Origin of the sequence: Collinsella sp. CLA-ER-H9 (assembly GCF_040092295.1) — a bacterium.
Classification (GTDB): domain Bacteria; phylum Actinomycetota; class Coriobacteriia; order Coriobacteriales; family Coriobacteriaceae; genus Collinsella.
Genome location: NZ_JBBNLV010000003.1, coordinates 1 through 199,944 on the forward strand (window position 1 = coordinate 1; position 199,944 = coordinate 199,944).

At 58.9% G+C, this 199,944-nt stretch carries 172 protein-coding genes, 1 tRNA gene, 1 rRNA gene and 1 riboswitch; of the genes, 79 read left to right on the forward strand and 95 right to left on the reverse strand.

What is annotated here, in order from left to right:
• From AAAX73_RS02950 to recJ, 10 genes are all read right to left on the reverse strand, one after another.
• Nucleotides 1–320, reverse strand: a 16S ribosomal RNA gene (locus AAAX73_RS02950); the annotation flags it as partial.
• Nucleotides 321–856: 536 nt separating this feature from the next.
• Nucleotides 857–1,216: a 50S ribosomal protein L20 gene (gene rplT, locus AAAX73_RS02955; RefSeq protein WP_022094123.1), complete on the reverse strand. Its 360-nt coding sequence runs from the start codon at nucleotides 1,214–1,216 to the stop codon at nucleotides 857–859.
• 46 nt (nucleotides 1,217–1,262) lie between these two features.
• A complete protein-coding gene (gene rpmI, locus AAAX73_RS02960; RefSeq protein ID WP_006234422.1) occupies nucleotides 1,263–1,454 on the reverse strand; it encodes a 50S ribosomal protein L35 in 192 nt (63 codons plus the stop codon).
• A gap of 32 nt (nucleotides 1,455–1,486) precedes the next feature.
• Nucleotides 1,487–2,056 carry a translation initiation factor IF-3 gene (infC, locus tag AAAX73_RS02965; protein ID WP_006234423.1) on the reverse strand — a complete coding sequence of 190 codons (570 nt, stop codon included), beginning with the start codon at nucleotides 2,054–2,056 and terminating at the stop codon, nucleotides 1,487–1,489.
• A 432-nt stretch (nucleotides 2,057–2,488) separates the two neighbouring features.
• Nucleotides 2,489–2,575 (reverse strand) — tRNA-Leu (locus AAAX73_RS02970).
• 39 nt (nucleotides 2,576–2,614) lie between these two features.
• Nucleotides 2,615–4,048: a transglutaminase-like domain-containing protein gene (locus tag AAAX73_RS02975; protein ID WP_349124957.1), complete on the reverse strand. Its 1,434-nt coding sequence runs from the start codon at nucleotides 4,046–4,048 to the stop codon at nucleotides 2,615–2,617.
• 256 nt (nucleotides 4,049–4,304) lie between these two features.
• Nucleotides 4,305–5,171 (reverse strand): class II fructose-1,6-bisphosphate aldolase, encoded by an 867-nt coding sequence (fba, locus tag AAAX73_RS02980; protein WP_035137086.1) that lies wholly within the window; start codon nucleotides 5,169–5,171, stop codon nucleotides 4,305–4,307.
• A 195-nt stretch (nucleotides 5,172–5,366) separates the two neighbouring features.
• The gene (locus AAAX73_RS02985) at nucleotides 5,367–6,050 is read right to left on the reverse strand and encodes an MBL fold metallo-hydrolase (RefSeq protein ID WP_271737568.1); all 684 of its coding nucleotides are present in this window, start codon (nucleotides 6,048–6,050) and stop codon (nucleotides 5,367–5,369) included.
• Between the two features lie 86 nt (nucleotides 6,051–6,136).
• Nucleotides 6,137–8,497 carry a bifunctional (p)ppGpp synthetase/guanosine-3',5'-bis(diphosphate) 3'-pyrophosphohydrolase gene (locus AAAX73_RS02990; RefSeq protein WP_271737569.1) on the reverse strand — a complete coding sequence of 787 codons (2,361 nt, stop codon included), beginning with the start codon at nucleotides 8,495–8,497 and terminating at the stop codon, nucleotides 6,137–6,139.
• A 15-nt stretch (nucleotides 8,498–8,512) separates the two neighbouring features.
• A complete protein-coding gene (recJ, locus tag AAAX73_RS02995; protein ID WP_349124958.1) occupies nucleotides 8,513–11,800 on the reverse strand; it encodes a single-stranded-DNA-specific exonuclease RecJ in 3,288 nt (1,095 codons plus the stop codon).
• Between the two features lie 274 nt (nucleotides 11,801–12,074).
• On the opposite strand from recJ, the gene AAAX73_RS03000 reads away from it, so the two are divergent.
• The gene (locus AAAX73_RS03000; protein WP_271737571.1) at nucleotides 12,075–13,073 is read left to right on the forward strand and encodes a bile acid:sodium symporter family protein; all 999 of its coding nucleotides are present in this window, start codon (nucleotides 12,075–12,077) and stop codon (nucleotides 13,071–13,073) included.
• 30 nt (nucleotides 13,074–13,103) lie between these two features.
• On the opposite strand, the gene AAAX73_RS03005 is transcribed toward AAAX73_RS03000, so the two are convergent.
• The 7 genes from AAAX73_RS03005 to AAAX73_RS03035 all read right to left on the reverse strand — a co-directional run bounded on the left by AAAX73_RS03005 (nucleotide 13,104) and on the right by AAAX73_RS03035 (nucleotide 19,647).
• Nucleotides 13,104–13,901, reverse strand: a complete 798-nt coding sequence (locus AAAX73_RS03005; protein WP_055250624.1) for a DUF4931 domain-containing protein — start codon at nucleotides 13,899–13,901, stop codon at nucleotides 13,104–13,106.
• A 3-nt stretch (nucleotides 13,902–13,904) separates the two neighbouring features.
• Nucleotides 13,905–14,582 carry a copper homeostasis protein CutC gene (locus AAAX73_RS03010; RefSeq protein ID WP_055250627.1) on the reverse strand — a complete coding sequence of 226 codons (678 nt, stop codon included), beginning with the start codon at nucleotides 14,580–14,582 and terminating at the stop codon, nucleotides 13,905–13,907.
• Nucleotides 14,583–14,785: 203 nt separating this feature from the next.
• On the reverse strand, nucleotides 14,786–15,487 hold the full coding sequence (locus tag AAAX73_RS03015) for an ABC transporter ATP-binding protein (protein WP_349125061.1): 702 nt from the start codon (nucleotides 15,485–15,487) through the stop codon (nucleotides 14,786–14,788).
• 12 nt (nucleotides 15,488–15,499) lie between these two features.
• Nucleotides 15,500–16,360: an ABC transporter ATP-binding protein gene (locus AAAX73_RS03020; protein ID WP_006234439.1), complete on the reverse strand. Its 861-nt coding sequence runs from the start codon at nucleotides 16,358–16,360 to the stop codon at nucleotides 15,500–15,502.
• Nucleotides 16,350–17,429: a branched-chain amino acid ABC transporter permease gene (locus AAAX73_RS03025; protein ID WP_349124959.1), complete on the reverse strand. Its 1,080-nt coding sequence runs from the start codon at nucleotides 17,427–17,429 to the stop codon at nucleotides 16,350–16,352. The genes AAAX73_RS03020 and AAAX73_RS03025 overlap by 11 nt, the downstream gene beginning before the upstream one ends.
• A gap of 9 nt (nucleotides 17,430–17,438) precedes the next feature.
• Nucleotides 17,439–18,320, reverse strand: coding sequence for a branched-chain amino acid ABC transporter permease (locus tag AAAX73_RS03030; RefSeq protein ID WP_022095035.1), 882 nt, complete (start codon nucleotides 18,318–18,320; stop codon nucleotides 17,439–17,441).
• 139 nt (nucleotides 18,321–18,459) lie between these two features.
• Complete coding sequence (locus tag AAAX73_RS03035) at nucleotides 18,460–19,647, reverse strand: ABC transporter substrate-binding protein (protein WP_349124960.1); 1,188 nt, start codon at nucleotides 19,645–19,647, stop codon at nucleotides 18,460–18,462.
• Nucleotides 19,648–20,122: 475 nt separating this feature from the next.
• Between AAAX73_RS03035 and AAAX73_RS03040 the strand changes: the two genes are divergently transcribed.
• Nucleotides 20,123–21,466, forward strand: a complete 1,344-nt coding sequence (locus AAAX73_RS03040) for a homoserine dehydrogenase (protein WP_349124961.1) — start codon at nucleotides 20,123–20,125, stop codon at nucleotides 21,464–21,466.
• A 223-nt stretch (nucleotides 21,467–21,689) separates the two neighbouring features.
• Nucleotides 21,690–22,439, forward strand: a complete 750-nt coding sequence (locus AAAX73_RS03045) for an SDR family NAD(P)-dependent oxidoreductase (RefSeq protein WP_035137070.1) — start codon at nucleotides 21,690–21,692, stop codon at nucleotides 22,437–22,439.
• 121 nt (nucleotides 22,440–22,560) lie between these two features.
• On the opposite strand, the gene AAAX73_RS03050 is transcribed toward AAAX73_RS03045, so the two are convergent.
• Entirely contained in the window at nucleotides 22,561–24,123 is a 1,563-nt protein-coding gene (locus AAAX73_RS03050) for a cation:proton antiporter (protein ID WP_349124962.1), read from the reverse strand.
• A 184-nt stretch (nucleotides 24,124–24,307) separates the two neighbouring features.
• Between AAAX73_RS03050 and AAAX73_RS03055 the strand changes: the two genes are divergently transcribed.
• Both AAAX73_RS03055 and AAAX73_RS03060 read left to right on the forward strand, forming a co-directional pair.
• Nucleotides 24,308–28,054 carry a phosphoribosylformylglycinamidine synthase gene (locus AAAX73_RS03055; RefSeq protein WP_349124963.1) on the forward strand — a complete coding sequence of 1,249 codons (3,747 nt, stop codon included), beginning with the start codon at nucleotides 24,308–24,310 and terminating at the stop codon, nucleotides 28,052–28,054.
• A 99-nt stretch (nucleotides 28,055–28,153) separates the two neighbouring features.
• Nucleotides 28,154–29,089 (forward strand): DMT family transporter, encoded by a 936-nt coding sequence (locus AAAX73_RS03060; RefSeq protein WP_349124964.1) that lies wholly within the window; start codon nucleotides 28,154–28,156, stop codon nucleotides 29,087–29,089.
• 100 nt (nucleotides 29,090–29,189) lie between these two features.
• On the opposite strand, the gene AAAX73_RS03065 is transcribed toward AAAX73_RS03060, so the two are convergent.
• The 4 genes from AAAX73_RS03065 to AAAX73_RS03080 form a co-directional block, all read right to left on the reverse strand.
• Nucleotides 29,190–30,293: a GGDEF domain-containing protein gene (locus AAAX73_RS03065; RefSeq protein WP_349124965.1), complete on the reverse strand. Its 1,104-nt coding sequence runs from the start codon at nucleotides 30,291–30,293 to the stop codon at nucleotides 29,190–29,192.
• Between the two features lie 226 nt (nucleotides 30,294–30,519).
• Complete coding sequence (locus AAAX73_RS03070; protein ID WP_349124966.1) at nucleotides 30,520–31,542, reverse strand: 2-keto-3-deoxygluconate permease; 1,023 nt, start codon at nucleotides 31,540–31,542, stop codon at nucleotides 30,520–30,522.
• 142 nt (nucleotides 31,543–31,684) lie between these two features.
• Nucleotides 31,685–32,008 (reverse strand): AzlD domain-containing protein, encoded by a 324-nt coding sequence (locus AAAX73_RS03075; RefSeq protein ID WP_349124967.1) that lies wholly within the window; start codon nucleotides 32,006–32,008, stop codon nucleotides 31,685–31,687.
• On the reverse strand, nucleotides 31,998–32,690 hold the full coding sequence (locus AAAX73_RS03080) for an AzlC family ABC transporter permease (RefSeq protein ID WP_349124968.1): 693 nt from the start codon (nucleotides 32,688–32,690) through the stop codon (nucleotides 31,998–32,000). Before AAAX73_RS03080 ends, AAAX73_RS03075 begins: the two co-directional genes overlap by 11 nt.
• A 138-nt stretch (nucleotides 32,691–32,828) precedes the next feature.
• Between AAAX73_RS03080 and AAAX73_RS03085 the strand changes: the two genes are divergently transcribed.
• A complete protein-coding gene (locus AAAX73_RS03085; RefSeq protein ID WP_349124969.1) occupies nucleotides 32,829–33,641 on the forward strand; it encodes an HD domain-containing protein in 813 nt (270 codons plus the stop codon).
• Here AAAX73_RS03085 and AAAX73_RS03090 read toward each other — a convergent pair.
• From AAAX73_RS03090 to AAAX73_RS03100, 3 genes are read right to left on the reverse strand one after another with little or no spacing between them, the layout of a single operon-like run.
• Nucleotides 33,638–34,843, reverse strand: a complete 1,206-nt coding sequence (locus tag AAAX73_RS03090; RefSeq protein WP_349124970.1) for an electron transfer flavoprotein subunit alpha — start codon at nucleotides 34,841–34,843, stop codon at nucleotides 33,638–33,640. The genes AAAX73_RS03085 and AAAX73_RS03090 overlap by 4 nt on opposite strands.
• Nucleotides 34,844–35,659, reverse strand: a complete 816-nt coding sequence (locus AAAX73_RS03095) for an electron transfer flavoprotein subunit beta/FixA family protein (RefSeq protein ID WP_349125062.1) — start codon at nucleotides 35,657–35,659, stop codon at nucleotides 34,844–34,846.
• A gap of 2 nt (nucleotides 35,660–35,661) precedes the next feature.
• Nucleotides 35,662–37,263: an FAD-binding oxidoreductase gene (locus tag AAAX73_RS03100; protein WP_349124971.1), complete on the reverse strand. Its 1,602-nt coding sequence runs from the start codon at nucleotides 37,261–37,263 to the stop codon at nucleotides 35,662–35,664.
• A 345-nt stretch (nucleotides 37,264–37,608) separates the two neighbouring features.
• On the opposite strand from AAAX73_RS03100, the gene AAAX73_RS03105 reads away from it, so the two are divergent.
• The 4 genes from AAAX73_RS03105 (at nucleotide 37,609) to AAAX73_RS03120 (ending at nucleotide 39,340) form a co-directional block, all read left to right on the forward strand.
• Nucleotides 37,609–37,905: a hypothetical protein gene (locus tag AAAX73_RS03105; protein ID WP_349124972.1), complete on the forward strand. Its 297-nt coding sequence runs from the start codon at nucleotides 37,609–37,611 to the stop codon at nucleotides 37,903–37,905.
• Complete coding sequence (locus AAAX73_RS03110; RefSeq protein ID WP_349124973.1) at nucleotides 37,902–38,411, forward strand: hypothetical protein; 510 nt, start codon at nucleotides 37,902–37,904, stop codon at nucleotides 38,409–38,411. The genes AAAX73_RS03105 and AAAX73_RS03110 overlap by 4 nt, the downstream gene beginning before the upstream one ends.
• Nucleotides 38,412–38,499: 88 nt before the next feature.
• Nucleotides 38,500–39,099 carry a hypothetical protein gene (locus AAAX73_RS03115; RefSeq protein ID WP_349124974.1) on the forward strand — a complete coding sequence of 200 codons (600 nt, stop codon included), beginning with the start codon at nucleotides 38,500–38,502 and terminating at the stop codon, nucleotides 39,097–39,099.
• Nucleotides 39,100–39,103: 4 nt separating this feature from the next.
• A complete protein-coding gene (locus AAAX73_RS03120) occupies nucleotides 39,104–39,340 on the forward strand; it encodes an LPXTG cell wall anchor domain-containing protein (RefSeq protein ID WP_349124975.1) in 237 nt (78 codons plus the stop codon).
• On the opposite strand, the gene AAAX73_RS03125 is transcribed toward AAAX73_RS03120, so the two are convergent.
• Complete coding sequence (locus tag AAAX73_RS03125; RefSeq protein WP_349124976.1) at nucleotides 39,324–39,629, reverse strand: hypothetical protein; 306 nt, start codon at nucleotides 39,627–39,629, stop codon at nucleotides 39,324–39,326. The genes AAAX73_RS03120 and AAAX73_RS03125 overlap by 17 nt on opposite strands.
• Nucleotides 39,630–39,708: 79 nt before the next feature.
• Between AAAX73_RS03125 and AAAX73_RS03130 the strand changes: the two genes are divergently transcribed.
• From AAAX73_RS03130 to AAAX73_RS03150, 5 genes are all read left to right on the forward strand, one after another.
• Entirely contained in the window at nucleotides 39,709–40,794 is a 1,086-nt protein-coding gene (locus AAAX73_RS03130) for a hypothetical protein (protein ID WP_349124977.1), read from the forward strand.
• Nucleotides 40,795–40,912: 118 nt separating this feature from the next.
• Nucleotides 40,913–41,629, forward strand: a complete 717-nt coding sequence (locus AAAX73_RS03135) for a DUF554 domain-containing protein (protein ID WP_349124978.1) — start codon at nucleotides 40,913–40,915, stop codon at nucleotides 41,627–41,629.
• A gap of 88 nt (nucleotides 41,630–41,717) precedes the next feature.
• Entirely contained in the window at nucleotides 41,718–43,478 is a 1,761-nt protein-coding gene (locus tag AAAX73_RS03140) for a TerB N-terminal domain-containing protein (RefSeq protein WP_349124979.1), read from the forward strand.
• Nucleotides 43,471–44,775, forward strand: a complete 1,305-nt coding sequence (locus AAAX73_RS03145) for an ATP-binding protein (protein ID WP_055250673.1) — start codon at nucleotides 43,471–43,473, stop codon at nucleotides 44,773–44,775. Before AAAX73_RS03140 ends, AAAX73_RS03145 begins: the two co-directional genes overlap by 8 nt.
• Before the next feature lie 116 nt (nucleotides 44,776–44,891).
• Entirely contained in the window at nucleotides 44,892–47,336 is a 2,445-nt protein-coding gene (locus AAAX73_RS03150; RefSeq protein WP_349124980.1) for a DEAD/DEAH box helicase, read from the forward strand.
• A gap of 25 nt (nucleotides 47,337–47,361) precedes the next feature.
• Here the strand turns inward: AAAX73_RS03150 and AAAX73_RS03155 are convergent, their stop codons facing one another.
• The 4 genes from AAAX73_RS03155 to AAAX73_RS03170 all read right to left on the reverse strand — a co-directional run bounded on the left by AAAX73_RS03155 (nucleotide 47,362) and on the right by AAAX73_RS03170 (nucleotide 51,855).
• Nucleotides 47,362–48,237: a fused MFS/spermidine synthase gene (locus AAAX73_RS03155; RefSeq protein ID WP_349124981.1), complete on the reverse strand. Its 876-nt coding sequence runs from the start codon at nucleotides 48,235–48,237 to the stop codon at nucleotides 47,362–47,364.
• Nucleotides 48,238–50,145, reverse strand: coding sequence for an elongator complex protein 3 (locus AAAX73_RS03160; protein ID WP_349124982.1), 1,908 nt, complete (start codon nucleotides 50,143–50,145; stop codon nucleotides 48,238–48,240).
• Between the two features lie 97 nt (nucleotides 50,146–50,242).
• Nucleotides 50,243–51,139: a DUF4097 family beta strand repeat-containing protein gene (locus tag AAAX73_RS03165; protein ID WP_117842919.1), complete on the reverse strand. Its 897-nt coding sequence runs from the start codon at nucleotides 51,137–51,139 to the stop codon at nucleotides 50,243–50,245.
• Nucleotides 51,139–51,855: a helix-turn-helix transcriptional regulator gene (locus AAAX73_RS03170; RefSeq protein WP_118226442.1), complete on the reverse strand. Its 717-nt coding sequence runs from the start codon at nucleotides 51,853–51,855 to the stop codon at nucleotides 51,139–51,141. The genes AAAX73_RS03165 and AAAX73_RS03170 overlap by 1 nt, the downstream gene beginning before the upstream one ends.
• Nucleotides 51,856–52,122: 267 nt before the next feature.
• Between AAAX73_RS03170 and AAAX73_RS03175 the strand changes: the two genes are divergently transcribed.
• The 3 genes from AAAX73_RS03175 to AAAX73_RS03185 all read left to right on the forward strand — a co-directional run bounded on the left by AAAX73_RS03175 (nucleotide 52,123) and on the right by AAAX73_RS03185 (nucleotide 56,733).
• Complete coding sequence (locus AAAX73_RS03175) at nucleotides 52,123–52,995, forward strand: hypothetical protein (protein WP_349124983.1); 873 nt, start codon at nucleotides 52,123–52,125, stop codon at nucleotides 52,993–52,995.
• 118 nt (nucleotides 52,996–53,113) lie between these two features.
• Complete coding sequence (locus AAAX73_RS03180) at nucleotides 53,114–53,953, forward strand: methyltransferase (protein ID WP_349124984.1); 840 nt, start codon at nucleotides 53,114–53,116, stop codon at nucleotides 53,951–53,953.
• Between the two features lie 98 nt (nucleotides 53,954–54,051).
• Complete coding sequence (locus AAAX73_RS03185; protein ID WP_349124985.1) at nucleotides 54,052–56,733, forward strand: DUF3516 domain-containing protein; 2,682 nt, start codon at nucleotides 54,052–54,054, stop codon at nucleotides 56,731–56,733.
• 80 nt (nucleotides 56,734–56,813) lie between these two features.
• Here AAAX73_RS03185 and AAAX73_RS03190 read toward each other — a convergent pair whose 3' ends face one another.
• The 6 genes from AAAX73_RS03190 to AAAX73_RS03215 form a co-directional block, all read right to left on the reverse strand.
• Entirely contained in the window at nucleotides 56,814–58,571 is a 1,758-nt protein-coding gene (locus AAAX73_RS03190) for a DUF2130 domain-containing protein (RefSeq protein ID WP_349124986.1), read from the reverse strand.
• 150 nt (nucleotides 58,572–58,721) lie between these two features.
• Nucleotides 58,722–59,267: a metallophosphoesterase gene (locus tag AAAX73_RS03195; protein ID WP_349124987.1), complete on the reverse strand. Its 546-nt coding sequence runs from the start codon at nucleotides 59,265–59,267 to the stop codon at nucleotides 58,722–58,724.
• A gap of 66 nt (nucleotides 59,268–59,333) precedes the next feature.
• Entirely contained in the window at nucleotides 59,334–59,513 is a 180-nt protein-coding gene (locus tag AAAX73_RS03200) for a hypothetical protein (protein WP_349124988.1), read from the reverse strand.
• 18 nt (nucleotides 59,514–59,531) lie between these two features.
• Entirely contained in the window at nucleotides 59,532–59,858 is a 327-nt protein-coding gene (locus AAAX73_RS03205; RefSeq protein ID WP_118238333.1) for an HIRAN domain-containing protein, read from the reverse strand.
• Nucleotides 59,859–60,283: 425 nt separating this feature from the next.
• Nucleotides 60,284–61,663, reverse strand: coding sequence for an aldehyde dehydrogenase (locus AAAX73_RS03210; RefSeq protein ID WP_349124989.1), 1,380 nt, complete (start codon nucleotides 61,661–61,663; stop codon nucleotides 60,284–60,286).
• 8 nt (nucleotides 61,664–61,671) lie between these two features.
• Nucleotides 61,672–62,892 carry an iron-containing alcohol dehydrogenase gene (locus tag AAAX73_RS03215; protein WP_349124990.1) on the reverse strand — a complete coding sequence of 407 codons (1,221 nt, stop codon included), beginning with the start codon at nucleotides 62,890–62,892 and terminating at the stop codon, nucleotides 61,672–61,674.
• A gap of 253 nt (nucleotides 62,893–63,145) precedes the next feature.
• On the opposite strand from AAAX73_RS03215, the gene AAAX73_RS03220 reads away from it, so the two are divergent.
• Complete coding sequence (locus AAAX73_RS03220; RefSeq protein ID WP_070097113.1) at nucleotides 63,146–63,709, forward strand: ferritin family protein; 564 nt, start codon at nucleotides 63,146–63,148, stop codon at nucleotides 63,707–63,709.
• Nucleotides 63,710–63,951: 242 nt separating this feature from the next.
• On the opposite strand, the gene AAAX73_RS03225 is transcribed toward AAAX73_RS03220, so the two are convergent.
• Both AAAX73_RS03225 and AAAX73_RS03230 read right to left on the reverse strand, forming a co-directional pair.
• Nucleotides 63,952–64,833: a hypothetical protein gene (locus tag AAAX73_RS03225; protein WP_349124991.1), complete on the reverse strand. Its 882-nt coding sequence runs from the start codon at nucleotides 64,831–64,833 to the stop codon at nucleotides 63,952–63,954.
• Between the two features lie 538 nt (nucleotides 64,834–65,371).
• A complete protein-coding gene (locus AAAX73_RS03230) occupies nucleotides 65,372–66,811 on the reverse strand; it encodes a PLP-dependent aminotransferase family protein (RefSeq protein ID WP_349124992.1) in 1,440 nt (479 codons plus the stop codon).
• A 145-nt stretch (nucleotides 66,812–66,956) separates the two neighbouring features.
• Here AAAX73_RS03230 and pdxS point away from each other — a divergent pair, with 145 nt between their 5' ends.
• Nucleotides 66,957–67,847 carry a pyridoxal 5'-phosphate synthase lyase subunit PdxS gene (gene pdxS / locus AAAX73_RS03235; protein WP_349124993.1) on the forward strand — a complete coding sequence of 297 codons (891 nt, stop codon included), beginning with the start codon at nucleotides 66,957–66,959 and terminating at the stop codon, nucleotides 67,845–67,847.
• Nucleotides 67,848–67,867: 20 nt separating this feature from the next.
• Nucleotides 67,868–68,455, forward strand: a complete 588-nt coding sequence (gene pdxT, locus AAAX73_RS03240; protein WP_349124994.1) for a pyridoxal 5'-phosphate synthase glutaminase subunit PdxT — start codon at nucleotides 67,868–67,870, stop codon at nucleotides 68,453–68,455.
• A gap of 375 nt (nucleotides 68,456–68,830) precedes the next feature.
• On the opposite strand, the gene AAAX73_RS03245 is transcribed toward pdxT, so the two are convergent.
• Nucleotides 68,831–69,742 (reverse strand): hypothetical protein, encoded by a 912-nt coding sequence (locus AAAX73_RS03245; protein ID WP_118081320.1) that lies wholly within the window; start codon nucleotides 69,740–69,742, stop codon nucleotides 68,831–68,833.
• Between the two features lie 214 nt (nucleotides 69,743–69,956).
• On the opposite strand from AAAX73_RS03245, the gene AAAX73_RS03250 reads away from it, so the two are divergent.
• Complete coding sequence (locus AAAX73_RS03250) at nucleotides 69,957–70,367, forward strand: peptide deformylase (protein ID WP_055286616.1); 411 nt, start codon at nucleotides 69,957–69,959, stop codon at nucleotides 70,365–70,367.
• Between the two features lie 74 nt (nucleotides 70,368–70,441).
• On the opposite strand, the gene AAAX73_RS03255 is transcribed toward AAAX73_RS03250, so the two are convergent.
• Nucleotides 70,442–71,962 carry an aminotransferase class I/II-fold pyridoxal phosphate-dependent enzyme gene (locus AAAX73_RS03255; RefSeq protein ID WP_115596175.1) on the reverse strand — a complete coding sequence of 507 codons (1,521 nt, stop codon included), beginning with the start codon at nucleotides 71,960–71,962 and terminating at the stop codon, nucleotides 70,442–70,444.
• A gap of 162 nt (nucleotides 71,963–72,124) precedes the next feature.
• Nucleotides 72,125–72,982 carry a LysR family transcriptional regulator gene (locus tag AAAX73_RS03260; protein ID WP_349124995.1) on the reverse strand — a complete coding sequence of 286 codons (858 nt, stop codon included), beginning with the start codon at nucleotides 72,980–72,982 and terminating at the stop codon, nucleotides 72,125–72,127.
• A 118-nt stretch (nucleotides 72,983–73,100) separates the two neighbouring features.
• Here AAAX73_RS03260 and AAAX73_RS03265 point away from each other — a divergent pair, with 118 nt between their 5' ends.
• Both AAAX73_RS03265 and AAAX73_RS03270 read left to right on the forward strand, forming a co-directional pair.
• Entirely contained in the window at nucleotides 73,101–74,012 is a 912-nt protein-coding gene (locus tag AAAX73_RS03265; RefSeq protein WP_349124996.1) for a DMT family transporter, read from the forward strand.
• A 139-nt stretch (nucleotides 74,013–74,151) separates the two neighbouring features.
• Nucleotides 74,152–76,398: a KUP/HAK/KT family potassium transporter gene (locus tag AAAX73_RS03270; protein ID WP_349124997.1), complete on the forward strand. Its 2,247-nt coding sequence runs from the start codon at nucleotides 74,152–74,154 to the stop codon at nucleotides 76,396–76,398.
• A gap of 81 nt (nucleotides 76,399–76,479) precedes the next feature.
• Here the strand turns inward: AAAX73_RS03270 and bsh are convergent, their stop codons facing one another.
• The gene (gene bsh / locus AAAX73_RS03275; protein WP_117640612.1) at nucleotides 76,480–77,445 is read right to left on the reverse strand and encodes a choloylglycine hydrolase; all 966 of its coding nucleotides are present in this window, start codon (nucleotides 77,443–77,445) and stop codon (nucleotides 76,480–76,482) included.
• 131 nt (nucleotides 77,446–77,576) lie between these two features.
• Nucleotides 77,577–77,996 (reverse strand): peptide deformylase, encoded by a 420-nt coding sequence (locus AAAX73_RS03280; protein WP_055250721.1) that lies wholly within the window; start codon nucleotides 77,994–77,996, stop codon nucleotides 77,577–77,579.
• A gap of 193 nt (nucleotides 77,997–78,189) precedes the next feature.
• Between AAAX73_RS03280 and AAAX73_RS03285 the strand changes: the two genes are divergently transcribed.
• The 4 genes from AAAX73_RS03285 (at nucleotide 78,190) to AAAX73_RS03300 (ending at nucleotide 84,340) form a co-directional block, all read left to right on the forward strand.
• The gene (locus tag AAAX73_RS03285) at nucleotides 78,190–79,503 is read left to right on the forward strand and encodes an NCS2 family permease (RefSeq protein WP_195192972.1); all 1,314 of its coding nucleotides are present in this window, start codon (nucleotides 78,190–78,192) and stop codon (nucleotides 79,501–79,503) included.
• A 207-nt stretch (nucleotides 79,504–79,710) separates the two neighbouring features.
• A complete protein-coding gene (locus tag AAAX73_RS03290; RefSeq protein WP_349124998.1) occupies nucleotides 79,711–81,498 on the forward strand; it encodes a hypothetical protein in 1,788 nt (595 codons plus the stop codon).
• Between the two features lie 271 nt (nucleotides 81,499–81,769).
• Nucleotides 81,770–83,467, forward strand: coding sequence for a hypothetical protein (locus AAAX73_RS03295; RefSeq protein ID WP_349124999.1), 1,698 nt, complete (start codon nucleotides 81,770–81,772; stop codon nucleotides 83,465–83,467).
• Nucleotides 83,468–83,674: 207 nt separating this feature from the next.
• Nucleotides 83,675–84,340: an alpha/beta hydrolase-fold protein gene (locus AAAX73_RS03300; RefSeq protein WP_118065585.1), complete on the forward strand. Its 666-nt coding sequence runs from the start codon at nucleotides 83,675–83,677 to the stop codon at nucleotides 84,338–84,340.
• A gap of 57 nt (nucleotides 84,341–84,397) precedes the next feature.
• On the opposite strand, the gene AAAX73_RS03305 is transcribed toward AAAX73_RS03300, so the two are convergent.
• The 4 genes from AAAX73_RS03305 to AAAX73_RS03320 all read right to left on the reverse strand — a co-directional run bounded on the left by AAAX73_RS03305 (nucleotide 84,398) and on the right by AAAX73_RS03320 (nucleotide 88,954).
• Nucleotides 84,398–85,732: a uracil-xanthine permease family protein gene (locus AAAX73_RS03305; RefSeq protein WP_349125000.1), complete on the reverse strand. Its 1,335-nt coding sequence runs from the start codon at nucleotides 85,730–85,732 to the stop codon at nucleotides 84,398–84,400.
• 122 nt (nucleotides 85,733–85,854) lie between these two features.
• Nucleotides 85,855–86,988: a 5-methyltetrahydropteroyltriglutamate--homocysteine S-methyltransferase gene (locus AAAX73_RS03310; RefSeq protein ID WP_349125001.1), complete on the reverse strand. Its 1,134-nt coding sequence runs from the start codon at nucleotides 86,986–86,988 to the stop codon at nucleotides 85,855–85,857.
• A 151-nt stretch (nucleotides 86,989–87,139) separates the two neighbouring features.
• Entirely contained in the window at nucleotides 87,140–88,036 is an 897-nt protein-coding gene (locus tag AAAX73_RS03315; protein WP_349125002.1) for a LysR family transcriptional regulator, read from the reverse strand.
• Between the two features lie 9 nt (nucleotides 88,037–88,045).
• Complete coding sequence (locus tag AAAX73_RS03320) at nucleotides 88,046–88,954, reverse strand: HAD family hydrolase (protein WP_349125003.1); 909 nt, start codon at nucleotides 88,952–88,954, stop codon at nucleotides 88,046–88,048.
• Between the two features lie 93 nt (nucleotides 88,955–89,047).
• Nucleotides 89,048–89,158, forward strand: a riboswitch (TPP riboswitch).
• A 51-nt stretch (nucleotides 89,159–89,209) separates the two neighbouring features.
• Between AAAX73_RS03320 and thiM the strand changes: the two genes are divergently transcribed.
• Genes thiM through AAAX73_RS03335 form a run of 3 tightly spaced genes read left to right on the forward strand, consistent with a single transcriptional unit; the run spans nucleotide 89,210 to nucleotide 91,086 of the window.
• Nucleotides 89,210–90,049: a hydroxyethylthiazole kinase gene (gene thiM, locus AAAX73_RS03325; protein ID WP_349125004.1), complete on the forward strand. Its 840-nt coding sequence runs from the start codon at nucleotides 89,210–89,212 to the stop codon at nucleotides 90,047–90,049.
• 3 nt (nucleotides 90,050–90,052) lie between these two features.
• Complete coding sequence (locus AAAX73_RS03330; protein WP_225093307.1) at nucleotides 90,053–90,394, forward strand: thiamine-binding protein; 342 nt, start codon at nucleotides 90,053–90,055, stop codon at nucleotides 90,392–90,394.
• Nucleotides 90,391–91,086, forward strand: a complete 696-nt coding sequence (locus AAAX73_RS03335) for a thiamine phosphate synthase (RefSeq protein WP_022093951.1) — start codon at nucleotides 90,391–90,393, stop codon at nucleotides 91,084–91,086. The genes AAAX73_RS03330 and AAAX73_RS03335 overlap by 4 nt, the downstream gene beginning before the upstream one ends.
• A 112-nt stretch (nucleotides 91,087–91,198) precedes the next feature.
• On the opposite strand, the gene AAAX73_RS03340 is transcribed toward AAAX73_RS03335, so the two are convergent.
• Complete coding sequence (locus AAAX73_RS03340) at nucleotides 91,199–92,068, reverse strand: patatin family protein (RefSeq protein ID WP_349125005.1); 870 nt, start codon at nucleotides 92,066–92,068, stop codon at nucleotides 91,199–91,201.
• 324 nt (nucleotides 92,069–92,392) lie between these two features.
• On the opposite strand from AAAX73_RS03340, the gene AAAX73_RS03345 reads away from it, so the two are divergent.
• Together AAAX73_RS03345 and AAAX73_RS03350 are read left to right on the forward strand one after the other, a co-directional pair.
• On the forward strand, nucleotides 92,393–95,110 hold the full coding sequence (locus AAAX73_RS03345) for an EAL domain-containing protein (RefSeq protein ID WP_349125006.1): 2,718 nt from the start codon (nucleotides 92,393–92,395) through the stop codon (nucleotides 95,108–95,110).
• 125 nt (nucleotides 95,111–95,235) lie between these two features.
• Entirely contained in the window at nucleotides 95,236–96,765 is a 1,530-nt protein-coding gene (locus AAAX73_RS03350; protein ID WP_349125007.1) for a diguanylate cyclase, read from the forward strand.
• A 284-nt stretch (nucleotides 96,766–97,049) separates the two neighbouring features.
• Here AAAX73_RS03350 and AAAX73_RS03355 read toward each other — a convergent pair whose 3' ends face one another.
• Nucleotides 97,050–97,370: a DUF3784 domain-containing protein gene (locus tag AAAX73_RS03355; RefSeq protein WP_117635527.1), complete on the reverse strand. Its 321-nt coding sequence runs from the start codon at nucleotides 97,368–97,370 to the stop codon at nucleotides 97,050–97,052.
• Between the two features lie 334 nt (nucleotides 97,371–97,704).
• Between AAAX73_RS03355 and AAAX73_RS03360 the strand changes: the two genes are divergently transcribed.
• From AAAX73_RS03360 to AAAX73_RS03375, 4 genes are all read left to right on the forward strand, one after another.
• Complete coding sequence (locus AAAX73_RS03360; protein ID WP_349125008.1) at nucleotides 97,705–98,328, forward strand: flavodoxin family protein; 624 nt, start codon at nucleotides 97,705–97,707, stop codon at nucleotides 98,326–98,328.
• Nucleotides 98,329–98,345: 17 nt separating this feature from the next.
• Nucleotides 98,346–98,687 carry an ArsC/Spx/MgsR family protein gene (locus AAAX73_RS03365; protein ID WP_022093957.1) on the forward strand — a complete coding sequence of 114 codons (342 nt, stop codon included), beginning with the start codon at nucleotides 98,346–98,348 and terminating at the stop codon, nucleotides 98,685–98,687.
• 86 nt (nucleotides 98,688–98,773) lie between these two features.
• On the forward strand, nucleotides 98,774–99,904 hold the full coding sequence (locus tag AAAX73_RS03370; RefSeq protein ID WP_349125009.1) for a GTP-binding protein: 1,131 nt from the start codon (nucleotides 98,774–98,776) through the stop codon (nucleotides 99,902–99,904).
• 103 nt (nucleotides 99,905–100,007) lie between these two features.
• Nucleotides 100,008–100,607 carry a tRNA (cytidine(34)-2'-O)-methyltransferase gene (locus AAAX73_RS03375; RefSeq protein ID WP_349125010.1) on the forward strand — a complete coding sequence of 200 codons (600 nt, stop codon included), beginning with the start codon at nucleotides 100,008–100,010 and terminating at the stop codon, nucleotides 100,605–100,607.
• A gap of 29 nt (nucleotides 100,608–100,636) precedes the next feature.
• Here AAAX73_RS03375 and AAAX73_RS03380 read toward each other — a convergent pair whose 3' ends face one another.
• The 4 genes from AAAX73_RS03380 to AAAX73_RS03395 form a co-directional block, all read right to left on the reverse strand.
• Nucleotides 100,637–103,132 carry an excinuclease ABC subunit UvrA gene (locus AAAX73_RS03380; protein WP_349125011.1) on the reverse strand — a complete coding sequence of 832 codons (2,496 nt, stop codon included), beginning with the start codon at nucleotides 103,130–103,132 and terminating at the stop codon, nucleotides 100,637–100,639.
• 10 nt (nucleotides 103,133–103,142) lie between these two features.
• A complete protein-coding gene (locus AAAX73_RS03385; RefSeq protein ID WP_349125012.1) occupies nucleotides 103,143–104,261 on the reverse strand; it encodes an ATP-binding protein in 1,119 nt (372 codons plus the stop codon).
• A gap of 93 nt (nucleotides 104,262–104,354) precedes the next feature.
• The gene (locus AAAX73_RS03390; protein WP_349125013.1) at nucleotides 104,355–106,358 is read right to left on the reverse strand and encodes a translation factor GTPase family protein; all 2,004 of its coding nucleotides are present in this window, start codon (nucleotides 106,356–106,358) and stop codon (nucleotides 104,355–104,357) included.
• A 305-nt stretch (nucleotides 106,359–106,663) separates the two neighbouring features.
• The gene (locus AAAX73_RS03395; RefSeq protein WP_349125014.1) at nucleotides 106,664–107,152 is read right to left on the reverse strand and encodes an N-acetyltransferase; all 489 of its coding nucleotides are present in this window, start codon (nucleotides 107,150–107,152) and stop codon (nucleotides 106,664–106,666) included.
• A 77-nt stretch (nucleotides 107,153–107,229) separates the two neighbouring features.
• Between AAAX73_RS03395 and AAAX73_RS03400 the strand changes: the two genes are divergently transcribed.
• Nucleotides 107,230–107,526: a hypothetical protein gene (locus AAAX73_RS03400; RefSeq protein WP_349125015.1), complete on the forward strand. Its 297-nt coding sequence runs from the start codon at nucleotides 107,230–107,232 to the stop codon at nucleotides 107,524–107,526.
• A 67-nt stretch (nucleotides 107,527–107,593) separates the two neighbouring features.
• On the opposite strand, the gene AAAX73_RS03405 is transcribed toward AAAX73_RS03400, so the two are convergent.
• Nucleotides 107,594–108,298: a class I SAM-dependent methyltransferase gene (locus AAAX73_RS03405; RefSeq protein ID WP_349125016.1), complete on the reverse strand. Its 705-nt coding sequence runs from the start codon at nucleotides 108,296–108,298 to the stop codon at nucleotides 107,594–107,596.
• Nucleotides 108,299–108,733: 435 nt separating this feature from the next.
• On the opposite strand from AAAX73_RS03405, the gene AAAX73_RS03410 reads away from it, so the two are divergent.
• Nucleotides 108,734–109,135 (forward strand): hypothetical protein, encoded by a 402-nt coding sequence (locus tag AAAX73_RS03410; RefSeq protein WP_117805917.1) that lies wholly within the window; start codon nucleotides 108,734–108,736, stop codon nucleotides 109,133–109,135.
• A gap of 127 nt (nucleotides 109,136–109,262) precedes the next feature.
• On the opposite strand, the gene AAAX73_RS03415 is transcribed toward AAAX73_RS03410, so the two are convergent.
• Nucleotides 109,263–110,078, reverse strand: coding sequence for a putative RNA methyltransferase (locus AAAX73_RS03415; RefSeq protein ID WP_349125017.1), 816 nt, complete (start codon nucleotides 110,076–110,078; stop codon nucleotides 109,263–109,265).
• Nucleotides 110,079–110,270: 192 nt separating this feature from the next.
• Between AAAX73_RS03415 and AAAX73_RS03420 the strand changes: the two genes are divergently transcribed.
• Nucleotides 110,271–111,653, forward strand: a complete 1,383-nt coding sequence (locus tag AAAX73_RS03420) for an MATE family efflux transporter (protein ID WP_349125018.1) — start codon at nucleotides 110,271–110,273, stop codon at nucleotides 111,651–111,653.
• A 27-nt stretch (nucleotides 111,654–111,680) separates the two neighbouring features.
• Here the strand turns inward: AAAX73_RS03420 and AAAX73_RS03425 are convergent, their stop codons facing one another.
• Nucleotides 111,681–112,547: a LysR family transcriptional regulator gene (locus AAAX73_RS03425; RefSeq protein ID WP_349125019.1), complete on the reverse strand. Its 867-nt coding sequence runs from the start codon at nucleotides 112,545–112,547 to the stop codon at nucleotides 111,681–111,683.
• Between the two features lie 158 nt (nucleotides 112,548–112,705).
• Between AAAX73_RS03425 and AAAX73_RS03430 the strand changes: the two genes are divergently transcribed.
• Together AAAX73_RS03430 and AAAX73_RS03435 are read left to right on the forward strand one after the other, a co-directional pair.
• Complete coding sequence (locus AAAX73_RS03430) at nucleotides 112,706–113,608, forward strand: DMT family transporter (protein ID WP_349125020.1); 903 nt, start codon at nucleotides 112,706–112,708, stop codon at nucleotides 113,606–113,608.
• An 88-nt stretch (nucleotides 113,609–113,696) separates the two neighbouring features.
• A complete protein-coding gene (locus tag AAAX73_RS03435; RefSeq protein WP_349125021.1) occupies nucleotides 113,697–114,422 on the forward strand; it encodes a uracil-DNA glycosylase in 726 nt (241 codons plus the stop codon).
• Between the two features lie 49 nt (nucleotides 114,423–114,471).
• Here the strand turns inward: AAAX73_RS03435 and AAAX73_RS03440 are convergent, their stop codons facing one another.
• The 3 genes from AAAX73_RS03440 to AAAX73_RS03450 form a co-directional block, all read right to left on the reverse strand.
• Nucleotides 114,472–115,152: an SDR family oxidoreductase gene (locus AAAX73_RS03440; protein ID WP_349125022.1), complete on the reverse strand. Its 681-nt coding sequence runs from the start codon at nucleotides 115,150–115,152 to the stop codon at nucleotides 114,472–114,474.
• A 9-nt stretch (nucleotides 115,153–115,161) separates the two neighbouring features.
• The gene (locus AAAX73_RS03445; protein WP_233509065.1) at nucleotides 115,162–115,884 is read right to left on the reverse strand and encodes a VUT family protein; all 723 of its coding nucleotides are present in this window, start codon (nucleotides 115,882–115,884) and stop codon (nucleotides 115,162–115,164) included.
• Between the two features lie 156 nt (nucleotides 115,885–116,040).
• A complete protein-coding gene (locus AAAX73_RS03450; RefSeq protein WP_055286676.1) occupies nucleotides 116,041–117,654 on the reverse strand; it encodes a peptide chain release factor 3 in 1,614 nt (537 codons plus the stop codon).
• Nucleotides 117,655–118,205: 551 nt separating this feature from the next.
• Between AAAX73_RS03450 and AAAX73_RS03455 the strand changes: the two genes are divergently transcribed.
• Genes AAAX73_RS03455 through AAAX73_RS03465 form a run of 3 tightly spaced genes read left to right on the forward strand, consistent with a single transcriptional unit; the run spans nucleotide 118,206 to nucleotide 120,186 of the window.
• Entirely contained in the window at nucleotides 118,206–118,586 is a 381-nt protein-coding gene (locus AAAX73_RS03455; protein WP_117645822.1) for a GntR family transcriptional regulator, read from the forward strand.
• A gap of 23 nt (nucleotides 118,587–118,609) precedes the next feature.
• Nucleotides 118,610–119,491: an ABC transporter ATP-binding protein gene (locus AAAX73_RS03460; protein ID WP_271744625.1), complete on the forward strand. Its 882-nt coding sequence runs from the start codon at nucleotides 118,610–118,612 to the stop codon at nucleotides 119,489–119,491.
• Nucleotides 119,488–120,186, forward strand: a complete 699-nt coding sequence (locus AAAX73_RS03465) for an ABC-2 transporter permease (RefSeq protein WP_271744624.1) — start codon at nucleotides 119,488–119,490, stop codon at nucleotides 120,184–120,186. The genes AAAX73_RS03460 and AAAX73_RS03465 overlap by 4 nt, the downstream gene beginning before the upstream one ends.
• An 86-nt stretch (nucleotides 120,187–120,272) precedes the next feature.
• On the opposite strand, the gene AAAX73_RS03470 is transcribed toward AAAX73_RS03465, so the two are convergent.
• The 3 genes from AAAX73_RS03470 to AAAX73_RS03480 all read right to left on the reverse strand — a co-directional run bounded on the left by AAAX73_RS03470 (nucleotide 120,273) and on the right by AAAX73_RS03480 (nucleotide 122,695).
• The gene (locus AAAX73_RS03470) at nucleotides 120,273–121,574 is read right to left on the reverse strand and encodes a chloride channel protein (RefSeq protein WP_349125023.1); all 1,302 of its coding nucleotides are present in this window, start codon (nucleotides 121,572–121,574) and stop codon (nucleotides 120,273–120,275) included.
• A gap of 125 nt (nucleotides 121,575–121,699) precedes the next feature.
• The gene (locus tag AAAX73_RS03475; RefSeq protein ID WP_117582834.1) at nucleotides 121,700–122,233 is read right to left on the reverse strand and encodes a TIGR00730 family Rossman fold protein; all 534 of its coding nucleotides are present in this window, start codon (nucleotides 122,231–122,233) and stop codon (nucleotides 121,700–121,702) included.
• A 36-nt stretch (nucleotides 122,234–122,269) separates the two neighbouring features.
• The gene (locus AAAX73_RS03480; RefSeq protein ID WP_055252221.1) at nucleotides 122,270–122,695 is read right to left on the reverse strand and encodes a potassium channel family protein; all 426 of its coding nucleotides are present in this window, start codon (nucleotides 122,693–122,695) and stop codon (nucleotides 122,270–122,272) included.
• 295 nt (nucleotides 122,696–122,990) lie between these two features.
• On the opposite strand from AAAX73_RS03480, the gene AAAX73_RS03485 reads away from it, so the two are divergent.
• Both AAAX73_RS03485 and AAAX73_RS03490 read left to right on the forward strand, forming a co-directional pair.
• Nucleotides 122,991–125,795 (forward strand): transporter substrate-binding domain-containing protein, encoded by a 2,805-nt coding sequence (locus tag AAAX73_RS03485; protein WP_349125024.1) that lies wholly within the window; start codon nucleotides 122,991–122,993, stop codon nucleotides 125,793–125,795.
• A gap of 42 nt (nucleotides 125,796–125,837) precedes the next feature.
• The gene (locus AAAX73_RS03490; protein WP_117736499.1) at nucleotides 125,838–126,317 is read left to right on the forward strand and encodes a pyridoxamine 5'-phosphate oxidase family protein; all 480 of its coding nucleotides are present in this window, start codon (nucleotides 125,838–125,840) and stop codon (nucleotides 126,315–126,317) included.
• A 69-nt stretch (nucleotides 126,318–126,386) separates the two neighbouring features.
• On the opposite strand, the gene AAAX73_RS03495 is transcribed toward AAAX73_RS03490, so the two are convergent.
• The 4 genes from AAAX73_RS03495 to AAAX73_RS03510 all read right to left on the reverse strand — a co-directional run bounded on the left by AAAX73_RS03495 (nucleotide 126,387) and on the right by AAAX73_RS03510 (nucleotide 131,652).
• Nucleotides 126,387–128,579, reverse strand: a complete 2,193-nt coding sequence (locus AAAX73_RS03495) for an ATP-binding protein (RefSeq protein WP_117647361.1) — start codon at nucleotides 128,577–128,579, stop codon at nucleotides 126,387–126,389.
• Nucleotides 128,576–129,445, reverse strand: coding sequence for an ABC transporter substrate-binding protein (locus tag AAAX73_RS03500; protein WP_117635835.1), 870 nt, complete (start codon nucleotides 129,443–129,445; stop codon nucleotides 128,576–128,578). The genes AAAX73_RS03495 and AAAX73_RS03500 overlap by 4 nt, the downstream gene beginning before the upstream one ends.
• Before the next feature lie 142 nt (nucleotides 129,446–129,587).
• The gene (locus AAAX73_RS03505) at nucleotides 129,588–130,802 is read right to left on the reverse strand and encodes an aminotransferase class I/II-fold pyridoxal phosphate-dependent enzyme (RefSeq protein WP_117635836.1); all 1,215 of its coding nucleotides are present in this window, start codon (nucleotides 130,800–130,802) and stop codon (nucleotides 129,588–129,590) included.
• Between the two features lie 112 nt (nucleotides 130,803–130,914).
• Nucleotides 130,915–131,652 carry a tRNA (N6-threonylcarbamoyladenosine(37)-N6)-methyltransferase TrmO gene (locus AAAX73_RS03510; protein ID WP_233503087.1) on the reverse strand — a complete coding sequence of 246 codons (738 nt, stop codon included), beginning with the start codon at nucleotides 131,650–131,652 and terminating at the stop codon, nucleotides 130,915–130,917.
• A gap of 140 nt (nucleotides 131,653–131,792) precedes the next feature.
• On the opposite strand from AAAX73_RS03510, the gene AAAX73_RS03515 reads away from it, so the two are divergent.
• The 3 genes from AAAX73_RS03515 to AAAX73_RS03525 all read left to right on the forward strand — a co-directional run bounded on the left by AAAX73_RS03515 (nucleotide 131,793) and on the right by AAAX73_RS03525 (nucleotide 133,499).
• Complete coding sequence (locus tag AAAX73_RS03515) at nucleotides 131,793–132,620, forward strand: TipAS antibiotic-recognition domain-containing protein (protein ID WP_349125025.1); 828 nt, start codon at nucleotides 131,793–131,795, stop codon at nucleotides 132,618–132,620.
• A gap of 51 nt (nucleotides 132,621–132,671) precedes the next feature.
• Nucleotides 132,672–132,917 (forward strand): glutaredoxin, encoded by a 246-nt coding sequence (locus AAAX73_RS03520; RefSeq protein WP_117635838.1) that lies wholly within the window; start codon nucleotides 132,672–132,674, stop codon nucleotides 132,915–132,917.
• 315 nt (nucleotides 132,918–133,232) lie between these two features.
• Entirely contained in the window at nucleotides 133,233–133,499 is a 267-nt protein-coding gene (locus AAAX73_RS03525; RefSeq protein ID WP_055252530.1) for a ribbon-helix-helix protein, CopG family, read from the forward strand.
• Nucleotides 133,500–133,630: 131 nt separating this feature from the next.
• On the opposite strand, the gene AAAX73_RS03530 is transcribed toward AAAX73_RS03525, so the two are convergent.
• Nucleotides 133,631–134,584: a tRNA-dihydrouridine synthase family protein gene (locus tag AAAX73_RS03530; RefSeq protein WP_349125026.1), complete on the reverse strand. Its 954-nt coding sequence runs from the start codon at nucleotides 134,582–134,584 to the stop codon at nucleotides 133,631–133,633.
• Between the two features lie 123 nt (nucleotides 134,585–134,707).
• Here AAAX73_RS03530 and AAAX73_RS03535 point away from each other — a divergent pair, with 123 nt between their 5' ends.
• A complete protein-coding gene (locus tag AAAX73_RS03535) occupies nucleotides 134,708–135,235 on the forward strand; it encodes a DUF3592 domain-containing protein (RefSeq protein ID WP_117635840.1) in 528 nt (175 codons plus the stop codon).
• Between the two features lie 63 nt (nucleotides 135,236–135,298).
• Nucleotides 135,299–136,432, forward strand: a complete 1,134-nt coding sequence (locus AAAX73_RS03540) for a hypothetical protein (protein ID WP_349125027.1) — start codon at nucleotides 135,299–135,301, stop codon at nucleotides 136,430–136,432.
• Between the two features lie 122 nt (nucleotides 136,433–136,554).
• Here the strand turns inward: AAAX73_RS03540 and AAAX73_RS03545 are convergent, their stop codons facing one another.
• From AAAX73_RS03545 to AAAX73_RS03555, 3 genes are all read right to left on the reverse strand, one after another.
• A complete protein-coding gene (locus tag AAAX73_RS03545) occupies nucleotides 136,555–137,820 on the reverse strand; it encodes an MFS transporter (protein WP_271807442.1) in 1,266 nt (421 codons plus the stop codon).
• A gap of 11 nt (nucleotides 137,821–137,831) precedes the next feature.
• The gene (locus AAAX73_RS03550; RefSeq protein ID WP_117635843.1) at nucleotides 137,832–138,896 is read right to left on the reverse strand and encodes an ornithine carbamoyltransferase; all 1,065 of its coding nucleotides are present in this window, start codon (nucleotides 138,894–138,896) and stop codon (nucleotides 137,832–137,834) included.
• A gap of 120 nt (nucleotides 138,897–139,016) precedes the next feature.
• Nucleotides 139,017–140,255: an agmatine deiminase family protein gene (locus tag AAAX73_RS03555; protein ID WP_117778961.1), complete on the reverse strand. Its 1,239-nt coding sequence runs from the start codon at nucleotides 140,253–140,255 to the stop codon at nucleotides 139,017–139,019.
• Nucleotides 140,256–140,494: 239 nt separating this feature from the next.
• Between AAAX73_RS03555 and AAAX73_RS03560 the strand changes: the two genes are divergently transcribed.
• Nucleotides 140,495–141,058, forward strand: a complete 564-nt coding sequence (locus tag AAAX73_RS03560; RefSeq protein WP_117563584.1) for a TetR/AcrR family transcriptional regulator — start codon at nucleotides 140,495–140,497, stop codon at nucleotides 141,056–141,058.
• 202 nt (nucleotides 141,059–141,260) lie between these two features.
• On the opposite strand, the gene AAAX73_RS03565 is transcribed toward AAAX73_RS03560, so the two are convergent.
• The 6 genes from AAAX73_RS03565 to AAAX73_RS03590 form a co-directional block, all read right to left on the reverse strand.
• Nucleotides 141,261–142,541 (reverse strand): MFS transporter, encoded by a 1,281-nt coding sequence (locus AAAX73_RS03565; RefSeq protein ID WP_271807443.1) that lies wholly within the window; start codon nucleotides 142,539–142,541, stop codon nucleotides 141,261–141,263.
• 159 nt (nucleotides 142,542–142,700) lie between these two features.
• Nucleotides 142,701–145,955, reverse strand: coding sequence for an ATP-binding cassette domain-containing protein (locus AAAX73_RS03570; RefSeq protein WP_349125028.1), 3,255 nt, complete (start codon nucleotides 145,953–145,955; stop codon nucleotides 142,701–142,703).
• A gap of 221 nt (nucleotides 145,956–146,176) precedes the next feature.
• Nucleotides 146,177–147,868: an FAD-dependent oxidoreductase gene (locus AAAX73_RS03575; protein WP_349125029.1), complete on the reverse strand. Its 1,692-nt coding sequence runs from the start codon at nucleotides 147,866–147,868 to the stop codon at nucleotides 146,177–146,179.
• A gap of 227 nt (nucleotides 147,869–148,095) precedes the next feature.
• The gene (locus AAAX73_RS03580) at nucleotides 148,096–149,058 is read right to left on the reverse strand and encodes a redoxin domain-containing protein (protein ID WP_089572830.1); all 963 of its coding nucleotides are present in this window, start codon (nucleotides 149,056–149,058) and stop codon (nucleotides 148,096–148,098) included.
• Between the two features lie 33 nt (nucleotides 149,059–149,091).
• Nucleotides 149,092–150,003, reverse strand: a complete 912-nt coding sequence (locus tag AAAX73_RS03585; RefSeq protein WP_349125030.1) for a 4Fe-4S binding protein — start codon at nucleotides 150,001–150,003, stop codon at nucleotides 149,092–149,094.
• Complete coding sequence (locus tag AAAX73_RS03590) at nucleotides 149,996–150,142, reverse strand: CD1871A family CXXC motif-containing protein (RefSeq protein ID WP_035136962.1); 147 nt, start codon at nucleotides 150,140–150,142, stop codon at nucleotides 149,996–149,998. The genes AAAX73_RS03585 and AAAX73_RS03590 overlap by 8 nt, the downstream gene beginning before the upstream one ends.
• A 90-nt stretch (nucleotides 150,143–150,232) precedes the next feature.
• On the opposite strand from AAAX73_RS03590, the gene AAAX73_RS03595 reads away from it, so the two are divergent.
• Together AAAX73_RS03595 and AAAX73_RS03600 are read left to right on the forward strand one after the other, a co-directional pair.
• On the forward strand, nucleotides 150,233–150,907 hold the full coding sequence (locus AAAX73_RS03595) for a response regulator transcription factor (protein WP_281491818.1): 675 nt from the start codon (nucleotides 150,233–150,235) through the stop codon (nucleotides 150,905–150,907).
• Nucleotides 150,904–152,055, forward strand: coding sequence for an ATP-binding protein (locus AAAX73_RS03600; protein ID WP_349125031.1), 1,152 nt, complete (start codon nucleotides 150,904–150,906; stop codon nucleotides 152,053–152,055). The genes AAAX73_RS03595 and AAAX73_RS03600 overlap by 4 nt, the downstream gene beginning before the upstream one ends.
• Before the next feature lie 74 nt (nucleotides 152,056–152,129).
• On the opposite strand, the gene guaA is transcribed toward AAAX73_RS03600, so the two are convergent.
• Nucleotides 152,130–153,110 carry a glutamine-hydrolyzing GMP synthase gene (gene guaA / locus AAAX73_RS03605; protein WP_349125032.1) on the reverse strand — a complete coding sequence of 327 codons (981 nt, stop codon included), beginning with the start codon at nucleotides 153,108–153,110 and terminating at the stop codon, nucleotides 152,130–152,132.
• Between the two features lie 297 nt (nucleotides 153,111–153,407).
• Between guaA and AAAX73_RS03610 the strand changes: the two genes are divergently transcribed.
• Both AAAX73_RS03610 and AAAX73_RS03615 read left to right on the forward strand, forming a co-directional pair.
• Complete coding sequence (locus AAAX73_RS03610) at nucleotides 153,408–154,412, forward strand: LuxR C-terminal-related transcriptional regulator (protein WP_349125033.1); 1,005 nt, start codon at nucleotides 153,408–153,410, stop codon at nucleotides 154,410–154,412.
• A 155-nt stretch (nucleotides 154,413–154,567) separates the two neighbouring features.
• Nucleotides 154,568–158,935, forward strand: coding sequence for a hypothetical protein (locus AAAX73_RS03615; RefSeq protein WP_349125034.1), 4,368 nt, complete (start codon nucleotides 154,568–154,570; stop codon nucleotides 158,933–158,935).
• 90 nt (nucleotides 158,936–159,025) lie between these two features.
• Here the strand turns inward: AAAX73_RS03615 and AAAX73_RS03620 are convergent, their stop codons facing one another.
• Nucleotides 159,026–159,268, reverse strand: coding sequence for a hypothetical protein (locus AAAX73_RS03620; RefSeq protein WP_349125035.1), 243 nt, complete (start codon nucleotides 159,266–159,268; stop codon nucleotides 159,026–159,028).
• Nucleotides 159,269–159,413: 145 nt separating this feature from the next.
• Between AAAX73_RS03620 and AAAX73_RS03625 the strand changes: the two genes are divergently transcribed.
• The 4 genes from AAAX73_RS03625 to AAAX73_RS03640 all read left to right on the forward strand — a co-directional run bounded on the left by AAAX73_RS03625 (nucleotide 159,414) and on the right by AAAX73_RS03640 (nucleotide 166,576).
• A complete protein-coding gene (locus AAAX73_RS03625; protein WP_117786437.1) occupies nucleotides 159,414–160,796 on the forward strand; it encodes an ATP-binding protein in 1,383 nt (460 codons plus the stop codon).
• Nucleotides 160,797–160,948: 152 nt separating this feature from the next.
• The gene (locus AAAX73_RS03630) at nucleotides 160,949–162,946 is read left to right on the forward strand and encodes a toprim domain-containing protein (RefSeq protein WP_349125036.1); all 1,998 of its coding nucleotides are present in this window, start codon (nucleotides 160,949–160,951) and stop codon (nucleotides 162,944–162,946) included.
• Between the two features lie 46 nt (nucleotides 162,947–162,992).
• Nucleotides 162,993–165,233 (forward strand): DNA gyrase subunit A, encoded by a 2,241-nt coding sequence (locus AAAX73_RS03635; RefSeq protein WP_349125037.1) that lies wholly within the window; start codon nucleotides 162,993–162,995, stop codon nucleotides 165,231–165,233.
• Nucleotides 165,234–165,481: 248 nt separating this feature from the next.
• Nucleotides 165,482–166,576, forward strand: coding sequence for an ATP-binding protein (locus AAAX73_RS03640; RefSeq protein WP_349125038.1), 1,095 nt, complete (start codon nucleotides 165,482–165,484; stop codon nucleotides 166,574–166,576).
• Between the two features lie 108 nt (nucleotides 166,577–166,684).
• Here the strand turns inward: AAAX73_RS03640 and AAAX73_RS03645 are convergent, their stop codons facing one another.
• Nucleotides 166,685–167,215, reverse strand: coding sequence for an NAD(P)H-dependent oxidoreductase (locus tag AAAX73_RS03645; protein WP_349125039.1), 531 nt, complete (start codon nucleotides 167,213–167,215; stop codon nucleotides 166,685–166,687).
• 198 nt (nucleotides 167,216–167,413) lie between these two features.
• Nucleotides 167,414–167,974, reverse strand: a complete 561-nt coding sequence (locus AAAX73_RS03650) for a TetR/AcrR family transcriptional regulator (protein ID WP_349125040.1) — start codon at nucleotides 167,972–167,974, stop codon at nucleotides 167,414–167,416.
• 92 nt (nucleotides 167,975–168,066) lie between these two features.
• Here AAAX73_RS03650 and AAAX73_RS03655 point away from each other — a divergent pair, with 92 nt between their 5' ends.
• From AAAX73_RS03655 to AAAX73_RS03665, 3 genes are read left to right on the forward strand one after another with little or no spacing between them, the layout of a single operon-like run.
• Nucleotides 168,067–169,083, forward strand: coding sequence for an NAD-dependent protein deacetylase (locus AAAX73_RS03655; protein ID WP_349125041.1), 1,017 nt, complete (start codon nucleotides 168,067–168,069; stop codon nucleotides 169,081–169,083).
• 3 nt (nucleotides 169,084–169,086) lie between these two features.
• Nucleotides 169,087–169,785 carry a hypothetical protein gene (locus AAAX73_RS03660; protein ID WP_349125042.1) on the forward strand — a complete coding sequence of 233 codons (699 nt, stop codon included), beginning with the start codon at nucleotides 169,087–169,089 and terminating at the stop codon, nucleotides 169,783–169,785.
• Nucleotides 169,773–170,645 (forward strand): hypothetical protein, encoded by an 873-nt coding sequence (locus AAAX73_RS03665; protein WP_349125043.1) that lies wholly within the window; start codon nucleotides 169,773–169,775, stop codon nucleotides 170,643–170,645. The genes AAAX73_RS03660 and AAAX73_RS03665 overlap by 13 nt, the downstream gene beginning before the upstream one ends.
• Here the strand turns inward: AAAX73_RS03665 and AAAX73_RS03670 are convergent.
• Entirely contained in the window at nucleotides 170,620–171,384 is a 765-nt protein-coding gene (locus AAAX73_RS03670; RefSeq protein ID WP_349125044.1) for a carboxymuconolactone decarboxylase family protein, read from the reverse strand. The two genes, AAAX73_RS03665 and AAAX73_RS03670, sit on opposite strands and share 26 nt — an antisense overlap.
• Before the next feature lie 151 nt (nucleotides 171,385–171,535).
• Here AAAX73_RS03670 and AAAX73_RS03675 point away from each other — a divergent pair, with 151 nt between their 5' ends.
• From AAAX73_RS03675 to AAAX73_RS03710, 8 genes are all read left to right on the forward strand, one after another.
• Nucleotides 171,536–171,976, forward strand: a complete 441-nt coding sequence (locus tag AAAX73_RS03675; protein ID WP_349125045.1) for a MerR family transcriptional regulator — start codon at nucleotides 171,536–171,538, stop codon at nucleotides 171,974–171,976.
• 296 nt (nucleotides 171,977–172,272) lie between these two features.
• A complete protein-coding gene (locus AAAX73_RS03680) occupies nucleotides 172,273–172,890 on the forward strand; it encodes a class I SAM-dependent methyltransferase (RefSeq protein ID WP_349125046.1) in 618 nt (205 codons plus the stop codon).
• Nucleotide 172,891: 1 nt separating this feature from the next.
• Nucleotides 172,892–173,203 (forward strand): hypothetical protein, encoded by a 312-nt coding sequence (locus AAAX73_RS03685; RefSeq protein ID WP_349125047.1) that lies wholly within the window; start codon nucleotides 172,892–172,894, stop codon nucleotides 173,201–173,203.
• 7 nt (nucleotides 173,204–173,210) lie between these two features.
• Nucleotides 173,211–173,828 carry a class I SAM-dependent methyltransferase gene (locus AAAX73_RS03690; protein ID WP_349125048.1) on the forward strand — a complete coding sequence of 206 codons (618 nt, stop codon included), beginning with the start codon at nucleotides 173,211–173,213 and terminating at the stop codon, nucleotides 173,826–173,828.
• A gap of 57 nt (nucleotides 173,829–173,885) precedes the next feature.
• Nucleotides 173,886–174,728 carry a class I SAM-dependent methyltransferase gene (locus AAAX73_RS03695; protein ID WP_349125049.1) on the forward strand — a complete coding sequence of 281 codons (843 nt, stop codon included), beginning with the start codon at nucleotides 173,886–173,888 and terminating at the stop codon, nucleotides 174,726–174,728.
• A complete protein-coding gene (locus tag AAAX73_RS03700) occupies nucleotides 174,725–175,057 on the forward strand; it encodes a hypothetical protein (RefSeq protein ID WP_349125050.1) in 333 nt (110 codons plus the stop codon). The genes AAAX73_RS03695 and AAAX73_RS03700 overlap by 4 nt, the downstream gene beginning before the upstream one ends.
• 22 nt (nucleotides 175,058–175,079) lie before the next feature.
• Complete coding sequence (locus tag AAAX73_RS03705; RefSeq protein WP_349125051.1) at nucleotides 175,080–175,694, forward strand: L-2-amino-thiazoline-4-carboxylic acid hydrolase; 615 nt, start codon at nucleotides 175,080–175,082, stop codon at nucleotides 175,692–175,694.
• 2 nt (nucleotides 175,695–175,696) lie between these two features.
• Nucleotides 175,697–176,491 carry a ZIP family metal transporter gene (locus tag AAAX73_RS03710; protein ID WP_349125052.1) on the forward strand — a complete coding sequence of 265 codons (795 nt, stop codon included), beginning with the start codon at nucleotides 175,697–175,699 and terminating at the stop codon, nucleotides 176,489–176,491.
• A 190-nt stretch (nucleotides 176,492–176,681) separates the two neighbouring features.
• On the opposite strand, the gene AAAX73_RS03715 is transcribed toward AAAX73_RS03710, so the two are convergent.
• The 3 genes from AAAX73_RS03715 to AAAX73_RS03725 all read right to left on the reverse strand — a co-directional run bounded on the left by AAAX73_RS03715 (nucleotide 176,682) and on the right by AAAX73_RS03725 (nucleotide 179,095).
• Entirely contained in the window at nucleotides 176,682–177,140 is a 459-nt protein-coding gene (locus AAAX73_RS03715) for a VOC family protein (RefSeq protein WP_349125053.1), read from the reverse strand.
• A 486-nt stretch (nucleotides 177,141–177,626) separates the two neighbouring features.
• Nucleotides 177,627–178,262: a GyrI-like domain-containing protein gene (locus tag AAAX73_RS03720; protein WP_349125054.1), complete on the reverse strand. Its 636-nt coding sequence runs from the start codon at nucleotides 178,260–178,262 to the stop codon at nucleotides 177,627–177,629.
• 617 nt (nucleotides 178,263–178,879) lie between these two features.
• Complete coding sequence (locus tag AAAX73_RS03725; RefSeq protein WP_349125055.1) at nucleotides 178,880–179,095, reverse strand: hypothetical protein; 216 nt, start codon at nucleotides 179,093–179,095, stop codon at nucleotides 178,880–178,882.
• A gap of 292 nt (nucleotides 179,096–179,387) precedes the next feature.
• Here AAAX73_RS03725 and AAAX73_RS03730 point away from each other — a divergent pair, with 292 nt between their 5' ends.
• The 3 genes from AAAX73_RS03730 (at nucleotide 179,388) to AAAX73_RS03740 (ending at nucleotide 181,331) form a co-directional block, all read left to right on the forward strand.
• On the forward strand, nucleotides 179,388–179,828 hold the full coding sequence (locus tag AAAX73_RS03730) for a LytTR family DNA-binding domain-containing protein (protein ID WP_349125056.1): 441 nt from the start codon (nucleotides 179,388–179,390) through the stop codon (nucleotides 179,826–179,828).
• Nucleotides 179,829–179,853: 25 nt separating this feature from the next.
• The gene (locus AAAX73_RS03735; RefSeq protein ID WP_349125057.1) at nucleotides 179,854–180,333 is read left to right on the forward strand and encodes a DUF3021 family protein; all 480 of its coding nucleotides are present in this window, start codon (nucleotides 179,854–179,856) and stop codon (nucleotides 180,331–180,333) included.
• Nucleotides 180,334–180,911: 578 nt separating this feature from the next.
• A complete protein-coding gene (locus AAAX73_RS03740) occupies nucleotides 180,912–181,331 on the forward strand; it encodes a YjdF family protein (RefSeq protein ID WP_117840681.1) in 420 nt (139 codons plus the stop codon).
• Nucleotides 181,332–181,535: 204 nt separating this feature from the next.
• Here AAAX73_RS03740 and AAAX73_RS03745 read toward each other — a convergent pair whose 3' ends face one another.
• The 6 genes from AAAX73_RS03745 to AAAX73_RS03770 form a co-directional block, all read right to left on the reverse strand.
• The gene (locus AAAX73_RS03745; RefSeq protein ID WP_117840683.1) at nucleotides 181,536–181,985 is read right to left on the reverse strand and encodes a hypothetical protein; all 450 of its coding nucleotides are present in this window, start codon (nucleotides 181,983–181,985) and stop codon (nucleotides 181,536–181,538) included.
• 465 nt (nucleotides 181,986–182,450) lie between these two features.
• Complete coding sequence (locus AAAX73_RS03750; RefSeq protein WP_117840684.1) at nucleotides 182,451–182,951, reverse strand: hypothetical protein; 501 nt, start codon at nucleotides 182,949–182,951, stop codon at nucleotides 182,451–182,453.
• A gap of 256 nt (nucleotides 182,952–183,207) precedes the next feature.
• The gene (locus AAAX73_RS03755) at nucleotides 183,208–186,117 is read right to left on the reverse strand and encodes a DEAD/DEAH box helicase family protein (protein ID WP_117840686.1); all 2,910 of its coding nucleotides are present in this window, start codon (nucleotides 186,115–186,117) and stop codon (nucleotides 183,208–183,210) included.
• A 2-nt stretch (nucleotides 186,118–186,119) separates the two neighbouring features.
• Complete coding sequence (locus AAAX73_RS03760) at nucleotides 186,120–188,261, reverse strand: DNA methyltransferase (protein ID WP_349125058.1); 2,142 nt, start codon at nucleotides 188,259–188,261, stop codon at nucleotides 186,120–186,122.
• Entirely contained in the window at nucleotides 188,261–188,428 is a 168-nt protein-coding gene (locus AAAX73_RS03765) for a hypothetical protein (RefSeq protein ID WP_156058432.1), read from the reverse strand. Before AAAX73_RS03765 ends, AAAX73_RS03760 begins: the two co-directional genes overlap by 1 nt.
• A gap of 1,015 nt (nucleotides 188,429–189,443) precedes the next feature.
• Entirely contained in the window at nucleotides 189,444–189,611 is a 168-nt protein-coding gene (locus tag AAAX73_RS03770; RefSeq protein WP_157966984.1) for a hypothetical protein, read from the reverse strand.
• Between the two features lie 834 nt (nucleotides 189,612–190,445).
• Here AAAX73_RS03770 and AAAX73_RS03775 point away from each other — a divergent pair.
• The 3 genes from AAAX73_RS03775 (at nucleotide 190,446) to AAAX73_RS03785 (ending at nucleotide 195,838) form a co-directional block, all read left to right on the forward strand.
• Nucleotides 190,446–191,732, forward strand: coding sequence for an MFS transporter (locus AAAX73_RS03775; RefSeq protein WP_349125059.1), 1,287 nt, complete (start codon nucleotides 190,446–190,448; stop codon nucleotides 191,730–191,732).
• 259 nt (nucleotides 191,733–191,991) lie between these two features.
• Nucleotides 191,992–193,461, forward strand: a complete 1,470-nt coding sequence (gene abc-f, locus AAAX73_RS03780; protein ID WP_117629050.1) for a ribosomal protection-like ABC-F family protein — start codon at nucleotides 191,992–191,994, stop codon at nucleotides 193,459–193,461.
• 841 nt (nucleotides 193,462–194,302) lie between these two features.
• Nucleotides 194,303–195,838, forward strand: coding sequence for a serine/threonine-protein kinase (locus AAAX73_RS03785; RefSeq protein WP_250787837.1), 1,536 nt, complete (start codon nucleotides 194,303–194,305; stop codon nucleotides 195,836–195,838).
• A gap of 698 nt (nucleotides 195,839–196,536) precedes the next feature.
• Here AAAX73_RS03785 and AAAX73_RS03790 read toward each other — a convergent pair.
• From AAAX73_RS03790 to AAAX73_RS03805, 4 genes are read right to left on the reverse strand one after another with little or no spacing between them, the layout of a single operon-like run.
• Nucleotides 196,537–197,337 carry an N-acetylmuramoyl-L-alanine amidase gene (locus AAAX73_RS03790; protein WP_206428089.1) on the reverse strand — a complete coding sequence of 267 codons (801 nt, stop codon included), beginning with the start codon at nucleotides 197,335–197,337 and terminating at the stop codon, nucleotides 196,537–196,539.
• Entirely contained in the window at nucleotides 197,327–197,464 is a 138-nt protein-coding gene (locus AAAX73_RS03795; protein ID WP_164473322.1) for a hypothetical protein, read from the reverse strand. Before AAAX73_RS03795 ends, AAAX73_RS03790 begins: the two co-directional genes overlap by 11 nt.
• Nucleotides 197,457–197,669 carry an alanine racemase gene (locus AAAX73_RS03800; RefSeq protein ID WP_124786468.1) on the reverse strand — a complete coding sequence of 71 codons (213 nt, stop codon included), beginning with the start codon at nucleotides 197,667–197,669 and terminating at the stop codon, nucleotides 197,457–197,459. The genes AAAX73_RS03795 and AAAX73_RS03800 overlap by 8 nt, the downstream gene beginning before the upstream one ends.
• Nucleotides 197,666–197,884 carry a hypothetical protein gene (locus tag AAAX73_RS03805; RefSeq protein ID WP_250787836.1) on the reverse strand — a complete coding sequence of 73 codons (219 nt, stop codon included), beginning with the start codon at nucleotides 197,882–197,884 and terminating at the stop codon, nucleotides 197,666–197,668. The genes AAAX73_RS03800 and AAAX73_RS03805 overlap by 4 nt, the downstream gene beginning before the upstream one ends.
• Nucleotides 197,885–198,041: 157 nt before the next feature.
• Between AAAX73_RS03805 and AAAX73_RS03810 the strand changes: the two genes are divergently transcribed.
• Entirely contained in the window at nucleotides 198,042–198,428 is a 387-nt protein-coding gene (locus AAAX73_RS03810; RefSeq protein WP_124786470.1) for a hypothetical protein, read from the forward strand.
• 135 nt (nucleotides 198,429–198,563) lie between these two features.
• Here AAAX73_RS03810 and AAAX73_RS03815 read toward each other — a convergent pair whose 3' ends face one another.
• On the reverse strand, nucleotides 198,564–199,262 hold the full coding sequence (locus tag AAAX73_RS03815; RefSeq protein ID WP_349125060.1) for a hypothetical protein: 699 nt from the start codon (nucleotides 199,260–199,262) through the stop codon (nucleotides 198,564–198,566).
• Between the last annotated feature and the right edge of the window lie 682 nt (nucleotides 199,263–199,944).

Sequence of the window (199,944 nt, forward strand, 5' to 3'; positions counted from 1 at the left end):
TCTCAGTCCCAATCTGGCCGGTCGGTCTCTCAACCCGGCTACCCGTTGTCGGCACGGTGGGCCGTCACCCCGCCGTCTACCTGATGGGCCGCGGAGCCATCCCCTCCCGTCGGGGCTTTAGCCGGGGCGCCATGCGGCACCCCGGGGTATCCGGTATTACCCGTCCTTTCGGGCGGCTATCCCGGGGGAGGGGGCAGGTTCTCCACGTGTTACTCAGCCGTTCGCCACTCGCTTCCCTCCGGAGAGGGGTGCCGTTCGACTTGCATGTGTTAGGCGCGCCGCCAGCGTTCATCCTGAGCCAGGATCGAACTCTCCGTCCAAATATGTTGGGCTTCGAGCCCGTCCGGTCCTCACAACTATTAGCTGATCGGTTCCGTTCGATTCATATGGTTCTAGTATAGGAAAAGGAATTTCTCGGGGCCGCCTCTCGGCGGCCTTGCGAAAAACAAATCCAAGTTAGACCATTTCAAATGGTTCGATGTCTGCCCGGATGCGACACTCGAAAGTGCCCATCCTCGCAGTATCCGGTTCTCAAGGTGCACGCTTTGCGGCTCATCCGGTTCCACCGGGCCGCGCGGCAAGGAGATATATTGCCAGACCGCGAAGCGATGTGGGACGTCAATTCCACTCTTCACAAGTCCTACACAACATATTGCTTCCTATATAAGTAATAGAAAGGCTAGTGCAGAAGTACTGCACGTATCAGATGATGACCCTTCGGTTAAGAGATATATACAGATCGGTCACCTGTAAGTGTCTATTTACCCGCGCTTTTGCTATATAAACCAGCGCTTTAGATAAAAAGAGGGAGCGCCGCGCACGGCGCGACACTCCCCTAGCGATTCAAGAGAATCGATTAGGCCTCGAGGGCCTTCTTGGCGATGGCAGCCAGCTCGTTGAAGGACTCGATGTCCTCGTAAGCCATCTGAGCCAGGACCTTGCGGTCGAGCTCGATACCGGCAACCTTCAGGCCGTGCATGAACTGAGAATAAGAGATGTCGTTCAGGCGAGCGGCGGCGTTGATACGGGTGATCCAGAGAGAACGGATCTCACGCTTCTTGTTGCGGCGATCACGATACTGGTACTGCAGGGAGTGCTGGACCTGCTCTTTAGCATGCTTGTAAGTACGCGAAGCGGCACCGTAGTAACCCTTCGCACGGTGCATAACGGTACGGCGCTTCTTCTTGGCGGCAACAGCGCGCTTAATACGTGCCATGTTCTATCAACTCCTAGACGGTTAAACGAAAAACGGGAACGCAAACTTAGGCGAGACGCGACTTGATGACCTTGCGGTCGGCAGCGGCGATCTCGGTCTCCTGACGGAAGCCACGCTTACGCTTGGTGGACTTCTTGCTCAGGATGTGGCTCTTAAAAGCCTTGGCGCGCATAAGCTTGCCGGTACCAGTCTTGCGGAAACGCTTCTTGGTGCCGCTGTGGGACTTCATCTTAGGCATGAAATACTCCTTAATCGGTTACAGAACACTAGTTACTTGGTATCGCTTGCCGCTTTGTCCTCATCAAAGGCGCCCTTAATCGGGGCGAGCAGCATAAGCATGTTACGGCCTTCCATCTTAGGCTTGGACTCGACCGTAGCGTAAGGCTTGAGATCCTCGGCGAGACGCTCGAGAACGTTAAGACCCTGCTCCGGGTGAGCCATCTCACGGCCGCGGAACATGATGGTGATCTTAACGCGTGCGCCCTTCTTGAGGAAACGCAGAACGTGGCCCTTCTTGGTCTCGTAATCGCCAACGTCGATCTTGGGTCGGAACTTCATTTCCTTGACCTCGACCTTGGACTGGTTCTTACGAGCGGCCTTGGCCTTCATGGCCTGCTGGTACTTGAACTTACCGTAGTCCATGACCTTGCAGACCGGCGGCTCCGCGTTGGGAGCGATCTCGACCAGGTCGAGACCCTGATCGTCGGCGACGCGCTGGGCATCGCGGATGGCGAACAGACCGAGCTGAGAGCCATCGACGCCAATCAAACGGCACGAAGATGCAGTGATCTCGTCGTTGATGCGGGTGTCATCAGACTTAGCTATTTTCCCTACCTCCATTCATAAAAAAATAACCCGGCGCTTCTCAGCAACCAGGTCGTACACATAGACATCCTCGATTTGAGGAAGTGAATCTAAGTTGTATGACCAGTCAGCTACTCATTGGCGCCAAAAGGTGGGAACCCTCGGGTTCCTCTTTAGGGCATTGCGGGAACAACGCCTTGTGGATAATAACACGAGCAGCGCGTTATCACATTACGTACACGAAAAAGGGGGCCTTGACCCCCTTGAACGCTCTTTTGCATGTATGGTGCCCGAGGCGAGACTCGAAGGGCCTTCGCTTTGCGAAGCCCCGGGCTTCGGGCGCACGGCGCCCTCGCCACGCTCCGCTACAAACAGGCCACAGGCCTGTTTGCTTAACGCTCCGCGCGCTCACGCGAGTTCGGCACGAAAAAGGGGGCCTCGACCCCCTTGAACGCTCGCTTACATGTATGGTGCCCGAGGCGAGACTCGAACTCGCACGTTGTTGCCAACGGTGGATTTTGAGTCCACTGCGTCTGCCAATTCCGCCACTCGGGCACGTAATGCGTGAGTTAGTTTATCACAGCTTTCTGTTGATTAGTCCGAAAATGGAACTTCGAGCATTTCGATGAGTTCGACCATGCGGAGCATCTCGCGCTGACGACATCCGCGACCGTCGACCGAAGCCTCACCCATCTGGTTATCGTAGGGGTCCTCGCGCATGCCGTTAAAGACGGGTTCAAACCCCGCCTGGAACCGACAGTTTGCCACCATGCGCCACGGATCGAGGTTGCCAAAGTAGTGGCGGCGGCGCCATTCCTCCCCCATCCTGCGTGCCGAGGAACCAAACGATACGTCGGCGTTAAGCCAACCGGTCTGTGGCGTATAGAACTCAGCCCAATCGTGCGGACCCACCGAATCAGGCGCAACATACAGTCCACTCTGCCAACGGGCGGGCACACCGGCAATACGGCACATGGTGATAAACGTAAGCGCCATAACACCGCAATCGCCGCGGAGCGAGTGTGCACAGTCATCGGCAATAGATCCCAAAAGCAGGTACGGTGGCTGATAGCGATAGTCGATATGCTGTGTCAGATAATCATAGATAGCACGAGCGCGATCGAGCGGATCCTCGAGCCCGTCAATAACATGCTCCGTCAACTGTTGCAGGTACGGCGTAAACGCAATGTGCGGACGGTCCTCGGAAATATCTTCGGGTAACGGCGCATCCATACACGGATGCGCCGGAAGCGCACCCCCATAGATATCGCGATAAGCGGCATTGATTTGATAGCGATAGGTCACCGAGAATGAGCGATCGGTCGAGGAAACCCACGAGGCAGTACGTGCCGAGGCGCTCGCAGGAGCAATGGCGCCCTCCGGCGTCATATCAAGTATCTCGACCTGGGACTGCTGGCGGCAGGCGGCGGCAACGGGAAGCCACGCGCGAACGGTCTCCCCCTCCAAAGCACCGGGGACAGACACGCATGCCTTAAGCGTGATGGTGCGAGACAGCCCGCCTTGCGACTCCATCTCCTCGAGCATCTGGTTGCGCAGCGCAATTCCATCCGTAGAATCGGGACGCAAACCCGGAACCTCCTTGGGATACACACGCAAAGAATCAAGGAAGTTGTCGAGAACAAACAGCTCGCCATCGATATAGCGCCAGTCAATACGCTTACGATTAATCAGGTCATCAAACTGCTCTTCGGTAAACTCAGGCCATTCCTCGCGAATCATCGCAATAGCCTGATCGCGCGACACCGAAAAATGAAGCGGCGTCTCGATCATGCGATACCGCTCGGCGCGAACGCAAGCCACCAGCGAAGGCTCAGGATTCTGCCCCAAAAGGCGATCACAAGCCGCAACAGCCTGCGACAAATATCCGGCATCCTTGAGTCGAAGAATCTCGGGCGGCAGTCCAATATCGAGATGACGAAAGTCATCACAGCAAACATCAACAGAGCAACCAACAGGACCCTCGTCAATAACCTTCCCATCCGAAGGCAGCACATTAATAACAGCCATACCAAACTCCAAGTCTATTAGAACTCTTGAAGCCCATTGTAGCGAGATAAAAAAGAAAGCCCCAACAAAGGAGCCATCAACACCGCTGAACGGTAGTCAAATAAAAAAATTAGCCCAGTAACCCTGTAGCGAGTTAACAAAGGAGGCCCCGTTTCCCCGGAGCTGATTCCGTCGCGCGACTTCTGGCGAAGCCAGGTGAGCGCGAGGGAAACAGCGTAGGGGAAACGGGGCCTCCGGCGGGAAGTTAAACCGCTACTTACGCCTTGTTGACGGAGCCAAACTCCTCCATGAGCTCCTTGGTGCGAGCAACGATGTTGTCGCGACCAGGCTTGAGGAGCTTGCGGGGGTCAAAGCCCTTGCCCTGCTGATCCTTGCCGGCCTCGATGTACTCGCGGACGCCCTTGGCGAAGACGAGCTGCAGGTCGGTGTTGACGTTGATCTTGGAGATGCCCAGGGAAATGGCCTTCTTGATCTGATCCTCGGGGATGCCGGTGCCACCGTGCAGAACGAGGGGCAGGTCACCGGTCTGGGCCTTGATCTCGCCCAGGCGCTCGAAGGAAAGGCCAGCCCAGTCGGCAGGGTACACGCCGTGGATGTTGCCGATGCCGCAGGCGAGGAAGTCGACGCCCAGGTCAGCGATCTGCTTGCACTCAGCAGGATCAGCGAGCTCGCCGCTGGAGGTCACGCCGTCCTCGGTGCCGCCGATGCCGCCGACCTCGGCCTCGATGGACATGCCCTTGGAGTGGGCAAGCTCAACGAGCTCCTTGGTGCGGTCGAGGTTAAGCTGGAAGGTCTCCTCGTGAGAGCCGTCATACATGATGGACGTGAAGCCGGCCTCGATGCACTTGAAGCAGTCCTCGTAAGAACCGTGATCGAGGTGAAGGGCGACGGGAACGGTAACGCCCGTGGCCTCGACGGCAGCCTTGACCATGTCGGCGCAGACCTTGAAACCGCCCATCCACTTAGCGGCACCAGCGGTGCACTGAAGGATCAGCGGAGACTTGGCCTCCTCGGCGGCCTGGAGAATAGCCAGGGTCCACTCGAGGTTGTTGGTGTTGAAGGCACCGAGACCGTACTTGCCGGCCTCGGCCTTCTTGAGCATGTCTGCTGCGTTGACGAGCATAAAAGAAACCTCCTGTAAGGTTGCTCCGATAACGTCTGTGATTTTACCACGGCGTATCCGAGCATAAACGTTCGTTTGTTCACGAATATCGTCCAAACAGACTTTTTTTGACCGTTTGCCCTACGGAATCGACCCGTTGGGGAAAAATAGCTTGACGTTTGGACGCTTCTCGTGCTTCAGAAGCTGGCTACAAAGCTACATCTGCATGAAAGGGTTCCGCATAAGCTCGCGTGCCACAGTGGTCGAATCGCCATGGCCGGTTAGGCAAACGGTATCGGGCGGGAGAAGCCGGGCGAGCTTGGAGAGCGAGCGCAGAATCGCCGCCTCGTCTCCTCCAGAAAGATCGGTGCGGCCGTGGCTGCCCGGGAATAGCGTGTCGCCCACAAAGGCAATGTTCCCCTGCTCGGTGGCAGCAAACAAGACAATGCCACCCGGCGTATGCCCGGGCACCTCGATAACCTGCAGGCAAATGTCGCCTAGCTCAATGGTATCGCCCTCGGCAAGCAGCCGCGTCGGCTCGCCCGGATCGGGCGTCTCGATGCCCCACATCGCTCGCTGCTCCTCTATATTCGCATGCGGCACAGTCGCATCCTTAACACACAGCTCGTACAAGGCGTCAGCGCCAACGGCGGCCCGAACTCCGGCTACACCGCCAACATGGTCGGCATGACCGTGCGTGCAGACGGAACCGAGCACATGCACGCCAGGGTGTTCGGCTCGGATGTGCGCAACGAGGTTTTCGCCTTCCCAAGCGGGATCGATAATCAAGCATTCGCCACTCGAAATAACGGCGTAACTGTTGGTCTGGATGGGCCCGTTTACAAGCACCTCAATCGAAGCCGTACCCCGAAGGGTTAAGTCCAAAGCCGCAGCGTCCATGTGTGCGCCCTCCTTCTATAAACGTCGAGGCATCAAACGATGCCCCGAACGTAACCAATATCATTACTGTCGCGCGCTCGTCACGCCTATACGCGGCGCTTAAGCTGAGCCCCACCCTCGCCAGGCATCAGACGGCGCGCATCATAGACCGAGTCGACGCTGCTGATGGATGCCAGTAGCGGATCCAAACCGCTCGCATCCGAAATCTCAACCATAAAGCGCAGAGTCGCAATACCCTCGCGGTTGGTCGAGGTGGCGGCGGACAGGATGTTGCCGCCTGCATCGCCAATGGCGATGGTGACGTCCTTGAGCAGGCCCATACGATCCAGGCACTCGACCACAATCTCGACCTGGAAAAGCGTATCGGCAGCACCATCCCACTCCACGTCAATCATGCGCTCGGGGTGCTCCATAAGGCCCTTGACGTTGGGACAGTTGGCGCGATGCACCGAGACGCCTCGGCCGCGCGTGATGAAGCCGACGATATCGTCGCCCGTCACCGGATTGCAGCAATGCGCCAGACGGACCAGCAGACCGCTGTTGCTCTCGCCCTTGACGATAATGCCGTTACTTGCGCTCTTGCCACGCTTTTGCGGCTTGCGGTTGGAGCCACGGGCAGGCTGCTTGACGACCTCGGCAATGGCTTCGGTCTTGGTGAGCTGCTCCTCGGGCTTGGGATCCAAGATTTGCTCGACCTTGTTGCCCACGGCACGTGGGGCGACTTTGCCCGCGCCAACGGCTGCGAACAGGTCCTCGAGCTGCTTGTAGTTAAACTGCTCCGCCACGGCATTAAGCGCACGCGTGGATCGCGGCGTAGAGATGCCATACCCGCGCTTGCGCAGGTCCTTAGCCAGTATATCGCGGCCGGCAGCAGCGTCATCGTCTTTGGTCGCGGCGGCGAAGTAACGGCGAATCTTTGACTTGGCCGAAGGCGTCTTGACGATCTTGAGCCAATCGCGCGACGGCTTAGAGCTCTTGTTAGTCAGAATCTCGACACGGTCACCCGTCTTGATCTCGTGCGTAAGCGGCGCCACCGCACCGTTGATCTTGGCGCCGACGCAGTGGTTGCCAACCTCGGTATGAACGGCGTAGGCAAAGTCGAGCGGTGTAGAGCCGGCACGAAGCGCCATGACCTCGCCCTTGGGCGTAAAGACAAAAATCTCCTGGTCAAACAAGTCGACCTTCAGCGAGTGCAGGTACTCCTTGGCATCGGTGATCTCGTCAGACGCCGCCCAGTCGAGTGAGTGCTTGAGCCAGTTAATCTGATCGTCCAGACGTTGCGCATCGCTGGTCTTGGAGGCAGACGATCCGCCCGACTTCTTGTACAGCCAGTGGGCGGCGATGCCGTACTCTGCCTGCTCGTGCATCTCGTAGGTTCGAATCTGAATCTCGAGCGGACGGGCCGTGGGGCCGATAACCGTCGTATGGAGCGACTGGTAGTTATTAACCTTGGGCATGGCGATATAGTCTTTAAAACGACCGGGCATGGGATGCCACAAGGTATGCACGGCACCAAGCGTGGAATAGCAATCGCGCACCGAATGAGTGATGACGCGCAGCGCCACCAGGTCGTAAATCTCGGAGAACTCCTTGCCCTTGCGCTTCATCTTTTGATAGATGGACCAATAGTGCTTGGAACGACCGTTGATCTGAAAGCCCTCAAGACCAATGCGATTGAGCTCATCGGTGAGCGTCTTGATGGTCTCGGCCAGATAACGCTCGCGAACCTCGCGCGACTCGGCTACCATGCGCGCGATGCGCTGGTAGGCATCGGGCTCCAAGTAGAAGAAGGACAGGTCCTCGAGCTCCCACTTGATAGAGCTCATGCCCAGGCGGTCGGCCAGAGGCGCGTATACGTCCATGGTCTCGCGCGCCTTAAACAGACGGCGGTCCTCGCGCAGGGCGGCAAGCGTGCGCATGTTATGCAGGCGGTCGGCGAGTTTGACGATGATGACGCGGATGTCCTTGGACATGGCGAGGAACATCTTGCGCAGCGTGAGGGCCTGCTTCTCGTCCATGCTGTCGACTTCGATGTTGGTGAGCTTAGTCACGCCGTCGACGAGCTCGGCCACGGTTTCGCCAAACAGACCCGAAACATCGGTAAGCGAGGTCTCGGTGTCCTCGACGGTATCGTGCAGCAACGCGGCGCACACCACATCGCAGTCCATCTTGAGGTCGGCCAGAATGATAGCTACCTCGACGGGATGGTTAATGTACATCTCACCCGAGCGCCGCTTTTGGTTACAGTGCTTCTCGGCGGCAAAGCAGTAGGCCTGCTCCACCTTGGAGAAGTCGTCCTCATTCATATATTTGAGGCACAGACGCTCCAGCTTGTCGTAGCTGTCCGCCATAATCTCGGGCGGCAGCTCATCGGCATGCTTATAGTGCTCCATCTCCGAAAAAGGCTGGAGGGTGGAATCATGGGCGGTACGGGCTGCGGCATCCATCGAGGTCCCCTTCCCCTAGGCCCGCGGTACGATCGGGCGGTTAACTTTGGCTAGCATATCAGAAGCGCACGAATCGAGAGCCCAACTCCGGAAAGCCGAGAACTCCATGCGCGAGCGCAAGCCCTCCAAATAGCGAATTGACCTGCTCAGTTGCACGCGGCCGGGGTTTTCAGTCATCGCGATGCGACGGGTGTCATCAAACCCCGAAACGCGACAGAAACCAAGCTCTTCGAAGATTCCCAGGCCGCTTTCCACCGAGCGCTCGTCGACCGGCGTGCGAGCATCGATGGCAAGACACATCTGCGCGATGTCGATATCGCTCGCGCTAAAGGAATCGTCCCCGGTCTTGCCGCGGTTGGAGCGCCACATGGTCTGCAGCGCGCGATAGAGCGTTACGAGCTCGTCGCGCTCGGGCGCATAGCAGTCGAGTAGGCGCTCGTTAATACGGGCGTCGCGCGACGAATAGAGCAGATGGATCACGGCGGGCTGGCCATCTCGACCGGCACGGCCACTCATCTGGTTAAACTCAATCGCACCAAACGGCATGTGGTAGAGCACGACATGGCGGATATCGGGTAGGTTGACGCCCTCACCGAAGGCCGAGGTTGAAACGATGCAGCTGAGGCTTCCATCTCTAAAGGCTTCCTCGACGCGCCGGCGATCGGAGCGCGCAAGCCCGGCGTTATAGAACGCGATATGGGTCGCACAGTCGGGCACGCGTTTGCGCAACGTCTTGGCAAGCGCCACGGACTGGTCGCGGGAGTTCACGTAGATAACGGTCTTCTCCCCCGTCGCCACGATCGACACCAGGCGATTTTCGCGGCTCGCAAGGTCACGGTCGTCCTCGAGTTGTAGGTTCTCGCGAACGGTCTCGTCGACCACCGTCCTGGTAATCGGCAATACGCGAGCAAGCTCTGCCACGACTGGGGCCGTCGCGGTAGCCGTTGCCGCCATGACAACGGGGTCGCCCAGAGCTTTGAGAATATCGGGCATGTCGAGGTATGCGCTCCGGTCGCCGCCTTTGGCAAGACCGGCATGGTGCGCCTCATCGATAACGACAAAGCCAATACGTCCAGAACGCGCAAAGCGATCGCGATGGATAGACAGGAACTCCGGCGTCGTGAGAACGATGCCGGTGCGGCCCGAAGCCAGGCCGGCAAACACGTCATCGCGCGCCGCCTCCACGGTCTCGCCGGTCAGCACGCCAACGCCAATGCCGAGCGCGGCCATCGTCGAGGAAAGGTGATAGGCCTGGTCGGCAACGAGTGCGCGCAGCGGATAGACAAAGATGCTCGCACGCCCGCGAAGGACCGCCTCGCGTGCGGCATGTACATGAAAAATCAGAGACTTGCCGCGGCCCGTTCCCATAACGGCCAAAACGCTCTGGTGGTCGGCCAGGGCGTCAAGCGCCTCGACCTGCGCGCGGTGCGGCTGGTTCGATCCGATAAAGCTGTGAATGAGCGAGCGCGTGAGCTCGGTATAAGAAAGCTGAGCGAGCGTCTCGCGTTTACGCGACTCCAGGCGCAAATCGGAGTCCGCCGGCTGCACGCCACGGCGAAGCTCACATGCCGGATCGTCAATGCGGGGCGCCGTGGTATCGCGGACCAAGACATCCTTGATCATGAGCTTTGGCTTTACGCGACCTTGCCAATGCTCGGCCACGGCCTCGAACACCAAATCGACGGCGCTATCGCAATTGATGAGCTTATCGATCTGCGGCACGCGGAACATAATGGCCGGCACACTCGCGGCGCCATCGGTCGCCACGAAGCGCATGTGCTCGCCAGTTTTGCCCACCACGGCGCGATCGCACATTGTCACGCCCTCGGCCGCCAACAGCGGCACCTTGTTGCCCTGGCCAAACGGCTCAAGACGGGAGATCTGCTCGATGGTCTCGATATTCAATTCGGAAAGGTCGACCGTGGCGGCAACCTCGTCGGTGTCCTCAAAGTCCTCGGCGGGAAGCTCGGACAACACGGCGGAAAGACGTCGACGAAACTCATCGAGCTTAGACGCCTCGATGGTCACGCCCACCGCGCCGGCATGCCCACCGCGGCGAATCAGCAGGTCGGAGCAGCGCTCGACGGCTTCGAACAGGTTGACCTTACCCACCGAGCGGCCCGAGCCACGTGCTATACCGTCCTCGATAGAGAAGAGCAACGCCGGCACGTGATATCGGTTGGTGAGGCGGCTCGCCACGATGCCCTTAACGCCCTCGTGCCAGCCTTCGCCGCCCACGACAATCGCGCGCCCGCCATCATAGGTCTCCTCGACCTTTGCCATGGCATCGCGCGTGAGCTCCGCCTCAATCTCGCGACGCTGACGGTTGATCTCCTCGAGCTCGGCCGCCAGCGCGCTTGCCTCGATAGGATCGCGGGCAAGCAGCAGGTCGAGCGCCAGCTTGGGGTCGGCCATGCGGCCGGCGGCGTTTAAGCGGGGAATGAGCGAAAACGACAGGCCGTCGGCCGTAATGGTAGAAAGGTCGGCCTTGGCAAGTGCGGCAAGCGCGATATAGCCGGGACGGGCCGTCACGCGCATCTGCTGGATGCCCTCGGCGACCAGCGCGCGATTCTCGGGCGTGAGCGGCATCATGTCGGACACGGTACCCAGCGCCGCGACCTCTATCAGCGAACGCCAATACGACGGCTTGCCCAAACGCTCACCCAGGACCTGCACCAGCTTGAGCGCCACGCCGGCGCCGGCAAGTTCACGCGAAGGACCCTCATCCTCGAGCTTAGGGTCGGTCAGGGGCACGCCCTGCGGCACCTGGTCGGACGGCTCATGGTGGTCCGTAACCACCAAATCGATCCCCAGGCTCTCCAGATAGGAAACCTCTTCTTTGGCGGCAATGCCGTTATCGACGGTCACGATCAGCTGGGGACGAGCGAGCTCGTTAACGCGGTCGAGCGCCGCGCGCGAAAGACCGTAGCCCTCGTCAAAGCGATGCGGGATGAACGGTGTGACATTGGCGCCAAACGTTCGCAGCGCCTCGGTCAACAGGCAGGTCGACGTAATACCGTCAACGTCAAAATCGCCGAAGACCGCAATGTGCTCGTGGTTGCGAATAGCACGCTCGACGCGGTCGGCAACGACCGACATGCCCGGGATAATGAGTGGGTCGGCCCAGTCGCGATCGAGCGAAGGCGTCAAAAATAGCTGTCCTTCCTCAATCGAGGCAATACCGTGCGCAACCATAATACGCGCCACCAGCCCGGGTATGCCCAGACCAGCCGAAAGCTCCTTTTCGAGCTCGGGATTTTGCTGAGCGACCGCCCAGCGATGTGTCGTCTTAAGCGATGACATAGGCGCCCACCCCCGATAGGGGCAGGTCGCCGCGATACCTCTCACGGTTCATAGCGATGAGTCCTCTGTGTATGCCCGCTTCGGCAGGCAGATCTGTTGAACGGATTTATTATACCGTGCGGCACGGACGCAGAGCCTCGCGGCACGCCCTGGTTTCGGTAAACGAGGCCGGTAATACCCTCGAAATAATCGAGCGTTTCTGACGCACGGACTCATGCGAGCGTCTAGCATATCCATTCAAACGAGTTCGCGGATAAAGGGAGTCACGGGGCATATGAAGCAATGGGTTGGACTGGGAAAGTTCCTCGCGGGGCACATGCAGGTCATCGTTCCGATTTGCGTAACGCTCGGCGTGCTCTTTCCCCAGCAGATCGGCGTACTCAAGCCCATCGTTCCCGCCCTCTTCGCCTTTATGACGTTCCAAGGTGCGCTCAGCAACACCTTCCACCAGGTCGCTGAGGTGTTCCGCCGTCCCCTGCACCTGATTTTGGCGCTGCTCGTCTCGGCGGTGCTTATTCCCATAGCAGCCTATGCCATGGGATCGCTGTTCTTTGGCTCCAATCCCAACCTTGTCTGCGGCATCGTGCTCGAGTACAGCGTACCCGTGGCGGTCACTGCCTTTATGTGGATTAGCATGTTCGGCGGCAACGGCCCGCTCGCGCTCACCATCATCCTGACGTCCTCGGTTATCTCGCCTGTGACGATTCCGCTCACGCTGAAGCTCTTGCTGGGTGCCACCGTCTCGATCGATGTGCTGAGCATGATGCAGGACATGGCCTTTATGATCGCCATCCCCGCCGTGCTCGGCATCGTGATCAACGAGGTCACACGTGGATGGGGACACGAGAAGCTCTCCCCCGCGCTCTCGCCCGCCTGCAAGTTCATGATGATGGGCGTTATCGCCTCCAACTCCACCGCCATGAGCGAGTACGTCCTGCACATGAACGCGATACGTCTGGAAGTCGCCCTCTTTATTTTGACCTTCGCCATCAGCGGCTTTGTCGTCGGTTTTCTGGTCGCCCGTGCGCTGCATCTGCCATATAGCGAGACGACTACCATGTGCTTTACCTGCGGCATGCGTAATATCTCTTCGGGCGCCGTCATCGCCACACAGTACTTTCCAGGCGAAGTCGTGTTTCCCGTCATGTGCGGAACGCTGTTTCAGCAGATACTCGCCTCGTTTATCGGGCATCTCTTTGAGCGTCTGACCGGCGAGGAGCGCGCCGCTCAGCGCAAGCGTGTCGAGGCCGGCCGCGACGCCATGGCGCGCTAGACTGTCCGCATTACACGGGTGTTAATCTTGCTATACGAGCGTTTCCAGATGCGCACGCAAGCGCTCAGCATCGATATCGAGCGTTGTCTCGGCATTGACCTGGGCCAAACGATAACCGACAAAGTAGGGCGAAACCACCCAACGCGGCAGCGCCTTGGCAATGGTCCGACCGCCCAGGTGATAGAAGAACAAGTTGTACGACTCTGCGCGACCACCGTGGTGCTCGTTCAGGATATAGCGCAGAGCCACCTGAATCGCATCGGCGAAGAGATCTGCCTCGGCTTGGTCTCTTGTGTCATCGCTGGCGGCAATTCCCTGCGGGGCTGAAACGTTGACCTCAAAGAACCCCATGATCGGTTCGGTTGAGATGTTGGCCGCGATTCTCCCCTGTTGCCAGACATTGATGCCTTCGAAATTGGCGGAAGTCAACGAAGCATAGCCGTCTTCCTGCTCCAAACCCACAATCTGCATGTGCGGATGAACGAGACTACCGCCCGAGAGAGGACCCTTGTTCTTGTACATGAGCACGCTTCGATACTGCCGTGAATCGATCATCTGCTGCCAGCAATCCAGGGCAAACCTCATCACATGGTGGAGTTCATCTGGCTCATAGGTCACCAGGTCGGCATCGTGATCGGCTGACTCGATCAGCACGGTTTGACGGGTGGCGCGCAGGGTTTTGAACTTATTCTCGAGCCAGATGCAGTCGCCGTCGCGCCGGATGATATTGGCGAGTCCCTCGGTATCGCAAAAGGGGCACGCGGTGCCAGGGCGCCGGTTGTCGTCGGGCTTGCCGCTCGCCTGCTGAACGTCAAATACCAGCGCCACGGGTTACGCCTCCAGCGGCACGATCTTGGTACCATGGAGCTCGGAGACGCCCAATGCCGCCGCCACGGTATCGCGGTTGGCCGTGGAAATGCCGCCGCCGGGAAGGATGGTCAGGCGGTCGCCCGCATACTCGACAAGACGCGATAGGTGCTCCAGATTGTCCTCGATCGGCGTTCCGGCAGCACCACCATGCGTCAGGATACGCGTGATGCCGCAGTCGGCGAGTGTGTCGACGGCATCGAGCTGAGCCTCGGGCGAGAGCTGGTCAAACGCCATGTGGAAGGTGATGTCAAGGGACTCGCGCTTGCACTCCTCGGTCGCGCAGCCCGCGGCCATCACGAGGGCGCCCAACGTAAGCTCGTCGAGCGCCCAGCCGCCGGCACAAGGCTTGCAGCAGCCAAAGACCAAGCCATCGGCGCCGGCGCTCACGGCAAGACCCAAGTCCATCTCCATCATGCGCAGCTCGTCCTGGTTGTAGTGAAAGTCACCGCCACGCGGGCGAATCATGCACATCACTCGTGCGTCATGCTCGTGAGCATAGCTGACCGTAGCGCTGATAACACCAGCCGAGGGCGTAGTGCCACCGACGGCAAGGTTGTCGCACAGCTCGATGCGCTTTGCACCGGCATCGATAGCCGCCGGCACCCGCTCAAAGTTCTCGGCACAAAACTCGTACAGCATAGATAGACCCCCAGATGGCAAACGTTTTCCGATGGGCATTGTCGCACTTTAAATACCAACCCGCACAATGATCCCTTGGGGACGGAGGAAAACGGATCGCCCAGTGAGTCGATTTGACCCGGCGATCCGTTTTCCTCCGTCCCCAAGGGATCATTTAAAAAGGGGCGCCGACCGGGATAGTCAGCGCCCCTTCGTTGAATGAATTAACCACCAAGATATGCTTTGCGGACGTTGTCGTCATGGAGCAGCTCTTGGCCGGTGCCGGTCATGGTGATCTTGCCGGTCTCGAGCACGTAGCCGCGTGTGGCGATGGAAAGAGCCATCTGTGCGTTTTGCTCGACCAGGAGCACCGTGGTGCCGGCCTTGTGCAGGTCCTCGACAATTTGGAAGATCTGTTCGATCAGAATCGGCGCCAGACCCATGGAGGGTTCGTCGAGCATGAGCAGCTTAGGGTTACTCATAAGGGCGCGGCCCATAACGAGCATCTGCTGCTCGCCGCCCGAAAGGGTACCGGTGACCTGGCGACGACGCTCCTTCAGGCGCGGGAACTGCTCGTAGACGCGCTCGAGGCCCGGAGCCACCGTTGACTTGGGCTGCGTATAGGCGCCCATCTCCAGGTTCTCCTCGACCGTCATCTGCAAAAAGGCACGACGACCCTCGGGCACCTGAGCCAGGCCCTTACCAACCAGCTTGTCGGCGGGCGTATGGGTAATGTCCTCGCCCATAAACTTGATGGAGCCGGTCTTAGAGCGCAGCAGGCCCGAGACGGTCTTGAGCGTCGTGGACTTGCCGGCACCGTTGGCGCCAATCAGGGCCACGATCTCACCCTCGTTGACGTTAAAGGAGATGTCCTTAATGGCGTGGATGGCGCCGTACCAGACGTTGATGTTGTAGACGGAAAGCATCGGCTCTGCCATTTAGTTCTCCCCCTTATCCTGCTTGCCCAGATATGCCTCGATAACAGCGTCGTTGTTCTGGATCTCCTCGGCCGTACCCTTGGCGATGACCTTACCAAAGTTGAGCACGCAGATGCCCTCGCAGATGTTCATAACGAGCGACATATCATGCTCGATAAGCATGATGGCGATGCCGAAGGTGTCGCGAATCTTGACGATGTTCGCCATGAGCTCCGCGGTCTCGGACGGGTTCATGCCGGCGGCAGGCTCGTCGAGCAGCAGTAGCTTGGGGTTGGTGGCAAGCGCGCGGACGATTTCCAGACGACGCTGAGCGCCGTAAGGAAGCGAGCCGGCCTGTTCATTTGCCAGGTGCTCCATGTCAAAAATGGACAGCAGCTCCATGGCGCGCTCGTGGGCGGCCTTCTCGTGCTTCCAATACGTAGGCAGGCGCAGCACGCCCTCAAAACCGGAGTAGCGCTCCTGGTTGTGCAGGCCGACCTTGACGTTGTCCTCCACCGTCATGGTGTTGAACAGACGGATGTTCTGGAACGTACGGGCAATACCCATGCGGTTGACCTGGTAGACCGACTTGCCCGAAGTGTCCTCACCGTCGAGCAGGATGGTGCCGTGCGTAGGCTGGTACACCTTGGTGAGCAGGTTGAAGACCGTGGTCTTGCCAGCGCCGTTGGGACCGATGAGACCGGCGATCTCGGTCTTGCCGATAGTCAGGCTAAAGTCGTCGACTGCCTTAAGACCACCGAACTCAATGCCCAGGTGGATGCACTCGAGCGCCGGGCGCTGACCCAGGTCGCGGTCGGGAACGATGGCGCCAGAAGGATACGGGACCATCTTGCCCTTGTTGAACTCAAACTTACTGGGCATCGGCTGCCACCTCCTTCTTGGAAGCAAGGCGGTCCTTAATGCGTGCGAAGAACGCCTTGAGCTGCGGGTTGTTGGTAAAGATCATGACCAGGATCAGCACGATGGCGTAGATGAGCATGCGGTAGTCCGAGAACTGACGGAGCAGCTCGGGAAGCACCGTGAGCAACGCCGCGGCGATGACGGAGCCGCGCATATTGCCCAGACCACCTAGGACCACGAACACCAGGATGAGGATGGACGTGTTGAAGTCGAACTTGGTGGCGGAGAGCTGCGAGAAGTTACCGCCGAAGAGAGCTCCGGCAGCACCGGCGAGGGCAGCGGAAACCACGAAGGCGATCATGCGGTACTCGGTGACGGAGATGCCTACGGACTCGGCTGCAATCTTGTTATCGCGCACGGCCATAATGGCACGGCCGGTACGGCTGCGAACCAGGTTGAGTACAATCACGAGCGCGACCATAACCAGGATGGCACCGGCGAGGAAGGTCGAGTACGTCGACACGCCCGAGGCACCCTGGGCGCCCTTGATGATGGCGGTGCCGTCCTCGAGCAGGTGCAGGTCGTCGATCGTAGAGTTGCCCGTGATGTTAAAGATCACGTGCAGGCCGCGGGAGTCGACACCCACAATGAGGCAGGTGACGATCTCTTTGATGATCTCGCCAAAGGCCAGCGTCACGATAGCCAGGTAATCGCCGCTCAGACGAAGGACCGGGATGCCAATCAAGAAGCCCAGAATGGCGGCAGCGATGGCGCCGACCACGATACTGATGATAAGGCGCACCGGATCGGAGGGAACGGCGCTCTCCAGCGCGACGGCGGTGACGATGCCCGTATAGGCGCCGACGCTCATAAAGCCCGCGTGGCCCAGCGACAAGTCGCCCGCGATACCGACGACGAGGTTGAGGGAAATGGCCATGACGATATAGGCCGTAATGGGGACCAGCTGACCGGCGATCATGCGCGGAATCATGTGGTTAGACTGCATAAAGAACACGATGGCGAACGCCACAAGGCACATGGCGTACGTGACAAAGTCGTGACGCGTCTGCTTGTCTTTAAGAAACTTCATAACGCTCACCTACACCTTCTCGGGGACGTACTTGCCCAAGAGGCCGGCAGGCTTGACGAGCAGGACGATGATCAAAACACCAAAGACGATGGAGTTGGCAAGGCTCGTGGAAATGTAGGCCTGCGCCATCGCCTCGATGATGCCGATGAGAATACCGCCGACAAAGGCGCCGGGGATGGAGCCGATGCCGCCGAAAACGGCAGCGTCGAAGGCCTTGATGCCAGGCATGGCACCCGTCGTGGGCTGCAGCACCGGCGAGTAGGAGCACAGCAGCACGCCGGCGATGGCGGCAAGGGCAGAGCCGATGGCAAACGTCATCGAGATGGTGCGGTTGACGTTGATGCCCATGAGCTGAGCGGCGGCCTTGTCCTCGGACACGGCGCGCATGGCTTTGCCCATCTTGGTCTTACCTGTAAAGAACATCAGGCCGGCCATGATAACCAGGCAGGCGACGATGGTGACGAGCGAGACGGCGCTTACGTTGAACTTGGCCAAGAACTCCGGCACCTGGAAGGTGACGAGCGAAGTGAAGTTCTTGGGCGTGGCGCCCCACAGAAGCTGCGCGGCGTTCTGCAGGAAGTAAGACACGCCGATAGCCGTGATCAGAACGGCCAGCGGGCCTGCTTGGCGCAGCGGCTTATAGGCCAGACCCTCAATGAGAACACCGAGAACCGTGCAGGCCACACAAGAGAGAACTACAGATGCCCAGCCCGGGAGGCCGAGATACGACGTGGCGCAGAACGAGACATAGGCACCGACCATGATGACGTCGCCGTGAGCGAAGTTGAGCATCTTGGCGATACCGTAGACCATGGTGTAGCCCAACGCGATGATGGCGTAGACGCTGCCCATGGACAGGCCGTTGACCAGGTATTGGATAAAGACCGTCATGTTCCACATCCCCCTTTCGAATAGGTTTCCAGTTGATGTATGAAACAGGGACGTTACATCGTCCCTAGATACCAAGCAAGCAGGGAAGGCCAAAACCTCCCCTGCTTGGGATCAAAACCGCTCTATGTAAGGCGGCCTATTAGGCCTGTACGTACTTGCCGTCGGTGATGACGTACGCCGTGGGCTCCTTCTGGACCTGACCCTTATCGTTCCAGGTGAGCTTACCGGTCAGACCGTCAACGGTAATCTTGAGCATAGCCTTCGACAGTTTCTCGGCGGCCTCGGTCGGATCGGCGTCGACACCAAGACCGGCCTCCTTGACGGCCTCGGCCACCGCGTGCACGCCGTCGTAGGCGTCGGCGGCAAACTGGTCGGGGGTATCGCCGTACTTATCCTTGTAAGCGTTAACGAAGTCGGCGTTCTTCTCGTCGTCGGCGGAGAACGGGGTCATGAGTAGCAGACCCTCGGCAAGAGAGGTGTCGAAACCCTCAACGCCCAGGATGCCGTCCATGCCATCGCAGCCCATCATCTTGACGTCGTAGCCCATGTCCTTGGCGTTCTTGAGCAGGACGGACGCCGGCGTGTAGTAGATCGGCGCAAAGATCATGGTGGCGCCGGCCTGCTTGGCCTTGGTCAGCTGGTTGGTAAAGCTCGTGGCGGAGTCGTCCTTAAAGGTCTCCTCGTCGACAATCTCGAGCTTGGACTCAGCGGCCTGGGCCTTAAAGGAATCTGCGATGCCCGAAGAATAGGCGTCGCCGGAGTTATAGAACAGCACGAACTTCTCGTCCGCATATTTCTCTGCCAGGAACTTGGCAGCGTTGACACCCTGGTTGGGGTCGGTGAAGCAAACCTGGAAGACGCAATCCTTGCCGTCGGTGACGTCCTCGGAGGACGCGGACGGGGTGATCATGAACGTCTTGGGGTCGTTACCGCACTCTGCGGCAACGGCAACCGACGCACCCGTGGTGGTCGGACCGACGAGGGCCTGCATGCCCCAGTCGAGCAGGGTGTTGAAGGCGTTGACGGCCTTCTCGCCGTCGGCCTGGTCATCCTCGGCCTTGCTGGCAAGCGGCAGCTCCTTGGTCGAGAAATCCTTGCAGCCAAGCTCGACACCCTGGGTAACGGACTTGCCGTAGGACGCGTTGGCGCCGGTCAGCGGGCCGATGGTGCCAATCTTAAACGAAGCGTCGCCCGACGCGGAACCGCTGTCGCCGCCGTTGGAGGAGCAGCCAGCTAGAATGGACATCGCCCCCAGACCTGCTGCGCTCGCGATAACGCTCCTGCGATTCATAACAGGGTTCAATGACTTACCGGTGAGGCTCGACATGCGGCTCTCCTCTCAAATCTCGTCGGGTTTCGGGTACCCGACAGGCCATCCTTCGCCGTGTTCGGCGTTCGCAAAATAGTAGACGCTTTAGTTGAGAAAAGTGGCGATTATTTCAACTTTTCTTTTGCTTTGTCCATTTATCCATAATTATGCGTATTTCTATCGGTTTATACAGTTTAGCCACTTTATTGTGTGAAAGTAATATTTCCATTCTGTTACAAGCGCCCCTGCCCTGATTAAAACAGCCTCACCGGTCGCGTTTTGTACGCACCTAGGCGGCGATGTACTTGCCGTCCTGAATCACATAGGCTGTAGGTCGTATGTAGTGAGCATGTTTCCAATGTTTCCGCAGCGTTTCGGGGGTGCCGTTTTGTGCGACTCCTGTTGCCTGGCGAGCACGCGCCCTCGGTTCACGCTAGAATGCACTCAACCTTTAAGCGGTAATCCATCCATAAGATGCACGAAGGAGCTATCTATGAGCGAACCCCTGCGCACCGTGAACGTCGGTCTGATCGGTCTGGGAACCGTCGGAGGCGGCGTGGCCCGTCTGATCAAGAGCCACCACGATGAGTACCTGGCAGCCTACGGCATCGACCTTAAGCTGACCCGCGCCTGCGCGCTTGCCTGGGAGCAGGCCGAAGCAGCCGGTATTGAGCGCGAGGCCTTTACAAGTGACTGGCACGACGTCGTCACCGACCCCGCCGTCGACATCGTCGTCGAGCTGATCGGCGGCGAGCATCCCGCAACCGAGATCTTCACCACTGCCTTCGAGAACGGCAAGCATGTCGTCTCCGCCAACAAGGCTCTGCTGGGCCGTCACGTCGAGACGCTCGCCGAGAAGGCGCGCGCGTGCGGCGTGCAGATTAAGTGCGAGGCCAGCTGCGGCGGCGGCATCCCCATCGTGAGCACGCTCGAGCACGACCTGGTGGGCAACAAGATCCTGACCATCGCCGGCATTCTCAACGGTACCACCAACTATATCCTGTCGCGCATGGACGCCGAAGGCGCCGATTACGCCGACGCACTTGCCGACGCGCAGGCCAAGGGCTATGCCGAGACCGACCCGTCCGCCGACGTCGACGGCTTCGACGCCGCCAGCAAGACGGCAATCCTCGCCTCCATCGGCTTTGGCACCCGCGTGACCACCGACGATGTGTACCAGCAGGGCATCCGTACCATCGGCGCCGAGGACATCGCCCAGGCCCGCGAGCTCGGCTACACCATTAAGCTGCTGGGCATCGCCCGCAACACCGACGCCGGCGTCGACGTCCGCGTGCATCCCACGCTGATCCCCGCCGACCACATGCTTGCCAAGGTCAACGGTGCCATGAACGCTGTCTACGTGGTAGGCGACGCCGTGGGCGAGACCATGTTCTACGGTGCCGGCGCAGGCTCCTTCCCCACCGCGAGCGCCGTCGTGGGCGATATCCTGTCGCTCTCCGAGCAGATTAGCCGGGGCGTGGCTCCGCTGCCCGAGATTGAGCCCTATGGTCACAACCTCGCCTTTAAGCCCATGGACGAGCTCCAGACCAAGTACTATGTGCGCCTGAAGGTCGCCGACCGCGTGGGCGCCCTGTCCGAGACGGTCGACATCTTTGCCAAGCACAACATTTCGATCTCGCTCATCAACCAAGTCGAGGACGGCAAGTCGGGTGTCAGCGATGCCTGCTCGGTCATCTTCCTGACGCACCGCGCACTCGAGAAGGACGTCCAGGCTGCCGCCGCGGAGCTTGCCAGCGTCGACTGCGTGGCCGAGGTCGCCAACGTCCTGCGCATCGAGGACGTCGGGGCCTGGACCGAAGGCGTCATGGCCAACTAGTTCGGTTTACACCCCACAACGCATTTGCTCGAAGGGCTCCCGTCTGGTCTTGGACGGGAGCCCTTTTATTTGCACGCTCGGGGCGCATTGACGCGATCCGCGTTTGAACAATTTGACCGTTCGGTGTCAACCAGGGATACCGCTCACCGATAAGCAGACATGTTTGCTTTTGTCCGCCGCTATCCTGTGCTGCGTACGTCCACCCCCGAAGAATGGAGGCACCATGTTGCTCGAGGGCAAGAAAGCAATCGTCACCGGAGGCACGCGCGGTATCGGCTATGCCATCGCCTGCCGTTTTATCGAGGAGGGTGCCGCCGTCACCGTCTTTGGCTCGCGCCAGGAGACTGCCGATGCAGCCGTTGAGAAGCTGACAGCCGTCTATCCCGACGCCAAGGTCTGGGGTCGCTCCTGCGACCTCACCTCACTCGAAGCCGTGACCGAGGCCTTTACCCAGGCTGCAGCCGATATGGGCGGTCTCGATACGGTCGTCAACAACGCCGGAATCTCCCAGCGCTCACCCCTTTTGGACTATACAGCCGAGGAGTTCGCCAAAGTTATGGACCTCAACGTCGTCGCCGTCTTTAACGGTCACCAGGCTGCCGCCAAGATCATGACCGAGGCCGGCCACGGCGGCACCATCACTACCACAAGCTCGATGGTCGCCAAGTACGGCCAGCCCTCTGGCGTCGGCTACCCCACGTCTAAGTTTGCCGTCAACGGCATGGTCCAGTCGCTCTCGCGCGAGCTCGCCCCCATGGGCATTCGCGTCAACGCCGTTGCCCCAGGCGTAACCAAGACCGATATGGTCGCCAACCTGCCCGAAGAGGTCATCAAGCCCATCATCGCCACTATTCCGCTCGGTCGCATGGGCGAGCCCGAGGACGTTGCCAACGCCTTCGTTTTCCTTGCGAGCGACATGTCCTCCTATGTCACGGGCGCCATCCTCCCCGTCGACGGGGCAGCCCGCTCCTAAAGGTCGAAAGTTTCGGCTTCGAACCTCAACAGAGTTCAACGCAAAAGGCGCGCTGCCCGCATCAACCGCAGGCAGCGCGCCTTCTATTATTTGGACGGAACCCGTATCCCGACATTCCTTGCTACTTGCCGTCGTCGTCCTCGGCTTCTTCTCTTGCATAGAGCTCCAGCATGCGGCGGCGGTATTCGCGCACGGCGAGCTTGGCGCGCTCCAGGCGGCGACGCTCGCGCGGAGTCAGCTTGGACGGGTCGATCTCGTCGCCATAGGTCTTCTCGGCCAGCAAATGAGCGGCGTCCACGATACGGGCATCGATGTGCCCGTTTGCCGCCTCGGTCGAGAGGCGGTCGGCAATGGAATCAAGGGTAGGTATGCCGTCGAGCGAACGCCCATGGCCATGCGAGGTCAAAAGCTCATGCTCGCGTGCGAGCAGGCTCGCCAAATCGTGATGGGCGCGCAGGATGTCAAGTGCATCGGATGGATGCTCGGCAACCTCTGCCACGGCAGCGACCGGCGCGGCATCGACCACGCGGTAGAAGAGCTGCGCGAGCAGCGGCATCAAAAACACCGTGATGGCACCGGCGGCCACCATAACCGAGGCGACATTTTGCGAAAGAGCGCCTGCGTTGACGGCCACGCTCGTCACAGCAACGATGATCGGCAGCGCCGTAGTGCAGTACAGGGCCACGGTAATGCGGCCATGCGCCGAAACATCGCGCGTCGCGGGACAAATGCTCATAGAGACAAGGATCGGCACCGCGCGAATGATCAGCAGCGCCACGATAAAGCCCACGAGCAGCGCGGGGCGCGACACCACGGCCGTCAGATCGATCTTTGCGCCCGACACGGTAAAGAACACCGGGATTAAAAAGCCATAGGCCAGGCCATCGAGCTTAAGCTCGAGCGTATGATTACCCTCGGGGATGATATAGCGCAGGACAAAACCGGCGGCAAAAGCGCCCAACACGATATCGAGGCTAAAAATGGCGGAAAACGCCACGAGCGTGACCAAAATAAGCACCGTCAGGCGCACGAACGTCTGCGATGTGGTATCGGCGCGCTCCTGAATAAAGGCGAAAAAACGACTGCCGATGCGTTTGGAGCGGCCGGGGACCACGGCAAGCAGCACGCACACGGCGGCAAATAAGCCCAAGATCAGCAGCGTCTCGATACCCGTACGGGCAGACAGCAGTACCGACATGGCGAGCACGGGGCCGAGCTCGCCCCACGTACCATAGGCGAGAATCGAATCACCGACGCGCGTTCCGGCAAGCAATCGCTCGCGCAAGATGGGCATGAGCGCTCCAAGCGCCGTCGAGGTCAAGGCGAGCGTCACGGCGATACCATCGAAATGGCTGACCGAGAACCACGGGGTAAAGCGCACGGCAAGCCAGGCGATGCCAAACGTGACGACCCACGTCGCCATACCGTAGCGCCCCTCGACGCCCGTGATGTTCTTGGGATCGATCTCAAAGCCGGCAAGCAGGAACAAAAAGGCCAGACCGAGCTCGGACACAAGCGAGACCTCGGCATCTACATGGATGACGCCGAGCATATGAGGTCCCAGCACCGCGCCGAACACGAGCAAAAAGACCGTTTCGGGAACGGGTTTTCCAGGAATCGCCGAGGCGATGAAGGGGCTTGCAAAGGCCACGAGTGCGATGATGGCGAGCGAAACAAATGCCATGTGATGCCTTTCTCTTGTTTGCGCTTCACTGTAGCACCCTCGCCGTCCTCAACGCGCCGCGAGCTGTCGTATCATAGTGACGTTTACAAACATGTGGCTCAAGGCGACCGCGAGGCTTGCCCCGTAAACCGACCGCTGCCGCATACCGTACCGTACGCCCAACCGATCAGGAAGGCAGGAACCAATGGTCTCTCGTATCTACGTGGAGAAGAAACCCGGGTTCGACGTCGAGGCTCAGCAGCTCAAGGGCGAGCTGACCGAGATTCTCGGCATCAAGGGCATCGAGGCCCTGAGGATCATCAACCGCTACGACGTCGAGGGCATCGACGAGGAGCTTTTCCGCTCCTGCGTGCCGACCGTCTTTAGCGAGCCCCAGGTCGATGTGACCTACGACGAGCTCCCCGCAAGCGATGGCGCCGTCTTTGCCGTCGAATTCCTGCCTGGCCAGTTTGACCAGCGCGCCGACTCCGCCAGCGAGTGCGTGCAGCTCATCAGCCAGAGCGAGCGCCCCGCCGTGCGCTCCGCCAAGGTCTATATGATCTCGGGCACTCTGGACGAAGCCGCCCTCGAGTCCATCAAGCACTACGTGGTGAACCCCGTCGAGGCCCGCATCGCCTCACTCGACCTGCCCGAGACGCTGTACATGGAGACCCCCGAGCCCCAGCCCGTCGAAGTGCTCGACGGTTTCCGCGAACTCGACGAGGCCGGCCTTGCCGCCTTTATCTCCGAGCGCGGCCTTGCCATGGACGAGGCGGACATCGCCTTCTGCCAGCAGTACTTCCGCGATGAGGACCGCGACCCCACCATCACCGAAATCCGCGTGATCGACACCTATTGGTCCGACCACTGCCGTCACACCACCTTCGGCACCGTCCTGGATGACGTGACGATCGACGACGCCGTGGTACAGCAGGCCTTCGACCGCTACATGGAGATGCGCCACGAGCTCGGTCGCGACGCCAAGCCCGTCTGCCTCATGGACATGGGCACCATCGGCGCCAAGTACCTCAAAAAGACCGGCGTCATGACCGATGTCGACGAATCCGAGGAGATCAACGCCTGCACCGTCAAGGTGAAGGTCGATGTCGATGGCGAGGACCAGGACTGGCTGTTCCTCTTTAAGAACGAGACTCACAACCACCCGACCGAGATCGAGCCCTTCGGCGGTGCCGCCACCTGCGTGGGCGGCGCCATCCGCGACCCGCTCTCGGGCCGCAGCTACGTGTACCAGGCCATGCGTGTCACCGGCGCCGGCGACCCCACCGTCCCGGTTTCCGAGACGCTCGAAGGCAAGTTGCCGCAGCGCAAGCTCGTAACCACCGCTGCCGCCGGCTACTCCAGCTATGGCAACCAGATCGGCCTTGCCACCGGCCAGGTCAACGAACTCTATCACCCCGGTTACGTGGCCAAGCGCATGGAGGTTGGCGCCGTCGTGGGCGCTACCCCGGCAAACCACGTTCGTCGCGAGTGCCCCGCCCCCACCGACAAGATCATCCTGCTGGGCGGCCGCACCGGCCGTGACGGCATCGGTGGCGCCACCGGCTCCTCCAAGACCCAGAACACCGAGTCCATTGAGACCTCGGGTGCCGAGGTCCAGAAGGGCAACGCCCCGGTCGAGCGCAAGCTGCAGCGTCTGTTCCGCCGCGGCGATGCCTGCCGTCTGATCAAGCGCTGCAACGACTTTGGCGCCGGCGGCGTCTCGGTCGCCGTGGGCGAGCTTGCCGACGGCCTGTATGTCGACCTTGATACCGTAACCAAGAAGTACGACGGCCTGGACGGCACCGAGCTCGCCATTTCCGAGTCCCAGGAGCGCATGGCCTGCGCCGTCGCCGACGGTGACGTCGAGGAGTTCATGGGCTACGCCGCCGAGGAGAACCTGGAGGCAACCGTCATCGCCGAGGTTACCGCCGAGCCGCGCATGCGCATGGCATGGAACGGCGTCGCCATCGTCGATCTGTCCCGCGAGTTCCTCAACTCCAACGGTGCACCCAAGCACCAGGTCGCCCACGTCTGCGCCCGCAGCGTGTGGCAGCCCAGCTGGACCGGCACCACACTTGCCGAGCGCATGACCTCGCTCGTCACCGATCTTAACGTCGCCTCCAACAAGGGCCTTTCCGAGCGCTTCGACTCCACCATCGGCGCCGCGACCGTGCTCATGCCCTTTGGTGGCAAGACGCAGCTCACTCCGAGCTCTGCCATGGTCGCCAAGTTCCCCGTGGACGGCGAGACCACCACGGCGAGTGCCATGGCATGGGGCTTCAACCCCTATCTGATGGAGGCCGACCAGTTTGCGGGCGCCTATCTGTCCGTGGTCGAATCCATCGCCAAGCTCGTGGCCGCTGGCTTTGAGCACAAGCGCACCTACCTCTCCTTCCAGGAGTACTTCGAGCGCCTGCGCACCGAGGCCGAGCGCTGGGGCAAGCCCATGGCTGCCGTCCTGGGCGCCCTTATGGCTCAGGTCGACCTGGGTGCCGGCGCCATCGGCGGCAAGGACTCCATGAGTGGCTCGTTTGAGGACGAAGCCGGGGAGCTCAACGTTCCGCCGACCCTGATCAGCTTCGCTGTCGCTGTGGGTAAGGCCGCCCGCGCCGTCTCCCCTGAGTTCAAGGGCCTCACGCACCGCGTCGTCCGCATCGCCCCCGCCACCTATGGCGAGGACTACCGCCCCGACGCCCATCAGCTGCTCGCCGCGTTTGACGCCGTCGAGGCGCTCACCGCCACCGGCGCAGCCCTGGCCGTCTCCACGCCCGGCTACGGCTGCGGCGCCGAGAGCCTCTTTAAGATGTGCGTCGGCAACCAGATCGGTATCGAGCTTGCCGAGGATGTGGACGTGGAGAGCCTCTTCACCCCGCTCTACGGCAGCTTCATCGTCGAGCTCGCCGAGGATGCCGAGCTGCCCGAGGTCGCCGACGGTGTTGTCGTCGAGCCCCTGGGCACCACCGTCGAGGGCTATGTCATCGACACCGGCTCCGAGGTCATCGAGCTCTCCGAGCTCCAGGAGGCCTGGGAGAGCGGCATCGAGGGCGTCTTCGCCTACCGCAGCGCCGGCGAGACCCCCGAGGTCGAGACCATCGACTTCCGCGCCAAGGACATCCACGTGTACGGCGGCGCCAAGATCGCCCGCCCGCGCGTGATCATCCCCGTGTTCCCCGGCAACAACTGCGAGTACGACAGCGCCCGCGCCTTCCGCGCCGCCGGCGCCGAGGCCGACACCTTCGTGATCAACAACCTCACGCCCGAGGCCGTCGCCGAGAGCACCCACGAGCTTGCCCGCCGCATCCGTGCAAGCCAGATCGTCATGATCCCCGGCGGCTTCTCGGGCGGTGACGAGCCCGACGGCTCCGCCAAGTTCATCACGGCGTTCTTCCGCGCTCCCGAGGTCACCGAGGCAGTCCGCGACCTGCTCAAGGCCCGCGACGGCCTGATGCTGGGCATCTGCAACGGCTTCCAGGCCCTGATCAAGCTCGGTCTGGTGCCCTACGGCGACATCGTCGACGCCACGCCCGATGCGCCCACGCTGACGTTCAACACCATCGGTCGCCATCAGAGCCGTCTGGTGCGCACCCGTATCTCGTCCAACCTGTCCCCGTGGCTGTCGCAGTGCAGCCTGGACGACCCCTACACCGTCGCCATCAGCCACGGCGAGGGCCGCTTTGTCGCCAATGACGAAGTGCTCGCCCAGCTGATCGCCAACAGCCAGGTCGCCACGCAGTACGTGGGCGAGGACGGCAAGCCCAGCATGGATCTCTCCGTCAACCCCAACGGCTCCGCACTCGCCATCGAGGGCATCACGAGCCCCGACGGCCGTGTCCTGGGCAAGATGGGCCATGCCGAGCGTCGCGGCGACAACCTGTACCGCAACGTACCCGAGCATGTCCCCGGCGACAAGTTCATGCCGATCTTTGAGAGCGGCGTAGCCTACTTCGCCTAAACCTTTCCCATCGGGTACAATCCCTTCGGGTAACATCACCCGCCACCGACGCATCCGGTGGCGGGTTCTTTTTTGCTTCGCGCATGTAGGAAGGACATCATGGAAAGCCGCAAGCCGTATCTCGCCACCCTGCCCGGACTCATCCTGGGCTGCCTCGTTTGTTGCGCGCTCTGGGGCTCCGCCTTCCCCTGCATCAAGATCGGCTACGGCCTCTTTGGCATTCCCGCGCACGACAGCGCCTCGCAGCTGCTCTTCGCGGGTCTGCGCTTCACCCTTGCCGGCATGCTGGTCATTGTTGGCATGAGCGTGGCCCAGCGCCGACCGCTCGTTCCGCAAGCCCGTGATATCAAGCCCATCTGTATCTTGTCGCTCTTCCAGACCATTGGCCAGTACTTCTTTTTCTACCTTGGTCTCTCCCGTGCAAGCGCTATGTCAAGCTCCATCATCGAGGCCAGCGCCAACTTCTTGGCTATCCTCTTTGCCGCTCTGGCGTTTCGCACCGAAAAGCTCAATACGGCCAAGGTGCTTGGCTGTGTGCTGGGCTTTGCCGGCGTCGCGCTCGTCAACCTTTCGGGCGCGGATGGCACCTTTGGCTTTACACTCGACGGCGAGGGTTTTATCTTGGCTTCCACCGTTGCGGGCGCTCTGTCGACCTGTCTCATTGGCATCTTCTCGCGCGAGCATGACGGCGTCTTGCTCGCCGGCTGGCAGTTTTTAGTCGGTGGCGTGGTCCTTACCGCCATCGGGTTTTTGATGGGCGGCACGTTGTCCCCCACCGAAATCGTCCCCGCCATCGCGCTCATCATTTATATGGCACTCATTTCCGCCGTCGCGTACTCGCTGTGGTCCCGTCTGCTCGCCGTCAACCCCGTCAGCCGCGTTTCGGTCTTTGGCTTTATGAACCCGGTCTTTGGCGTGCTGCTGAGCGCGCTGCTGCTCGGCGAGGGCGCCGGCACGAGCCCCGTTACCGTCATCGTTGCCCTGCTGTTGGTCTGCGGCGGTATCATCATCGTCAACAAACCCAAAAAAGCCTAGCGAGCTCACCTTTTTAGGGAGGGTGTTCGCACACTTTATCTTAATGGAGTACATCGGTGAGCCGAGGGCCGCCACGCACGCCAGCGTGCGCCCCTTTTTTCTAGCGTATCTGGACGCCGGCCTTCTTCTTCTCGCGCTTTACGCGGTAGAGCTCCGCGTCGGCAGTGCGAAGCAAGTCTTGCCAGGTATCGACGCCATCACCAACCCGTGCGTAGCCGATGGACATCCGCAACAGATACGGAACCTCGGCGCGCGCGAGCTCGTCGTTGATCGTCGCGCACAGATGCATGATATCCTGCTCCGCCGCCGCCTTTTGAAGCACCACGAACTCATCGCCGCCATAACGTGCGATAAAGCTACCAGACGCCGAGCAGACTTCTTTGAGCGCAGTGGAGATGACCTGAAGAGCATGGTCACCCTCCACATGTCCATAGCGATCGTTAATCTGCTTAAAGCCGTCGGCGTCCATCATAAGCAGATACACATCTTCGGCCTGATCAACATTTGAGAAGAGCGACAGCATATAGGTCTCAAAACGGTTGCGATTATTAAGGCCAGTCAACGGGTCGGTCGAGATCAGCTGCTCCTGGTAGATGATGTAGAGCAGTAGGATGCTCAGCGTTATACCGACGCAAAGGCCCGGTACCGAAAACAAAACCTGGAAGGTACCGCCCACCAGAGCGGGAACCGCAAAAAAGGCGAGGGTGCGATAAATGGCCTTCTTTTGCAGGCTTTCGACTTTTCGAGCCTGAATAAAGGCATGCAAGGACGTATATATGATGTAGCAGTAGCTAACGATAGGTTGAATCATATAAAGCGCTCCGCGACGATATACGCCCTGCGCATCGATATAGAACATGGTGTGCGTCCAGTAGCTGGTAAATGCCAGCACGACCACCAATACGGTTGGCAACGTCACGAGCGCCACCCTATAGCGCGCGGTCAAAAGGCGAGAGCCCTGCACTGTCTCGGAATACAAAAACCAAATGAGGCACGCGATGGCGAACAGCGAAAACGAGACCGCGTTGGAAATCCAGTTGGCCGTGATGCCTACAGGAGTGCTCACGCCGTCCGAGAGCGTCCAGATCATATCGAAGAAAATGTAGGCAGCGGAGGTGTAGCCGAGCATGCTAAACAAGAGCTGCTGGGTGCTCGAGAACAAGGAGCGACGACTTCGCACGGCAAGCCCGATAAGAACAATCATGCATAGCACGAATATCTCTATCTTGAGTGCCTTAACCACTAGCGCCATCCCTTCAATATCCAAGTGGCCAGAATCGCCCAATTCGAATCTGGGCAACAAACACCCCCTACTCCGCAGAGATAAGGGGAATAATAGCAGAGCGCCCGAACGTCACTGCAAGACAGCTTTCGTTCGGGCGCTAAAACGGCGCGAGTTGCACGCCGGCATCATTGATGGGTACCGATTGCTACTCGCCATCGATGTCGGTCGCGACGGCTTCCTCGATGGCCTCGACACCGGCAGGCGACAGATCCTCCTTGCCTTGGCAGAACTTCTTGTCGACCCAGCCGGTCAGAATCGGAGCCATGATCGCCGTGATGATAACGGCGGTGGCGATCTGAGCGTACGCAGTGGGTGCAAGCTCGGCATAGCGCGGCGCGACCTCGGCAAGAGCAACCGGCGTGGTCATAGCCGTGCCGGCAATGGTGGAGCAAGCCACGGCAGCCTTGCCGTTACCGCCGCACAGGCGCTCGAACACAAAGGTGATGGGACCGACGACAAACAGCGTGACAAGCCCCAGCAAGATGCCGGAAATACCGCCGGTGATAAAGCTCGAAAGGCTCATGGACGCACCGAGCTGAAAACCGATGACAGCGATCGCGGGATTGGCGCCGGGGACCAGCAAGTTCTTGATGAACGGGAAGAGGTTGCCCAGAACCATACCGATGACAAGCGGCAGGATGGAGCCGACGATGGTGCCCAGTGGGATGTTGGCAAGACCCGAAACACCCAGGATGATCATGGTGACGGCGGGGCCGGCCGTAAAGAACAGGATACCGACGGCGCCCTGCTCGGACTCGTCGCCGAACTCACCCATGATGCCCGTATAGAGCGCCATGTTGCAAAACGTGATGCCGCCGATGATAGACACGGAGCTCAGGCCCAGGAAGTTGTCGTTAAAGAAATATGCCACACCCAAGCCAAGGGCAGCCGCAACAACAAGCTTGGGAATCAGCACGACGATACCGGTCTTGATGGCGCCCGGCGTGGACTTAAAGCTGATGCCCGCGCCCACAAACAGCAGGATCGCGGCGACGATGGTGTTGGAGCCGCCGCGGCAGGCGGCGGTAAAGAAGCCACCGATCTCGAAGACCTGCGGGCAGAAGGTATTGAGCAAAAGGCCGACGATCATCGGGTAGATCATGATGTCACCCGGGATGCGCGGTACTTTGAATTTCTTTTGCTCGTTGGCGGTCGCTTCCTGTGCCATGAAACCCCCATTTCAGCTGATGCAGGACAAAAGCCCATGTCACGCTTTGCTACAGTAAAGTTTGATCATGGTACCAGAGGAAGCAGACCGGCTCGGTGAGAAATTCGATTCGTTGGGCCGGGACGCTAAACGCGCCCTGCTCTTATACGAGGCTCAAAACGATATAGAACACGATGCCCGAGGCGCAGCACCACAGCATCGACTTTGTCTTGATTGCCACCGCCACGACACCGGCAGCCGCAATCCAGGGCATCAAGCCCTGCCACAAGCCGGCGTCGAAAGCGCCAGGGCTTATCAAATCGTTGGCGACCAGCGCCGCGAAGGCGGCGGGCGGAATATAACCCAAGCCCTCGGTAACGCGGGGCGACAGCGTTCTCCCGCGCAAGGCAAACGCCGGGGCAATGCGGAAAAACGCAATGGCCGCCCAAGACGACAGCCACAGGACCAAAAACTCATTAACGGGCATCGCGAGCACCCCTTCCTTCGGCGAGAGTATCACGCGCAAGCGCCGCGACAACGCCGACAAGAACGCTTGCTGGCACGGCGATATTCGTCCACCCCAAGAACTTGCATACGGCGACGGACACCGCAGCCAAACCGGCAGCCACGACATTGCCGCGCGACAGTCGTTGCGAAAAGAGCAGACAGATAAAAAGCGATGTACAGACAAAGCCCGCGATAGCGGTGGGGACATCGACAACGGCGCCGACAGCGGCGCCCATCGTGCACGAAACGCCCCATGTTGCGATGAGAATCGCGTTGAGCACAAAGGACTCGCGTGGGCCCCAATCCTCCCCCTCAATCAGCTTGGCAAGCGAGATGCCATATGCCTCCTCGGTAAGTGTCGCGGCAACAGCCAGCGTCTGACGCTTCGAGGCACCCGTCAGATACGGTGCAATCGATGCCGAGTAAAGCGCAAAGCGCGAGGAGATTGCGGCGACGCTCGCGACGATCGATGCCGCAGGCACACCTGCCAGCCACAGATTGCAGACCATAAACTGTCCGCTGCCCGTCACGAACGTGCTGCTCAGGGCAAAGACCATCCAGGGCTCCATTCCCGACTGCGCCATAATCATTCCGCACGGCGCGCCTATCGCAACATAGGTAAGCATCACCGGCCAGACGGTTTTAACGATTTTGAGCACCATAGCGTTCCTCGTCCCGATAAGATTTCCGAGCCGCATTCAACGACGCGGCAGAATCATCGCCCGATGGCAACCGAGTTCACCTACAATTGCCACCGGATCGAAAGACACAGAAAGACACAACTTTTTTAGGAAGTCATTATGACAGCTATCGATCGAACGCGGGCTGCCGCGGCCTTCAAGACCTACACCGATGCCTACGATGCCGCCAATCCGCGTATCGCGCTCAAAATCGAGCATACGTACCACGTTGCCGAGGCATGCGATGCCGTGGCACGCGAACAGGGCTGGTCACCGCAGGACATTGACTTGGCGTGGCTTTGCGGCCTGCTGCACGATATGGGCCGCTTTGAGCAGCTGCGACGCTGGGATACGTTTAAGGATGCCGAAAGCATGAGCCATGCGGCGTTGGGCGTCGAGGTCCTCTTTGGCGAAACGCCTGCAGGCGCGCCCGCGGCAACAAGTATCCGCGACTTTATCGACAACCCGGCAGAAGACGAGTTGATTCGCGCAAGCATTGCCTATCACAGCGATTTCCGCCTACCCGCGCAGCTCGACGAGCGCACGCGGCGCTTCTGCGATATTGTGCGCGATGGCGACAAGATCGACATCATGCGCACCATCGCCGACAGTACCGTCGACACCATCCTCAAAGTGGATGAGGACACATTTCTCGCCAGCCGGTTCTCGACACCGGCGCTCGCCGCCTTTGACGAGCGCCGCTGCGTTGCACGCGACGAACGCGATGAGGCCGCCGACTACCTGGTAGGGCTCATCTGCTTTATGTTTGAGCTCGTCTATCCGGCAAGCCGCGCGCTGGCGCGCGAGCAGGGCGATATCTACCGCCTGCTCGACGCGCCCTTTGGCATCGTGCGCCCCTTTACCGACCCCGCCACGCGAGCGACCTGGGAACGCCTAAAGAAAGAGATGCGAGCCTGGCTGGCCGGCGCCTAGCGCTCGAGCTGGGCCAGAAGCTCCTCGACGACTTCGACGGCGTCGCCGACAACTTTGTACTGCGCAGCGCCAAAGATGGGAGCATCCGGGTCCTCGTTGACGGCGATGATGCACTCCGCGCCGCCGATGCCGGCTAGGTGCTGGATAGCACCCGAAACGCCGATGCTCACGAGGAGCTTAGGCGAAACCGACACGCCGGTCTGGCCGATCTGGTGGCGGTACTCCAGCCAACCCGCCTCCACGACGGGACGCGTGCAACCAAGCTCGGCACCCAGCGCATCGGCGAGTTTTCGCATCAGAGGCAGATTCTTCTTGGAGCCAATGCCGCGGCCCACCACGACCAGGCGCTCGGCATCGGCAATTGATGCCTGCTGCCCCCACTCCTCGGCGGGAATCGAGATCTCGACGCGGGCCTTAACATCATCCGCAAGCGGTACCTGGGTGATTGCGCCAGAACGGCTGTAGTCAAAGTCGGGCGCCTCAAAGATGCCGGGACGCACCGTTGCCATCTGGGGACGGTGATTGGGGCAGACGATGGTGGCCATCAAGTTGCCGCCAAACGCCGGGCGCGTCTGCTGCAGCAGACCCGTCTCCGCATCCATCGAAAGCACCGTGCAGTCGGCCGTAAGGCCCGTCTGCAAGCGTACGGCCACACCGGGCGCCAGCTCACGGCCAAAGGCGGTCGCACCGTACAGAATGGCCTCGGGCCTGCGCTCGGCAACCAAATCGCAAATCAAACGAGCATAGACCTCCGCATCGTTTTGGCGCAGTCGCTCGTCGCGGCAGACCACGACCTCGTCGGCACCGGCGCAGACCAGATGTTCCAGGTCCTCAAGCGAGCCCTCGGGGCTCATACCGACCAATGCCACCAGACGGCAACCGCGGGCATCGGCAAGCTCGCGCCCTTTACCCATGAGCTCGCAGGCCACCGGGGCCACGACATCGTGCTCGTCGGTCTGAACGAATACCCAAATGTCTCGATACGCATCGAGGTCAACCGCGCCGGCGGCCTCGTCGCGCTCGATCGAAATGGCGTTGACGGGACAGGCGTCGACGCACCCGCCGCACAAGATGCAGCCGTCGGTCACATGGGCGTAGCGGTTGGGGCGCTCGCCCTCCACCACAATGCCACCCGAGGCACAGGCGCGAACGCAGCGACCGCAGCCGATACAGGCTTCGCTATCGATAATCAGTCCGCTCATCTATGCCATCCCCTCGATAATCTTGGCAAGTTTTGCCGCCTGCTCGGACGCCGTTCCGTCAACGGCCTCGCACGTTTGGTCGCGGTCGGGCACAAACGAGCGCACGACCTGCGTCGGCGATCCGGTAAGGCCGCAGCGCGCGGGGTCAGCGTTCACGTCGGCAGCGTTGACCACGCGCACGTCCGCTTCCTCGGCCGCACGAATACCGGCAATGCTCGGCATACGCAGCTGGCCGATCTCCTTGGCGGTCGTCATCGCGCACGGCATCTCCAGATAGACCGTCTCCTCGCCGGCGTCGCAACCGTGAACGAGCGAAAGCGCACCGCACGTCGTAAAACCTGCGCTCTGCACGCAGCTCACATCGGTCACGCAGGGAATCTCGAAGGCGCCGGCCAGCTCGGGGCCGATCTGGGCGGTATCGCCATCTACCGCCATCTTGCCGCAGATGAGCAGGTCGAAGTCCTCGTCGAGCGCCTCGATGCCGCACTTGAGGGCATAGGTGGTTGCCAGGGTATCGGCACCTGCAAAGGCGCGATCGGTTAGCAGCAGCGCGTCATCGGCGCCTCGGGCGATGCAGTCGCGCAATAGCGATTCAGTCGCGGGGATGCCCATCGACACCACCGTTACGCGCACGTCCATGCCAAAGCCGATAAAGTCGTCCTTCAGCGCCAGCGCGCATTCCAAAGCGCTCGCGTCAAAGGGATTAATGACCACCTGCTTGCCATCGCGCACGATGGTATTGGTCTTGGGGTCCATCTTGACCTCGGTGCTGCCCGGCACCGCCTTGACGCACACCACCATATGGAAATCGCTCATCTTCACGCGCGCCCTTTCTGAACGAGCTCATCCAAGAGCTTCTCCGAAAACAGGTTGCCGCGACCCAGCCGCCCGGCAGGATCGAGCTGGAGCTTGAGCCGCGCCGACTCTACCATGGCCTCGTGACCGTACATCGTCTCCAAGAAGCCCGCCTTGATCTTGCCGACGCCGTGCTCGGCAGAGACGGCGCCGCCCATGGCCGTGACCTCGGAAGCCCACTGGGCAAAGAGTTCTCCGCCGCGGCGGTAATCCTGCGCATCGCGCGGCAGAATGTTCACATGCAGATGGTTGTTACCTATATGTCCCCAGGCAGCAGACTCAAGCCCGCTTTCGGCCAGTGTGTAACGATAGAGGGCAACGACATCGGCCAAGCGCGTGTTGGGCACCGACATATCCGACCCCAGTTTGGTGATGGTGGGATCCGTGCGGCGACGCTCGTCGATGAGCATGTTGACGCTCTCGGGAACGGCGTGGCGGAAGAACCGCTGGCATTCGCGATCGACCTCGGTGCGCGCAACCCAGGTCGCGTCGTCGCGGCCGCCCGCAAGCTCTAGTACCCACCCCAAGTGATACAGCTCCTCAGTCGCCTGGGCTTCGTCGTCGCAGTCGAGCTCCACGTAGACACAGACCTTGGCGTCTTTGTCGAGCGCCGGCAGCGAGGCGAACGCGGTCGACTGCTCACGCTGACGACGCAGGATATCCAGGGCACCCGCATCGAAATATTCGATGGCAGCCGCGTGGGACAAGACGGAACGCACAGAATCGGTGAAGGACACGGCCTTGTCTTCGCTGTCAAAGAAGCAGCTCACGCCCCAAACGACCGCAGGCACCGCCTGCAGGGCAATCTCGAGCTCGGTGATGACGCCGAGTGTGCCGCATGCGCCAATAAAGAGGTCGATGGCGTCCATGTCATCCGCAACGAAATAACCTGACGCGTTTTTGGTCTTGGGCATGGTATAGCCGGGAAGATCCAGCTCGAGCGCGCGACCCCCTGCCGTCACGAGCGACAAGTGGCGTGCGTCAGCGTGCGCCCGACCTCGATGAAGCTCGAGCAAATCGCCGTCCGCCAGTGCCACGTGAAGCCCCGTAACGTGCGGGCGCATGGGGCCATAGGCGTAGCTGCGGGCACCGGAGGCATTGCACGCCGCCATGCCGCCCAGGCAGGCAGATGCCTCGGTGGGATCGGTGGGAAAGAACTGCTCGGGAGCTGCCTGGAACTCCTCATAGGCCTCAAGCGATGCCTGATCCCAGCCAGCGGTCGGCAATGCCTTCTTGCCCAGCTGCTTGCGCAACTCCGAAAGCACGACGCCCGGCTCCACGCGCAGCAGAAAACGGCCTTGCTCGTCGCGGCGAAGACCCAGGTAGCGATTCATACGAGAAGTGTTGAGGATATGTCCGCCGTGGGGCACGGCACCGGCAGCCAGACCGGTCCGAGCACCCTGAACCGTTATCGGAACATGCTCGGCATGGAGCTTTCGCAGAATGGCACGGGCCTCGTCCTCCGTTGTCGGAAACGAGATACTCGACGCCTCGCCCGATGTGCGAGATTCATCGCGACCATATTCTTCGAACTCGTCGCTGAAGGGTTTGATGGCTGCTGACACGCGGACTCCCCCTTTAGTTAACTACAGTGCTTGCAGGGAGATGTTACCGCATCGTTTCGTCGACGTGTCTGAGACCGTCTCCATAATTGGCGAATTTTACGTTTGTGCAATTCGGCGAACGGCGACGTTTTCTCGGCAGGCGCTGTATTTGACGCACCCCTTCCCATCGTTGCCGTGCACGTAATAGGCACTCGAAAAAACTTGAGATATTTTTTAGCGTCTCTCACCTGCGGCGATGTAAACCCGTCAAGCATTTGGTCAGAAATTGGTCAAGTTGTGGCTGATACGGTCGGCATCGACAGCCAAAACCAATAGAAGGTTTGGCCCAAAAGCAGGGAGGTTCCCATGGCATATTACTGGCCCCAGTACGGCATCGCCATCGAAGTTGACGATGACCCATATCTTCTGCCCTTCGATGAGAAGGCATTTCCCGATGCGGTTGTCTATCACGTCACCACCGACGTGATTTGCGATCCCGAATCGTTTTCGGCATTCGCTCACCATATCGCTCACATCCACGACATCAAACTCGACCCAAACTTCGACGAGCTCATCTACTCGCGACGCCTCATGCTCCACATGCTCTTTGGCGCCGATCCGTCCACGTTCGCGCGCGTCTATACCACTAAGGATGCCGCATGAACGCACGGAAGCGGTCGAGCCCCCTGGGGTCAAAACATCGGAAAAGGCTCGGCGCCGTCTGTCTAGCCATCGTCTGCGCCCTTATCGCCGTCGGCCTTTACGCCTGGCAGTCAAAGCCTGTCGCCGAGACGGGCACCTCGGTCACAACGGCGGAGGGCAAGTCGCGCCAGGAGATCCAGGACGAGCTCGATGTCATCGTCCGCGACAACATGATGACGATCTCGGTCGCACCGGTCGCCCAGCTGCAAAAAGGCGGCAAGCTGCGCGTCAACGTGCAAAACGTCCAGGATAACAAGTTTCCCCAGCGTTTCCGCGTGATCCAAAACGACGAGACCATCTATGAATCGGGCGTGGTCGAGACCGGCAAGACCGTTGAGACCTGCCCTGCAGGCGACATCAAAGAAGGCGAGGCGTATATCGAGATCCAAGCACTCGACGCCAAGACCTACGACGCCCATGGCAATCCCACGCGCGTCAAGGTGCGGGTTGCGCAGGCAGAAGACTAGATCTGCCGCCTGTTGCGAAAATGCGCACCCGCGCCGCTTTCGTCCAACCATCACGGAAACGGTCCGTGACGAATAGAAAGGAACGATTATGGACATCACCAGGAACTTGAGTGGGACCAGAGCGCTCGTCGTGGGCGCAGGGTTGGCGCTCGCGCTCGCAATGGGCGCCGCGCCGACCACCGCCCTGGCGGAGGGACGCGTTGGAACCACCGACGTGACCATCAGGACCGAAATCGACAACATCAAGTTCGCGGCTCCGACCGTCATTCCGTTTGTCGCCAAGGCCGACGGCACGCTCCAGGGCCCTTCCGAGAACGCAACCACCATCGACAATCTTTCGGCCTATGGCATCCACGTTACCAACATGAAGATCGGCGCCAAGAACTCATGGAACATCGTCGCCGATGCCAAGACGGGAACCGCTCAGAACTCTATCGATTTTAAGGTCGGCCCAGACAAGGCGCCCCAAGACGCTCACGCCGCGACACAGGAAGCGGGACTCGACCTTTCCAAGAATGCATCCTTTGACATGGGCTATCAGGGCATCGCCAATGGTACGGACAAGATTATGCTCAAAACCAGCGGCAATGTCGCCCGCGTCACGCGAGACATCTTCCATGTGACCGGCACGGGCGACCAGGTCGCAACCATTACGTGGACGGTCGAGCCCGGTGCGCACATGGCCTAAGGCGATGGTCCTTGCCGTCATCATCGGCGTTGCAACGTTTGCCCCGATCGCCGCCTTTGCCCAACAAGAGCAGGCGCAAGCTGCCACACAGGTGACTGTCGATCTATCGGAGCTCGAACGCAGTGGCCAACACGAGCCCCTAGCGCAAACGGGCGACACGCGACAGTTCCTGGCAGCAGGAATCGCCGCGGCAGGCGCAAGCGCCATCGGCCTAGGTCTGCGCATCAAACGCAGCCAGTAGCCGCACAAATCGAGACCGTCCAGAACAGGTAAGGAGAACCCATGGCATCAAAGAACCTTTTGCCCGTTGCCGCGCTCTGCAGTGCGCTTGCCACCGGGATGCCCGTCGCCGCTCTAGCGACACCCGCCGTGGACGTCCCCTTACCTGCCGTCAACTGTCTCGCCACAAACCAGACGAGCGCCATCGCGCGCCAACGCTTCTCGCTTGCGCGGGCAAGCATTTCGACCTCGGGGTGCCTCCGTCGCCGCGCAAACAGCTCGATAGTCGTGGATACCGAGCGCTCGAGCACAGCGGACGGCCCCCTAACGGGATGCGTTATCTGCACATGGCGCGCAGCTGCAACTGATGCCGATGGCGATTCCTGCGACGTGGAGCTGTGCCTCGACATCACCCTGTCCGATGACTCGGCGGACGGGGCAACAGTCGCCTTCGACAGCACGTTTTTCGAAGACGGAGGAGGTGTATGCCTGGGCTGCGTCCCCTCGAGCGCCGATGGCACGCAGCCCGCTATCTCATTCACCGCATCGCTGAAAATGACCAAGGCGGGCACCGACGCCACAGCAAATGGCGAGATTCCTCTGATGTTCTACGCGAGCGGCACAGAAAGCCAGGAGATTCGGGGCAAACAGCGGACCGGATCGCTCAGCCTAACGCGAGGGACAGATCCCGGTCCTGTCGATATCAGTACCCAAACGCAAGATGTGCATCACGTCCTTGTCGATCCGGCGCTCCTCGAGATGGAATGGAGCGGAGCGGGAGCGGTCGGACTCGCCCCCTCGACAGCTGACATCGCAAGCAACTCCAGCGAGAACCGCGGTGAAATAACGCCTGGGGACAATGGCGCACCAGGCGACATAACACCGCCATCGAGCGGTCCTTCAGCCACTTTCAGCGAGCCAAGCGAAACAACCGCCGCAGTGGGCGGCACACAAGCTGGCGAAAACTTGGGGTATCCCATGCCGGCAGACATCGACGAGGGCAATTGTTGCATGATGGTCGCGCTCGACCGCGCGGGAACCGTCGACGCCGCGAGCATTGAGGTCGCCGCCGCCGATAAGCCCGTCCGCAAAGCAGCCATTATCGCATTCCCTAAAACCGTCGAAGTTGTTTTTCTACCATCGGGCGAGGTCGTAGCCCCTACCCTGCTCACCCTACTTGGGGCAAAGGGCACGGCCAACCAAATCGACAACCTCACGGTCGTCGACCCTGCGACCACCGCAAAACTGCACCTGTATGCCGTAACCTCGGACGGAGACAAAACCGAGGAATTCGACGGTAAAAGCCTCCTGAATAACCGGATACTCCATAAAATGGAAGACGTCTCGTATCAAATTGAGCTCGAGGGATTTGACCGAGCTCGAGATGCCGATATCATCGCCGCGGCCATTGAGTCCCCGCAGCGACTCATGACGCTGTGCTTCGATTACAGCCCCTATGTCGTGATGGGAGGCTGAGGCTTAGGCACCAAATGCCGTCATTAATACCACTTATATAACGTATAGGATGAGTCATGACGCACCCTGCAGCCCGTTCTGCTACGATTGCCAGGTTGGCATCAATATGGGAGGGTTCATGCCGGGTTTGGGAACGATCATCAACGTCGCGCTTTTGATTGCGGGCGGACTGCTGGGCCTGATAGGCGGACGTTTTATCACGCCCCGCATCCAAGACACGCTCATGAAGGCGTCGGGGCTGTGCGTTCTGTTTATCGGATTGGGCGGCACCATGCAAAAGATGCTCGTCATTGACGGGAAAACGCTGGCGACCACCGGCACCACCATGCTCATCGTCTCGTTTGCCCTTGGCTCGCTCATCGGCGAGGCCATAAACCTGGAAGCCGGCATCGAAAACCTGGGCGAATGGCTCAAGCGCAAAACCGGCAGCGAGGGAGACAACGAGTTCACCAATGCCTTTGTCTCGACATCGTTGACCGTCTGCATCGGTGCCATGGCTATCGTGGGATCAATCCAAGACGGCCTGCTCGGCGACTGGTCCACGCTCGCCCTCAAAGGAGCGCTGGACTGCATCATCGTCTGCACCATGACGGCCTCACTCGGCCGCGGCTGCATCTTCTCCGCCCTTCCCGTTGCCGTATTCCAGGGAACGATTACGCTGTTTGCCGGCGCGCTCTCCCCCATCATGACCGCCGCCGCCCTCGACAGCCTATCGCTCGTGGGCTCTATGCTCATCTTCTGCGTCGGAGTCAACCTCATCCGTCCTCAGACCTTCCGCACGGCCAATATGCTCCCCTCCGTTGTCATAGCCGTCATCTATGCCCTCCTGTTCTAAATCTATCTACGTAGCGGTATCTCGAACACCTGTTTGATGCTGTGCTATGATATGAGGTCACCAAAGCTGCGTTAGGAGAGGGGAAACGGTGGCCGACCAGGACATCAAGATGCTCATCGAGCGCATTATGGCCGAGGCACGGACCCATCAGTCTGCTCGCTTCTCAAACGAAGTCTATGCTGACGAGCCGATTCTCAAAACCGGTCGTCAGATGCAGAATTTCCTTCCCGACCAGTACCGCAAGATGCGCGAGATATCGCGCTGGCAGGATGACCCCAAAGGCGGCGCGGGTCGCTGGCTTTCGGAAGCCGAGCTTTTCTACCGCCAAGGCCTGCTGATGGCCGACTTTGAAGACGACTGCCCCTACAACGGCACATTCAAGTCGTACTTTCCCACCTACAACGCCATGAGCGATCGGCAACTGCGCGGCTATTTTACTTGGCGCGCCCAAGTGCGACGCGGAACCGTCGAGGAAACGTCTACGTCCTTTGCCTTCCTGTATCTCTATGAGCTGATCTGCGGCATTGGCGTAGATGACCCACTCGATGGTTTTAACAAAATCAAGGCCTTTTGGGATGCCTATCGCACCTTCGAGCCCGGCATCGATCGGTTTGCACGCGTGTGGTTGCAGGATTACGCCGTATTCCATGGGCTCGACCCCAAGCTGCTTCGCGACTCTAAAACCGTCATGTTCGATAACGCCCTTATCGAGCTGCGGCGCGCGGTTCGAGACCTTGCGCCCACGCCAGCCTCGTCAGACCTGGCGCCTGCGCGTCGCAAGACCTCCGAGCCTACGCTCCCCCTTCCGCCCGACGAGGCGCGCGAGGAGCGACTCATGGCCGCCATCAACGCCCTCTCCACGTATAACCTCAATAACTCACGGCTCGATCGCAGTCACCATCGCGACCTACGCCACGTGGCATGCGCCGTGTATGTCCGTATGGCGCGCTACTATGACACGCACCGAAAGACCGGCATCGTAGCGAGCTTGTTTGGGGAGGAGACGGCCATGCCCTACACCATGTTTGCCTCGGCCGTGTTCTTTGCGCCCGAGCGCCACGAGGACTGCGAATATCGCCTGGACCCCATTCACATCTATCGCTGCCAAAATGGCTTTTGGGAATGCATGCGCATCCACGGCAGCAGACAAAAAAGTAGCAAGCTCGGTGAGATGATGCGCGCCTGCGACCAACGCCTGCGCCTGGCCCTAGACCCCACCCATCCCCTAAAGGAGGAGAAGGTCCCCAAATATCTGGCCAAGATCATCGATGACGAGATCGTGGCATGGCTTTCGTGGGACGCCGCGCACCAGCCTGTCAAGATCGATATCGATTTGAGTCAGCTGGGGCACATTCGGAGCGCCGCCGCGCAAACGCGTGAAGCGCTTTTGATTGATGAGGAGCGCGAGGATGATGTGTCTATGGAAGCCGAGGCGACGCTTATCGAGCAACCGAACACCGAGTCTGCGCCCAGCATGACCGCCGGACCTGGCGAGATGGCCACACGGCAAGACGAACCCGACGAGCCGACTGTCTCCACCGAAGAGTTTGGCGTCGTGGCACCGCTCCTCGTGTCTGTGCCCGCGCCCGTAACGCCCGCGTCTGCCGAAGCTGCGAACAAACTCGCGCCCGCCGCAGATGCCTTCCTTCGCGCGCTCCTCGAGCAAAACGCAGTGCAAGCGACATCGGCAGTGGCGCGCTCGGGCCAGAGCGAGGATATGCTCGTCGACAGCATCAACGAGGCGCTCTTTGACCTGGTGGGTGACACCGTTATCGAGTTTGGAGCGGCAGGACCGCAGATTATCGAGGACTACGAAGCAGACGTGAGAGGATACCTAGACCATGAGTGATACCGCATCCGCAGCACCCCACGTGCCCAAGCGCGTCGCCGCCGTCATTCTCAACTCGCTCAAGGGCGGCGTGGTCCCGCGCATCGGCCTTCCCTATATCACCGTGGGGCGCGAGGTCGAGATCCGTGCTCTGCTCACCGACCTGAGCCTCATCGCCGATGGCGGCGCAAGCTTCCGTTTCCTAGTCGGTCGCTACGGCGCCGGCAAGAGCTTTTTGCTCCAGACCATCCGCACGCACGCCATGGGCGAGGGATTCGTCGTGGCCGATGCCGACCTATCCCCTGAGCGCCGCCTGCAGGGCGGCCAGGGACAGGGCCTTGCCACCTACCGTGAGCTCATCCGCAACATATCGACCAAGACGCGCCCCGAGGGCGGTGCGCTCAACCTTATCCTGGATCGCTGGGTCGCCTCGTGTGCCGATGCCGACGAGTCTGCCGTCAATGCCCAACTGGCCCCACTCGAGGAAATGGTCCACGGCTTCGACTTCGCCCGCATGCTCCGCCGCTACCGCGCGGCCGTATCCGAGGGCGACGAAGAAGCTATGAGCCGCGTGACCAAATGGATTCGCGGCGAGTACCGCACCAAGAGTGAGGCACGCGCCGAGCTGGGCTCCTCAACCATCATCAGCGATGACGACTGGTACGACTACGTTAAGCTCATTGCGCGCTTTTTGGTCTGCAGCGGCTACAAGGGCATGCTGGTGCTCATCGATGAGCTCGTGAATCTGTATAAGATTCCCAACGCCATCACACGCCAATACAACTACGAGAAGATCCTGACCATGTACAACGACACGCTCCAGGGCAAGGCGCAGTACCTGGGCATGATCATGGGCGGCACGCCAACCTCCATCGAAGACCGCCGCCGTGGCGTGTTCTCCTACGAGGCCCTGCGAAGTCGACTCGCTCAGGGCCGCTTTGCACGCGAGGACCTTAAGGACATGCTCGCGCCCATCATCCGCCTGCAGCCACTCACCTACGAGGAGTTGCTGGTGCTGATCGAAAAACTCATGCAGATCCATGCCGGATACTTTGGCTGGACGCCCACGCTTACCGAGAACGACTTGGTAGACTTTCTCAAGATTGAGTTTGGCCGCGTGGGAGCCGATACGCACCTGACGCCGCGTGAGGTCATCCGTGACTTTATCGAGCTGCTCGATATCCTGTGCCAGAACCCCGATGCAAACGTGGCTGAGTTGCTGCAAAGCGTCGGCGGCGACGCGCTGGCACCGGCAGCCGCAACAGGCGACACCGGCACCGCAGACGGCAACCGCAACTTCGCCGAATTCACCATCTAACCTGCCAAAAAGGGACAGGTCTATTTTGGCAGCTTTTATCTGCACAAACGTTGAGACAGCAATGCAGCAAACCATTGCCAACCGCATTGAGAGGTTCGTATTTGAGGGGAGGCCCCGTGAACGCCTTTGACCGATATGCTCCGTTTATCCAAGACTTCATCTACTCCCACGATTGGGAGAGTCTGCGCTCTATCCAGGTTGCGGCGGCAGATGCCATCTTTAACACACAAGACAATGTGCTCCTAACGGCATCCACAGCTTCCGGCAAAACCGAGGCAGCCTTCTTTCCCATCCTGACCGAGTTTTGGGAGAACCCGCCCGCGAGCGTGGGCGCCCTCTACATCGGCCCCCTCAAAGCGCTCATCAATGATCAGTTCGTCCGCCTCAACGACCTCTGCGAAGAGGCCGATATCCCTGTCTGGCACTGGCATGGCGATGTCTCGCAGTCGCACAAGGCTAAGCTCATTAAAAAACCGAGCGGTATCCTGCAGATTACACCCGAGTCACTCGAAGCGCTTTTAATCCATAAGCACATGGCGATCCCGCGCATGTTTTGCGACCTGCGCTACGTGGTCATCGATGAGGTCCACTCGCTCATGCGCGGCGACCGCGGCGGGCAGACGCTCTGCCTTATCGAGCGCCTCTCGCGCATGGCAGGCGTGCAGCCCCGCCGCATTGGCCTTTCGGCCACCATCGGCGACCCCGAGCACACGGGCGCCTTTCTCTCGCAGGGAACGGGGCGCGACTGCGTTATCCCCCGCTTTGAGGAACCGCGCCGCGTGTGGCGCATCTCCATGGAGCACTTCTACAACTCGGGCCCCCAGGCTCAGCAACGAGGATTCGTAGGCACAGGTCCACAAGAAGCCGAGGTGCTCGCATGCGAGCGCATTGAGGCGGCACCACCCGCGGCGCTGCCCGCCGGCGCCCAAGACATGCGCCACAGCGGACAGCTCACGCAAGAGGAGCGCCGTCAACGTCGCGAGCAGGCACGGGGCAAGGCTGCCCCCAAGGACCGTCGCACTTCCTCGGCTCCCGAGGGCGAAGTCGACATCCCGCAGGCAACCGAACAGGCGCTGCTCAACCCCACCGACACCGCACCTGACAACGCCGACCCCGGCATGGGCTACATCTTTGAACATACCCGCGGCCGCAAGTGCCTGGTCTTTGCCAACTCGCGCGAGGAGGCAGAGGCCGTGTGCTCCGTGTTACGCAGCTACTGTGAAAACCGGCACGAGCCAGACCGCTTCCTCATCCACCACGGCAACCTCTCGGCATCGCTACGCGAGACCGCCGAGGAGCTCATGCGCGACGAAGAACAGGCGCAGACAACCGTCACCACCTCCACGCTGGAACTCGGCATTGATATCGGTCGCCTGGAGCGCGCGTTCCAGATCGATGCGCCGTTTACCGTCAGCTCCTTTTTGCAGCGCATGGGGCGCACAGGCCGCCGCGATCTTCCACCCGAGATGTGGTTTGTCATGCGCGAGGAGGAGCCCGAGCCGCGCACGATGATGCCCGAAACGATACCCTGGAAGCTCCTGCAGGGCATCGCACTCGTACAACTCTATCGCGAGGAAAAGTGGGTCGAGCCACCCGAGCTCGATCGACTCCCCTACAGTTTGCTCTATCACCAGACCATGTCGACGCTCGCCAGCACCGGCGAGCTCACACCGGCCGAGCTTGCCCAACGTGTGCTCACGCTCAGCTATTTCCACCGCGTCTCGGCCGATGACTATCGCGTACTGCTGCGCCACCTTATCAAGATCGACCACATCCAGGTCACCGAGGGCGGCGGGCTCATCGTGGGCCTCGCGGGCGAGCGCATCATCAACAACTTTAAGTTCTACGCCGTGTTCCAGGAAAACGAGGAGTTTACCGTTCGCAGTGAGTCGGCCGAGTTGGGCACGATCGTCAATCCCCCACCGCCTGGTGAGCGCATTGCCATCGCCGGACACTGCTGGATTGTCGAGGAAGTGGACTGGAAGCGTCATACCGTCTTTGCCACACAGGTAAAAGGTCGCGTGCCTGCCTACTTTGGCGACTGCCCCGGAGACATCAATACGCATGTACTCGAGCGCATGCGCAAGGCGCTCAACGAGCACGCGGCATATCCGTACCTCATGGGCAACGCGCGGTCACGCCTTGCACAGGCTCGTCATACCGCCGAGATTTCGGGCGTGGGAACCAAGCCGCTCATTAACCTGGGCGGCGACACCTGGGTGCTCTTCCCCTGGCTGGGTAGCTACGCCTTTTTGGCACTCGAGCGCATGCTCAAGATCAAGTGTGCCGCGGAACTGGGCCTTCGCGGACTCGACCCTTCACGCCCGTACTTTATGCAGTTTAAGATGAAGGCCGACGAGGAGACGTTCTTTGAGGTACTCGCCGCCGAGGCCGAAAAGGACTTCGATCCCATCGAGCTCGTCTATCCCGGCGAGGTGCCTTATTTTGACCGCTACGACGAGTTTGTTCCCGAAGAGCTCGTGCGCAAAGGCTTTGCCGAAGGCGTGCTCGACACCGAAGGCATGAAGCAGCGCGTTCTCGGCTGGCGCGACCACACCTAAGACGGGACTGACTACTCCCAATAGGCTAGTCGTGGAGAGCAGTGCCAAGGAAGTCGGCGTCGAAGGGCACGGCTTCGGCAAAGGCATAGTCGCCGTCGCTGGCGATGAGCAGGTAGTTCTCCTCGCCGCCAAATTCCGCGTCGCCGCAGGGAACCACCCAGGCATGCGCAAACACCTCGAGCGCCGTGGCAACGCAACCGCGCAGGAACGTCACATCGCTCCCCTCGTTCGCACTCACGATATTGGCCGCATAGATACCGCCGGGGTTCAGGCTGCCCCGCACCAAACGCAGCGCCTCAATCGTCGCCAGCTCGCGCACGGGCTCGGCACCGCCAAAGCAATCGCTCACGACCGCATCGTAGCGATGATGCCCCACACTCGTCACGCCCAGATACGAGCGAGCCTCAGCGGTAATCACCCGCAGGCGATCGCCCACCGCGTGCTCCAGCTCGTCTAGGTAGAACCAACGACGCGCCAGACGTGTAATCTCGGCGTCGTACTCAATGACGTCCATGCGCAAACTCTCGTGCGACATCAGCGCGAACTTGGGATAGGCAAACCCTCCGCCGCCCAGCATAAGCATGCGGTCGATGCCATGACCATAAGCATCGCGCATGGCATCCTCGGCCTCAAACACATCGTCAAACGCACGATAGTACGCAAAGACGGGCTCTGCCCAACGCTCGCCAACGTAGGTCGCGCTTTGGTAGACGCTGCCTTGCACCAACACGCGGACTTCCTCACCGCTCTCATCGTGCACGCGCTTCACACGCGCCAACCCATTGCGGGTCCTCGCGACCTGCAGGCAGGCGGCGCGAACAGCGACGGCGGCCGCACCAAGCGCCGCGGCTCCCAGAGCAACGCCGGCAACGACGCCGGCAGAAACACTCGGCTTGTTCATCTAGAGCTCCTTTTGCAGATAGAGTCCATGGTCGTAAAAACCCAAATGGCGATAGTACTCACGCGTGCCGATCGCACTGATCACGTTGATGCGTGCATAACCCGCATCCCGGGCAATCTCGCACGCACGCTCTACGAGCAAACGCCCCAATCCATGGTGCTGGGCTGCCTGGCCTTGATCCCCCACGCGCGCCGCCATGCCATACACGTGTACCTCGCGAATCATCGCCTCGTCCGGCGTCGTCGGCAACTCGTCCGCATGCGCGGCAACAAATGCGCGATCGGGCAGCGACAGCCGCAAAAAGCCCGCAATCTTGCCCTGCGGCGTCACCCACTGCAAAAAGCGCTCGTGCGTCACCGGCGTCTCGTACGTCACTTCTTCGTCAAGGGCCAACTCGTTCAGGTCGGCACCCGCCGTGCTGATCTCGCGATAGCGAATCTCACGCACCGTCGCACCGTCACCCCGAGCAGCCAGGCGGTTCTCAACGAGCTGACGCAGGTTGGGCTTCTTGTTGCCCACCATAATGTCGTCGGAGCTAAAGTCGCGAATCATGCGGCTGATGCGGCAGAACGCCGGCGTCACCACGATGTCATCGGCCAGTACGTCGAGCAGCTCTTCCTCGGTATAGGGGCGCCACTCGCCACGCTCGTAACAGCCCACCAGGCGCGAACCCTCGATGAGCGCACACGGGTAGACCTTGACCTCGTCGGGCATAAAGGCGCCCTCGGTCATAAAGCGCTCGTAGTCGCGCTTGTCACCCTCGGGCGTGGCGCCCAGCAAGTTGAGCATAAAGTGCGCGTGAATCTTAAAGCCAAACAGGCGCGCAAGCGAAAACGCTCGCTCGATCTGTGCCACCGTAATACGGCGCTCGTTGATATCGAGCAGGTGCTGGTCGAGGCTCTGGATACCCATCTGAATCTTGGTGCAGCCCAGGCGGCGGATAAGCGTAAGCGCCTGCGGCGTTACGGCATCGGGGCGCGTCTCGATAACGAGTCCCACCACGCGATGCTTCGCCGTCTCGTTGATGCGCTGCTGTTGCTCAAGCTCCTCCATCGTTGCCGTCTGCCACTCGGCGACTGCGCCCCAAGGCGTGCCGGGGCCGTACAGACGACGCACCGCGCGGTTATAGCCACCCTCGGCAGCATCCACACGCCCTTGCACGCCGGCAACGCCGGCGGCAAGCTCGGCCTCATCGGTCGCAATACCGGCAGCCCTATAGCGCTCGCGACGCTCCGCCACCACCGGCGGCAGGGCATCGGCGGGAGCGTCATCGAGCAGGCGCCCCGCCTCGGCACAGCTGATGCCCGGACGTGCCAGCATGGGGTTAGCCGCCACGCCCGCCACGGCGTCTTCATTGAGCGCACGGAAGAGCTCCGACATAAACCATGCCTGATACCCCTGCGGATAGTCGCTCCAGGTACCACCGAGCACAATGAGCTCGATCTTATCGGTCGCATGCCCCATCTGCGAAAGCGCGGTCAAACGAGCGCTCACCTGCAAATACGGGTCGAAGCAGTTTTGCTCCGCACGGGCGCATGCCGGCTCGGCGTGCAGATAGCTCTTGGGCATGCGCAGGTCGTTGGGGCAAAACAGGCAATCGCCCGAACAGGGCCACGGCTTGGTAATGACGGTAATGGTCGCCACGCCCGAGGCCGTTCGGCGCGGCTTCATACGCAGCACCTGCAGCAGTCGACGTTCCAGCTCGGCATCGACATTCCACCCAGCCCAACGAGCCGGCTCCTCACGCTTCACCCGCTGGTAGAACGGCAGCAGACGGCGCTTGGCCAAATCGCGTTTGTCGGCACCCTCGCGGCGCGCCTCGGCATGTATCAACTTGACGAGCGCCTTGTCGTCCACGGTCTCACCGCGACGCAGAGCCTCGAGTATGTTCAAAATAATCTGTTCCATGCCCCCATTGTAAAGGCAAAGGCGCCGGAGCCCGTCACGGCCCCGGCGCCTCCATCAAAGAGCATGCCTATATGCACCGATCTCCGAAAACCGCATGTCACTCCGGATCAAACGACATGTCGCCCGAACCGACCTCAAAACGATACGTAGCAGACTTATCGCCGTTATCGAATTCAAGATTCAAAATGGTCTCGCCGTCGTAGTCAAGCGGAAGGAAATCGCTCTCGAAGTCGCCGCTGCCCAAGGTGAGGCTCGCCTTAAAGCCCGTCGAGTTCGGAACCGTCATCTCCACATCGCCCGAGCCCACACTCACGTCCATCGACTTCGCGGGGGCCTGGTAAAGCTCGAACGTCACATCGCCCGAACCGACCTCAGCGCTGAGCGCATCAGTCACGCTGCCCGTAAACTCTACATCTCCCGCACCCAGGAAAAGGTCGAAACCATCACAGATGACACCGGCAATCTGCAGATCGCCCGAGCCCACGTGCGCGTTGACTCCCTTCAGATGTTCGGCAACACGGCGCGGCAGCTCGACCGTAACTGAGCGATCGATTGCCTTACCGTCGTCACTTCCAAACTGGGAAACCTTGAGCGTCGAGTCCTCGACGGATGCGATGTTTTGCGTCGCGGCCTTGGAGGCATCCATACCCTCGGCAACGCGCCCCCGCTCGATAACGCGAGCCTTGTTGCCATCAACAACCTTGACGTCCACCGAAGCCGCATTGATATCGAAATCGAGGTAGCGGAACTCATCGGCATCAAAAGTCGTGCTCGAAAGCTGCTGAGGCTGAGCGGAATACTTACCGCCATCGTTCAAAACATCGGCGTCAACCGCATCGTCCCTACCGGACAAGCCGGATGCAATAGTGCCGAGATCCCACGGACCATCAAAATGAATCCATGTCCGCGAAGCGCCAAAGACAAGCCCAACAATAAGCACAAACGCTCCGATGCCAACGCCCAGACGCACCTTCGATTCATGCGAGAGTTTCATTATTCATCACCTTCTTTGGCGCTCGGATCAACGGGGGTCGCGGTAGCCACGTCGGTATCAACCGCAGGGGAATCATCCTGAGCCCTGGATGCCACCGGCGCCGGACCAACCTGAATATTCCCGCGCGCCCAATCGCCGTCGAGCGCACGCGCCACCCAGTGATAGATGGGGATCGTAAAGAAGATCAGTGCGGCAAAGGGGGCACCACCAAACAGGAACATCAGTAAAAAGAACAGCAGCCAGCACACGGCCCAATACGGAAACGACTGGAACGGACCTTTCACTGGAGTCGGATTGACCGCGCCAGCGCTCGTCGCTTGCGCCGTCGCGGCGTTAGCCGCCTGTGCGCTCCAACTTGCAGCTTGCGCCGCCTTGGCCGCAGCATCACTCGCCTGTGTTGCCGCCTCGGTAGCGCGCGCTGCCGCCTCGTGGGTACGGGCGCGCTCGGCCGCCTCGGCCTCGCGCTGGCGAGCACGGTCCTCGTTCTCAAACTCGATATCGTCCTCGATCTCGTCGCTCGGATTGAGTAGCTCGTCCAGACTCACACCATAGAGCTTGGCAAGCGAGATCAGGTTCTCGGTATCAGGCGAGCTCTCCGCGCGCTCCCATTTACTGACCGCCTGGCGCGACAGTCCCAGCTTTCGCGCCAATCCTTCTTGGCTAAAGCCCTTGCTGCGGCGAAGGTCGGCGAGCCGCTGAGCAGTTTCTACATTCATGGTTCCTCCTATGCGATGCCAGCCGTGCCGCCGGACCGTTTTTGTTCTTAAGGCGCCTTGCACAGTTAAAAATCTATCCGCCACCGCCAAAAGCATGCCACCTATTCTAGTGAGATTTTTGACAACCGGAGGTTGCGGGCGCATATGAGCTGCGGAAATGTGTCCAAACAAAGCAATGACCCGCAGCTCGGTTGTCCCCGTTGCGGCGTTAACGGTAGTATGGTCGTACTGTTTATTCCGCACCGCCAACGGAGGGAGTTCCGCGCCGTGAACCGCGATTTCGCATCATCGCTCATCCAGCTCAACAACACGTTCTATCGCGAGCACTCCGCCTCCTTTTCCGATACGCGCCAAGCCCCGTGGCCCGGCTGGGTGCGCACCATGGACATCGCGCTCGGACAGCTCGACGTCGCCACCATCGAGCATCCCGTCCGCGTCTTCGATCTTGCCTGCGGCAATATGCGATTCGAGAACTTTGCCGCCGGCGGCGCACTTGCCGCCAAGGGCGTCGACGGCGCAAACCCCTCGGCAGATGCCAGCTGCCCCTTCGAGTTCTATGGCGTCGACTCTTGCCAAGACCTGGCCATCGATGCACATGGCCACGCCCTGCGCATTCCCAACCTGCACTTCCAGGAACTCGACGTGCTCGACGCCCTCATGAGGCTCAACCCCGCCGAGACACCCGACGTGCTTTTCGACGCCCCGCTCGCCGATATCTCGGTCTGCTTTGGCTTTATGCACCACGTGCCGTCGTGCGAGTACCGCGTACGCGTGCTCGACGCCTTGGTGCGCCAGACGCGCCCGGGCGGCATCATCGCCATCAGCTTTTGGGAGTTTATGAACGACGAGCGCATGGCGCGCAAGGCCGTTCGCGCCGAAGCCCGCGCCGAACTCACCCCGCCGTTTGAGGGTTACGATTCCGCGCAGTTTGAAGCCGGCGACCACCTCATTGGCTGGCAAAACGACCGCCACGCCTACCGCTATTGCCATCACTTTGACGATCAGCAGATCACCGACCTGGTGCGCGGCGTCCGTACGTTCTACAAGAGCGGCGAGGTCCCCGTACGCGAGCTTGAGCGTTTCCATGCCGACGGTCGTAGCGGCGAGCTCAACCGCTATGTGATCCTCAAGCGGCTGTAGGCATCGGCGACTCGCCGCCGAGCCGCACCGCAGCTTTTGGGCAAACTATGCCCACCCCTTTCCAACCCATTGACGGAACGCGCGGCTATGCGTTCCACACGTATGACCAAGGAGCCTCATGGGAGCCGTCCACGTTCGCACGCCTAAGAACTTTGTGCTCGAGGAGCGCCTGGAGCGCTACGCCGATGCGATTGAGACGAACCCCGAGGCCTATGCCGGAGATTGGCGCAAGGCCTGTGCGCCCGCAGGCAGCAAGCCTTTCGAACACCTTCACCTGGATCTTGGTTGTGGCAAGGGAACGTACCTTGTAGAGCGCGCGGCCCACGAGCCAAACACCCTCTTTATCGGCATGGACCAGGAGCCCATCTGCATCGCCTATGCCGCACAGAAAATCTGCGAGCAGGAGCTATCCAACGCGCTCGTCCTGCCCCGAGGCGCCGCATCGCTGCCGCAGTTATTTGCCGCCGGCGAGCTCGACGCCATCACCATCAACTTTCCCACGCCGCAGCCCAAGGCAAAGTACGCCAAAAAACGACTCGTCCATGTCGACCATTTGATGCTCTACCGCCCGCTCCTTGCAGCCGGCGCTACCGTCACGCTGCGAACCGACAGCAAGCCACTGCGCGACTACGCCCTGGGGCAGTTTGCCGCGGCAGGCTACGACACACTTTGGGTAAGCGACGACGTTCGCCGCGACCATCCCGAGCATCCCGAGACCGAATACGAGCGCCGCACGCGCGAGATGGGTGCCGCCGTCTATGGCATTTGCGCCACTCCCGACACGCTGCCCAGCGATGAACAGCTCCAAGCGGGCCGCGTGCAGGAGCAAAGTCTTGCCTGCTACCTGCCCGATAACCTCGATGAGCTCACCTATGTGCCTTTAGGCATGGAAGAGGCCGTCGAGAACTTTAGAAACCGTGCCCGCAAAGGCAAGAAGCGCCTGCCGCAAGAGCACTAACTTCACGCGCCCATTTCCTGCATTTTCTCGCGCGCTGGCGCCCCGCACCGCCGCTACGCCATAATGGATGGCGGACAAACGCGAGAGAAAGCAACCACATGGCACAGACCACGACAGATACCGCCGCCAGCACCGTCTCCGGCGCCGGCGCTGCCAGCTCATTCTCGGGCGGCACGGGAACCGAAGCCGAGTTTGGCTCGCTCGGCGCGCTCTCCCCCACCTGGTGGGAGCCCGAGGACGGCAGTGAGCCCGAACCGTGGCTCACGCCCGATCAGGCCTTCGAGCGCTTCTTTGAATGGACGAGCGATCGCGGTATTGAGCTGTGGGACCACCAAGAAGAGGCCCTCATGGATCTAGCCGCCGGCGATCACGTCATTCTGGGCACGCCGACCGGCTCGGGTAAGTCGCTTGTCGCGCTGGGCATGCTCTTTATGGGCATGGCACAGGGCAAACGCTGCTATTACACGGCCCCCATCAAGGCTCTGGTCAGCGAGAAGTTTTTCGACCTTGTGCAGGTGCTCGGCCGCGATAACGTCGGTATGATCACCGGCGACACGCATATCAACACCAAGGCGCCCGTCATCTGCTGCACGGCAGAGATCCTCGCCAACGACGCACTACGCGAGGGCGAAGATGCCGATGTTGGCTGCGTCGCCATGGACGAGTTCCACTACTTTGCCGACCCCGATCGCGGTTGGGCCTGGCAGGTGCCGCTGCTCACCCTGCCTCACACGCAATTCATGCTCATGAGCGCCACGCTCGGCGATGTCACCGCGATTGCCGCCTCACTCGAGGAGCACACCGGCGCTACCTGCGACTTGGTCGTCGATGCCCCACGCCCTGTGCCGCTGAGCTACGACTATGTGACGACCTCGCTCGAGGGCACCGTCGAGCTCGCGATGCGCCGCGGCGAGGCCCCGCTCTACATCGTGCACTTTAGCCAGGACGCCGCCCTTGCGACGGCACAGTCGCTCGCCAACTTTGGCATTGCCAGCAAGGAGCAGCGCGAGGCCATTAAGGAGGCGGCTAAGGGCACGAGCTTCTCGACGGCCTTTGGCAAGATTCTCAAACGCCTGCTCGGCTGCGGCGTCGGCGTGCACCACGCCGGTATGCTGCCGCGCTATCGCCTGCTGGTCGAGCGCCTGGCGCAGCAGGGCCTACTGCCCGTCATTTGCGGCACCGACACACTCGGCGTCGGCATCAACGTGCCCATCCACACCGTGGTCCTCACCGCGCTCACCAAGTTCGACGGCTACAAGATGCGTCGCCTGCGCGCCCGCGAGTTCCATCAGATTGCCGGTCGCGCCGGCCGCTCGGGCTTCGATACCGAGGGCATGGTGATTGCCGAGGCACCCGAGCACGAGATCGAGAACGCCAAGCTCATGGCCAAGGCGGGCGACGACCCCAAAAAACTCCGCAAGATTAAAAAGAAGAAGGCCCCCGAGGGCTTTGTCACCTGGAACAAGCAGACCTTTGAGCGCCTGATCGAGACGCAGCCCGAAACGCTCAAGCCGCGCCTGCGCATCACACACTCCATGGTGATTAGCGTGGTCGAGCAGGGCGGCGATGCCCGAGCCCGCGTACACGACCTCATCGAGACGAGTCTGCAGACCCCTGAGGAAAAGGCAAAGCTCGAGGTTCGTGCCGACGAGATCTTCGCCACGCTCATCGATTCCGGCGTCGTCGTTCGCACCGAAGTGCCGCCCGCACCCGACGCTCCGGCTGACGCCGCGCCGGACATCGACTACGCGCTGACGGTCGACCTGCCCGAAGACTTTGCGCTCGACCAGCCGCTCTCGCCGTTTTTGCTTGCCGCGCTGGAGTTGCTCGATCCCGAGAGCGAGACCTATACCATGGACCTCATCTCGATGGTCGAGGCTACGCTCGAGGACCCCAAGCAGGTATTGCGCGCACAGGAGCGCGCCGCGCGCGACCGCGCCATGGCCGAGATGAAGGCCGACGGCATTGAGTATGAGGAGCGTCTGGAGCGTATTCAGGACGTCACGTACGAAAAACCGCTCGAGGATTTGCTCGACGCCGCCTTTGACAAGTACTGCCAGGAAGTACCCTGGGCCAACGACTACCAGCTCTCGCCCAAGAGTGTCCTGCGCGACATGCTGGAAAGCGCGAGTGACTTTAAGGGCTATATCCAAAAGCTCGGCATCGCCCGCTCCGAGGGCATTCTGCTGCGCTACCTAGCCGAGGCCTACCGTTCCCTCGATCGCACCGTGCCCATTGAGAAGCGCGATGAGCGCTTGCGTGACATCATTTCGTGGCTCGGCTTTGTGGTGCGCTCGGTCGACTCGAGCCTGGTGGACGAGTGGGAGAACGCCGGCAACCCGGCAGCCCTCGACGCCGCGCCGCCGCAGGGCATCGACGAGGTCGTGGCGGATCGCCGCGGCTGCACGCTGCTGGTGCGCAACGCGCTCTTCCGCCGCGTGACCCTTGCCGCCCGCGAGCACGTGCGCGACCTGGGCGAGCTCGACGACGACTGGGGCATGAGCGAGATCCGCTGGCAAAAGGCGCTCGATGCCTACCATGAGCAGCATGAGGAGATTCTCACCGACGGAGATGCCCGCAGCGCCGCAATGTTTTCCATCGATGAGTCCGACGAGAAGACTGCACACGTGTGGCACGTGCACCAGATCTTTGCCGACGAGGATGGCGACCACGATTTTGGCATCATGGGCGATGTCGATCTGGACGCCACGCAAGACGGCGGCGAGGTCATCTTCAAAAACTACCGCGTCGGCTTTATCGAGGACCTGCTCGAGAACTAGCCAAACAAACTGGAACGGAATAAAACGGGGCCGCTGGCAACATCGCCAGCGGCCCCGCTTTTTGCGCGATACGCTATCCTCTACTCGGCATCCTCGACCTCATACGAATCCGCCTCGGCGGGCTCATCGCCTGTCTCCGACGCGGTCTCGCGTGCCTCATCAAACGCTGCCTTCATGGTTTTGTTGCCCCAAGTGAGCTTGCGAATGGTAAGCTCATCGGCCTTGTTGTGGGCCAGGCGCAGATTCTCGGTGCTGCGGCGCAAATCGTCCTTGGTCTTCTCGAGCTGCTTGATGGCGGCATCGATTTCCTTGATCGCCGACTCGAATTGCTTACTCGCCAGGTTATAGTTGCGCGAGAAGCCGTCCTTGAACTTTTCCATCTTGGCTTCGAAGTTCGTAACATCGATATTCTGCTGTTTGTACTCCGCTAGCTCCTGCTTATAGCGCAACGAACCCATAGCGGCGTTGCGCAGCAGCGTAATCATGGGAATGAAAAACTGCGGGCGAATCACGTACATCTTCTCATAGCGATAGCTCACGTCGACTATCCCTGCGTTATAGAGCTCGCTCTCGGGCTCGAGCAGCGTGCAGAGCACCGCGTACTCACAGCCTTTCTGGCGACGATCGTGATCGAGTTTCTTAAAGAAGTCCTCGTTTTTGTGCTTGGTCGCGGTCTCGTCGTTCTCGTTTTTCATCTCGAACATAATCGAAATGACCTCGTTGCCGCTCGCGTCGCACTCGCGGAAGATAAAGTCGCCCTTGGTGCCCTCGGACGCATCGTTATCTTTCTCGAAGTACGCGTTAGGAAACGCCGTCATGCGTAGGCGGTTAAACTCGGTCTCGCAGTGCTGTTCGAGCGACTCGCCCACCATCTTGGTGGACAGGCGGATCTTCATGTCCTTAAGGCGCTCAATCTCTTCATCCTTGTAGCGAATCAGGTCATCGCTCGCGCGCTTGGCCTGCGCAAGCTCGAGCTCGTGTGCCACCTTGGCCTGTTCCTCGCGAGAATCGCGCACCGCCAGCTCGCTCGTCAGCTTGGCACGTGCCTCATCGCGCTCTCGTTCCGCCGCGGCGACCGCCTCTGACAGGTTCATTTTTGCCATCAGTTCCTGCTCGCGCAGCTGGGCACGCAGCCCCTCGGCCTCTTGCTCGGATTGAGCCTTTGCGGCAGAAAACTTCTCCTGCACCTTCGCCTGATAGTCGGCAAGCGTGCGCTCAGCTTCGCTGCGAGCAACATCAAGCTCACGCTGGGACTCGGCCGCAGCGGCAGCAAGCGCCATCTCCTGGGCCTTGTCCGCCGCGGCAAGCCTGGCCTGCAGCTCGGCAATCTGAGCATCACGTGCAGCTAAATCGTTTTGAGCAGCATTGCGCGTCACCGACTCGACGAGCTTGGCTTCGTCATCTTTGCGCTCCAGCTGCGCACGCAAATTGTCGATTTCTCGCTGAAGCTCGGCGTTTTCCTTTTGAGCATCGGCGCGGGCCTCAACCGCTGCACGCTGGCTTGCACTCTCGCGCTCTGTGGCAGCGCCCTCGAGCTTGGCGCGCAGCTCGGCAAGTTCAGCATCGCGCTTGGCAACCTCTTGTGCCAGCTGCTGAGCTGCAGCATTCTTCTGCTCGACAAGCTGAACGTTGCGCTGAGACTCTGCCTCCTGCAAAGCGGCTGACGAACGCGAGCGCTCAAGCTCCAGCGCCTGCTCGCCCTCGCGCTGGACTGCCTTCACACGCTCATCCAGGTCGCGCGAGAACTCGGCATCGCGCACTTGCTTAACGATATCCGCATAGCCGGACGCATCGACCTTAAAAACTTCGCCGCAATGCGGGCACTTGATCTCGTTCATGGCAGCTCCTCGATGGACGCAAATTTCAACCGCCTACACTCTACCGCGCCGCACGGACAAAAAAGACGCCGCTGCCATAATGGCAACGGCGCCAGAACCACCACGAAGGTGGCTGCCCCCTTTGCGGTAGCTCGTGTCGTGGTTCGAGAATTACAGTCCAAAAAAGCCGAGGATCTGATCACGGCTTACGGGCTTGTAGTCGTTGGCATCGAGGCCGACATCGTAGCGAAAAATGGGGCGCTCGCGATCGCGGTTGCGTGCGTTGGTGCGGTCACCCCTGCTATGGATATGTCCGTGCAGCATGATGGCGCCGCGCGCCTTGCCATTCCAGCTGAGCATGGGGTAATGGCTCATCACCAGGCGATGACCCTTAGCGTAACCGGGAGCGACCTCCAGATAATCGCGCACCTCATCCCAAATCTGCGGTGCGTTCGGATCTTCCCAATCGCCGTCATGGTTACCGCGGATGAGCGTCACGTTCTTGCATTCGATACACTCGCGCAGGTGCACGGCATCCGCTAGGGGCAAACGATAGGTAAAGTCTCCCAGGATGTAGAGACGGTCATCCGCAGCCACGCACTCATTGATGGCATCGATGACCTTGCGATTCATCTCCTCGACCGAGCCAAACGGCCGGTCCATGTCGTGCAAGATATTCGTATCGCCCAGGTGCAGGTCGGCGGTAAACCACATCATCGTCTATGTCCTCATTTCGCAACGCGTCAAACTCGTGCTAAGTATACAGACACAGCGATGCGTCGGTTAGCCAAAGAGCCCGCCGAACAGACCTCGGCGGTGTTTGTCTTTCTTTTTCGACGCGTCACCCTGGGCGTTCTTGTCCTGCCGCTTCTTCCGGTCCTGCTCTAGCTCATCATCGTCGAGCAGCATATCCCACTCAAACGGGTCGTCCGTCAGATCGAACAGGCCATCGCCATCAAACATGACCGCCTCCATTGCCGATTAGCGAGCATCCACCACATAGAGTCCAACGCGCACCTGATGCCACGGGCTGCGCTCGGGGGCAACCTGTTGCACACGGGCCTCAAATACGTACCCATGGCCGTAATACATCATCAAGGACAGCGGGCCGGCCTCGTTTCCCGGAACATAGCCGAGCTTGGTGTTGCCGTAGTAGATCGCAACCGCCTCGGGATCATGGGGATTATCGCGCTCGGCACACAGCGTCAGCTTATCGCCCGCTTTAAGATCGCCCAAGACCAAGGCGCCATCGGCATACTGAAATCCTGCAATATGAAACGACAAAAGAACACGTGAAGGCTCGTACATGGCAGCTCCTCTACCGGCCGGAATACCCGGCGTTTAACCTTATTGAGAAGTCTACGGGCCCGTGCGGACACAAATTCATCCTGTCTGCGTCTTTCAATCGCTTGCCGCAACGCTTGCGCGACGGGACGCTTGCAGATAAGATAGGAACACGGATGGCACCCGTGGCAGCGGGTCTTGCCAACTCCGATACACGTTTTCATCGTGAGAAGTGGCCGTCTTCGCTTACGCGGGGGCGGCCACTTCATTCGGCCGATAAACAGGCCGAGTTCGATAGCCGCGATCAACAACGCCAATAACGAAATAACATCGCTTACGTTCATACCAAATCCCTTCTAAAGGGAGTTGGCCCATCCGTGCTCCATAGCAGTAGTCTAACGCAAAATGCGGGTAATAGGAACACTTGTTCGTATTACCCGCGATCTTTTCTAATGCACAAACATACGCACGAACTTGTGCTTCCAGCTTGCGTAGGGCGCATACCGAAACGGCACGTCCAGCCAGGTTACCTTGTTCACGATGCTCTTCTTGTGGCTAAACGTATCGAAGCTCTCGCGGCCATGGTACTGGCCCATACCGCTCGCACCCATGCCGCCGAAGCCCATATGGCTCGTAGCCAAGTGCATGATCGTGTCGTTAACGCAGCCGCCGCCAAAGGGCACGTAGCGCACAAAGCGCTCCTGAACTGCACGATCCTGGCTAAAGATATACAGGGCCAGCGGCGTCGGACGATCCGTAATAAACGTCTCGGCCTCGTCTAAGCTTTCAAACGTCAGCACCGGCAGGATGGGGCCGAAAACCTCCTCCTGCATCACGGCATCATCGGGCGCCACGCAGTCCAAAATCGTCGGCTCAATCTTGAGAGAAGCCTCGCGCGCGGCGCCTCCAAGCACGACCTTATCGGGATCGATCAGTCCGCGCACGCGCACAAAGTGCTTGGCGTTGACGATACGGCCGTAATCCTCGTTGTCGAGCGGGTGCTCGCCAAACATGCGACGGGTCTCCTCCTTGATGAGGCCCAACAGCTCATCGTGCACGCGCGTATCGACCAACAGGTAGTCAGGGGCCACGCAGGTCTGTCCCACGTTGAGCCATTTACCAAAGGCGATGCGCCGAGCGGCGACCTTCAAGTTTGCCGTCGCATCCACGATGCAGGGGCTCTTTCCGCCCAGCTCAAGCGTCACGGGCGTAAGGTTTTTACTTGCACGCTCCATGACGAGCTTGCCGACCGGAACGCTGCCGGTAAAGAAGATCTTGTCCCAGCACTCGTCGAGCAGCGCTTCGTTTTCGGCGCGGCCGCCCTCGACAACCGTTACCAGACGCGGATCAAATGTCTCTTCACAGATTCGCCTGAGCACCGCGCTCGATGCCGGAGCATATGCGCTCGGCTTGATGACCACGGTATTGCCCGCGGCAAGGGCGCCGGCAAGCGGCTCGAGCGTTAGCAAAAACGGGTAGTTCCAGGGCGCCATAATGAGCGTGACGCCATAGGGTACGGCTTGCGTTTTGCACACACTCACGGCGTTGGCGAGGTCACACGGACGCAGGCGCGGACGGCTCCATCGAGCCGCATGCGCAATCTGATGACGAATCTCGGAAAGCGAGGTGCCGATCTCACACATATAGGCCTCGTCATGCGACTTTCCCAAATCGGTCTTGAGCGCATGGGCAATATCGGTCTCGTGTGCCCGCACCGCCTCGCGCAGGCGCACGAGGGCGCGACGTCGAGCATCGACATCAAACGTGGCGTGCGTCTTAAAGTAGGCGCGCTGGTCGCCGACGATGCGCGCAATTTCCTCGGTGTTCATGGACCCTCCTAGTTCTCGTCTTCAAACATACCACCCGCAACCACCTCGTACATACGCTCGAGCTCCAAACGGTCCATTAGAAGCGGAACGGGGTATAGCGGATTGGCCTCGGCATCGGCATGGGCCGCCATTTGCGGAATATCGGAGCGGCGAATACCCGTCACATATTTGGGAATGCCCAAGGCGGCATTCATGCGGTCGACCCAATCGATAAAGGCCTCGGCCGCAAGACTGTCCTGCGCGGTAGCCGGCGCAATGCCCGCCATGCGAGCAAGATCGGCAAGCTTGGGGGCGGCGGCGTCACCATAAGCGCGAAGCATGTGCGGCAGGATGATCGCGTTGGCCAAACCGTGCGGAATTCCGTATCGGCCGCCCAGACTGTGCGCGATGGCATGCACATATCCGACATAGGAGCGCGTAAAGGCAACACCCGCCTTATACGCCGCCGAAAGCATATTGCGGCGCGCACGCATGTTGTCGCCATGCTCATAGGCCTCGAGCAAATTGTCGTGGATGAGCTGAACCGCCTGTCGCGCCATCTTGCGCGTGTAGGGCGTGGTGCTACGGCCGATAAAGGCCTCGACGGCATGCGTCAGGGCATCCATGCCCGTCTGCCCCGTAGTGGAGGCGGGCAGACCGCGCGTAAGCTCGGGGTCGTGCACCGCAAAGCGCGGGATAAGCACAAAGTCGTTAATGGGGTACTTGTAGTGCGTCTCGTCATCGGTAATTACTGCCGCAAGCGTGACCTCGCTTCCCGTACCTGCCGTGGTGGGAACGGCGATGAGCAGCGGCAGGCGACGATGAATCCGCAGCAGCCCGCGCATCTTGTTGATGGGCTTATTTGGCTGTGCGATGCGTGCGCCCACGCCCTTGGCACAGTCCATGGCCGAACCGCCACCAAAGCCGATAATGGCCTGGCAGGCGCTCTCGCGATACAGGGACGCCGCTTCCTCCACGTTTGAGACCGTGGGGTTCGCACGCGTTTCGGCATAGACCGTAACGCCAATTCCCCTGGATGCGAGCGCCGTCTCGAGCGGCGCCGTGAGCCCCAGACGGGCAATGCCGGGATCCGTTACTATAAGAACCCGCTGTATCGAGCGCTTTTGAAGCACCGCGGGCATATCCTCGGCATGCTCCAAAATGCGTGGCTCGGTATAGGGCAGCACCGGCAATGCGATGCGAAAAACCGTTTGATACGTTCGGCACCAGGCGCGGCGGGCTAGATGCATAAAGGAAACTCCTTCATTTGTTGATTCGTCAACATTTGCTCGACCGATTGTACTCAGCGGCGGTCAAAGACGGCCTGCCAATCGTTAATCAATCAACATCTTCATATCTCAAAATTGTTTTATTAAAAATCATTCCTAATAGGCTTCACTTTCAGTCTCATTTATGGATAATAGAACTCGTCAAGACGCACGTCCGGAGAGGGCCCTTATGGGACCGGGCGAGCGCACCATCGCCATCGATCGAAAGGATCGAATCATGAAGTTTGTTTGCCCCGTTTGCGGTTATGTGGAAGAGTTCGACGGCGACCAGCTGCCCGAGGACTTCAAGTGCCCCCAGTGCGGCGTTCCCGGTTCTCGTTTCCTGAAGCAGGAGGAGGGCCAGCTCGAGTGGGCTGCCGAGCACGTCGTGGGCGTCGCCAAGATGGAGGGCGTCTCCGAGGACATCGTTGCCGACCTGCGCGCCAACTTTGAGGGCGAGTGCTCCGAGGTCGGTATGTACCTGGCCATGGCTCGCGTCGCTCATCGCGAGGGCTATCCCGAGATCGGCCTGTACTGGGAGAAGGCTGCCCACGAGGAGGCAGAGCATGCCGCCAAGTTCGCCGAGCTCCTGGGCGAGGTCGTGACCGACTCCACCAAGAAGAACCTCGAGATGCGCGTTGAGGCCGAGAACGGCGCCACCGCCGGCAAGACCGATCTCGCCAAGCGCGCCAAGGCCGCTGGTCTCGATGCCATCCACGACACCGTGCACGAGATGGCTCGCGACGAGGCTCGCCACGGCAAGGCTTTCGCCGGCCTGCTCAAGCGCTACTTTGGCTAAGCCAACCGCCTGAGACATAACCTCTAGCTCGATGAGGCCCGGACCGTATTGGTTCGGGCCTTTTTGTGTCTCGAGGACTCGTTAACGCCCTGAAATAGGGTTATCTTCGGCATCGGTTTCTCGTCAAAAACTAAGTGAGTAGGCTTTTTGGAACTTGCCGAGCAGACCATCCATATTGCTTTATAAAGTCGCAGGTAAATGGCTTGTTGCGAAAACGGCCTGGTCGCCATCAAGCCAAAAGTCTACTCACTTAGTTCCGCAGCCGCCCACGATCGAGCAGTTTTGTGTCCAACGGGCATCTTTCCGTCGATGACTCCCAATTTTGTCCAGTCAACAAATAGTTCAGACCGGAGTAATGCCTCGGCCCTTTGCTCATCCGAGCTTTTATCACGATATTCAGCCTCGAGCATCCTGTATACGGCCTTAACGATCGCGCGGAATCTATCCTCATCGGATATCTGTCTGTGTGTCAGGAGAAGCACATCGTAGCCCATGGCCTGAAGGGCCGTCATACGGTCTGCGTCACGCAAGCCATCCCCCGCGCGCCCGTGCGAGGCCTTTCCCTGACATTCAATGGCCACCTGTCGCCTCCCGTCCGGCGAAGACAGAAGCAGGTCGATATATACGTGGGACTTTCCCACAATCGCTCGAGCACTTGTGCTTAGTATCACTTCGACATTGAGCTCTATGCCGCAAAACCCTTCGCCTCCCAGGGCTCGCGGCAGTCCAAGCAACAAATACGCCTCGACCTCAAAAGGCGACGCGGCACCCAATGGAACGAGTTGCGAGACCGCCATAAATCTATTGCCGTAACGCATCCCGCAAACATCTGAACAAAAGCGGTCAAGGTCCCCACCCAAAACCAAAGCGTCTCGACGCCATAGATTTGAGGCGGTGCCGTCCTCGGACGGGCAGCGCATCCAACCGAACGTTGTCGAAATCGCGCCCGAATCAATTGCACGCGAAAGCTCCGCCTCGAGTGCCGCCGGCAGAGCACACACCGCAAACAAGCCACACATCTCCGCCAATACCAAAAGAAGCTGAAGATCCGTCAGATGCCGCGACATGATAAATGCCGTCAGTAGAGGAGACGTGACCAAAAATCCATGCTCCGTTTCCAGCACAGATTCCCTGGGGAACTCACCAAGAAACAGCCGCTGCTTAATGCTGGCAGGGCAAGTCCGTTTGTTTCTCGTCCGAACCAATGTATACAACGGAAAACCGAGCGCAACCGCAGCCGTCGGGTTGCGGGCGAGATCATATCGCTGCCGGTCTTCTTCCGGTCGTGGAAGCGGCGGGCACAAAGCGCGGACTTGAGGAGGCAAACGCCAGTACCTAAAAGCCGATATGTCACAAAGTAGATCCTTCATAGGCACAGGAAAACACGGATTTCAACCCAGTCGGTCTCGCATTGGCGCGAACGCACCAAAAATGGCGCCGAACGGACTGCTAAGTTTTCAACAACCCTCTCCAACTGGCCAGAAGCTTGCCGAGAGCTGGACGAAGTTCTGTTGAAAACCCCATTTTTTTCGCATGCAGAAGCTTTGCGCGACAAGTGAGTAGACTTTTTTGAACATCCCGAGCAGGCCGGTCATCCTGCTTTTCAAAACCGCAGGTAGATAGCTTGTTACAAAACTGCCTGGTCGCCAAAGTGCCAAAAGTCTACTCACTTAGATTGCAGAATGCCCCCGTTAGCTGCAATTCCAAGGTGTTAAGCACTTTTGGACTCAGATCGTCATACTGGACAAGAATTTTAGTTGAGTCTTCAGGAACAGACGCGCCATCGGCACACCAATAACAGTCATTGATATCGACAAAAGGGGTGCTCGAGCGCGTGAGGGCCCGCACAAAAGAGCTTCCGCCCGCTTCGCACTCCGCAACCACGGTACAGTAAAGGCCCGCGTCTGCATGCTCGATCGAAACCTCCCCTGCCGAAAATGCTTTCCGTACAAGCGCCGCCAGGTCATCACGCGCCTCGCGAGCACGAACGCGCACGCGGTTCACATGCCGCTCGTAATCACCCGATTCCAGCAAACGAGCCAAAGCGACCTGGTCAACAGAACTCACCGACGAGGCGTAAAAACCAAGGTTGCGCCTAAACCGTTCCATCAGCTCATCGGGCAGCACCATGTACGCTAGACGCAACGCCGACGACAGGCTCTTTGAAAACGTGTTGGTGTAGATGACCGATTGTGCGGTATCGATCGAAGCAAGCGCGGGAATCGGCTTGCCGGCAAGGCGAAACTCACAATCAAAGTCATCTTCGATGAGATACCGACCCGGTCGCTCGGCGGCCCAGCTCAGCAGAGCATAGCGACGCGCAATGCTCGTCACAAGGCCGGTCGGATACTGATGGGACGGCATCAGGTGAAGGACATCGGTCCCGGTTTTCTGCAGAGCGCTCAAGTCCACGCCCTCATCATCCAACGGGATATGTCGAACTTTGCAGCCCATAGCCTGATAGATGCGTGTCAGGCGCAAATAGCCCGGATCCTCAACGGCATACACCTTGTCCGCGCCAAGCAACTGAACCAACATGGTATCGAGCAGCTGGGCGCCCGCACCGATAACGATGTTATTAGGATCGACATTCATGCCCCTCGTCCCACGCAGATGGTGAGCGATTGCGCGTCGTAGCCGAGCGGTGCCCTGTGCCGGTGCGGGCGAAAAGATTTCGCGTTCGTCTTCGGACGTCAGCGTCGCCCGTAGCGCGCTTTGCCAAAGCCGCGCCGCCTCCAAAGCGGAAGGAGAAAGTGCATCGAATCGCTCGACCTGTCCGTTGACATCATGCGCGCTGGGGCCCACAGAGACGGCATCTCGCTCGACACCCTCCGCAGCCAAAGGCAAAACCGGTGCATCCGGAAGCTCACAAGCGTAGTAACCGCGACGCGGCATTGAGCAAATATAGCCCTCGGCAAGCAACTGGCTATATGCATTCTCGATGGTAATGACACTGATTCCCAGATGACTGGCAAAGGCGCGCTTAGACGGAAGATGCTCCCCCGCCGCAATGCGCCCAGCAACAATATCGTCTCGAATTTGCTGGTAAACATACTCATAGAGCGATGCTTCGCCGCGTTGTTCCAAATTGTAGTCAAGCATGAGCCTATCACCTGACCTTATTAAGTCATTCAATCTGGTATTAGTCTGACCTTATTATTATCTCGAAAACTGAGTATTTCGCCATACCCAGCTCCCCGATAGGATGTTCCGCCAAGCAATACACATACCAACCAAGGGAGCAACCATGGCAGAACAGACCAGCAGGGCCGATCGAGTCAAACTCAATCGCGAGCTCGCGCAGATGCTCAAGGGCGGCGTCATCATGGACGTCACCACACCCGAGCAGGCACGCATCGCCGAGGAGGCAGGCGCCTGCGCCGTCATGGCACTCGAGCGCATCCCGGCCGACATCCGTGCCGCAGGCGGCGTCTCGCGCATGAGCGACCCCAAGATGATCAAGAGCATCCAAGAGGCCGTCTCCATTCCCGTCATGGCCAAGTGCCGCATCGGTCACATTGTCGAGGCGCAGGTCCTGCAGGCCATCGAGATCGATTACATCGACGAGTCCGAGGTTCTCTCCCCCGCCGATGACGTCTATCACATCGACAAGACCCAGTTTGACGTGCCGTTTGTCTGCGGCGCCCGCGATCTGGGCGAGGCGCTGCGCCGTGTTGCCGAAGGCGCCACGATGATTCGCACCAAGGGCGAGCCGGGCACGGGCGACGTCGTTCAGGCCGTGCGCCACATGCGCAAGATCCAAAAGCAGATCCGCGACGTTGTTGCTCTGCGCGATGATGAGCTCTTTGAGGCAGCCAAGCAACTGCAGGTTCCGGTCGAACTGGTCCGCGATGTCCATGCCACGGGTAAGCTTCCCGTCGTGAACTTTGCCGCCGGCGGCGTAGCGACTCCCGCCGACGCCGCGCTGATGATGCAGCTGGGTGCCGAGGGCGTCTTTGTGGGCTCGGGCATCTTTAAGAGCGGCGAGCCGGCCAAACGCGCCGCCGCCATCGTCAAGGCCGTGGCAAACTTCAACGATGCCAAGCTCATCGCCGAGCTTTCGGAGGACCTGGGCGAGGCCATGGTGGGCATCAACGCCGACGAAATCGAGATCATCATGGAAGAGCGCGGGCGCTAGTCCAGCAGAAAGGATCGCACATGAGCGATTATGCAGACCAGACGGTCGCCGTGCTGGCGGTCCAAGGCGCTTTTGCCGAGCACGAGACAAGACTATCCGAGCTGGGCGCACGCTGTATTGAGCTGAGGCAGGCGGCTGATTTGAAGCAGGTCTTTGACCGTCTGGTACTTCCCGGCGGCGAGTCTACCGTTCAGGGCAAGCTGCTTGAGGAACTGGGGATGCTCGAGGGGCTTCGCGCCCGTATCGCTGAAGGCATGCCCGTCCTGGGCACCTGCGCCGGCTTGATTCTGCTGGCGCGCGACCTTGCCGCCCACGACGATAAGGGGACGCCGCGCCTGGCAACCATGGATGTACTTGTCGAGCGCAATGCCTACGGCAGGCAGCTCGGCAGCTTTCGAGCCAAGGGGCAGGTAGCCGGCATCGACGGTGAGGTGCCGCTGACGTTTATCCGCGCGCCCCGCATCGTCGAGGTCCACGGCGACGCCAAGGCCCTGGCCGAAGTCGATGGCCGCATCGTCGCCGCACGTCAAGACAATCAGCTCGGTGTCACCTTCCACCCCGAACTCGACGACGACGCCCGCCTCCACGAACTGTTCCTACAAATGTAGGCATCGAAATCAACAAACGAAACGAGAGTGGATAATCTCCCACTTAGAGCTTGAATGCAGGCTCAAACCGGGAGATTATCCAATCTCGTTCTATATAGTCGTTGGGGACGTTCTTAAACGACTAGTCAAACAAGAACGTCCCCAACGACTAGTCATTTAAGAACGTCCCCAATGACTACCTTTTGGCAGGTTTGAATCAAGGCAACGCCGATGTTTTGGCACCGACAGCGAGCGCCCACCAGAGCGAACAAATTGGCATGAAAAGAGGACGGCATAGACCTTCTGGTCATGCCGTCCTCTTTGAATGACAAGTTGTCGCTCTGGTGGGCGCGCAGCGTCAACTAGTTACGCGGTTCGTAGAACCGCGTAACCCAACTAGAAGCGGTTGCCGCGGAAGCCGCCGCCATTGCGGCCGCCACGATCGCCACCGCGACCGCCGCGGTCGTTACCACGGTTACCGCCGAAGCCACCGCGGTTGCCGCCGCGATCGCCATAGCCACCACGGTTGCCGCCAAAGCCGCCGCGGCTGCCACGGTCACCGCCACGGTCACCAAAGCCGCCACGGCCACCGCGATCTCCACCGCGACCGCCGCGGTCACCGCCACGGCCACCGCGATCGCCAAAGCCGCCGCGGCCGCCACGGTCACCGCCACGACCACCGCGATCGTCACGGCCGCCGCGAGGACCGCGGTCCTCGTCCAGGCCCATGGCGACGAGCGGAGCGATAACCTTATCGAGAGCGGCCATCAGCTCGGTGGCCTCCTCGTAAGAAAGCTCGGGCAGGAGCTTCTCCTTCTTATTGGCAAGCTCGACCAGGCCCTCAGCGGCATCCTCGGCAGCGAAGACGACGATCTTGCGCATATCGCCCTCGGCGTCGTCGATGCGGCCGACCAGATCGGCAGCCTCGGCCTCGGCCATCAGGCCATCGAGCTCACGAAGGCGCATGCCCAGCAGGTCGGACATTTCCTTCTGCTCCATCTTGGGCTTGAGGTCAAGGAGCTTGATGGCGCGCTCGATGTTCGCCATGCGCTCGGCCTTGGCCTCCTCCTCCTTGGAAATAGCAAAGCGACGGCTACGCAGCAGGCGGGCGGCCTTCTGCATCTTGTCCATCAGCTCTTCGTCATCGTAATCAACGGCGGCCTCGACAACCTCGGCCTCCTCCTCAGCGGAAACCTCGTCAGCAGCCTCAACCTCAGCAGCTTCGGTCTCCACGGTCTCGACTGCCTCAACCTCGGCAGCCATGGTCTCGTTCTCGGTCTCGTTCATGATCTCTTCGTTCTCAGACATGAGACTCCTTCTTGGCCCTCTCGGGCATCATCGCCCCATTCGCGGGGCCCGTCGCGCACTCTTTGCGCTTTATACATTCATGCCTCTCGGCAAAACGTCCATTAGTTTATGGTGTCGCCCGCCAATCTAGCTGCAGAATCTATGTACACACATTAATGCGACATGTCGCGGTATCATGGCCTGAACCAAACCTATCCACCTTAAGGAGCCCGCCATGATTAAGCCCATCATGAAATCCGAGTTCTTTTTGCGCCTGCCTTCCGAAGACGCGGGACCCGACGATGCCGCGACCGGGCAGGACCTCCTGGATACACTCCACGAGCATGAGCACGAGTGCGTGGGCCTCGCCGCCAACATGATTGGCGTGCGCAAACGCATCATCTGCGTAAAGGACGGCAACAGGACACTCCTGATGTACAACCCTCAAATTCTTGAGCAGGTCAATGCCTATCAGACGAGCGAAGGATGTCTCTCGCTGATCGGCGAGCGTCCCTGTACCCGCTATCGCCGCATTAAGGTGGAGTATTTGGACGAGAACTTCGTCCACCGCATCAAAAACTTCTCGGGCTACACCGCCGAGATCATCCAGCACGAAATCGACCACTGCAACGGGATTGTTATTTAGTTCCGCCGATTCAAGAAAGCTCCCTGCAGCAAAACAACTGCAGGGAGCTTTTCATAGTGCGGAGTTTCTATCCCCTACGACTGGCGGTAATGGTCAAAGAAGTCGGCGAGGTCTTCGAGGGACTCTTTGAGTACTTCCATGCGCGGCAGGTACACGATGCGGAAGTGGTCGGGCTCAGCCCAGTTGAAGCCGCCGCCGCGCGTGATCAGAATCTTCTTCTCGTGCAGCAGGTCGAGGGCAAACTGCTCGTCATCGGTGATGTTGAACTTCTTAACATCCATCTTGGGGAAGATGTAGAACGCCGCGCGCGGCTTGACCACCGAGATGCCGTCAATCTTGTTGAGCGCCTCATACACAAAGTTGCGCTGCTCGTAGACACGGCCGCCGGGACGGATGTAGTCGTTAACGGACTGATGGCCGCCGAGCGCCGTCTGAACGATCGACTGAGCCGGCACGTTGGAGCACAGGCGCATGTTGGAGAGCATGTTGATGCCCATGATGAAGTCGCTCATGCAGCGCTGGTTGCCCGAAAGCACCATCCAGCCAATGCGATAGCCCGCGATCATGTGCGACTTGGAAAGGCCGCTAAAGGTGACACAGGGCAGATCGGGGGCGAGCGAGGCAATCGAGACGTGCTCGTAGCCGTCCATGCACAGGCGGTCGTAGATCTCATCGGCAAAGATCATCAGCTGATGCCTGCGTGCAATCTCGACGATGCCCTCGAGCACCTCGCGCGGATAGACAGAACCCGTGGGGTTGTTGGGGTTGATGATGACGAGGGCTTTGGTCGCGCTCGTGATCTTGGACTCCATATCCTCCAGGTCGGGATACCAATCCGCCTGCTCATCGCACAGATAATGTACGGGATGACCGCCGGCAAGGGTTGCGCACGCCGTCCAGAGCGGATAGTCGGGGCTGGGGATCAGAATCTCGTCGCCATTGTCGAGCAGCGCGTTCATCGAAAGCTGAATGAGCTCGGACACGCCGTTGCCCGTGTAGATATGCTCCATCTGAACGTTGGGCAGGCCCTTGATCTGCGAATACTGCATGATCGCCTTGCGCGCGGAGAACAGGCCACGCGAGTTGGAATAGCCTTCGCAGTCGGGCAGCTGCTGGCGCATGTCCTTGATGACCTCATCGGGCGTGCGGAAACCGAAGGGCGCCGGGTTGCCGATATTGAGCTTGAGGATGCGCTCGCCCTCGTCCTCCATACGGGCGGCCTCGTCGACGACGGGACCGCGCACGTCATACAGGACGTTGTCGAGTTTGGTGGATTTAGAAAAAGTACGCATGGTGGTGCTCCTTGCAATTTGAGCTGAGGGATGGGGTTCGGGCTTGGAATCGTTGCGGGGTGATGATGCCTCGCCTTGATCGGCGTCGCCGGCGAGCAGCCAGGTAACATCGACCTCCAAAATACGGGCGAGCAGCTCAGCCACATCGCGCCGCGGAATCGTCTTGCCGCTCACATATTGGCTCATCTGACTCTTGCCGAGTTTTTTGCCGAGCATCTCCGATGCGCGGATTACGTCCGACTGGCGAACGTCGCGATTGGACATAGTCTGTCGCAGGCGATCGCTAAACGTCTCTTGGGCCACTAGAACCTCCTTGCTGGCAAAGTTCAATTTATAGAACACGAATTGAACCTGGGTTCAATTTAGGCAGCAGTATAGCGCGGCGCATTATCGGGAAGTTCAATTTCATAAGAAAATGCGCCGGACTCTGAGATTTGCCCAAAGCGGACAATGACACGCACACGTTTAGAGGTATTCGAGGAAACGGGCGGCAGCAAGCGAAACATCGGCCGTTCGATATATGGCGTTGATCTGCCGATGGGGATGCCCCTCGAGTGGGCGCACGGCAACATCGAACTGGCAGCGGCGCAAGATGAGCGCCGGAAGAATGCTCACGCCCAGACCGTCCTCGACCATGGCCATAATCGCATAATCATCCCAGGTCGACAGCTTAGAGCGTACCGCCAGGCCCGCGCGGCGAAACAGCGGCGTAATCTCGTCGTCGCTACCGCGTTCCAGCAGAATAAACTGCTCGTTGGCCAAATCGGCAAGGGAAACGACCTCCGCGGTAGCAAGCGAGGAGTCCGCTGGCACCACGGCCATCAACTCATCTTGCACCAACGGCCGCGACGCCATGCCGGCGCCGCGTGGTTCGCGCGGAATAAAGCCCAGGTCGCAGCGACCTTCCGCCACCCATTGCTCAATCTCGGAGTAATCACCCATCAGCAGCTCGTAATCGACGTCCGGGTGATCGGCGCGAAAGTGCGCAATCACCGGCGGCAGCACGTGGGTCGCCACGCTCGAAAACGTACCGATGCAGATTTTGCCGCGCATGAGCCCACGCATCTCATCCACCCGTCGCTGCAAACGAACAAATTCCTCGCACAACGCCTCGACCGCCGGCATGATCTGCCGCCCATCGGCAGAAAGCACTACGCCCTCGCGGCTTCTATCAAGCACTTTAAAGCCCCAGTCGGCCTCAAGATCGGCCACCATACGGCTCACGCCCGACTGCGAATAGCTCAGCCGCTCGGCGGCGCGCGTAAAACTGCCGGCGCGCACGGTCTCGAGTAGGACCTGCATCTTTTGAACATTCGTTTCCACGGCACCCCTCCACATATGCATGAGCTTTTGTCATGTTATCTATGAATTATATTCGCTTTTCTTCTATAGCCAGTTCACCCATAGTGAACATGCTCGGATATAGAGGGGATTTCAGCGCATGAACAACGGACTGTTTACATACTTAGCAGCATTACTGTTGTTTGGCTCTAACGGCATCATCGCCGCAGCTATCGCACTGCCAAGCTCCGATATCGTGCTGCTGCGCACGTTTCTGGGAGCCCTCTCGCTTGCAACCATCCTCGCCACTACCCAACACCATAAGTTGCAGGCGCCATCTCGTCCCCGCGAAGCCGCGGCCCTCCTCCTCTCGGGAGCTGCGCTGGGCGCCAGCTGGATTTTCCTGTTCCGCGCCTATCAGACGATCGGCGTTGGTATCTCCTCGCTGTTGTATTACTGTGGCCCCATCATCGTTATGGCCCTCTCCCCGCTCATTTTTGGCGAAAAGCTGACCGGCGGCAAAATCGCCGGCTTTGTCGCCGTTGCTTGTGGTGCTTTTCTCATTGCAGCGCAAGGTCTAGGCGGCAATATGCCCATTGCGGGCATCGTCTGTGGAATCGCCTCGGCCTTCTGCTATGCATTGATGGTCATCGCCAGCAAGGGTGCGCCGCACATCGAGGGCCTCGAGAACTCCGCACTCCAAGTGAGCGCCGCCTTTGTGACCGAACTGGCCCTCACGCTCATCACGCAGGGCGCTCCCTCGTTCCTGTCCGCCGGCGTCGCCGCCAGCATTGATTGGCGCGCCGTCGCTATGCTCGGCGTCGTCAACACCGGCATTGGTTGCCTGCTCTACTTTAGCGCCGTCGCCAAGCTGCCCGTCCAGACCGTCGCCGTCGTCGGCTACCTCGAGCCGCTTTCGGCGGTCGTGTTCTCGGCCGCCCTTTTGGGTGAAGCCATAACACCGGTCCGCCTGATGGGCGCCGCGCTTATCATCGGCGGCGCGCTCTTTTGCGAACTCGCCGGCAAACGCGCAAACGCCAAGGCTGGCATCGCCCAGACAGCACGTGCTTAAAAGCCCCTGCTTTGAAATGCTACCTGCGTAGATAAATAATCCCCAGCTGAGGATTATTGTCTAAAATAACCCGATGTGCCAAACTGCTCTTGTATGTATAAAGACGGCATAAAGTTTTTTGTCCTAGACAGATAACCGGATGTCTAAGGGAGTCCTCGTGGCACACAACAAACTGGAGGCAAACCTCCAAGACCAGCGCGGGCAAGGCGGGCACGGAGCCATCCCCCTCTCCGCTGGCATGCTGCTCGTAACGCTCGGCGTCGTCTATGGCGACATCGGCACGAGCCCTATGTACACCATGAAATCAATCGTCGCCAACAACGGCGGCATCGGTACCGTCAGCGAGGACATGATCCTGGGCGCGCTTTCGCTCGTCATCTGGACCATGACGCTCGTAACCACGGTCAAGTACGTGCTAATCGCCATGAGGGCCGACAACCACAACGAGGGCGGTATCTTCGCCCTGTTCAGTCTCGTGCGCAAAGTGGCGCCGTGGCTGATCCTTCCCGCCATGATCGGCGGTGCGGCGCTGCTTGCCGACGGCATCCTCACCCCCGCCGTCACGGTCACCACAGCCATCGAGGGTCTGCGCACCATCGAGTGGGGCCACGCGCTATTGGGCGACGGCCAGACCAACGTCATCATCATCACCATCATCATTATCTGCGGCCTATTTGCCATGCAGCGCGCCGGCACCTCGTCAATCGGCAAGCTCTTCGGCCCGCTCATGACGCTATGGTTCCTGTTCCTGGCGGGCGCCGGCCTGTTCAACATGCTCGGCAACCTGTCCATCTTGCGCGCACTCAACCCCATCCGCGGCATCATGTTCCTGTTCTCGCCCATCAACCACTCGGGCATCATGGTGCTCGGCTTCGTCTTCCTGTCGACGACCGGCGCCGAGGCGCTCTATTCGGACATGGGTCACGTGGGCAAGGCTAACATTTACGCATCCTGGCCGTTCGTAAAGGCGGCCCTCATCCTTAACTATCTGGGTCAGGGCGCTTGGCTGCTCGCCAACAACTCCAATCCCCAGATGCTCGCGATGGACATCGTCAACCCGTTCTACATGATGCTTCCCGAGCCCCTGCGCCCCTTTGCCATCGTGCTATCGGCCGTAGCGGCCATCATCGCCTCGCAGGCGCTTATCACCGGCTCGTTCTCGCTGGTATCCGAGGCCACGCGTCTCAACCTTATGCCGCATCTGCGCATCCACTACCCCAGCGACACCAAGGGTCAACTCTATATTCCGCTCGTCAACAACATCATGTGGGTCGGCTGTATCTTCATCGTGCTGCTGTTCCAAAACTCCGAGCGCATGGAGAGCGCCTACGGCCTCGCCATCACCGTGACTATGCTCATGACCACGACGCTTTTGACGAGCTATATCGCCGGCATCCTCAAGCACAAGCTGGGCGCCTGCGTCTTTGCCCTGCTTTTTGGCGCCATCGAGCTCTGCTTCTTTGCCTCGTGCCTCACCATGTTCTTTGACGGCGGCTATGTGATGATCTTCCTGGCCTCGCTGCTGTTTGGCCTTATGTACGTGTGGCGCCGCGGCACCGCCATCGAGCGCACGCAGACGATCCTGCTGCCCGTCTCCAAGTACATCGATCAGCTCAACCGCCTGCGCAACGACGAGACCTACCCCGTGCTCGCCGACAATCTGGTGTTCCTCACCAACAGCCCCGACCCGCTCACGCTCGACCGCGACGTGCTCTATTCCATCCTGGACAAGCACCCCAAGCGCGCCAAGGCATATTGGTTCATCAACGTGCACGTTACCGACGAGCCCTATACGCACGAGTATTCCGTCGAGACCTTTGGCACGGACTTTTTGTTCCGCGTGCGCCTGGACCTGGGCTTTAAGGTCAACCAGCGCATCAACGCCTATCTGCGTCAGATCGTTGGCGACTTGATGACATCGGGTGAGCTGCCACCGCAGCATCACACCTACTCCATCTACGAGACACGCGGCAACGTGGGCGACTTCCGTTTTTGCATGCTGCGCAAGATGCTTGCCCCCGAAACGGACATCAACCGCAACGACCACCGCGTGATGGCCATCAAGTACGCCGTCCGCCGCGCCTGCGGAAGCCCGGCACGCTGGTACGGTCTTGAGAACTCGGCGATCATCATCGAGTACGTGCCTCTCTTTGCCCGCATGCGTCCGGCGGTCAAACTCGTACGCACCCATGTGCCGCTCGAGGTCCAGATCGAGGAAGCCGAGGAAATGGAAGTCGATATCTTCTCGGACGACCTGGTCAACGGCAACGAGGCCGGTAGGGACATGAACGTCGATCCCACCGAATTGCTCGAGAGCGTCGCCGATACGCCCGAACAGCAACTCGACGGACTCGAGAGCACCCAGTTCAACGACGCCAACTTCTAACACGCCACCAGCCATTGACGACAACGGCCTCGCATCTCATAAGAGGTGCGAGGCCGTTTTATGTCGCAACGGACCAGTGAGCTACGAACGGCGCGGCTCGGGAACCACGAGCCTATCGGGGCTCGCGCCCTCGGCATCCATCAGGCTCACGTAGCGAATCGACGGATCCTCATACATCGCGTAGTAATAATTGCCCGTGCGCGCGCTAAAGCATCCGGTATAGATAGTCTTCTCGAACTTGCCATCGCCCATCCTGGACGCCCCCTCAATCATCACCACGCCCTCGAGTGAACGGAACATGCGGACGACGTTTTCGGTCTCGCTGTCTTTTTGCGGGTAATTGGCGTTGAGGTACGCTGCCTTTACAAAACGGCTCGGCGAATAGCAGTCGCCGGGAATGCCGCGCATGCCGGCACCGGCTCCATAGGGCTTAAGCTCGGCGCCACGCCACGTCGCCGTCTGCGGAAAATCGCTTGTGGCGGTGATATAAGTGCGTAGGTTTTCCATATGCCACGGGAAGGTGGGCTGATTGGCAAGGGTGTCGACCGGATCGTCGTATACATGCAGGCCGTCAGCCATCATCTCGACCACGATGCTACGCTGGCTGTCGCCGATAATCCAATGGAGCAGCGACACGCCCAGCCCCTCTCCGGCAGATTTGGCGACAATCACCGTGTCGCGCAGCGCGGCCTCGACCTCATCGACCGTCGAGAACGTCGCTGCCACCCACAGGGGAAACTCATAGGCCGCGATATTGGTCTTGCCGTCGACAGGGTCCTCGGCATACTCGGCATAACCCGGGAAATTGAGACCCGCCACGGCGAGGCCCGCATCGTTGCCGCAGTCGAAGAACATAGGGTAGTTCTTGTAATCGATGCACATACCGATCACCGCGTGTGCCGCTGTCGTGTCGTCGATAAACGAATACGGAATGTGAAACCCGCGCGGCATCACGCGAACCTGTTGGCCGTAGTCAAAGCTCCAGTCGAGGTTGCGGCCCAGATACATGTTGCCGGAATTATCGGTAAATCGAATGCTCGTACACATAGCGCCTCCTAGCTTTACGTTCTTGCTAAGTTCATTGTCACCAAACAAAAAGGCGCTAAACACAAAAGCCCGGACATGACAACAATGTCACGCCCGGACCAAAAACGACGAAGTGCGGTGCTGTGGTCGCCCTAGACAAGCTTGCCAAGACAGTGATCGATCATATGCTGGATCATCTGCGCCTCGAAGCCCACAAAGTCCTGCTTGCGCTCGCGCATCTTGCCGTCGACGATCTGGTCAAAGGCAACCTTGCACTTGATATAGCGCGTGGACTTGGTGACCTCCTCGTGCGTCAGGCAGCTCTCCTCCATCTTGCTGGCGCCCAGGCCAAACACCAGACGGGGGTTGTAGAGCACGTGGGGCTCGCCGGCGTCGTCCAGGTAGACGCAGACCTTCTTGGTAACGCCAATCTGGTTAGCGGCAAGGCAGCCGGCATCGTCGAGCGACTTGATGGTATCGATCAGGTCCTGAGCAACCGACTCGTCCTCGACGGTCGCAACCTCGCAACGCTGGGACAGGATAGCCTCGTCGTGGCAAAGCTCTTTAATCATACGTTCCTCCATAGGGGTCGTTGTAACCGCTTAAGTATACGGTACCCACACATTTTCATGCGATAAATACCGTCCGTCTGTTACAAAGCGCCGAACATCAACATGCGAGGAACAGCAAGGTTGTAAAGACGATATAGTAAGTGAGTTCGTGTCAATCGGCCTAAACTCGGGGCCGAACAAGGAAAGGGTATGCATGGACGAACTTTTTCACGTCAGTGAGCGCAAGTCCACAATCGGGACCGAACTTCGCGCTGGACTGACAACATTCCTGGCGATGGCCTACATCATCGCCGTCAACCCCGCAGTGCTCTCGGGCGCTGGCATCGATGCGGGAGCGCTCGCCTGCGCCACCTGCCTGGGCGCCGGCATCATGACCATCTGCATGGGCATCTTCGCCAACCGCCCGCTCGCCTGCGCGTCGGGTCTGGGCATCAACGCCATGATCGCGGGCATCGCCACCACCATGTGCGGCGGCGACTGGCACGTGGCCATGAGCGTTATCTTCCTCGAGGGTATCGTCATCTTGCTGCTCGTCCTGTGCGGCCTGCGCGAGGCCATCATGGACGCCATCCCCGTGGTCCTGCGCCACGCCATCTCGGTGGGTCTGGGCCTGTTTATCGCCATGATCGGCCTGTGCGACGCCGGCATCATCACCGCTGGCGCCGGTACGCTCGTCGGCCTGGGCGACATCGCCTCCCCCACCTTTATCGTCGGCATCATCTCCATCGTCGTGACGGTTGCCCTGGCTTCCCGCAATGTGCCGGGCTCGCTGCTCATCGGCATCATCGTCGCCGTTATCGCCGGAATCCCGCTGGGCGTCACCCATGCGCCCGAGGGCCTCATCGCACCACTCGACTTCTCGACCTTTGGCGCCCCGTTTGCCAGCACCGCCGACGGCAACATGGCCATCGTGAAGGTTCTGACCGACCCGATGCTGCTCGTCGTTGCCTTCTCGCTGCTCATGAGCGACTTTTTTGACACCATGGGCACCGCGATGGCCGTCGCCAAGCAGGGAGAGTTCCTGACCGAGGACGGCAATGTCGAGGACATCCGTCCCATCCTGGTCGTCGACTCCGTGGCCGCTGCTGCCGGTGGCTTTATGGGCGTCTCCTCCATCACTACCTTCGTCGAGTCCACCTCTGGCGCTGCCGACGGTGGTCGCACGGGCCTCACCTCCGTCACCACCGGCGTGCTGTTCATTCTCGCCGCGTTCTTCTCCCCCATCGTCACCATCGTTTCCAGTGCCGCCACCTGCGGTGCCCTGGTCTACGTCGGCTACCTCATGATGAGCGAGGCCTCCGAGATCGACTGGTCCGACGTGTCGCAGGGCTTCCCGGCGTTCATGATTGTCGCCGGCGTGCCCTTCACCTACTCCATCTCCGCCGGCATCGGTCTGGGCTTTATCGCCTACGTGATCGTCGCGCTCTTTAAGGGCGAGGCCTCCAAGATCAAGCCGCTCATGTGGATCGCAGCCCTTGCCTTCCTCGTCTACTTCTTTGTAGCGTAACGGCAAAGCTGCCAAAGCAGAACACCAAAGCGCGGAGTCGCATCGAGCGGCTCCGCGCTTTTCTTTTAAAGCCAGGCACCGCACGGACGCGCGATGTATTGCCTCCCAAGTTTTGGACATTTTGCCCTCCAAACGGCACTACCGCCGGCTACATCCTGCAGATATGCTGGGCGTAATCGCATAGGCCCTATGAGGATGGGAGTAACCATGGCCGCCTTGTTCACGACCCCCAAGCGCAATGATAAAACCTCAGGAGCCCATTTTGTCGAGCCCGACGTGCACCGTCGCACGCTGCTCGCGCACGGCAGCTGGCGCCGCGTGACGCGCCGCATCGTCTGCGGCCTGGCCTGCGCGCTCACGGTAAGTTCGCTGCTCATGCCGAGCGTCTCGCTCGCGGCGGAGTGGGTGGACGTTGGCGGCGTCCGCCACGAAGCGGCCGCGGGGCCCACGGGAGACGCCGCCGGCACCTGGAGCTGGGACGGCGCCGACGATATGAAGCTCAACGGCTATGACGGCGGTGCGATCCAGGCTGCGGGCAAGCTCAACATTGCCTACGAGGGCAAGAACACCGTGAAAACCGAGCCCGATTACACCGGAGCCGCCATCAAGGCGCAGGATGGCACTAGCCAGAAAGCAGAGTTGAACATAACGAGCTCGAATAGCACGGATGAGCTCAATGTGACAGCTGAGGCCGATGCAATTAAATCCACAGGCGACCTCTCCATTTCTGGCCCAGGCACTGTGAACACCACAAGCACTACTTCCGACGGAATTGAGGCAAAGGGCGATCTCTCTATCACGGGCTCGGGCACCGTGAATGCAACGGGCGGTACCGAAGGCATCCAATCCAAGGGCAAGACCACCATCGATTCCTCTGGCACAGTGATCGCTAAAGGAAGCGAAGGTTACGGCATCGCCGCGGGCAGTGACCTGATCATCAAAGGCGGTGGCAAGGTAGAAGCAAGCTCGATAGAAGAAGCGGCGATTTGGGCTGACGGCAACATCGACATCTCGGGCGGCAGCCAGGTCGAGGCAAGCTCCCAGGGAGATCTTGCCGTCGACGCTGAGGGTAGTCTCGCGGTCACGAACGCCTCCCTTGACGCAAGCGGTGTTGAATATGGTGTCTATGCCTACAAGGGCGTTACGCTCGATCACGCGACCGTGACGGTCCGCACAAGCGCGAGCGGCGGCCAGGCCATCGCCCTCATCACTGACGGGGACGACATCGTCATCAAGAATGGTTCCATCGTGGACGCGTTCGCAGAAGGCAAATTCTCGGTTGCAATCTCTACCAGAAACCACCAGCCAAACGTCGCTGGCGGCCACATCTACATCAGCGACTCCGTTGTTAAGGCTATAGCCCGCTATGTCGAGACCGGTGGCGATGGCCCCGATCACTACAGCAACGACCAAAGCGGCGAGGTCATCCCTGAGCCTAGGGGTCTGAACATCGGTATCTTCGCCCAGACCTACGAGGGCATCACGCCCGCGAGTATCTCGATCGTCCGCAGCAAGCTCACGGCCGAGGGAGACACGGCGGCAATCTTCGCTCTTGCCATAAGCGAGGATGGCAAGGCGATCGGCACCATCGAGATCGAAGGCGCTCCCATCCAGACGCCCGCAGGCGGCAAGATCATTAACTATCGCTACGAAGAAGAGTACGGCCCCAGCATCTCCTACGAGGCAGGTCAAACCATCGGCACGGGCGACGCCACGATCGACTCCCCCTATGACGCCGCTGTCGCCAAGCGCACGGTCACCGTGCCTCCCGAGGAGATCAAACCCGAGGAGAAGCCAGGCGAGACCAAGCCCGAGGGTTCCAAGTCCGAGGGCACGAAGACAACCAAGACCGTTGCAGTTGCAGTCACGGGAGCCAAGACCACCGGCAAGCTCGCGGCAACCGGCGACGCCTCGAGCGCAGCCATCATAGCGACCGCCCTTGTAGGAACGGCCGCTATCGTCACAGGCGCCCTGGCGAGTCGCAAACGCTCGTAAACACTTTTTCGCACAGGACGGGTGGATCGCGGCCCTTGCCTTCCTCGTCTACTTCTTCGTAGCGTAAGGGCAAGGCTGCAAAAGCTGAACAATAAAGCGCGGAGTCGCCATGCGGCCCCGCGCTTTTCTTTTAGCGTCGGTCCCTGCGCCGGCGTGCGGCCTATTTCTCCCCCATTTTGGCCATTTTGCCCTCCAAACGGCACTACCGCCGGCAACATCCAGCAGATACGCTGAACCTAGCCGTATAGGCCCTATGAGAACGGGAGCAACCATGGCAGCCTTGTTCACGACCCCCAAACGCAATGACACTACCGCCGGAACCCATGTTGCCGAACCCGACGTTCGCCGTCGCATAGGACTCGCGCACGGCAGCTGGCGCCGCGTGACGCGCCGCATCGTCGCGGGCGCCGTGTGCGCGCTCACGGTGAGCTCGCTGCTCATGCCGAGCGTCTCGCTCGCAGCGGAATGGGTCAAGGTCGGCGGCAACAAGTACAACACCGCGGCGAGCGACGAGGCCGGTACCTGGTCGTGGGACGGCGCCGACGACTTGAAGCTCAACAACTATAACGGCGGCGAGATCCAGGCCGCAGGCAAGCTCAACGTGAATTACTCGGGGACCAACATCGTCACTGCCGAATGGATCGAAGGCATCAACGTTTCTCATGGCACTAACGAGAACGCCGAGCTCAATATCCAAGGCGACGCGGGCAGCACGCTCAGCGTGACATCTACTGAGGACGCTATCCTCTCCACGGGTAATATCAACATCAACGGAGCCGGATCCGTCAACGCCACGAGCACTGGGTTTGACGCCATCAATGCCGGGGGTGATCTCGCTATCAAAGGTTCGGGCAACGTCAACGCCACGGGTGCATCGGATGGCATCAGGGCAAACGGTAATATCACGATTGACGACAGCGGAGCCGTCACCGCCAGGGCTACCGAGGACAAGGGTATTGGAACCGACAAGAACCTCACCATCAAGGGTGGCGGGACGGTCGAGGCAAGCTCCGAGAAAGACGCTGCCGTCGAGGCCAAGGGCAGCCTCGCAGCCACAAACGCCTCCCTCAACGTAAACGGTGTTGAATATGGCGTCTATGCCCACAAGGGCATCACCCTCGATCATGCAAACGTGACGGTCCGTGCAGGTAAAGGCAGATACGGTGGCGCCATCGCCCTCTTCACCTACCAGGACGACATCGTCGTCAAGAACGGCTCCACCGTGGACGCGTTTGCGGAAGGTGAGGTTTCGGCTGCATTCTCCACCAGAAACGATCGACCCAACGAGAAGGGTGGCCACATCTACATCAGCGACTCCGTTGTCAAGGCCATAGCCCGCTATGTCGAGAACGGCGACGGCCCCATCCCCTACAGCGAAAACCAAGATGGCGAGACGAGCCCCGAGCCCCAAGGCGAGAACATCGGCATCATCGCCCAGACCAGCGAGGGCGTCACACCCGCAGTCATCTCGATCATCCGCAGCAAGGTAACGGCCGAAGGAGATACAGCGGCAATCTTTGCCCGTGCCATGAGCGCTGACGGCAAGACAATCGGCACCATCAAGATTGAGAACGCCGCCATCCAGACGCCCGAAGGCGGCAAGGTCATTGACTATCGCAAGCTCCGTAACGGCATCTACGAGGCAGGCCAAGCCATCGGCACGGGCGACGCTGTGATCGACTCTCCCTATAACGAAGCTGTCGCCAAGAGCATGGTCATCGCACCTCCCGAGGTAGCCAAGCCGGAAGACCCCAAGCCCGACGAGACCAAGCCCGCGGAGTCCAAGCAGGACCCCAAGCCCGAGGGCGCAAAGACGACCAAGACCGTTGCGGTTGCAACCACGAAGGCCAAGGCCACCGGCGTGCTCGCGGCAACCGGCGACACCTCGGGTGCGGCCATCGTGGCAACCGTCCTTGCGGGAACAGCCGCTATCGCCGCAGGCACCATGGCGAGCCGCAAACGCTCGTAGACGCCTCTGCGCACATGGCAGCTCCCGCGAAGGCCCCGAGTCCCAGCACCGTTTAACAACGCCACCGCCGAGCTCCCCTCCGGCGGTGGCGTTTTCCATATGCGTCCGCAGGGTATGCACGAGATTGTCTTTTGTCTAGCCCAACCTGCATGAACCGGCGTGCGACAATGGGGGCCGTCGATATCACAACGCCGAGAGAAGCCCGTCATGGAAGCGCATCAAAAGCAGATAACCGTTCATGCACAGCATGCCGAAAGCGCACCAGTCATCTATCTTCCCGTGGTCATGGGCGACGGCGCGGAGGTTTATGAACGCTGCCGAGAGCTCAACTGCCCGCCCTTCACGCTTGTCGGCATTGGCAGCCTCAACTGGAATCGCGAGCTGAGCCCCTGGGGATGCGACGGAACCGTGCGCGATGCCGAGCCCTTTGGCGGTCAGGCTTCCGGATTTCTCGATGAGCTGTTGAACTGGATAATCCCAGAGGCCGAGTCGTCGCTTCCTCAGCCGCCCACCTGGCGCGGCATTGCCGGCTACTCGCTCGCGGGCCTCTTCGCGCTCTGGTCCCTCTGGCAAACCGACGCCTTTAGCCGCGCCGCAAGCGCATCGGGGTCGTTGTGGTTTCCCGACTTTGTCGATCGCGCCAGCACGGCCCCTTTTGCCGGCAACCCGCAGGCCGTCTATCTGTCACTCGGCAAAAAGGAGACCAAGACACCCAACCGCATGATGCGGCATGTACTCGACGACACACGCGCGATGGAAGCGTTGCTCGTCGCGCGCGGCATTCCAACAACGCTGGAGCTCAACCCCGGCAATCACTTTGCCCAAACCGATCTGCGCATGGCACGTGGCATCCACTGGATATTGACGCATTAAAAATGACGCCCGCGCGTACGCATGGGCGCCATTTTTTGATTCAGCTGGACGCAGTTGTTACTCAGCAGCCTCCTCAAGCTCGGAGACATCAAACTCAAAGTCGTTACCCGGTAGGATGGCATTGAGCACAATGCCCACCAGCGAACCCACGGCAAGACCCGAAAGCGAAATGGTCACGCCGCCCAGCTCCAACACGATAGCACCGGCAGTGCTGTAAGCAATGCCGAGTGAAAGCACCAGCACCAGAGCGGCCACCAGCACGTTGCGGTTGTTCTGGAAATCGACCTGGTTCTCGATGAGGTTACGCACACCTACCGCACTGATCATGCCATAGAGCACGAGTGACACGCCGCCGATCACACACGCCGGCATGGCCGCAATGACAGCCGCGAACTTGGGGCAGAACGAGAGCACAATGGCGCAACACGCGGCAATGCGAATCACGCGCGGGTCAAACACACGCGTCAGGGCAAGCACACCGGTGTTCTCGCCATAGGTGGTGTTAGCCGGAGCGCCAAAGAGCGATGCGAGAATGGTCGCCAGGCCATCGCCAAGCAGGGTGCGATGCAGGCCGGGATCGGCAATGTAGTTGCGCTCGCAAGTCGAGCCGATAGCGGAGATATCACCAATATGCTCGATCATAGTCGCAAAGGCCAGCGGCATGATGGTGATGATGGCAGTCGTGGCAAGGCCGCTATCGAACTGAGGCCCAAAGAGCGCAAACACGGTGTTGCCCCACACGATGGGCAAGCCAACCCAGGGAGCGGCTGCGACGCCAGAGAAGTCGACCTCGCCCAGCGCAGCCGCAACGGCATAGCTCACCACAACGCCCAGCAGAATCGGCACGATCTTGACCATGCCGCGGCCCCAGATGTTGCAGATGACGATCACAGCCACAGCGACAACGGCAACAAGCCAATTGGTCTGGCAGTTAGCGATGGCAGAGCTTGCCAAGATTAGGCCGATCGAAATGACGATGGGGCCGGTCACCACCGGCGGAAAGAAGCGCATGACGCGCTTGGCGCCAAACGCGCGGAACAGGGCCGCCAGCACCGGATAGAGCAGGCCGGCGCAGGCTACACCCAGGCAGGCGTAGGGCAAAAGCTCGGCCTCGCCGTTGGGCGCGATTGCGGCATAACCGGCAATAAAGGCAAACGACGAGCCCAAGAAGGCCGGTACCTTGCCGCGCGACAGGAAGTGGAACAGCAGCGTGCCCAAGCCGGCAAACAAAAGCGTTGCCGACACCGAGAGACCGGTGAGCACGGGCACCAACACCGTGGCGCCAAACATCGCGAATAGATGCTGCAGACCGAGTAGGAACATGCGCGGGCGGCCGAGCGATGACGCATCGTAGATGGCATCGGCGACGGCGGGCGTCGAAGACTGGGACATGGATGTCCTTTCGAATGGAAGGGCGATCGGGCATATTGGATAACCTGCCCGAACGATACGATCCGAACCATTGTACGCGATACGCAGTGCCTCGCACGCGCCGCCACCTGCAAACGCTAGCGCTATTTCCAAACGCGTTCGGCGATGCGCCTGACCAGCGCGATCTTCGCCCACTGCTCGTCCTCGGTCAGCTTGTTGCCAATCTCGCAGCTGGCAAAGCCACACTGCGGAGACAGATACAGGTTCTCGAGCGGAACATACTTTGCAGCCTCGTGAATACGCTCAACGATGGCATCCTCATCCTCAAGCTCAGCGGCCTTGGTGGTCACTAGGCCCAACACGACCTTCTTGCCGGGGGCAACATACTTCAGCGGCTCAAAGCCACCGGCGCGCGGTGTATCGAACTCAAGGTAGAACGCATCGACGTTCTCGTGTGCGAACAGATACGGCGCGATGGGGTCGTAGCCGCCCTCGAAGGCATAGGTAGAGTGGTAATTACCACGGCACACATGCGTGTTGATGACCAGGTCGTCGGGCTTGCCCGCGATGGCGGCGTTGTTGAGCGCCACGCCCAGCTCGGACACCTTTTGCAGGTCGACCGGGCTCATACCAGTCTTTGCCACAAAGTCGGTATCGCAATAGATCCCCCAGGTGCAGTCATCAAATTGGATGTTGCGACAGCCCGCGGCATACAGGTCGGCAATCACGGTGCGATATGCTGCGGCAATGGCATCGACGAGCTCTTCGTCGGTCTTGTAGACAGCGTGCAGACTCTCCTGCTGGCCATCACAGCGGTCGAGCGTGACTTCGGAGAACGTCTGAATCGGCGCCGGGATGGTCTGGCGTGCAACGTGGCCCTCGCCCTCAAGTGCCTTGACAAACTTAAAGTGCTCGACAAACGGATGGTTCTCGCCGCTAATGGGACCGGTTACCACGGCGGTATCGGCCGTGGTCTCCTCATCGTGGAACATATAGCCCGTACGCGAGGTGCGACGCTCGACGCCGTTCAGCCCCCACATAAAATCGAGGTGCCAGTAGCTGCGGCGAAACTCGCCATCGGTGATGACCTGCAGGCCGGCGGCCTTTTGCTTTGCCACCAAATCGCGAATGGCATCGTCCTCGACGGCCTTAAGCCCCTCGGCATCGAGCGTGCCCGCGGCATAGGCGGCGCGGGCGTCCTTTACGGCCTGCGGACGAAGAAAGCTGCCGACGATATCGGCACGAAACGGCGCTTTGAGCTGGACGGAATTAGTCATACTGATCTCCTTTTTGCGTGGATGCTTTAACGAGACAAAGTATGAGGGCTCAAATAGCCATCGTAAAATATGAGTTATTTTCTGTTTGCCATAGGGAATGACTATACCAATACGCACCGCTAAGCATCATGCGTACGGCAGACATAACAAACTAGATGTGCTGACGAATCGCTTCGATATAGGCCTGCCCGTAGCGCGTAAGTGTCGTGTTCTTGCGCGTGATGATGCCGATCTCCATGTATTCGTCCACATCGAGCGGAATCGAAATGATACCGGGACCATTGAGCTCGTGGCTGATCACGCCCGAACACACCGTATAGCCGTTGAGTCCCATGACAAGGTTGAACAGCGTCGCACGATCGCGCACGCGGATGTTCTTGCGGCGCTCAAACGTCGAGGTCAGTTCCTCGGAATAGTAAAACGAGTTGTAGCTGCCCTGCTCGTAGGACAGGAACGGGTAGTCTTCCAGGTCCTCGAGCGTCACGCTGGAGCGGGCCGCCAGCGGATGGTCGGCGCATACAAAAACGTGCGGCGTGGCGCAAAAGAGTCCCTCAAACACCAGCTCATTGGCAGTGAGCATACGCTCGATGACCTCACGGTTGTGCTCGGATAGGTACAGGATGCCCAACTCGCTTTTCATGTGCGCGACGTCCTCGATAATCTCGTGGGTCTGCTCCTCGCGCAGGGTAAAGTCATAGCGCGCGGCATCGAACTCGCGGATCACATCGACAAACGCGTTGACGGCAAAGGAATAGTGCTGGCAGCTCACACTAAAGTGCGGCACCTGCTCGGATGCGCCCTTGTACTTGCCCTCGAGCAGGTCAGCCTGGTCGAGCACCTGGCGCGCGTAGCCCAAGAAGGTCTCGCCCTCCTCGGACACAATGACACCCTTGTTGGTGCGCTCAAAGATATGCACACCCATCTCGTTTTCGAGATCGCGAATCGACGCGGTAATCGAAGGCTGCGACACAAAGAGTCGGCGCGAGGCCTCGGTGATGCTACCGCATTCGGCAACTTTGACGACATATCTGAGCTGCTGAAGCTTCATAGCGCCCCCCTAGACGTTCGTGACGTCGAAACCCGTCGCATCCATCTGACGCATAAACGACGGCATCTCCCCCGTCGCGGCGCAGGCGGCAATCTGATGCAGAGCCCCAGCAACCGCATCGTCTGCCGCGGCTCCGATATGCCAGCGCGCGGCAGCCGTAACGGCCTCGTTGGCATTGGCGACGGCAACGGAATTGGAAACGGCATCGATCATGGGCAGATCGTTATCAGAATCGCCAAATACGGCCACCTCGTCGGGCGTCAGGCCCAAAGCGCGCGCCAACTCCAGTGCAGCGCGGCCCTTGTCCCAACCAGCCGGAAGGATGTCGAACAGGCGCACACGGTTGTTGGGAAACACAAGCGAGAGCTCCGGCACCTCGGCGGCGACGCGCTCGCGTAGCTCCGCAAGCTCCTCACGCGAACGGGCACTCCAGATATTCGCCTTGAACACCGGCGCGTCATCGACGACGGGACGGCACGGGGCCTCTTCGCCTTTAAGCCACGCATTGCCGCCCGACTCCATGGCGCGGCGTACGCGCTCGGAATCGCTCGTCACGCAATAGGCATCGTTATCCCAAAAGTCATCGCCTAAGCTGTAGACCTTCAGATAGGTATCGTCGGTTTCCTCTTCCAGATAGGCGGCAAGACGCATCAGGGCATCGTTGTCGGTCGCGCGCGAAGCGACCGCCTGACCGTCGACAAACATGACCTGACCGTTGCAGAACGCACCGGTCGAAAAGCACTCGGAACGATTTTTGAACATCCAGCCCATCGCGGACGGCTGGCGACCCGAAACCGGGCCAAAGTGCAGACCCGCCGCCTGCATGGCATGAATGCCCTCGATGGCGTAGTCACTGGCACCGTCATGCCCGGCTGGAATCAGCGTATCGTCCATATCGGTCAGCACAAGTTTGATCATAAGGCCCCCATTCGTATCGGTCCTACCTATTGTAACGACCTGCCAAAATAAACCTGTCCCTTTTTGGCAGGTGCGCTAGTATAGGGAACAACAGATTCGATGCGGGAGTGCCGGCGGTGCAAACCACAAGGCTGAGAGGGCATGGGGCCCAATCCTTTGAACCTGTCAGTTAATGCTGGCGTAGGGAGCATGCCGCCTTTTGAGGGGCGCTGTCTATGCACAGCGCCCCTTTTCTATGCCAAGGAGGCATGTGCAGTGATCGATTCGGAACAGCTTAAGCAACAAGTGGTCAAGGCCGTGGACGAGATTCGCGCCACCAACCCGATGGCAGGCTCCATCACCAACACGGTGACGATTGACTTTGTCGCCAACGCACAGCTCGCCGTGGGCGGTTCGGCCGCTATGGTCTATCTGCCCGACGAGGGCGAGGCACTTGTTGCCGGCGGCGGTGCCATCTATCTGAACATGGGAACGCTCTTCCCCATCTACGAGCAGACGATTCCCCGCGCGGCCAAGGCGGCACACGATGCCGGCAAGCCCTGGGTGCTCGACCCGGTGGGCCTGGGCATCGGCAGTCTGCGCACCCAACTGGTAAGCGAACTCAAGCAGTACAAGCCCGCCATCGTACGCGGAAACGCCTCCGAGATTATCGCGCTCGCCGGCCTGTGGGGCCTTGAGGGCGAGACGGCCGACCTGAGCCGCGTACGTGGCGTCGATACCACCGACACGGTCGACGCCGCTCGCGGCGCCGCCGTGGCGCTCGCCCGCTACACCGGTGGCGCCGTGGTAGTCTCGGGCGAGGTCGACCTGATCACCGACGGCACGACCGTGGCCAAGTCCCACGGCGGCAGCCCGCTCATGTCCAAGATCACCGGCTGCGGCTGCTCGCAGGGCGGCGTGCTGGCCGTGTACGCCTGCGCCGCCGACCCGTTTACGGCAGCCATCTGCGGCACCGCCGTCTACAACGTTGCCGGCACGCGTGCCGCCGCCGTCGCCGACGCCCCGGCAAGCTTTAAGGTCGCCTTTATCGACGAGCTCTACCGCGCGACCGCCCAAGACATCGCCAACAACCAGCTCGAGCTCGAGGAGGCATAAGCCATGTCCGAGCCTGCAACCAATGCCGGCATGAACACGCTCGTCGCCGTGGCCATCGCCCCATGCGGCACCGGCGACGAGCTGTCCGCCGAGGTCGCCGAGGTCGTGCGCGTCATTCGCGAGAGTGGCCTTCCCAACCGCACCACCTCGATGTTCACCGAGATCGAGGGCGACTGGGACGAGGTCATGCAGGTCGTGCGCGACGCAACCTTTGTGTTGGCGAGCAAGGGCATCCGCACCGAAGTCGTGCTCAAAGCCGATATTCGACCCGGATTTACCGACACCATGACCGGCAAGCTCGAGCGCATGGAAGCACAGATCAAAAAGCAGGAGGAAGCACGATGAGCATCCGCGACAACCTTGATATCTCGGCCTATCTGGTACTCGGCCCCGAAAACACGCTCGGGCGTCCCGTGGGCGATGTGGTGGCCCAGGCGCTCGACGCAGGCTTTACCTGCATCCAGGTGCGCTCCAAGGTGGCAAGTGCCCGCGAGATCATCGCGCTGACGGGCGACGCCGCGCAGGCAATCGCACAGGCCGGCAAGACCGGTCAGGTCGCCCTGCTGATCGACGACCGCCTGGACTGCGTACTCGCCGCGCGCGAGCAGGGCATCGCTGTCGACGGCGTGCACGTTGGCCAGAGCGATATTCCCGTCGAGGTCTGCCGCAAACTTTTGGGCCCCGATGCCATTGTGGGCCTTTCGGCCCGTTGCGAGGAGATGCTCGAGTACGTCAAGACCGCCGACATGAGCCTGGTCGACTACCTGGGCATCGGCCCGCTCCACGAGACCGAGACCAAGCGCGACTGCGGACGCGCGGCCGACGGCTCTATCATCACCAAGAGCTTTGAGGACTTGGCCGCACTCCACGCGGCAAGCCCCGTGCCCATCGTGGTGGGCGGCGGCGTCAAGACGGCCGACTTGCCGCAGCTTAAGGCAACCGGCGTCGATGGCTTCTTTGTGGTGAGCGCCGTCTGCAGTGCCGACGACCCCCACGCCGCAGCCAAGGAGCTCGTCGACACCTGGCAGCAGGCATAGGCTCAAGCCGAGCAGCTGATCCGCAGCCTCACATCTTTAGCAATGGAAAGCGCATCCCAGTTTGGACCTCCATTCCGGGATGCGCTTTCCGCCGAGTCCACGGCAGTTTGCCCTACTCTGCCAGATACGCTTCCAGCGCCGGCAAGGTCGCCTCCGCATCGTGGCGACCGACCTGGTAGATGCGCTCGAGCTCATCGGGCTCACGGCATAGCGACGGCACCTTCACCGATTCGCTCGGCCGCACCACAATGATTTCGCCGGCAGCCTCGCGACGTGCCAGGTCATCGAGCGTGGCATTGTAGACCTCATGCCGATGCTCAAGCGCTGCGACAAACTCCGGGTAGTGACGGAACACGCGCCGCAGCATGGGCATCATGCTGTTGGACTGCTTCACAAAGCCCGCCGGCTGCGTGAGCACCACGATATTGCGGTCATACCCCTGCGCAAACAGCCATGCACTGGGAATGGAATCAGCCACGCCACCATCCAGATACTTATGCCCGTCAATAGCAACGGGACGCGTCGCCACGGGAATCGCCGACGATGCCCGGATCCACTCGATATCCCGCTCGTCGCCATAGGGCAGGTCATGGTAGACGGCCTTGCCCGTCTCGATATCGGTACACACGCACGTAAATCGCATGGGGCAGGCGCGATACGCCTCCAAGTCGATGGGATCGCGCTCGATAGGCACCTCGTGATAGGCAAAATCGGCATTGAACATATCGCCAGTTCGCAGCCAGCTTACTACACCTGCATAGCGTTTATCGGCGCAATAGGCCTTGTTATAGCGAATGGCGCGGCCGATCTGACGCGATTTAAAGTTGTAGCCAAACGCCGCGCCCGCCGAGACACCCACCATATGGTCGCAGGTCAAACCGTGCTCCATCCAAACGTCGAGCACGCCCGCCGTATACATACCGCGGTAGCCGCCTCCCTCGAGTGCCAGCCCCACCGTGCGCGTCATAGTTGGCTGTGCCATGCGACCATCTCCGTCCCCGCAAATTTAAACGGAACAAGTATACCCATCAACATATACCGCCCCAGTCGCATTTTTATCGAACATCGCATCATCGCGCTGCCGTTTGTCGAATAATAGCCACCCACAGCATGTGCACCCCTATATAATTTTGCACTGTTGTTTATACTACTCAGCAGTTATCAACAGCGAACATTAGCCGGCAAAGTAACCCAACAACGCAGCAAGGCGGGGGCCTGGATACACGCAAAACGCTGAGCAACGATGCGTGTACACAACGAGCTCGCCCGACGCAATCCGCTCCGACTTCAGAAAGCCGCTTAGAACATGGATACTGTCAGCAATTACACCGAAACGCTCGAAAAGACCGTCCGTGACCTTCTCGAGCGTCAGGAGGATCTGATCAGGACCGCCTTTACCGACCAGCTTACCGGGCTTGGCAACCGTGGCGGCTTTGCCCGTTCCCTCGAGGAGCTCTGGGAGCAGGACACCCCCGTTACCATGGCGTTCATCGACATCGACAATCTCAAGCACTGCAACGACGTCTTTGGGCATGACGAGGGCAACCGCTATATCTTGCAGGTAAGCCTCTATCTCAAACTGTATATGAAAGTGGACGAGGCGGCGTTTCGCATAGGCGGCGACGAGTTTGCCATCCTATCTACGATTGCGACCGAGGACGACCTCGCCGAGCGTCTGGAACACTGCCGAACGATCCTGCTCAAAAACAACGATTCCGAGATGCCCCACTCGTTTAGCTACGGAGTGGCACACGCCGACCCCGCCCTGGGCGAAGCCTCCAATCGCATGACACTCGATGCCGACCATCGCATGTACGACTACAAGCTACGTCATGCCATGCACCTCGATCGGCGCAATATCACGCAAGTCCACGCCGACGACTTCGAAATAAGCAATCGCATTTTTGACGCCTTTTCGATGCTCAACGAGGGCCGTTATTTCTTTATCGAGAACTTGGACAAGGACCGCACCCTTTGGTCGCAAGGTGCCTTGCGCGATCTCGGTCTTCCTTCGGAGCACATAGACAGCTGCCGCGATTTCTGGAAGACGCGCGTCCATCCCGATGACCTCGAGGCCTACGCCAACGACATCAACCAGATCTTTAACGGCTCCAAACACCGCCGCGTCATGCAGTACCGCATGCGCAATGCCGCGGGTGACTACGTTCTCTGCCGTGCTCGCGGGTTTCGCATCGACGGCGACGGAAATGCCCCCTCGCTCTATGTCGGCGAACTTGTCAACCACTCACTCGCCGAAACCGTCGACGCCGCTACGGGCCTCGGAACGCAGCGTATGCTGATCAACGCTATCGATGCCTGCCGCCGCGATCGTTGCGAGACGGGGCTTATAGCGGTGCGCGTTCGTGGCACGACAAAGCTCAACGAGCTCTACGGGGCCGAGGCTGTCGACAACATGCTTGCCGAATACGCAGGCCGTATGCTGTCGATCACCCGCGGCAGGAGCCGGGTCTACCGTTCACGAAGCGTCCAGTTCGTCGTGCTCAGCAACGATTTGGACCACGAGGCATTCGAGCAACTGACCCGCCACCTTAAAGAGGCCGTTTTCGCTCCTGTTCAAATCGCAGGCGACGCCATTACTCCCGTCTGTCTTGTCGTACCGGCCTTTTACGAGCACTTAACCCATCAAGCGACCGCCGTTTTAGGCGAACTCGACCGTCGCCTTCGCACGGCTGGCGGGCTTGTTCCCAACGACAGCCTCCCCATACCCGAGGCGGAGCGCAAAAGCGCCATCGCCGAACGTATCGACTCGCTCACGGGACTCTATCGACCCAGCGAGTTTATGCGGCGCGCCAACGCATTTCTCGAGGCAAGGCGCGACGGCACCTGGTGCATCGCCACGGTCGACATGGGCCACATGCGCCTGTTTAATGAATGGCACGGCCAGGCCGAGGGCGACCGCGTACTCGCCGATGTGGGCACGGTCCTCAAGGACATCGAGAATGCCGATATGGGCGTCGCAGGGTACTGGGGCCAAGATGACTTTTGCGCACTCATCCCCTTTAAGCGCATCACCGTCCATCAAATCTACAACCGCGTTCGCGAGGTCGTAGCCAGGCATGATGACGGCGTAGGTTTTTGGCCGTCCATGGGCATTTACCCCATCGACTCCAATGAGGAGATCACCATCGATGCGCAGGCAAAGGCCATGTTTACCAATCGACGCGCCAAAAACGACTTCAAGGAGCGCATTGCCATTTTCCGCCCCGAAGAATATGAACACGAGATTGCGTTCCACCGCACGCTGACCGAGTTCCAGTACGCGCTCTCAAACGGCCGCATCACGTACTACCTGCAGCCCCAGGTCGATATGGAAACCGGCGAGATCATTGGCGCCGAGGCACTCACCCGCTGGATTGACAAGGACGGCTCTCTCATTTCACCCGCAACGTTTATCCCCGCACTCGAGGAAAGCGGCTTTGTGGTGACGCTCGACAAGTACATTTGGCAGGGTGTCGCCTCGTGGCTGCGCGTGCGTCTCGATCGCGGCCTTCGTGTGGTTCCGGTCTCGCTTAATGTGTCGCGCGTGGATATCCTTGCCTGCGACGTTGCCGAGCATATGGGGGCGCTTGCCGCCCAATACAACCTACCGCCCGAGCTCATGCGTATCGAGATCACCGAGACGGCTTATACGGGAGAGTCCGAAGCCGTGGACAAACTGACAGCCGACTTGCACACCCGCGGCTTCTCGACCTATATGGACGATTTTGGCACCGGTCAGTCCACGCTCGCGATGCTCAAGAACGTCAACGTCGACGTCATCAAGCTCGATCGCACGTTTGTGCCCGATAACGGCGATGAGGGCCGCAGCGTGCAAATCGTCTCATCAATGCTCGAGATGGCGCAGTCACTCCATCTGCCCGTTGTGATCGAAGGCGTCGAGACGGACAAGCAGGCAAACATGCTGCGCCACATGGGCGCCCGCTACGCTCAGGGATTCCTCTACTACCGCCCCATGCAGGCGGAGGATTTTGAGGCATTGCTCGATGGTGGCGACAACAACTAATACGCTCGCACGCAAACGCCACCGCCGAAGAGGACGTTTGTTCCCATGGGCTAACTAATACCCCAATCTAAACCGAATTGGGAGTAAGATACAAACCATTGTTCCATCCAAGGAGGTCATCCATCATGAACGAGTCGTATCGTCTGGGCGAGCAATCAATCATCGCTCATCTTCAGCGACTTGCGAACAGGGCCTCAACCACCGAGCTCGATGTTGCCGCGCTGCCCCCGGAGTTGCGTGCCATCGGTGAGCAACTGCAGAAAACGCTCGCCATCCTGCAACAAGAACGCGAGCTGCTTGAGCACGGCGCCTATATCGACTCGCTCACCAATCTTGGCAACCGTGGCGGACTCGACCGCCATGTCGATCAGCTCTGGCGCAAAGGCACCCCCTTCACCTGCGCCTATATCGATATCGACCGCCTTAAGCATTGCAACGATAAGTTTGGCCACGCCGAGGGCAATCGCTACATTCTGAGCATCTGCCGCGCACTCACCGAGACAATGGAGCACGATGAGTTGCTGTTCCGTATCGGTGGAGACGAATTTGTACTTATATCCCCCACGACAGACGAAGCCGAGCTCGAGCAGCGCCTGGAGCGGACGCGTGCCAATCTTATCGAGGCAACATCGGACGGCAAGGCGCCCATGATCGCCAGCTTTAGCTTTGGCTGCTCGCGCGTCGACCCACTTGCAGGCGATACGCGTCGCCAGATGACAAAGGACGCCGACCGCAAAATGTATCGCTACAAGCTCATGCACCGTGTACAACAGCCAGAAGAAGACAACGTGCCGCAACACCCGGTCACAGATCAGCCTCTCTGCAACGACCGAGTGTTCCAAGCGATCTCCATGAGCTCCGAGACACGCTATCCGTTCATCATTAACCTCGACACCGGCGAATCGCAATGGTCGGTTAATGCCGTGCGCGATTTTGACCTACCCTCCCAGCATCCCTACAACTCGCTCGATATATGGCTTGCCCGTGTTCACCCCGAGGACCGCGACAACGTACGTGCCGAGCTCGATATGGTGGTAAACGGCACGTGGCACTTCCACTGCATGCAGTATCGCGTCATGAATACCGCCGGAAAATACGCGCTTTGCGACTGCACGGGTTACCGCCTGGACGGCACCGATACCGAGCCCAACATGTATGTGGGCATTGTCACCAACCGAAGCTTGGCAGATACGACCGATTCCGTGACCGGTCTGGGCGATATCCACGCCCTGGTCAACGCCATTGGCGAGATGCGTCGCGTGGCACGAAACGCGGGCTTGATCGCCATTAAAATCGACGAAATCGCACAGGTCAATGCCCGCTTTGGCTTTGATGCAGGCGACCGCGTTTTGGCAGAAAGCGCCGCCTGCCTCATGGATTGCTCGCGCGGCAAGGGTCGTCTGTTCCGCTCGACCGGACCGATGTTCGTGGCGCTCTTTGACGAGCTTGATCCCGAAGAGACCGACGCGGTTGCAGACGAAATCGAACGGTTCTTGGGATCGCCCGTGCTCCTTGGCTCATTTGAATATCAGCCGCCCCTTCGCGTGGCGACGCTTCATCTGGACGCCGTCGACCGACAGCCCGTTTCCATTTTGAACGAACTCAATGCGCTGATTAAAGAGGCGCCGCAGGTACCGGGCACCAAGCTGGACTAGCGTTATGGGGCGCATGATGGTTAATTTCCGATCTCAACCGAACACATTGGGCAAATAGGTCGTACCCGCAGTTAGCCGAACGTCCCCGCAGTCCCTCCCGGGGCCCGGGGGCACCGTTTCGATACTCTTGGTTTACTTTGCCTGATGCAAATAAGTGCTCAACAAGATAGAACCTATCCCCCGCCACGGATATGCCCTCGAGTAAATCTGTTAAGCCAAGCCTATCAAATTCTATTGACAATTGGCTGCATTGGTCCATTTTGTCGTCCAGCCACTTCCGCTGGCTATCGCCTCATAAACACAAACCTAACGAGCCGCACGAACGACAAAGAGGCCAAGCTGAACAGAAGTAGAACCAAAACTTCAAAAACGCTGGTATTCCAATCGCGTACCCAGCCCTCTACCGCCCACAAGAAAAACAGCAGCCCCATCCATAACGTCACAGAAGAAATCAGCTTTGCGTAAGGGCGTATATCAATCTCGCTCTCCCTTTTTGTGACATCATATCCAGCAATTGAGCAGAGCCATCTTCCTCTTCGGTATTGGATTGAAAGGACAATCAAGGCAATCGAAGTCATCAAGCAAACAGCATCCTCTGTTTCCATAGAGTTTCCTTTGCTTTCCATCCTAGTTACGCATTCACAATCGAATCAAACCAAGTATGAATTACTCGATAGCAACCGCCTTAGTATAAACCATAGCCGCCGCAGCAGCCCGCCTTCCAAGGCCTCAAAGCTCGCCATCGAGGGCGACCCGCCCAGACCCCTTACAATCTGCTCGCACGAGGCCCCGCACTCCAACATCCTCTGGACCGTATCCCGCTCGTACCTGGTGAGCGTGCCTGCCGTGGGCCCTCGGGGCCGGCATCGTGCCCCACGCCATCTGCCCGCTCGTGCGATAATCCTCTGCAGAAGTCACCGACAGCAGAGGGAGTTTGTGATGAAGGTTCTTTTGGTCAATGGCAGCCCCAAGGCAAACGGCAACACGGCCCGCGCACTCGCCGAGGTCGCCGAGCAGCTTAACGCCGAAGGCATCGATACCGAGATGTTTCAGCTGGGCGCCAAGCCTATTCGCGATTGCATCGGTTGCGGCCAGTGCGGCAAACTCGATTGCCGCTGCACCTTTGACGACGACATGGTCAACGAGTTGATTGCCGCCGCCGAGCAGGCAGACGGCTTTGTCTTTGGTTCGCCCGTCTACTACGCGCACCCCAGCGGACGTATCCTCTCTGCCCTCGACCGTGCATTCTATGCTGGCAGCAAGGCCTTTACGCACAAGCCGGGCGTCGCTGTCGCCGTTGCCCGTCGCGGTGGCACGTCGACCACCTTCGACGTGCTCAACAAGTACTTCACCATCAACCAGATGCCCGTGGTAGCGTCCACGTACTGGAACAACGTCTTCGGTGCCATGCCGGGCGAGGCCGCCCAGGACGCCGAGGGCCTTGCCACCATGCGAAACATCGGTAAAAACATGGCCTGGCTGCTGCGTTGCATCGAGGCGGGAAAGGCCGCCGGCATCGAAGCCCCCGAGGCCGATCGCGAGCGAACCAACTTTATTCGGTAGAACGGCGGAACCAAACAATGAATATTCAAATCTTTGGCACCAAAAAGTCCTTCGACACCAAGAAGGCCCAGCGCTATTTTAAGGAGCGCCGCATTAAGGTGCAGTTTATTGACCTTAAGGAAAAGGAGATGAGCAAGGGCGAGCTCACGAGCGTGATGCAGGCGGTTGGCGGCATCGACAAGCTGCTCAACCCCAAAGCCAAGGACGAGGAGACGCTCGCGCTCATCCAACACCTCACCCCCAGCCAGCGCTTCGACAAGTTACTCGAAAACCAGCAGGTTCTGGCCGAGCCTATCGTGCGTAACGGCAAGAAGGCCACCGTCGGCTATTGTCCCGATGTGTGGGGAGCCTGGGAGTAGCCTGTGTTATTTGTCGGCGCGTGGGTATAAGAGCAGGCGTTTGGCATAAGATTCAACTGTAAGCCATGTCTAACAAAGGAGGGCACATGCCCAACAAGCCCGTGAAGATCATCATGCTTACCGGATACCTCGGTGCCGGCAAGACCACGCTGCTCAACCACATCCTCGCTAACGACGGCGGCATCCGCGCCGCCGTGATCGTCAACGATATCGGCGAGATCAACGTCGACGCCAGCCTTATCGCCGACGGCGGCCTTTCCGAGACCGACGACCTCATCCCGCTCACCAACGGCTGCATCTGCTGCACGCTTTCGGACGACCTGGCCAACCAGCTGCAGGGCATCGCCGATTCGGGCAAGTTCGACTACATCATCATCGAGGCCTCGGGCATTTGCGAGCCTATCCCCATCGCCTACACCATCTCGAGCTTCTGCGACGAGGCCAAGGTTGGCGGCGAGCCCAAGCTTGCGCTCGACAACATCGTGGCCGTGGTCGACTGCGCCCGCATGTACGACGAGTTCAACGGCGGTCGCGACCTGCTGGCCGAGGACATTGACGAGGACGACATCGAGAGCCTGCTCATCCAGCAGATCGAGTTTTGCTCCACGCTGATCCTCAACAAGACCGATACCGTCACGCCTGAGCAGATTGCCGAGCTCAAGGCCATCGTGCGCAGTCTGCAGAAGGACGCCGTAATTGTCGAGGCCCAAAACGGCGAGGTCCCCATGGAGGAGCTGCTCGACACCGACCGCTTCGACTTTATGCGCGCCTACAACTCCGCCGCCTGGATCGAGGCCATGGAGCATCCCGAGGAGCACGACGACCCCGAGGTGCTCGAGTACGACATCGAGACCTTTGTGTACTCGCGCCGCAAACCGTTTGACCTGCAGAAGTTCACCGATTTTGTTGAGCAGGAGTGGCCTGACGAGGTCATCCGCGTCAAGGGTCCGCTGTGGCAGACCGGCGATCCGGACATGTGCTACATGTTCGAGCAGGCTGGCCACCAGATGCGCCTGATGGAGAACGGTCTGTTCGTTGACTCCGCGCCCGAGGGCGAGAAGCAGAAGATCATCGACGAGAACCCCGAGATCATGCAGATTTGGGACGATGAGACGGGCGACCGCATGACGAGCCTGTGCATCATCGGCCGTCACATGGACAAGGATGCGCTCATCGCCGACCTCGATGCCTGCCTGACCGACTGGCACCGCGCCTAGGTTTATCGAAGCGGGCATTTTTTCCGCCCACGTAACCGCCAAAACCACCACGAAGGTGCCTGTCCCCTTCGTGGTGGTTTTTCGTTCTATGCCAAGGAGATTCATGTTCAATATCGTGCTGTACGCGCCCGAGATTCCGGCCAATACGGGCAACATCGGCCGTACCTGCGTGGTCACCGGCGCCCGCCTGCATCTGGTGGAGCCGTTGGGCTTTTCGCTCGACGACAAGACGGTGCGCCGCGCCGGCCTGGGCTACTGGCAAAACTTGGACGTGACAACGTATGCCGGCTGGGAGGATTTCCTGGCGCGCAACGATCTCTCCCCCGCCGACGAGCGCCTGCATCTGCTGACCAAAAAGGCGCGCCGCACCTATGCACAAAGCACCTACCGCGATGGCGACTTTTTGGTCTTTGGCAGCGAGAGCTCGGGGATTCCCGAAGAGCTGCTCGCTGCGGCGCCTGAGCGCTGCGAGCGCATTCCCATGCTGCGCGATTGCGACTCGCTCGACAACGCCGAGGCCTGGGAAGCCCACGAGGAATCGCTCGGGCATATCGAGGGCAGCCACGAGGCCATCCTTCAGCAGGATATCTGCGGCAACTTCGTCGATCCGAACGACTACCGCATCAGCGCCCTCAACCTCTCCAACAGCGCCGCCATCGTCCTCTACGAGGCTCTGCGCCAAACAGGCTTTCCGGGAATGTGACAAAGAGACGGTCCCTTTGTCACATTCGGTTATAGGTAGCGGCCAGTGACGCTTGCGGAGCAGGCCGCGATGTCGCCCGGCGTGCCGGCGCAGACGACCTGTCCGCCGGCATCGCCGCCGCCCGGACCCATGTCGATCACGTAATCGGCGTTACGGATGAGGTCGAGGTCGTGTTCGATCACGATAACCGTGGCGCCCTTGGCAACGAGGCCATCAAACACACTCAGCAGCACCTGAACGTCGAGCGGATGCAGGCCGATTGTGGGTTCGTCGAACACGAATACGGCATCGTCCTGCACGCGGCCCATCTCGCTCGCAAGCTTGAGTCGCTGCGCCTCGCCGCCCGAAAGCGCCGGCGTGGGCTCGCCAAGTGTCAGGTATCCCAGCCCCAGGTCGCGCAAGGTCTGCAGGCGCGCCTGGACTTTCTTGAGTCCTACCGTGGCATCGAGTGCCTCGTCCACGCTCATATCCATAAGTTGCGGCAACGTAAGCAGGCTGCCGTCCTTGCCCTCGCGATGGATACGCGAGGCCGCGTCTGCATAACGCGAGCCGCGACATGCAGGACAGACGATCTCGACATCGGGCAAAAACTGCACGTCGAGCGATATCGAGCCCGTGCCATCGCACGTGGGGCAGCGCAAGGCGCCGGTGTTGTAGCTAAAGGCACCCGCCTTATACCCTGCCGCCTTGGCCTCGGGCGTACGGGCGAAGGCGCGGCGCAGCTCATCATGGATGTCGGCATAGGTCGCCACCGTCGAGCGCACGTTGGCGCCAATGGGCGTGGCATCAATCAGGTTGGCGCGCGCGATGCCCTCGGCATCGACCCAACGCACGTGCCTCGGCAGGCGCTCACCGGCCGCTTGCGCCTTGAGCGCCGGGATGAGCGTCTCGAGCACCAATGTCGTCTTGCCCGAACCTGAAACACCCGTTACCGCGACAAGGCGGCCGCGCGGGATATCGACTTCGAGCGGTTTGACGGTATGGATGGCATCGGTCGCCATGCGGATATGGCCCCGGTCGAACATTTCGTCGTCAGGCACCTGCGGACGCAAGCGCTCAGGCTCCGAGCGCAAAAATGGGGCGATGCGGCTGCCCTGCGATTCTTCGACCTCGCCTACCGCGCCCGCGGCGATCACATTGCCGCCGCCTGCTCCGGCAACGGGGCCCATCTCGACCAGATAGTCGGCTTCCGCCAGTACGCGCGTGTCGTGGTCGACAACGACCACGGTGTTGCCGTCATCCACCAAATCGCGCATCACGCCTACCAGGCCGTCGACATTGGCAGGATGCAAGCCAATCGAGGGCTCGTCCAGCACATAGAGCACGCCCGTCGATCGGTTACGCACCACGCGGGCGAGCTGCACGCGCTGACGCTCGCCCGTGGAGAGCGTGGCACCGGCGCGGTCGAGCGAAAGGTAATCGAGGCCCAGATCGACCAGTCGACGGGCCGTGCTCAAAAACGAATCGCAGATATCCGTCGCCATGGGCTGCATCTCGGCCGGCAAGGATGCGGGCACCCCGCGCACCCACTCAATCGCCTCACCCAGCGTCATAGCCGCGGCCTGCGCCAGATTGATACCGCGCACCTGGGGATGGCGTGCGGCCTCGGAGAGACGCGTGCCGCCACAGTCACGGCATGGCCCCTCGCGCAAAAAGCGCGCCACGCGCTTGAGGCCCTTGTCGTCCTTAACCTTGGCGAGCGCATTCTCGACGGTATAGGCAGCGTTGTAATAGGTAAAATCGAGCGGCGTGGCGCCCTCGCCGTTTTTGGGAACGTAGAGAATGTGCTTTTTAACCGCCGGACCGTGGAACACGATGTCGCGCTCTTGAGGCGTGAGCTGGTTAAACGGCACGTCGGTGCGCACACCCATCTCGCCAGCCACCTGCTTCATCAGATCCCACATGAGTGTGCCCCAAGGAAGCACCGCGCCCTCGTTGATGGTCTTTGACTCGTCGGGCACCAGGCTCGCTTCGTCCACCTCGCGCATGACACCGGTGCCGCCGCAGGTAGGGCACGCACCGCCGCTGTTAAAGGCAAGGTCCTCGGCACTCGGCGCGTAGAACTCGCGGCCGCATGCGGGGCACGTGAGCGACAGGCCCGCAGCCACGTTAAGGCTCGGCTCCACACGCGCCCCGCAATGTGGGCACACGTGATGGGCACAGCGGCTAAAGAGCAAACGCAGACTGTTGTTGAGCTCGGACATGGTACCAAAGGTCGAGCGCACGCCTGGCACACTGGGACGCTGATGCAACGCGAGTGCCGCCGGTACGTGCAATACCTCGTCCACCTGGGCGTGCTCGGCCTGCGTCAGGCGACGTCGAGTATAGGTGCTGAGCGCCTCCAGGTAACGGCGCGAGCCCTCGGCATAAAGAACTCCCAGCGCCAGCGAGCTCTTGCCCGAGCCCGACACGCCGGCAATGCCCACGAGCCTCCCCAGCGGAATATCGATATCGATGTCCTTGAGATTGTGGACACGTGCACCGCGCACCTCGATAGCCTGCGGGCTCATCTTCTGTTCCGTCACCTTTATCACCCTACTCATGCCATAAAACGCGGTCGCGGATATACTCGCCCAGCATGGGCACGGTAAACCGCACAAGGCCGTATCCGGCGGCCTCGATGGCGCGCTCGCGAATCAGGCTTGCGCGATATTTACTCGCCCAGCTCTGGGTACGGTCGCAGCGCTCAATGATATCCGCCGTGCGCGTCGGCTTGTCCTCGTCAACCGCCATAGCCTCGATAAAGAGGCGCTGAGGGCTGCGCAGACCGTAATACAGAGGTGCGTCAACCGCTTCGTAGAACTCGGAGACGGCATCCGCATGGCCATTCTCGACATCGCGCCTTTCGATGACCTGCGAGCCACGCCGGACAGCAGACCGCCACATGTAATAGCCCACCAGCTGAACCATATAGGGATGCCCCATGCTCTTGCGCGCCGCAAGGTCCGCCGTCTCCGCGTCAACGTAAAGACCAGCGTCTTTGACCGTCTGGATATACGAATCGCGCACTTTGGGCAAAGATATTGCCCCCAACGTACGCTGCTGGGCACGCCGCAAAAACGTCACGCTCGGCTCTTCGAGCAGATCGTCAACCATACTGGGCAAGCCGGCGAACGCCAGCGCAAGACCGCGCTGGTCGCTATCGGGCAAGCCCGTGGCATCCTGGTCTCCGAGCACCTGCTGATAGAGGACGGCAAGAGCCGCCAGTTCCTCGATAGACACCGATTGTGCCTCGTCAATCGCAAACAAGACGCCCTTGCCCGGACCGAGCTTCTTGAGACGCTCGTTGACCAGCCCTCGCAATGTCTCGCCTTTTGCCCGCGCCGCCTCGACCGACATCCGGCCAAACGACGGCCCAAACTCCATTGACGTCACAACGGGTTTATTCGAGCGAAGCGCGTCGGCCAAGCGGTCGCACAAACCAAGCGAAGCGGAATCGGAGACAACCGCCCATCCGCGCTCGCTGGCTAGACGTTGCAGCTCCCGCAGGAGAACCGTTTTGCCATAGCCGCGGTTTCCCGTAATGAGCATGAGCCTGCCCGGCGCTCCGGCGCCGTTGTCGAGCCCTTCCTCAAAATCTTCGATGACCGACTCGCGACCGATGAGTATCGGAGGCCGCTTACCAGCTGTGGGCTTAAAGGGATTTGGATTCATATCGGCCTCCTCGGATTGGCAAACCCTGGTAACAGTTATACCAACTTATACCGAGTTATACCAATAGCATGTGACAAAGGGGCTGTCCCTTTGTCACATGTGGCCGAAAAACTCGGCGTCCGCCGCTCGCCAGGGGCGGAAGGAGGCGGGATCGATCTTTACGTGCGCCGCGGCGGGCACGTCGTACCATTTGACCGTGTAACCGGCGCCGTGAGAGCAAAAGACCGAGTCGGGCGTGTTGGGCAGATCGGCCTCGGGCTCATAGGCGGCCGTCTCGATGACGCGCTCGGCATCATGGCAAGCCGCATAACCGGCGAACTCCAGATACAGATGACCGCGACCGCTCGTGTAGGCAGCTACCTCCAGCGCATAATCCTGCACCTCGGATGCCGGCACGCGACCCACAAGCTTCGCCCTCTCGCCCGCCATTGCCGGCGGCTCGTACTCGGCACCCATGCGCGTGGCATCCGAGAGCGCCCGGCCCACGCACTCCCCCGGCACCTCGAGCTCAAAGTGGTACCACGGCTCCAGCAACACGTCTGCGCCGGCCTCGCGCGCCCGCATCAAACCCTGGCGAATCGCGCGGTACGTGGCCTGGCGAAAATCGCCGCCCTCGGTGTGTTTGGCATGCGCGCGGCCGCCCGTGAGCGTAATGCGCACATCGGTGATGGGCGAGCCGGTCAGTGCGCCCAGGTGATCGCGCTCCATGGCGTTAGTGAGTGCCAGACGTTGCCAGTTAAGATCGAGCTCGTCGGTCGAGGTCACGGTGCCAAACTGCACGCCCGAACCCGCTAGCAACGGCTCCAGACGCAGATGCACCTCGGCATAGTGGCGCAGTGGCTCAAAGTGGCCCACGCCCTCGACCGGCTGCGAAATAGTCTCCTTATAGAGAATGCCGCCGGGCTCAAACTCGACCGCAAGGCCAAAACGATCGGCCAGCACGCGCTGCACGACCTCGAGCTGCACGGCGCCCATCAACTGCAGGTGAATCTGCTCAAGATGCGTATTCCAGCTTACGCCGAGCATGGGATCTTCGTCCGCCAACTCAGTCAATGCTTTGAACACCGTATGGGCGTCGTGTTCGCCCGGCAGCACCGTATAGGTGAGGACTGGCGCAATGACGGGCGCATCGCCCGCGGACTCCGCGCCCAGGGCGTCCCCTGGGCGAACGTGCGCAAGACCCGTCACGGCGCAAATACCGCCAGCAGCAACTTCTTGGGCAAGCTCATACTTCTCGCCGTTATAGATGCGTACCTGATCGACCTTCTGTTCCCACGCCTCGGCACTAGAATGCCCGCTGATCATCTGTTTTGCGCGCAGCGTGCCGCCGGTCACTTTAACCCAAGCCAAGCGCTCGCCACGATCCCCGCGGCTGACACGATAGACGCGCGCGGCAAACTCCGGGAGCCACGCCTGCTCACGCATCAGCGCGCATATACCATCCAGTAGCTCGTCAACGCCCTGATCCTTAAGCGCCGAGCCGGCAAAGCAGGGAAAGAGCTTGCGCTCGGCAACCATGCGCGACAGCGTTGCGACAGAAAGCTCACCCGCTTCAAGAAACTCCTCGAGCGCCGCTTCGTCCAACGCAGCAGCGTCCTCCTGAACGGCGCCGCCCGCAAGCAGTTCGTTGGCATCCAGGCAGCCCTCGGAAAGACGCTGCCCGAGTTGTGCCAGCAAAACATCGCGGCCGGGATTCTCCAAATCGATCTTGTTGATGAAGATGAACGTCGGGATGTCATAGCGTGCAAGCAGGCGCCACAGGGTTTCGGTGTGCCCTTGCACGCCGTCGTTGGCGCCCACAACCAAAATCGCGTAGTCGAGTGCGCGCAGCGTGCGCTCCGCCTCGGCAGAAAAATCGACATGCCCCGGCGCATCCACGAGCATGACGTGGGTATCGCCATGGTCGAGCACGGCCTGCGACGAGAAGATCGTAATGCCACGCTCGCGCTCGATCGCGTTGGTGTCTAGGTGCGAATCGCCATCGTCAACGCGGCCGCGCTTGCGAATGCGACCCGCGTTGAACAACATGGCCTCGGCCAACGTGGTCTTGCCGGCATCGACATGCGCCAAGATTCCAACGACCGCTTGCTTCGACATGGCTCTCCTCTTATTGCAAACCCATCGCACGCGGCAACGGGCGTTCTCATTCCACACTGGATGATACAATTTACGGGCCGGCGGGCGAAGCGGGCCCTATCCCCCGACCGAGCTCATCGCCCCGCGTTGCCGCGCGGCGATTTTCGTAGGTTCGCGCCTTGCGAAAGCCGGCACCTCCCCTTTTTGTCTGCCCTGGTTCATCTGGGACAGTAACAACGCGAGCCTCACAACAACGCGTTTTACCAAAAATGGCCCCACTCGGGGCCATTTTCATTTCGATGAAACGCTGGTATATGACTCGGCCCTTATGCCTCGCGCAGCCAGTCGAACGCAACACGCGGCGTGCCGTCGGACACATACACGACGCCGGCGCGCCCGAACCCCGCCTTCATGCTCGCGCCCTGCATGGGCAGGTTGTCCGCGTGCGTATCGATACGCAGATGGTCGACACGTTCCTTGGCAAAGGCAAACATCGCAGCCGCGATACCGTGCACGGTGCCGTCGGACGCCACGCGGTGCAGTACGGCGTACGGAGTGTTGCTACGCCACTGACCGTCCTCGATGACGTCATAGCACTCGTCCGGGCCCGGTAAAAAGGCAAACGTCGCCACCACGCGACCGTCGACTTCGAACACATAGCTGCCACCGGCGGCGATATCGGCAGCCAGCTGCTCGGCCGAAGGCGTGCCCTCGGGCCACTGCGTGGCGTTGCCATGCGCGCGCATAAAGGCGCGGGCGGCGTCATAGATGGCCATGACGGCAGGAATGTCGGTATCGAGGGTTTTTCTGATCATCACGCGGCGACCTCACGTTTATTGGTATCACTTTGATTGAGCAATGATACCAACGTTTGAAGAAGGGCGTGAAGCAGATGGGGAGCAAAAAGCGAGCCGCCTGGTCAAAGGCCAAAAGCGAGTTTTTAGGCGCTGCCACCGGCGGCGATATGAGCGACCTGTTTGCGCATGAGGACGAGCGCCGCGACGCCCTGGACGCCGAGCGCGATGAAGCCTGGCGCTACAAATCGTGCGAGCGCAAAAACCGCTACGACACACGCGCCGAGGCCGAGGCCGTTATGGCCGACTGCGAAAACCGCGGACGGCGCGGTTTAGCCTGCTACAAATGCGAGTACTGCGGCGGCTGGCACCTGACGTCGCACCCTTGGAAATAGACCCCGCATCGGCGCGGCGCTCACGCAGCGGCACGGCACCGACACATCGCCGGCCACCGCGCGCAGGCTACGGGCGCGGTGGCACCAAAACATCGTAGCGGACGGCCTTGCCCGCAAGTTGATAGCTCGGCTTAACGCCGGCAAGCAATGGGCCCTTCACCGGCCGCTTGATAACGACCTTGCGCGGGTGCACCGCGAGCGCAGCTTCGACCAGCGTCTCCTCATCGGCGCACGGCTGTTCCAGATGATGCAAAAGTTGGAACTTCTTTTTAACCGCCGCGCTCTTGGTGCGCTCGGGAAACATGGGGTCCAGATACACCACATCGGGAGCCGCGAGCTCACCGCGCTCGACCAGCTCAGCCGTATGGCGAAGGCCGGCAATGCTGTCCTCGCCCGCATGTAAGCGCATGCGCGCCACGGCAGCCGCAAGCGCCGGATCATCTGCCGCGCGATCCAGAGCATCCTTGAGGAGCACCGCGATCACGCAATCCTGTTCATACAAATCGACGGTAAAGCCCGCGGCGGCCAGCAGCAGCGAATCCTCGCCAAAGCCTGCCGTGGCGTCAATCGCCCATGGGTTCTCGGTGCCTTTTGTGCGCGCAGCCTTAACCAGCAGCTCTTGCTGTAAACGGCCCTGTTTGAGCCGTGGGCGCATGCGGGCAAAATCGGCACGCAACTCCATCGTGCCGTCGGTGAGCGTAAGGCCCTCGAGCTTCCCGGTCAGCTCAAGCCCCGCGGCCCGAGCAACAGAAAAGGGATCGACGACGCCCATGGGCACTCCTTAGCAAGCAAAACGAATACGTGAGCGCCACCCCTGTCGGCACTCAACCGTCCGCTATTGTCCCACATGCGACATGGCCCACAGCATCCCAATGCAAAGCACCGCCATCAATCCCGTGCACACGGCAGCGATCACAGAATCACCCATGCGCCTTCCCAACGACCGCGGCTCGCGCACTTGCCCTGTTCCGTACATCATGGCTCCTCCTTAGACCAGCTCCTTGTTACATCCTCATCATCGCAGCGCCGCACATGAGCTGCCATCGATTTGGCTTACAGCTGGCTTTCCTTTTTGAAAGATTGCCCTGCACAGGCGAGAAGCGCTTTCTAACACACACGCCGTCACGTTGAACTACAATGTGCTTCACGATATGTGCAGCATATGGGACGCGCCAGACTGGCAGCGCCCGAATCGAAAGGACTACCTATGAGCGCCGCGCGCAAGACACTCAAAATCCTTGCCCTCATCTATTTTGTTTTGGGCATCGCCAGCCTCGTCATCGGTATCACCGGCATCGCAACCGGCAAATTTGAATCCGTCTACGGATCGAACGCCATGCTCGCCGCGGTCGTGCTTGTCGCCAAGGGCGTTATCGACCTTGCCGCAGGTGTTGCGGGCATCAAGGGCGCCAACAAGCCTTCGCAGGTGGATGGCGCGTTTAAGCTCGGCATCGTTGCCGCAATCGCCACGATTGCGCAGGCTGTGCTCACCCTTCCCGCGCTCGGCGGCAGCGCCGTCAATATTGGAGCCTTTGTCATCGTGGTCTACGACCTGTTCTTTGTTCAGCAGGCACACGCCGTCAAGGCCGAGAACAAGGACCGCCTGTAAGCGCTCACTTCTCATAGCCTCTGCAGCCAAGTAACTAAAAGGGCCGATCGCGCATATCCGCGGTCGGCCCTTTACGTTTGCCCAGATAACACCTGCCAAAATAAACCTGTCCCTTTTTGGCAGGTTGTTAGCTGTGACGGTACTCGGCGATGATGAAGTCGATGTCGGTTTGAAGGGTGTCCAGGTTTGCCAGGCGCTCTTTATCGGCAGGGCGCGTGCGGTAGTAGTACGGCGTCATTTGGAACACCGCCTCGATGTCAGCCTGGGTCTGGAGCGTAATGTTCGCAAACACCCGCTGCGTTCCGACCAACTCGAGTTCGGTGGTCTTCGGCAGCTTCTCGTCATTGAGATATGGCGTGTCGTAGAGCACCTCTTTGAGGCCAAACAGATGCCGAGCACCCGGCACCACGGTATAGAGCGAGCCCTCTGGCGCCAGCACGCGGGCAAATTCGCGCTCGTTAAAGGGGGCAAAGAGCTCGGTCACCATATCGAAGGCGCCATCGGCCACGGGGATAGCCTTCATGTTGGCCACGAAGTAGGTCGCATCGCCGCGCTTGGCGGCCAGGCGAACCATCTCTTTGCCCAGGTCGAAACCGTAAGCATCTACGCCCGGCACCGCACCCATGGCGCTGGTGTAGTAGCCCTCGCCACAGCAAATATCGAGCAACGTCATGGGGCAGTTCGTTGACGCGGCACGCTCAGACGCCTGCTCGCGCACCAGCTCGACCATCGCATCGCGCAACGGCGCATAGTAACCGCGGTTCAGAAAGTCGCGACGGCTGCGTGCCTGCGACTTGGGATCGCCCATGGAGTCACCGCTCTTGGACGAGCGCAGCAGATAGAGATAGCCCTCGCGCGCACGGTCAAACCGGTGTCCGCCCGCGCACACAGCACCGCGCTCATCGTCCACCAACGGCTCATGGCAAACGGGACACAACAACATGGCAACTCCTTAGCGCGAACAACACAACGCCCACCATTGTCGCACGCCTTCCCCATCTAGTCATAGAAGAGACAAGGAGTGTCCCCCAGCTGCCGGCAGAAAAGGAACGTCCCTAAGTGCCGGCTGGATGCATTAGGAGTATCATCGTCTGCGCAAATATCTAGCGAATCGCATAGTAGAGATTGAGAGCGTATGACTGATACCGCGTCCAAGCACATTGACATGACCACCGGCTCGCTGTGGCGCAATATTCCCCTGTTCGCCTTTCCCGTCGCCGCCACGAGCATCCTTGAGCAGCTGTCGAACCTCATCGCCACGGTCATCATCGGTAACTTCTCGGGCGACCAGGGAACCCTCGCCATGGCGGCGGTCGGCTCCAATGTTCCGCTTACCAGTCTTATGATCAACCTGTTTATTGGGCTGTCGCTTGGCTCCAACGTGGTCATCGCCAACGCCATCGGCCGCAACGATCAGAACATGGTCAAGCGCGCCGTCCACACCTCGATTCTGATGGCACTCGTGGGCTTTGTCGTCATCGCACTGGGCGAGATCTTTGCCGAGCCCATGCTCGCCGCGCTCAACGTCCCTGACGAAACCATGCCGCTCGCATCGCTCTACCTGCGCGTCTTTTTGCTCAGCATGCCCTCGATCTTGCTCTACAACTTTGAGGCCGCAATCTTCCGCTCCGTCGGCATCACCCGCATGCCGCTACAGGCGCTTGCCGTGTCCACCGTCCTCAACATTGGCCTGGACCTCATCTTTGTCCCCGTGCTCCACTGGGGCGTCGCGGGTGTCGCCATCGCCACCGCCATCGCCTATACCGTCAGCGCAGTCACGCTCTTTATCCGTCTGCTCAAGACCGATTCCGTCGTCCGCGTCACCCTGCGCGATCTGGCTATCGACCCCGTCGCCCTCAAGCGCATCGTCAAGATCGGCCTGCCCGCCGGCATCCAAAGCGCCGTCTTTGCCGTCGCCAACATCATCATCCAGTCCGCCATCAACAGCCTGGGCACCGAGGTCATGGCGGCATCCAGCGCTGCCATGAGCCTGGAGTACGTGTGCTACAACCTGCTCAACAGCTTTAGCCAGGCTTGCACCACCTTTGTGGGACAAAACCACGGTGCCCGCCAGATCGACCGCTGCACCAAAACGCTCAAGGTCTGCCTGGTCGAAGGCGGCATCGTTGCACTCACCACGATTATCGTCATCGTCGGTCTGGGGCGCGAGATCCTGGCGCTCTTTAACAGCGATCCCAACATCGTCTCGATCGGCTATATCCGTGTGTGCTCGATCTTCCCGGCATACGCCTTTAGCATGTTCTACGAAAATATGTCCGGCTACCTGCGCGGCTTTGGCATCTCGCTCATGCCCGCCCTCATCACCATGATCTGTGTCTGCGGCATCCGCTTCTACTGGGTATTCTGCGTGTTCCCGCACTTCCGCACCTTTGCGAACATCATGATGGTCTACCCCATCAGCCTGGGCACCACAGCGTTCTTTATGGTCGTGGCGGTATTGCTCTGCCATCCGGCACGCACCTACCGTCTGGCGCAAGCCAAAGCGACAGCCCGCTAATCACCACACTCAACGCCACGCCAGTCATTAATTGACAATATGCGAGCTCATATAGTCGATAAAGCGCCTCGTGGCGATAGGCATGGTGTCCCAGCTGCGCCAAGCCGCCACGACGTCGCGCGAGGGAGCATGCACGATGGGGCGCACACAAATATCGGCCCGCATGCCCTCGACGGTACGGCGGTAGAGCATGCTCACACCGAGGCCCTCCTCCACCATCGCCATAATGGTGTAGTCATCGGTGACCTCACTCGTCACATGCGGCGATAGCCCGTGCGCGGCAAACGCATCGAGCACCAGGCTCTGTTCGCCCTCATCCAGCAGCACAAACGGTTCGGACGCCAGGTCGGCAAGCGTCACCTTTTCCTTTGCCGCCAGTGGATGGACGGCTGGCAACAGCGCCACCAGCTCGTCGTGATAGACCACGCGTTTCTCGAGCCCCTCGGTAAATCCACGCGCTGTAAAGCAAAAGTCGACTATGCCATCGTGCACCCACTGGGCGTTGCGCGTGTAATCGCCCTGCTTGAGGGTAAAGCGCACGCCCGGATGCAGGGCCCCAAAGTCGCGGATCACACGCGGCAACACAGTACGACTCACGTTGGTAAACGTCGCAATGCGAATGTCGGTCGACGAAAGCCCCAGCAACTCCTGGCGCTTGCCCTCAAGCTCGGCCTCGGCCGTAACGATCTGGCGCAGATACGGCAGATACTGTTTGCCGTCGCGCGTAAGCGAGACGCCCTGCTTGCCACGCTCGATAATCGTGGTGCCCAGCTCGCGCTCGAGCGCCTTGACGGCCTGGCTCACCGCGCTTTGCGTATAGCCCAGCTCGTCGGCGGCACGTTTCAGGCTGCCGCAATCGACCACCATACATACAATCTGATACCGCGATGCCATCGTGCCTCCACATCGATGTAGCCGTAAAACGTTTTGCCAGGGCTTTTTCTTCCAACATTAGTACTTCTTAATCATACTGAAGATACATTCGCTTTACTACATCCATATCTGGGAGCAGAATCCTTTTTGCGAAACCGTTCTGTAACAAAAGGAGTCCCATGGATCGCAAAAAAGCAATCGCGCTCTCATTTTCCGTTCCCGTCGCATGGGGCTTTTCGTACCCCCTCATGAAGATCGGCATGGACAGCATGAATGCCACGAGCATCGTCGCGCTGCGCTGCATCATCGCCTTTGCGGCCTGCCTGCTGCTCTTCCACAAGCACGCGGTGCGCATCAACCGTGACCTGATGGTCCGCGCCGCCATCATCGGCGCCATCATGGCAACCGAGATCACCTGCATGTGCCTGGGCTCCAGCCTCACCTCCGCCTCCACCGCCGGCTTTTTGCAGAGCCTGACGGTCGTGATCGTGCCGTTTGCCAACGCGGCCCTGCTGCGTCGCGCCCCCGAGCGCAAGGTGCTCATCGGCACCGCCATCGTCACCTGCGGCATGTTGCTGCTCTCGGGCGCCGACTTTACCAGCCTGAATCCCGGCGCGATCATCATGCTGCTCTCGGCCTTTATCTATGCCGGCCACATTATCATCGCCAAGCGCTTTGTCGAAGAAGTCGATCCGCTGGCTCTGGGCGTTTGGCAGCTGGGCTTCGGCGGCTTGTTCTCGGGTATCGCCGCATTTACCTTTGGCGGCTTCACGCTTCCCAGCACGCCGAGCGAGATCGTCGTTATCGTTGCGCTCGCACTCATCTGCTCTGCCTACGGCTTTATCACCCAGACGCTCGTGCAGCCCCACGTACCCGCCGAAACCACTGGCTTTGCCTTCTCGCTCGAGCCGGTCTGCTCTGCCGTCTTCTCGTTCTTCTTGGTCGGCGAAGTGCTGAGCCCCATCGCCTTCTTTGGCGCCGCCCTCATCCTCACCGGCGTCATGGTGGCAACCATCGAGCTTCCTCGTCTTCGCGCACATGAACACGCTCGCATGGCAGGAGCGCCCGAGCGCGTCTCGTAGACCCCACTCTTCATACAGCCGTGGCATAAAGGCAACCGGTGCGCCTTTACAATAGATGCCAACATAGCATCTGCCATAAAGGAGCCCCATGGACACCGCAACCCGCGACCGCAACATAGCAACTTGGTTGGGCGATGCGCCGCAGCCGGTACGTGACACGACGAACCAGCTGCTCGAGCGCATCGCCCTTTTACGTGCCGAGCAGACTATCTACCCGGCACAAGACGACATCCTCAATGCCCTCGCCTACACGCCGGCAGACCAAGCCAAAGTTGTCATCTTGGGTCAAGACCCCTATCACGGACCCAACCAGGCCATGGGGTTATCGTTCTCGGTTCCCGCGACGCAAACCAAGTTGCCGCCGAGCCTGCGCAACATCTACAAGGAGCTCAAAGCCGATCTGGGTTGCCCCATTCCCGCCACGGGAGATCTGACGCCATGGGCACAACAGGGCGTCCTGCTCCTTAACACCACGCTCACCGTGCGCGAGCATGCCGCGAACTCACACGCCAAACTGGGCTGGAGCACGCTCACCGACTACGTTATCGAACGCTGCTGTCAGCTGCCCCAGCCGGTAGTCTTTTTGGCATGGGGTCGCTTTGCCCAGCAGATGGTCGAAGGCAAGCTCGCCGCGACCGGCGCAGGCAAGGCAGCCGGTAAGTTCTGCCTGGCCTCCACACACCCCTCGCCGCTTTCGGCCAACCGTGCCACGGCAGAACTCCCCGCTTTTATGGGGTCGCGCCCCTTCTCGGCATCCAATCGTCTACTCGAACAGCACGGCTCGATCCCCGTCAACTGGACTTGCCTCGGCTAAAAATCGATACATCAAAAACGCGCCCGACGGCTTCCATCGGGCGCGTTTTTTACTCGGGCCAGATAAACTGGGTGCGGCCGGCCTCGCCGCCATCGATCAGCAGGCTCTGCCCGGTCATAAACCGGTTGGTCACGCCCACAAAGTAGATCCACTCGGCGATCTCTTGGGCGGTGGCCCAGCGCTTAAGCGGCGTGAGCTCCATAATCTGGCTCCACAGGTGCTCGTCTTCCATCACGCAACGGTTGAGCGGCGTGATAACGCCGCCCGGGTCCACACTGTTGGCGATGGCCTGCGGTGCTAGGCGGTTTGCAAGATTCTTGGTGTAGGCGATAACGCCGCCCTTGCTGGCGGCATAGGCGGGAAACTCCGATCCCGTATGTCCGCTCGCCGACCCCACATTGACCACGGATTTGATAGCGGGCGCCGGCTTGGCGGCAAGCCCCTCCCCCTCAAAGGCGTAGCACTCGGTCACGTTGATGGTGCCACACAGGTTGGCGGCAATATCGTCGGCCGAGTCCTGCGTGCCGGCAACGTTCACGATTACCTGGGGTTCAAGGTCAACTGGAAACGAGTCCGGCTCGCGGACATCAACGATCAGATGGCGGTAGCGCTCGTGTTCGATCGCCGCCGGCAGCAGATCAAAGCCCACGACCTCGTGGCCCTCGTCCAAAAAGCGCTGCACGCACGCGGCTCCGATACCGCCCGAAGTGCCCGTGATCAATACCTGCATATTGGCTCCTTAGGCAGCCGCGTGACGCTCGAGGTACTCGGCGCCCACGTTCTCGCGCTCCCAGCCGCGCACGACCTTGTAGCCCACGGGGCTCAGGAAGACCTCGCACAGCAGCTCGGCAACAGCGCCGGTCAGCGAGCACATAAGGACCTGCACCCAGGTCCAACCAAAGAACGTATGGCTCACCACAATGGCAAAGACCAGATTGTCGATAAACTGGCCAACACCCGTGGACACATAGGAGCGGAAGGCAAAGCTCGCAAAGTTATTCTTTTTGAGCATACGGCCAAGCGACTGGTTGAGCGTGGAGTTGACCACGGCAGAAACGAGCATTGCCAGCGAAGAGCCGAGCACCACGTACCAAGTGCCGCCGATGGTGGCATTAAGGGCAGTGTTGACCTCGATCATGCCCGTGTCATAGTAGGCGCCCCACATGCCAGGCGTGAGCGAGCATGCCCAAAAGCACAGGCTCACGGCCAGGTTAACCAGCAGCGCGAGGATAGAGATTTTGATGGATGCCTTGGCGCCAAAGCGCTTGCAGATCATGTCCTGGCACAAAAACGAAACCCAGCTCACCACAAAGCCGCAATCGAGTGCCAGATACGGCAGGCTGATAAGCTCTTTGTTGGCCAGCAGGTTCATCATGATGACGCTCACGAAAAACAGCGAAACCGTTGCCGCGGGAATGCTCCGCAACAGGACCTTGTAGTCCTCCATGACCTTCTTGATCATTATGTACTCCTTTGGTTTTAGGTTTAACGAGCAGGATATCGGACCCGAACTGCTCGGACGCCCCGGTCTTGAGACGACGGTGGGTATGATAGCCGCTCACACGGCATCAGGCAAGCAAACGGCGCGGCAGCCCCGCAGGGCCACCGCGCCGATGCGTTAAAAGGCTACGTTGCCAAACTCAGACAGGATAAGGTCGGGGTTGTGGTCGGTTGCCCAATCCACGTTCCACGGACTCGTGAACAGCAGCAGCTTACCGCCGCGCATATCCTCGACGCGAAGGGTGTCGCGCGTGAGCGAAAGGCCCGGGATATCGATGGTGTCGGGGTCGTTCTGGATCCAGCGGATGTCCGTATAGGGCAGTGGCTGGCGACGAACCTCAACACGGTACTCGGCCTTGAGGCGGCGCTCGAGCACCTCAAACTGCAGCACGCCGACCACGCCCACAATGACGCTTTCCATGCCGGCGCCCAGCTCGCGGAAGATCTGGATGGCGCCCTCCTGGGCAAGCTCCTCCATGCCCTTTACGAACTGCTTGCGCTTGAGCGTGTCGACCTGCGTAATGCGGGCAAACATCTCGGGGGCAAACGTCGGGATCTGCGGATACTGCACGTGACGCTTGCCGGAGCATACAGTGTCGCCGATGCTAAAGATACCCGGATCGAACAGGCCCACGATATCGCCCGCGTACGCCTCGTCCACGATGGCGCGGTCGTCGGCCATCATCGACGTGCCCGTGGCAAGCTTGAGCTTGCGGTTACCCTGCACGTGGAAGGCGTCCATGCCACGCTCGAACTTGCCCGAGCAAATGCGCACAAAGGCGATACGGTCTCGGTGGTTCTTGTCCATATTGGCCTGGATCTTAAACACAAAGCCGCTAAAGTCGTCGCGGCAGGGATCGACCGGCTCACTGGTGAGCGTATCGGTATAGGCGCGCGGCGTCGGGGCCAGGCGCAGGAACTCCTTGAGGAAGGGCTCCACACCAAAGTTGGTGAGCGCCGAGCCAAAGAACGCCGGGCTCAGCTTGCCGCAGGCCACAGCATCCAAGTCGAGCTCGTCGCCGGCGCCATCGAGCAGCTCGATGTCGTCCATCAGGTTCTTGTGGTTCTCCTCGCCGATGAGCTCGTCCATGGAAGGATCGCCCAGCTCGGCCTCGACCTCGGCGACCTTCTTGGTGGCGTTGGCGTGACCGTCGCCCTCAAAGGCAATGACGCGACGGGTCTGACGGTCGAACACGCCGCGGAAGTTGCGACCACTGCCGATCGGCCAGTTCATGGGATACGTATTGATACCCAGGACGTTCTCGATCTCTTCCATGAGCTCAAACGGATCGCGAGCCTCGTGGTCGAGCTTATTCACAAAGGTGAAGATGGGAATATGGCGCAGCGTACAGACCTTAAAGAGCTTTTTGGTCTGGGCCTCGACGCCCTTGGCGCCGTCGATGACCATGACCGCGGCGTCGGCCGCCATAAGGGTACGGTAGGTATCCTCCGAGAAGTCCTGGTGGCCGGGGGTATCGAGGATGTTGACGCAGGCGCCGTTATAGGTGAACTGCAGAACCGAGGAGGTAACGGAAATGCCGCGCTCCTTCTCGATGTCCATCCAGTCCGAGACGGCGTGCTTGGCCGAGCTCTTGCCCTTGACCGAGCCGGCGGTCTGGATGCTGCCGGTATAGAGCAGCAGCTTCTCGGTAAGCGTGGTCTTACCGGCGTCCGGGTGGCTGATGATCGCGAATGTGCGGCGCGACGAGATTTCATCCGACAGGCTTGCCATGCGGATCCTTTCTTGCATTGAGTGCATTACGTCGATGTAACCGCACTATTGTAGCCGCGAAATCCCGCCATAGGGCACCTATCAGGACAAATTCATCAGTTGGGGCCTGGGTAGCAGTCGATGGCGGCACTCCGCAGCAGTTCGTCTCGATCTGTAACATCTAGACGGTTTTTGAACCTCTACCTGTTACAGATTTAGACAAACAGGCGGGCGTCCCAGAAAGATCTCGATCTGTAACATCTAGCCACTCAAAACGGGTCCATCTGTTACAGATTGAGATATAAGGATAGACGGGTGGCCAATGTCTCGATCTATAACATCTAGCAGCCAAAATCTTCTCCAGTTGCTACAGATTGAAACAACCAGGTGGGGCCCGCCAGCAAAATCTCAATCTGTAACAGGTAGCCGTCCAAATCGGTTCCAGATGTTACAGATTGAGATGAATGAACGAGCGAACAATCCCTATTTACCTCTTGCGTAACTGTGCATAGTGTATATATACTGTGCTTACCGGTTATATACACGTGTAGCCCAACAGCTAAGGAGCCGCTGTGGACATTATCCTATCCAATTCGAGCGACAAGCCCATCTACGAGCAGATATCCTCGCAGGTCAAAGCTCAGATCCTTTCGGGCACACTCGCTGCGGGAGCCAAACTCCCCAGCATCCGTGCACTCGCGAGCGACCTGGGTGTGAGCGTCATCACCACCAAGCGCGCCTATGCCGACCTGGAACAGCTCGGCTTTATCTGCACCGTGCAGGGCAAGGGCTGCTTTGTCGCCGAGGGAAACCAGGAACTCTTGCGCGAAAACCAGCTCTGCCATATCGAAGAGTTGCTTGCGCAGGCCGCTACGCAGGCCGAAACCCTGGGCGTCACGCGCGACAAATTGCACGAGATGCTCGACCTTGTGGCCCCCGAAACCATGCAGTAGCCATCTGCAAGAAAGGCTATACCATGCAAAACTTGCTAGAACTCAAAGGCGCCTCACGCCGCGTAAGCGACCGCTTTTCCCTACGCGATGTCACGCTCACCGTGGAGCCTGGCCAGATCGTTGGCTTTGTTGGTGCCAACGGTGCTGGCAAAACAACGACGATTCGTGCCGCGCTCGGGCTTATAAAGCTCGATGCCGGCGAGGTGCATCTGTTTGGACAGCGCTGCGACACCAACGCGCCCGACGAGACGCAGCGCCACCTGCGCTCCCGCGTAGGCCTTGTCCTGGACACGTGCCCCTTCCCCTCCACGCTCAAGGTGGGCCAAATCGAGGCGCTCGTAGGCCCTGCGTACCCCACGTGGGACCGCAAAACGTTCGCCGGATTCATCGACCGATTTGGCCTCGACCCCAAGACAAAGGTCAAGGACCTCTCCCGCGGCATGGGCATGAAACTGCAGCTTGCCTGTGCACTCAGCCACAATGCCAAGCTGCTCGTTTTGGACGAAGCCACCGCGGGCCTCGATCCCATGGCACGCGAGGAGCTGCTTGATGAACTGCTTGCCTTTGTCGCCGACGGTCAGCACAGCGTGCTGCTCTCGAGCCACATTACGTCCGACCTCGATCGCGCCGCCGACCGCGTCATCTGCATCGATAACGGCTCGATTGTGTTTGACCTGCCGCGCGAGGACATTACTGACCGCGCCGGCATCGCCCACTGCACCCAGGCACAGGCCGCCGAGCTTATGGCTTGCGTCGAAGGCGCCCGCGCCGCCCACCACGCCTATAGCGTGGACGTGCTCGTGCCCAACCGTCGCGAAGCGCTCGAGGCCTTTCCCGAGATTCCCTGCGATCGGGCAACCATTGATGACTACCTGCGCCTCACGCTGAAAGGGGCTTCGAAATGAAACGTGCCATTATGTCCGAGCTCGCCATCGTTCGCACGCTTATCCCGAGTATTGCGGGCGTCGGCTTATTTATATTCATCGTGATGACCCTCGCCAACACGTCGGGTGGCGACTCCGGCATGAGCGCCGGCGCCTGCGCCGTCAGTGCCATGTCGCCCATCCTATTCATGAACTCACTGGCCGGTTACGACAATCAAAACGGTTGGGAGCGTTATCGGGCAACGCTGCCCTTCTCGCGCAAAGACATCATCTGCGCACGCTACCTGAGCGTTATTGTCTTCTCCGCCGTCATGGCATGTGCAGCTACGCTATTGAGTATCGTCGCCATCCCGCTCTTCAACAGCGCGGGCATTCCTTCGACGGGACAGACGGTCTTTGAAATCGCAATCGCCTCGGCAGCATCGATGCTTATCTCCCTCATGATGGTGTTTTTGGCACAGCCGCTGTTCTTTCGATTTGGACACATGGAGGCGTTGCGCCTATCCGTTGGCCTGTTTGCCCTGCTTGGTTGCGGCACCATGGCCACGCTGAGCTCCTCCAACCCCATCAGCAACTGGCTCATGTCGATTGCCGGGGCAAATCCCGATCCTGCCGTTCTGGGCTGTCTGTGCGCAGGAATTGCCGTGCTGGCCCTCGCGCTATGCGCAATCAGCTGCACCGTCAGCACCAAGGTTTATCGAGTACACGACCTGTAGGCACGCGAGTCTCAATCCACGAAGGACGCGATCGCCCCCCCCGCAAATCCGTGACAAATGGCATATCCCCGGCACGCGCTATCGTGCTACTTGCGCAGCGGCTTGGGCAGCGGAATGCCTGCCGCGATGACGGCGGCGATGATCATGCAGACAATGCCCTTGAGCGGGAAGCACATGAGCAGCAGGCCCACGACCATGACGGGCTGACGCATGACGGCACCCATCGTCGAGGCGGTACAGACGGCGACGCAAAAGACCGGATCGGCGCCCGTAAGGACGGCAAGGCCGTAGCCCAGGCTCACGCCCGAGAAGATAACGGGGAAGAAGTGACCGCCGCGCCAGCCCAGGTTGATGAGGGCGGGCGTCAGCATGGCCTTGATAAGACCAGTTGCAATGAGCACACCGGCGGGAATGGTCATATAGGTCTCCATGAGCACGTCGGCCTGCGTCTCGCCAGCAAACATGGTGTAGGGCAGGACCGTGCCGCAGATAGCGAGCGCCAAACCGGCCAGCATGGCCTTGACGACAGGGCGCTCCCCTATGGCGTGGGCCAACGCCTCGCTCGCGTGCCCCGAGACAAAGTACAGCCAGCCACAGGCCGTGCCGACGAGCGCCAGGGGAATAAGCCAAGCAAGCTCGAGGTTGCCCACCTGCGCGGCCTCGAACCTCGGCATACCCATGCCGCCGCCCACAAGCTGGCCAAGCAGCAGGTAGGTGCCCAAACCGCCAGCGATCGCGATACCGTAGACCACGGTCTTTTGCGCCTTGGGAAGCTTTATGGTGATCTCGTCAGACGCGGACTCATCGTCATTGGCACCCTGACCGTCAGCACTTCCGGCGAGCGGCGCCACAAAGCCAAACACGGGCGCGGTAAAGAGCGCCGTCAGGACAGCCTGGGTGCCCAGCAGCGTGAGCTCCCTAAACTCAGCTCCAAAGCGACGCATGCGGTCGCCGACCCAGCTGCACAGACCCGCGATAACTCCGGTCAGGCCGGCCTCCGGTCCAATACTTCCGCCAAACAGCAGCGGCAGCAATGCCGCAAGCGAAAGCTTGCCGAGGTTGTCGTACGGGTAGCGACCGTCTTGTTTAACCTTGGCCATCACCTGGTTGAGGTCATCGGTCTTGGTGCCCGTAATCTTTTCGTACAGACCGATCAGCAGGCCGCCCAGCAAGCAGACAAAAAACGGGTACGGCAGAAAACCGAACGGGCCGCTCGCGAGCTCAGGCGAAGCGACGCCCAGCGCGTGCGGAATCTCGGTCCATAGATAGTCGACACCGTGCTCCATCGCAAAAAAGAACAGCCAGACCGCGGCGCCTGCGAACGCACCGGTCACGGCAACGCTAACTAAAAACAGCGCACGGTTTTTGGGTTTTGCAAGACTATCCATCGGGACCTCCCGTGGTCAAATTCGGCAAAGATACGTTTTATTGTAGAGCGAGCGTTACCCGAACGAGCCAACCGTCTGCGCCGCAAACGGCACCATTGGGAGTCATAGTGGGGCAGGCTCAAGACTTATCCGTTGATAATCGAGGCAATCTCGCGCAAATCGTCGGCAAAGTAGATGCCGTGCTGGCGCCTCGGGCTCGAAAGCCCTTTATCAATCATGCGTCCGAGCAGCGCCTTGAGATCGTTGTAGTAACCGTCCAGGTTATACAGGATGCACGGCGCGCTCAGATGCCCCAGCGACACGGCCGACATGACCTCGGCAATCTCCTCGAGCGTACCCGTCCCGCCGGGAAAGGCAATGAAGGCATCACCAAGCTCGATCATCTTGGCCTTGCGCTCGGCCATGTCGCTCGTCACGATGAGGTCGTCGATGCCATCGTGCTGAAACTCGGCCTCGATAAAAAAGCTCGGCTCCACGCCCGTCACGTGTCCACCGGCATCGAGCACGCTATCGGCGAGCGCGCCCATCAAGCCCGACTTGGACCCGCCGTATACCAACGCGTGTCCGTTAGCGCCAATCCAGTTGCCCAGCTCCTGCACCGCGGGCAGAAACGCCGGGTCATTACCGACGCTGGCACCCAGATACACGGTGATATTCATATTCAGTCCCCCTCATCGTGACGCACGGCGCCCGTTCTAGCGCTGGCGTCGACGATACTCGCGCACGCGACGCGAAAGATCGGCGAGCTCGTCACGATCGAGCTCTTCCAAATGCTCAAGATCGTCCATAAAGCGCGCCATGGTGTCCTTTTGGCGCATCTTGATGAGCGTATTGCAGTAGTTCACCGCCACGCCCGTAAGCATGGCGATGTAGAAGATGCTGATGACGCTCAAGACGACGGTAATCGCGCGGGCAACCGGTGTCTCGGCCGGAATGTCACCAAAGCCGATGGTCGAGACCGTCTCAAAGCTAAACCAAAGTCCATCGCCAAAGGTGAGGGTCGTGGGCTCGGACAGCCAGACGGCCGTCGAGCACAGCAGATAGAACACAAGAAACAGGCCCGTGATGCGCGCAAAGCCAGCCTGGCGCAACACGTCGGCAAGCGTCCTCAACTTGTTCATCGCGACCCCTTTTCCCAAGCGCCCAATCATGTTCGTTCGGTATTGTCCCACACTCGACACTCGAGGACGCTCCTTTTGTGCTGGCAGAAAGGGACTGTCCCCAACTGCCGGCACATAAGGAACGTCCCTAAGTGCCAACTCCGGCAAAGAGTGTCCCCGGCGACTAGTCGTTTAAGAACGTCCCCAATGACTACTACAACTGCCGGACAGATTGGGAACGTCCCTAAGTGCCGGATGTTAGGCAAGCTGAGCTGGTATCCTTATGCGGTATTATCTCGACTCGATAGGATTGCCTGTGAAACCTTCCGCCGTCCTTCGCTTAGCTCTATATCGCACCCTAGCTGTCGCGCTTGCTGCGCTCACACTACTGAGCGCCGTCATGCCCACCCCAGCCTTTGCCGCCGACTCCGACCAGCAGGTCAAGACGGTTCGCGTTGGCTGGCTCGTCAACAACAAAGGCTTCCAGGAAGGCACGCCGGGCGAGCGCCTCTCGGGATGGGGCTACGAGTACCTCCAGACCCTCTCGTATTACACAAAGGGCTGGCAATACGAATACGTTAGCGGCACCTTCTCCGAGCTTATGGACATGCTCGAGGCAGGCGAAATCGACCTCATGCCCAACATCTCGTATTCGGCAGAACGCGAGCAGAAGCTGCTCTTTTCCTCGAACCCCGAGGGCACCGAGCGCTACTACATCTACGCCAGGCCCGACCGCGACGACCTGGCCAAGGGTGACCCCCAGGCGCTCCAAGGCCTCACCATCGGCTGCAACTCTGGCGTTATGCAAACTATCGTCGGCCAGCAGTGGCTCGCCGACGAAGGCGTTACCTGCACCTATAAAGAAATCGACACCGGCAGTGCCCTCTTTGAGGCGCTTGCAGACGGCGAGGTCGACGCCGTCATCATGAACGACACCATTTCGTCGCCCGATGCGTCACCCATGTTCTACGTAGGCTCGAGCGACTACTATTTTGCCGTTCCCAAAAGCCGCCCTGATCTGATGAACGACATCAACGCCGCCATGACGACCATCGCCCGCGATAACCCGCGCTATAACGAGGAAGTCAAATCGAGTTACTCGACCCAAAACAGTGGCTCGTCATCGCTCACCGGCCCCGAGACCACCTGGCTCAAAGAAAACGGCAATACCATCACGATCGGCTATCTTAAAAACCAACTTCCCTACTGTACGCAAAATGACGACGGCGAGATGGAAGGGTCGCTCGCCTCGCTTGCAACGACGTTGCACGACAAGTTTGGCATTACGGTCAAAACAATCGCACTCTCGAGCAACAAACAAATGATCAAAGCCCTTTCCAACGGGACCATCGATGTCGCCCTGCCGTTGTTTCGCGACTACTGGCTCGCCGAGCAGACAGGGGTCATCCAGTCAAACTCGATGGGAACGGTTTCGCTGACCGCCATTCACAGTGGCAAAAACCTGAACAGCGACCTTAAGAACATCGCTTGTACAAAGAGCACAATCGTTAACCGTTTTGAGCTCGAAAGTCTCTTTCCGAACGCAACGGTAACCGAGTATTCGAATGACGGCGAGGTGCTCAAAGCCCTCGATGAGGGGAAGGCACGTTGCATCATTGTCCCCAGCACGCGCCTGGAAACTCTCCGCGACATCTACGACATCGAGGATTTCGAAACACAGGAACTCACCAACACGGCACAACTATCGTGTTTAATTTCGCGCGGCAAGCCCGAGCTGCTGGGAATCATCAATAAGGGCATCGTCAATGCAGGTGAATCGCTCTCTGCAAACAGCTATTTCCCCACATCGTACTCGGCGCAAGAATCGGATGCGTTCCGACTTCTCTACCGCAACCGCATCGTCATTGCGGCAGTCGTCATCTGCATTTTGCTCACCGGCATCGTCATCCTTGTCTGGTCGCTTTACCGCGCACAGGAGGAACGGCAGAAAGCCGATGCCGCCAACGCCGCCAAAACCGCTTTCCTCACGCGCATGAGCCACGACATCCGCACGCCGCTCAACGGCATCCTGGGCCTTATCGAAATTGAGGAATTGAGAGAAGGCGACATGCAGGTCGCCCGCGAAAGCCGCGCCAAGGCGCGCGTTGCCGCCAATCACCTGCTGTCACTGATTAACGACATCCTCGAGATGGGCAGGATCGAGGAGCGCAAAGTGACGCTCGAGCACGAATCATTCAACCTTAAAGAGCTGTGCGACAATGCGCTCGTACTGTGCAAGCTCCGCGCATCGGACCGCGGCATAACCATGCTCGACACCAGCGAGCCCTACGCTGTCGACCAATATATGATCGGCAGCCCCACCCATATTCGGCAGATCCTTGTCAACCTGCTCGACAACAGCATCAAGTACAACAAGCACGGAGGCACCGTCACGTTCTCATCGACCATCAAACCGGTCGACGACGAGCACGCCGTGTTTTGCTTTAGCGTCTCGGACACCGGCATCGGCATGTCGCCCGAGTTTCTAAAGCACATCTACGAACCGTTTGCCCAAGAGGGCAACGATGCCCGCAGTAAATTTCAGGGAACTGGCATGGGCATGCCGATCGTCAAATCGCTCATAGACATGATGGGCGGCACGATTGAGATTTCGAGCGAGGTCGGCATGGGAAGTACGTTCAACGTCCAGATTCCGCTCGATATCGACAAGAACCCTCAGGCAAGAGAAGGTGCGGACGAGCAGGCGATCAGCTGCTCGCTTGCCGGCATGAACGTTCTTTTGGCCGAAGACAACGAGCTCAATGCCGAAATTGCCCAGGCCCTGCTCGAAAGCGAAGGCATCGTCGTAACTCGCGCCGCCGACGGCAAAGAAGCGGTCGAACTATACACTAGTCGTCCCGCCGGCAGCTTCGATGCGATCCTGATGGACATCATGATGCCGGGCATGGATGGCTACGAGGCAACTCGCGCGATTCGTCTGAGCGAGAAGGCCGATGCAGCCGACATCCCCATCATCGCGCTCACCGCCAATGCCTTTGCCGAGGACGCCAAGGCGGCACACGATGCCGGCATGAACGCCCATCTGCCCAAACCGCTCGACTTTAACAAGCTCAAAAACATCCTCGCCCGCATCAAGAAAAACGGAACTGTTTCGCTATAGTTTGTGCCCACCCACCATGCACAGTTAGAAAGGAAGCCAACGATGTTTAGGCCCTTACGTCGAAAGAAACGCGCCATCACTGACGAGGAAGCGCGCGAGTTGCTCGCTATCTGCAAGCGCGGTGTCTTTGCCGTCAACGGCGATGGTGGCTACCCGTATGCCATTCCCGTCAACTACTTCTTTGACGCCGAGCACGACAAGATTTATTTCCATGGTGCCAAGGCTGGCCACAAGGTCGATTCACTCAGGCGTGATGATAAAGTCTGCTTTACCGTTTACGGCAACGAGTGGTACAAGGACGATGACTGGGCTCCCTATGTTATGAGCACCGTGGTCTTTGGTCGTTGCCGTCTGGTAGATGAGACACCTGCGTTTATCGAGGACAAAGTCCGCCAGCTCGCGCTTAAGTACTACCCCTCTGCCGAAGAAGTTGAAGAGGAAATCGCCAAAGACATCAAGGGCGTCCAACTCTACGAGATTTCGATTGAGCATCTTTGCGGCAAGCAGATCCATGAAAAGTAAGCCCAAAAACAGGTCCTGCAAATAGCAAAATGGCTCGGTTCCAACCAGTATTGGAACCGAGCTATTTGTTTATGAAGCGTCGGCGGCTATGTGCGCAAGCGCCTCAACGAGATCCTGAGAACTCACGGGTTTGCTCAGATGCGCGTTCATGCCCGCCTCGCGCGAAAGCCTACGGTCGTCGGCAAAGGCATTGGCGCTCACGGCGATAATCGGCGTGGTCGCGGCGTCCTCGCGATCGAGCGCTCGAATCTGACGCGTGGCCTCAAGGCCATCGATGCCGGGCATCATGATGTCCATCAATACCACGTCGTACTCGTGCGGCGCGCTCGCGGCAAACGTCTCGACGGCAGACTCGCCATCTTTAACATGTGTCACGACGGCACCGGCGCGGTCGAGCGTAAACTGTGCGATCTCGGCATTCAGGTCGTTATCCTCTACGAGCAAAACACGCAGGCCCTGGATCACGTCGCTGTCGCCTGCATCCACGCGAACTGCCTGGGGAATCTCGGAACTCTTGCACTTCTCAAACGGCAGGCAAATGGTAAACGTCGTCCCCCGCCCCAAGGCGCTCGTAAAGCTCATGGTTCCGCCCATAAGCTCGACCAACTGTTTGGCAATAGACGCGCCCAGGCCAGTTCCCGATGAAGCGCCTTCCACCTGCTGTTCCTCGCGGCTGAACGGCTCGTAGAGGTGCTGTTGAAACTCCTCGCTCATGCCAATGCCGTTATCGGCGATCGTGTATTCATAGACGGGGACACCGTCCACCGGCTCCACCTCGCGGCATGTCAGGCGAACATAGCCGCCCTGGCGGTTGTACTTGACGGCATTACCGGCAATATTGAGCAACAGACGCTTGAGGTGCGTCACGCTCACCCGGGCATAGGGATGATCAAGAGTCCGTTGGTCGCAGATAATTGTCACCAGGCGCTCCTCGGCTTGGCGCTCCAGAATATCGCACACCTCACGGTTGAGGGCCACCATATCTGTAGGCACGAGATTCAGGTCGACCTGCCCGCTCTCCAAGCGGCTCATATCGAGTGCCTCGTTCGCAAGGTCGAGCAACAGTCCCGACGCCGTCCAGATCTTTGAGCGGCACTCAGTCTGCTTTTGCAAGTCGTCCGCGTTGGCATTGCCCACCTCGACCATACCGCGAATGCCGTTGATGGGCGTGCGCAGGTCGTGACTCATGCGACGCAGGAACTCCGTCTTTGCAGAGTTGGCAGACGAAGCTTCGCGCGCCGCTTTTGCCAGTTTGTCGCCATAGTCGCGCTCCTGCAGCAACAGGTCGGCAAAGCGTTGGCTCTCGGCGCGGCGGCGCACCAACACAACAGTGGCTATAACACCGCCGTAGAGTGCCAACACGCTGGCAACAACAGCGGCAACAACCTCAAAGTAACGCTGCGCGGGAGCATAGGTGTACACGTAAAAATCGCGCGCTTTACCAAATGTGCCCAGATACCACTCACCGCTGTCGTTAACCAATCTGACCTTACCAGCCAGGCAACGCTCCTTAATGCCGTTGACAACGATGGCATCCGTCGCAGGCAAATCGAACACGCCTGACACGGCGGGCTCAACAGCGTTGGTCGCAACGACCTTACCGTCGTTTTCGATCACGATATTGCCGCTATCGATGGTCTCATAACCATCGAGCAAGCTCTGCAACTTGAGCGTATTGCTCGCGACCGCCTTGGCGCTCTGGTGCCTCACCGCGACAACGATGCCCTCACCGTCCCGCCGGGCCACGCAGCCAATGTCTGCGACCGAATCGTCCGCAAGCGTAATGCGAGCGGTATAGGACTTAAGCGGATGGGCTGCCACCTCCAGCACAGGCGCCTCTTTGAGATTCGCGGCGAGCGACTCGTAGCCCACGTCATCCTTCGAGGACTCGGACACCAAGTTGCCCGATGCATCCGTTACGATCAGCGCTGTCACATTAAACTGGTCAGCATATTGCTCCAACGTAGCGTTATCCACCGAGCCGTCGCGCTCCATATCGCGCGCCGCCTCTCCGGCGATCTCCATAACGCGAATCAGGTTTTTGGTCGCATAGGCGCTGTTGAACGCATCGTAGGAAAGGCTCTGTGTCGCCACGTAATCGACAACGTCGGCAAAGCGCTGCTCGGCCTGAGCTGTCGTGTAGGCGTAGCTCGTCACGCCGGCAACAATCGAGAGCGCTATCCCCAACAGGACGACGATGAGCCATTCCCGTGCCGAACGATCGCCCCGCTCCTGAGCGGTGTGGTCGGACGCATCAATCATGACAGGCCCTCCACATTCAAAAAGGGCGAAGGGTCATCAAAATACTTTGACACCAGGCGCTCCATGGTGCCATCGGCAAGCATTTCTTGGTAGGCATGGGTGAGCTTAACGTCGATGCCGCGTGTGTCGTTGATATCGAAAGCGGTGCCCAAACCAACCTCTAGCAGCGGCTCAGACAAAATGCGATACGTCACGCCATAGTCTTTTTCGTAGGTGAGCAGCGAGGACTCATGCGCGGCGATGGCGTCGACTAGGCCCTCGACAAGCGCCGGGTTCAGGTACGAGCGGTCCGAAAAGCTGTAGAGCTCCTTAATCTGCGGAACGTTTTCATTGGTGTGATTGAGCAGAATCGATTCGGGCTTGGTGGTGGACTGGACCGCCACGACCCTACCCTCAAGATCGGCAAGCGTGTAGATATCGCTTTCGGGATCGACAGCAACCACCTGTCGGCTCGCAAGGTACGGCCCCGCCCAGCGATACTCGCCTTCGCGGCCCGTCATACTAAAGCTGCCCATGACGCAATCGAGCTCGCCGCTCGCCAGCAGCTCTTTCTTCTTTTCCCAGTCGATCAGCTGGTACTTTGGCTTGTAGCCAATGCGGCCCAAAGCCTCGGTCAAAATATCGACATCCAGGCCAACAATATCGCCGTACTCGTTGCTATACACAAACGGTGGATAGAGGTCGCTGCCAACGTTGAGCGTCTTAAGGTTGTCGTCTTTGACCTGCGAGGCGGCTGCGCCTTCTGATGCAGACGCCGCGGCCCCATCATTCAACCCGGAACAGCCAGCTATCGCCACGACAAAGGCGCCCACCACTGCAAGCGCAACAAACAACGATATGGCGGCCGAGCGACGAGGTCTTTTCATCGAGCTCCAGACGATCCTGTTTACAGACTCAAGAGCAAAGATATTAGCAGACAAAACCGCGCTTGCGCTCAATGGTTACAGATGCTTTACCATACGGGGCCTTCCAGCCAATCTGGCAGACAGCCCCGCATGCAGCACTCACTTACCGTGCATTAAAAACGTAGCGGTCCAAGCGGTCGCACGCCTCCCTTACACGCGAAAGCGGCAGCGCCAGATTCACGCGAATGTGGCAAGGTCCATGGAATGGACGGCCGTCCTGATAGCCCACGCCCACACGCGCCCCCTCGTCGAGCAGCCACTGAATATCGTGCCCATGCACGCAGCACCACTCCGTGCAGTCCAGGAACACCATATAGGTGCCCTGCGGGCGCGAATAGGACACGCCCTCAAAATGCTCGTCCACGTAATCGCAGAAGTAGTCAATGTTGCCCTCGATAACCTCGTTGAGCTCATCGAGCCACTCGTAGCCCTGCGGCTGGTAGGCGCCGATAAGCGCATGCATCGAAAGGACATTCATCTCGTTGTAGTGGGTCTTATTGGACACGGCGCACACGCGGTCGCGCAGCGTCTCGTTATAGATGATGTGGTAGCTGCCGACCAGGCCCGCCAGGTTAAACGTCTTGCTGGGCGCATAGAGGGCGACCGTGCGCATGCGGGCATCCTCGCTCACCGACTGCGTCGGGATATGCTTGTGACCGGGCAAGATGATGTCGGACCAAATCTCGTCCGAAATCACCACGCAATCGTGCCGGCGATAGATGTCCATGGCGCGCTCGATCTCGTCGCGCTCCCATACGCGGCCACAAGGATTGTGCGGCGAGCAGAACACCGCGGCGTGGATGTGGTTTTGGGTGAGCTTGCGTTCCATGTCCTCAAAGTCCATGCGCCACACGCCCTGGTCGTCGAGCTTAAGCGGGCTGTGGACAATGCGATAGCCCGCGGCTTCGATGGACTTGGTAAAGCCGATGTAGGTAGGGCTGTGGACCAGCACCGCATCGCCCGGCTGGACATACGCCCGCAGGGTCGACACGACACCGCCCAGCACGCCGTTTTCGTAGCCGATATGCTCCGGGAGCAGACCCTCGACGCCATTACGTCGGCTCTGCCATTCGATGATGCGGTCGAAGTACTCGTCGCGCGGATCGAAATAGCCAAACATGGGATGCTGGGCGCGCTGAATGATGTGCTCCTGGACCGTGGGCACCGTGGCAAAATTCATGTCCGCCACCCACATGGGGATGCGGTCGAAGCCCTCGTCGGGCGCGTTCGGAGCCATGCCAGGGATCTCGCCCCAGGAGTCAACGGCGATGGCGTCCATGCCGTGGCGGTCGATAAGCGAAGTAAAGTCGTATTTCATGCTGAGCTCCCGTGCAAAGCGGATTGTTTTGATAGGCGTTATTGTCCACCAGCGTGGGCGATTTTGGCACGGGGTTTGGCGTTGAATTTGGCGAGCGCCATCGAATGGCTGGCTAGTCCCGCGCGTCGTTGACGGCGGTTACCGTCAACTTGGATCCGTCAACCGTAAAGGATATGTCGAGCCCAGCGTAAGCCAAGTGGTAAATGCGGTTTGGCTCGTGCTTGCTACCCGCGCGGCGCGGATCTTGGCGAAGGACCTCGACCAACCCGGGGAGCTTCGTGGGCGGGACCATCTCCTGCAGCGCTTGCGGGAAGTCAACGTCGAGCTCTTGCCACGGCGCATCCTCAATCCAGCCGCCGGTCGCATCCGAGTGGCAGTCCGCAAACGGAATGTAGGGCTTAATGTCGTAGATGGGCGTGCCGTCACGCAGATCGGCCCCTAGCACATGGATGATGGGGCCATCGTCGGTAAGCCCGACATGATCGAGTTTGACGCAGGTAAGCCCAATGGGATTAGGTCGAAACGGGCTGCGCGTGGCAAATACGCCCACGCGCTCGGCTCCACCCAAGCGCGGCGGACGCACGGTCTTCGACCACTTGGCGTTGGTGCCGGACCTATCCTGTGTCTTGGCATCGGCGGCGATGTCTTCGGCCGCGCCGCCGGGTGTTCCGTTTTCAAAGCGCCAGAGCAGCCACAGGTGAGAGAAGGAGTCCAGACCCTCAACTGCCGCGCTGGAGGCAAATTCCGGCTCAAAGACGATGCGTCCCTCAAGATGGGGCGCCAAAAAGCTGTTGCGCGGGATGCCGAACTTTTGCGGCAGGTCGGTATGTATGTGTGCAATAGGTTTCATGCCGGTCATTGTACGGCATGAGGGCATGCGCGATGCGCGTAATCCCTCACCGCGACCGCCCCTTTTGCAACCAACGGTTGCTTGGAAGGGCGTCGGCCGCCGCGTATGCTTAAGCCAACAAGCAGCAGAAAGGAGCCGTTATGGCCTTTGCAGAAAAACTCATCGCCGTCCGTCGCGCCAACAACCTTACCCAAGAGCAGCTTGCCGCCAAGCTCTATGTCACGCGCCAAGCCGTCAGCCGCTGGGAGCGCGGCGAAGTCACCCCGGGCATCGACATGATGAAGCTCATTGCCGCCGTAACCGGAGAACCGCTGTCCCACCTGCTCGAAATGCCCGAGCACTATTGCCAGAGCTGCGGCATGGTGCTCACACCCGACGACTGCGGCACCGATGCTGCGGGCACCGCGACCGATCATTACTGCAAGTGGTGCTACGACCACGGCAAGTACACCTACGACACTACGATGGAGGCAATGATCGAGGATTGTGCCCCGCGCCTGGCACAAAACACCGGTATGTCGCTCGACGAAGCTGTCTCGCTCATGGGCGCCGTGCTGCCGCAACTGGAACGCTGGCGCGCCGTGCAAGAAAACGAGGAGCGCTACGGCGCCGAAGCGCGGGCGCGCTATGGCGATGAGGCTATCGATGCAGCAAACGAAACGTTACTGGATATGGATCCTCAGACATGGAACGACATGAAGGAACTTGAACGCGCTATTCTGGGCCAGCTCTCGATTGCCATGAGCGACGGCGAACCGGATGGAAGCGAGGCTCGCAAGCTTGTCGCGATGCATCGTCGCTGGATTGCTCTCAACTGGGGATGCGAGCCCCAAGACGAGGCGTACTTGGGCCTCGCCCACGGCTATCTTGCCGACCAGCGCTTTGTTGACTACTACGACAAGCCCTGCAGCACCGGCGCCACGGCGTTTCTGGTACAGGCAATCGAGTCGTCGTTGACGCGTGCATAGACCGCGGCGGCTTTGGGTATTTCAATCGAAACCTCAACCGATTGGAGACCTATGGCTACTGATCACGAGCTCGCGCTCTACGTTATGACCGGCTGCCCGTATTGCATAAAGGTCAAGCGTTTCCTGGCCGATAACGGCGTGACCATCCCCGAGCGTAATATCTCGACCGATTCCGATGCCGAGCAGACGCTCATCGCCGTCGGCGGAAAGCGCCAAGTTCCCTGCCTGTTCATTGACGGCACGCCACTCTACGAGTCGGGCGACATCATCGCGTGGATACAGAAGAACCTGCTCTAGCGTTCTATTGCGGTCGGCCGGCCCCAACGCACAAACCCATACGGCACAAACATGTACGTCAGCATCCAAAGTCGATATTTTTCGACATCTTTGGATGCTGACGTACAGCTATTTGTGGGCAGTCGTTGGGGACGTTCTTAAATGACTAGTTACTTGTATTTTTGTCTACAAAATTGTATACAAAAAGAGAAGCCGCCTCATGGAGCTCATCGCTCGATGTTGCCCCGATCGGGATGGTTACATCATTTACCACGCCCTTGTCCCTCCTACGCGCAAGGTGCTCAGGGAAATCGGAATCGATCGATAGGAGGCGCTATGGACGCTAAACAGCTCGAAAAGATGATGGGGTTTGCTCCCGGTGAGCTAGAAAAAGCCGCAGCGGCATACGAAAAAGATGAGTGGCCGAAGGGCCACACCGTCAAGTTGGGAAGGCCGCCGATTTCCGATGAACCAAGCGTTGTTTTATCGGCACGTGTGGGCGAATCGGTTCTTGAAGCATTTGACGCAAAGGCAAAGCGCCATGGGCAAACGCGCACGGAGCGACTCAGGGAACTCATTACACTCGATGCAATGATTGCCTAGTCCCCTGCCGAACCAAACATGTACGTCAGCATCCAAAAACGATATTTTTCGACATCCTTGGATGCTGGCGTACAGTTTTTTGCATGGGTCCGGCACAGGCGATCCGTTCTTCTCCGTCCCCAAGGGATCATTTAGCCACAAAAGCGGGCGATGGGCGCAAGCTGCTGCTCGCGAAAGACACGGTCGACAGCGGCACGGTATTCATCGACCTTTTTGGTCTTGCGTACGAGTTTGTGAACGGTCGCGGGATCGGCGAAGGCGCATTTGGCGTAGAACCACCACTCCTTCATGCGAAAGACCGCGTTGCCCCCAATCTCGTCCGCATAGGCCGCAAACAGCATGTCATGGAAGCGTTGCAGCTCAGCGGCGGTAGCGGCAGGGTCGCCCTTAACCATGCGAGCCAGCGCGGGATTCGCAAGCAAGCCGCGCCCCAACATTACGTGGCGTGTTCCGGGATAGGTCTTCACCAGCGCATCCATGTCCTCAAGATCAAAGATGTCGCCGTTATAGGCCACGGGGAACGGCGCCCGTTCCAGCGTCTCGCCGTAAAACTCTTTGCGCGGTGAGCCCGTATAACGGTCCTTTTGCACGCGCGGATGCACGATCAACTCCGCCAGCGGCATTCGGCAATAGAGGTCGAGCACGCGCTCGTACTCGTCATCGCATTCGAGCCCCAGTCTGGTCTTGACCGACACCGGCAAGGGCGAGCGTTCGCACACGTCGCTCAAGAACACCTCGAGCTCATCCAAATTGCGCAGAAAGCCCGAACCCTTGCCCTTCGCGACCACCGTACCCGAAGGGCAGCCAAGGTTGAGGTTGACCTCGCGGTAACCCATATCGGCAAGCACCTGCGCCGCCCACACAAACTCGTCCGCATTCTTGGACATCAGCTGGGGCACCACGTTAAGTCCCTGGTTGTTGGCAGGATCGACCTCTTTAAACGCCTTGCCGCCAAAGCGATTGCCCACCCGCGGCGGCGGCAAAAACGGCGTGTAATAACAATCGAGCGCGCCGAAGCACTCCGCATGCACGCGACGGAACACATGCCCGGTAATCCCCTCCATAGGAGCCAGCGATAAATACATCAACATCCATTCTCAAATCAATGTGACAAAGGGACTGTCCCTTTGTCACATAATACGCCCACCGAGGGCGGGGGTTCTCTATACTGAGTCACATATGACGGTATCGCGCCAAAGGAGAACGCCGTGACCACGTCGCAGATATCCCTGCTCGCGCTCATCTTGGTTGGGGGCATCGGCATCCTGCTTATCGGAGTGAGCGCGCTCATGAAAGCCGCCGCTCGCAAGAAAGCCAAGGCCTGTACCGCCGTGACCATGGGAACGGTCATCGACCATCGCTTTATGGGCGAAGGCAGGATGTATCCCGTTTTGGAATACGCCGTCGACGGCACGCAATACCGCGCGAAAAAACAATTCCGTGGCATAAAGACCAAAAGCTTGTCGGGACTCCCCATCCGCACGCAAGCCACCGCCTACGAAGACGCCAAGGGCTGGCTGCACGTGCAGACAGGCCCCATCGCCCGCCTAGGCACCCTCGCGGAGCAGCTTTGGCCCCTCGGTAGCCAAATGACCGTGTACTACAACCCCAGCAACCCAGACAAAAGCTATGTCGAACGCCCCATCGTGGGCAACTTTGCCACACTGATGTTTAACATCGCAGGCTTCTTGCTCATCGCGATGAGCATCTTGCTCTATGTTCTTATCCAGCGCTAGCTCAAACTGATGCGCCCCGCACCCCATGCGCCGCAACGACCGCCTCGACACCAAGGAGCAGCTATGGCTACACTTTCCGAACAAGAACGCAAGCGCATCCAGCGATACTGCATCTGTCCCAAGGTTGCCGGCGCGGCGCTTGCCATGGCGTTTGTGCTGCCTTTTTTGATCATTCCCTTCGAAATGATTGACGATATCGTCTTCCATCATGAAAGCTTCCAGGAGACGGGCATGATGACCGCCTTGGCGCTCACCGCCGTCGAGCTCGCCATCTTCTGCTACTGCGCGCTCGCGCCGCGCTTTGGCATGCGCGGCAAGCAGTGGAAAGAAATGCAGCTCCGACTCGTCGTTGAGCAGGCTGAGAAAGACCGCTCGGCACAAATCGCAGGTGTTATCGGTACGCAGGCCGCCGCGCGCCTGCTCAAGAACAGCGACAACGAGACCGCACGCAACCTGGGCGGCGCGGCAGAAGTCGCCGCTGCCGTAGGCGCCGTCGCCACCGCGGCAGACGTGCTTGCCGAAAGCTTTGCCAACGCAAAGGCCATGGCAGAGGCCTGTGGCGTGCCTATCCCCCGTGCAAAAAAGTGGATCGTCGCGCTTGTGGCACTGCCCCTCGCAATCGTGTGCGGTGCCTATATCCCGCAGCTGGCGCAGGGAAACATCGAGATGCAACAGAACGCCGCGGCCGCGGCCGAGCAGATCGCCATCGCCCGCAAAGCATTAGAGCCCGCATGCGAGTACGTGTCCGCCGATGACCCCTACGAGCGATATCAAGATTACGGCTATCATGTCCGCGGCTATCTGCACGAAGGCGACTCCGACGCCCAGAAGACCTATACGTATCTGGACTTTGACAACAAGGGGACGCTCAAGGAAGTGAGCTACGCGGCAGAGGTCGACCCCAGCGCGAGCCTCGAGGATAACCTTGCCCGCATCGAACGCGAGCTTGACGAGCTTTCCTCTGCCGTTCAAACCGTTGACGTCAAGACGGTGAGCCCCGAGCTCTTGGCACCGCAGAAACTCCCCAAAGAGTTTAGGCAGGCATTTTTGAACGGCTCACTCTACGAGAGAATCTCTATCAGGACGAGTGACGACCTCATCAAAACGTATTACTCGTTTGATACGGATCCCGAGGACGAGTTTGACGAGTACACCCATCCAAGCGTCCGTATTACGCTGATGGGCAAAACGAGCTAGGCGCAAATGTGACAAAGGGACTGTCCCTTTGTCACATTCCATGAAAAAGGGCACCGGCGTTAGCCGATGCCCTAAAGCTGCTGCAGATTAACTCCTACAGCGTATGACTAAGACGAATCGAACTATTCGTCCCAAGAGAGGCTCTTACCAGTCTTCTTTGCCAGCAGCAAGAACAGACCGATGATGACGTTGCATGCAATACAGAAGATGAAAACGCCCTGGAAGGAGCCGACAAGCTCGTATACCTTCATCATGACGGGCATGCCAAAGGCGCCGACGATATAGCCCACGGAGCAGATGAGCGCGAAGATGCGACCAAAGTCACGGGAGCCAAAGACGTCCATCACCAAAACGGTCAGAGCGGTGCCGGCGATGACGTACATGACGTCGTTAACACCGGCAGCAAGAATGCTGAGCGTCGAGTTGCCGCTGCTCATCATGAGCATGACAAAGGAGAGAATCGAGACGGCGAGCCAGCTCAGAATGGCCTTGGTGCTGCCAAACTTATCGCAAGTGGTACCGACGATCGGGTTGAGGAACAGGTCGAACAGCGATGCGGCGGAAACCATGAAGCCACCCACCATGGGGCTAAAGCCGACCTCGGCGGCATAGGTGGGGAACAGCTGGTTCATGCAGCAAGTAAGCTGAACGAGGCAGAGGAAGCCGATGCAGAAAAAGAATGCAGGCGACTTAATAGCGCGTGCGTAGCTAACGCCACGTGCACTATCCTCGGTCGTCTCCTCGGTCTCGGCGACCGTCTCGCCTTCGACATAGCCATAGGGCAGCATGCCCTTGTCCCGGGGCTTATAGCGGATGATCAGGATGGAAGCGGGAAGAATGAGCACGGCGGAGACGCCAGCGAGCACCAGATAACCAGTCCTCCAGCCAGCAGCCTCAATGACAGAGGTGATGACGGGACTCATGATGAGCATGTAAATCGAGTTCACTGCCCAAGCGAGACCAATTGCCAGGCCGCCAGATTTTTTGAACCACTGGTCAATAACATCGGACATGGCGACGCCGGTAGTGAAGGCGAAGCAAACGCCAATCAAAGCACCAGCTGCGATGAACATCCAGACTTCGGTGTAGAAGGCCATGCCTGCGCCAGCGGCGAGCAGAATAAGCTCGACGACGGGGAGCCAAAACTTGCCAACAACCTTGGGGATGAGTTTTCCGACAAACGGAAGAGCCGCTGCAAGACCAATGAGCGTTGCAGTGAAGTAATACGAGAAGATGGAGTAGTCAAATCCGAACTCCTCGCACACGGGCGCGACGAAGGAGCCAGCGATTACGCTATAGGATCCGGTCGTACCGGCAGACATGAGGCCGAGCGCGATCACGAGAACCCATGCGTAAACCTTGCTGCTCTTTAACTTTGCATTTTCCATTGATACAGCTCCTAGAGACCCAGAAGGGCGCACATAACGGCCTTAATGGTGTGCTGACGGTTCTCTGCCTCACGGAAGATGACCGACGCGTTGGCCTCAAAGCACTCGTCCGCAATCTCAAAGCCCTCGGTGATGATTTCACGATGCAGGTCGTTCTTGCACTGGTCGAGCAACATCTTGCCAACGCGGTGATTTGCGTTGTGAACAGAGGGGAGCTCGTGCATGCAGAAGATGTCGGGGTTGTTGGTGCGCTTGCACAGCTCACTGGTGACGCGATAGGGGTACAGGGACTCGGCGTCGCCAAGCCAAGAGTTGTAGTCGTCGGGGTCCAGAACCTCGTCGCCGCACTCGGGGTTGATGTAGCGCCACTCCTCGGTAACGATTACGTCGACACCGTCCAGAGCATCAAGGTCAGAGGTGATGGTGAAGGTCCTGTTAGGCGCGTACTTGGCGTAGCAGGCCTCAACCTCCTCGATCATTTCCTTGCACATCTGGTGACGGAGGTCGTCGGGGCCGATGGCGAGGAAGTCCATGTCGAGCATCGCGCACAGACGGCCATACCACACGGGGGCGCCGGCGCAGTTGCCAACGAAGGCCATCTTCTTGCCACGGCTCGTGCGCAGACCACCCCACTGCTCCTCCATCGTGAGAGCGTCAGCGAGCATCTGGGTCGGGTGATCGCCGAGGGTGAGGGCATTGATGACTGGAATATCGACCAAGTCGGCGACATCATAGAGGAACTGCTCGTCCTTTTGTGCACGATAGACAATGAGATCATACATGCCGTTGAAGACGCGCATGGCATCCTCGATGGTCTCGCAATCGCCCATGTGGGAGTTGGTCAGATAGGTGAAGCCCATGCCCAGGTCGTTGCAAGAGGTCTCAAAGGCGCAACGAGTGCGGGTCGAGCCCCACTCAAAGTTGGCGAGAACGTTCTTGCCGGGGAAGTAGCGCTGGTCGACACCGGACTTTTTCTGGGCCTTGAGGTTCCAGGCAAGATCGATGAGGTAACGGAAATCCTCAGAGGAAAGATCGTGGATGTTGAGGTAGTCGCGACCGCGAAGGCTGTTGTTCATGCCTATTTCCTTTCAATTGTTTGATGGTAAGTGTCGAATGCGCCCCCGAGGGAAACACGGATATCCCTCGGGGACTGTAAATGTGGCGCTTGGATCAGGCAGCGCAAGTTTAAGAACTTGCTAGCAGCTGGCGGCCACGTCCTTGGTCCAGCAGTGCACGCCGCCGCCGGACAGGTTAAGCGCGAGAGAGTCGATCATGATGACCTTGCGATCGGGGAAGCAGCTCTCAAGAACCGCCTTGGCCTGCTCGTCCTTCTCCTTCACGACTTCGCTCATGCCTTCGTGGTAATAACGCTGGCCAAGAACGACGCCGTTGCAGATGAGGAAGTTGCAGTAGCTTGCTGCGGCATAAAAGTGAACGGGGCCTTCGGGCCAAGGGGTGCCATCCATGAACTTGCCGCCCATTTCGTCGATGAAGCCCTTATACAGCTCGTAGTCCTCGTCGCCGGGGGCGATGACAACCTCGATCGGCTCGGCAGTGGGCATGCGGACGATTTCGAAGGGCTTGCCCTCCCAGTCCGTCTCGGCGCGTAGAATCTCGTAGGCGGCGTCGATGCGACGACGCGATTCCGCGCCCGCCTTGCTCGAGGCGGCCTCCTCATCGGATACCTCGGCAAGAAGAATCTTGTTCGGGGTGATAAAGCGGCACATCTCATCGATGTGGGCGGCGAAGCTCATGCCGAAGACAGGAGTTCCATCTTCCTTCTCGTCGAGGATGCCCAGTCGATAGTCGTCGTCCTCAAGCATAGGCTGCGGCAGCCAGATAACCTTGTTGAGGTTGTAGATGCGCTTGTACTCGGCCTCCACTTCCTCTTTTGAGAACTCGGGATTGCGCTTGCGGCATTCCGTGTCCTCGATGGCGATCAGGGTGCCGTGACCGTCAAACTCGCGGTCGCCGCCCTCCGAAACCATTTCGGAATTGACGATATCGAAGCACCCGAGCGCAACCGCCATGTGAACAGCTGCCCTGCGTGCGGACTGGCACTCTGGGGAGTTCTTGTCCCACACGCCATAATAGGTCCAAGCGGGGTTGACCATATAGGAATGGCCTTCGTCGTCGACCATGATGCTGGGGCCGTTGTCGCGAACGTAGAAGTTGGAGTCTTCGAACTGCGTAATCTGGATACGGTCGAGATCCACCCCTTCTTCTTTAAGGCGCGAGCAGGCTTCCTCGTAGGAGCCGGGGGTGCCACAGTTGAGGTTGACCGTAACGTCGCCATACTCAAGCAAAGCTTTAATTACGTCAACGCAGGGCTGGCGATTATCGAAGCCCTCTGCGCGAATGTAATCGGGAAGCCATGTCACATAGACGTTGGAGCGTTTCTCAAACTCGCCCGGCATACGATAGTTCTCGTACATGGTTGGTCCTTCCGTCGGGTTTCCCGCAATGCTGTCCGGCCGCGACAATAGCGGGGTTACACCAGCTATAGTACTACTATACCTACCGTTCGGTAGGTGTTTTTGTATAATTGCCATTCGCCTGTCGATACCTACCGTTCACCGTTTATAGTGGTCGTGTTTGGACACGAATTGATGTTCCGTTGCCATTCTTAATAATGTTGGCAATGCGGAAGTGATTTGCAATGGAGAAGTGAAGCGTGAGCACAAAGGGAAAAATATTGGACGCAATGTATGATCTTGTGGCAGAAGTCGGTTACGACAAGGCGTCCATTGGAAAAATCTGCGACCGTGTCGGTATATCCAAGCCATCGGTGTACTACTACTTTCCCTCTAAAGAGGATATTTTCACCACGCTCTTAGATAGTATGTTTCCGACTATCGACTATCAGCGCGACTACTCGCTAATAGTCGATAGGGACGGATTCAAGGCGGCGCTTATCGAGCTCGGCAATTCGGTTATAGGTGGCTATCGTAGTGATGAAAAGCGCCGTCGCGTGCTGGCCGAGGTCAGTATTCAGGCAAATCGAATCCCTGCAGTTCAGGAACGTCAGGCAACGGCGATCAACCGAACTATGGACGCGCTTAAAGACATCCTTCTCCATGGCCTAGAAATTGGCGCGTTTTCCGATGAAACAGACGTCATGCTGTACGTGCAGATTCTTTACACCGTACTTGAGGGAGCGAGCAATACCGTTGCCCAAGATGAAGACATCGATGAAAAGGCTGTTTGGGCAGGGATCGTCGAACTCATGTTTAAATAGGCGCGTAATAACAGAGGCACCTTGGCAAGCGCGATGCGACGACTTGCGAGGTCGCGGAATGGTTCGAAACCCGTGTTCGCGATGATTGCAAAAGTTGTTGAATAGAAATTGGGGCCGATTCCAGCTATGTTGGAATCGGCCCCAATTTCGTTTTAACTTGCGGAGACAAATGACAGGGCTGAAGGGCAGTTCGTTGGTCAGGTTATTTCGCGGTAGTCTTATTGAGGAGACCGGAAACTAAAGCAAATGTCGCAATCAGAAGGTTGCAGATGATACAGAAGACGAATACTCCTTGGAAAGACCCTGCCATACCGTAAACCTTCATCATGACTGGCATTCCGAAAGCTCCGACAACATAGCCCGCTGAGCAAATAATCGAATAGATCCTTCCAAAATCGCGTGATCCGAAGAGCGAGAGGAGAATCATCGGCATTGCAGTTCCAACGATGGCGAACATGACGTCGTTTACGCCAGCTGCAATGATTGAAACAGTCTCATTGCTTCCGCCAATGATGAGAAGCAGGAACGAAAAAATGCTGACACCTGTCCACGCGACCGTTGCTTTAATAGAGCCGAGCTTGTCACATGTTTTGCCTACGAAGGGATTTAGGAAGATGTCGGAGAACGAAGCTGCCGAGACCATTAAGCTTCCTACGATGGGATTGAAGCCGACCTCGCTTGCATAGGTCGGGAACAGCTGGTTCATGCAGCAGGTGAGTTGCGCCACGCAGAGCAGAAGGGCGCAGAGAATAAAAGATGGCGTTTTCGCGGCATCGCGGAGCGCCATGCCCGAAGAGACATCTTCCTTTTCATCGGCGCTGTAGCTCTCATGGGTTTCGGAGGTAGTCTCTCCGTACGGAAGCATATTGCGATCAGAAGGCTTAAGGCGAATGATAAATGCGCTTGTGGGCAATATCATGGCTGCAGAAACGGCCGCAAGTACGATGTAACCCGTACGCCAGCCTTGCTGCTCGATGACCAGTGTAATGACAGGACTCAATAGCAGCGTGCAGAGAGAATTAACGCCCCACGCAAGGCCGATGGCAAGACCAGACGATTTACTGAACCATTGGTCAATGACATCGGACATGCAGACACCCGTTGTGAACGAAAAGCAGATGCCGATCACTGCGGCGGAGACGATGAACATCCAGACCTCGGTGTAGAACGCCATTGCGGCGCCGGCGGCAATAAGGACGAGTTCAACGCAAATATGCCATGGTTTGCCGATTACTTTTGGAATGAAACGACTCAAAAGCGGAAGCCCAAGCGCAAGGCCAAGAAGAATCGCGGTGAAATAGAAAGAGAAAGAAGTGTAGTCAAAGCCCAGGTCTTCACATACAGGAGCGATGAATGAGCCGGCAATGATGCTGTAGGTGCCGGTTGTTCCCGCAGACATTAAACCGAGCGCAATAACGACAATCCAAGCAAATGCGCCGCTCTCACGGGGGCGGTCCTTTTCGGCTGGTGCGATGAGAGTCATGGTTACTCCGTTTCTATCGGCAATGCAACCTATATGCCTACCGATAGGTATATAAAGATGGAGATTCTTCGTCAAGTGTTAAGCGGGGAGCGGGGACCCTTAACGTGCCGAACGGTAATTGGGCCCCCAATGTGACAAAGGGACAGTCCCTTTGTCACATTATTCGGAGCGTAGGGCTTCCACAGGGTCTTTCTTGGATGCGCTGCGGGCCGGCAGCAGGCCGGCAACGACCGTCAGCAACACAGAAATTGCAATGAGCATCAGCGCATCCCGCAGGGGCAGGCTCATCAGATTGGGTACCTGCTTGGCGGCAAGTGCCCAGGCATTAACCGGAAAGCTCACGGTCACTACGACGACAATGGCAAAGACGCCGGCAATGAGGCCTTCGATAAAGGTCTCGGCGTTGAACACGTTGGCCACGTTGCGCTTGGACGCGCCGATCGCGCGCAGGATGCCAATCTCCTTTTTGCGCTCCAGTACGCTGATGTAGGTGATGATGCCGATCATGATGGAGCTCACCACCAAACTGATGCTCACAAATGCGATGAGCACCAAGCTGATGGTGTTCACGATGTCGGTTACCGAGCCCATGATGATGCCCATGTAGTCGGTGTACGAGATTGCCTGCTCATCGTGGCCAGCGGCTTTGACCTGCTTGTTGTACGCGTCGATGTGATCGAGTACGCGCTCCTTGGCCTCAAAGTCGCGCGGGAAAATCTTGACCGAGATGGGGTCTGCCTCGTCCGCATAGCCCAACGTGGTCAGATTGTTGTCGTAGGTGAGCTTCGACGCCTTGGCATAGCCCATCATGAGCGAACTCAGGTCCTCGGCGTCCATGTTGAAATGGATGGCACGCGCAAAGGCGCTCGCATCCACACGCATAGCGCTCGCCAGGTTGGCAAAACTCGATGACATCTGCGTCGCCATCTGGCCCATGAGCCCTGCCGCGCCCGCCTTGAGCTGGGACGATACCGTCGTGGCAATCTGCTCGCTGACCGCCTTCATCACCTGATCCATAGACTGCTGCAAATACGGAGCCAGCTGCTTTTGCACATAGTCGCCCATCACCTGCTGCAGACGCTCGGCCAGGGCATCGCCGCCAAGCGCCCTGAGCTGAGCCAGGTATTGCTGGGCTGCGACATCATTCTCAAGGTACGCTGAGAATGCGGCAGCAAGCTTTGACGCATCCTTAAGATCTTCGGGCGACAGCGCCTTAAACTGATCGGACTGCATAAAGCCCTCAAACAGCTGGTTGGCAAGCGCTCCCACCTGCTGCATTTGCTCGGGCGTGAGCTCAAGACCGTCAAAGATGCCCGAGAAATCTGGGGCCGGCGCTTTGGCCATGATGTCGCTGAAGTCGATGTCCTTCCCAACGCCCGAAAGGTCAAGGTCCAGCCCGGACAAGTCGATACCAGAAAGGTCTATACCGCCGGCCGCGCCCGAGAGCGCAGACGAATCGAGAGAGAACGCGCTCTTCAGCGCCGCCTCGTCCACACTGAACATACTGCCCAGATCCACGCCTTGCTTGGCCTCGCCTTGCAACTCGTCAAAGGTTTTGCCCGTAAAGACATCCGTCTCGGGGTGGGCAAGCTGCTCCTGCACAATCTGCGAATCGGCAGCACGCTCCATAAGCTGGCGAGTCAGCGCATGCGTATAGACAATGCCCGGGGACAATGCGCTCGCGTTTGCCGTCTCGTTGGGTCGCACCACGCCCACAATGCGCACGTCAATACCGTCGGCAACCTTGGCTTTCATAAAGTCGGCGTCGCCAGACATGTCAGTCCACATGCCGGTCTCTTCGTTTTTGCGATAGGCATCGGCCGGCGACAACACCTTAAACGTCGTGGACAGTGCATCGTCGTAGGTAAAGTCGCTGCCGGTCTTGGGCGTCTTGACCTTGCCGTCGGCCGTCATGGCACTGTTAACCAGGTCGTTGAGCTCATCGATATCCAGCGCGCCGATACTGTAGAGCGTGTAGTCGCCCACCGTTCCGCGGCTCGAAAGCACCATCACGGCCTCGTTGGCGGACGTAGGCCAATGGCCGGCAACGACATCGTACTGGCTGTCGAGCAGGCTCTGGTCGTCAATCATCTCGTTAAAGACCGAGGTTCCCATGGAATCCATGCTCACCGTTGCCGCCGAGCTCGCGCCTCCGCTCATGGCCTCGGTCATGGCGTTGGGCACCAGCCGGACAGGCTTCTCATCGCCATTCCCGGCACGATAGACAACCGGCGTCACGCCATAGCCGTACTGGATAGCATTGACCTCTTTATTGATACCGTCGCCACCGGCATCGAGCCATGCCTTAAAGCTCGTCATATCGTTAGATTTAACGCTTGCGAACATGTCTTTTACGGCCGTGACCACAGGGATCTTATCGGTTCCCTTATCTTTGCCACCGGTGGCGTCATCGGACGAGCCCTCGCCCTTGGACGCCTCCTCATCGGTAGCCCCATGCCCGCCCATCATGGATGACAGGTCATAATCTTGTTTGGAAATCGTAAGCGGGTAGCTCGAGAGCGTGTCCTCCTCGACCTTTTTGATGTAGCCGTTTACGCCGTTGGACAGCGCCAGAATCGCTGCGATGCCAATAATGCCAATCGAACCTGCAAAGGCAGTCATGGCCGTACGGCCCTTCTTGGTCATGAGGTTTCGGGCAGAAAGCCCCAGCGCCGTCACAAAGCTCATCGAGGTTTTGCGCGTGGGCTTGGCCTCGCGACGCGCGGCCTCGGCAGCATCAAAGGGATCTGAATCGTCGGTGATCTTGCCGTCCGCCAGGGTGACGATGCGCGTGGCGTACCTGTATGCCAACTCGGGATTGTGCGTGACCATGATGACCAAACGATCGCGCGCAACATCCTTGAGCAAATCCATGACCTGTACGGATGTCGTTGAGTCCAAGGCGCCGGTCGGCTCGTCAGCCAGCACAATCTCGGGATCGTTGATTAAGGCGCGGGCGATGGCCACGCGCTGCATCTGCCCGCCCGAAAGCTGGCTCGGGCGCTTGTTAACGTGCTCGCCCAAGCCGACTTTCTCCAACGCCTCGCGCGCACGCTGGCGGCGCTCGGCATGTCCCACGCCCGTGAGCGTGAGCGCCAGCTCCACGTTTTCCAAAATGGTCTGATGCGGAATGAGGTTATAGCTCTGGAACACAAAGCCAATGCGATTGTTTCTGTAGGCATCCCAATCGCGGTCGCTGAAATCCTTGGTCGAGATGCCATCGATCAGCAGGTCGCCCGAATCGAAATGGTCGAGTCCACCAATGACGTTGAGCATCGTAGTTTTACCCGAACCCGAGGGACCCAGGATGGCTACAAACTCGTTATCGCGAAAAGACAGGCTTACGCTGTCGAGCGCTACCTGCGTAAACGACTGCGTAACGTACCTTTTGCAAATAACTCTGAGATCCAGCATGGACGGCAACCTCTCTCGCGCGGGCGCGCTCGCCCGCTCCCCCGCCGTTCACGTTCGGCGCGTTTGTCCTACTCTATCCTCATTTTTGGCCGATACCAGTGAGGAATGTAACGAACCGCGCCAAAAAACGAACGGGACAGCACGCCGCATGGCGCACCATCCCGCATATAACATCCCCGATGCGACAAAGAGGCTGTCACTTTGTCACATTCCAATGCGCGCTACTTTTCGAGCCCGCACGGCATAACGTTAGCGCTGCCGCGGCGAGCCTCAGTCACGGCTGCAAAGAAGCGATAGCCGCCCGAGAAGTTAAAGCACTCAAAGCCATGCTGCGCCAAAATGCGGCAAGCAATGTAGCTGCGAATGCCGCTCTGGCAAATCACGTAGACCGGCTTGGCCCGGTCGAGCTCGCCCAGGCGATTGCGCAGATCATCGACGGGAATGTTTACGAAACCATCAATATGCCCGCGCTCATACTCCCCTTCCGTACGAACATCGAGCAGCTGCACGCTGCCATCGCGTGGCAAGTTGGGCTCATCCTCCCAATGCCACTGCGCCAGTATGCCGCGATTGAGGTTCTCGATCATAAAGCCCGCCATATTGACGGGATCCTTCGCCGATGAATACGGCGGCGCGTATGCTAGGTCCAAATCCTTAAGCCTATCGCCGCGCATGCCTGCCTGGATGGCAGTCGCCAGAACGTCGATACGCTTGTCCACACCATCGATGCCCACGATTTGCGCACCCAGCAGGCGCAATCCCTGCTTCTCGAAGACAACCTTCATGGTCATGGGCGTTGCACCCGGATAATAACCCGCATGCGAACCGGGCGACAGGACCACGCTGTCGCAGTCAATTCCCGCCGCGCGTGCTGCCTTTTCGGATAGTCCCGTGCTTGCCGCCGTCAAGTCGAATACCTTGATAACCGATGAGCCCAACGATCCGAGGTAGCAGCTGTCCATGCCGGCTATGACATCGGCGACGACACGCCCCTGCTTGTTGGCGGGGCCGGCGAGCGAAATGACCGCGTCCTCGCCGGTCACCTGATGCGTGACCTGCACGGCATCGCCCACGGCATACACGTCGGCAGCAGAGGTCTCCATGCGGTCGTTGACCACAATAGCCCCCTTGATGCCCAGTTCGAGCCCCGCCTCTTGCGCCAGATGGCTCTCAGGTGCCACGCCAATGGCAAGCAGCACCATATCGGCTCCGATAGGGTCATCGCCCGCAACATGGGTGACAACGCGGCCATCAACTTCCTCAAAACCTGTCACATCGGCCTTGAGGCGCAGATCGATACCGTGCTCACGCACCTCGGTATGCAAAAGGGTCGCCATGTCGTAATCCAGGTTGTTCATAAGCTGGACGGGACGCTGCAGAAGGGTCACCTGGAGCCCCAGCTCGCACAGATTCTCCGCCGTCTCGACGCCAATGAAGCCGCCGCCGATCACGACGGCACTGCTCGGTCGCCGCTCTCGAACATAGCTATGAATACGCAGCGTGTCCTCAACGGTGCGTAGGCTAAAGATTTTATCCGAGTCGATGCCCGGCAACGCAGGGCGAATCGGCTTTGCACCCGGCGACAGGATGAGCTTGTCATACGTCTCGACAAATTCCTCGCCCGTCAGCATATTGCGAACCTCGACCGTATGCGAATCGGGATGGATGGCAAACACCTCGTGACTCGTCTTGACCGCAATGCGAAAGCGATCCCAAAAGCCCTTGGGAGACTGCAGCGTCAATGCACTCTCTTCTTCTATCACGCCGCCAATGTAGTACGGAAGCCCACAGTTGGCATACGATACAAAACCCGTGCGCTCAAAGATGACAATTTGGGCCTGCTCGTCGAGTCTGCGCAAACGTGCCGCCGCCGATGCGCCGCCCGCGACGCCTCCAACGATAACCACCTTCATAGCTAACGCACCACCTTTCCCGTGTAGCCGCTTATGCCGCCGATATTCTTGACACTGCCATACCCAGAACGCTTAAGAAAACTCACAGCTTGGTTGCTTCGCGCACCGCTCAGGCAATGCACGAAAAGCTGCGTGCCCTTTCGACGTATACCCATGATGCTACCCCGAAGCAGAAAAAAAGAGTCGCTGTTTCCAGCGACTCCCCTTCAGTTGCCTGTCCCACGAATCTACTGCTCGCTCTTCGCGAGCGCCTGATCGATCAGTTTGTTGAGCGCCTCTCGCTGCTCGGCGGAGTTGATGCCGCCCATGATCGGCTCTCCCACAATGTTACCGTTCTGGTCGATCACGTAGGTGGTCGGGAACGAGTACAGGTTGGAGGTGAACTTTCCGGCCTCGCTGTCCGACTTAAACCAGATGTTCTTATACGTCACGCCCTTCTTGGAAAGCACGTCCTTGGCATCGGCCACCTCGTCTTTGTTGCCATCGAGCGTAAAGGAATTAACGCCCACGACCTGGCCGCCCTTCTCGGCAAGCTCCTTGTTGAGCTTCTCCAGATCGCCCAGCTCTCCCACGCACGGCTTGCAGGTGGTAAACCAGAAGTTCATGACGGTGACCTTGTTCTTGGAGAACAGCTCGTCGCTGTTTACATCGTTGCCGTCCAAGTCCTTGCCCTTAAAGCTGGGGAACTTCGTCTCCCCGCTCTCGCCGTTGGTCATGCCTGCGGTCGAGGCATCGACGCTCTCCCCCTCGCCGGGCGTGCTGCCGCATCCGGGAAACTCCTTCTCCAGCGCCATGAGCTTATCCTCGATCTCCTTGACCTGCTGTGCGCCGGCCTTAAGCGTCTTGAGCTCGTCAGCCGTAAACTGATCCTTGGCGCCCTCGATGGTATCAAGCAAAAAGTCGCCGTAATTGCTACCGTCCTCAATCATTGCCGAGTCTTTATTTGCAGCATTGAATACCTTTTCCCATAGGGCGTTATCGCTCGCAAAGATCTCGTTTTCCTTTTGCAGCAGCTGCTGGTACAGCTCGGCCGCCTCCTCGGCGCTCGACGGCTTTTGTGCCACAAGCTCGGCAATCTGCGCATCGCCGCTCGTGGCATCCTTCGCGTCGCCCTTGGGGGCAGAGCACGCCGCGAGAGTCAGCGCCAGCACGGGCAGCATCAACAGGGCCGCAATTTTCGACAGTTTCATGGTTCCTCCGTTGTATCGAAGCTTAATAGGTACCTATTTGTTTTCGCAGTCCTGCGCGGACTGCGCGGTCTTGTCGCCCGTCACGCCCAGCCCGTAGCGAAAGCTAATGGCATCGACGGGGCACGTACCCACGCATTTGCCGCAACGAATGCACTCGGCATGGTCGGGCGTACGCGTAACGTCCACGTCCATCAGACACACCTTGGCGCACTTGCCGCACGAAACGCATTTGCACTGGTCAACCTGAATCCCCAACAACGACACCTTGTTCATGAGCGCATAAAACGCGCCGAGGGGGCAGATCCATTTGCAGAAGGGGCGGTAGAACAGCACGCTCAGCACCGCAACCACAATGAGGATCGCGAGCTTCCAGGTAAAGAGCTTTCCCAGCGCAGAGCGGATTCCCACGTTCATGATGGACAGCGGAATCGCGCCCTCGAGCACGCCCTGTGGGCAGATGTACTTGCAAAAGAACGGGTCGCCCATGCCCACATCGTTGACCACCAAGACAGGCAGCAGCACCACGGCAAACAGCAGCACGGCATACTTGATGTACGTGAGCGGCTTGAGCTTTTTCGTTGATAGCTTTTTGCCGGGAATCTTGTGTAGAAGTTCCTGCAGCCATCCAAACGGGCACAAAAAGCCGCATACAAAACGCCCCAACAGTACGCCGATCAGAATGAGCGTTCCGGTGACGTAATACGAAAAGCTAAACTTAGACGAGCCCACCACCGACTGAAACGAGCCGATGGGACACGCACCCGAAGCCGCCGGACACGAGTAGCAGTTGAGTCCCGGCACACAGACGGCCTTGCCCGCCCCTTGGTAAATGCCTCCCTTGGCAAAATTGGGCAGATGAATATTGGCCGCAAGCGTCGCCGCCGCCTGAATGAATCCGCGAAATCGGGCCAAAACATGCGACGCAGTGTTTTCTCTTTTATCCAATTCCGATACACTCCAAGCACAGCCTAATCGCTTTGGCCAGCACGGCATCCGCCTCGCCACGCATAACACCAAAGCACACCATGGTAATTCCGACGATCAACAAAGCGACCTGTACCACGGGTTTTACCGCTTTGAACAACACGACCACTCCTTTCGTTACGCGACCATTGGACCATATCGGCTATAAAATCCGTGTTAAGCGCGATATGGAATGTGCAAGGAGACTGTTATGCGTATTTTGATCGTCGAAGACGAGCGAGCACTGTGCGATGCAATCGCGCACAGCTTGCGAAACTTGGCGTACAGCGTCGACTGCTGTCACGATGGACAGGAGGCGCTCGACCTGCTGGGCGTCGAAGTCTTTGACCTCGTGGTGCTCGACCTCAATCTCCCCCGTATCGACGGCATGACCGTGCTCAGGGAACTTAGGAAAACCGACTGCGAGACCAAGGTACTGATTCTGTCCGCACGTGGCGAAGTATCCGATAAAGTTGCCGGACTCGATGCCGGCGCCAACGATTACCTTACCAAGCCGTTTCATCTGGACGAACTTGCGGCAAGGATCCGCAGCCTTACCCTCAGGCGCTTCGCACAAAGCGACATAGTATTAACCTGCGGAAAGCTCAACTTTGACACCAAGGCGCGCATCGCTTCCGTGGACAGTGAGGCTCTATCTCTTACACGCAAGGAAACGGGAATCTTGGAATACCTGATGCTTAATCAGGGGCGACCGGTAAGCCAAGAGGAGCTTATAGAGCACGTTTGGGATAGCACCGTGAACAGCTTTAGCAACGCAACCCGCGTTCACATCTCGTCGCTCCGAAAAAAGTTGCGCGGCGCTTTGGGATACGACCCGATTCGCAATCGGATTGGAGAGGGCTACGTTATGGAGGATGGCGAATGAAAGGGCTTTCGCTGCAATGGCGCATAACGATCATGACGGCACTGCTGACGTGCGCGGCGTGCGTGCTGACGAACTGCCTGGTCGGCTATACGGGTATGCGCTACATGGATGCCATCGGCAGTGACATCTCGGCCTTTAACGCAACCGGTGAAGATTCGCCCCAAGCGTTCGACCCAACGAAAGCGACCCTCGATGAAAAGGTCACGATCGTCGTAAACGACGCACAGGAGTCTTTTGGCACGACAACCTGGTACATCACGGCTGGAGTCACACTCCTTGGCGGCGCGCTGGCATACTTTGTGAGCGGCCGTGCACTCAAACCGCTACGGGCTTTTGCAGCTCAGGTTGAGCGTGTGCAACCTGACAACCTAAGCGAAATCAGACTCAATGAAGATGTGCCCACCGAGCTACAACGATGCAGCGCCTCTTTCAACGACATGATCGCTCGTCTTGGCGAAGGGTTCTCTGCACAGCGTCAGTTTACCGGCAACGCCGCACACGAGCTTCGCACCCCGCTCGCCCTTATGCAAGCACAGATTGAACTATTCATCTCCGAGCACTCCGGTTTGCAACCCGAAACAGCCGAGCTGCTCGGCCTGCTACAAGAACAAACTGAGCGGATGTCGCGGATGACCAAGGTGTTGCTCGAGATGAGTGAGCTCCGCAGCGTTCCTTGCGAGGACGATGTTGAACTTGGTCCCTTGTCCGAAGAGGTCCTCACCGACCTTGCGCCACTTGCCGAAAATAAGGGCATAGCCCTCAATTGTGCTGGAGACGCTTTAGTAATCGGGAGCGACACGCTCCTCTATCGGCTGGTGTTTAACCTGGTCGAAAATGCCATCCGTTACAGCCGCCCCGGCTCGACTGTCAACGTCTCCATCTGCGACAACAACAGCCGCGTGTTCCTGCGAGTCGAGGACCAGGGCCCGGGAATACCCAAGCAGTACCGCGAGAGCATCTTCCAACCGTTCTTTCGCCTGGATAAATCCCGCAGCAGGGCATACGGCGGCGCAGGACTCGGACTCGCGCTCGTTTGGGAGATTGCAGCGCTTCACGGTGGCGCTGTAGAGGTCGAAGCAAGTTCCGAGAACGGGACCACTATGCTCGCAAGCCTTCCAAAACGATCCGCAGCATTAACCGAACAGTAAAACGAAAGGGGTCCCGCACACGTTTGCGCGGGACCCCCTCCCTGTCAATGCAATTCGCCCAAAAGAGTAGAAGCCTACTCCCACTCCACCGTGCCGACGGGCTTCGGCGTGAGGTCGTAGCACACGCGGCAGATGCCGGGAACCTCGGCGGTGACGCGGGCGGTAATGCGCTTGAGCAACGCCCAGTCGAGCTCAGGTACCTCGGCGGTCATGACATCGACGGTGTTGATGCAGCGGATGATACAGGGCCAATCGTAGGCGCGCTTGCCCTCGCGCACGCCGGTTGCGCGGAAGTCGGGCACGACGGCAAAATACTGCCAGATGGTCAGACCGGCCTTGTCGATCTCCTCGCGCACGATGGCGTCGGCTTCGCGCAGCGCCTCAAGACGGTCGCGGGTGATGGCACCAAGGCAGCGGACGCCCAGGCCGGGGCCGGGGAACGGCTGACGCTCGACCATGTTCTCGGGCAGACCGAGCTCGCGGCCAACGACGCGGACCTCGTCCTTGTACAGCAGCTTGACGGGCTCGCAGAGCTCAAACTGCAGGTCCTCGGGCAGACCGCCCACGTTGTGGTGAGCCTTCACGCCGTCTTGGGACTCCAGGATGTCGGGATAGATGGTGCCCTGGGCGAGGAAGCTGACCTCATCGCCAACCTTGCGGGCCTCCTCCTCGAACACGCGAATGAACTCGGCGCCGATAATCTTACGCTTGGCCTCGGGCTCCTCGACGTCCACGAGCTTGTCCAGGAAGCGGTCGGTGGCGTCAACGTAAACCAGGTTGGCATCCATCTGATTTTTGAAGACGTCGACGACCTGCTCGCTCTCGCCCTTGCGCATCAGGCCGTGGTTCACGTGCACGCAGATGAGTTGCTTGCCGATGGCCTTGATGAGCAGGGCCGCGACAACCGAACTGTCGACGCCGCCGGAAAGAGCCAGCAGGACCTTCTTGTCGCCAATCTGCTCGCGGATTACAGCGACCTGCTCATCGATGAACACCTGGGCAAGTTCGGGAGTGGTGATACGCACCATGTCGTCGGGACGCTTGTTGGGATCCATGCAGAGCTCCTTTTCGGTTCGATGGAAATGCGCCGCGCGTATGCAGACGCACCGTCATATGACCTCATTATATGCAGAACGAGATGCGTTTCCCATCGCTGCGACAGAGCTTTTTGCAAGGGTGGCAATTTTTCCTAATGTCGAGGTCAGCTAGGCTTCGGTAGCCACCTTGGGAGCATCGCCAATAGACTCTTCCTTTATACGTTCGGCATAATCGCAGGCGATACCCACAAATTCCAGTTCCGGGCAACAGGAGTACAATTGCAGCTATTGTTGTCAGCTGTTGGGAGATGGAAGATGGACTGCGATGGCTACCCATGCGTTCCCATGCCGTTGATGTGCACTGCCTTTGTGCCGGGGCAGATTGACACTGCGGTTGCAGGCATTTCCGACCCCGATTCGCGCGCCATTGCCACGGCAGAAGCGCTGTACTTTCGCGGACAGGCCACCCTCGCTGCCAAGACGGCGCGCCCCTATCTTGACGTCACCGATCCCGCGCTGCGCTATTCCGCATGCTTTATCTGCGGATACGCCAGTCTGTCGCTCAACCGTATCGCCGACGCCCGCCGGTGCCTTGCGGGCATCCTCGATACGCCGGCCGACGAGGAATCGCCCGCCGTCCACGCCACGCATATCCTGTTCACCTCGGCCGCGAGCGTCCTGCTGCACTTGCCTTCCCCGTATTCTGCCGAAGAGTTTTATCCACTTGCGGCGCACCTACCCGAAGGCCTGCGACTGTTCGCCAGCTACGTGATGGCGCACGCCTTGTATCTGCGCGGCGAATACGGCCGCAGCCTGGGCATGGCGGAAAACGCCCTGATTATGAAACAGGGAAGCTACCCCATCTCGGAGCTATTCCTGCACTTGTCGGCTTCGATGGCCCGTATGAGTCTCAAAGACGTCGACGACGCAAAAGCGCATTTCGGCGCCGCTTGGGACATTGCGCGCCCCGACGGCCTTATCGAACTCATCGGCGAGCACCACGGCCTTTTGCAGGGACTCATCGAGGCATGCCTAAAATCGCAATACCCTGACGATTTCGCACGCATCATCGAGATTACGTATCGATTCAGCTACGGCTGGCGGCGCATCCACAACCCCGATTCGGGTGAGGACGTTGCCGACGACCTAACGACCACGGAATTCACCATGGCCATGCTCGCCTGTCGTGGGTGGACCAACGCCGAAATCGCACGCCATATGGGAGTATCGCCGGGCACTGTTAAAAACCGCCTATCCGGCGTATATGCAAAGCTTGGCATCGGCACGCGCGCCGAGCTGGTCGCGCATATGCTGCGTTAGCGACCGGGCTGCCAAGCGCATCGAACGCGTTCCGGAACCCGGCACTTCGCTCGCCTAAATTGGACATTTTGGCCCTTGAACGGCACTACCGCCACGGGGCGCCATCTCGCAAAATTGGATTATTTCCACCGATATTTGCGGGATGGGAGCCAAAAATGCTTGATCGCCGTTCGTTACTTGTTGCCGGAGCGTCCTCGCTAGCGAGCATCATGTTGCCTCGCGTGCCGGGAAGCAAAAATGCCTTCCTGCTGCCGTTCGCGCCCACCGAAGCCTATGCCGACGAAAAAGACCCCTTCAGGGTGCTCGTTCTCTCGCGCACCATGTTTGGTGTGGTCGTGGTCGACGTCGCCAACAAGAATATGCCCGTCAAGGGAGCGCAGGTCACGCTCGCGTCGCGTTATGCCGCGGGCAAGCAGCTCTCCGCCACGACCGACGATGAGGGCACGGCCATCTTTGAGGTCGCGCCGCTTTCGGAAGGCTACGTGGACGAGGCGACGCTTCTCGACGCGTACGACTTTAACGGCGGCATCTCCATTAGCATGGCGGGCTACCGTGATGTCGAGATTCCCCTTGCGCGTATCCAGGGCGGCACCGCCATAACCGCGCCCACGCGTCCGCTTTCCGACGACGAGCCGTACTTCCGCCAGCTCACATTCGACGAATGGGACATCCAATACGCCGAAGCTACGTTCATGGCATTGCCGAAGAACGACACGACAAACGAGCAGCCCGATACGCACGCCTTTACCGTGCAGGCACATCTGCCACAGGGTGGACAGGCAACGCTGCGCATCAACAAAGTGACGCCTGCCGCGGGCAGCTCATCCGAAACCGTCACGCAGATTGGCCAAGTCAAGGCCAGCGCATCGGGCGCGGATAACCTGGCGACGTTCATACTCGAAGACAAGTTCCTCGATGCAGCGTCGAGCCTTCTGGAAGAAGGATGCAAGCTGCGCTTTGTCCTCGAATATCAGGGTAAAACCTACACGCTCTCCTCCCCCATGGCCGTTGTCACTGCGCCAGCCGCAAAGGCAGAATCGGGCTCGACCACCATCATTCCCACCACCATGGACCAAGAGATCACTCCGTTTGATTTCCCCGCATCGTTTCCTGGCATCGGTGGTAATAAGTTCACGTATTGGATGCCCACATTTCCGATCCTCTTCGATTTCTCGTTTGCCGGGTACGTACTGTTTGGCGGAGGATACAAACCAGCCAGCTATATGAACGATTCGGGCAACCCTGATCCGGAATACTGGAAGAAATCGCCGCGCGAGTCGGGCGCCAAGCAGGCAAGCCGCTACCTCGACGAAATGGAAGGGAAGTGGAATCAGTACAAGAGCATGAGTGCCGGTTCGGGCACCGATCCAAGAAACACCAAGCTCCTTCGCCACCATTGCACGCTGCTGTTCACGATGGATATCGCCACACAGCTGTACGGCTCGCTCGCCTACGATTGGGTGGGCAAAACCTGGGGTGACAACAACGACCCCGCATACGGCAATATTAAGGCCCTCTTCCAGGTAAGAACCGACCTCAACTGGACCGAACAGTTCACCTTGGGACCGGTACCGTTTTTCCTAAACGTCAACCCCTGGGTGCTGGCAAAACTGGCGCTCGCCGTGGGCGCCCACACGCACGGTAGCGGCGCGGCGTTTTTTAAAAACATTTCGCTCGATTGGTCAAACACGTCGGGCTCGTTCACCATCCAGATCGGGCTTGCCGTTACCTTTGGAGCCGGCGTTGCGGGCGTCGCCTCGTCTGCCGTGCGCGGCGCCGCATCCCTCACGCTGTTCATTGGGTACGAGAAGGCAGATGGACACCCGCTTCCGCGACTGCGCGTAGGTGCAGACGTCGATGTCGATGTGATACTCCAGTTCGTTATGTTCAAGTGGACCACCAAGGCTTGGTCGGGATCGTGGCCCACACTCGCCGATTCGTGGAATATGTCGGTGAACAACGGCGACCAGTATGTACTCCAGCGCTCTGAGCTGGCCTTGGGTGGAGATACGCCTTATACGCTGAACGCCTGCTTCGGCTCGGGCGGCAACGCCGAGGCAGGTGGTGTGCCGCAGTTTATCGCGTCGGCCACCATCGTCACCAACGCCGAGCTGCTCGCACGCGCCGAGGTTAAGGCCACTGCCGTAAACGCCGCGCCTGTCGTGCGCGATTGGGATCAAGCGGTCACGCGCATTGAGCTCGAGGCGGATGCAGAAAGCGACGACACGGGACAGATCGAGCATTTCGTCCATGCACTGATAGAGAACGACGAAAACGCCGCGCCAATGTATAAGTACACCTATATCGGGCAGGCGACGAACGCCGTTGCGGACCCCAACGCCAATTCTGCCGGCGTGTCGGAGGACGAGCGTGGCGGCATAAAACCCTCGAGCGACAACGTGCTGTTTTCCGGCGTGCTCAGCGAAGCCCACATGAAGCTGGCAATGATTGCCGGCGTAGAATGCCTGTTCCGTATCGCCTCGGTGCGGTACGGCGACAATGGTCGCTCGCGCTTGGTGGTGCACACAAAGGCAAACGGCACGTGGTCCGCTCCCACGCCCGTGGACTTTCCCCTTGGGTTTGGCGAGGGCGACGTGGAGCGCGACGGCATATACGATTACGACTTCGACGTGGTGGAATATACAGACGGAAGAGGAAACCAAGACGCCTACGTGCTGCTGGTCTCGGGCGAGCGCCCCGACGGTGACAACACCCTTTTCGATACGGCAAGCACAGCCGGCATACTGTCCGTCGTGCGCCTGCGCATAAGTAATGATGAGATCCGCGTGGTGTCGCATACGTCATGGCGCAGCATCTCGCGCGGCCGTCTGCAAGAGGATGGCTACCATTGCCTGCAGTGCCCGCGTATCACGGTGGGCAAGACGCTGGTCGACGGACGCCTGTCGGGTGCTTACCTCCACCGCCGCGGAACCACCGCAGAAAAGGCGCTCGGCAGCGAGGCCGAGGTTGCGCTGGAGTGCTTTACCCTGTGGTCGGACGTTTCGGGCGACAGCCTGACATTCCGTCAGGTCCTCCGCTTTCCACAAGCACCGTCGAGTATCGAGCTGGGCGAGCCCGAAACTATCAACGGCAAAATGGTGGTGCCCGTTGTGTACGAGACCGCAGACGGCTGCGGCTGCGCATCGTACGCTGTGATCGGCCAGTCCATTGCGGGCTGGGGCGTTATGTCACCAGACGCCACGGTGCCCCGTGCGGTGCCGTGGCCACAACACTCGGGCTTTTTGGCAACCGTCAACGAGCAACTGCAGCACATTACTTGGACGCGAGGCGCATCGGCATTTGCAACGCAGCCCGTGGGTGCCGCAGGCTGTGGCCCGGCATCGTTTAGCGTGAGCAACAACGGCAGGTGCGTGCTCTATGTGGAGAACACCGATGGCAAGGTGGGACAAACCTACGACGAAGAAGGCAACCCGGTAGCAGTGATGGGCAAGCACTTCCGCATCTTCGCCAGCACCTTGGCAGGCGATCTGTTCACGGAGCCGTTCGTGATGTGCGAACTGGACCATCCCGTCGATCAGATAACGACATTTTTGACGTCGGGAGGCATACTCTCCACGCTCGCCACGCACATTGTGAGCGCAGAGAAGAGCGAGGCAGAGCTACACGGCATCGAAGTGCCCTTGGTGGCGTGTGCCACTCCGACAGGGGCGGTCGCCACCTCGGGCGCAGTGGTGCCCGGAGCAGCAGGCGAATCCTTCGTGGTCACGGTGCGAAACGACGGCAACACCTTGCTGACCGCCGGCACGATCGATCTGTATCGAGAGGGCTCCAGCCAGCCGTTCTCCAGCGCATCCATCGGATTCGGCGCGAACGCACGCATGGCTTCGATCTACGATCCAGAGCTTGCCGAGGACGCTTCGGCCAACGACATGGCACACGTGAAGTACGCACTCGAGACGCTGGGCACACGTTTTGCAACGCACCCGCTGGTAGCCGACAACGGCAACGCCGTGCTGGCACCGGGTTGCACGGCACAGTTCCGCATGAGCTTCGCCATCCCCGAGAGTTGGAGCGACGAAGTGGGCAAACGCGTAACGCTGTATGCGAAGGCACGTAATCTGGTGGCGCTCGACCCCGTGACGCTCGAGGAAATCCGACCCGGCGCAAACTCGGCGCTGGGTGCCGTACTGCACGAACTTCATGTGTCCGACGCGGCATGCGAACGCTCAGAAGTTCAGGTCGGCGTATGCGACAGCTCGGATACGACAGGACTTCACGACGCCCCGATGACGGCGGACGGCGATGGTGGCTCAAGTGGCGGCGGTACTGACGAGGGCGGCGGCGCGGACGGAAGCAGCTCCGGCAGCGGCAAGGACCACGGCAATAACAAGCGCTCCGGAAAAGCGGGCGCGCTTGCGGGCACGGGCGATGTCAACGCTCCCCTTACGGCAGCCGCTGCAGCACTCGCCGCGGCAGGCGCCGGCCTCATCGCCTACAGCGCCCGCCGCACGGCGGTCGAAACCGACACCGCCAATGAGGTCAATTTGGATAGGCCTCGCTAGCTCCTACTTACTTTTGTGAGAGACGCTGAATCGGCTCATCGAACATCAAAATGGGCTGGTTCTGGATACCCAGAGCCAGCCCATTGCACATTAAATGTCGTCTGAGGAGTCGAGTTCTGCCTCGAGCTTGGCACGGCGTCTTTTCGCCGTGAAAAACGTTGCGCACAGGACAGCAAACGTGGCCGCGAAAATCGTCGCACCGCAGAACACGCCCGTGGCCAGGTTCGCCAACCAAAAGACGCTTTCGAGCGGTACGATCTGCGCCTCAGCGACACAGCGCATTGCGGCAATAACAAGCGCGAACGCGGCGCTTATGGAAACCATGTCCGCCATCGCCATGTGGACATAACAATTTCGATTCGCTATTCAAACTTACTCGGACAAAACCGACTCGGTTTTGTCCGAGTAAACTCGAGCATAAACTTATTCATGCGATACAATTAACTCGGACAAAACCGAGTCGGAAGGAACCGAGTAAGTGGAATTCATTGGCAGGGAGCTTGAACTCGCCCGTATTAAGAATACACTCAATGCGCCCGAGCAGCGCAATGTTCTCATTTACGGAAGGCGTCGCGTCGGCAAAAGTGAGCTCATCAAGCAGGCGCTAACCGATTTATCGGACGTCGCAACGATCTATTACGAGTGCCGCCAAACCTCCGAGGCAGACAACCTCGAGAGTCTGTCCGCCCTTGCTGCTGAAGCGCTAAGCTTTCCTCCGCTCGCCTTCACGGGCATCCGCGAGCTCATCGAATTTCTGTTTGCCCAAGCCAAAGACAAGAACATTACCCTCGTTCTCGACGAATACCCCTACTTGAGAGATGCGGTTAAAGGCTTAGACAGCATTCTCCAGACCTCAATCGACGCTCGCAGGGAAGACTCACGTTTAAACATTGTCCTGTGCGGCTCCTACGTTGAGATTATGAAATCTCTCATCGAGCATGAAAGCCCCCTCTACGGGCGAATTGATCTCGCGCTTGAGCTTAAGCCCATGGATTACTTTGACGCTGCAAAGTTCTATCCCGCGTTCTCACCCGAGGACAAGGTGCGGCTCTATAGCGTTTTTGGCGGCATCCCCTTTTACAATCGCCTCATCGATCAGTCCCAAAGCGTACGCGACAATATCATCGAGCTCGTCACAGAACCTGGCGCCCGCTTAGAAAGCGAAGTACCGTCCTATCTCAACGCCGAGATCTCGAAGATGACCAACGCCAACGAAGTTTTCGGGGCTCTCGCACAAGGTTACTCCCGTTGGGGGGACGTGCTGGCACAGTCGCACGTCTCGAGCGGTCCGGCCATGGCGGACGTACTCGACAAGCTCATGTCACTCGAAATCGTCCAAAAGCGTGCACCCATCAACGACCCTACGAATAAGCGCAAGTCTGGCTACTTTGTGGTGGACCCACTTTCGCTCTTTTACTATCGCTACGTCTTCCGCAATGCCTCTGCGCGTCAGCTGCTCGACCCGGAAGTCTTCTATGATCGTCACGTCTCCCAAGACTTCGAGGAAAACTACACTCCACATATGTTCGAGGAGATCTGCCGTCAATACCTCGTGCGGCAAAACAGGACTGGCAAGATCGAACCGGCTTTCGATGCCATAGGCAAGTACTGGTACGACGATCCCGCAAACAAAACGAGCGGCGAATTCGATGTGGTAACGCAAGACCCCGAGGGCTACGCATTCTACGAAGCAAAGTTCCGCAAATCCCCCGTCACGCAAAAAATGGTCGACGAGGAAATCACCCAAGTCGAGGCAACGGGGCTCAAGTGCCATCGCTACGGATTCTTCTCCCGTTCGGGCTTCGAAGCTGACGAAAGCGATCGAACCGTCTTCATCGACCTGCCGCAGATGTTTGAATAGGACAGACCCCACCCGCATCCCAAGCATCCATTATCTAATCGAACGATTGTTCGATGGATTTCGTGTTGGGTGGAATCGTCTGTGGGCTGGGCTATGCTACCTTGACTATCTATATGACTTAAACGCAGCAAAGGAGCACCGAGAGAGCGAGTATGGCAAAAAACACCGCAAACTATGGTAACGACAGTATTCGTCAGCTCAAGGACGAGGAGCGCGTACGCCTGCGCCCCGCCGTCATCTTTGGCTCGGACGGGCTCGACGGCTGCGCGCATGCCGCCTTCGAGATCCTGTCCAACGCCGTTGACGAGGCGCGCCAGGGCTACGGCAAGCTCATCATCCTTACCGCCTTTCGCGATGGCTCCATTCAGGTAGAGGACAACGGCCGCGGCTGTCCACTCGACTGGAACCCTTCCGAGAAGCGCTTTAACTGGGAGCTCGTCTTTTGCGAGCTCTACGCCGGCGGCAAGTACAACAACAACCAGGGCGGCGACTACGACTTCTCGCTCGGCACCAACGGCCTGGGCTCGTGCGCGACCCAGTACGCTTCCGAGTACATGGACGTCACCGTTTGGCGCGACGGTAACAAGTACTCTCTGCACTTTAAGAAAGGCAAGGTCGTCGGCGCCAAAAAGAAGGCGCTCGAGATCGAGCCCAGCGACGAGGACCGCACCGGCACCACCATCAAGTGGCGCCCCGATCTTGAGGTCTTTACCTCGATCAGCATTCCCCACGACTGGTATCGCGAGACCATGCGCCGCCAGGCCGTGGTCAACGCCAACGTGACCTTCCGCCTGCGCATCGAGGGCGACGACGGCGAGTTTTCCGAAGAGGATTTTTGCTACCCCAAGGGTATCGAGGACTACGTGCTCGAGAAGGTCGGTGCCGATTACCTCACCGAGCCCTTCTTTATCGAGGCCGACCGCCGCGGTCGCGATCGCGAGGACCTGCCCGACTACAACGTCAAGATCACCGCGTGCATGTGCTTCTCGAGGACCCTGACGATGCAGGAGTACTACCACAACTCATCGTGGCTCGAGAACGGCGGCTCGCCCGAGAAGGCCGCGCGCAGCGCTCTGACCAGCGCCATCGATGCCTATATTAAGCAACAGGGCAAGTACAACAAAAACGAGACCGGCATTAAGTGGCAAGACGTCCAGGACTGCCTGGTACTGGTGACCAACTGCTTCTCCACCCAGACGTCCTACGAAAACCAGACCAAGAAGGCTATCAATAACCGCTTTATCCAGCAGGCCATGACCGCCTTCTTTAAGGAGCGCCTCTCGACCTACTTGATCGAGAACAAAGACGCCGCCAACAAGATCGTGGAGCAGGTGCTCATCAACAAGCGCTCGCGCGAGAATGCCGAAAAGACGCGCCAGAGCATCAAGACCAACCTGCAGCAAAAGACCGACATGGCCAACCGCGTGCAAAAGTTCATCGATTGCCGCTCCAAAGACAAGAGCCGTCGCGAGATCTACATCGTAGAGGGCGACTCGGCAGCAGGCGCCATTCGCACCTCGCGCGATGCCGAGTTCCAGGGCGTTATGCCCGTCCGCGGCAAGATTCTCAACTGCCTGAAGGAGGACTATCCGCGCATCTTTAAGTCCGACATCATCATGGACCTTATGCGCGTGCTGGGCTGCGGTGTGGAGATCAAGGACAAGCGCATCAAGAACCTGGGCGCCTTTGACCTGGACAACCTCAACTGGAACAAGGTCATCATCTGTACGGACGCCGACGTCGACGGTTATCACATCCGCACGCTCGTGCTCACCATGCTCTACCGCCTGGTGCCCACACTTATCGACGAGGGCTACGTGTATATCGCCGAGTCGCCGCTCTACGAGATCAACTGCAAAGAGAAGACCTACTTTGCCTACACCGAACTCGAGAAGAACGGCATCCTCAAGGAGATCGGCGACCAGAAGTGTTCCATCAACCGCTCCAAGGGTCTTGGTGAGAACGATCCGGACATGATGTGGCTCACCACCATGAACCCCGAGACGCGCCGCCTGATCAAGGTGGAGCCCGAGGACGTCACCAAGATGGAAACCATGTTCAACCTTTTGCTTGGCAACGACGAGGCAGGCCGCAAGCGCCATATCTCCGAGCACGGCAAGGAATACCTGGACCAGCTGGACCTGCAGTAGCGGAAAAATCGATAACGACGGCCCATAAGAAGTTCAAGAGGAAATCGTGGCAAAGAAGAAGACGAAGAACCAGCCAAAGAAAAAGCAGGTCAACGCCGAGAACGTCATCGGCCTGCACTCCGAGGTCACCGACCAGCCGATCACGCAGACGCTCGAGGTCAACTACATGCCCTACGCCATGAGCGTCAACGTCTCGCGTGCGTTCCCCGAGATCGACGGCTTTAAGCCCTCGCACCGCAAGCTGCTCTACACCATGTACAAGATGGGTCTGCTCAAGGGCGAGCGCCAGAAGAGCGCCAACATTGTGGGCCAGACCATGAAGCTCAACCCGCACGGCGATGCCGCCATCTACGAGACGATGGTGCGCCTGGCCACGGGCAACGAGGCACTGCTTGCCCCCTTCGTGGAGTCGAAGGGCAACTTTGGCAAGTACTATTCGGGCGACCTGAGCTACGCCGCCTCGCGTTATACCGAGGCCAAGCTCTCCCCCATCAGCGCCGAGATCTTCAAAGATATCGACAAGGACCCGGTCGACTTCGTCGACAGCTACGACGGCGCTATGAAGGAGCCGCGCTTGCTGCCCACCACGTTCCCCAACATCCTTGTCTCGGCCAATAAGGGCATCGGCGTCGCCATGGCGTCCGACATCTGCGGCTTCAACCTCAACGAGGTCTGCACCGCCACGATGCACTACCTGCAGGATCCCGACTGCGACCTGCTCGAGTACATGCCCATGCCTGACTTCTCGACCGGCGGCGAAATTATCTACCGCCGCGAGGAGATGGAGAAGATCGTCGAGACCGGCCTTGGCAGCTTCCAGATTCGCTCCCGCTGGCGCTGGATTCCCGAAGAGCGCATCGTCGAGGTGTACGAGATTCCCTACACCACTAAGACCGATGTCATCATCGAGCGCATCGTCAAGCTCTCCAAGGAGGGCAAGGTCAAAGAGATCGCTGACATCCGCGACGAGACCGACCTCTCGGGCTTGCGCATCGCCATCGACCTTAAGCGCGGCGTCGACCCCGACAAGCTCATGGCCAAGCTCTATCGCTCGACCACGCTGCAGGACTCGTTCTCGTGCAACTTCAACGTGCTCGTCGACGGCTATCCCCGTGTTATGGGCGTGCGCCAGATCCTGCGCGAGTGGGTCAAGTGGCGTATTGAGTCCACGCGTCGCCGCATTAACTTTGACCTGGGCAAAAAGTCCGAGCGCCTGCACCTGCTGCACGGCCTTGAGGCGATCCTGCTCGACATCGACAAGGCGATCGCCATCATCCGCGGCACCAAACTCGAGGCCGAGGTCGTGCCCAACCTTATGAAGGGCTTCGACATCGACGAGACCCAGGCCGAGTTTGTCGCCGAGCTCAAGCTCCGCAACATCAACGAGGAGTACATCCTCAACCGCACCAAGGACATCGCTAAGCTCGAGGGTGAGATTGCCGAGCTTGAGGAGATCCTTTCGAGCGAAGAGAACATCAAGAAGGTCATCAGCGACGAGCTGGCCGCGGTCAACAAGAAGTATGTGATGCCGCGCCGCACGGGCAGGATCGAGCCCCATGAGGTTATCGAAGTAAGCTTGGAGCCCGAGGTCGAGGAGTACCCGGTCACCATCATGCTCTCGCGCGATGGCTACCTCAAAAAGATGACGGACCGCGTGCTCAAGAAGGCGACCACGCTCAAGTACAAGGACGGCGACAAACCCTTTATCGAGTTTCCGTCCTCCAACACCCACGAGCTGCTGGTCTTTACCAACAAGAGCCAGGTGTACAAGTGCAAGGTTGCGGCATTTGAGGACACCAAGTCGGCCCAGCTGGGCTCGTACCTGCCGACCGATCTTGAGATGGAACCCGACGAGAGTGTCATCTGGGTCATCGACCCCGATGACTACAAGGCCGACGTGCTGTTCGTCTTTGAGAACGGCCGTGTGGTGCGCGTCGCACTTTCTGGATATGTCACCAAGACCAACCGCAAGCGCCTGAAGAACGCCATCTATGGCGGCAGCAAGCTGCTGTATGCCCAGGTGCTCAAGGAAGATCGCGACATCGCGCTGGTCTCGAGCGACTACCGTCTGATGAACTTCAACACGTCGCTGCTCAAAACCAAGACGACCACCAACACGCAGGGCATCCAGGCCTTTACCGCCAAGAAGGGCCGCTCGGTCACCACCGTCGGCACGACCGAAGAAATCCTTGGCGCCGGCGTCTCGGCCGAGAAGTTTACCGCGCAGAGCCTCCCCTCTGCCGGTGCCCTCATGAAAGAAAACGACATGCCGAGCTTGTTTGACTAGGTACCACGGCAACGAGATCGTTAGATACTTCGCAAAGCGACGAGGCCCGGAACGCAACGGCATTGCGCCCGGGGCTCGTCGTTTTTCTTCTCAACTATTTTTTAACGCAGATAAATTGATTTCTGCTTATTTTTCTGCGTAAAAAAATGTCAGCGTCACTGCTACGATGCCCTTTGGCCAGTCGTTAGCAAAACTTGCAAAAGTTAGCAAAACTTGCAAAAATTAGCAAAACATGCAAAGGAGCTACCATGGAGTACAGCAAGAACCCCTTTACCCCGACGTTCGGAAGCGTCCCTCCCTTTCTAGCGGGTCGCGAGCATATCCTGCGTGACATCAACCGTGGCTTTATCAACGGCCCGGGAGATCCCAACCTGTCGACCATTTTTACTGGCGCAAGGGGAACGGGCAAGACGGCGCTTCTCTCGCTCCTTTCAGAAACGGCGCTTGAACACGACTGGATCGCAGCAAATGTCTCCGCCATGCCAGGCATGCTCGAAGATATTATCGAGCGAACCAAAGAAGCCGCAGATAGCTACCTCTCACAGCCTCACGCGCGCATAAACGGTGTTCAAATTGGCCCAGTGGGCATCGATTGGACATATGCTCAAGAGGCTCAGGGCAACTGGCGCACGCGCATGAATGGCATCTTTAAGCAACTCGAAAAACATGACATCGGACTTCTCATCACCATCGATGAAGTCACCGTCGATCTCGAAGAAATGCTTCAATTTGCCTCTGTTTACCAGCACTTTGTACGCGAAGGTAAAAAAGTTGCCCTACTCATGGCAGGACTGCCCTACAAAGTATCGGCGTTGCTGCGTAACGATTCCGTCTCGTTTCTCAGGCGTTCCCAATATCATCAGTTGGGACGAATCACTGACGTTGAAATTGCAAACGCATTCCGCAAAACCGTTGAGGCCGGAGGCCGCTCAATCACGCCAGAAGCGCTCGAGGATGCCGTGAAGGCCGTCGACGGATTCCCCTACATGATGCAGCTCGTCGGATATCGCACATGGGATGTTTCGGAGAACTCGCCCAAAATCAGCGCACCTGATGTCCAGCAGGGTTCTCTGCTTGCCCGTATGGAGCTGCGCGATCGAATTCTCGAAACGACCTATCGGGAGCTTTCCGATAAAGACATTGAGTTTTTGCTCGCGATGCTGCCCGATTCTGGCCCCAGCAGGGTCTCGGAGATAGCCAAACGCATGGGCGTTGCCAGCAACTATGCAAGCCAATATAAACGCCGTCTCCTCGAGGACGGCGTCATCGGGGAACGTGGACGTGGACTCGTTGGCTTTGACATCCCCGCGTTCAGGGAGTTCCTGAGCGAGAAAGTCTCCTAGCACGCGGAGATTGTCCACAAGGGCAACGGTGCATGGCAATCAACGATTCACCCGGCAAGGACGGCAAGTACTTCCAATAACGCTGATTGCCATGCGTTCTTCTTGCCCTTAGGCGAGCTTGCGAGCGAGCTCTCGCACCTTTTCCAGCTTGGGCGACGATACCATGCTGTCGCGCTCGGTCATGCCGCTAATGGTGACAATGCCCTGGTCCTCCCACTTGCAGTATGCGCAGGCCGACTTGTACATAGCGATAGCCGCATCATAGACGCCCTCGCTGTGGCTATCGAGCAAAAGGGCCGTCTTGGTGAACGGGAAACCCGTGGCACCGAAGGCGTACAGGCGGTCGATGACAGCCTTCTCCTGCGCGGTGATATCGAACCAGTAGATAGGCGAGGCAAAGACGACCATATCTGCGTCTTTCAGCGACTCGATCACGTTGACCATGTCATCCTTCTGCACGCAGACGCCCTCATGAGCGAAGCAGTACTGGCATCCCAAGCAGCCGGCGATCTTCTTGCTGGCAACGCGGACGACCTCGACCGTATTGCCGCCCTCACGCGCGGTCTCGGCAAACGCCTCGACCATGGTATCTGTATTGGCGCCCTTACGCGGGCTACCGCTCAATACAACGATATTCATAGGATTCCCTCTCCCTCATGCTGCAGGCGCGCAGCATGTTTTCTTGTAACCAAAACGAATGGTGTTAATCAATCGCCAGCAGGCCATATCTCTTGTTCAAGTTCCCTAAAGAAGCTCAAGACGATTGCGATTGCCTTATACAACGTCGAAAATCAAAGAGGGCCCATAGCAACGCCACCTACCTGAAATGACATGCGGTCAAGACGAGCTACGAGGATCGTGACGAGCCGATACCGCTCGCATACCCCCTTCGGAATAGGCGCTGAGCAGCTCCTGAGCGTGGGAAAACTCGGGCCCTCGCCTCCAACCGAGCAGGCGGTTGACCGCGAGATTTCCCTGGACGTTGTGGACGAAGAGCAGATAGGCGTCCTCGCGCGAAAGCCCAGTCTCCTCCATGATCGAGGGAACCATCTGCTCGGCGCCGCGCTCGACGACGCGCTGTGCCACCCGGGCGTACGCGTCGTCATCCGAGTAGAGCAGATAATAGTCATCGTTTGCCGGCGGACGCTGGCAGAGGGCACCCGCCTCCGTTCCCTCGAGCGGCGGCACCGCCGCCAAGGCCTCGTCGATAAGCGCGTCGAGCAGGGCGAACTTGTCCTCGTAGTGCAGATAGAACGTGCCACGGTTAATATCGGCGCGGCGGCAGATATCCGCTACCGTCATCTTCGCGAAGCCGACCTCGGCCAGCAGCGCGAAGAACGCCTCCCGTATGACCGAGAGTGTATAGCGTCGGCGACGATCGATCTTCCCCGCTTCCATTACCCCTCCAATTGCAACGCTCGACAACACCCGGCAAACGCTCGTTTATCGACAGCAGGCCGAAGCTGTTCATTGCTCTTAAGCAAATCGACATGGATACTTTTTATAGACACGTGTTTATAATAGCTGAAAGAAGGTATCCAGTGACCCTGTACGAGCAGCTCGTTATCGAGCTCACCAACCGATCGTTTTCCCTTCAGGCCGCCTACCGCAGCGGCGGCACGCCCTATGAGCTGAGTGACCGCGAGCCCGAGCCCTACGACCAGCAAATCGAGGACTTCGCCCGCATGATCGAGGAAGCCGATTGCGTGCTGGCGGGCGGGGCCTCCGGGCTCTCCGCGGCGGGCGGCGGCGACTTCTACTACGAGGACAACGCGACCTATCGCAAGCATTTCGGCAAATTCGCCGAGCGTTACGGTTTCAAGGGCGCTTTCGAGGGGTCGTTCTACCGCTGGCCCACCGCCGAGGCGCGCTGGGGATACCTCGCCACCTTCCTCGACACCACGCTCAACGCCCCGCTGCGCAAGCCCTACAGGGACCTCGACGCCATTCTCGCCGAGAAGGATTTCTTCGTGCTCACCACCAACCAGGACACGCAGTTTGTGAAGCTCTATCCCTGGGAGAAAGTGGCAGAGATCCAAGGCGACCACCGCTTCTTTCAGTGCTCCCGCTGTTGCACCGACGCGGTGTGGGATACGGTCGAGCCGGTCTCCAACATGGTAGAGGCCATGGGAGACGGCCTTGAGGTTCCGACAGAGCTCGTGCCGCGCTGCCCGCACTGCGGGGCAGAGGCGTTCCCCTGGGTTCGCGGCTACGGCAACTTCCTGCAGGGCGAACTCTACGAGGAGCAGTACCGCAAGGTGTCCGAATGGCTCGACGCGCACGCACGGCAGAGGATCCTCTTCCTCGAGCTGGGTGTGGGCCGCATGACGCCCGCGTTTATCCAGGAGCCGTTCTGGGTCCTCACGGCGCAGTTACCGCAGGCCAGCTACATCGCCGTAAACAACAAGACGCAGTTTCTCCCCCGCGCGATCGAGGATCGGGGGCTCGCCGTTCGCGCCGACATCGCCGACGTGCTCGCCGACGCGCGCAAGACGCTGGGGAGGTAGCGCATGGAGACGGCGAAAGCAGTTCGCATAGGCAGGGCGCTAGCCGAAGCGGATCTTGTCATCATCGGCGCTAGCAACGGACTCGACATGGCGGAGGGGCTCAACCTTTTCTGCGCCGATGCTCATTTCCAAGAGGCGTACGGGGACCTCGCCCAGGCAGACGGCATCGGCTGCATACTGCAGGGGCTCGCTTCCCCGGATGCCAGCGTGCGACGCCGATGGGCCGAGCGGTTCCATCAAAAGGAGTATCTCGAATATGAGCCCGGCTCGCTCATGAACGGGCTGCGGCGTCTTACGGAGCACGCCGACACCTTCGTGGTCACATGCAACATCGACGGGCACTTCGCGCGCGCCGGGTTCGACGAGGAGCGCGTGCTCGAGACTGAGGGGAGCACGCGCACGTCGGTTGACGAGCGGCGCCTCGCCCATCCAGACGCCCTCGCCATGACCCAGCTCGACGAGCTCGCGCGTCTTGTGCAAGCCCATCGCAACGGCAGGGTCGCCATCCTCGAACTTGGCGTGGGACTGCACAACGGCGTCATAAAGCGCATGCTCGCCCAGATCGCGAACGCCTGCGAGCACGCCACCTACATCGTGTTCAACTACGGCCAGGCCATGGCGCCCGACGCTTCGTGCGAGACGATTCTCGTTGACGGCGATATGGCCCCGGCTTTCGAGGAGATCGCCCGATGCCACCCCTAGAAAGAGAAGCGCGTAGGCTTCGAAGCCTTATCGACGATGCCGACGCCATCATCGTCGGCATCGGCTCGGGCATGTCGAGCGCCGCCGGGTTCAACCATTACAACCGCGCGGGCATGGCGCGCGCAGGAATGGCGGACTGGCAGCAAGCCTTTGGCTTCAAGAGCCTTTTCGACGGCTTCTACCACCTCTACCCCAGCCTCGAGCAGCAATGGGCCTACTACGCGCGATACATCGACTTCATGCTGCGCGAGCTGGCCTCGCAGCCCTATCTCGACCTACGGTCCCTCATCGGCCATAAGGACTACTTCATCCTGAGCACCAATGTGGACACCCAAGTCGAGAAGACGTTTCCCACCGAGAGGATCTGCAACTATCAGGGAAGCTTCGCGCACCTTCAATGCAAGCAGCCATGCTGCGACGAGCTCTTCGAGGCGAGCCCCTACGTCGAGCGCATGCTCGCGGGCATGGCGGGGTTCGAGGTCCGCAGCGGGGACGTCCCCCGATGCCCGCATTGCGGCTGGCAGCTCGTGCCGTGGGTGCGCGACGACACGTTTCTGCAGGGTGCGGTATGGCGCGAGAGCCTCGGACGATACGAGCGCTTCGTGCGCGAGCGCAGCGATCGCCGCGTGCTGTTGCTGGAGCTCGGCGTAGGCGAGATGACCCCCGGCATCATCACGCTCCCGTTCTGGAGCATGACCGCGAAGCTGCCGGATGCGCACCTGCTGAGCGTAAACATCTCGGGCGACTCGGCTCCGCTGCAGCTTGGAAGCAAGGCAGAGGCGATTCAGGCCGACTTGGGCACCCTGCTCTCGGCGGCACGGACGACGAAGGTATTTAAGCCTCCTTGTCAGTCGCTTTAAGGTATTGTTCGTCGTCCACGGGCTCCAACCACTCGTTGGAGGTCTCCTCACCCGGAACCTCCAGCGCAAGATGGGAGAACCAGCTCTCGGGCGCGGCTCCGTGCCAATGCTTCACCCCCGGGGCGATGTTGACCACGTCGCCGGGACGCAGCTCCTGTGCCGATTTGCCCCATTCCTGGTAAAACCCTCGACCAGCCACACAGATGAGAATCTGCCCGCCGCCGCTTTTGGCGTGATGGATATGCCAGTTGTTACGGCAGCCGGGCTCGAACGTCACGTTGTAGACGCCAACCTGCTCGGTTGAAAGAGGCGCGAGGTAGCTTTGCCTGATAAAGCACTTCGCGAATGCGTCGTTGGGGGCACCGATGGGAAAGGCCATCTCGTTTTGGTGCTCGGCTTTTGCATCGGCGGCATCGTCATCCGCCCAGACCTCCTTCGCCATGCGAAAGGCCGCCCACGCCTTGGGCCATCCTGCGTAAAACGCTGCATGCGTAAGGATTTCCGCTATCTCCGTCCTCGTCACACCATTGCTCTTTGCGGACATCAGATGGTATTGGAACGAAGAGCCCGTCAGCCCCTGCGCCATTAGAGCCACCACCGTCACCACGCTACGGTCTCGAAGGGAGATCTCGCCCTCATGGCTCCACACCTCGCCAAACAGCACATCGTCATTGAGCTGTGCGAACTTGGGGGCGAACTCCCCCAGGGCATCCCTGCCCGCTGTCTGTTTAATTGCCATGATCGATTTCCTCCTGTCGATGGGTTTAGGCGCAAAACAGTTTCCGCATTACGGAACCCCTCGCACTCTCTGTTTTATTGACGAGAATGAAGGTAATACTTAAACTTGACTTTAGGTCAAGGAATGAATTCGAAAACTTTTCGGAGGAGCCATGTACACCATCGGACAGGTGTCGGAGATGTTCGGTTTGCCCGCCTCAACGCTGCGGTATTACGACAAGCAGGGATTGTTCCCGGGATTGGAGCGAACGTCCGGCATTCGCCGATTCGGCGATACGGAACTCGAGGCGCTTCGGGTCATCGAATGCCTCAAGATTGCGGGGATGGAGATCAAGGACATCCGGAAGTTCATGGAATGGTGTGCGGAGGGCTCATCGACATACCCCAAACGCAAGGCCATGTTTGAGGAGCGGAAGGCCCACATGGAATCGGAGATCGCGAACATGAACCGCGCACTGGACATGCTGAAGTTCAAATGCTGGTACTACGAGCAGCTGAATCAGGGCAACAGCGAGACTGAGCTGAAGGCGCTGATTCCCGACGGCTTGCCGGAAGATATCAAAGAGGCCTACGAAAACGCTCACGCTCGATAATGCCGCCCTATGCTCAAGGGGCTTCGACACGGGGTCCTTTGGTTAGGAATGCAAAAGGGTAATTCGGTGGTGCTCTTGGGCTCGATGAGTGGGCGCGTTACAGCTCCACGTCGATAGGCACCGGATGGCGATGACCATGTTATACCAGGAAAGATCGCCTTCAATGCGCATAGCTCGCGAAATAACACTCGCTGGGCCGTCACCCCTGGCCGTTACCCTCCAATCTTCAAATGTTGACAGACAACTCGAGTCAGATGAGTTAGAAAGAGTTAACATGTCGTTGTGAGGATGAAATCATGAGGAACAGTCAAGATTTTTGGGATAAAAACGCCGGGCGGTACGACTGCTTCATGCGCAAGGACGCAGCGGCTTACGAACGGTTGTACGAGCTGCTGCGCCCTGTGGAACAGCACAAATCGGTGCTGGAGTTGGCCACCGGCACAGGCTCGATCGCTAAAAATATCGTAAGCAGCGCCAATCATATCGAGGCTACGGACGCATCGCCGGAGATGATCGCGGAAGCGCGGCGGTGCAACCGATCCGCCAAGCTGCATTTCTCCGTGCAGGATATGTTTCACCTCCCCTATGCGGATGGTAGCTTTGACGTGATCATTGTGGCCAATGTCCTGCACATCGTGCCGGAGCCAAAGAAAGCTCTCTCTGAAATTCGTCGCGTGCTGAGGGACGGCGGCGTCCTGGTTGCGCCGACCTTCACCCATGCGGATAACGCCATCTTCGGAAAGGTCAAAGCATTTTTCATGAAATTGGCGGGCTTTCCGCTGCACAGCAAGTGGACGAACGAAGAATATCTTGCATTTCTGCGGGAAAACGGCTGGACGGTACAGAAAAGCACCGTGCTGAAAGCCTCGTTCCCGTTGGCTTACGCAGAGTGCGTGAAATCAAAGGAACTATGACATGAAAGAAAAGATCAGGCTCTCCGGTGTGCCGGAGACCATGCTGCAAACCGTTTATGCAAGAGCAAAAGAGAGTCGGGGACGCGGCGCCATTCACGATGCGAAAGCGGCGGGAATCATTGAGAAGCTGGACTACGATTTTTCCCTTGCCGACAAGGATGCCGCCATGTACAGCGGAGTTATTGCCCGCACCATTGTGCTGGATCGCCTGACGGAGGGCATGGCGGCGTTTTCACCAATCTATAAGCTACTGGACAAGCTGCCTGCCGTGCGGAATATTTCCAATAAAATCATCACTCTGGAAAAGGAGTGACGCAAAAATGTCATTCTTCGAAAATACCCGCAAGCCTGTAGGCCTTGGTGGCAGAATCATGGTTTCCATGATGAATCTTGGGCATGCACCTGTGGCAACATGGGGACTTAAATTCCTTCATCTCTCACCGGATACCAAAGTGCTGGACTGCGGCTGCGGCGGCGGGGCAAACATCAAGAGATTGCTGAAGAACTGCCCACAAGGGATTGTCGAGGGCATTGATTATTCCGAAATCAGCGTGGAGAAGGCCCGAAAACTAAATCAGCGCGCCATTCGGGACGGACGCTGCGCCGTGTGTCAGGGCAGTGTGGCACAAATGGATTTTGCGGATGCGTCCTTTGATGTGGTCACAGCCTTCGAAACGGTCTATTTCTGGCAGGATCTGCCAAAGTGCTTTCAGGAAGTCTACAGGGTACTGAAGCCCGGTGGGACGTTCCTGATCTGCAATGAAAGCAACGGGGATACAAACAGAGACAAAAAGTGGACGGATATCATTGGCGGCATGACCATCTATAAAGATACCGAGCTGAAGGCATATTTGGAGCAGGCCGGATTTAATGACATCCAGATTCATAAGACGAAAAGCTGGCTGTGTATGACGGGGAGAAAACACCATCAACACTGAGAAGGCGCTGCTTGCGGACGAGCACCTTAGGGTGTGGGGTGATACAGGAGGATGACTGTGCGCTATAAAATTGAAAAGAACACGGTGCAGGAAACGCTGATCATTCCGCTGTATGCGCGAAAAAAATGCTCAGAGCTTTACCCAAGTTTGTACCAGGACGAGGCGGTGCGGCAACTTGTGAGCGCGTTGGATTATGATTTTTCCGCCTTGGAGCAAAAGTCCTCCAGCCTGTTACAACGCTTCGGCGCGCTTGAGGTCGCCATGCGGCAGAACGACCTTGCCTATGAGGTGCGACACTATCTGAAAACGCACCCCACGGCAGCGGTGGTCAATCTGGGCTGCGGGTTGGACTGCACCGGCCGTGCCTGTGACAACGGCAAATGCAGGATCTACAATCTGGACTTTCCGAATGTTATCGCAATCCGGAATGAGCTTCTTCCCGCCAGAGAGCGGGAAGCGAACATTCCCTGTGACCTGAACGATCCGTCGTGGTTTGAAAGAATCGACGCCTCCGGCGGTGCGGTGTTCTTTGCGTCCGGTGTGTTCTACTATTTTCTGAAAGACCAGGTGATGACACTGGCACAGGCCATGGCAGACGCTTTTCCGGGCAGCGTGCTTGTCTTTGACGCTGCCAACGAAAAGGCGGTGAAACTGATGCTGAAGACGTGGCTGAAAGATGCGGAAATCAAGGATGCGGGCGCATACTTCGCCGTTTCGGACGCGGAGCGTGAGCTTGCGCCGTGGGGCGAGAATATGCGTATTTCCAGCCGGGAGTATATGTTGGGCTACCACGACCTGAAAGACCCGTCGGTCAGTGGTCTGTTCCGCTTTCTTGCCAAAATTGGCGACCGGATGATGGACATGCAGATCGTAAAGATCGGATTTGAAGGGAAGCAATGAAGCACCTGCACTTTGATGTGGAGACCTCCGGCTTCTACGGCGCGTATTGGCCGTGCGCCGATGATTCGAGCTGCGCGGTGATCGCCATGATCGGGGATGATCCGGAGGATCGGCTTGCCCGCTCGGCCGCAAAATGGCTTTGCGCTCACGGCACCCACTTCGTCTTTCCGGAGGGAATGCTGAAAATCATGCTGCCGGTTGGCTCCGGCCTGTTTGTAAAGCTGGCGTTTCAGACGGCAAAAAAGTATTCCAAGGAGTGCAGCCAGACCCGGAAAGACATTGAGAAGCGGATGAACCGGACTCTGGCAGAATGGAAAGGAGCGAAGTGAGATGCGTTGGATGGGAATGCCCATGGCCATGTGGGCAGTCTTTGCGAAGTCCTTTCAAGCGCAGCTGACGGCGGTGCTGGGCTACGACCCGGACATCGCACGTAAGATCACGGAAAAGGCCAAGCCGAAGTACCGTGAGATCATCGCAAAGCTGCCCGAATTTGAAAAGGGTGATCGGTTCAGCATGAACATCATTGGCTGCGCCATGCTGGGGGCGTTTGTCCTCTCCATGCCGCGCCGTCCCGATGTGGAAAGCCTTACCGACTACTATGAGAAAGCTCAGATGACGCTGCTGATGAAATGGTTCTGCCGCCAAAGTGGCAAGTCAAAGTTCACGCCCAAGGATATTGCCGGAATGAAGGCCACTGCCACTCTGAAAGCCGCCGACCGCAACCCGTATTCGTGGAATATGGACTTCATCGAGTACCCGGACGGCAGCGGCTATGAGGGGCGCTTTACAAAGTGCGGCATCTGCACACTGATGAAAGAGCTGGGACTTTATGACCTGACACCCGCCATGTGCCATTTGGACTACACCATGAGCGAAGCGGGCGGCGTGACGGATTTTGTGCGCGAGTATACCCTGGCCTCCGGCGGGCCCTACTGCGACTGCGGGTACAAAAAGAAACGGATATGAGAATGGCGGCCAACTACATGAGCCAAACCGTTTACGGCATCCTGATCCCCTTTCTCGGTACAGCGCTGGGCGCGGCCTGTGTATTCTTTATGCGCAAACAGCTCAGCGATGTCCTGCAGCGCATTTTGACCGGTTTTGCCGCCGGTGTGATGGTAGCGGCCTCTGTGTGGAGTCTGCTGATTCCTGCGATGGAACAGGCTGCGTGGATGGGAAAGCTGTCGTTTGTTCCGGCGTTTGTCGGATTCTGGATCGGCATTCTGTTCCTGCTGGGACTGGATCACCTGATTCCCCACCTCCATGCAAAAAGCAACCAGGCAGAGGGACCGAAAAGTCAGCTCAAAAAGACGACCATGATGGTGCTGGCTGTGACGCTTCACAACATCCCGGAGGGAATGGCCGTAGGGGTCGTCTACGCGGGGGCCCTCTCTGGCAGCGCGCAAATCACGGCAACCGGCGCTCTGGCGCTGTCCATTGGCATTGCCATTCAAAATTTTCCGGAGGGGGCCATCATCTCCATGCCGCTCCGGGCAGAGGGCGAGAGCAAGGGACGGGCGTTTGTTGGCGGTGTGCTTTCCGGCATCGTAGAGCCAATCGGGGCTGTGCTGACCATTCTTGGCGCAGGGCTAATCGTCCCGGCCCTCCCGTATTTGCTGAGCTTTGCCGCAGGTGCAATGCTTTATGTGGTAGTGGAGGAGCTGATTCCGGAAATGTCCCAAGGCAAGCATTCCAACCTTGGCACGCTTGCCTTTGCTATGGGCTTCGGCATCATGATGGCGCTGGACGTGGCACTGGGATAAACCGAGCGACTAACCATCATCACCACCATCGCCGACAGAACGCCCACCATGGGCTATGCGCATATCAAAAGTCCAAATAGGAAGCATATCTATGTTGTCTTCCCGACCGGACGGATAGGCACATCCGGCACGGCATCAATCGCGCGGATCGCATCCCGACACAGGACGCGATCCGCGCCAGAACAGAAGATCAGTTCTCCAGCGGCTGCATGATCTCCAATATGATTCCATCTGGGTCCCGGAGGTAGAAGGCCTTGCTCCGGCCAAAGCCCTCCTGCCTAAAATCAAATTCCTGGGGAGAGGAAAGGCACTCCACACCCTGCTCCACCAGTTTTTGATAGGCCCTGTCGGCATCCTCCGTATAGAAGCAAAGCTCCGAAATGGAGGTGGTGAAGAGGTCCATGGGGATGCGCTGGACATCATCATTCACGAACTGGATGAGCTCCACCGGCGGCATATGCAGCTGATCCGAGCCGTTCAGATAAGCAACCCGGGCCTTGCAGTTTTCCCGCTGGAATATTGCCTCTGTCTCTTTTCCTTCCATCAGGATCTCCCCCTGATACCGAAGGCCCAGCACATCCCGATAAAACGTCACGGAACGGTCCAGGTCGCTGACGGTCAATCCGACATGATAGATTTGCCCAATCATAGGCTCCTCCTCGTTAGTTGTTTTCTGTTGACTCAACAAAGGCGTGAATCAGGAAGACAGGCCCGGCTGATATCATCGCATTTACCCACCACGGTCGCTAGCGGTTTTGTTATCGCTCTCGTACAAAGCTAAACTCAGGGCTTTGAGTTTTAGCCTCTATCTCAAAGGGCACGGCAACTTCCGAGCAACAGAAGACGAGAACGCCTTCATGAGCTCGGACTTGCCGGAGCGGCGCATCCCCGTGATCACTTTGATGTTTCAGCTGCCTTCGAGTGCCCAAAGCCGCTCCATGTATGCATTGCGGTCTACCCAAGTCATCATTCGCTCCTTCTCGGTTTCGAAACTCGAATAGTTTTATAGTTTCGAAACTGAGAAGGCGATGCGCCATCGGTCCGGGCAAATGCGCGCCGGAAGACTGGACAACCTGTGCAATTGTCGCCGGCCCGCAATTGCGAGCACTCGGAGCGCGCGGCATCGCTCGTTTCGCTAAATCGGCTTGATGGGATGACGGATCACGGTCTTGAGCTTCTCCGGCGCGCACTTGCGCGGGTCGGAGAGGTAAATCTCGTGATGGAGGCGGGATTCGGAGAAGTCGGGGGCATAGCTCTGTTCCGCTGCAAATGTTCGCATGGCCTCTATGGTCGCCGGCTCGCCGTCGTAAGGCCCGGTGTGCATGCATTGAACGCAAAGGCCCTCGTCGACCCTTAGCAGCTCGACCGCCGAGAAATCTAGCTTCTTTTTGGCGGCGGCTTCCGAAACGGCCCAGTCGAAGTCCTCGCGAGTGACGAAATCGGGCAGACGGATGCACGAGATGAAGTTGAAGTCGTCCTTCCGCGCGTAATCGATCCCGCCATCGGCGCGGTCTTGCCACCAGAAGCCCTCGAGTGGCAGCACGACGAAGTCGAAATAGCCCTCGATTTCCCGCGGACCCTTCTTCGACATCTTGATGGCATATGCGACGCCGTAGAGCAGCGGCAACGCGTTCTGGTACTCGCCGCCTTCGGCATTGGGATCGCCCTTGCCCCGCACGGCAACGTAGCTCATAGGCGGAACGGTTACGACGTCCGGCTTGCCCGACGGCCTGTAGAGCTCCCTGAACTCCTTCTTGAAATCGTATGCCATCGCAACAAACCTCCCTGAGCTTGGGGTTCCGTCGATATCCGACCAAATATAGCAATGGGCGCGGCTTCGGAAGACGCCGCGCCCATTGCCGGATATTATAACATAGAATCGAACGTCTGTTCTATTCCCACTCTTTCACGCTCGTTTTTCGCGGCGCCATTCCAATTGGGTCTAGTTTGGCTGTCGGTTTTGTCCACCTTGCCGCCGAATCCCTCCGTGCGTCCTCGCGTACGCGTTTGGGACAAACCCTGGGACAAATTCGCAAACTATTTCGAAACCGCAAGCCCACAGTTTCATTTTTGTCCCGGGGACAAAAGCGGCAAGGCTTTGAGGTCCGGAACCGCTCAAAAGGGATGCCAAAACGGTTGTTTTCCCTCTTTGGCGCTTGCCTAGCGAAGTGAATCGTGGCCAGTGGCTTTACCGTCTTACGTTCCCGCAGATCAGAAGGGATGTGCAAGAGCGATGACCGAAAGAATCGTCGCAGGCGGCTTATTCACCCAAGAGTTCAACGGTTCCACTTTCAAATGCATGGGGAAATGCGAATGACCTCAATGTGCTCCCGAACTCGGCGCTAACGTAAACGCCGACTCCGTCGAGCGAAGACAGGCTAATATGAGTCACAACACCGTCTCCAAGGCCGATATGTCCAAGATGGCTTCCAACTGGGGGCAGGGTTTACCGATAGGGACAACATGAAGAAATGCAGTGCCCTCGGAGTCCTGCTCAGTAATTCCGTCAGCGTTCTTCTCAAGCCAATCCAGAAGAGCAATCGGATCGTCCATCACGTCAGGTGGCGGAGTTGGCATGGAAGGCAGGTTCTTGTTGGTATTCACCTATTGTACGCTCGTCGTCGTGCACGGCCAAACGGACAGCGTCCCGGATTCGATAGCTACATGCGATGGGTTTCGAGCTAAGTGCTCTTGAGCATAGCGTTTCACGTACCGGTGTTCATGAGCGGCAAGGATTGCTGTTTCGGGCTCGATCTGAGGGTGCGTGACTGCGGTCTCTCTTGCTGTTCAGCTCGCCCAGTCTGCATCTTGGTTCCTCGACAGCGCAGCTTGGTTAAACGCCGAAGGTTCAGCTATCTTCGTCAGCTAGCATGAAAGCAATCCGAAGGGAGGACGCATGAAGATCACAATCGAAGAGCGAGAAGCGGCTCAAGATATAGAAGTCACGATCGTCTGCGTAAGGGCCGATCGCCGCGTGCTTGATATAGCGGCTCGGCTGTGCATGCTTGACAGGAAGGTGACGGGCACGGCCGACGGCTGCACGCGCGTGCTGAGCGCAGAAGACGTCCTGTTCATCGAGTCGGTCGACAAGCACACGTTCATTTATACGGCCGACACGGTTCTCGAGACGGGGCTACGCCTTTACGAGATGGAGGAGCGCCTGGCGGACTGCGACTTCCTGCGCATCGCGAAAGGTTGCATCGTCAACTTCCGCGCAATCACCGCCCTCAAGCCCGACGTCAACGGCAGGATCATCGCCACCTTGGAAAACGGTGAGCAGGTCGTTATCTCGCGCCAGTATGCGCCCGACGTCAAATCGAAGCTCGGCCTGAAGTAGTCGAAACGAAGGAAGGGAGACTGAAATGATTAACAGGGACATTATCGACACCGATAAAAAGACGCCCGTGGAAAACCTCGGACAACTCGTGAAAAGCACCTGTATCGGCTTCACTGTTGCCATGATAGCCTTCTTGGCATTAGGGACTTGTTTCGCTGATGACACCGCCAAACAGGGCATTAACTATTGCTGGTCGATTCTCGCCGCGTGCGTCATCGTCCCCGCGCTGCAGTTCGTGTTCTTCACGCCTGCGGTGATCAGACGGATGGCGTATCCCGCGCGCCTGGTGCTGTTCAGCGTTTGCCTCTACGCAGCCCTCTGTGCATTGGCGTTTGTCTTTGCTTGGGTTTCCGCGGACAACCCCGGGGCGTGGGTTACCTTCACGGTTGTCTATCTCGCCATCCTGGCGGTCCTCACTCTTGCTTTCAACGCCAAGCTGAGCCGCGAGACCCGCGAATTGAACGACAGGCTCGCGGAATACCGCAAGAGCAGGGAGACGGAATAAGGGTATAGCTGAGCACTATCGATGCTGGGCAAATCCTTACTCCCGATCCTCGGATTACCGCCCAGTGCGAGGGCCTGATGCCAAGGCCGGCGCAGGGCGATGCTCGGCCCCGTTCGCTACCCCAAGCGCTTCCTGCGCGGTCATGCCCTTGTAGCCCTCGTTTGTACGCATAAGCGGGTTCATGCGCAGGGGATGTCGATCCAGGTGCTGATTGCTCGGTCAGCCTGATCGGATTGGAGGAAGACGACCTCGTGTTCAGCATAGGCGATGGCGAAACTTCCTACGTATTGCGGTCTACCCAAGCCATCATTCGGTCCTCCTCGGTTTCGAAACTTGAATTTTTTTAAAGTTTCGAAACCGAGAAGACAATATGCACAGGGACGCATCGAGGAGCAATTCCCAGTCGCGCCATGTCAGCAGCGATGCCGGGCGCATTCACGCGTGCTACAATGCGGCCATCAGAGATGAAAACACAGTCCCCGTCGGGTAGTCGTGGGCGTGCGGATGTCCGCATCAGTAACCTGCCTCCTTGGTTGTCCCTTCTCTGCATGGTTATCTACATAAAGGAGGAGCCAACCATGCAGATCAGCGTGTCGTCCACCCTGACCGTATATCATGACGGCCAATTCTGGGTCGGGCTGGCGGAGCATGTCGAGGACGGCAGATACGGCGTCGCCCGCTTCGTCTTCGGCGCGGAGCCGTCCGATGAGGAGATTCTGCAATTCGTTACAAGCAAATGGGAGAAGTTCTCATTCTTCGGTGGCGAACCGGCTGAGGCAAGCAAGCCCGCGAAGAACCCCAAGCGGCGTGCTCGCGAGGCGGCGAAAGCCCTCAAGCAGCCAGCGATGAGCACCAAGGCGCAGCAAGCTCTCGCGGCACAGCGGGAAGCGATGAAGCGGGAGTCGGCTCAAGCAAGAAGCCAGCGTCGCGCGGATGAGGCGGAGGCGCGCTTCGAGCAGCGAAAGCTGAAGCGCAAGCAGAAGCATCGTGGGCATTGATCGCCATTTGCAGCAAGGCAAACCATATACAGCAGCGGTGCCAGTTCCACTTGAAGCCGACGCCGCGTAGACGCTGATGGTGATGGCTATGCACGGGCACGGGTGCGTCACCGCACTTCACAGCTTGTTTCTCAAGTATTTGGGGCGCGCGGCGTTCAAAAATGCGGAGCGACTCCGCATGGCTCGAGACTGAGCCGAGGTGCCCTACTTCTCGCCCTCCAGCAGCCCCACGATGCGGTCGATGTCGACGGCAAAGCGAGGCCTTCCCTCGCGCTCGTAGCGGTCGAGGTACGCCTGGCACTCGGAGACAATGCGCTTGGTGTTGCCGTCGATGATGCGCTGGAGCGTCTCGTAGTAGGCCGAGCCCTCGGTCCTGAAGCGGCGCTGGTAGGACTTGGTTATGGGGAACATCTTGATGTAGTGGATGCCGTGGCGACAGCGGGGGCGCGTCGTGGGGCGGGGTGGCAGCGCAAAGTACTGGTCTTTGGGCACGTTGGGAGCGATGTTGGAACGCAACGGCACGGCGAAGTCCCTGCGCTTCCCGCGGAAACGCAGCCTCGCCACCACGATGCAGGGGCGATTGTGCTTAAGCATGAGCTCGCGGTCGCCCTCGACGAGGTCGAAGAAGTCCTGGGAGATGGATACGATCTTCATCGGTTACGCCCCCCTTCATACGAAGCGGGGCCCGCATCGCTGCAGGCCCCTACAGGTGGGCGATATTCTACGCCTTGCGGCACCCCGTCGCCCACGGAGGTTAAACGTACACGTAAGCCGTACTCTGAAAGCCGCGGCTTCCGGCAAGTAGTTTATACCACGAAAGGTCGCTTTCAATGCGCATAGCTCGCAAAATAACACTCGCTGGGCCGTCACCCTTGGCAGTTACCCTCCAATCTTCATTGGAGTCAGCAGGTCAATTCATATAGTCATGGGGGTTTATCCTAAAGAGAATCTATTTTATACCCCCATAACCAAAGAATTTCCTATTCCCACTCGATAACAAGATCCGCAGGTAGAAGTGTAGTCCAGTTATTTGCACCACAAATTAACAGGCGTTTCTTCAACTGAATTTGGTCCTCATTTGGTCCCCACGCATAAAACTGAAAGGCCGATTCAAGATCTTTAATCAACTGGATCATCCTTTGGTGGGCATTTGACCCAACGATATTTCTCATCGTCAAGGCGCGCGGCCAACTCATGGCAATCTCTATAGCGCAATGCTATAGGTTTAGGGAAAAGATCGTCTTTTACGGAAGCAATCAACTCGTGAGGCGCATTGTTGTCTATCAGCGAAATCATTGCAAGAACATATCCGCTATAAAGACCGTCCACATAACCCGTTTGGTGCAAATTTTCAATAAGTAAATCATTTGGCAAGCCGCCATATCCACTTGGCAGTAAGCCTTCTTCTACGAGCTGAGAAGACCATAGGGAGATAATCTCATCCTCGTCTTTCTTGCTAAGTTTTCCTAGAATATCATCAATATCAATGCCCTGAACTTTATCGTTAAGGTATGCGAACAAAATCCGAATGAGGGCCTTGGCCATCGAAGACAACTCGCGATTGATTTCTTCCTTTACCTCACTAGCGACTCCGTCGCCCAATTTTGTTTCTTTATTCATATCCTTTATCCTTCCTAGCGGCATGTCCCGAAGCAATATGCTCCGACTCGTCAACAAAGGAAGCACTTGCTAAGCAAGCGCATACCCCCTCTTGAAACGCTCGTCAAAGGGGCAGAAATCGCTATAAAAATGGCCGTCAATAAGCTGTGAACCATTCGATTGACGTATCGACCGCCTTGATTCCTCGTTTTCCTCCTTTGTTGTTTTGTGTAGCCCTAAACTGAACACACTTCGGAGTCGGTATCCAATCAATCTTCTATTGGTAGTCGTTTGCATACGAACTATAGAAGAGCGCCTTGCAATCGACATCGCTGTAGCCCATAACGGCATCCTGCACATCGGCGCGCAAGAGGTTAAGCACCTTGTATACGCCCCCTCCCATGTCCCCAACGAAAAGCACCTGCTTAAACACGTCGGGATACTCACGTAGATAGGCAACGTACCCCCTGAGCTTGGCAAGCGTGTCACTGAGGAAATCTCCGTGCGGGTCGACGATCGACGGTTTGATTGTCCCGTCACCGTCCTTCACGAAGAAGAGGAAGTCTGGATGCAGGGCCTTGCGTCCCACCGAAGACATGTACGGAATCGAAAACGCCTTGGCAGACATGCTGCCCGACGGATTGCGATAGAAGGCAACCGTGCGATTCTTTGCCAATTCGTTCCTAACGATATAGTCTTCCGCCGGGTTCAGGTCGAGCGGGCAGAGGCCGTCCTCTTTCTGCACGATATGGCACGGATACTTAGCGAAGTCATCCGACGTGCTGGCAGACGTGGGCCACTCTATCTTTGTGAGGCGCTTGCCTTCGGTTTCACGGGCCAGCTCGTCGTAACGCTGCTTTGCCGAGTCGTTAAGGTAGTCATAATCGCCAGATCCATCGACCTTATCGAAGTATTCCTTTCGGCATTGAGCCGCCCAGCCCTCGAGCGCATCAACGATGGCCTGCGTGCGCACCGCTGCGGCAAGGCGCAGGTCGCACTCGGGGCGCCCAAGCTCCTTGAAGTTGACGCGACGATACTCATTCGCAAACTCCTTAGTGAAATGTATGTCGGCGTCGCGGGCGGCCTTTCTGAGGCCCTCGGCGTCCGTGCGGGCTTCCTCCTGCTCCTGGTCCTCAGTCTCGTTGAGCTTGTCGAGCGTGATCTTGACGGTCTCGGCAACCTCTACGTCGTGTTTGGCTTCGCGGTACTCGTCCTCGTTAGCAACGATGTATCCCTTGAGCTTCTGGACGAACTGTTTTTTCACGTCGGCCGCGGCATTGACATCGAGGCCAGTCTCGACAAGCAGAGTCGCCGTCTTAACCAGGCTCTGGAATTCGTTTCTAGCCTTCTTCGGAATGCGCTGGACGGGGATGGAATCGAAGGCTGTGCGGATGCCTTGCCACTCCTGATGCGTGAAAGACTGCTCGCGTTTGGTGGGCGGCTTGGGCTTTGCCATGGGCACGGGTTTTACGACCGAGACGGGCTGGGTCGGCTCGGTCTGTGTGGAACTTGGCTCAGGTGTCGCAGGTTGCTGCGGGGCAGACGCTGCAACGTAGTTGCCCGTTGTGGGCTGAGGCGCCAGCTCCGCTTCTGGCGCCGGGACGTCGACGGGCCTGACCGCCGAGGCAAGCGAGGGCTGCGTTCCCTGCATGTCCAACGGCTCCTGAATCGCGATGCCGGCAAGCGGCGCCTGGTAGCCGGGTTGTGCCTGCCGCGCCGCCTCGATGGCCTTCTCGTTCTCCTCGTACGCCTTGAGCTCCTGTTGGTAGTCGGCTTCGGACTTGGGCGCAGCCGCCGTGATAGTCACGGGGTTGAGAACGATGTTCTGCTTGCCAATGGAGCTCTCGCCCATGTCGTCCTTGCGGCCCATGAGGTAGTCGACCACGTCCTGAGTGCTCTCGGGATTGAACTGGGGCAGGTAGCAGGCGACGGAGTTCAAAAGATCATCGGATTCGATGCGCCGCGCAAGTGGAGTGCGTACCATACGTCCCACGAGCTGCGCGATATAGGTCGAGTCCGAACGCCTGCGCTGCGAGAAGATGACTTCCGCTCGCGGGCAGTCCCATCCGTTGGAGACAGCCTCCTTGGCGAAGAGCACGCGAATGCGCGAGGTGTCCTGAACGAACTCGGGCTCGACATAGGGGATGAGGTATTTTCCCGCCGCGATGTCCTTATGCTCGCCGAAGACGTTGGCGAACGACATCGCCTCGGAAAGGCCGGGGACCAGGCCCGTGATCTGGTCGCACATCTCAGCCAGGGCCGAGCTGCTCACGTTGTCCGCCGCTTGGATGAGCAGCAGCGGGTTGACGGGACTCTCGCCCTCGCGGGCACAGTACTCGTCCCACTCGCGGCAGGCCAAGGCATAGCGCTCGCACGCCATAGTGAGATACTGGTGCTCGACTGGGTCGTCCTTCTCTGGTACGCGCAACTCGATGATGTCCTTGAGCAGACCTGACTCCTGGACCTCGCGAGGGGTCACAGCGACCTTTGGCATACGCACGCGATCGGCGCGCTGGTCCATGGCTGCCTCGAACCTCTGCGGTGTGGCGGAAATCCCGACGACGACGGGCATCGCGGCCCGGCCATCAAGCCCATCAATAAGGTTTGCGTAGATAGTCGCCGTGCCGCGCTCGCTCGAGGCATTGGCGCCCAAGCCGCGGTGTGCCTCGTCGATGAACAGGTAGAGGTTGCGCTCGGGGTCCCTGATGGTGCGGTCAAGGATGTCCCAGAACATACGCCCGGAATTGGCCTCACCACCTTTGGTGAGCAGGCCATTCTTGCTGAGCAGGTCCTTGCTGAGGAAATAAACGTGACGGGGCTCGAGAATATCGTGCGCGGCTCCGAAGTCGTTGGTAATCGTGACCAGATGGCGCCTATCGAGAACGCTGTCTGCGAGCTTGTCCGACACATTGGAGAAGCGCACGCCCGTCTGCTCGTTCAGGCTCGGGGAATCAGAGAGCCAAAGGACCACGGCGTTCTCGTCGGGAATGAGGCCCAGATCGTCGTCTCCGAAGAAGAGCGCTTCGATGGCTGCCGCGCACATGACCGTCTTGCCCGAGCCCGTGGGAGATGCGAGGCACACCGAAGACAGTTCGCCGTCCCGCTCATAGCGGCGACGCATCGACTGCAACCTGTTTGCCAAGGCAGCGACAGCCCCGGCCTGGAATTCCTTAAGTTCGACCCTCATATTTACCTCACCGCATCCTCGGCGGCAATCTTGAATGATTGCAGATAGTTCTCGTAAAGACGGACCATGTCGAGTCCGGGGAGCTGGGCCCTGACCCCAGCGAAGCGCGCCGTATCGTCGGTGATCACAAACGCGCAGACAACCTCGGGACTGCCCTTAAGTGCCTTGACAAAATCGCCGACGGCGGCGAAATCGAAGAGCACGGCATAGGTGTCGGAGATGGCGTAGCCCGGCTCCTCATGCTCGATGACGCGTCCGCGGGCGCCGGCGCGCAGCCACAACAAAGGTGCGATCTCCTCAAACGCCACACCAAGCTCAACGGCATCGGGGTCCTCGTAGGTGAGGTCGAAGAAGACCGCGTTCTCCTCGAACCCGTCGGCCATGGGGAACTCGTCCGTAAATTTATAGTCGCCCTTGATGGGGTCACCCGCGGGCGTCTTGCCCGTGATGGCCGCCGTGAGACGCGGCTTGGTTATGTACTGGCAAATGCCCTGAGCTTCCCACTCGGGATCGCCTTGGCGCAGACCTCGTTTAATTAACCTTTTCGCTTCTTCATCGGAGACTTCGTTGTTTGTAACGCTGATGGACCTGCGATGGCCTTCGTCTAGATTATTTAGTCGCATGACGGCATGTGCCGTTGTGCCTGAGCCGGAAAAGAAGTCAACCACAAGAGCATTAGGCTTGTCTGCGACGAAAAAACGAATGGCGTCTTCGACAGCATAGAGAGATTTGGGGAAAGGAAACTTGCGATCAGGCATCATTGAGAGGAGTAAACGCGACCCGTAGTACGTTGCGTTGTGAGAGGGAATATCCCATTGACTTCCAGGGATATATCCTTGCTCGCTAGCGTTTTCATCCGGTATTACTGAACCGTCCGCTCGGCGACCAACAATAGCGACCTCGCCAGATTCGATTTTTTTGACCTCTCCAGCCTTGAGATAGGTTAGACGCATTCCTTTCTCTGTTAGCTTTCCGAGTTTCACAAATCCGCGTTTGTAGAGAGAGCGCAGCTTGGCGGGGCTCACTTGCCAATTGCCCTCGACTCCATTCGCCTTTATTGGCCATATTACGCGGGTGCCCGGAAGTGGGAGTATGCTATCGCGCGGCGTATCTGGGGCAACGGGCTCTCCGATTTCAACGATATGACTGCCGTCTTCCGCTACATAGATGGGATAAAAAAGGTTGGGCCTGTCGACGCGGCGTGAATTGGTGCCAGCTCTGGCGAGCTGATTCCAAGTCAGAATTTGTTTTTTATTCTTCACTTTTCCGTGCCATTCGTCTGGCAAGACAAGTTTGCGCGGTGCGGCGGATCCGAACATGACGAAAAACAAGTATTCATTGCTGCGGGAAAAAGAGTCCCCGCGTGATACGCCGGCAGAGTTAATAACACTGCTGATCATTTGAATTCGCTCTCCGGGAAATACGTTTTCCAGCAGCAAACCCAGTCTCAGGTATTCTTTCTCATCGATTGTGACGATAAGTACGGAATCGTTGGGATTGAGCAGCTGCTTGGCGAGCTTGAGGCGACGCTCCATGAAGGCGAGCCATTTGGAGTGACGATAGGCGTCGGAGCCGTCGACGTAATCGTTGTTATATTTCCAGTCGCGGGCACCGGTGTTATAGGGTGGGTCAATATATATACAGTCCACTTTGCCTGCATAGGCAAAGGCCAAGGCTTCAAGAGCATGGTAGTTTTCGCCGTTAATGACTACTTGATAGGGCTTATCGCCACCGCGCTCGACACGCCCAGTCTCTTTGAGGCCAGCATAAATCGGCTGGTCATATTCAGCAACAGGCACGACATCGTTGACGGCAACGGAGCGGGGCTCGCATTCGTTTTCGTCATATGAGGGCGATTGATATGGCTTTAGATCAGCAACCCCCCCCCGAACGGTATTTACCAACCATAGCAGTTGGGAGTTAGAGTCCTCTTTTTTACCACGCTCGGGAAGCACCTGTACGACATCGCCCTTCATGATAGGCTTGCCATAAAGGCGAAGTCGTTCTGGACGGTTGTGTTCAAATACAAGCCCAAACTGGCGCTGCGCCGCAAAGGCGCGGATGTCGGCAGCGAGCTGACGATCGCCCAGCTTGACAGCGCGATCAACAAGGTTCTGAACGACTGCTTGCGTCGTCTGAGACATCACTTCTCCCCCTTACACTTCTCGTCAATCCATTCGCGCAGGACTTTAGCCACCGTCTTATCCTGGCGCGCGGCATAGGACTTAAGAGCCCGCTTATCCTCACGGGTTATCGAGAGCGTGAACTTATCCAGCTCCTTTTCGGCATGAACAGCCTGATCTTCCTCCATGGTCGCCCCTCCGAATTGACCTGTTCTACGTTCCTTAATTGACCGAAATCATTTTACGGCAGAATACGTAATTACGTAATTACGTAGACTAATTTTGAGCTATGTAGCACTCAATCACTTTTCAGTATTCGTTGACGATTCGAAGGGGATAACGAATATATCGAGGTTGACACCCGTTTTTACCGTCTGTGAGTACCAGCAAATCGATACTCAAAACGTCGTGAGTACATTTTGAGTACCAGTCCGAGCGACCTCTTGCGGGCGAAAGCAATCTGCTGGTCAGCATTAATTAGAAATAAATTGATGGCGTTGCTTCGGTAATTGAAAGCACTTTAAAACGTACCAGCAAACAATCATCCCAGCTAAACAGCTTGAGAGATTGAACGACAGGCTTGTATGTACCACATACACCACAGCACACACGCACCCATGGCAGGCAAATAAAAAACGAGGGAGGCCGTTTCCGACCTCCCTCGCAAAGGGCTATTTACTATTCCCACTCGATGGCGTCGGTTCTGCCGTCCCGTCATTCCAGTTACACCCAGTTTTCGGCATCGACACGGAACGCGTGCCGCCGAATGACGCGATGTCGCGTTTCGTCGGCTTCGGGGACAAAAGTTGGGACAACCTCAAAAAACTTTTTTCAAACTCAGGGCTTTGAGTTTTTATTTTTGTCCCAAGGGGCACGGAGAGCCGCCTTTGGAGGCTCGATATCGCCGAAAACGCCCGTTTTGAAACTCAACCGCCTTTGAGCCTGCAAGCCACCAGCTTCAACAGTAAGTGAGTCGACGCGGGTGGCTTACGAGCCGTTCACAAAACCGCAGGCCACAGGTCTTTGTCAACGATAAGCAAAGTGAATAGTCTCAGGTGGCTTGCCCATGAGTTGGCGTAAGCCTGTTTAGCAAAAGGCTAATCGGACACGACAGGCCGCCCGCATGGCGACGGCGTTTCCCGTGCGGGCACAAACAGCCCTGCGTGCCCTGTCGCGCGATATCCCAATGCGACGTTCAGAACCCTACCCGCCAAGCAGCCACCTCGCGAAATTCAGCACGAGCACGCCCTCCCGGGTATGGGGCTCATGCCTCGTGCGAGTGATGAGAATCTTCGGGAATGCATCCCCGATGGATAGAATCGGCGCAATCTCCCTCTCGAGCGTCGAATCGGCGCCGATATCGTCGCTCACATACACTCTCCTTCCCGGTTTCGAAACCTGGAAGGCAGTATGCGCAAGGATGCGTCGAGGTGCGATCCCAGTCGTACCATGCCAGCAGAGATGTCGAGGCACATTCGTTCATGCTGCAATGCGGGCATCGGAGATGAAAAAAAGCCCGTCGGGTAGTCATGGGCGTGCGGGAGCCCGCATCAGTAACCTGCCTCCTCGGTTGTCCCTTCTTTGCATGGTCGTCTACATAAAGGAGGAACCAGCCATGCAGATCAGCATGCTTGCCCTTCTTGGGTCACGGACCGGGGAGGCGAGGGCCTCCGTCGGGACCGCCCCGAGCAACCGGCATATCCAAGGAATGACAAGGCTCGATCGCTGTGCTGGTCAGGATGCCGAAGCGGGCCGTCCGCCAATCGGAATGCGGGTCAGGATGCTGCAACGTGATTCCAGCTGCAGGATACGGCTCCTTTGCGGTTGCCGCAAAACCTGCTGGCAACATTCTTACTATCCGAATGATGTACGCATCCCTTGGGATCGTTTCGCCTGACCAGGGCCATCTTCAGCGCCTCATCGGCCAGCTCGGCAGGCGCCTCTTCCACGCGTAATAGCCCTGGCGGGTCACCTACGCAACCAAAGATACAAAAGGGATCGAATGGCCAGAAAGGATTGTCCTTGCCGACAGGCAATCCTTGACAAACGAGCTTCAGCCTCCTTAAAATTGCGTGGTTTGCCGAACTGAGTCAGCGAAGGAGGGGTGTCGTGGTTGGTCTTTTCCGCACGTGGATGAGCGCCTAAAAAGCGGCGCTGTTATGGCGTCGCGCTGTTTTGCACGCCATTCCACGATTGGACATAACCATGATGTTTGAAACCTCTCGGCGCAGGTCTGTTTCGCTGTGCCATTCATGGCAATTTAAGATTTGTTTCGTATGGGGCGGGGAGCTCGTGTCGACATTGACGAGCTCGATTCTCCAAATGGGTCTCATTTGGCATATCGCCCTCACGACAGGATCATCTTCCCTCCTCTCCCTGGCATCGTTAGCAGGCTTTCTGCCGATTGCTTTGTTCGGAGTCCTTGCGGGCGCCGTTGTCGACAGACTGCCTTTGAAGCGTGTTCTCATCGGCGCCGACCTCTTCGTTGCCGCGGTGGGCGCCGCCTTGGCGATTGCCTCGTTGGCCGGCAGCTTACCTGCGTGGTCAATACTCATCGCCCTGTTTCTCCGCGCAGCTGGCACTTCGTTCTACACGCCGGCCTCCCAATCCCTCACGCCCCATCTCGCCCCGCCAGAGCATCTCGTTCGCCTATCGGGAGTGATGCAAGCGATTCAGTCCGCCGGATACATTCTTGGCGCCGCGCTCGCGGCAGTGATTTATCCTGTGGCGGGCATTACCGCCATGATTGCCCTCGACGTGCTGGGGGCGCTTTTCGCTTCTCTAGCTGTCCTCGCCGCTCAGATAGACGCAGGAGGACTCGACGAAGCCGACCGCAGCTCGTCCTTTTCCAATAAAGTTCGAGAACTTTTCTCTGAGATTTCGGACGGCTACAAGCTGATCAGGGGATACAGGGGGCTGTTCGCCATTCTTTGGTGCGGGTTCGTCTTCGCTTTCGCGTTCTCCCCACTCGCGGCATTGTTCCCAATAATGACCTTGGGACATTTTGGCGGTAGCACGGGGGATGCTGCTTTGGTGGAGGTCCTTTTCTCCGCAGGCATGCTGGCTGGGTCCGGCATTTTGGCGGCCACGGGAGGGTTCCGCAATAGGTCGCTCACCATGGTCGCCGCAATCGCCGGCTTCGGCGTCGTCGCAATCGCATCCGGATTGCTCGGCCCGTCGCTGTTCGCCGCTTTCCTACCGGCGAGCTTTCTTATGGGCGCATGCTCCCCGCTGTACGCAGGAACCCAGACTGCCCTTATGCAGGAGCAGATACCTCCTGAGTACCTAGGCCGCGTTTTTGGTCTCTATGGAACCATTATGGCGTGGGCCATGCCCATGGGCCTCGCAGCCCCCTCCGTTTTTGCGGACCTGCTCGGAGCTCCGTTGTGGTTCGTCGGCTCTGGAGCGACCATGGTACTGCTTGCGATGGCGATGCTTCTCGCTCCAAGTGTACGAAACGTGGGGAAAAGAAATACCGGGCAGATTCAATAGCCCAAGCATTCGAAAAAGAGGCGGCAGCCATCGGTTCGCGCGTCAGCCTTCAAGCCCTTGCGACGACGAGGTATTGCGCCGACATCCCACATCGCGCTCCTTATTCGCCGCCAACTATCATTTTCGGATTTGCCGGCTTGCGCAAGGCCAAAACGCTCACGCCGGCAATCGGGCAAAGGCGAAAAATCGACGTGAGCGATTCTTTATTGGCATGGCTGCGCTTCCAGAAAACGACAATACACAAAAGGTGGTTCAACTTATGGAACTCATAGTCAAAGCTAAAGACATCTTTTTGGAATATGCCGGCCGCGATATTCTGGACATCGAAGAATTGGAAATCTACCCCTACGATCGCATCGGCTTGGTAGGAGACAACGGTGCAGGCAAAACCAGCCTGCTAAAAATCCTGAGCGGCAATCTAACCATTGCGGACGCCGACGTCAGGCGCTTCGGCAGCATTGCCCTCATCGGCCAGCTCGACGAACTCGACCTTGATGCGGCTCAGGACAACGGCGAGATGCTCTCCCGTCTCAACGTCGCCGAAGTGGCGCAGGAGACGATGAGCGGCGGGGAGGAAACACGCGCCAAGATTGCCTCTGCGCTCTCCCAGCATGCAAGCGCGATCTTCGCCGACGAGCCTACGAGCCACCTCGACCAAGACGGCATCCGCCTTCTCGTCGGACAGCTCAAGGCATTTGATGGGGCCCTGCTCATCGTGAGCCATGACCGTCATTTTCTCGACCAGGTGGTAGACAAGATCTGGGAGCTCAAAGACGGCGGTATTTCCGAATTCTGGGGTGACTACTCCGACTATCTGCGACAGAAAGAAGAAGAGCGCAAAGCTCAGGCGACTCGATACGAAGAGGCGATGCGCGAGCGCGATCGCCTCGAAGCCGCCATCGAAAAACAGCGGAAAAAAGCACGGCAGGTCGACGCCAAGCGGAAGGGTGCGAAAAAAAGCAACGAGTATGCAGGTCGCTTGGGGCATCAGAAAACAACCGGCACCAAGCAGAAGAAAATGCATCAGGCAGCTAAGAACATGGAGAAGCGCCTCGAAGCGCTCGAAGGGATCGAGGCCCCAGATAGCATTCGCGCCGTGCGCTTCCGCCAGAGCAAGGCCCTGGAACTGCACAGCAAATTTCCCATCTCGGCAGATGATTTCAGCTTGAGCTTCGGCAACTGCGTGCTCTATGACCACGCGAAATTCGAGATACCGCTCGGTGCCAAAGTGGCCATCACCGGTGGCAACGGCACAGGAAAGACCAGCCTGCTGAAGGCAATCGTTCGACGCGCCGACGGTATCAACATCTCTCCCAAAGCAGAGATCGGCTACTTCGAACAGACAGGTTACAAGTTCGACGCCCGCCAGTCTGTGATCTCGTTCATGCAGAATGGTTGCGAGTACAGCATGACCGAAATTCGAGGCATCCTCGCCTCTATGGGAATCGGACCGCGCGACCTGACAAAGGACGTTGGCGTTCTCTCGGGAGGCGAAGTCATCAAGCTGCTACTCGCGAAGATGCTGCTGGGCAGATACAACATCTTGCTCATGGACGAGCCTGGAAATTACCTGGACATCAAGAGCGCCGAAGCCCTCGAGCAGATGATGAGCGCCTATGCCGGAACGATAGTGTTCGTCTCCCACGATAAGAGGCTGGTCGAGAACGTCGCAGACATTGTCTACGAAATAAAGGACACCAAGCTAGTCAAAATCTTTCAGCGCGAATAGCCCTAAATGAGCAGGAAATAATCCCCGAACGGAGACAAGGGAGTAAAACGGCAAAGAAAGAGCCTCCGTCCCAACGCAGGGAACGGAGGCTCTTTAATCGCTTTTACTCATCTCCGTCGCTGGTGGCTTTGTCATGACTCTCGTACGAAACGAAACTCAGCGGCATAGTGCGGCACTCAAAATCGCAGGTCAGAACCCTGTCGTCCTACTCCCACTCGATGGCGTCGATTCTGCCGTCCCGTCACTCCAGTTGCACCCAGTTTTCGGTGCCGTCTCGAGCCAAGTGCCGCCAGGTGACACCATGTCGTGCTTCGTCAGCTTCGGGGACAAAAGCTGGGACAGCCTCAAATACTTTTTTCAAACTCAGGACTTTGATTTTTTGTTTTTGTCCCAAAGAGCGCAGCGGGGCGCCTTAGGAGGCTCGATAGCGCTGAAAACGCCCGTTTTGAAACTCAACCGCCCTTTAACCCGCAAGCCGCCAGCTGCAATCGTAGGTGAATTAACGCAGGTGGCTTGCGCGACATTCGCAAAACCCCAGGTCGCAGGGCTTCGCCATCGGCGGGAAAGGTGAGTAGTCTCGGGTGGCTTGCTTATAAGTTAGTGAAATCCTGAAACGTGACAAGACTTATTACACGAATGATGTCGCCAGCTTCGGGATTGCCTCGTCGTCATAATATCCTTTGAGCTAACGAGGATGCCAGCTACGGGGTTGTCGATTTTCTGATGCATTAATAACCAGGCAAAGTCGGATAATCATATGAGCGGAGAGCACAAAAAGATAGCAGCTCATTAAGACAAATATCCTTGGCAGAATGCACTCCGGTGACTAGGATGACGACAGATGAACGAGGAGGACAGAACGATGCCATTACTCAGCGAGCGGTCGCTCGAATCTATTGCAAAGATGTTCGTGGGCGACGAAGGAGAGCTGTTCCACTACTTGTCGGGCCCTCAAATAGTGACATTCTTCAATGACCATTTTGACTTCCGGGACATCTACCAAGGTGGCAACGCTCCTACCAGATGGAGATACGCCGCCGGAAAGATAGCCAGTGTTGCGTCGAGCGGCCGTCTCGATCGTTTTTTCTCAATCGTTCTTGGATTCAAGTATATGGTCAGTACTTTTGGCTGCGATGAAATCGAAGCCCGAGAAAGGGCGGACAAAGCGAAGAAACGGTTCAACCAAGTACTAATCTCCGACGAGCTTGAGATAGTCGGAACAGACGGCGAGATGAAGCTTGTGGTGATTGATTCGGATCTAATCCCGATCGGGAAAGGCGGCTTTGCCGAAGCGTTCAGGCAAAAGTCAACAGGCAGAGTCCTGAAAAAGCTCATGCCCGAAGTAGCCCTTGATGCAAGAAACCGCCATCGCTTCAAGCGCGAATACGAGATAATGAATGATCTTTCGGAGCTGCCAGGGGTTCTCCGTGTCTTTGATTTCGACGAGAGCAATTGCTCCTACACGATGGAGGCCGGCGAGACCACGCTACTAGAGTTCATGGACAATCCTCTATCCGAGCAAGTCAAGATGTCCATAATCGAGCAGATAGTTGGCACCATGGCTGCCATTCACTCGCGCGGATACATTCACCGAGATCTAAGCCCCACGAATATTTTTCTACTGAGCGGCCAACTGAAGATTGCCGATTTCGGGCTTGGAAAGAACTTGAACACACTTTCATCCTACCAAACCACCAACACAAACAATTATGGACAGTGGTTCTACTGTTCACCTGAACAGCTTGTCTATCTAAAAGATGGGGACAAAAGGAGCGATGTCTTTTCCTTGGGCAGGATTATCAACTTCGTGCTCGCCGGACATCCGACAAAAACGAATCATCGTCTTCGACCGCTGGTAGAAAAAGCAACCGCAGACGATCCGTCGAAAAGATACCAGGATGCGGCAGAGTTTTTGAGCGCGATAAAGCGAAGGTTGTCTTCGATAGCAGATGCGGACCGGGAAACGAAACTTGCGGAAAAGGCAGCACGGGGAATCCTCGACGGAGAGGTTGCCGAATGGATTCTCGAAATGACCGATGAGCAGCTGTGCTCACGGGTAGCGTCAAACCCCGCGTTCGCTAAAACGGTTGTCAAATTTACGGAAATCGACAACGGCAATGCGGCCTTTGTCATGGATGCTATCGACCAGAGCATGACGCAAGTCTGCAAGACATGGGAAGACCACGATCCATTTGCCGACATCGCAAAGTCGATTGTTTTAAGCAAGGCGCCATACGACATCAAGGAGCGTGCCTGCCAAACGCTTTCATATGTAGCATGGCAAATCAACCGTTTCCATGCCCAGCATCTGATTGAGGATATTATCACCAGCGGAATAGACCCGATGCTGGAAGACCTTCTCAACGACTCCGTGTAGATTCATTAATGCAGCGCAGGCCTGCGTTCGTCTAGGGAAAACGATACGATAGACGGCATCTTGGTTGCACCCTAGGCCGTTCACCCTTCCGCTCGCTCCCATATAGTTCGATTTCGATAAGCTGAGTCCCAACCGATGGGTGCCATTTATCCGGGTGCACCTGGGGCAACGGGCCGGTAGGCCTGCGCAAGGTCGCTCGCAGAACGCGCAACATCAAACACGACAGAAGAGGCGAACGACAGATGCCGGACTCCGGACGACAGCACCGCGGAAGACGAGCATTCCGACCACAATCGAACGAATCTCGGTCCTAGGCAGGCGCCCGCACGGGCGCCTTTTACTTTTCAGGGACTTAGCCGCGAGCTAATCGGAGACCATAGAGCACTTCAAAACGGTTCAGAACGATAATCAACAAAACCGCAGGTAGAATATGCTGTTTTAAAAATCGTCTCTTACACTCCGCAACGCTCGGAAGCGCTCCGTTCAGGATTGTTCGTAACCCCCCGACCGTCCAAACAAAGAGGCGCAGTCCAAACTTGACCTGCGCCTCTCATCAAAAAGTATTATTTGTTGTATATCAATCCAAGCATCCAAGGGATTGGCATGAGAACGGCCGCCGCCAGCAACACAGGGATGCAAGCCACGATTGCCAGCCCTCCGCCAGCTCCTCGCGAAACCGCCTCACGAGAGCATCTGGCTCACACAGCGCTGCACGGCGGCGTAGTTGGAGCCCAACCGTCGCTTGCGCTCCTCGCCGTTGCCGTAGTCGCCGTTGATGACGGTGCGTGCCAGCGCGTCGATGTCGACCTCGCCACTGCCGGACGAAGAAGAACCGCCGGAACCACCGCCGAGAGAATCCGGTTCACCTCGGCCTGCACCTCGAAGTAGCGCGAGCCCAGGGCCCGTTTACGCGCCTCGCCGTTGCCGAACTCCTCGTTGATGACGCGCCACGCCAGGCTCGCCACGTCACCCGAGGGCGCAGAGCCGCCACTGCCGGAAGACCCCGCAGCCACGGTGTCCGAAGACCCGGCGCCTCGGCAGATGCGCGGGCGCAGGGCCGCCCTGCGCCCGGCGGCGATGTAGGGCGCGGGGCAGATCTTGTCGGTCACGTCGTAGCGGCGGATGACGCCGCCCTCGGAGATGCCGTAGCGCTTCATGAGGGTCTGCACGAGCCAGGCGAGCTTGCCCGCCTCGACCTCGCTGTAGTCCTCGCTAGCGCTCACGGCCTCGATGCCGACGCTGCGGCAGTTCATGAGCCAGTTGCCGGCGTGCCAGGCGGTGTCGCCCTCGGCCACGCTCTGGTAGATCTCGTCGGTGATGTCGCCCACGAAGTAGCGGGCGGACGACCCCTGCCGCTCGTTGTGCGAGAAGTAGATCGCGTTGTTGCGGGCCGACGCCAGAGTCGCCGTGTAGTGGATCACGATGCGGTCGATGGCGTGCGAGCGCCTGCGCGTCATGCGGTCGCTGCCGCACTGCTTGAACAGGATGCTATGCCCCATTGGCGCTGACCTCCTTGAATCCCGCGTCCTCGCCCTCCTCGGGCTTGAAGTCGCTGGGCGTGTCGGGCTCGCAGCCGGGCTCGCGCAACTCCTCCCAGCGCTCCTCCTCGCTTGCGTACTCACTCATAGGAATCGCCCGCCTTTCCCAGCTCGGCAATAACGGGCGAGAGCACGGCCATCACCATGGCCACGCACAGCGCGCGCCGCGTGGGGTCGAGCACGGCCACGCCCATGAGCAGGTCGACGTTGGCCACTACGACGCCCAGGACGCCCTGGACGACCGTGCGCATAAAGCGCCACTGCCGCTCGTTGCTCGTCAGAAAACGGTTCATCTGCCGCTCCTCTCCTCAAGAGCGTCAACGTCGCGCCTGACCACGGCCATGTCCTGCTCGAGCTTGTAGGTGCGCTCGATGAGGCAGTTGTGCTTCTCAACGCGCCGCGCGAGCTCGTCAATCTTGAGCTCCATCACCGCGCGGCTTCGCGAGTTCGACGCGATCACCCCGACCTGCGTCACGACGCCGATGAGCGCCACCGCAATAGACTCCACAAGGACCTCCCAGCAGAACATGGACCAACTTCAACGGCCCCATCATCCGCTGCGGTCACAAATCAGCTGGTAGCTGAATCGCTGCTATAAAAAGCGAGGTAAAATAAGAAAAAGCACAGTAACGATTGTTCGAAAGAGTCGCTAACGGGAGGTAGAAATGGAAAGCCGGCTTTACGAGGAGGGGTACGACGAAAGTCTCTTGAGAGCTGTAGCGGCTCTTAACGAGACTCCTGCATCCACGGAAGCAATCCTGGGCCTGTTGCAAAAACACTGGGATTTGCCTCGAGGAGAAGCGGAGCAGCTGTTGTCGCAGGAACGCTACGAAGGATTCTTCCAGCGTGATTTCGCAAGATACCTGACGATGTACGAAGGCTTTTCCAAAGAAAAGGCAAGGGCATATACGACTAGCCACATGAACCTTCTGGCTCTGCGAAAAATCGAAAGGCCGTGGGCTATCGAGTACAACAGGCTTTATCGCCAGATCGAAAAGCAGAAGCCTCAAATAAAGGGGAAGGTTCACCTATCTTCCGAAATCGAGGAGTAAAGCAGTTCTCGCTACACGCCGCCGCATCCCATCGCCTAACCCACACCACGGGGGCGGCGCGCTCACCCCTGGCAGCAGCGCAGGAAGGGCGCCTGCGCAGCTGCCAGGGGTGCCATTATGCTCAGTCCCAAGCCGCTACCCGGCAGTGAGGTAGCCCGCCTGCCCCTCGCGGTCGATGTGGCACATCGCGTACGTCGTCTGCTTAGAGTCGTAGGTCGTGCCGTTGCCACCCGCGATGGCCTTGCAGTTGTAGAACGTGGAAGAGCCCGTGCACCCGCTCGGCAGCCCCCAGTCGGCATCGACCAGGATGCGCTCAAGGGCGGTGCAGGCACCGAACGTGTAGAGCATGCTAGAAAGCGACGCCAGACTCATGCCCCGCAGATCGAGCTCGGTGAGCGCGGAGCACGAGTTGAACGTACGGTTCATGTAGGCCACGCCGCGCAGGTTCGCCATGCCAGAGACCGAGGTCAGGGCGTTGCAACTGTAGAACCAGTAGTTCAGGTTCACGTTGGCGACCCTCGATGTGTCGGCGGCGATGGTCACGCGCTTCACGCTCTTGCAGAACGAAGCCCAGGGCGTCGCCTGGATCGCGGCGTACTTGGCGTTGGCGCAAAGCGTGTCGGAGGCCAGCACCTCGCGACCTGTCGCATCGGCCTTGGCGAACCCGATCTTGAGCTCGCCGTCGGCGAACAGCGTGGCGTTGAGCCAGGTGCGGACTTCGTACTCGGGGTCAGTCAGAACGCCACCCGCCCCCAGCTTGAGGACGGAGGCGCCGGAGGTCTGGAACGGCACGAAGCCGTCGGTGCCGCCCATTGAGTTCGATTTGAGTTTCACGGGCCCCGAAACGTCCCCGTTTCGGGGCCCGGGGACAAAAATCGCACGTCTACTCACTTGGGATAAATCCTTACTCCCATTCCTCCGAATACCGCCCAGTGCTTTGCCATCTTGAAACACTGGGAGTAAATAGCGAAATAGCAGGTGAAAGGGAGTAAAAGACCAAAGAAAAAGCCTCCGTCCCAACGCGGGAACGGAGGCTAGGAAATCGTTTTTACTCACCGCCGTCGCTGGTGGCTTTGCCATGACTGTCGTACGAAACGAAACTCAGCGGCACAGTGCGTCACTCAAAAGTGCAGGTCAGAACCCTATCAGCCTACTCCCACTCGACAAATTCAAGTATATGAGGAAGTATTTCTCTTGAATTTACAGGTAAAATATTCGCAAATTTGCTAATATTTTACCTGCTATTTTCGGCTGTCAATTTTCTTAGTATCAAAATAGTATCACAAGAGGCTGGAAAATGCAACAGAATTATGTGGAGCTCTACATAATTCTGTAACCCCTTGATTATCGACTTTATCCGAACACCTCCCACATTCATCCGTACATGTACGGATGAATGTGGGAACCCGATACCCTGAGGGCCGGATCGGCCGGCCCCGGGAGATCGGAGGACGGCATGTCCGGAAAGAAGAAAAGGGGCTCCGCAAGGGCGGTCCCGAGGGCCTACGGAAGGCTC

What these genes read in the sequence shown, in the direction of transcription:
- rplT (WP_022094123.1), bottom strand. Translation starts at nt 1,216, where the DNA reads ATGGCACGTATTAAGCGCGCTGTTGCCGCCAAGAAGAAGCGCCGTACC.
- rpmI (WP_006234422.1), bottom strand. Translation starts at nt 1,454, where the DNA reads ATGCCTAAGATGAAGTCCCACAGCGGCACCAAGAAGCGTTTCCGCAAG.
- infC (WP_006234423.1), bottom strand. Translation starts at nt 2,056, where the DNA reads ATGGAGGTAGGGAAAATAGCTAAGTCTGATGACACCCGCATCAACGAC.
- AAAX73_RS02975 (WP_349124957.1), bottom strand. Translation starts at nt 4,048, where the DNA reads ATGGCTGTTATTAATGTGCTGCCTTCGGATGGGAAGGTTATTGACGAG.
- fba (WP_035137086.1), bottom strand. Translation starts at nt 5,171, where the DNA reads ATGCTCGTCAACGCAGCAGACATGCTCAAGAAGGCCGAGGCCGGCAAG.
- AAAX73_RS02985 (WP_271737568.1), bottom strand. Translation starts at nt 6,050, where the DNA reads ATGGACGCTGCGGCTTTGGACTTAACCCTTCGGGGTACGGCTTCGATT.
- AAAX73_RS02990 (WP_271737569.1), bottom strand. Translation starts at nt 8,497, where the DNA reads ATGGATGCCGCAGCCCGTACCGCCCATGATTCCACCCTCCAGCCTTTT.
- recJ (WP_349124958.1), bottom strand. Translation starts at nt 11,800, where the DNA reads ATGTCATCGCTTAAGACGACACATCGCTGGGCGGTCGCTCAGCAAAAT.
- AAAX73_RS03000 (WP_271737571.1), top strand. Translation starts at nt 12,075, where the DNA reads ATGAAGCAATGGGTTGGACTGGGAAAGTTCCTCGCGGGGCACATGCAG.
- AAAX73_RS03010 (WP_055250627.1), bottom strand. Translation starts at nt 14,582, where the DNA reads ATGCTGTACGAGTTTTGTGCCGAGAACTTTGAGCGGGTGCCGGCGGCT.
- AAAX73_RS03015 (WP_349125061.1), bottom strand. Translation starts at nt 15,487, where the DNA reads ATGCTTTCCGTCTACAACATCAACGTCTGGTACGGCGCCATCCACGCC.
- AAAX73_RS03020 (WP_006234439.1), bottom strand. Translation starts at nt 16,360, where the DNA reads ATGCCCAGTAAGTTTGAGTTCAACAAGGGCAAGATGGTCCCGTATCCT.
- AAAX73_RS03025 (WP_349124959.1), bottom strand. Translation starts at nt 17,429, where the DNA reads ATGAAGTTTCTTAAAGACAAGCAGACGCGTCACGACTTTGTCACGTAC.
- AAAX73_RS03030 (WP_022095035.1), bottom strand. Translation starts at nt 18,320, where the DNA reads ATGACGGTCTTTATCCAATACCTGGTCAACGGCCTGTCCATGGGCAGC.
- AAAX73_RS03035 (WP_349124960.1), bottom strand. Translation starts at nt 19,647, where the DNA reads ATGTCGAGCCTCACCGGTAAGTCATTGAACCCTGTTATGAATCGCAGG.
- AAAX73_RS03040 (WP_349124961.1), top strand. Translation starts at nt 20,123, where the DNA reads ATGAGCGAACCCCTGCGCACCGTGAACGTCGGTCTGATCGGTCTGGGA.
- AAAX73_RS03045 (WP_035137070.1), top strand. Translation starts at nt 21,690, where the DNA reads ATGTTGCTCGAGGGCAAGAAAGCAATCGTCACCGGAGGCACGCGCGGT.
- AAAX73_RS03050 (WP_349124962.1), bottom strand. Translation starts at nt 24,123, where the DNA reads ATGGCATTTGTTTCGCTCGCCATCATCGCACTCGTGGCCTTTGCAAGC.
- AAAX73_RS03055 (WP_349124963.1), top strand. Translation starts at nt 24,308, where the DNA reads ATGGTCTCTCGTATCTACGTGGAGAAGAAACCCGGGTTCGACGTCGAG.
- AAAX73_RS03060 (WP_349124964.1), top strand. Translation starts at nt 28,154, where the DNA reads ATGGAAAGCCGCAAGCCGTATCTCGCCACCCTGCCCGGACTCATCCTG.
- AAAX73_RS03065 (WP_349124965.1), bottom strand. Translation starts at nt 30,293, where the DNA reads ATGATTGTTCTTATCGGGCTTGCCGTGCGAAGTCGTCGCTCCTTGTTC.
- AAAX73_RS03070 (WP_349124966.1), bottom strand. Translation starts at nt 31,542, where the DNA reads ATGGCACAGGAAGCGACCGCCAACGAGCAAAAGAAATTCAAAGTACCG.
- AAAX73_RS03075 (WP_349124967.1), bottom strand. Translation starts at nt 32,008, where the DNA reads ATGCCCGTTAATGAGTTTTTGGTCCTGTGGCTGTCGTCTTGGGCGGCC.
- AAAX73_RS03080 (WP_349124968.1), bottom strand. Translation starts at nt 32,690, where the DNA reads ATGGTGCTCAAAATCGTTAAAACCGTCTGGCCGGTGATGCTTACCTAT.
- AAAX73_RS03085 (WP_349124969.1), top strand. Translation starts at nt 32,829, where the DNA reads ATGACAGCTATCGATCGAACGCGGGCTGCCGCGGCCTTCAAGACCTAC.
- AAAX73_RS03090 (WP_349124970.1), bottom strand. Translation starts at nt 34,843, where the DNA reads ATGAGCGGACTGATTATCGATAGCGAAGCCTGTATCGGCTGCGGTCGC.
- AAAX73_RS03095 (WP_349125062.1), bottom strand. Translation starts at nt 35,659, where the DNA reads ATGAGCGATTTCCATATGGTGGTGTGCGTCAAGGCGGTGCCGGGCAGC.
- AAAX73_RS03105 (WP_349124972.1), top strand. Translation starts at nt 37,609, where the DNA reads ATGGCATATTACTGGCCCCAGTACGGCATCGCCATCGAAGTTGACGAT.
- AAAX73_RS03110 (WP_349124973.1), top strand. Translation starts at nt 37,902, where the DNA reads ATGAACGCACGGAAGCGGTCGAGCCCCCTGGGGTCAAAACATCGGAAA.
- AAAX73_RS03115 (WP_349124974.1), top strand. Translation starts at nt 38,500, where the DNA reads ATGGACATCACCAGGAACTTGAGTGGGACCAGAGCGCTCGTCGTGGGC.
- AAAX73_RS03120 (WP_349124975.1), top strand. Translation starts at nt 39,104, where the DNA reads ATGGTCCTTGCCGTCATCATCGGCGTTGCAACGTTTGCCCCGATCGCC.
- AAAX73_RS03135 (WP_349124978.1), top strand. Translation starts at nt 40,913, where the DNA reads ATGCCGGGTTTGGGAACGATCATCAACGTCGCGCTTTTGATTGCGGGC.
- AAAX73_RS03145 (WP_055250673.1), top strand. Translation starts at nt 43,471, where the DNA reads ATGAGTGATACCGCATCCGCAGCACCCCACGTGCCCAAGCGCGTCGCC.
- AAAX73_RS03155 (WP_349124981.1), bottom strand. Translation starts at nt 48,237, where the DNA reads ATGAACAAGCCGAGTGTTTCTGCCGGCGTCGTTGCCGGCGTTGCTCTG.
- AAAX73_RS03160 (WP_349124982.1), bottom strand. Translation starts at nt 50,145, where the DNA reads ATGGAACAGATTATTTTGAACATACTCGAGGCTCTGCGTCGCGGTGAG.
- AAAX73_RS03165 (WP_117842919.1), bottom strand. Translation starts at nt 51,139, where the DNA reads ATGAAACTCTCGCATGAATCGAAGGTGCGTCTGGGCGTTGGCATCGGA.
- AAAX73_RS03170 (WP_118226442.1), bottom strand. Translation starts at nt 51,855, where the DNA reads ATGAATGTAGAAACTGCTCAGCGGCTCGCCGACCTTCGCCGCAGCAAG.
- AAAX73_RS03180 (WP_349124984.1), top strand. Translation starts at nt 53,114, where the DNA reads ATGGGAGCCGTCCACGTTCGCACGCCTAAGAACTTTGTGCTCGAGGAG.
- AAAX73_RS03185 (WP_349124985.1), top strand. Translation starts at nt 54,052, where the DNA reads ATGGCACAGACCACGACAGATACCGCCGCCAGCACCGTCTCCGGCGCC.
- AAAX73_RS03190 (WP_349124986.1), bottom strand. Translation starts at nt 58,571, where the DNA reads ATGAACGAGATCAAGTGCCCGCATTGCGGCGAAGTTTTTAAGGTCGAT.
- AAAX73_RS03195 (WP_349124987.1), bottom strand. Translation starts at nt 59,267, where the DNA reads ATGATGTGGTTTACCGCCGACCTGCACCTGGGCGATACGAATATCTTG.
- AAAX73_RS03200 (WP_349124988.1), bottom strand. Translation starts at nt 59,513, where the DNA reads ATGTTTGATGGCGATGGCCTGTTCGATCTGACGGACGACCCGTTTGAG.
- AAAX73_RS03205 (WP_118238333.1), bottom strand. Translation starts at nt 59,858, where the DNA reads ATGTACGAGCCTTCACGTGTTCTTTTGTCGTTTCATATTGCAGGATTT.
- AAAX73_RS03210 (WP_349124989.1), bottom strand. Translation starts at nt 61,663, where the DNA reads ATGAACACCGAGGAAATTGCGCGCATCGTCGGCGACCAGCGCGCCTAC.
- AAAX73_RS03215 (WP_349124990.1), bottom strand. Translation starts at nt 62,892, where the DNA reads ATGCATCTAGCCCGCCGCGCCTGGTGCCGAACGTATCAAACGGTTTTT.
- AAAX73_RS03230 (WP_349124992.1), bottom strand. Translation starts at nt 66,811, where the DNA reads ATGCTTGACTACAATTTGGAACAACGCGGCGAAGCATCGCTCTATGAG.
- pdxS (WP_349124993.1), top strand. Translation starts at nt 66,957, where the DNA reads ATGGCAGAACAGACCAGCAGGGCCGATCGAGTCAAACTCAATCGCGAG.
- pdxT (WP_349124994.1), top strand. Translation starts at nt 67,868, where the DNA reads ATGAGCGATTATGCAGACCAGACGGTCGCCGTGCTGGCGGTCCAAGGC.
- AAAX73_RS03245 (WP_118081320.1), bottom strand. Translation starts at nt 69,742, where the DNA reads ATGTCTGAGAACGAAGAGATCATGAACGAGACCGAGAACGAGACCATG.
- AAAX73_RS03250 (WP_055286616.1), top strand. Translation starts at nt 69,957, where the DNA reads ATGATTAAGCCCATCATGAAATCCGAGTTCTTTTTGCGCCTGCCTTCC.
- AAAX73_RS03265 (WP_349124996.1), top strand. Translation starts at nt 73,101, where the DNA reads ATGAACAACGGACTGTTTACATACTTAGCAGCATTACTGTTGTTTGGC.
- AAAX73_RS03270 (WP_349124997.1), top strand. Translation starts at nt 74,152, where the DNA reads ATGTCTAAGGGAGTCCTCGTGGCACACAACAAACTGGAGGCAAACCTC.
- bsh (WP_117640612.1), bottom strand. Translation starts at nt 77,445, where the DNA reads ATGTGTACGAGCATTCGATTTACCGATAATTCCGGCAACATGTATCTG.
- AAAX73_RS03280 (WP_055250721.1), bottom strand. Translation starts at nt 77,996, where the DNA reads ATGATTAAAGAGCTTTGCCACGACGAGGCTATCCTGTCCCAGCGTTGC.
- AAAX73_RS03285 (WP_195192972.1), top strand. Translation starts at nt 78,190, where the DNA reads ATGGACGAACTTTTTCACGTCAGTGAGCGCAAGTCCACAATCGGGACC.
- AAAX73_RS03290 (WP_349124998.1), top strand. Translation starts at nt 79,711, where the DNA reads ATGGCCGCCTTGTTCACGACCCCCAAGCGCAATGATAAAACCTCAGGA.
- AAAX73_RS03295 (WP_349124999.1), top strand. Translation starts at nt 81,770, where the DNA reads ATGGCAGCCTTGTTCACGACCCCCAAACGCAATGACACTACCGCCGGA.
- AAAX73_RS03300 (WP_118065585.1), top strand. Translation starts at nt 83,675, where the DNA reads ATGGAAGCGCATCAAAAGCAGATAACCGTTCATGCACAGCATGCCGAA.
- AAAX73_RS03305 (WP_349125000.1), bottom strand. Translation starts at nt 85,732, where the DNA reads ATGTCCCAGTCTTCGACGCCCGCCGTCGCCGATGCCATCTACGATGCG.
- AAAX73_RS03310 (WP_349125001.1), bottom strand. Translation starts at nt 86,988, where the DNA reads ATGACTAATTCCGTCCAGCTCAAAGCGCCGTTTCGTGCCGATATCGTC.
- AAAX73_RS03315 (WP_349125002.1), bottom strand. Translation starts at nt 88,036, where the DNA reads ATGAAGCTTCAGCAGCTCAGATATGTCGTCAAAGTTGCCGAATGCGGT.
- AAAX73_RS03320 (WP_349125003.1), bottom strand. Translation starts at nt 88,954, where the DNA reads ATGATCAAACTTGTGCTGACCGATATGGACGATACGCTGATTCCAGCC.
- AAAX73_RS03330 (WP_225093307.1), top strand. Translation starts at nt 90,053, where the DNA reads ATGTCCGAGCCTGCAACCAATGCCGGCATGAACACGCTCGTCGCCGTG.
- AAAX73_RS03335 (WP_022093951.1), top strand. Translation starts at nt 90,391, where the DNA reads ATGAGCATCCGCGACAACCTTGATATCTCGGCCTATCTGGTACTCGGC.
- AAAX73_RS03340 (WP_349125005.1), bottom strand. Translation starts at nt 92,068, where the DNA reads ATGGCACAGCCAACTATGACGCGCACGGTGGGGCTGGCACTCGAGGGA.
- AAAX73_RS03345 (WP_349125006.1), top strand. Translation starts at nt 92,393, where the DNA reads ATGGATACTGTCAGCAATTACACCGAAACGCTCGAAAAGACCGTCCGT.
- AAAX73_RS03350 (WP_349125007.1), top strand. Translation starts at nt 95,236, where the DNA reads ATGAACGAGTCGTATCGTCTGGGCGAGCAATCAATCATCGCTCATCTT.
- AAAX73_RS03355 (WP_117635527.1), bottom strand. Translation starts at nt 97,370, where the DNA reads ATGGAAACAGAGGATGCTGTTTGCTTGATGACTTCGATTGCCTTGATT.
- AAAX73_RS03360 (WP_349125008.1), top strand. Translation starts at nt 97,705, where the DNA reads ATGAAGGTTCTTTTGGTCAATGGCAGCCCCAAGGCAAACGGCAACACG.
- AAAX73_RS03365 (WP_022093957.1), top strand. Translation starts at nt 98,346, where the DNA reads ATGAATATTCAAATCTTTGGCACCAAAAAGTCCTTCGACACCAAGAAG.
- AAAX73_RS03370 (WP_349125009.1), top strand. Translation starts at nt 98,774, where the DNA reads ATGCCCAACAAGCCCGTGAAGATCATCATGCTTACCGGATACCTCGGT.
- AAAX73_RS03375 (WP_349125010.1), top strand. Translation starts at nt 100,008, where the DNA reads ATGTTCAATATCGTGCTGTACGCGCCCGAGATTCCGGCCAATACGGGC.
- AAAX73_RS03385 (WP_349125012.1), bottom strand. Translation starts at nt 104,261, where the DNA reads ATGAATCCAAATCCCTTTAAGCCCACAGCTGGTAAGCGGCCTCCGATA.
- AAAX73_RS03390 (WP_349125013.1), bottom strand. Translation starts at nt 106,358, where the DNA reads ATGTCGAAGCAAGCGGTCGTTGGAATCTTGGCGCATGTCGATGCCGGC.
- AAAX73_RS03395 (WP_349125014.1), bottom strand. Translation starts at nt 107,152, where the DNA reads ATGATCAGAAAAACCCTCGATACCGACATTCCTGCCGTCATGGCCATC.
- AAAX73_RS03400 (WP_349125015.1), top strand. Translation starts at nt 107,230, where the DNA reads ATGGGGAGCAAAAAGCGAGCCGCCTGGTCAAAGGCCAAAAGCGAGTTT.
- AAAX73_RS03405 (WP_349125016.1), bottom strand. Translation starts at nt 108,298, where the DNA reads ATGGGCGTCGTCGATCCCTTTTCTGTTGCTCGGGCCGCGGGGCTTGAG.
- AAAX73_RS03410 (WP_117805917.1), top strand. Translation starts at nt 108,734, where the DNA reads ATGAGCGCCGCGCGCAAGACACTCAAAATCCTTGCCCTCATCTATTTT.
- AAAX73_RS03415 (WP_349125017.1), bottom strand. Translation starts at nt 110,078, where the DNA reads ATGTTGTTGTGTCCCGTTTGCCATGAGCCGTTGGTGGACGATGAGCGC.
- AAAX73_RS03420 (WP_349125018.1), top strand. Translation starts at nt 110,271, where the DNA reads ATGACTGATACCGCGTCCAAGCACATTGACATGACCACCGGCTCGCTG.
- AAAX73_RS03425 (WP_349125019.1), bottom strand. Translation starts at nt 112,547, where the DNA reads ATGGCATCGCGGTATCAGATTGTATGTATGGTGGTCGATTGCGGCAGC.
- AAAX73_RS03430 (WP_349125020.1), top strand. Translation starts at nt 112,706, where the DNA reads ATGGATCGCAAAAAAGCAATCGCGCTCTCATTTTCCGTTCCCGTCGCA.
- AAAX73_RS03435 (WP_349125021.1), top strand. Translation starts at nt 113,697, where the DNA reads ATGGACACCGCAACCCGCGACCGCAACATAGCAACTTGGTTGGGCGAT.
- AAAX73_RS03440 (WP_349125022.1), bottom strand. Translation starts at nt 115,152, where the DNA reads ATGCAGGTATTGATCACGGGCACTTCGGGCGGTATCGGAGCCGCGTGC.
- AAAX73_RS03445 (WP_233509065.1), bottom strand. Translation starts at nt 115,884, where the DNA reads ATGATCAAGAAGGTCATGGAGGACTACAAGGTCCTGTTGCGGAGCATT.
- AAAX73_RS03450 (WP_055286676.1), bottom strand. Translation starts at nt 117,654, where the DNA reads ATGGCAAGCCTGTCGGATGAAATCTCGTCGCGCCGCACATTCGCGATC.
- AAAX73_RS03460 (WP_271744625.1), top strand. Translation starts at nt 118,610, where the DNA reads ATGCAAAACTTGCTAGAACTCAAAGGCGCCTCACGCCGCGTAAGCGAC.
- AAAX73_RS03465 (WP_271744624.1), top strand. Translation starts at nt 119,488, where the DNA reads ATGAAACGTGCCATTATGTCCGAGCTCGCCATCGTTCGCACGCTTATC.
- AAAX73_RS03470 (WP_349125023.1), bottom strand. Translation starts at nt 121,574, where the DNA reads ATGGATAGTCTTGCAAAACCCAAAAACCGTGCGCTGTTTTTAGTTAGC.
- AAAX73_RS03475 (WP_117582834.1), bottom strand. Translation starts at nt 122,233, where the DNA reads ATGAATATCACCGTGTATCTGGGTGCCAGCGTCGGTAATGACCCGGCG.
- AAAX73_RS03480 (WP_055252221.1), bottom strand. Translation starts at nt 122,695, where the DNA reads ATGAACAAGTTGAGGACGCTTGCCGACGTGTTGCGCCAGGCTGGCTTT.
- AAAX73_RS03490 (WP_117736499.1), top strand. Translation starts at nt 125,838, where the DNA reads ATGTTTAGGCCCTTACGTCGAAAGAAACGCGCCATCACTGACGAGGAA.
- AAAX73_RS03495 (WP_117647361.1), bottom strand. Translation starts at nt 128,579, where the DNA reads ATGATTGATGCGTCCGACCACACCGCTCAGGAGCGGGGCGATCGTTCG.
- AAAX73_RS03500 (WP_117635835.1), bottom strand. Translation starts at nt 129,445, where the DNA reads ATGAAAAGACCTCGTCGCTCGGCCGCCATATCGTTGTTTGTTGCGCTT.
- AAAX73_RS03505 (WP_117635836.1), bottom strand. Translation starts at nt 130,802, where the DNA reads ATGAAATACGACTTTACTTCGCTTATCGACCGCCACGGCATGGACGCC.
- AAAX73_RS03510 (WP_233503087.1), bottom strand. Translation starts at nt 131,652, where the DNA reads ATGAAACCTATTGCACACATACATACCGACCTGCCGCAAAAGTTCGGC.
- AAAX73_RS03515 (WP_349125025.1), top strand. Translation starts at nt 131,793, where the DNA reads ATGGCCTTTGCAGAAAAACTCATCGCCGTCCGTCGCGCCAACAACCTT.
- AAAX73_RS03520 (WP_117635838.1), top strand. Translation starts at nt 132,672, where the DNA reads ATGGCTACTGATCACGAGCTCGCGCTCTACGTTATGACCGGCTGCCCG.
- AAAX73_RS03525 (WP_055252530.1), top strand. Translation starts at nt 133,233, where the DNA reads ATGGACGCTAAACAGCTCGAAAAGATGATGGGGTTTGCTCCCGGTGAG.
- AAAX73_RS03530 (WP_349125026.1), bottom strand. Translation starts at nt 134,584, where the DNA reads ATGTATTTATCGCTGGCTCCTATGGAGGGGATTACCGGGCATGTGTTC.
- AAAX73_RS03540 (WP_349125027.1), top strand. Translation starts at nt 135,299, where the DNA reads ATGGCTACACTTTCCGAACAAGAACGCAAGCGCATCCAGCGATACTGC.
- AAAX73_RS03545 (WP_271807442.1), bottom strand. Translation starts at nt 137,820, where the DNA reads ATGGAAAATGCAAAGTTAAAGAGCAGCAAGGTTTACGCATGGGTTCTC.
- AAAX73_RS03550 (WP_117635843.1), bottom strand. Translation starts at nt 138,896, where the DNA reads ATGAACAACAGCCTTCGCGGTCGCGACTACCTCAACATCCACGATCTT.
- AAAX73_RS03555 (WP_117778961.1), bottom strand. Translation starts at nt 140,255, where the DNA reads ATGTACGAGAACTATCGTATGCCGGGCGAGTTTGAGAAACGCTCCAAC.
- AAAX73_RS03565 (WP_271807443.1), bottom strand. Translation starts at nt 142,541, where the DNA reads ATGACTCTCATCGCACCAGCCGAAAAGGACCGCCCCCGTGAGAGCGGC.
- AAAX73_RS03570 (WP_349125028.1), bottom strand. Translation starts at nt 145,955, where the DNA reads ATGCTGGATCTCAGAGTTATTTGCAAAAGGTACGTTACGCAGTCGTTT.
- AAAX73_RS03575 (WP_349125029.1), bottom strand. Translation starts at nt 147,868, where the DNA reads ATGAAGGTGGTTATCGTTGGAGGCGTCGCGGGCGGCGCATCGGCGGCG.
- AAAX73_RS03580 (WP_089572830.1), bottom strand. Translation starts at nt 149,058, where the DNA reads ATGAAACTGTCGAAAATTGCGGCCCTGTTGATGCTGCCCGTGCTGGCG.
- AAAX73_RS03595 (WP_281491818.1), top strand. Translation starts at nt 150,233, where the DNA reads ATGCGTATTTTGATCGTCGAAGACGAGCGAGCACTGTGCGATGCAATC.
- AAAX73_RS03600 (WP_349125031.1), top strand. Translation starts at nt 150,904, where the DNA reads ATGAAAGGGCTTTCGCTGCAATGGCGCATAACGATCATGACGGCACTG.
- guaA (WP_349125032.1), bottom strand. Translation starts at nt 153,110, where the DNA reads ATGGATCCCAACAAGCGTCCCGACGACATGGTGCGTATCACCACTCCC.
- AAAX73_RS03610 (WP_349125033.1), top strand. Translation starts at nt 153,408, where the DNA reads ATGGACTGCGATGGCTACCCATGCGTTCCCATGCCGTTGATGTGCACT.
- AAAX73_RS03615 (WP_349125034.1), top strand. Translation starts at nt 154,568, where the DNA reads ATGCTTGATCGCCGTTCGTTACTTGTTGCCGGAGCGTCCTCGCTAGCG.
- AAAX73_RS03620 (WP_349125035.1), bottom strand. Translation starts at nt 159,268, where the DNA reads ATGGCGGACATGGTTTCCATAAGCGCCGCGTTCGCGCTTGTTATTGCC.
- AAAX73_RS03630 (WP_349125036.1), top strand. Translation starts at nt 160,949, where the DNA reads ATGGCAAAAAACACCGCAAACTATGGTAACGACAGTATTCGTCAGCTC.
- AAAX73_RS03640 (WP_349125038.1), top strand. Translation starts at nt 165,482, where the DNA reads ATGGAGTACAGCAAGAACCCCTTTACCCCGACGTTCGGAAGCGTCCCT.
- AAAX73_RS03645 (WP_349125039.1), bottom strand. Translation starts at nt 167,215, where the DNA reads ATGAATATCGTTGTATTGAGCGGTAGCCCGCGTAAGGGCGCCAATACA.
- AAAX73_RS03650 (WP_349125040.1), bottom strand. Translation starts at nt 167,974, where the DNA reads ATGGAAGCGGGGAAGATCGATCGTCGCCGACGCTATACACTCTCGGTC.
- AAAX73_RS03655 (WP_349125041.1), top strand. Translation starts at nt 168,067, where the DNA reads ATGGATACTTTTTATAGACACGTGTTTATAATAGCTGAAAGAAGGTAT.
- AAAX73_RS03660 (WP_349125042.1), top strand. Translation starts at nt 169,087, where the DNA reads ATGGAGACGGCGAAAGCAGTTCGCATAGGCAGGGCGCTAGCCGAAGCG.
- AAAX73_RS03665 (WP_349125043.1), top strand. Translation starts at nt 169,773, where the DNA reads ATGCCACCCCTAGAAAGAGAAGCGCGTAGGCTTCGAAGCCTTATCGAC.
- AAAX73_RS03670 (WP_349125044.1), bottom strand. Translation starts at nt 171,384, where the DNA reads ATGGCAATTAAACAGACAGCGGGCAGGGATGCCCTGGGGGAGTTCGCC.
- AAAX73_RS03675 (WP_349125045.1), top strand. Translation starts at nt 171,536, where the DNA reads ATGTACACCATCGGACAGGTGTCGGAGATGTTCGGTTTGCCCGCCTCA.
- AAAX73_RS03680 (WP_349125046.1), top strand. Translation starts at nt 172,273, where the DNA reads ATGAGGAACAGTCAAGATTTTTGGGATAAAAACGCCGGGCGGTACGAC.
- AAAX73_RS03685 (WP_349125047.1), top strand. Translation starts at nt 172,892, where the DNA reads ATGAAAGAAAAGATCAGGCTCTCCGGTGTGCCGGAGACCATGCTGCAA.
- AAAX73_RS03690 (WP_349125048.1), top strand. Translation starts at nt 173,211, where the DNA reads ATGTCATTCTTCGAAAATACCCGCAAGCCTGTAGGCCTTGGTGGCAGA.
- AAAX73_RS03700 (WP_349125050.1), top strand. Translation starts at nt 174,725, where the DNA reads ATGAAGCACCTGCACTTTGATGTGGAGACCTCCGGCTTCTACGGCGCG.
- AAAX73_RS03705 (WP_349125051.1), top strand. Translation starts at nt 175,080, where the DNA reads ATGGCCATGTGGGCAGTCTTTGCGAAGTCCTTTCAAGCGCAGCTGACG.
- AAAX73_RS03710 (WP_349125052.1), top strand. Translation starts at nt 175,697, where the DNA reads ATGGCGGCCAACTACATGAGCCAAACCGTTTACGGCATCCTGATCCCC.
- AAAX73_RS03715 (WP_349125053.1), bottom strand. Translation starts at nt 177,140, where the DNA reads ATGATTGGGCAAATCTATCATGTCGGATTGACCGTCAGCGACCTGGAC.
- AAAX73_RS03720 (WP_349125054.1), bottom strand. Translation starts at nt 178,262, where the DNA reads ATGGCATACGATTTCAAGAAGGAGTTCAGGGAGCTCTACAGGCCGTCG.
- AAAX73_RS03730 (WP_349125056.1), top strand. Translation starts at nt 179,388, where the DNA reads ATGAAGATCACAATCGAAGAGCGAGAAGCGGCTCAAGATATAGAAGTC.
- AAAX73_RS03735 (WP_349125057.1), top strand. Translation starts at nt 179,854, where the DNA reads ATGATTAACAGGGACATTATCGACACCGATAAAAAGACGCCCGTGGAA.
- AAAX73_RS03740 (WP_117840681.1), top strand. Translation starts at nt 180,912, where the DNA reads ATGCAGATCAGCGTGTCGTCCACCCTGACCGTATATCATGACGGCCAA.
- AAAX73_RS03745 (WP_117840683.1), bottom strand. Translation starts at nt 181,985, where the DNA reads ATGAAGATCGTATCCATCTCCCAGGACTTCTTCGACCTCGTCGAGGGC.
- AAAX73_RS03750 (WP_117840684.1), bottom strand. Translation starts at nt 182,951, where the DNA reads ATGAATAAAGAAACAAAATTGGGCGACGGAGTCGCTAGTGAGGTAAAG.
- AAAX73_RS03755 (WP_117840686.1), bottom strand. Translation starts at nt 186,117, where the DNA reads ATGAGGGTCGAACTTAAGGAATTCCAGGCCGGGGCTGTCGCTGCCTTG.
- AAAX73_RS03760 (WP_349125058.1), bottom strand. Translation starts at nt 188,261, where the DNA reads ATGTCTCAGACGACGCAAGCAGTCGTTCAGAACCTTGTTGATCGCGCT.
- AAAX73_RS03765 (WP_156058432.1), bottom strand. Translation starts at nt 188,428, where the DNA reads ATGGAGGAAGATCAGGCTGTTCATGCCGAAAAGGAGCTGGATAAGTTC.
- AAAX73_RS03775 (WP_349125059.1), top strand. Translation starts at nt 190,446, where the DNA reads ATGATGTTTGAAACCTCTCGGCGCAGGTCTGTTTCGCTGTGCCATTCA.
- abc-f (WP_117629050.1), top strand. Translation starts at nt 191,992, where the DNA reads ATGGAACTCATAGTCAAAGCTAAAGACATCTTTTTGGAATATGCCGGC.
- AAAX73_RS03785 (WP_250787837.1), top strand. Translation starts at nt 194,303, where the DNA reads ATGAACGAGGAGGACAGAACGATGCCATTACTCAGCGAGCGGTCGCTC.
- AAAX73_RS03790 (WP_206428089.1), bottom strand. Translation starts at nt 197,337, where the DNA reads ATGGGGCATAGCATCCTGTTCAAGCAGTGCGGCAGCGACCGCATGACG.
- AAAX73_RS03795 (WP_164473322.1), bottom strand. Translation starts at nt 197,464, where the DNA reads ATGAGTGAGTACGCAAGCGAGGAGGAGCGCTGGGAGGAGTTGCGCGAG.
- AAAX73_RS03800 (WP_124786468.1), bottom strand. Translation starts at nt 197,669, where the DNA reads ATGAACCGTTTTCTGACGAGCAACGAGCGGCAGTGGCGCTTTATGCGC.
- AAAX73_RS03810 (WP_124786470.1), top strand. Translation starts at nt 198,042, where the DNA reads ATGGAAAGCCGGCTTTACGAGGAGGGGTACGACGAAAGTCTCTTGAGA.